This window comes from Mesorhizobium sp. WSM1293, assembly GCF_000513875.1.
In the GTDB taxonomy this organism is placed as follows: domain Bacteria; phylum Pseudomonadota; class Alphaproteobacteria; order Rhizobiales; family Rhizobiaceae; genus Mesorhizobium; species Mesorhizobium ciceri.
In genome coordinates this window covers 205,768-407,418 of sequence record NZ_KI911320.1, presented here as the reverse complement: position 1 = coordinate 407,418, position 201,651 = coordinate 205,768, and the positions used below count along the sequence as shown (strand labels likewise).

The window sequence follows — 201,651 nt, the reverse complement described above, 5'->3', positions numbered from 1 at the left end:
GTCGACCGCTACCGCGACGAATTCCTCGAGCTGATGCGTTCGGGCACGGTCGACATCGTCTTTGCCAACAGCCACGAGATCAAATCGCTCTACCAGACATCCTCGTTCGACGAGGCGCTGGCGCAGATCCGCAAGGATTGCCGGATCGCCGCCGTGACCCGCTCGGAAAAAGGCTCCGTGATCGTGNGCGGCGACGAGACGGTGGTGATCAAGGCGACCGCCATCAAGGAACTGGTCGACACGACGGGCGCCGGCGATCTCTATGCCGCCGGCTTCCTGCATGGCTACACGCAAGGCCGCGACCTGCANACCTGCGGCGACCTTGGCTCACTGGCGGCCGGATTGGTGATCCAGCAGATCGGCCCCAGGCCCCGGCAGAATCTGCGCCGCGAGGCTGAGCAGGCGGGATTGCTTTAACAACCGTCAAGCTGCCGCCCCTCACCGTCGCGCAGTTGTCATACATCGCACCTACACGCAATCTGGGCGTCCCGCGACTGACATTTCGGTGCGCCCTCAGTCAGTTGGGGTGTCAAGAAATGCTGGACAGCATGCTGTCGGGCGGCAGGATTCGTTGCCGCCGCGATTTCCGTTTTCCGCACTAGAAGTTCAACAATCGGCCGCAGCTGAGGGGGAGCGCGCGGCCAGAAGACAGATGCATGAACAGATTTCAAATCCAGGGCCTCAAGCAGGACGACTTCGCGGAGATGGTCGCGGAAGACGTCGAACGTGCACTTGCCCACTATGACGAGGCCATCAACAAGCCCACCATGGTCTCGGTCGGCAAGATCGCCGGCAGCATAGCGTCCGCCGTCACCTTGCTGTCACCGAAGCACCGGCGCGCCATCGACGCCATCCATGCCGACCTGCCCGGCCTGGCGTCGAAATTCGTGCGCGCGCTGGCGGCGGAAGCCGCGCGCCGCAGCGAAGCCGGTATTGCCGGCGTGACAAATCCGCCGACGACCCCGTTGGCCGATGTCGAGCCTCCTTCGCTGCCAAAGTCCGACGATCTCGAATCGATGCTGATCGAGGACTGGGCCGGCCGCGTCGCCGGTTCGACCTATCTGGAAGAGCATCTGCGCATCGCCCGCTCGACCCTGCACCGCTGGCAGCGGCGGGGTGAGGTCATCGCCTTGCGCAAGGGCGGCCGCAAACATGTCTTCCCGCTGGCGCAGTTCGTCGACGGCCGGCCGGTTGCAGGCATTCGCGACGTGCTATCCCTGATCACCAATCCGAGGCTCGCATGGCTGTGGCTGACGCGGCCCTCGGCGCAGCTCGACGGCCGCGTCCCGATCGACTTGCTGCGGCAGGATCAGGTGGACGAGGTCGTCGAGGCCGCTCGCATATTCGCGCCGGGCTGAACGCCTCGCCGACTCACCGCTGAGGCCAGCCCCTCAAGTCCCCGCCGTGTACGCCGCGATCGCCGCCATGTTGACGATATCGCTGTCCTTGGCATTCAGCGACACGATCTGAACCGGCTTGTTCAGGCCGACCAGCAGCGGCCCGATCACCGTCGAGCCGCCGAGTTCCTGCAACATCTTGGTCGAAATCGAGGCCGAGTGGAACGCCGGCATGATCAGCACATTGGCCGGGCCGGTCAGGCGGATGAACGGATATTGCGCCATGGCGCGGGCGTTGAGGGCGACGTCGGCGGCCATTTCGCCGTCATATTCGAAATCGACGCGGCGCTTGTCGAGGATGCGCACGGCTTCCTGGACGCGCTCGGAGCGTTCGCCCTGCGGATGGCCAAAGGTGGAATAGGCGAGCATGGCGAGCCTCGGCTCATAACCCATGCGGCGGGCAAAGCCTGCCGCCTCCTCGGCGATGTCGGCGATCTGCTCGGCGTTCGGCATATCGTGCACGGCGGTGTCGGCGACCAGCACGGTCTTGCCCCGCGCCAGCACGATCGAGACGCCGATGACGCGGTGGCCGGGCTTGGCATCGATGACGCGGCGGATGTCGTCGAGCGCTGTCGAATAGTTGCGGGTGACGCCGGTGACGATGCCGTCGGCGTCGCCCAGCGCCACCATGCAGGCGGCAAAGTGGTTGCGATCGTTGTTGATCAGCCGCTGGCAGTCGCGAAACAGGAAGCCTTTGCGCTGCATGCGCTCGTAGAGGTAGTCGGTGTAGATGCCGTTGCGGCGCGACAGCCTTGCATTGATGATCTCGATGCCTTGTTTGTTGAGATCGATGCCGGCGTGCCTGGCGTTTTCCTTGATGACGTCGTCGCGGCCGAGCAGGATGGCGGTGCCGAGCTTCTGGTTCACATAGGAGACGGCGGCGCGCATGACCTGTTCCTCCTCGCCCTCGGCGAAGACGATGCGCTTGGGCTGGCGGCGCACGCGGTCGTAGATGCGCTGCAGGGTCGAGGCGATCGGGTCGCGGCGGGCCGACAGTTCCTGCGCGTAACGGTCGAGGTCAAGGATCGGCTTGCGGGCGACGCCTGAATCCATCGCCGCCTTGGCGACCGCAATCGGAATGGCCGAGATCAGGCGCGGGTCGAACGGCACCGGGATGATGTAGTTGGGGCCGAATTTCGGCCGATTACCCTGATAGGCGGCGGCGACGTCGTCGGGCACGTCCTGGCGCGCCAGTGCCGCCAGCGCCTGGGCGGCGGCGATCTTCATGTCGTCATTGATGGTGGTTGCCCTGACATCCAGCGCGCCGCGGAAAATGTAGGGGAAGCCGAGCACGTTGTTGACCTGATTGGGGTAATCGGAACGCCCTGTGGCCATGATGGCGTCTGTGCGGATCTCGGCCACTTCCTCCGGCGTGATTTCCGGATCGGGATTGGCCATGGCGAAGATGATCGGGTTCTTGGCCATCGACTGCACCATGGCGGTGGTCAGCGCGCCCTTGGCGGAGAGGCCGAGGAAGACGTCGGCGCCGTCGAGCGCCTCGGCGAGGCTGCGCGCCTCGGTCTTGACCGCATGCGCCGACTTCCACTGGTTCATGCCTTCGGTGCGGCCCTGGAAAACCACGCCCTTGGTGTCACACAGGATGATGTTTTCGGGCGCAAAGCCCATCGCCTTCATCAGCTCGATGCAGGCGATGCCGGCCGCACCGGCGCCGTTGCAGACCATTTTCGTGGTCTTCATGTCGCGACCGGTGATCTCCAGCGCGTTGATCAGGCCGGCGGCCGAGATGATCGCGGTGCCGTGCTGGTCGTCATGGAAGACCGGAATGTCCATCAACTCGCGCAGGCGCTGCTCGATGATGAAGCATTCCGGCGCCTTGATGTCCTCGAGGTTGATGCCACCGAAAGAAGGCCCGAGGAACCGCACGCAGTTGATGAACTCGTCGGCGTCCTCGGTGTCGACCTCGAGGTCGATGGAATCGACATCGGCGAAGCGCTTGAACAGCACCGCCTTGCCCTCCATCACCGGCTTGGAGGCCAGCGCGCCGAGATTGCCTAGACCGAGGATGGCCGTGCCGTTGGAGATGACGGCGACCATGTTGCCGCGCGTCGTGTAGTCGAAGGCACGGCTGGGGTCTTCGGCGATGGCCAGGACCGGAACCGCGACACCAGGCGAATAGGCGAGGCTGAGGTCGCGTTGCGTCGCCATCGGCTTGGTGGCGACGACCTCCAGCTTGCCCGGCCGACCCATGGCGTGGAATTCGAGCGCTTCCTGCGCACTGACGGACGGACCGCTGTTCTCGGTTTTCCTGGCCATGATGTACTTGATTTCCTCACCGGTGCAGCACCTCGTTGAAGCGGGTGCTTTGTGTCAGACCGAATTAAGACCACGCGCCGCCGCGTGTAAACCGCCAGCGTGCGGAATCGCGGTTGGTACGCGCGATTGCGGGCATCCTGCCGTCCCGGTCGTCCCCTGTTTTTCGAAGCCCCGGCATTAAACCGCGCGATCACATCTGCTAGCGTGCGGCGCATGAACATGCACAGCCCGAACGAGCCAGACGCCCCCGAGGCGATGACGCCGGTGCCGACCGCCCACGCCGGCGCCACGCCGATGATCGAGCAATTCATCGAGATCAAGGCGGCAAACCCGGATTCGCTGCTGTTCTACCGCATGGGCGATTTCTACGAGCTGTTCTTCGACGATGCCGAGAAGGCGAGCCGGGCGCTGGGCATCGTCTTGACCAAGCGCGGCAAGTATCAAGGGCTCGACATTCCGATGTGCGGCGTGCCGGTGCATGCTGCTGACGACTATCTGCAGAAGCTGATCGGCCAGGGTTTCCGCGTTGCCGTCTGCGAACAGATCGAGGATCCGGCCGAGGCGAAGAAACGCGGCGGCAAATCGGTGGTGCGCCGCGATGTGGTGCGGCTGGTGACACCAGGCACCATCACCGAGGACAAATTGCTGGCGCCGTCGGAATCGAGCTTCCTGATGGCGCTGGGGCGGGTGAAAGGCGGAGCGGACCACTCCTTTGCGCTGGCCTGGATCGACATCTCGACCGGCGCCTTCCGGGTCACCGACACCACCGCCGACCGGCTTTTGGCTGACATCTTCCGTGTTGATCCGCGTGAGTTGATCGTTGCCGAGCCAGTGTTCCACGATCCGGAGCTGAAGCCGGTGTTCGACGTGCTCGGCCGCGTCGCCAGCCCGCAACCACCGTCACTGTTCGATTCGGCGTCGGCGACAGGGCGCATCGCCCGCTTCTTCGATGTGGCGACGCCGGACAGTTTTGGCGCCTTTTCGCGCGCCGAACTATCGGCGATCTCGGGCGCCATTGCCTATGTCGAGAAGACGCAGAAAGCGGAGCGCCCGCCGCTGTCGCGGCCCGAACGCGAGGAGCAGGGTTCGACCCTGTTCATCGATCCGGCGACACGCGGCAATCTGGAACTGCTGCGCACGTTGTCGGGCAGCCGCGAAGGCTCGCTGTTCAAGGCGATCGACCGCACGGTGACCGGCGGCGGCGCAAGGCTGCTCGCCGACCGGCTGATGGCGCCGCTGACCGACCCGGCGGCGATCGGCGCCAGGCTGGACTCAGTGTCGTTCTTCCGTTCCGAAACGCGACTTTGCCAGGCGGTGCGGTCGAGCCTGAAGAGCGTTGCCGACATGCCCCGCGCGCTGTCCAGGCTGGCGCTCAACCGGGGTGGGCCGCGCGACCTCGGCGCGCTGCGCGCCGGCTTCGAGGCTGCAGGCGCGATCGCCGAAATCTTTGCCGCCACCGCCCTGCCCCCGGAACTTGCGGCGGCATTGGCCGCCATCCATGCACTGCCCCAAGCGCTTTCGCAGCATCTGATGCAGGCACTTGGCGACGAACTGCCGCTGCTCAAGCGCGACGGCGGCTTCGTTCGTGGCGGCTACCATGCCGATCTCGACGAGATGCGGGCGCTGCGCGACGAATCGCGAAAGGTGATCGCCGGGCTGGAACGCTCGCTGATCGACGAGACCGGCATCCGCTCGCTGAAAATCAGGCACAACAATGTGCTCGGCTACTATATCGAGGTGACCGCCAACCACCATGCTGTGATGACCGGCAGCGATGGCGCCAAGGCGCGCTTCATCCACCGCCAGACCATGGCCAATGCCATGCGCTTTACCACGACCGAGCTTGCCGAGCTCGAGACCAAGATCGCCAATGCCGCCGACCGGGCGCTCAACATCGAACTGGCCGCCTTCGAGGCGCTGACGACGGAAGCGGTCGGCGAAGCGGAGAAGATCCGTGCCGGCGCCGATGCGCTGGCCGTGCTCGATGTCTCCGCGGCGCTCGCGCTTCTGTCGGAAAGCGAAGCCTGGTGCCGGCCGGTGGTGGATTCGAGCCTTGCCTTCGAGATTACGGGCGGGCGACATCCGGTGGTCGAACAGGCCTTGCGCCGCTCCGGCGAAGGCCCGTTCGTCGCCAATGATTGCGACCTGTCGCCGGAGGGAGCTGCCCGGAACGGCGCGATCTGGCTTTTGACCGGCCCGAACATGGGCGGTAAATCGACATTCCTGCGGCAAAACGCGCTGATCGCCATCCTGGCCCAGACCGGCTCGTTCGTACCGGCGACATCGGCCCATATCGGCGTCGTCGACCGGCTGTTCTCGCGCGTCGGCGCCTCGGACGATCTGGCGCGCGGCCGCTCGACGTTCATGGTCGAGATGGTCGAGACGGCGGCGATCCTCAACCAGGCCGGTGAGCGCGCACTGGTGATCCTCGACGAGATCGGCCGCGGCACCGCCACTTTCGATGGCCTGTCGATCGCCTGGGCGGCGGTCGAATATCTGCATGAGAAGAACCGCTGCCGGGCAATCTTCGCCACCCATTTCCACGAAATGACCTCGCTGGCCGGCAAGCTGGCGCGGCTCCACAATGTCACCATGCGGGTCAAGGAATGGGAAAACGACGTCGTCTTCCTGCACGAGGTCGGCAAGGGTGCCGCCGACCGCTCCTACGGCGTGCAGGTGGCGCGGCTGGCCGGCCTGCCGGAAGCGGTGGTCGACCGGGCCAAGGAAGTGCTGCACCAACTGGAAGAGGGCGAAGTTTCGGGCAAGACCAACCGGCTGGTCGACGATCTTCCATTGTTTTCGGTGGCGGTGAAGCGAGAAGCGCCGAAGCCGATCAAGAGCGACGCGCTGGGCGCGGCACTCGGCGACATCAACCCGGACGAAATGACGCCACGCGAGGCGCTGGAAGCGCTCTACCGGCTGAAGGGGTTGGCGGGGACATAGTCAGATCATCTCCAACCCGCGCTTGCGCGCTGGTGGCGGGAAGGCGCGGTCGAGATCGGCGATGTCCTGCGGCGCAAGCTTGATGTCGAGCGCAGCGACATTCTGGCGGACATGCTCCTCGCTGCTGGCCTTCGGGATGGCGATGACGCCCTCCTGATGCATCACCCAGGCCAGGGCGATTTGCGCTGGGGTCGCATTGTGGCGGACGGCGATGGCTTCGAGCCTGGCATTGCGCGCCAACGCACCCTGCTCGACCGGAGAATAGGCCATCAAGGGGATGCCGCGCTGCCGGCTCCAGGGCGCCAGATCGAATTCGAGGCCACGCCGGACCAAATTGTAGAGCACCTGGTTGGTCTGGACATTGCCGCCATCGGGCAGGCCGATCAGCTCTTCCATCTCGTCGGTGTCGAAATTGCTGACGCCCCAGTGGCGGATCTTGCCGGCCTTTTTCAGGGCCTCGAAGGCAGCGACGGTTTCCGTCAATGGCACGCTGCCGGGCCAATGCAAGAGATAGAGATCGATGCGGTCGGTGCGCAGGCGTTTCAGGCTGTTTTCGCAGGCGCGCTGCACGCCCGCGCGCGAGGCGTTCGACGGTAGCACTTTCGAGACCAGGAAGGTCTCGTCGCGGCGCCCGGCAATGGCTTCGGCCACCACCTCCTCGGCAGCGCCGCTGGCATACATTTCGGCGGTGTCGATCAACGTGATGCCGAGGTCGAGGCCGAGCTTGAGGGCATTGACCTCATCGGCGCGGCGACGGGAATCTTCGCCCAACTTCCATGTGCCCTGGCCAAGCACCTGAACGGCTTCGCCGGAGGGCAGTTTGGTGGTTCTGATGGTCGGTGGCATGGCGGGCTCCAGTTAGGGCCGGATCGCATCGCAGGCTGGGCGATAAATCCAGAGGCGTTCTCGCCGCGCTGGCGATGGCTGAAGACTTACTTCACCGGATGGGCGGCGAGCCAGGCCTGCATCTGCTTGATCTCTGCTCCCTGCGCGGCGATGACGCCTTCGGCCAGCTTGCGGATTTCCGGGTCCTTGCCATTGGCAAGTTCAACCTTGGCCATGTCGATCGCACCCTGATGGTGCGGGATCATGCCTCTGACGAAATCGACGTCGGCATTGCCGGTATAGTCGGACGCCATCATGTCGGCATGCATCTTGTCCATCGCCGCCTTGTAGCCTTCCGTCGAAGGACTGGTCGCGTCCGTCGCCATGGCGCCCATGTCGTGTTTCATCTCTTCGCTCTGCGCCGGAACGCTTTCGAGGAAGACGGCAACCAGCATTCCGGCCGCCATCAGCAGCAGCACGAGTTTTTTGGCGAAGGTCATACATGGTCTCCTGTGGATGGGTTTCGTATTTGGGGGCTTGGATCAGAGTTTCAATGTTCTCAGCCGCAATGCGTTTGCGATCACCGACACCGAGGACAGGCTCATCGCCGCCGCTGCCAGCATCGGCGACAGAAGCGTGCCGGTGAGCGGATAGAGCACGCCGGCGGCGACCGGCACGCCAAGCACGTTGTAGAGGAAGGCAAAGAACAGGTTCTGGCGGATGTTGCGGATCGTCGCCTGAGCCAGCGTGCGCGCCCGCACGATGCCGTTGAGGTCGCCTTTGACCAAGGTGATGCCGGCGCTTTCGACGGCGACATCGGCGCCGGTGCCCATGGCGATGCCGACATCGGCGGCGGCAAGGGCCGGTGCATCGTTGACGCCGTCGCCGGCCATGGCAACGCCGGTGCCTTTTGCGCGCAGTTCCTCGACAAGGGCTGCCTTCTGTTCCGGCAGCAGGCCGGCGCGGACCTCGTCGATGCCGAGGCTTCTGGCGATCGCGTTGGCCGTGCGTTCATTGTCGCCGGTCGCCATGACGATCCGCAAGCCGCTTTCATGCAGCGCCTTGATCGCCTCGGCCGTCGTTGTCTTGATAGGGTCGGCGACGGCGACGATGCCGGCCGGTTTTTTGTCGACAGCAACGAACATCGCCGTCTTGCCTTCGAGTTGCAGCGCCTCGGCCTTGGCCGAGATGGATGCGATGTCGACGCCAAGGTCGACCATCATCGCGGCGTTCCCGAGTGCGACCGTCTTTCCCGAGACCGAACCGGACACACCCTTCCCGGTGACCGCCTCGAAACCGCTGGCCTCTGCAACGGTCACGCCGCGCGTAGCGGCGCCGTCGACGATGGCTTCAGCCAGCGGATGCTCCGAGCCTTTCTCCAGGCCCGCGGCAAGCGCCAGCAATTCATCTTCGGAGAAGCTGTTTGCCGCGACGACATCGGTCAGCTTCGGCCGGCCTTCGGTCAGCGTCCCCGTCTTGTCGACGATCAGCGTGTCGACGGAAGCGAAGCGTTCGAGTGCTGCGGCTTCCTTGGTCAGCACGCCGGCATGCGCCCCGCGCCCGGTGGCGGTCATGATCGACATCGGCGTGGCGAGGCCGAGCGCACAGGGACAAGCGATGATCAGCACCGACACCGCCGAGACGATGGCAAAGATCAGGCTGGGCTCGGGTCCAAACACGGCCCAGGCGATGAAGGCGACAATCGCGACAAGGACGACGGCCGGGACAAAGTAGAAAGAAACGCGATCAGCCAACCCTTGGATCGGGGCGCGCGAGCGCTGCGCCTTGGCGACGAGCTCGACGATGCGCGCCAGCGTCGTCTCGGCGCCGACCTTCTCAGCGCGCATGATCAGCGCACCATTCTTGTTGAGCGTGCCGCCGGTCAGCGCATCGCCCTCGACCTTCTCGACCGGCAACGGCTCGCCCGTGATCATCGATTCGTCGAGCGAGGACCGTCCTTCCAGCACCGTGCCATCGACCGGCACGGCGTCACCGGGGCGTATGCGCAGGCGATCGCCGGCCTTGACCGCATCGAGCGGCACATCGCTTTCGGAACCATCGGCGGCGATCAGCCGCGCTGTCTTCGGTGCGAGATCGAGCAAGGCGCGGATCGCCGAACCGGTCTTTTCACGGGCGCGCAGCTCCAGCACCTGGCCAAGGAAGACCAGCGCGACGATGACGGCGGCAGCCTCGAAATAAACCGGCACCGCACCGCCATGGCCGCGGAACTGATGCGGAAAGATATCCGGAAACAGCGTGGCGACGACGCTGTAGAGATAGGCAGCGCCGACGCCGAGCGAGATCAGCGTCCACATGTTGGGGCTGCGGTTGACGAGCGAATCCCAGCCGCGGTGGAAGAAAGGCAGTGCCGCCCACAACACGACGGGGCTGGCCAATGCCAGCTCAAGCCAGACCTTCGTCCGCTCGTCGACAAAAGCCTGGAAGGTCAGGCCGAGCATCGGCGCCATGGCGACGACCAGCAAAGGGACGGATAGAGCGGCACTGACCCAGAACCGCCTGGTGAAATCGACCAGTTCCGGATTGGGACCTTCATCACCCGTTGGTACGCCCATCGGCTCCAGCGCCATGCCGCATTTCGGGCAGGATCCGGGCTTGTCGCGGACGATCTCCGGGTGCATCGGGCAGGTGTATTGCGTGCCCTTGGGCATCGGCTGCGGTGCCGGCCTGTCGCCGAGATATTTTTGCGGCTCCGCTTCGAATTTCGCCTGGCAGGCGGCGGAGCAGAAATAGAAGCCCTGACCTTCGTGGCGGGCAAAGTGCCTGGCTGTCGCGCGATCGACACTCATGCCGCAAACCGGATCGGTGGCCGTCAGGAATTTTTCCGGCTCGGCGACGAATTTCGTGCGGCAGCCCTGGCTGCAGAAATGATAGAGATGCCCATCATGCTCGGCCGTCGGCTTGCCAGCGACCGGATCGACAGTCATGCCGCAGACCGGGTCGCGGACGACGCTCGTCGTGGTGGGCACGGCGCCTTTTGTCGAGCAGCAGCTACCGTGCGCGTGATGATCGTGATCGGAATGCGTCATTCGAAAATGCCTCGATGGATCGGTGTGTGACGTGGAGATAGGGCTTCCAGTAACTGGAAGGTCAAGGGCTGTTTCGACTTTTCTTCTCCGGTTCTCACGCGCCTATCCTCCCCAGAAAAAGTCACACGCGGCAACATCACGCCTGCTAGAGAGCGAGCGTCCCGGGGGGAGATTTTCTTTGGCAATGAAGCGTCTGGTCATCAATCTCGATCGGTCTCCCGATCGCCTTGCCCGTGTGACGGCGGAGTTTGCCCGCATCGGCGTCCCATTCGAACGCGTTCAGGGCATAGACGCACGGGATCGGCCGGATCTGGACCAGATGCCGCAATATGTCGGATATCGGAATAGGCTGCCCCTGGCCGACGGCGAGATCGCCTGCCTGCTCAGCCACCGGGCCTGCTGGGCTATCATTGCCCAAGGCGAGGCGGGCTACGGCGCGATCTTCGAGGACGACATCGTCTTTTCCGCAAAAGCCGGCGCATTGCTTCGCGACAGCGCCTGGATTCCAGTCGGCGTCGAAGTCGTCAAGCTCGAAAGCTATTTTTCCAAGACCGTGATCCGACGCAAGCGCATTGCCATCGGTCACGGCTTTTCAGCATCCGTGCTCTGCACGGGACATATGGGAGCCGCCGGCTACATCATCTCCAGGCAAGCCGCGCTCGACCTGATCAGGGCCACCGAGGAGATCGGCGTTGCTGTCGACGACGTTGTCTTCAACCCGGAATTTTCGGTTTTGCGGGCCGGGAATATCTATCAGCTTGTTCCTGCGCTTTGTGCACAAGATCAATTTCTTGGCGACAGGGCACTGCAATTGCCAAGCCTGCTCAGCGAAAAGCGGGATATACAGTGCGCCGCCGGGACCGGGAGACGCAGAAAGACAGCCATAGCGAAGGTAAAGGCCGAGGCTCGCCGAATAAGCAAGCGCATTGCCGATTTCTGTCGCCTGAAGCGGAGAATGGTCATTCCATTTATCTATCCGAGCCAGAGCTCAGCCGGGTCTTGAACCGGCTTTCAACGCCCCATACCCAGCGCCGCGAAAACGCGCTATAGACGCCGCCGAAACGGCAAGGCCGGCGGGGTATATGGCAAGAATCTCCCTGAAGCTCGACGAATTGATCGACGGCGAAGCCTTGCGCCGCGAAATGACCGCGCTGACCGCGGCCACGGCGGGCGACGGCTCAGGGCAGGCCGCGCGCAACGGCGTGCTCCAACTGCTCAAGGGACGGCTGGCGGAAGGGCGCGCCATTGCCGAACGCATGCTGATGGACGATGGCGGCGGCAGCGCCTGCGCGGCGCGGCTGTCGCATCTCATGGACGAGATCATCCGGGCGCTTTACGATTTCGCCGTCACCCACGTCTACCGGGTCAAGAACCCGTCCTCGGCGGAGCGCATGGCCGTCGTCGCTGTCGGCGGCTACGGCCGCGGCACGCTGGCGCCGGGCTCCGACATCGACCTGTTGTTCCTGCTACCTTACAAGCAGACGCCGTGGGGCGAACAGACAGTCGAATACATGCTCTACATGCTGTGGGACCTGGGGCTGAAGGTCGGCCACGCCACCCGTAATATCGACGAATGCCTGCGCCTGTCGCGCACCGATGTCACCATCCGCACCTCGATCCTCGAAGCACGTTTCCTGTGGGGCGAGGAAAAGCTCTATGATGAACTGATGCTGCGCTTCGACCATGAGGTGGTGCGCACGACCGGCCCCGAATATGTCCAGGCCAAGCTTGCCGAACGCGATGACCGCCATGCAAAGGCCGGCGAAAGCCGCTATCTGGTCGAGCCCAACGTCAAGGACGGCAAGGGTGGCCTGCGCGATCTGCAGACGCTGTTCTGGATCGGCAAATATTTCTACCGGGTGCGCACCGGCGAGGAACTGGTCGATAAAGGCGTCTTCACCGAGGGCGAGTACCGCGAGTTCCAGAAAGCCGAGGATTTCCTATGGGCGGTACGCTGTCACATGCATTTCCTCACCGGCAAGGCCGAGGAGCGGCTGCATTTCGACATCCAGCGCGAGATCGCCGAACGGCTCGGCTACACCACGCACCCCGGCCTGTCGGCGGTCGAGCGCTTCATGAAGCACTACTTCCTCGTTGCCAAGGACGTCGGCGACCTGACCCGCATCTTCTGTGCCGCGCTCGAGGAGGAGCAGGCCAAGCACGTGCCGGGCTTCAACCGCATCTTCCTGACTTTCTCGCGGCGCAAGCGCAAGCTGGCCGGCACGTCGGACTTCATTGTCGACAACCACCGCATCAACATCGCCGACGACCAGGTGTTCGAGCGCGATCCGGTCAATCTGCTCAGGCTGTTCTGGTTCGCCGACAAGCACGGTCTGGAATTCCACCCCGATGCGCTGAAGCTGCTGACCCGTTCGCTCGGCCTGGTCAACAAGTCGCTGCGGCGCGACGAGGAGGCCAACCGGCTGTTCCTCGACATATTGACCTCGGATCGCAATGCCGAACTCAATCTGCGCCGCATGAACGAGGCCGGGCTGCTCGGCAGGCTGATCCCGGATTTCGGCAAGATCGTCGCCATGATGCAGTTCTCGATGTACCACCACTACACGGTGGACGAGCACCTCATCCGCTGCATCGGCGTGCTGGCCGAGATCGAACGCGGCGACGGCGAAAAGGTCCATCCCCTGTCGCACACGCTGATGCCGGGGCTGAAGAAGAGCCGCGAGGCGCTCTATGTCGCAGTACTGCTGCACGACATCGCCAAGGGCAGGCCGGAGGACCATTCCGAGGCGGGGGCCAGGATCGCACGCCGCATCTGTCCGCATATGGGGCTGTCGCCTGCCGATACTGAAACCGTTGCCTGGCTGGTCGAGAACCATCTCGTGATGTCGATGACAGCCCAGACCCGCGATCTCAACGACCGCAAGACCATCGAGGATTTCGCCGCGATCGTGCAGTCGGTCGAGCGGCTGAAGCTGCTTTTGATCCTCACCGTCTGCGACATCAGGGGCGTCGGACCGGGTGTCTGGAACGGCTGGAAGGGCCAGTTGCTGCGCACGCTCTACTACGAGACCGAATTGCTGTTGACCGGCGGGTTTTCGGAAGTGTCGCGCGCGCAACGCACGGCGGCGGCGCGCGAGCGTCTGGCCGAGGCGCTTGCCGACTGGCCGGACAAGACCCGCAAGCGCTATGTCGGCCAGCACTACGAGAATTACCTTTTGACCGTCGATCTCGCAGACCAGCTGCGCCATGCCGAATTCATTCGTGAGGCTGACGCGTCAGGCAACAAGCTTGCCACCATGGTCAAGACCCACCAGTTCGAGGCGGTGACCGAAATCACCGTGCTGGCGCAGGACCATCCCCGCCTGCTCTCGGTCATCGCCGGGGCGTGCGCCGGGGCCGGCGGCAACATTGTCGACGCGCAGATCTTCACGACGTCGGACGGCCGTGCGCTCGACACGATCCTGATCAGCAGAGAATTCGACCGCGACGAGGACGAGCGCCGGCGTGCCGAGCGTGTCGGCCGGCTGATCGAGGACGTGCTGTCGGGCAAGAGCTGGCTGCCGGAAATGATCGAGAAGCGCACCAAGCCGCGGCGCGGCTCCAAGGTGTTCAAGATCCCGCCGCGTGCCGAAATCCGCAACACGCTGTCGAATCGTTTTTCGGTCATCGAGGTCGAGGGCCTCGACCGGCCTGGGCTGCTGTCGGAGATCACCGGAACGCTTTCCGACCTGTCGCTTGACATCGCATCGGCCCATATCACCACCTTCGGCGAAAAGGTCATCGACACTTTCTATGTCACCGATCTCACTGGCCAGAAGATAGATAGCCCGGCCCGCATCGCCACCATCCGCAATCGGCTGATGGCAACGCTCGAAGGCATCGTGCCCGAACGCGGCGGCAAGTCCAGGGCGGCGGCCGAGTGACAACGACCATCACTTTGTCCCAATTCCGCAGGCAGTTCCCAAAAGCATGAGCCTCGTCAAGAAATTCGCAACGGTCGCTTCCGGCACGCTGATGAGCCGCGCGCTCGGTTTCGGCCGCGAGATGCTGATGGCCGCCGCACTCGGCACCGGACCGGTCGCCGATGCCTTCAACGCCGCCTTCCAGTTTCCCAACACCTTTCGCCGGCTGTTTGCCGAGGGCGCCTTCAACGCCGCCTTCGTGCCGCTGTTCGCCAAGGAGATCGAGACCCACGGCACCGAAGGCGCCAAGCGCTTTTCCGAGGAAGTGTTCGGCGTGCTGTTCACGGCGCTGCTGGCGCTGACCATCATCATGGAACTGTCGATGCCGCTGATCGTGCGCTATCTGGTGGCGCCGGGTTTTGCCGGCACGCCGGGGAAGTTCGACACCACGGTGACGCTGGCGACGATCATGTTCCCTTATCTGATCTGCATGTCGCTGGGCGCGATGATGGCGGGGATGCTGAATTCGCTGCGCCGCTATTTCGCCGCCGCCGTAGCGCCGGTGTTCCTCAACATCATCCTGATCGGCGTGCTCGCCTATGCCTGGTACAAGGGCTCGGATGCCCTCACAGTCGGCTACGGGCTGTCCTGGGGCGTGCTTGCCGCCGGACTGGTGCAGCTGGCGATTGTCTGGGTGGCAGTGCGCCATGCCGGCATCTCGATAGGCTTTCGCCGTCCCAGAATGACGCCTGCGGTCAAGCGGCTGCTGATCCTGGCGCTGCCGGCGGCCATCACCGGCGGCATCACCCAGATCAACCAGCTGATCGGCACGGCGATCGCCTCGGCGCAGAACAGCGCGGTGTCCTCGCTCGCCTATGCCGACCGCATCTACCAGTTGCCGCTCGGCGTGGTCGGTGTCGCGGTCGCCATCGTGCTGTTGCCCGAACTGTCGCGCGCGCTGAAGTCGGGCAATTTGATCGAGGCGGCCAATCTGCAAAACCGGTCGGTCGAGTTCACGCTGTTCCTGACGCTGCCGGCAGCCGCCGCACTCTGGGTGATGTCGGAGCCGATCGTACGGCTGGTCTACGAGCGCGGCGCGTTCGCCGCCAACGGCTCGACGCCGACGGTGGCGGCGATCCTGGCGATCTTCGGCCTCGGCCTGCCGGCCTTCGTGCTGATCAAGGCATTCACGCCGGGCTATTTCGCCCGAGAGGACACGCGTACACCGATGATCTTTGCCGCCATCTCGGTGGCGGTGAACGTCACCACGGCGCTGACGCTGTTTCCACGGATGGGCGCGCCCGGCATCGCGGTGGCCTCAGCCGTCGCCGGCTGGGTCAACGCGGTGATGCTGCTCGGCGTCCTGATCCGGCGCGGCCACTGGGGCCGCGACGTGCCGCTGATGAAGCGCATTCCACGTCTGGTGCTGTCGGCTATCGTGATGGGGGCAGCGCTCTATTTTGCCGAGCATTGGTTCGCCGTCAGGCTCGGGCCCGGCTCGCCGCTGGTGGTCAAGGCGACGACGCTGCTGTCGCTGGTTGCGGGTGGGGCGCTGCTGTACTTCATCACGGCGTTTGCCACCGGGGGCGCCGATTTCGGCATGATCCGTCGCAACGTCAAGCGGGGATCTGGCAAGTCGGCGCCACCGATCGCAAAGACCGAACTGGACGAGTAGCGCACGACACGCTCGCAGCGCCGTCTTGATCGCAGCGCCGTCTTCGTCCATAAGCGCGCCGTCGCAAGACTTTCGCCGCGCGCGGTTTCCAGCCGCGTGATTGGCTCCGAAAAGTCTGCAACTTTTCGGAATCACGCTTATACGGCCCTCCACAAGCCATGAGGACAATCATGACCGCCTTCAAGCCACTCGTCTTTTCCGGTGTCCAGCCGACCGGCAATCTGCACCTCGGCAATTATCTCGGCGCCATCAAGAAATTCGTTGCCCTGCAGGACACCTCCGATTGCATCTATTGCGTCGTCGACCTGCATTCGCTGACAGCCCAACTCGTCTATGAAGACCTGGCCGACCAGACGCGGTCTATCACCGCTGCGTTCCTGGCCTCGGGCATCGATCCGAAGAAGCACATCGTCTTCAACCAGTCGCGGGTCATGCAGCACGCCGAGCTTGCCTGGATCTTCAATTGCGTGGCGCGCATCGGCTGGATGAACCGCATGACGCAGTTCAAGGACAAGGCCGGCAAGGACCGCGAGAATGCCTCGCTCGGCCTGCTCGCCTATCCCTCGCTGATGGCTGCCGACATCCTGCTCTACCGTGCCACCCACGTCCCTGTCGGTGAGGACCAGAAACAACATCTGGAGCTCACCCGCGACATCGCGCAGAAATTCAACAACGACTTCTCCGACCGTATCGCAGCGCTCGGCGTCGGCGTCGAGATGCAGGTCGGCGAAGAGACCGTGAACGGCTATTTCCCGCTGACCGAGCCGGTCATCGGCGGGCCGGCGGCGCGCATCATGTCGCTGCGCGACGGCTCCAAGAAGATGTCCAAATCGGACCCGTCTGATCTGTCGCGCATCAACCTGACCGACGACGCCGATGACATCTCGAAAAAGATCCGCAAGGCCAAGACCGATCCGGAAGCGTTGCCGAGCGAGCTGGACGGCCTGGCCGGCCGGCCCGAGGCAGAAAACCTGGTCGGCATCTATGCGGGTCTCGCCGAGATGTCGAAGGCGGATGTGCTCAAGCAATTCGCCGGCCAGCAGTTTTCCGTGTTCAAGCCGGCCTTGGCCGATCTTGCTGTGGAAAAACTGGCGCCGATCGCCAGCGAGATGCGCCGCATTTCGGATGACCGCGCCTATGTCGACGCGGTGCTCAAGGACGGCGGCGAGCGCGCCGGCGTGCTGGCCGAAGCGACGATGAAGACGGTGCGCGACATTATCGGCCTGCTGCAGGGCTGATCGCGACATCGGGTGCACTGGCACAAGGCCGGCGGCTTGCCGCCGGTCCGCCGCAGTGGCAGATTGCGCCGCAAGACACCGAGTAGATAGACATGGTCTCCAAACGCCTCAGCCGCGAAGCCGGCCATCGCAGGAAATTCCTGACGATCATCGACGACACGCCGGAATGCGAGCGTGCCGTAGCCTATGCCTCGAAACGGGCGCAGAGCACCAGCGGCACGCTGGTGCTGCTCTATGTCATCGTGCCGGACGACTTCCAGCATTGGCTGGGTGTCGAGAAGATCATGCGCGAGGAAGCCAACGCTACGGCGCGCGCCGCACTCGACAGCTATGCCAACAAGGTGCGCCAGAAGCTCGGCATCGAGCCCGAGATGGTGGTGCGCGAAGGCAAGCCGACGGAAGAGATTCACAAATTGATCGAGGAAGACCAGGACATCGCCATCCTGGTGCTGGCCGCCGGTGCGGGCAAGGAAGGCCCGGGACCGCTGGTCGGCGCCGTGGCCGGCAAGGGTGCCGCCTTCCCGATCCCGGTGACTGTCGTGCCGCAGAACCTTTCGGACGAGGAAATAGACAGCCTGGCCTGAGGTGTGCTGATTTTCAGGTGATGCCGGCCTGACCTGAATCTCAACACACCTTCGGGCGCGTCCCAGGGGCGCGCAAAAACATTCCGCCAGCCAGCCATTCCGGCGATGCGTTTCGCTTGAATGTCCAGCCAATTGAGCCTATTTAGAATTGTTCCAAACTAGATGCCCAAACGGGCACGGAGACGGCCATGTTCATCCAGACCGAATCGACGCCAAACCCGGCGACGCTGAAATTCCTGCCCGGCAAGGAAGTGCTTGTGGAAGGCACCGCCGATTTCCGCGATGCCGACAGCGCCGCCGTCGCCTCGCCGCTGGCCGGCCGGCTGTTCGAAATTCCTGGCGTCACCGGCGTTTTCTTCGGCTATGACTTCATCACCGTGACCAAGGATGGCCCCGACTGGCAGCATTTGAAGCCGGCGATCCTCGGCGCCATCATGGAGCATTTCATGTCCGGCGCGCCCGTCATGGCCAAGGCTGGCCCGGCCGCCGAGACCAGCCAAACCGGCGAGTTCTACGACAAGGCCGACGAGGAGCTGGTCATCACCATCAAGGAGCTGCTCGACACGCGGGTGCGCCCGGCGGTCGCCCAGGATGGCGGCGACATCACCTTCCGCGGCTTCGAGAATGGCACGGTGTTCCTGCACATGAAGGGTGCCTGCGCCGGCTGCCCGTCATCGACGGCGACGCTGAAGCACGGCATCCAGAACCTTCTGCGCCATTTCGTGCCGGAAGTGCAGCAGGTCGAGCAGGTCTCCTGACGCCCGTTTTGACAATTCTACCCTGCTGACCGTCTGGTCCGATTTCTTCGCTTCCGGCGCATCGGTCAGAAGGAATTCCAAAATGATCTACGAACTTCGGGTTTACCGGGCTTTGCCGGGACGCTTGCCGGCGCTTCTTGATCGCTTCGACAAGATCACGCTCAAATTATGGGAAAAGCACGGTATCCGCCAAGCGGGTTTCTTTACCACGCTGATCGGAGCTTCGAACAACGAACTGACCTACATGCTGGCATGGGAATCGCTAGCCGAACGCGAAGAGCGTTGGACGGCGTTCGTGAAGGACCCTGCCTGGACGCAGGCGCGGGAAGATTCCGAGCGTGATGGCCAGATCACCGAGACAATCATCAACCAAATTTTGGTTCCCACCGCGTTCTCGGCGGTGTCCTGACCGCCGAGCAGGCGTCGCATCGCGCAAACAACAAAAAACCGGGCCGAATTGCCCGGTTTTCTGCTTGGGACGTCCGTTGTTGCCTAGACGGTCCGCGTACGAAAACTGCCTCTAGAGAACGATGACCTTGGCGCCGACCGAGGCGCGGTCATAGAGGTCGATGATATCCTGATTCATCAGCCGGATGCAGCCAGACGACATCGCCTTGCCGATCGAATTCCATTCCGGGCTGCCATGCAGGCGATAGCCTGAATCACCGCCCTTGTTGAACAGGTACATGGCGCGCGCGCCGAGCGGGTTCTTCAGGCCCGGCTCCATGCCGCCGGCAAACTTTTCCAATTCCGGCTGGCGCTGGATCATCTGCCTCGGCGGCGTCCAGGTCGGCCATTCGCGCTTGAGCGCAATGTGGGCGGTGCCATGCCACTCGAAGCCCTCGCGGCCGACGCCGATGCCGTAGCGAATGGCCCTTCCGTCGCCCTCGATGAAATAAAGGAACTTGTTCTGCGTATCGACGATGATCGTGCCCGGCTTTTCCGGGCTATCGTAGTTCACTTCCTGCCGATGGTACTTCATCGGCACTTTCTCGATCGGGATGCGCGGCAGCTGATAACCGGCGTCGGTGACCGCGCCGTAGTCGTTGGAGAAGATCTGCGAGCCGATGGTGCTGCAACCGGCGATAGCAGTGGAGAGCGCCAGTGCGGCGATGATTGCAAACGACTTCATGCGCATCAGGTGATCCGGTGCCCCGCCCAAACTCGGCGGCACGAGTCGGCCGCTCTCTCATCATCATTCATGCTGGCATTTGCTTTGCTTGCCAAGCGCGCGATGCCTATATGCCTGCCTTGACGTACCGGTAAGCGTATCACTATGGCATTTTGGCAACAGGACTCACAGGATTGTGAAGCAAATTCAAGGGGCCTGCTCCATGGGTTCCTGGAAATCGAGGAGAACCGTCATGAATGTCGGTGACGCCGCCCACCGCTCCGGCCTGCCGGCCAAGACCATCCGTTACTATGAAGAGATCGGCCTGATCGCCCCGGCACGCGCCGCCAACGGCTACCGCGATTATTCCGGAGACGACATCCATCGGCTGGCCTTCCTGCGCCGCGCGCGCAATCTCGGCTTTTCCATCGACGATTGCCGCCAGCTGATGGCGCTTTACCAGGATCGCAGCCGCGCCAGCCAAAACGTGCGCGAAATCGCCGCCGCCCATGTCACGGCGATCGAGGAGAAAGTGCGCGAGTTGCAGTCAATGCGCTCGACGCTGCAGAAACTGATTCATGCCTGTCACGGCGACGAAAGGCCGGATTGTCCGATCCTTGATGACATGGCGGGCGCGGCATTGCCCAGCGACAAGGGCGCCTCTGCGCCTGCATAATGACCGTATGTCGACGACGCCCGAAGCCTGGTCGACTCCTGCCGGGAGGACATCCGCAATGGTCTCGATGACCGTCGAACTGCGCAATGTGGAGGACACGCGAGCCGCCATGGGCTGGGCCGGCGGCCACACGATCATCGTCGACCGGCCCGAAGGCAAGGCCGGCGGCATGGGCCTGGGCTTCAATGGCGGCCAGTTGCTTGCCCTGGCGATCGGCGGCTGCTTCTGCAACGATCTTCGCTACGTCGCCGAGGAAATGGGCGTAACGCTCGACAAGATCGCCGTGACCGTGACGCTGAACCTCGAAGGCAAGCCTTTGCTCGCGACCTCGTCAACCATGGCGGTTTCATGCACGACGCTGGACGGCTCCGACCCGGCCGAGATCATTACAAGGGCCGCGGCGATTTCCACGGTCAGCAACTCCCTGCGCCAGGGCGTGTCGGTGAGCATTGAAACGGCCGCAACGACGGCCGGCTTGTCGGAGGAATGATCCCCGGAACAGGCGCATTGGCCGCGTGGATTGTCAGAGATCGCCCAAAAAGGCCCGCCGCCGGCACGACAAAGCGATTGACCCAATTTTCTTCGGCATCTGGGCGCGTCAATCAGCCGCTCTATGTCTTCCCTTGTCGCAATGATCAACGATGGAGGTTGGCATGGATCGGCGATTGTTTCTGACTGGAATGCTTGGGCTGGCAGGGGCTGCGACCGTCGTCGCAATCGCGCGTCCTGCCACCGCCTTGGCCGGCATCCCGAATACGGGGCCCGGCATTCTCGACGAGCTCGACAAACCGTCCGACGATATTCTCGACCCGGATGGTCCCGGTGTCCAGGATGGCGTCGAGTTGGTGCGGCACCGCAGATGGCACCGCCGCCGTCGCCGACGCGGGTGGAGGCGGGTCTGCCGTCGCTATTGGCGCAATGGCTATTGGCGCCGCAGATGTTTCCGCAGATCCTTCTGGATCCACTTCTGACGAGACCAGCAACGCGAAGGTCCCGGCGCCCGCCGGGGCCTTCGCTATCGCTGCGGGCTTCAATCAATCGGCAAAAAAGGCCCGCCGCCCCTCGGCAGCGGGCAGGTCCTGGAGTGCCGGGGGATCAACCCGGCATGGGATCAACGAGCGGATCACCGGTTGGTTGCAGGGATCGGCCCGGTAGCCTTCCTTTGGGTGGACCGCCACCGGGCCTGACCGGAGCGGGGTGTATTGGGGGAGCCCCGGCTGCTTCCAAAATATCACTTTTCTCTTATATTCGCTTTAGCTAATTTATATAAAGCCATGCATCACCCGCAGATGGGGTGCGCACTTCACGAAAGTGTCGAAGTGACGTCTCCCTGCTTATGCCATTCGGCATTCGCGGAACTAAAGCGGTTGCATCTGACTTGGGTTGGTGACGCGCAAAGATTTTTTCGCTGCTATCTTAAAGTTACCAAATGGAAATTGACCGGCGCAGCATATCAAGTCGATTTGCGCTGACGATCTCTTTGTTTTTCCAGGAACTGCTTGGCGTGCTCCGCCCAATCAGCCGTCGTGACTTTATGCTCCTGAACGGACTTTCTGAAAGCCTTGCGCAGAGCATCAAGGTCAAAGGCCCACAGTTGTTCACCATCAGTGCTGTTCAATTTTGTGCCGCCCGTCCCCATGAGAACGATGGTGTGCACCACAAGCTCAATCTTTCAAGGATCAATGCCTGACTTCTTTTGGGTATATCCGGGTATATCGAATATATAATCGCCTGCATAAAACAGGTTCGAACCGTGAACAGAATCTGGCATGGTGCCTGGCATGCCGATCATCTCGCCCATCCCAATCAACCCTCTCATCGACGGTCGCCAGTCCGAACGCGCCATGCTGGTGCGGCGCGGTGTGCAGCGGCTGCTCATGGATATGGGCGCGCATGTGTTGCCCGAACTGTCGCTGGCCACCGGCCGCCGTGCCGACCTCGTCGCGCTGACCCGGCAGGGCGATATCTGGATCATCGAGATCAAATCCTCGATCGAGGATTTCAGGGTCGACCGCAAATGGCCCGACTACCGGCTGCATTCCGACCGCTTCTTCTTCGCCACCCATCCCGGCGTACCCTCGGAGATCTTCCCGCACGAATGCGGCTTCATCCTTTCCGACGGCTATGGCGCCGAGATCCTGCGCGATGCGCCCGAGCACCGCATGGCAGCGGCAACGCGCAAGGCGCTGATGCTGCGGATCGCGCGGGCCGGCGCTTCGCGGCTGCTGGCGGCGGAGCTTGCCGGCGTGTCGGTGCCGGCGCTGGAGGGTGAGAGCGAGTAGCGGCGTCCTTCACTCTATGACCGGCTCTCCTCTTCGCCGTCCTCCACGCCACCCCTAGCGGGCGCCATGAGCAGCACGGCAGCGCCCAGGATGGCGGCGATGAAGGAGCCGGCGAGGATGCCGACCTTGACCGCGTCCTGCAGCGCCACGTCGCCGGCGAAGGCGAGCAGGCCGATGAACAGGCTCATGGTGAAGCCGATGCCGCACAGCAGCGATATGCCGATCATGTGCGTCCAGCCGGCATTGGCGGGTAGGTCGGCAAGACCGAGCCTGATGGCAAGTGCCGAGGAGCCGAACACGCCGACCAGCTTGCCGACCACCAGGCCGGCGGCGACACCCAGCGTCAACGGCTCGATCAGCGCGCCAAAGCTCAGGCCGGCGAGCGAAACGCCGGCATTGGCAAAGCCGAAGATCGGGATGACGACGAAAGCCACAATCTTGTGCAGGCCGTGCTCGAGCCGGTGCAGCGGCGAACGGTCCAGATCGTGACCGATCCCGGCGGAGCGCTCAAGCGGGATGGTCAGCGCCAGCGCCACGCCGGCAAGCGTTGCATGGACGCCAGATTTCAGCACCAGAACCCACAGGACGACGCCCAGAACGAGATAGGGCACAAGCGTCATCACCCGCATGCGGTTGAGCACGACAAGCGCGGCAATGATTGCGAAGGCGGCACCCAGATAAGCCAGCGACAAGCCGCTGGTGTAGAAGATGGCGATGATGATGACGGCACCGAGGTCGTCGATGATGGCCAATGCTGTGAGGAACACCTTCAGCGAAGCCGGCACGCGGCTGCCGAGCAGCGACAGCACGCCGAGCGCAAAAGCTATGTCGGTGGCGGTCGGGATCGCCCAGCCGGACAGGGCGGCCGCATTGTTGCGGTTGACGGCGACATAGACGAGTGCCGGAACCAGCATGCCGCCGGCGGCGGCGATGCCGGGCAGCACGCGCCGAGGCCAGGTGGAGAGCTGGCCGTCCAGCATCTCGCGCTTGATCTCCAGCCCGACGAGCAGGAAGAACACCGCCATCAGCCCGTCATTGACCCAGTGCGAGACGCTGAGCGGGCCGAGATAGGCGTGGAGCACGGAGAAATAGGTTTCGGCGAGCGGCGAGTTGGCGACGATCAACGCAAGTGCCGCCGCCGCCATCAGGATGATGCCGCCGGCCGCTTCGCTATCGAGAAATTCGCGGAAGACGGAAATCGGCCGCTGCTTCAGATCCTGCATGTCGCCTCCGTCATGCCGCCTGTTTCGGCGGGTTTCAATCGGCAAGATGGCAAACGGTGGCCTTAACGCGGCGCGCGCTTTGCCAGTATGCGCTGCAAGGTGCGACGGTGCATGTTGAGCCGGCGCGCTGTCTCGGAGACGTTGCGCTCGCACATCTCATAGACGCGCTGGATATGCTCCCATCGGACGCGGTCGGCCGACATCGGGTTTTCCGGCGGCGCCGCGCGCTCGCCGGCGGTGCGGGTGAGTGCGGCGAAGATATCATCGGCGTCGGCGGGCTTGGAGAGATAATCGACCGCACCGAGCTTCACCGCGGTCACCGCGGTGGCGATGTTGCCATAGCCGGTCAGGATGATGGTGCGGGAATCCTCGCGCTTTTCGCGGATGGCCGCGACCACGTCGAGGCCGTTGCCGTCGCCGAGCCGCATGTCGACCACGGCGTAGGCGGGCGGATTGGCGCGCGCCTTGGCAACCGCCTCCTCGACGCTCTCGGCCGTCTCGACCACGAAGCCCCTGGCTTCCATGGCGCGGGCCAGACGCGTGAGGAACGGCTTGTCGTCATCGACGACAAGCAGCGAGGTGTCCTCGCCTTCAACCATTGCGCCAATATTCTCGTCGCCTGTCATAGTCTCAAAATTCCTGCTGCCTTAATTTTACGCAAATATAGTTCCTGAGCCTCCTTGTCCAATTTTTAGAGGCCCATCAAGGCTCTCAGGCAGTGTCGAACATGCTGGCCGAAGTGATTTCCGGATTGAGGAACACACCACGCGGCCACGATATCTGGACCATGGCGCCCTCGCCCAAGCCACTCGAATTGCGGAAATCGAGCACGGCACCAGAGCGTTCGAGCAAGGTCTTGGCGATGAACAGGCCGAGGCCCAGACCACCGCCGGTTTCATCGCCCTGGCGCGTCGACATATAGGGCTCGCCGATGCGGTCGATGATCTCGGCCGGAAAACCGGGGCCGTCATCGACGATCGAGAAGGTGACGGTGGCCTCGTCCCAGCTCCAGCGCACGGTGACGCTTTTGCGAGCGAAATCGACCGCGTTCTCGACCAGATTGCCGAGGCCGTAGATGACGCCCGGATTGCGCTGCCCGACCGGCTCGGGGCCGATGCGTTCGCCGGGCCGAAGCTTGATCGAGATGCCGAAGTCCCGGTGCGGCGCGGTGACCTCCTCGACCAGCGATGTCAATGGCAGCCGCGAAAGATGCGCCTCACCCTCCGAGGACAGGCTGGTCAGCCGCTTGAGAATCTCGCGGCAACGCTCGCTCTGCGAACGCAACAGCGTCACGTCTTCCCCGTATTTCGGATCCTTGCCGAGCGCCTTTTCCATCTCCTTGGCGACAAGCGCGATGGTGGCGAGCGGCGTGCCGAGCTCGTGCGCGGCCGCGGCGGCCAGCCCGTCGAGCGCCGAAAGGTGCTGCTCGCGCTGCAGCACCAGCTCTGTTGCGGCGAGCGCATTGGCCAGAAGCCGGGCTTCGGCGGCCACCCGGAAGGCATATATGGCGGTGAAGGCGATCGAGGACAGCACCGCCATCCACATGCCGGCGACATAGAGAAAAGGCATGGCCAGCGGCGCATCCTCATGCCAGGGCAGCGGCAGATGGACAAAGACCAGAAAGGTCGCCGCCGACATGACCAGCCCGCCGAGGATGGCGGTCAGGCGCAGGGGCAGCGATGTCGCCGAAATGACGACAGGCACGGTCATCAGCAGCGAGAACGGATTGGTGAGGCCGCCGGTCATGTAGAGCAGGCCGGCAAGCTGCAGGCTGTCGAAGATGAGGATGCCGAAGGCCGCAAGCGGCGTGAGCCGGTGCGCCGCCGGAAAGCGAAAGGCGAGAAACAGGTTCATCCAGGCCGAACAGGCGATCAGGGCAAAGCAGAGGCTGACCGGCAGCGGAAACTTCAGCCCATAGGCGACGACGAGCACCGCCAGGCTCTGACCGACAATGGCAAGCCATCGCAACCGGATTAGCGTGTTGAGGCGCAGTCTCTGGCTCTGCTGGAAATCGGGCGAACGCAAAACGTTGATCATGGCCATGAATTACAGCCGCGAAGCTCCAAAGGCTAGGTCCCGCGCGGCTTGGCCCGGGCGGTGGCGGCGGCGAGCAGCGGGTTTTCCGGCCAGACATGCTTGGGATAGCGGCCGCGCATGTCGGCGCGTACGTCGGCCCAGGAGCCGCGCCAGAAGCCGGGCAGGTCGCGCGTCGTCTGGATCGGCCGGTGCGCCGGCGACAGGAGTTCGAGCGTCAGCGGCACAGTGCCATTGGCGATGGCGGGATGCCGGTCGAGCCCGAACAGTTCCTGCACGCGAACCGCCAGCACCGGCCATTCGCTGTCATAGCGGATAGGCACATGGCTGCCGGACGGAGCGTCGAAATGGGTTGGCGCCAGCGTATCGATCCTGCGCTGCAGATCATGCGGCACGAGGCTGGCCAGTCCGGCCGAGACAACACCTGCATCGATGGCGGCAAACGATGCCGCGCCGGCGAGGTAAGGCAGCAGCCAGTCGTCGAGGCGCTCGACGAGCGCGTCATCCGCCATATCGGGCCATGGCGCGCCCAGGCCGCGATGCAGCCAGCCAAGCCGCTGGCGCAGCGTTTGCGCCTCCTTGCTCCAGGTCAGCAGCGACAGCCCGTGCTGGCGCACGGCATCGAGGACGGCGCGGTCGGCGTCGGCCCCCGTTGGCGGCGGCAGCATGCGCTCGGCGAGCGTGATGGCGCCAAGGCGCACGGTTTCACGTACACGCACGGCGCGCTTGTCCCGATCGAAGCTCGTTTCACGGCGCGCCTCGATCCTGTCCGCCAACGCGACACGGACATCGTCCTCGCCGATCGCCGCTGCCGCCGTGATGCGCGCATTCTGTGCCTTGCCCTGCAGGTCGGCGACGACCAGAAACGGCTCGCCCGCCAGCGGATCGGCGGCGTCGAGCATGGCGCCGGAGCCGTTGGCCAGCACGAAACGGCCACGCTCGCCACGCGCCTTCGCCACCCGATCCGGCCAGGCGTGGACGAGCAGGGGACCGCCCGCCGCAGCTTCGCTGCCCTTCGCCCCGCCTGCCTGCCTTGCCAGCCTTTCGGCGAGTTGCTTGGCGGCGGCAGCGCGCGGAGATCTTTCCCCGCGAAAACGCATCAGCCGCCGCTCCAGATCGGCGCCGTCGCCACCGAGGCCGCGTTCGGTGAGGAGCACTGCGAACATTGCCGCCTCGAAGGCATGGCCGCTCCGGGATGCCTCGGCAACCATATGCGCCAACCGCACCGGCAGAGCGAGCTTGCGCATCGCTGCACCCGCCTCCGTCAGGCGCCCCGTGTGGTCGATGGCATCCAGCGCGCGCAGTAGCCCCCTTGCCTCATTGAGGGCCGGAACAGGTGGCGGATCGAGAAAAGCAAGCGCTGACGGATCGGCAACGCCGAAGGCAGCACAATCGAGCAGCAGTCCGGACAGATCGGCCTCAAGGATTTCCGGCGGCGTGAAAGCGGGAAGTGCAGCCGTTTGCTCGGCCCGCCACAGCCGGATGGCGACGCCTGGCTGCGTGCGCCCGGCACGGCCGGCGCGCTGGTCGGCGGAAGCCTTGCTGACACGCACGGTCTCCAGTCGGGTCAAGCCACTGGCCGGCTCATAGCGCGGCAGCCGCGACAGGCCGGAATCGATGACGACGCGCACGCCGTCGATGGTGATCGAGGTTTCGGCTATCGAGGTGGCCAGCACCACCTTGCGGCGGCCCGATGTTGCCGGCTTGATCGCCGCGTCCTGCGCCTTGCCGTCCAGCATGCCGTAGAGCGGGACGATGTCGGTATCGGTGCCGACCTTGCCGGCCAGCCGTTCGGCGGTGCGCTCGATCTCGCGCTGGCCGGGCAGGAAGGCAAGGACGCTGCCGCTCTCGTCGGCAAGGGCGGCGCGGATCGCCTTGGCCATCGCGTCCTCGATGGCGATGCCGGCCGGCCGTTCGTCATAACGGATATCGACGGGAAAGGCGCGACCCTCGCTTTCGACGACTCGCGCGCCCGACATGAGTTTGGCGACGCGCGCGCCGTCGAGCGTCGCCGACATCACAGCCAAGCGCAGATCCGGCCTGAGCGCCCCCTGCACGTCGAGCGCCAGAGCGAGACCGAAATCGCCGTCGAGCGAACGCTCGTGGAATTCGTCGAAAATGACAGCCGAAACACCGGGCAGTTCGGGATCGTCGAGGATCATGCGCGCCAGCACGCCTTCGGTGACGACCACGATCCTGGTCTTTGCCGAAATGCGGTTTTCCATGCGCATGGCGTAGCCGACGGTGGCGCCGGGTTCCTCACCAAGCAACTCAGCCATCCGGCGAGCGGCGGCGCGAGCGGCGAGGCGGCGCGGTTCAAGCAGGATGATCTTGCCGACGCCGAGCCAAGGCGCGTCAAGCAGCGCCAGCGGCACCAGCGTGGTCTTGCCAGCGCCGGGCGGCGCCACCAGCACGGCGCTGTTGCCATCGCCAAGCGCTTCCCTCAGCGCCGGCAGCACGACGGACACCGGAAGCTCCGGCAGGGGTTTTGTGGTCATGGCGCCCGCATATCAGCGGTTACGGCCACGGCGCAACCAGGGTCGGTTCAAAGCCGGGTGCGTGAAAACGGGTTCCAGCGCACGGTGCCCAGCCGCGCTTCCTCACGCACCATGGTCAACAGGCCGGCGCCGCCAACGACTGCCAGGCCAACCAGCGACAGCCCGTCCGGATATTCCTGGAAAAACAACGCGCCGAGGATCACCGCCCAGGCGATCTGCGAATAATGCGTCGGCGCGACCCCGTTGGCAGGCGCGTATTTCATGGCCAGCAGTTGAAGGAATTGTCCACCTGCTGTGAAGGCACCGGCCGCCACCAACCACAGCAACTGCTTGGCGTCGGGAACGGTGAACGAGGTGGCGGCGGCACCGGTGCCGTTGAACAGCAGGCCGTAGCCGACCAGCACGCCGAGCATGGTGGTGCGCTTTTCCTGCTGCGCCAGCGAGCGCATCAGGATGACGCTGGTGGCGGCGAGGAAGGCAACACCGAAGGCGGCAAGGTGGCCGAGATTGAGCTCGCGAAAGCCCGGCCGCACCACCAGCATGACACCGGCGAAACCGGCGACCACCGCCAGCCAGCGCCAGGGGCCGACCTTCTCCTTGAGGATCACCGTGGAGAGGATGGTGACGCAGAGCGGCGCCAGGAAGATCAGCGCATAGGACTCGGCCAGCGGAATGGTGGTGAAGGCGTAGACGCTGAGCACGCCGGAAGCGATGCCCGCCCAGGCACGCGCCTGCACCGCCCATGGCCTTCTGGTGCGCCAGAAATCGCGCCAGCGTTCGCCCGCGGGCCGCGTGAAGAACAGGAAGAAGCCCGCGAACAAGGTTATGAAAAAGCCGATCTCGAAGATCGTGAGCTGACCGCCCAGGCTTTTGACAACGGCATCGCTACCCGAATAGCTTGCGTAGGCGATCAGGGCGAGCAGGATTCCGTTCGTCACGTTGTTCCAATTCCGGGGAGAGAGTCGTTTGAAAATCCTGGCGCTCGGTGCGCATCCGGACGACATCGAGATCTTCATGTTCGGTACGATGGCCGCCTATGCCGCGCAAGGCGCAGAACTCACTTTTGCCATGGCCACGGATGGTGCCAGGGGCGGCTCGAGCGATCCCGCTGTTCTCGCTCGTGTCCGTCGCGACGAAGCAACGGCCGCGGCCGCGCTGGTAGGCGCAGTGCCACGCTTCCTCGACTTCCCGGACGGCGAGCTGGTGGCCGATGCAGCGCTGATCGGAGCTCTGAAAGCACTGATCGGTCAAATCGGCCCGGATCTGGTGATCACGCATGCGCCCAACGATTATCATGCAGACCATCGCGCGCTGTCGGACGGCGTTCGTATCGCGGCGTCTTTCGCCGTCCCAGTGCTGCATGCCGACACGATGGGCGGCACCGGTTTTTCGCCGACGCACTATGTCGACATTTCGGCCCATGCCGACGTCAAGGCCGAGGCGATCCGCATGCATCAATCGCAGGATCCCGACCGCTTCGTCGACATTGCGCGGACACAGAACGCCTTTCGCGCCGGCCAGTGCAACGGCGCGCAAGGCTCATCGGCCGAAGCCTTCCGTTTCGAACCGTCGTTCCCGTTCGCCGATATCCGCGCGCTGCTGCCGCCGGCGCCGGCGATCCGCAAGGTGATGGTGAGCACCAGAAGGGTCGATTGAAGCCGAGGTTGCCCCACGTCCCGGTCAGAATCGGCCTGAACAGCTTCGGTAAGCCGGCCAGCGACCCGCGCTTTTCCCAACGTTTTCAGCCATCGCCATAAGCATGCTGCGGCGCAGCAACGAATTCGCTTGCCTTGTTTAGTAAAAATTGCATCACTAAACAAATTACTAAACATCTGCAGTGTAACCGCGCAGCCATGTTTGGGCCCCTGAGGAGAGGGGTTGAGGGCTTTTTGAAACCGTCATCCGGGCGCGTTTCGCAAATGGGAGGAAGTCATGAAATCGAGCTTGAAACTGGCGTTGGGACTGACCTCGGCAATCACAGCGTCGACAGCCGTCGCGAACGTCGCGCACGCTGAAGACCTGACCCTGTGCTGGGCCGCCTGGGACCCGGCCAACGCGCTTGTCGAACTGTCCAAGGATTTTACCAAGGAAACCGGTATCGGCATGAAATTCGAGTTCGTGCCGTGGACCAACTATGCCGACCGTTTTCTCAACGAACTGAACTCGCACGGCAAATTGTGCGACCTGATCATCGGCGACAGCCAGTGGATCGGAGGCGCTGCCGAGAACGGCCATTACGTCAAGCTGAACGACTTCTTCGATAAGGAGAAGATCAGCATGGACGATTTCGTGCCGGCAACCGTCGTCGGCTATTCGGAATGGCCGAAGAACACGCCGAACTACTGGGCGCTGCCGGCCATGGGCGACGTCGTCGGCTGGACCTACCGCAAGGACTGGTTCTCCAAGCCGGAGCTGCAGAAGGAATTCAAGGAAAAGTACGGTTGGGACCTCGGCCCGCCAACCACTTTCGACCAGTTGAAGCAGGTCGCCGAGTTCTTCCAGAAGCGCGAGATCGACGGCAAGACCGTCTATGGCGCCTCGATCTACACCGAGCGCGGCTCCGAAGGCATCACCATGGGCGCCATGGACGTGCTCTACAGCTATGGCTTCCAATACGAAAACCCCAAGAAGCCCTACGAGATGGAAGGCTTCGTCAACTCCGACAAGTCGGTGAAGGGGCTGGAATTCTACAAGGCGCTCTATGATTGCTGCACGCCGCCCGGTGCCTCGAACAGCTACATGGGCGAAGGCGTCGATGCCTTCAAATCCGGCCAGGTGGCGATGCACATGAACTTCGCCTTCACATGGCCGGGCCTGCAGAAGGACGAGAATGTCGGCGGCGACAAGATCGGTTACTTCGTCAACCCGAAGGGTCCCGACGGCGAGCAGTTCGCCCAGCTCGGCGGCCAGGGTATCTCCGTGGTGTCCTATTCCGACAAGCAGGAGGCGGCGCTGAAATACATCAAGTGGTTCGCCAACAAGGACGTGCAGGCCAAATGGTGGTCGCTCGGCGGCTATTCGTGCCTCAACGCGGTGGTCAAGGATCCGAAGTTCCCGGCCAGCCAGCCCTATGCGCAGACCTTCCTCGACTCGATGGCAATCGTGAAGGACTTCTGGGCCGAGCCGAGCTACGCCCCGCTGCTGCAGGCCTCGCAGAAGCGCTTCCACGACTATGTCGTCGCCGGCCAGGGTTCGGCCAAGGATGCGCTCGACGGCCTGGTCAAGGACTGGACCCAGGTCTTCCAGGACGATGGCAAGATGTAACCAGCTCCTCCCGAGCTAAGCCAAGCATCCCGTGCCGCCCCTTGGCACGGGATGCAGTTCAGATAAATTCCATGACAGAGACGACCAAGTGACCGAAGCAGGACTCACCATGCTCAATCGGACCGCGGAGAACGTTGCCCGGGCGACCCCGGAACCGTTGGCCCGCAAGGTCCGGGGCATCAGCGACAAGGGCCTCGCCTGGCTGTTCATCTCGCCGACGATCCTGTTGCTGCTGGCCATCAACATCTTCCCGCTGTTCTGGGCGATCTATCTGTCGTTCACCAACTACCGGGCCAACCGCCCGAACGAGGTGGTGAAAAATCTCGGCCTTGCCAACTACCAGCGCATCCTCGGCGACAAGGACATCTGGATCGCCATGCAGACGACCGCGCATTTCGTGTTCTGGACGATCCTTTTGCAGACGCTGATCGGCTTCACGCTGGCCTGGCTGATCGACAGGAAGTTCCGCGGCCACGCTTTCTGGACGACGCTGATCCTGGTGCCGATGATGCTGTCGCCGGCGGTGGTCGGCAATTTCTGGCGCTTCCTCTACGAGCCGCAGATCGGCCTGTTCGCCTATGCGATCTCCTTTGTCACGAGGATCCCGCCGACCGATATCCAGATGCTCTCCAACGTGTCGCTGGCGCCCTGGTCGATCATCATCGTCGATACCTGGATGTGGACGCCCTACGTGATGCTGATCTGCCTCGCGGGCCTCCGCTCCATCCCCGAATACATCTACGAGGCGGCCGAGGTCGACCGCGCCTCCAACTGGCGGCAGTTCTGGTCGATCACGCTGCCGATGGCGCTGCCCTTCATCATGCTGGCTGTGCTGTTTCGCGGCATCGAGAACTTCAAGATGTTCGACATGGTCAATCTGTTGACCGGCGGCGGGCCGGGCTCGACGACCGAGGTCGCCTCGATAACGCTGAAGCGGCAGGCTTTCGAAAGCTGGCGCACCGGTTATTCCTCGGCCTTCGCCATCATCCTTTTCGTGGCGGTGTTCGGCCTGGCCAACATCTACGTCAAGGCGCTCAACAAGGTGAAGCAGAGATGAGCCTGACCACAGCCCATTCGGTCGTCGCACCGAGCAGCAACTCGAAACGGATCGCCGGCACGATCATCGTGCTTTACGCACTGATCTCGATCGTGCCGCTGCTGTGGATCTTCGCCACCAGCTTCAAGACGCCGCCGGATTCAATCGCGTATCCGCCCAAGATCCTGTTCCAGCCCAGCCTCGAGGGCTACTGCAATTTGTTCACGACGCGGACCCGGCAGACGCCGGAATACATCAACTCGCTGGGCCCGGCGACAGGCTTCTGCGACGAGACCACGCGCAAGCGCAACATGGTGATCGCCGGTCCGTCCAATTTCCTGCCGCGCTTCGTCAATTCGCTGATCATCGCCTTCGGTTCGACCTTCTGCGCCGTGTTCCTAGGCACGCTGTCGGCCTACGGCTTCTCGCGCTTCAAGGTGCCGCTCGCCGACGACCTCCTGTTCTTCATCCTGTCGACCCGCTTCATGCCGCCGATCGCCGTCGCCATTCCGATCTACCTGATGTACCGCGAGCTTGGCCTGTCGGACACCGCGCTCGGCATGATCCTGCTCTATACGGCGGTCAATGTGTCGCTGGCTGTCTGGCTGCTGAAGGGCTTCATCGACGAGATCCCGCGCGAATATGAAGAAGCGGCGATGATCGACGGCTATACGCGGCTGCAAGCCTTCTGGCGCACTGTTTTACCACAAGCCACCACCGGCATTGCCGCGACCGCGATCTTCTGCCTGATCTTCGCCTGGAACGAGTATGCGTTCGCAGCGCTCCTGACCTCCGGCACGGCGCAGACCGCGCCGCCCTTCATCCCGACCATCATCGGCGAAGGCGGCCAGGACTGGCCGGCGGTCGCGGCCGGCACGACGATCTTCCTGGTGCCGATCCTGGTTTTCACCATCCTGCTTCGCAAGCAATTGCTGCGCGGCATCACCTTCGGCGCGGTGCGCAAATGAGCTTGACCAAGCCTGGGAACCGCAAATCGCGCTGGCCGGCCTGGGCACGGCGCGGGCTGATGGAAAACATCGCGACAGCGCTGATCGCCATCGGCTTCCTGATGCTGTTCCAGCCCTTCGCGCTGTCGCTCTACACCTACTCCTTCATCACCATGCTCGCCGGCACCGTGATGTTCATCATCGTCTCCAAGTTCCCGGAATAATCATGGCCGAAATCCGTGTCCAGCACCTGAGAAAGGCTTTCGGCAATTTCGTCGCCGTGCAGGATTCCAACTTCGTCGTCGAGGATGGCGAGTTCTTCGTCATGCTCGGCCCGTCCGGCTGCGGCAAGACGACGACCTTGCGCATGATCGCGGGGCTTGAGCTGCCGACCGGCGGCCAGATCCTGCTCGGCGGCGACGACGTCACCATGCTGCGGGCCCGCGAGCGCGACATCGCCTTCGTCTTCCAGCTGTTCGCGCTCTACCCGCACATGAATGTGCGCAAGAACATCGGCTTCCCGCTGCTGGCGCAAGGCATGCCTTCGGCCGAAATCCGCACGCGGGTCGAAGAAACGGCGAAGCTGCTGCGCATCGACCATCTGCTCAACAAATCCGTCTCCGGACTTGCCGGCGGCGACCGCCAGCGCGTCGCGCTCGGCCGCGCCATCGTGCGGCGGCCAAAATGCTTCCTGATGGATGAGCCGCTGGGAACCCTTGACACCGAATTCCGCGATTTGATGGTCCACGAGCTGCGCGAGCTGCACAACCGCATCCATGCCACGACGGTCTATGTCACGCACGACCAGATGGAAGCGATGTCGATGGCCGACAAGATCGCGGTGATGAACCATGGCGTCATCGAGCAGTTCGGAAGCCCGCGCGAAATCTATGACCGCCCGGCGACCATGTTCGTCGCCGACTTCATCGGCTCGCCACCGATGAACTTTTTGGGATTTGGCGGCGGGCTCGCCAAGGGCGCCAGGGAGATCATCGTGCAAGGCGCGAAGGTCGCGGTGCCGGAGGTGCGCGAGGACATCGCACCTGGCGACATGGCGCTCGGCATCCGCCCTGAACACATCCGCTTCGACGACGCCTCAAAATTGCGCGGCGCCATCTACGGCACCGAATATCTCGGCACCACGCAGATCGTCGCGGTGGAGACGGCGGATGGCATCATCAAGGCACGCGTACCGGCCGAAATCAGGCTCGCCACCGGCGACCATGTCGGCCTGACGCTGAGCAGCGCGCGGCTGTCGCTGTTCGAGAAGGGATCGGGCCGCGCGGTGAGAACCGCGATCCACGATGTCGCCTCGGAACGGAGGGCCCAGCATGGCTGAGGTGCACATCAAGAACGTGACCAAGAGTTTCGGCGACCATGTCGCCGTCGACGGCCTCGACCTGCACATAGCAGATGGTGAATTCGTCGTGCTGCTCGGGCCAACCGGGGCCGGCAAGACGACGACGCTGCGGCTCATCGCCGGGTTGGAACGGCCGGACAGCGGCACGATCGAGATCGGCGGACACAATGCCACGACGCTGTCGCCGGCCGAGCGCGACACCGCCTTCGTCTTCCAGCAATATTCGCTCTATCCGCATCTGTCGGTGTTCGACAATCTCGCCTTTCCGCTGCGCTCGCCGGCGCGGAAAATGCCGGAAGACCAGATCCGCCGCCGGGTCGAGGAGGTGGCGAAGATGGTGCGCATCCATCACAAGCTCGCCAACCGCTCGACCAAGCTTTCGGGCGGCGAAATGCAGCGCGTCGCCATCGGCCGCGCGCTGGTGCGCAAGCCTTCGATCTATCTGATGGACGAGCCGCTGTCATCGCTCGACGCCAAGCTGCGGGCGGATCTGCGGCTCGAGCTGAAGCGCATCCAGACCGAGCTCGGCGCCACCATGCTCTACGTCACCCACGACCAGATCGAGGCGATGACGATGGCAGACCGCATCGGCATCCTCACCGAGGGCGTGCTGGCGCAGATCGGCTCGCCGCGCACCATCTATTCAGAGCCGGCAAACCTGCATGTCGCGGCGAGGCTCGGCCAGCCGGCGATCAATCTTCTGCCGACCGGGCTGCTGCCTGACGGCGGCGCACCGGCCGGCACCAAGACGATCGGCGCGCGCACCGAGCATCTGACGATCGCGAAGGCCGCGAATGGCCATGCTGACGGCGTTGTCGACTGGGTCGAGCATCTCGGTGACCAGAACCATTTGCATGTGACGGTAGGCACCAAGAAACTGGTGACGCTGACCGATCCCGACACGGATCTGGCGCAGGGCGACAAAGTGGTGATCCGCTACCGGGCGCCGCTGTATTTCGGCGCCGATGGACAGCGATTGATGTGAGCGGTTTTCGGTGATTCAGCACCGGTTTTGATTTTTCGAGTACGGGACGAATTCGATGAAGCACTTTTTCAACCGCAGGGAAACGATCGTCACCGAGGCGCTGGACGGCCTGCTACGAACCATTGGCTCCGGCGAACTCGCGCGCCTCGACGGCTATCCCGAGATCAAGGTCGTCCTGCGCGCCGACTGGGACAAGACGAAAGTCAGTGTCGTCTCCGGCGGCGGGGCCGGGCACGAGCCTTCACATGCCGGCTTCGTCGGCAGGGGCATGCTGACGGCGGCGGTTTCGGGCGAGATCTTTGCCTCGCCAAGCGTCGAAGCGGTGCTGGCCGCCATTCGCGCGGTCACCGGCCCGGCCGGCTGCCTGCTGATCGTCAAGAACTACACCGGCGACCGTCTCAATTTCGGCCTGGCGGCAGAGAAGGCGCGCGCCGAAGGGTTTCGTGTCGAGATGGTCATTGTCGCCGACGATATCGCTTTGCCTGACATCACCCAGCCGCGCGGCGTTGCTGGCACCTTGTTCGTGCACAAGATATCAGGCCACCTGTCGGAAGCCGGCCACGATCTGGCTGAAATCGCGGCAGCGGCGCGGGCGGCGGCCAAGGACATCGTTTCGCTCGGCATGTCGCTGTCGTCCTGCTCGATCCCGGGCCAGCCGCACGAAGACAGATTTGGCGAGAACGATGGCGAACTCGGCCTTGGCATTCACGGCGAGCCGGGCGTCGAGCGGATTGCGGTGCAGAGCGCCGACAGGCTGGTGGCGATCATGGCGGAGCGCCTTGCGAAGCGGCTTGATCCCAAGGCCACCTACGCCTTGCTGATCAACAATCTCGGCTCCGTGCCGCCGCTCGAAATGTCCGTTATCGCCAATGCGGTGCTTGCCTCGCCGTTGGCTAAAACCATCAAACTGACGATCGGCCCGGGCCCGCTGATGACGGCGCTCAACATGAACGGCTTCTCGCTGTCGCTGATCCGGCTGGATGCGGCGCGCGAAACCGCCTTGCAGGCGCCGGTCGGCCCGCATGCCTGGATACCGGCAAAGCCGGCTGTTTCACCTGCCGTCGTGCCGATGGCGAAAGCGGCCGGACAAAGCGTGGCACGCAAGCCCAGCCAGGATGCGCGGACCCGGCCTCTTCTCGTTACCATCTGCGAAAGGCTGATCGCGCTCGAAGCGACTTTGAACGGACTGGACGCCAAAACAGGCGACGGCGACACCGGTTCGACGGTGGCGACCGGCGCGCGCAGTGTTCTCGAGCGGCTTGATATGCTGCCGCTTGCCGAGCCTGCAGCCACCCTTGGCGCGATAGGCGACATTCTGAGCGCGTCGATGGGCGGCTCCAGCGGCGTGCTGCTGTCGATCTTCTTCACGGCGGCGGCGCAGGCTCTGGGCGGCGGCGCGAGCCTGCCCAGAGCGCTGCTTGCCGGCCTTGAACGGATGACCTTTTACGGCGGCGCCAGAATTGGCGATAGAACCATGGTCGATGCGCTTGAGCCGGCGCTCAAAGCGCTCGACGCGAACGGCCTTGAGGAGGCGGCAACAGCAGCCTGCCATGGTGCCGAGGCCACGGCGGCCATGGACAAGGCAAAAGCCGGGCGGTCGGCCTATGTCGGCAGCAAGCTGCAAGGTGTGGTCGACCCCGGCGCTCACGCGGTGGCCGAAGTCTTCGCGGCGGCCGCGGCATTGCATGAAGCGGCCTGACGTATGCTCCAGTTGTCGAATGACCGTTCTTTCGATACTGCCGGCAAGATGGAAACCGGGAATGCGGGTGACATGGCGGCGTTGAACCTTGCCCGGCTGATCGCGGCCGCCGCGGATACGATCGCCGCGAACGCCGAGGAATTGACGGCGCTCGACCAGGCGATCGGCGACGGCGACCACGGGCTGAACATGAAGCGCGGCTTCGAGGCCGTGCGCGCCGAAGCCGAAGCATTTTCGGCCAAACCGCTGCCCGATGCCCTGAAGGCGATCGGCACCAAGCTGGTGATGACGGTCGGCGGCGCCTCCGGCCCGCTGTTCGGCACCCTGTTCCTGGCACTCGGCAAGGAGATTTCGGCGAAACCCGATCGCGCCAATCTGACGGCGGCGTTCGGCAAGGCGATCGAAGCTGTGGCAGCACGCGGCAAATCGCAGATCGGACAAAAAACCATGCTCGACGTGCTGCAGCCGGTGCATGACGCGCTGCTGCAGGGAAAGACAGCTCTTGAAATCGCCGATATCGCCGACGCCGGGGCCGACGCGACCGTGCCTATGAAAGCCTTGCGTGGCCGCGCCTCGTTCCTGGGCGACCGATCGATCGGTCATATGGACGCCGGCGCGCGCTCAACCGCGCTGCTGGTGCGCACAGTGGCGCACAGCCTCGGGGAAAGCGCATGAGCAATGTCGGCATCGTCATCGTCTCGCATTCGCCGCTGGTTGCCGAGGGCACGGCCGACATGGTGCGGCAGATGGTGGGCGACGAAGTGCCGCTTGCATGGTGCGGCGGAAACGGCCATGGCGGGCTCGGCACCAATGTCGAGGCGATCATGGGTGCCATCGACAAGGCCTGGTCGGAAGCCGGTGTCGCCATTCTGGTCGATCTCGGCGGCGCCGAGACCAACTCGGAAATGGCGGTGGAGATGATCGGCGAGCCACGGTCGCACAAGATCATAGTCTGCAACGCGCCGATCGTCGAAGGCGCGGTGATGGCAGCGACCGAGGCCTCCGGCGGCGCTACGCTCAGGGAAGTGGTGGCGACGGCGCATGAATTGTCGCCGCCGTGAACGAACGGGAAGCTTGAAAGACATGTCCGCATCCGCCGAAGCGACCGTTGTGATCACCCACGAGGTGGGCCTGCACGCGCGTCCTTCGGTGAAGTTCACCAAGCTGGCCAAGAGTTTTGCCGCCGAGGTGGAGATCGCGCTCGCCGCCAACGGGCCATGGTTCGACGCCAAGAGCATCGTCAAGGTGATGGCGGCCAAGGCGCCGAAGGGCACCGTGCTGCACATCAGGGCCAGCGGTGACGGCGCCAATGATGCCGTCGACGCGTTGGTCGAACTGGTGCGGCGCGATTTCGACGAAGGCGCGGACCATGTCCGAACCGCTTAGACTGCAAGGCATTTCGGCCTCGGCCGGCTATGCCGAGGGGCCACTGTTCGACCTCGACCAGACTGTCGTATCCTATGTCGGCAAAGAAACAGCCGACGACGAGAAGGCCGCGCTCGAAGCCGCAATCGCCGTCGCGACAAGCCGTCTCACGGCATTGAGCGAGATGGCCGAGGGCGATGCCGCCGACATTCTCGAGTTTCAGATCGCCATGCTGCAAGACGATGCGCTGAGCAGCCCGGCCTTTGCCGCGATCCGCACCGGCCTGCCAGCCGACAAAGCCTGGCGGCAAGCGCTTGATACCGAGATTGCCGGCTACGACGCTTCAGACCAGGATTATTTCCGCGCACGGGCCGCCGACATACGCGATATCAGGGACCAGGTGCTGCGGGCGCTGTCCGAGGATGGCGACGTCCAGGCGCCAACCGGCGCCATCCTCTACGGCTGGGATATCGCGCCGACGCGTTTTCTCGAAACCGACTGGAGCAGCGGCGGCGGCATCGCACTGAAGGCGGGCAGCACCGCCAGCCACGTCGCCATGCTGGCGCGTTCACGCGGCGTGCCGATGGTTGTCGGGTTGGGCACTTCGCTGGCTCGTCTAACCGGCACAGCGCTGCTCGACGCCGAACATGGCGGCATTGTGTTGTCACCCTCCAAGACTGAAATCGCTGCTTTTCGCCAATCGTCCTCATCATTCCGGGCGCGCAGCGACCGGGCCGGGACGTTCCTGGCGCGACCGGCGGTGACCAAGGCCGGCACGGCGGTGCGCGTGCAGGTCAACATCGCCGACCCGTCCGATGTCGACCTCATCGACATTACGACCTGCGACGGAGTCGGGTTGATGCGCACCGAATTCCTGTTCGGCAAGACGCTGCCGGATGAGGAGACGCAGTATCGCGCCTATCGCAAGGTGCTGGAGTGGGCCGGTGAAAAACCGGTGACGATCCGCACCGTTGACGCCGGCGGCGACAAGCCGGTGCCCGGCTTTACGATCGAGGAGAGCAATCCGTTTCTCGGCCTGCGCGGGATCAGGCTGTCGCTGGCAAGACCCGAGGTGTTTCGTGTACAGATCCGGGCGCTGCTGCGCGCCGCTGTCCATGGCAGCCTGAAAGTGATGTTCCCTATGATCGCCATTGTGGAGGAATACCGACAGGCAGCGGCGATGTTCGCCGAAGAGCAGACTGCACTTGCCGCACGCGGCGTCGCACACAACATGCCGCCGCTCGGCATCATGGTCGAAGTGCCGTCGGTGGCGATCGTACCGGAAGCCTTTACCGATGCCGCCTTCTTCTCGATCGGCTCCAATGATCTCACCCAGTATGTCATGGCGGCCGCCCGCGACAACGCTGCCGTGGCGCATCTCAATTCGGTCCGTCATCCGGCCGTGCTGCGGCTGATCGCTGCCGTGACCGCGTTTGGCCAGCGGGAAGAGATCCCGGTCAGCCTGTGCGGCGATGCAGCCGGCGATCCAGCCTCGATCCCGTCACTGATCGAGGCCGGCCTGCGCGATCTTTCCGTCGCGCCGGCGCAACTCGCCATGGCCAAGGCGGCCATCGCGGACGTTTCTGTCTAGGCGCGGCCGGCATGGTCGACAGGACACCCGAACCCGGTTCCGAAGAGGCGATCCGCGCCTACAAGACGATCCTGTCGCAGGTTATCGACCAGCGCCCGTCCGGTATGCGCCAGCGCCTGGCCGATGCGCTCGGCAAGCACCGCAGCTTCGTCACGCAGATTTCCAGTCCTGCCTATTCGATCCCGATTCCGTCAAAACATTTGCCGGCTATATTTTCCGTCTGCCATTTCAGCCCGGCCGAGCGCGACCAGTTTCTCGCCGCCTATCACCAGGCGCATCCAGGCAAGATGTCGATCGCATCAGGCATGCGCAAGACGCGGCATGTCTCGCTGATCGTGCCGGATTTCGGCGACGACAAGCAGAACGCCGCGCTCGATAAAGCGGTGAACGATTTTATCCAAAAGATCACCAGCATCACCGGCAAGAGTGGCTGATCACTTGCTATCTGGCCTATTTCGGGAGGAGACGGCCGTGAAGAAGTTTATCAATTCGGTGGACACGGTGCTGACCGAAAGCCTCGACGGCTTCGTCGCCGCCCATGCCGACATCCTCGTGCTCGGCGACGAGCACAAATTCATCCGCCGAAAGACCTTGCGGCCGGGCAAGGTGGCGCTGATCTCCGGCGGCGGTTCCGGTCACGAGCCGCTGCATGGCGGCTTTGTCGGTCACGGCATGCTGGACGCCGCCTGCCCCGGCCAGGTATTCACCTCGCCGACACCGGACCAGATGCTGGCGGCGGCAGAGGCCGTCGACACCGGCGCCGGCTGCCTGTTCATCGTCAAGAACTACGAGGGCGACGTCATGAATTTCGAGATGGCGGCCGAAATGTCGGAAGGCGTCCAGCAGATCGTGACCAATGACGATGTCGCGGTCGAGAATTCTTCCTATACGACGGGCCGGCGTGGCGTCGCCGGCACGCTGGTGGTGGAGAAGATCGTCGGCGCGGCGGCCGAACACGGCCTGGCTCTGGCGTCGCTGAAGGCGCTTGGCGACCGCGTCAACGCTGCTACCCGCTCGATGGGCGTGGCGCTGACCAGTTGCACCGTGCCGGCGGCGGGCAAGCCGACTTTCGATATCGGCGACGGCGAGATGGAGTTCGGCGTCGGCATCCATGGCGAGCCCGGCCGCCGGCGCGATGCGCTGAAAAGCGCCGATGCGATCGCGCAGGAGATTTGCGCCGCGATCCTCGGCGATCTCGGCGACAAAGCGAAAGGCCCGGCGCTGCTGTTCGTCAACGGCTTCGGCGGCACGCCGCTGATGGAACTCTATCTGATGTACAACAGCGCACGGCTAATCTTCGAGAAGCATGGCGTGACGGTGACCCGTTCGCTGGTCGGCTCCTACGTCACCTCGCTCGATATGGCCGGCTGCTCGATCACGCTGACCATGCTCGACGACGAGACGACCGCATTCTGGGACGCGCCGGTACACACTGCGGCGCTGCGCTGGGGCATGTAAAAGCTGGCTTACATTAGGCTTTTCTGCAACCATTCCTGACTTGCTCGCAATGCTAGCTGGGTTGATGCTGCCACCGCTTACTTCCGCCGAAGAAAGACTCTTGCTGCGCTTCGCTGACCCCGAGGCGGCGGCAGGCGGCGAAGATTTGTCGGCAAAGACGCTGACGGCGCTGCTCGACAATGCCGAGTTTCACGGCGTGCTGCCGATCATGTTGCGCAAGCTCAGCGGGGACGCGCGGCTGCCAGCGGATGCCGACCTGCACGGCAAGCTGGAGGATCTGCGCCAGAAGGCAACGATCGCCACCGGCCAGTCGATGCTGTTGAAGTATCATGGGGACCGCATCATGAAGGGACTGGCGGCGGACAATATTCCGGCGCGGATCGTCAAGGGACCCGTCTTCGCGCGAAAGCTCTACCGCAACGTCGCCGACAGGCCCTTCACCGACATCGACATCCTGGTCGAACCCGCCAATCTGGCCAGGGCAAACCAGGTGATCGCGGCATGCAGCTTCGAGCTTGGCAGCAACGAGGCCGAATCCTACGAATTGCAGGAATTCAAATGGCTGGAAAAAGAGAATTCCAGCCTGCTGGTCGAACTGCATGGCGACCTCGTGCATGACACCGGCATGCGGCGACGCCTGTCGCTGGGTTTCCCTGAATTGCGCGCCATCGACGGCGAAGCCACGGACACGCCGGCGGCTCTTCTAACGATCGCCATCGTGCACGCCGCGGGCGGCCACAAATTCCACCGATTGCAGCTTTGCGTGGACGTGCTGCAAGGGGTGCGGGCGCTGCAATCACCCGAAGCGGAAGCACGCCTGTTCGACGCTGCCCGTATGACCGGCATCGAACTGGAGTTGGCAATCGTGCTCAATGTGACCGGCCAGCTGTTCGACGAGAGCCGCGCGCTCGAACTCGCCGGCCGCATCAAGCCCGATCTCTCCATACGGCTGGCCAGGCGGCTGATCACAACGAATACGCTGCTTGGCGTCAATTCCAGGGACAGACTGGGCTCGCGCCTGCGCCGCGACGCCTTCCGGTGGATCCAGAGATTGGCCAAGGCCAGGCCGCAAGTAGCCTGACTTGACGTCAATCCAGGGTAGCGCGGATCAGCGCCGCAGCGTCAGCGGGGCGCCCGCCTACTTCGAGCTGGAAGGTCGGCACCGCATTGACCAGCCCGGCGATGGTCGCCAGCCTGCGCTTCTGCATCGGCAGCAGCCCGGTCATACCGGTGCGGACATTGTCCACTGCCAGGGCCACCATCGCGTCGGTCCTGGCCATGGCGACGAGCCGGGTCTGGCCGTCGGCGGAACGCGCCAGATGCAGAAGCGCCGCCACCGGCCGGGCGGATGCGTTTTCCACCCGGATGATACCCCCCAACCGTTCTAACGAGACCGGCTGTTCGCCGTTGCGATCCCACGTCTGGCCAAGGCATGGCGCCACCTGCGGGATCATTTCGGCAGCCTTCCGGTGGATTTTGACGGCGCGCGGCAAGCCCCAGGCCACGACCTTGCCCGAAGCGACATTCAGGATCATGGCGTCGTCGGAGCAGAGGCCAAAGCCCTGTGTTGCCAGCGCCAGCGACGTCGTGGTCTTGCCGGTGCCGCTCGGGGCGTGGACCAGCACCACCGCATCGCGGTCAGGCAAGGTCAGCCCGGCCGTATGCAGCATATGCTGGCCACCGGCGTCGAGCGCGGCATCCAGGACCAACATCGACGGCGTCCAGGCGGCTTTCGTACCGGTGCTAATCCGGAGTTCGGCCCAACCTTCCCCACCATTGATCGCAACGGTTTGGCGCCCGGGAAAGACCAGATGGACAATGCCGCCATCCTCGATCATCCGGCAGGGACCATCCTCCGGCACCTCGCCATCGAAGACCAGGGATCCATTGGGTGTCTCGTCCAGCGTGTCTGTTTCGGTGATCTCAAGACGAAAGTCCGGCGCGACGGGTTCCTCTATGCGCAGGCTGCCCAGCATCCGGTCGAAATCCTGCCACAGCTCGGAGCGCTCGGTCGATATGCCAAGGATCAGGCCGTTGAGGCCATAGCAGGCTGAAGGTCTGGTCAAGCGGGACGCGCCTTTACGGCATCGGCATGATGACGATAGATCTCGACCATGCCGGGAAGCTTGTCGCTGACCACCGGCTTGCCGTCGAGGCAGACCCAGCAATGCGCCGATAGACGCTGCGCTTGCATCGACTGCGGTTCGACGCCGAAGCGCAGGTCCGGATCGAAGCCGGCTAGTCGCAGGAAACGATGACCGAGCAGACCTTCCCTCAAGCACCTGCGGTCACGCATCAGCCAGGGATGGCGGACCGTGCGGTTGACGCTCGCGACGATGTAGGCGGACGGCAGACCGCGATAGGGCGTCGACGAGGCGAGCGGCGCCCATCTGAGCACCTCCTCGAAGCTCCGGTTGGTGACAAGGACCGGCATCAGCCGCGCGCTCGCCCAGAGATGGCAGCGAAAAAGAGCGCGCAGGAGCGGGCCGTCAGCCATCAAGCACCTAGCGCGGCGAGGATACCTTCCGAGATCAGATCCGTGGCCAGTGCCGCCATGTCCTGATCGAGCGTCCCCTTGTCGACCTCGAACTCCTCGCAAAGCAGGTCGACGATCTGGTCGAGGTTGCGCGCGCCGTCCACCTTGTCGAGAAAGGCTTCGGTCGTGCCGTTGCATGTATAGAGCTGGCCGCTGCGCGCCAAAAGCACGACTGCGCCATCGCCCACATGCTGCACCGAGGCATCCTCGGCCAGCCGCAGAACGGTTCCAGAGACTATTTCCACCACGCCCCCTCCAAGCCATGCTCATCCCGGAAATCAGATAGCGCGGAGGTGGAGCGCTGTCTATCAGCCGATCACGGGAGCCCGGTGCACGGACCAACGGCCTTGCTGACAGATTTTCCGCGCCAGTCGCGTTAGAACCTGCTCGGTTGCGTCTTCCCGGCCGCATTCGGCCCAGAAATAGTCATCGATGAAACGTGACAAACAGCGGGCTGCCGGCAGCGGACGTTGCATTTCTTCCCCTAAGTAAGGTAAAACCTGCCTGGGTATTGGGGAGATAGCGTATGCGTTACAATTGGGAGCGAGCTCCGACGAGCTTCGAACGTCACAGAAAAGCGCTGGCGACAGCCATTTTGATCGCTGGCGGCATTGGCCTTATGCTTGTGGCCCTGCCGATCTAGAAACAACCTTCAGACAGAGCGGCTGCCGGCGCCTGGGGCTGACCTCTCAGCGTGGCTGCCCGGTCACTGCGAGGAAGCGGCGATCGCGCCCCTCGAAACCCTGGCTAAAACGCTGCACCAGCACGACAATTACCGGCAGCTTGCCGGCCGGGGTAAGTTCGTAGGATTCCGACAGGCTGTAGGAGGTCGGGCAGTTTCTTGAGCCCGGCACGGTCTTGTCCTCGTGCAGGATCTTGACCGGCTTGCCGTCCTGGCCTTGCAGCGTCAGCCGGAAGCCGAGTGCCTTGCCAGATGTGTCGCGCCGCTCCGTCGTTGCGAAACTCGCCGAACAATCGCCCGTGCTGGCTGCCAGGATCTCGTCGAGCTGGATGGTCGAAACGCCCGTTTCGCCATGGAGCGGCGACAGCCATTTCTGCGACACCTGTTCGAGGCGGGAGATGTCGTTGTAGGCAACCATTTCACCCGGAAAGGTGAATTTGTCGGACGCTGTCTGCTCGGCTGGGGATGTGATTGCATAATGGGCGAGAATGGGCGCCGCCTGAGCGGCGGCCTGCGCCCTCGCCTGCTCCAGCGTCAGTGTCGCCTCCTCCGTCTCATCGACGACGAGGATCGGCTTACCGCCAACGAACCGATCCGTACGGGTATCGATGATGTCGATCTCAGACCAGCCGGAGTCCGAGGCGCCGGCGTCGAGCGTTCCATATTGCTCGAAGGCGAAATAAGCGCCATCCGGCGAAAAGCCGATGATGTGCCGTGCCGCGGCATCGCCGGCTTCAGCGGTTCCGGTGGACATAGCAAGTACGGCGCCCATGACCGACGATAGCGAAAAGCGCCCGATGATCCGAACAGCAGCAGACATCACCACCCCAGTCCCGTCTCGCAGTTCATAGCTGCTTGCCCCCAAGCGCCAGGTCGATGCCGTCGTCACAATGGCGTGGATTTGCGGCCAAGGGTAGAGCGCGCTATCTGGAAGGAAGAAAAACATTTCCCGGGGAGGTATGGATGGCTTCACGCTATCACGAGGTCTATGAAGGCTGGAAACGCGATCCGGAACAATTCTGGGCGGATGCGGCCGGCGCCATCGACTGGTATTCGCCCTGGGACAAGGTGTTCGACGCCAATGCCGGTGTCTATGGCCGCTGGTTCACCGGCGCCACCTGCAACACCTGCTACAATGCCATCGACCGCCACGTCGCCGGCGGCCGCGCCGACCAGATCGCGCTGATCCACGACAGTGCGATTGCCGGAACCGTGAAAAAGTTCACTTATGCCGAGCTGAAGCGCGAGGTCGTCGCGCTGACCTCGGTGCTGAAGAACCGCGGCATCGGCAAGGGTGACCGCGTCATCATCTACATGCCGATGGTGGCCGAGGCGGCCATCGCCATGCTCGCCTGCGCCCGCATCGGCGCGGTGCATTCGGTGGTCTTCGGTGGCTTCGCCTCGCATGAGCTTGCCACCCGCATCGACGATGCCAGGCCGAAGCTGATCATTTCGGCATCCTGTGGCCTGGAGCCAGGCCGCGTCGTTGCCTACAAGCCGTTGCTCGACAAGGCGATCGAGATCTCCCGCCACAAGCCGGACGCCTGCCTGATCCTGCAGCGCGACCAGTTGCGATGCGAGTTGAAGGAGCATTTCGACATCGACTACGCCGATGCGGTCGCCCGCGAACGGGCAGCGGGCGCCAATGTCGACTGCGTTCCGGTGCTTGCCACCGATCCGCTCTACATCATCTACACATCGGGCACGACCGGTCAGCCCAAGGGCATCGTGCGCGACAATGGCGGCCATATGGTCGCGCTGAAATGGACGATGGAAAACGAGTTCGGCGTCAAGCCGGGCGAGGTGTTCTGGGCGGCATCCGATGTCGGCTGGGTGGTCGGCCATTCCTACATCGTCTACGGACCGCTGCTGCATGGCTGCACCAGCATCCTGTTCGAGGGCAAGCCTGTCGGCACGCCCGATGCCGGCACCTACTGGCGGGTGATAGCGGAGCATGGCGTGGTCGCGCTGTTCACCGCGCCGACCGCATTCCGCGCCATCAAGGGGCAGGACCCGAAGGGCGAGTTCATTGCCAAACACGACCTCTCGAAGTTCCGCACGCTGTTTCTTGCCGGCGAGCGCGCCGACCCGGAAACCATCAAATGGGCGGAGCAGAAGCTGAATGTGCCTGTGGTCGACCATTGGTGGCAGACAGAGACCGGCTCGCCGATGACGATCAATCCCGCCGGCCTTGGCCTGCTGCCGGTGAAATACGGCTCGCCCGGCGTGCCGATGCCCGGCTACGACATCCGCGTTCTCGACGATGCTGGCCATGAGGTGCAGCGCGGCACGCTGGGCAATGTGGTGATCAAACTGCCGCTGCCGGCCGGCTGCCTGCCAACGCTGTGGAATGCCGATCAACGGTTCCGCCAAGCCTATCTCGACGAGTTCCCCGGCTTCTACAAGACGGCGGATGCCGGCATGGTCGACGAGGACGGCTATCTCTACGTCATGGCCCGCACCGATGACATCATCAATGTCGCCGGCCACCGCCTGTCGACCGGCGCCATGGAAGAGGTGCTTTCGGCCCATCCCGATGTCGCCGAATGCGCGGTCATCGGCATTGCCGACGCCATGAAGGGCCAGGTTCCGCTGGGCTTCGTGGTGCTGAATGCGGGTGTGACCCGCGATATCGGCTCCATCGAGAACGAGGTGGTCGGCCTGGTGCGCGAACGCATCGGCCCGGTCGCCGCCTTCAAGACGGTGGTGACGATCAAGCGCCTGCCCAAGACGCGATCGGGCAAGATCCTGCGCGGCACCATGCAGAAGATCGCCGACAAGGAGGAATGGGCCATGCCGGCAACCATCGACGATCCGGTCATCCTCGACGAGATCACTGCGGCGCTGAAGGAGCGCGGAATCGGACTTTGAGCCACTGAAGGGTGGGCCGCGGACGACCTTTTCGATCGGCAAGCAATACTTTTATTGTGCGACGCAGCAATGCACCCTAAAGTCGTTCGCGGGGGGCCATCGACAAAGGTCGCATGGCTCAGCAGAAGATTACATTTGGCGGCGTCGACATCCTGCGCTTTCTCGCCGCCGTCATGGTCATGGTCTACCACTATGGCTTCTGGGTGTGGGCGTATCCTGACGGTGTTTCGGCGCGCGCCACGGGCGGCGTTCCCCCGCAGCCGGCAATAGGCGCCTGGGTCGAATCCGGCTGGGTCGGCGTCCAGATCTTCTTCGTCATCAGCGGCTTCGTCATCGCCTTCAGCGCCGAAAGGTCGACACCCCTGCGGTTTTTCGAAGCCAGGGTGAAACGGCTGGCGCCGGCCGTGTGGATCTGTGCGCCGGTCACTGCGGCGGTGCTTTTGATCGTCGGCCTCAGCTGGCCGACCGATGCCGTCGTCAGGCTCGTCCGCACCGGCCTGTTCGCCCCTTACGCGCCATGGGTGGACAGCGTCTACTGGACGCTCGGCATCGAGATCGCCTTCTATGCCGTCGTCTGGACCTTGCTGCGGCTCGGCCGCTTCCATCTAATGGAAATTGTGGCGCTCGCCATCGGCCTGGTCAGCGCGCTGTTCTGGTGCCTCTACTACCCGCTCGACTGGGCCGACCTTGCCGAAACACGCACGCTCGACCTGCTTCTGGTGCATCACGGCGTGTTCTTCGCCACCGGCGTCATGCTGTGGCTGATGCGCTTCAAGGCGGTGACAGCCGCCCGCCTAGCCTTCTGCGCCCTGTTCCTGGCCGGTGGTGTGCTGCAGATCGCCAGTTCGGTCGACGTTCATATCCTGAAGGTCGGGCGTGATATGCCCTTCGCCCCGCCGATCCTCATCTTCCTCATAGGCATCGCGCTGATGGCGTGGTCGCTGCGGCTCGACCTCTCCTGGAGCGGCTGGCGTCGGATCGGGCTGATGACCTATCCGCTCTACCTGCTGCACGATGTCGTCGGCGCGGCCCTGCTCGGCATCCTGGTCCGCGCCGGTCTGCCGCATCTGTTCTCGATGGCGGTCGTCGGCGCGACAATGATCGCGGCAAGCTGGCTAGTGGCGACCGAGGCCGAACCACGCATCCGGCTGCTGCTCGACCATACCGTTTTCCGTTATCGGCTCAAGGCAGCCTGACGACGGTCCGGCAGACCGGGCCGGCCGCCGACCTAAAGCATGTCGCGCCTGAGCGGATTCAGGCCCACTCCAGGCCTTTGTTCCACGGATCGCTCTCCCAAAACGGAGCTCACTTCCGAGCGACATGCATTGGCGGTGCCGACCCGGCGCAGCTGCATTTTCCACGATTGCGGAATTCTTCGTTTCGGGCATGATAACAGGCACTTATGCCTTCGGCATGAGAGCTTGCCTCGAGACGCCCGGCACGTGACCCTGTTCCAGCGAAAACCCCGCATCGCGGCGCGTCCGCGCCTCGATATCGACATGCAGGACGCCGTCGTCTATGCGATCGGCGACGTGCATGGCTGCTACAAGGAACTCCGCGCGCTGGAGCAGAAGATCCTGCTCGATTCGCTGCGCTTCCAGAGCCGCAAGATCATCGTCATGCTTGGCGACTACATCGACCGGGGATTTCAGTCGGCGCGGGTGCTCGATCACCTCCTGGCGCCGCCGCCGAAAGGATTTCAGCGCATTTGTCTTGCGGGCAACCACGAAGTGGCAATGCTGAACTATCTCGACGGAAATCTGTCCCGCGAACCCTGGCTGGCGACGGGCGGCCTGCAAACCCTGTTTTCCTATGGCATCGATCCGGCGCGCCTCACCAGCCTCTACGGGAGCAGCGCGCAGATCGACCGGCGCATAAGGGAGATCATTCCGGACGATCACGTCAGCTTCCTGCGCGGGCTGCCGATCATGGTCCGTTCGCGTAAGTTCGTGTTTGTCCACGCTGGCATCAGGCCCGGCGTCGACCTTGCGGCGCAAACCGACCATGACCTGATCAACATCCGTTCGGACTTCTTCGAGGCAACGCACCTGCTCGACCGCTGGGTGGTGCACGGGCATACGCCGGTGGATGTCCCGAAGCTCGAAGGGCGCCGGCTCGGCATCGACACGGCCGCCTTCCAGAGCGGACGCCTGACCGCCGTCAGGATCGCCGACAAGCAAGGCAGGCTGATCTTCTCCTGACGCGCAACGATATTCAGGTGTGCTGGCCTGAAGATCGATACACTTCAGAGTGGACCCACTCGCGCAACGGTCGACGTCAGACCGGCGCCTTGCCGCGCACTTCCGACTTTTCCAGATAGTAGCTCGAATATTTGTCGAAGAATTTTTCCGAACCGCCGAACGAGCCGTATTTGGCCAGTTTCTTCAAATCGACCTTGTTCAGCACCGCGCCGACGATCTTGTTGGCGACATAGGGTTCGGATTCCAGCATCGACCTGACCATCGCGCGCGGGGTGCGCCCCCACTCGGTGACCAGTACAAAACCGTCGACCAATGGCGCGAAGGCCTTGGCGTCGACCACCGGTCCGAGCGGCGGCAGATCGACGACGATGTATTCGAAGGTCTCCTTGGCGTTCTCGATGAAGCGCCGCATGCCGGCCGAGGAGAGAAGTTCGCTGGTATGCGAGAAGTGACCGCGCAGCACCGCCGGGATGATCGCCAGCTTCGTCTGCCTGTCGATCTTGCCGACGGACTGCCAGGTCTGGCCGCCGACCACCGCTTCCATCAAGCCCTGCTCGGTTTCCATGCCAAGGCCTCGGCTGAGGCCGGGATTGCGCAAGTCGCCGTCGATCAGCAGCGTCTTGGAGCCATTGGCGGCAAGCAAGCCGGCGAGATTTGCCGCGACCGTCGACTTGCCCTCGCCGGGAAGCACCGAGATGATGCCGATGACGCGGCTGCCTTGCCCTTCCATCACGACGTCGAAGGCGATCTTGGCGCTGCGCAGCGTTTCGGAGAACATCGAGGCTGGAGAATCGATGCTGACCCGCATGCGCGCCCGCTTTTCGGCTGAAGACAGCGATTGGGTGGTCTTGGCGTCCACCTGGGTCTCGCCCGGCTTTTCTTCCTTGCCGAGCTTGCCGCCGATCGTCGGCAGGTAGCCGAGGAATTTCAGGTTGACGCGGTCGCGCACGTCCTCGCCGGTCCTGAAGAAGCGTTCGTTAAACTCGTTCAGGCCACCAAAGCCGGCGCCCATCAGCAGGCCAAGCACCAGCGAAAGTCCGAGCACGACGATGGTGCGCGGGCTTGAGGCCGTCATCGGCATCGACGCGTCGGAGATGATGCGGATCTTGCCGACCGGGAAGGACTGCTGCTGCGCGGCTTCCTCGTAACGACCCAGGAATGTCTGATAGAGCGTGGTGAGCGCCGTCGCCTGCTGATCGAGTTCACGCAGCTTGACTTGCGTCTGGTTGTCGACGGAACTCTTGCCTTGCGCGGCCGCGACGTTGGCCCTGAGCGCGGTCTCGCGTGCCTGCGCCACCTCATATTCGTTGCGATAGCTTTCGGTCAGCTGCTTCAGCTCGCCGAAAATCTGCGTCGATATGTCGGCCTTCTCCTTGGAGAGAGCCACCGCCTGCGGGTGCTCGGGGCCGAAATTCGCCTCGACGTCCTGCAGCCGCTTGGCCACCGTGAGGTAGCGGGTCTTGAGCGCCGATATGACCGAGCTGCTTGGCTGGTCGCTCGATATGGCGGCATCCTTGAAAGCGTTTTCGGAGCCGCTGTCGACGATGGCCTTGTACTGCTGGTAGCGGGCGCTGGCGCGTGCGGTGTCGGCCTGCGCCACGATAAGCTGGGCGTTGAGGTCGGAAAGCTGCTTGTCGCTCATCAGCTGGCCATCGCTGTTGGCCGCCAGCCCATGTTCAGCCCTGAATTTCTCAACCGCGAGCGAAGCTGCCTGCGAGCTCTGGCGCAGCTCCGTCAACCGGCCCTGCAGCCAGACCGCAGCCCGCTCGGTGGCATCGAAGCTGGCATCGAGCTGATCGGCGAGATAGGCATCGGCATAGGCCTTGGTGATGGCGTTTGCCAAGGCCGGATCCGTCGCCTGATAGCCGAGCGCGATGACGTAGCTTCGGCCGACGCGTTCCGCCCGGATCTCGTTCTGCAGCTTGAGGATCGCGTAGTCGCGGCGCGACGTGGCGATCAGCGCATCGCGGGCGGCCGGGTCGAGCTTGCTGAAGTCAGCGCCACCCGGCATGGAAGAGCTGGGGCGGACATACTGGATCAGGCTGCGGATGAGGCCTATGCCTTGGGCAAGCGCCGACTGGGGCGGATTCATGAACGTGTCGTTCTGGTCGAGCTTCAGCTTGTCGACGACCACGGCGGCAAGCCGCGTCGAGGTCAGGATCTCGATCTGGCTCAGGATGGCGGAATCGGTCTGCATGGTTGTCGACGTCGCCGAAATGTCGTCGACGATCTTGTTCAAGCCCTCGTCGATCAGCACGCTGGCGATCGACTGATATTTGGGCGGCGTTGTCTGCAAATAGAGCAGGCCCAGGAAGAGACCGATGACGGCACACACGGCAACCACCTTGGCCTGCCGTGCGGCCATGCCAAGCAGCCGCTCGATATCGATGAAGTCTTCGCCGTCTCCTGCGTCCGAATTCGGCAATGGCATCCTCTTGTCGAGAGGAAAGTTGGCATAATTCATCTTCGGTCCAATTCTAGAGCCGGTCCTATTCCGATTGATCGCAATTGGCTCTATCTTACTGTTTCAACATGATCTTTTCCGGAAACCGGGACCCACTTTCAGGGATCATGCCTTGGCTTGCAGGCGCCTCGAAGATCGGGAGCATCGCCAGAGCAATGCAAGCGTCGTGCCAGACGGAGAGAACCTGCCGGCCCCTCTTCGCCGGCCATCTGACGATACTCCCGAAAGATGGGCATTATGCGGCTTCTTCCTGGCGTTCATGCGACCGGACGAACTCCTGAAGCATCTCGAAAACCGGACCCTTCATGTCGTCGCGCGCCAGCGCGAAGGCGATGTTGGCCTGGATGAACCCTTCCTTGGAACCACAGTCGAACATGCGGCCGAGGAAAGGCTGGGCGAAGAACGGCTGATCCTTCGACAGACGAACCATGGCATCCGTCAGTTGAATCTCGTTGCCGGCGCCGCGCTGCTGATTGCCCAGGAGCGCGAAAATCTCCGGCTGCAGGATGTAGCGGCCGTTGATGTAGAAATTCGAAGGCGCATTGGCCGGCGCCGGCTTCTCGACCATGGCCGTCACCTCGAAACCGCCGCCGATCTCGGCGCCACGGCCAACGATGCCATATTTGTTGGTCTCGCTGGGTTCGCAACGCTCGACGGCGATTACGTTGCCGCCCGTGCGCTCATAAAGCTCGACGGTTTCGGCGAGGCATCCGCGACCGCCGAAGGACACCATGTCCGGCAGCAGCAAGGCGAAGGGCTCGTTGCCGATAACCTCGCGCGCGCACCAGACGGCATGGCCGAGGCCTTGCGGGGATTGCTGGCGGATGAAGCTGGTGGCGCCGGCCACAGGCAGCATGCTTTCGAGCGCCTCCAGCTGGGTCTTCTTGCCGGTCTGCTCCAGGGTGCCGATCAATTCCGGATGCAGGTCGAAATAGTCCTCGATCACCGCCTTGTTGCGACCGGTCACGAAGACGATGTGCTCGATGCCCGCCTCGAAGGCCTCGTCCACCGCATATTGGACGACAGGCCTGTCGACGACGGGAAGCATTTCCTTCGGCATCGACTTGGTCGCCGGCAGGAACCGCGTTCCAAGCCCCGCCACCGGTATCACGGCCTTCCTGATTTTCTTCATCGCAAATTCCTTCTGAGGAGATCGACTTCAATCCGTTCACAGGCCACGAAAATTCCCTCCATGTGCCTGCATCTTCACCTCCCCGCCCCGACGGCAAATTGTGCCGCCATTCTTCGCAACCGCACGGCGATCGGCATGCCCATATGCCTGACCGCCGCCGGGTCGCTGAGCGCAGTCCGGATCGCCTTGAGCGGGGACCGCGCCTTGATGTGCTGTACCAGTGACAGAAACGATGCCGCCTTGCGCAGGCTGCGGCCACGCCGCGCGAACGCGGCCTGCGCGGCCTCATCCATCCGATGGGTTTGAGCGAACACGGCATCCGCCCTGCGCATGGCTTCGACGTGGTGAAGCTCGAGCACGCGCGAAATGGAGACGCTGCGAATATGGTAGGCATAGCCGATATCGGGCTCGACGACGCATTTTCCGCCGTTGGCCAGGGCGGCGGCAAAGAGGATGTAGTCTTCGCCGATCCTCAGCTTCTCGTCATAGCGAAGCCGGTTTTCGTTCAGGAACTCGCGCTGGAAGATCGGCTTGAGGTAGCCGAGGTTGAACTTGGATTCGAAGACGACGTTGCCGGCGATGTAGGTGGCCAGCGAAATCTCGCGCAAGCCTTCCAGATATTGCCGCGGAAACATCGCGTCCTCGATAACGCCGTCCTCGCGAACGACCTGCAGATTGTCGACGGCGATCTGGGCATCCGCGCTTTCGGCACGCGCGATCATCCTGGCGAGCCGGCCGGGAAAGACCGCGTCGTCGGAATCGAGAACCGCGATCCATCTGCCGCGGGCGGCATCGAGGCCGGCATTCCTGGCGCCGCCCGGGCCGCGATTGCTTGGCAGGGCGATGACACGGACGATATCCCCGGGATAGGCCCGCGCAACATCGAGCGTCGCATCGCGCGACTTGTCGTCGACGACGATGATTTCGACGCTGACACCCTTCTGGGCGATGGCGCTGGCGATCGCCCGATCAAGGGTCGTCTCGGCATTGTAGGCGGCAATAACGAAGGAAACATCGGGGATAGAGCTGACGTCAGGCTGCACGCTTGCCTCCCTGCTGTGGCGACGGCTGGCCATAGAGGCGGATTTCGCGGATGCCGACGAGGCCGCTGACGACACCAACATGCATAATGCCGCGCAGCACGCTGCGGTTCCTGCGTACCGGACTGACGACGACCGGAAGTGCCGAGGCGAAGCAATAGATGGCCTTTGCCGAGGCCAGGCCGACCTGCTTGGCCAGGCCGATTCCGCTGGCGCTGCTGCCCAGGAGATGGCCATGCGTCTGGCCGACGCGGAAGCGGCGGCGGCCGAGCCAATCGAATGCCGCCCTGGAGCGCGGCACCACCTCCTCGACCCACGCCTCGGGCGAGAAGGCGATGCGGCCGCCTGCCTTGTGCATCTGGTCGAAGAATTCGGTGTCCTCGCCGCCGGTCTGGCCACGCGCCAGGCTGAAGCGGCGGCCGCGCAGGCTGTCCGAGCCCATCCGCAGCAGAACGTTGCAGGTGTAGCCGGTCTGGATCTCGCCGCGCACCCAGACGGGCAAGGTCGAATGGAAATCGCCGCGCCGCATCCAGTCCGGCGCGTCCGGGCGATAGCGCGCCCTGACCGGGCCGAGCACGGCGGCGGCACCGCTTTGCTGCGCCATCGCGACCAGTTCGGCAAGCCATGGCGTCGTGGCCGTCTCGTCGTCGTCGATGAAGGCGACGAAATCCGCGGTGCTCGCATCGAGGCAGGCGTTACGGGCGATCGAGATGTTGCGCGCCGGGGCGTGCTGATAGTGGATCGGCACCGTCAATTCCCGCGACAGCGCCGCCACCAGGTCACGGGCCGATGGGGTGTCGTCATTGTCGGCGACGACGATGCGGACATCGAATCCCACCGGCATCTCCATGGCGTCGAGCGAGCGCAGCGTGTCGGCCAGTTCCGGCCGGCGGAACGTGCAGACGCCGATGTCGATGCTGCGGTCCTTTGCCGACACCGCCATCAGGCCACTCCTCGTCGCGAGCCGAGGCCGAGAAGCTGCAGCCAGAAGCCGACCGACCAGCCAAGATGCATGACCATGGCCGAGACACCGGCCAGCGCAACGTCGGCCTTGCGCTGGCGGATAGCCGTCACCAGCCCGTAGCCCAGGCACACCGACGCCCACAGCAGCAGCGGCACCGCCGCCAGCCAGTGCACGAAGGAGAAGGCCGCCAGCAGCACCACCGGGAACACCAGCAGCGGCACCATCTGCCTCACCTTCGGGATGACGCGATGCTTCAGTACATTCTTGGCACGCCCGCGACCGTAGCCGAGATACTGGAAATAGAGGCCTGAGAGCGAGGCACGCGGGTAGTAGACCATCTGCGTCTTGCCGCTCATCCAGATCTTGTAGCCGGCCTTGCGCAAGCGATAATCGAGCTCGGCGTCCTCGTTGTGGCTGAACGTTTCGTCATAGCCGCCGACGGCACCGAACGCCGATATCCGCATCAGTGCATGATGGCCGTGATCGATCCACTGTCCCTGCGAAAGATGCCTATGCTTCGAGCCGCCGGTGCCGAGCTTGGAGTTCTGCGCCGCGGCCGCCGCCTTCTGCACGGCACCGCTGCCGCTGGTGAGCATCGAAACGACAACCGAATCCGCTGATGTAGCCAGGGCTTCCTCGACCAGCCGGTCGCAATAATCGTCGGGATAACCGCCATGCGCATCGATGCGGATGAGATAGTCGGCACCATCGCCGAAAGTACCGACGGCGAGATTGATCGCCGCGCTCTGGATACGCCGCTTGTTGTGGAGCAGGATAACGCGCGGGTCCCTGGCAATGACGTCCTCTAGGATGGAAAGCGTGCCGTCGGTGCTGCCGCCGTCGGCGACGATGATCCGGGCGCCAAGCCGGGCGGCCGCGGGCCGCAATTGATCGAGCAGCGCACCGATATGGGCGGCTTCGTTCAGGCATGGGATAACGATCAGGCTGGATGAGGGTTTTTCCGTCTGCGTCATCAACCTCTGTCCATCTTGCCCCTGTCCATCCCCTGCCATCCTATGCCAATGCCTCGGCGGCAAACGAACCGGGCACGGCCGTCAGGCTGCGCAGCCGCTCGACAAGCGCACGGCAATCGCTGCGATCGTAGCTCCAGGTCCTCGGGTTGCGCGCCAGAACACGCCCCTTCAGCCTGGCGAAGCGATGCTCCTCCATCTTGCCTAGCGCGGCTTCGAGCGCTTCGGGCGACGCCTGCGGCAACAGCACGCCGATATCCTGCTGCTTGAGGAACCGCCCGGTCTCGGTATTGCCCATCGAGATCGGCACCGCGCCGAAACGGCAACCCTCATAGAGCCGGTTGGGCAGAAGCCATTCGGAGTTCTTCCCCGCTTCGAAGAAATCGATCGCCCAGGAAAAATGGACATCGTTGTAGATCGCCGCCATGTCTTCCGGATTGCGGTAGGGCCCGAGAAACGACAGCCATGGCTCGGCCTCGACAAAGCCGTGAAAGTCAGGGAATTCCGACAAAGCCGGACGGCCGCGCAGCACGATCTCGAAGCGGCCCTCCATGCGGCGGGAGAAATCAGCCAGCAGCTCGAGCGAGCGGCGGCAGCGCAGCGCGCCGAACCAGCCGATCCGCCATGGCGGGCCGACCGGGCTCTCTTCAGCCTCCGGAGCGCCGGGCACAATCGTCGCGGCCTCGAAATATTTGTTTTCGACCAGCTCGATGGGTGCCGCGACCTGGCCGAACGGCTTGAAATAATTGGCGATGAAGGCAGGCGAACTGGTCACCAGCAGCTTCACATCCCTGGCCAGAAATCGTTCGGTGGCACGCAGCGCCTTGCCCAGGACATCGTTGCGCAGCACAAGCCGATGAATGTCGAGGCACTCGTATACGATCGGAACCGATGCACCGAAGGCTGACCTGGCGCGGCGGGCAAGCGCCAGCATTTCCAGGTTGCGCGCGACGATGACATCCGGCTTTGGCATGCCGCCCAGCTTCGGGCCTATCGAAACGGCTGCTTTGGCTACGGCCGCGAGGCGTTGGCCGAATCGCCCGTCACGCGTCCCGCCGAGGTCGATCGGGCGCAGTCCCTCGATATCCGCAATCGGATTCGCGGTGCGACGGAAGCCGGCCAAGGTGACCTGGGCCCCACCTGCCCTGAGCATCGTGATCCGCCGGCGCACCGCCGGGTCGGAAACGTCGTGCACTAGGTACAAGACATGCAGCATAAAAACTCGACCGCTGTTGGCCCACCCAAGGGAATGCTAGTACAGCTCTTGCTGCATCGCAACATTTTTGCTGCACCAATCGACGTTTTCTGTTGCACTGCAAAATTATTGCCGTAGTTTGTGGTCGGCGGCGGTCGTGGATTTTCGGGCTCGAAAATCCACGTAAAAAATCAGGAATCCTGAATTTGGAAGCCAATGCATTCGATCCGCCAGAAGGCTCCTTGCGCAAATCGGTTGGGCGCGGTGCGGTTGTCACGGCCATGGCGCAATCGGTGCGGGTCGCGACACAGATTCTGTCGGTTGTCGTGCTGTCGCGGTTGTTGTCGCCACAGGATTTCGGTGTCGTGGCGATGTGCGCGCCGGTGCTTGCCTTTATCGCACTGTTCCAGGATTTCGGCCTGACCCAGGCAACGATCCAGAAATCAGGCATCCGGCATGAGGAGGTGAACTACCTCTTCTGGATCAATGTCGCCGTCAGCGCGATCCTGGCTTGCGTGCTTGCGGGTGCGGCGCCGCTGGTTGCTGCCTTCTACGGCGAGCCGCGCGTGACAGGTCTGGTGGCTGCGTTCGGGCTGCAGATCATGGCCTATGGGCTTGGCGCCCAGCATCTGGCGCTCTTGACGCGCCGTATGCAGTTCGGCCGGCTGGCCGTCATCGACGTCGCCAGTGCCATCGCCGGGCTTGCCGTGTCGATCGCCTGGACCTTCATCGATCGCTCCTATTGGGCCCTGTTTGCCGGCACGCTGACCGGTGCCGTGCTGCCGACGCTCTGCTACTGGGCGAGTTCGCGCTGGCGTCCGGGCCTGCCGCGCAAGGTCGCCGGCATCGGCGAGCTGATCAATTTCGGCGCCGGCATCACCGGCTTCAACTTCGCCAATTTCTTTGCCCGCAACCTCGACAACGTGCTGATCGGCAAATATTGGGGCGAGGCGCAGCTCGGCCTCTATGACCGCGCCTACAAGCTGCTTCTGTTTCCGCTGAGCCAGATCACCAACCCCTTGTCGAAGGTGATGGTTCCAGCACTTTCCAGGCTGAAGGACGAGCCGGATCGCTACCGCAGCGCCTATCTGCGCGTCATGCCGCTGATCCTGCTGGTGGCGCTTCCCGGTGTCGCCTTCGCCACCGCGATGTCGGATGTGCTGATCCCCTTCGTGCTCGGCGAGCAATGGCGCGCAAGCGCCTCGATTTTCCTGGCGCTCGGCTTTGCCGGGCTGCTGCAGCCGCTCAACAATCCGGCGGGGTGGCTTTTCGTCAGCCAGGGCCGCTCCGGCGATTTCATGCGCTGGGGCATCATAACGGCCGTGACGTCGGTGCTGGCTTTCATGCTCGGCCTGCCCTATGGCGCGCTGGGCGTGGCGATCGCCTATGCGATCAGCGAATATCTGCGGACGCCTTTCCTATGGCTCTATGTCGGCAAGAGCGGACCGCTGCAGGCGCATCATGTGCTGCGCGCGGCAACGCCGTTCGTGCTTGGCGCCCATCTGGCGCTGGCCGCGATCTGGTTCGTCAAGCCAGCGCTGCCGCAGCAGCATGTCGTCGCCCTGGCCAGCAGCGCCGTGCTCGCCTACCTCATCACGATCATCATCGCACTGGCATTCGCCTCCGGCCGCGAAGCCTTGCGCGAGGCGCTCAGGATGCTGCCGGCAAGGCTGCCTGCGGCAGCGCCGCGCGAAGCGCAATAATTTGGGCGTCTTCGACTGCTACGGACATCTCCTCCAGGACCAGGTCTGAACCATGCACTACCGATCGATCTCCGATATGAACGACGCCATCGTCAGGGGCCTGCACCGGCTGCCGCGCGACATCGACCTGGTCGTCGGTGTGCCGAGAAGCGGCGTTTTGGCAGCGACGCTGGTCAGCCTTGCCGCGAACATCCCGATGACCGATCTCGACAGCTTCCTGGCTGGGCGAATCTACACATCAGGCGTCACCAAGCGCCGGGCCGCTCTCGACCGCAAGGTTTCCGAGATGCGCAAGGTGCTGGTGATCGACGACAGCGTCGCCGGCGGCAACGCCATGCGCGACGCACGCGCCCGCATCCAGGCTGCGGGCATCGAGGCGGACTTCACCTTTGCCGCCGTGTTCGGCCTTGAGCCCCTGCACCAGGAAACCGACCTCGTCTTCGAGGTCGTGCCGCATCCGCGCATGTTCCAGTGGAACTTCATGCATCACAAATTCCTGGCGCAATGCTGCGTCGACATTGACGGCGTGCTGTGCCTCGACCCGACAGAGGCGGAAAACGACGACGGCCCGGCCTATGAGAAATTCCTCAGCGAAGCGCGGCCGCTCCATGTCGCGACTCACAGGATCGGCTGGCTGGTCACCAGCCGGCTGGAGAAATACCGCGCGCTCACCGAGGCATGGCTCGCCAAGCATGAGATCAAATACGACCAGCTGATCATGCTCGATCTGCCGAGCAAGGCGGAACGGCAACGACTCGGCGCGCATGGCAGTTTCAAGGCCGATTTCTACCGCAAGTCCGATGCCATCCTGTTCATCGAGAGCGAGCACGAACAGGCGCTGAAGATCACCGAACTGTCAGGCAAGCCGGTGCTGTGCGTCGAAACGCATATGGTCAGCTTCCCCGACGCGCTGTCGCTGCCGGCACTTGGCCAGGCGGCCCGCAACCTGCCGGCAAGGCTGCGGCAGATCAAGTCGCAAGAGGGCCGCAAGAGCGCCGCCAAGACCATTGCCCGCGCACTGCTTGGCGCCCGCGGCTACGAGACGCTGAAAAGCCGGGTCAAGCGTCCGGCCTGACCTGCTCAGGCGGCGTCGTCAGGCCGCCTGTCGCGCGCGCTGCTGCATGGCCCTGTCCAGTATCGAGAAGAAGGTGATGAACTGGCGATCGGGATCGAGTTCCGGGCGCCCGGCGAAGCTGCGAGCTAGACTGGAAAGCCGGTCATATTCCTGGTTGTCGTTCCACAGCCGCCTGACGGCCGCGACCCAATCGGCCAGCGGAGCATCGTAATCCAGCACCACGCCACCGGAGCCGACAGCCTCGGGCAGACCGCCGCGCCGCGAACCGATAACGGGGATTCCGCTGCAATGGGCCTCCGAAGCGACGCGGCCCCACGCCTCTTCCCACTTGCTGGGAGCAAGCAGGATCTTCGTGCGACCATAGACCGTCTTCATGTCGCTGGTGCGGCTCTCCAGGACGACATTGCCCAAGGGAGCGATCGTCTGTTCGATCCGCGCCCGGTGATCGTCGTCGAGCTTCCAGCTTTCGACGAACAGGAATGGAATTTCGCGGCAGGCGCCGGCAATCCGCACCGCGAGCTCAAATCCCTTTTCCTCATAGGGGTTGATCAGCGTGACGAACTGGCCCGTCGTCGGCGTCGAGTAATGCGCCGGGTTGATGGTTGGCGGGATCACCGCTGCCTCGATGCCGAATTCTTTTTTGTAGGTTCGCGCGGTGAAGTCCGAATTGGCAATGTAGAGCGCCGAATGCAATTCGCGCAGATCGCCGCCCAGTTCATGGAACTCGACATTGCGGAGATAAACGACCAAAGGCACGCCCTCCGCCTGCAGCGCCTTGCCGATCGGAACCGATTTGTGACACTGGACCACGGCGACATCGGGCTTCAGCCTGTCGACGGCATAACCCGCCGCTTCCCAGGGAAACCAGGCCCGCACCACCGGATAGCCGGGATAGCTGTCGACAACCGCCGGCTGCCGCAACAGCTTCATCTTGGCGCGCGCCTTGAAGCCGAAGACACCGTCACCGAACAGGGCGGCGAGCACAGCGGCTTCATGACCGTGCTCGATCAGCTGTTCGGCCAGATGATGCGTGCTCGACTGAACGCCGCCACTGAACTCGGGCGGGTAGCCGTTGCCGCCTGCAAAGAGAACTTTCATGATCGGGCTCCTTGTCGCATCTCGTATTCCTTGCTCGAAGGCAACAGGCAAAGGCCGCCGCCTCGCTTTCGACGTCAGGCAAGTTTCGGCGGCTCCAGATTGGCGAAGGGATTGGTACAGGATTGCCAGCCGGTAAACCGGATCGGGTCGTTGGGCGAACTGCGCCAGGCGTAGTCCGTCAGCATATGGAATTCGGCGACGACCCAGCGGTCGAAATGCAGCAGATCTTCCCGCTTCCGCCGGGGCAGCAAGCGACGCGCGGCGCCCAGTTTGAGCTCCTCCACCAGGGTGACGGCATCACTCAGTTTTTCGCTTGGGAAATTCCATGGATTCCGGTCGCGGAACGCCAGCACGAACTGCTGCAGATGCTCGATGCGGATGTTCAACTTGCCAAGATATTTTTCCAGCGTGACGCGCACCAGATCCTCGTCCGAGAAGGAGGAAACGGTGGCGTAGGCGACCCCCGTCGAAACCACTCCGCCAGCCAAGACGGCCAGGGCCGAGCGTCTGGAAATCTCGATCATGCGATACCTCCTTTCACGCGATCCGGCTCGCCGCCCGCAAGGACAGCGCTGCCGCGGTCAGGCTCGGGTTGGCGCAGGAGCAGCTCGGATAGGTGCTGGTGCCGACGACGACCAGGTTTCTGAGCTGATGGTGGATCATGCCGCTGTCGACCACAGAATCGGCCGGGCCGGTGCCCATCCTCAGCGTGCCCTGGACGTGCGATTCGGTCGGCCGAATGCCGCGGTCGAAGAGCTTTTCGACCGGCAGCGGCGCCAGAAGGTCAGGCAATTTCTCCAGAGCGCGCGCCATGCCCTTCACCGCGTAGTCCGATGGCGCCTTGAAGCTGACGAAGGCATTGTCATCCGCGTCAAGCGTGACGTAGTTCTCGGGGTCGAGCAGGTTCTCGGTGACCACGACCAACGGCAGCGCCTGGCGTAGCCGCCCCTTTTCGGCACGCATTCCGTGCTGCCAGCGGTTCTCGAAATAGACCAATGCCGCCGCATGCTCCGATCGGTGAGGACCATCATAGAGGCCGAAATTCAGGCCTGTTGTGATGGTGCTGCCGTCGAAATTGTCGACGCCGTCGAGATAGACCTCGAAATTCCAGCCGTAGGATTCATGCAGGCCGCTGCCGACAAACTCGCCGCCCAGGCCGGATCGCAGCATGATCGCCGCGCTCTGGATGGCATTGGCGCCGAGAATGAAGAGATCGCCGCTGACCTGGTATTCCTTGCCGTCATGGCTGAACGTGACCGAACGGACAGCGCCGCCGACGTGATCGAGCCGGCGCACCTCCGCACCGAGGCAGACCGAGATGTCGGGATGCTCGAAGACGTGCATCAACCCGTTGTTGACGGTGAATTTGGCGTCGACCGGGCACAGCCAGCAACGCAGATTGGCACAGCACGAGCTGCGCTGCGCGGTCGGCACGCGAGCCCGCGCGGTTGGCATGACGAAGTGCTGGTCGGGCTGCGCCGCCTTCATCATCCTGTCCGGTGTCGACATGCGATGCGGCGGTTGCGGAAACGGCTTCGAGCGGGGCAGCATCGCCGCCATGTCGGGGTCGCCGGAGATCGACATGATGTCTTCCGCGTCGCAGTAGAACGGCTCGACGTCGTCATAACTGATCGGCCAGTCATTACCGATGCCGTAGGTGCTTTTCAGCCGGAAATCATTGGGATGAAATCTTGGCGTCTGCGCGAACCAGCAGTTCGTCCCGCCACCCAGTCCGATCGTGTAGTTCCACGGCTTGTCGGAATTGGTCTTGTAGGTCGTCTCGTCTTCGATGTCGGTGTTGACGTTCTGTTCGAGCTGCCATTCATGGGTGTTGTGGCGTCCCCACTCCAGCACCAGAATGCGCGCCTTTCGGCGCCTGGCGAACTCATGCAGGAAGAAGGCCGAACCGAAGCCGGAACCGATCGCGACGAGATCGAAATGATTCTTGGTGATTTGCTCCGGCTTTACGTCCAGCACCATCAGCTACAACTCCACACAGAAATACGCGCTCAACCCCAGCGCCCGCAGGCCGTGTGCGGACCGGTCTTGCATCCGGCTGCCAGGGCCCGGTCTCATGCCGCCATTCTGCCGATCGAGTGATATTCGATGCCGTGGCGGGCGATGACCTTGGGGTCATAGAGGTTGCGGCCGTCGAAGATGACCGGCGTGGTCAGCGCGTCCTTCACCGCGTCGAAGGACGGCGCGCGAAAGCTCTTCCATTCTGTGGCGATCAGCAGCGCATCGGCGCCGCGAAGCGCCGCCTCCTTGGTGCCGCACAGAAGCAGGTCGTCGCGCAGCCCGTAGATGGCCTGGCATTCCTGCATCGCCTCGGGATCATAGGCCTGCACATTGGCGCCGGCCTTCCAGAGCGCCTCCATCAGGACGCGCGCCGGCGCCTCACGCATGTCGTCGGTGTTGGGCTTGAAGGCCAGACCCCAGAGCGCAAAGGTCCTGCCTTTGAGGTTGCCCTTGAAATAGCGGTCCACCTTGTCGAAGAGAACCGATTTCTGTGCGTTGTTGCGCTCCTCAACGGCGCGCAGCAGCTTGGCGTCGAACTTGACGCCTTCGGCGGTCTTGATCAGCGCCCGCACATCCTTCGGGAAGCACGAGCCGCCATAGCCGAGGCCCGGATAGATGAAATGGTAGCCGATGCGCGGATCGCTGCCGATGCCCTTGCGGACCTCCTCGATGTCGGCGCCGAGTTGTTCGGCCAGATTGGCCATCTCGTTCATGAAGCTGATCTTGGTCGCCAGCATGCAGTTGGCGGCATATTTGGTGAATTCTGCGCTGCGCACGTCCATCACGATCATCTTCTCGTGGTTGCGATTGAACGGCGCGTAGAGTTCGCGCATCACAGCCTCGGTGTCCTCGCTGTCGGTGCCGACGATGATGCGGTCCGGCTTCATGCAGTCGGCAACCGCGGACCCTTCCTTGAGGAATTCCGGATTTGAAGCGACATCGAAAGCCAGGTCCTCGCGGCCTCTTTTCTTCAGCGTGTCGGCGATCCTGGCCTTCACCTTTTCGCAGGTGCCGACCGGCACCGTCGACTTGCCGACGACGATCTTGGGTTTGTCCATTTCGCGGCCGATGGTCTCGGCGACTGCCAGCACATATTTGAGGTCGGCCGAGCCGTCCTCGCCCGGCGGCGTGCCGACCGCGATCATCTGGATCTCGCCGTGCCTGACAGCGGCGGCGGCATCCGTTGTGAACTTGATGCGGCCGGCGGCATGGTTCTCCTTGACGAGGTTTTCCAAACCGGGTTCGAAAATGGGAACCAGGCCCTGGTTGAGCCGCTCGACCTTGGCGGCGTCGATGTCGACGCACACCACCTGGTGCCCGACTTCGGCAAGCACCGCCGCCTGCACGAGGCCGACATAGCCAATTCCAAACACCGTCAAATTCATTCGGTTTCATTCCCATGCAAGGCAGCGGACCGTTTTCGGCCCCGCCGGTTCAAATCGACTTTCCCAACTACTTTACACTGCATGCCAGCGATTCCGGAAATTGACAGGGTTCGCCGAGCGCCGTGAAGGCGACCCGCTCGACCTGCAGGGAAAGCTTGCGGCCCGGATCCGCGAACGCTCCCATCCAGCCCTTCATCGTATCGCTGCCCCAAAAGCTGAAGAATATCTTCTGTGCATGGCTGGGCAGCTTCGCCGGGTCAGTAATCGTGTTCACCAGTTGGCCGTTGACGTACCATCGCAAGCTGTCCTTCTGCCAGACGAAGGCGTAGTCGTTGAAGGCCTTCTCCGTGCCGCCCGGCACGTCGACCAGTTTCTCGTTCTTGCCCTTGCCCGCGATATAGGCGTTGACCTGCACCTTGGAGGTGTCCTTGGTCAGGACCTCGAAGTCGATCTCGTCCCAGGGCTGCTTGTCGCTGGGACCGATATAGGTGAAGAACGCGGCGTTGAGGCCGGAGCCGGTATCGGTCTTCAGCCGTGCCTCATAGGTGCCATAGCCGAAGCGCTGCTTGGTCTGGATCTCGCCGCAGACGTAGTCGCGATCCTTCAGCGTCTGCTTTTCGAAGCCGAGCGACAGCACACCATTCGACAGTTCGACCATATTTTTCGACCAGGTGCAATTCTGATGGCTGCCGTTGTTCCAGCCGTCGGAAACATACCAGCGCGTGCGGTCGAAGCTTTTGAAATCATCGACAAAGGACGGCGATGTCGGAATGTCCTGGGCATGGGAAGGGGTTGCCAGGAAACCGCCAAGAGCAGCCAGCAGCAACGCACCGAGCGACCCCAGCCGCCGGGCGGCTTGTCCGGTCCGATATGCGAGAGGCGGTGCGTCAATTGCCGTCGTAGGTTTCGGATTCCAATTCATACCAAACTCACCTTTGCGCTGTGTGTCCCCAACCCAAAGTCGACGTTCGAACCGCTCCTGCACGGGCCAACCTTGACCTTCCTTGTGACCCTCTCGATTGCTTCTGCTTCCCGCCTTGCATCAAATCTGTTGCAACAGTTCCGAGCCTTCACGTTCAACCTCTGCCGGCGCCTGCCGGCCAGGCGAATTCCGCCGCGGTGGCCGAGGAGGCATCCTCGTCAAAGACCGTATCCAGCGAATGACGGAGCTCTTTCATCATGCCGTCCTGGCGCGACAGCGCCGCGATGCGGCGCTCGCAATTCAGGATCGACTGTGTCAGTGCGCTGACTTCCGAAGACCGCTTGTCGGAAGCAGAGCCGTTTTCCATCGCTTCGACCAGAAAGGCGGCGTTGGTCGACGTCGTCCGGTAGCGATTCTCAAGCCCGGTTCTCTCGGCCTCGATCTCGGCCGCAATCTGCTCGAACAGCTTTGCCAGACGATCAAGACGTGAAACATCGGCCTGACGGTCGCGGGCCGGATCCCTTGATCTGAAACCGAATATCGAGGCCATGAACTCAGGTTCCCGTCATCGCCGGCTTGTGGGCCGGGCTTCTGGCCGATCCCCGCAGCCGGGGCTCAAAAACTCGTGTTGCGTTGTCGTGCTCCTTTTGAGGGAGAGACATCAGACCAATCCGATCGGGGGCCAAGTTCGGCTGGTCGTCCACTATGCTGCACCGCAACATAGACTGCCATCGTCGGAGCCGCGAGGCAACCACCCAATTCGTAAACTCATAAATCCGACCGAAATGGTTTGCGTGATGACATGCCGCGAGTGGACAAATCGCTGCATCGGGACCGCTCTCAGCGTTCCTTGCCCGTGCTGGTTCCGGCCATCAGAAAGCGCAGCGGCGGCACAGACTTTTGGCTGGACACAAGGCCGACACGACGAAACAGCGCCTCGAGCTTGTCGGAAGCCACGCCCTGGACGATGGGGACGAGGTTGGACAGGCTGGCGAAGGCGTAAGCCGCAGCCGAGCCCAGCCCCCGCTCGGCCTTGACGTCAAGGAAATTACGCAGCCGATATTTGTCGCGCACGTGCCGTTCATGCCGCCGCAGCACCGCCTTCGAGCCTTCCGGCAGGCTGTCGATCGCCAGCAGCGCCAGATCCGCATCGGCCAAACGCTTCAGGTCCTGGGTCTTGTGGCGGCCGCTCAGGGAATCGGCGCGGACGATGGCGCCGTAGCCGCAGGAGCGAATGACCTTGAACCGCGCTCCGCATGCGACCGCGCGGGCGTAGAGTTCATAGTCCTCGCCCAGCCGCAGGCTCTCGTCGTAGCTCAACCCATGGCGGTCGAGGAAGGCACGGCTGATCACCGGCTTCAAAAAGCCCAATTCGCCCCTCTGCACGCGGCGCCTGGAGATGTTGCCTTCGACGAAACGCTCGAAATCGAGGAATTCCGGATCGGCGGCAAATTGCGGCGCGACGATTTTCGTCGCGTCGCCCGTCGCATCATCCCTGATCAGCATGATGTTGTCGGCGGCGAAATCCCAATCGGCGCCGGCAAACAGGTTGCGAAACCGGCCTTCGAGGAAGAAATCGTCGGCATCGAGAATGCTGATGAACGGCGATTTCGAGCCGGCGATGGCTGCGTTGCGGGCAAAGGAGGGGCCGCGATTGACATCGAGGCGCATCACGGAGAGCCGCCCGCTGCCATCATCGGCGGATCGTGCGACACCGGCGGTGTCGTCGGTGGAGGCATCGTCGACGACCACGACCTCCGCCACTTCCGGTTCGCGCAATGCGGATGCGATGGCGACGGCGATTGTCGCTGCGGCGTTTTTTGCCGCGATGATCACGCAGACCTCGGATTTCGTCATCGACATGGATTTGCCTCTCGTACAGGTAATATCGATTTGCCCTCGCCCCGTACTCGTTCGATGCACTACAGAATTGCCATCAGCATCCAATTTACCTTCAGCGACTCGCCGGCCGCTCGAAGATGCGGCGGCTGATATCGGCGGACGCCGCCCAGCCTGCTTCGGCCAGATAGCGGACCGGCGCGCGGCCGCACAGTTCCCAAAGCACCGTTCGCCGCTGCGGCCACCGCAGCGACGGCAGCCACGGCGCGATGACCATGCTGAGCAGATCCTCATTGCCGATGCGCGGCAGGATCCTGGTCGCGCGCTGCGACAGCAGCGTGCCGGCACCGCCGAGTAGCACGTCGGCGGCGCGCAGGCCAAGCAGCAGCGTGTCGTCCAGACCTTGCGCGGTAGCGGCATCGAGCAAACGCTGCTGATCCGCCTCGTCGAGGCGGCCGGCGCTGGCGCCGATATCACAGACGTATCCGGCGCAGGGTTCCCGGTTGAAAAGTGCCTTGGCGACGCTGATGCAGGACAAAAGCAATGTATCGGCCACCGAGGTGAACGGCACCGTCGCACCGGCGATTTCGACCTGTCGCTTGCGCCGCAGGAACCCGTCCGCGTCGCGCGGGCTTGGCGAGCCGGGCTGCTGGAGGCGGTAGTGGAGATCGACGGTGGACGACCTCGGCCCGTCGTCCCGGGTCATGTGCTGTTCGCCGAGGAAGCGGACCCACCAGACGGAGCTCGACTTGCCTGATACCTCATAGCCGATCTTGCGAAGCGCATCACGCGCCCTGAAAAATCCGAGCGGCGAAACCAGGATGTCGACATCGCCCGAGGGCTTCATAAAATGGTCGTCGTAGAGAAGTTGCTGCTGGAACGGACCCTTCAGAAAAACGAAATCGATCTCGCTGGCGCGCAGCACGTCCTGGATCGCCATCGAATCCATGATGCAGGACGCGTTCATCGAAACCGTTTTCCTGCGGTAGGTGTCGAGCCATTGGAAAAGCTTAGTTGGCCTCTGAAGCGCGGGTGCGCGCGAAAGCGCCTTGAGGACAAAGACGGCGACCTTGTTCAGCCTGGCAATCTCGGCAATTTTTTCACCGTCAAGATGGCGCATCGAAACGTCGCCCGCGCCCGGGCCGGCGAAAAACAATCGCAGGCAAGCCTGCACATAGGCCACCTCGCCGGCACAGCCGGCGGCGCGCAATCGTTCGTATGAGCCATCCGGCAAGGCCATTTAGCGCACAGTCTCCCAAGAAAGCGTTTCGCGCCGACACTTATGCTGCAAGTGCGAAGCAAGCATCACCAAAAACCTCGATGCCGTAAAGCCTTTCCTTCTGCAGTGCGAATTTTTGCCACCAAAGCGTCTATCGAGGTGGCATCGGAAAGCAGTGAAAACCGCGGTTGAAATGTCCCTTGCCACGTCGGCTTAGGCAATCTCCGGACGATTTCTCAAATGGAAATTCTTTTCAGAGAGGCCTAAATATAGGCACAACGCAAACAGCTTATGCAAGCAAAATCAAATGCTTAAAGAATCAGCACGGGAGCGATCGTCGTGCACAAGGAATCGGCTAAAAAAGTGACAAGTTTTAGGCATGCCGCTCATGTGACGACGCCAGCAACCGTAATTGATTAACAGAAAGTAAAACAGTCTTGACTCATAAATGCTGCCGTGCAGCTATTGCATTGCAGCATAAAAGTGCTGACGGCACTCGACAGGCCGTTTCCAGTCCTAAATCGGAGAGTAAAATGGAACAGAATGTTGAAAAGCATGAATATGAAACGCCAAGCCTGACGGTCCATGGTTCGATTGAGACCATCACCCAGGGCGGCGGCGGCAGCACGGCGATCGACGCATCGTTCCCCGCGCATACGCCGATTGGCGACCTGACGTTCTCCTGAGACCTACAGCCGATTCCAGAGTGACATGTTGGGACTCTGGATTCAAAAGCAGACGTAAGAGGGGTCGGGGGGCCAGCCTCCCGATTTCTCCTGCGCCGCCTGGAGATGTCGCAGCGTTTTGTCAGCGAGGTTTGGGGATGAACGGGGAGCTATCCGACCGTGATCTGGGCGACCACGATAGCGTGTGCGCGACCAAGGATGCCGTGGCTTGCGAGTTCGGCGATGGCTTGGCGCTGCTCAATCTCAAATCCAATGTCTACTACAGCCTGAATGGCGTCGGCGCCTTCATCTGGGATTTAATCCAGGAACCCCGGTCGATCGGCGACATCCGCAGCGCCGTGCTTGCGCGCTACAATGTCGACCCGGTGCGCTGCCAGGCCGATGTCGACGCATTGCTGAAGGGCCTGGCCGATAATGGGCTTGCGAGACGGCATCATGAGGCACTTGTCTAAGCCGGTCCAGCACAAGTCCCTGGTTTCACGGGCCCTGGTTTCGCCGGCCTTGTCTTCGCGGGCCACGGCTTTACGGCAGGAACCGGCGAGAGAAACAAACGTCAAGCAGACGAAGCGCGGGGGAAGCCGGCGCGGGCTGGTCAGGATTTTCTCCCTGACTGGCTCGGAAATGATCTTCCTTGGCCATTGCCTGCTGGTGGTGGCGACAGTTCGGCTGGGGCTGACGCTGTTGTCCTACAATCGTGTACGCAGCCTGGTGACGCGCCTCGACGCGCGGCAGTGCGCCTCAATGGGCGAACTGCGGCGCGTCGCCTGGGGCGTTGCCGCCGCGGCCCGTTTCGTCCCTTACGCCACGTGCCTGACCCAGGCGCTCTCCGGCCAGTATATTCTCGCCCGCCAAGGCAATGAATCGACGATACGCATCGGCATCGAACGTGGCACAGGCGAGCAGTTGAAAGCACATGCCTGGCTGGTCAGCGACAACCATATCGTGCTTGGCGGATCGATCGACGGCTTCGCCCATCTCGTCGACCACGGCAGCCGATGAGCGGCGTCGCCGGAATCCTGTTGCGCGGAGCAAACGCACCGGCGGTCGCGGCGGCCGACATTCAGCAAATGCTGGCGCGCATGCGCCATCGTGGTCCTGACGGCAGTTCTTGGTGGCTGGACACCAGCATCGCCCTTGGCCACGCCTGGCTCAACACATCGGATGAAGTCGGTCCGGGCCCTTTGACGATGGCTGGGGGCCGGCTCGCCATCACCGCCGATTGCCGGCTGGACAACCGTGACGAGTTGCTGGCCAGGCTCGGTATCCGCGACCAGTCGGTAGCCGACGCGATCGTGCTGATGCGGGCCTATCTGCGCTGGGGCGAAGCCTGCCCGGAGCATCTGCAAGGCGATTTCGCCTTCGCCATCTGGGATGACGAGCGGCAATCGCTGTTTTGCGCGCGCGATCATTTTGGCGTCAAGCCGTTCTACTACCACGCGGCGGACCGGCGTTTTGCCTTTGCGTCGGAGATCGGTCCGATCCTGGGCGTCGAGGGTATCCGCGCACGTGTCAGCGAGCGCCAGATCTCCGGCTTCCTGGCCGGGCTTCCCGACGACCCGCAGTCGACCCCCTACAGCGATATATTCAGCCTGCCGGCCCGCCACAGCCTAACCGTCACCGCGCAACAAGTGATGCTGCGCCGATACTGGCAGATCGAGCCGTCGGCGCGGCCCTTGCGGTCGGATGCATCGGAGGAATTCGCCCATCTGTTCTCGCAATCGGTGCGCAACCGCATGCGTGGGACCTCGGCGGTCGGGGCAATGCTGAGCGGCGGCCTCGATTCCTCGTCTATCGCCTGTGTCGCCAGCCTGCAGAATGCCGCCGCGCGCAAGCCGAGGCTGCCAACGTTCTCGCTGATTTTCGAGAAGGGCTCGCCGATGGACGAGCGGCCCTTCATCGATGCCGTTCTCGACCAGCAGAAGGTCGACGCGACGCTGATCCCGGTCGGCAACTATGCCCCATTTGCCGAATTCGAGCGCGTGCTGGAAGAACAGGAAGGAACGTTCCTGGCGCCGGGCCTGACGCTCACCCGCGGCATCTACCGGACTGCCGGCGCCAAGGGCATCAAGGTGCTGCTGGACGGCCATGGTGGCGACGAGGTCGTTTCACAAGGCCACGGCCACCTGCACGAGCTTGCGAATGGCGGCCGATGGATGGATCTGTGGCGCGAGGTCCGCAGCGCATCCAACACCTATGGCGACAGCACGCTTGGCCTTTATCTCCAGTTCCTGACCCTCTACGGGCCGGCCTGGCGCATCGCCAGGCTGAGGCATATGGCCAACCGTGCCCTGAACAAGATCCGCAAGCCCGCGCAAGTGTCGCGCGCACGAAGCTGGCGCGACCTGATCAATCCGGACCTGGCCAAGCGCACCGAGCTTGTCGACCGGTTTCACCGGGCCGGCTACATGCCGCCCGGCGTCCAGGCCAGCGACGCCTTGAGCCATCGTTGGATCCTGTCGAACGGCTATGTCCCGCATGCTTTCGAAGTTCTCGACAAAGCCGCCGCCAATTTCGGGGTCGAGCCGCGCTACCCCTTCTGGGACAAGCCGCTGGTCGAGTTCTGCCTGGCGCTGCCGGGCGAGGAGAAGCTGAGCCACGGTTTTGGCCGCTATGTGCTGCGCCGCGCCATGCAAGGCGTATTGCCGGAGGCGGTGCAGTGGCGGCGCGACAAGATCGACTTCACTGCCAATCTCGTCAACGGCATGCTGCGCAACCATCGCGACCTCCTGGAACAGCTGCTGGTCTCGGATGCGAAACGCATCGCGCCTTACGTCAATCTGCCGCAAGTGAGTGCCGCCTATGCGCGGCTGCTGCGCCAGCCCGATCAGGCAGCCCCCCTGGATGTCCAGTATGTCTGGCGCTCGGCCTCGCTGTCGCTCTGGCTGCGGCAGCTCCAGCATGGCGGGAGCCCCGCATGATGCCGCGCAACGAGCCGCTCGCTCTATGCAATGATGATGCCTTTTCGCATGGCCGGGCCAAGCGAGAACGCCGCTTCTACCGGGCCTACGGCCTGACCATCGCGTCGGAGGTGACGTTGCCCGAACTGCAGCCGGCGGCGCCGGGGGCGGCGGATGTCGTGATTGCCGTCGGCGCGATCGACCTGCCAAAGCCCTCGCCCGAAGCCGCGACCGACTTTCGCTTCGAGCCGGACCGGCAATATCTGGCGTGGCATGCCGTGGGCGCGTTCCTGATCACCGATTCCAGCCGTATCGACATCGAACCGGCGCCCGGCGTCGACGACGCGCTGCTCGCGTTTCCGCTGCTTGGTCCGATCATGGCGCTGCTCTTGCACCGGCGCGGCCTGCTTGTCCTGCATGCCAGTGCCATCGCCGCCGCCGGCACGAGCGCCATCTTCATGGGTGACAAGGGAGCCGGCAAGTCGACGACCGCAAGTGCGATGATCCGGGCCGGGCATCGACTGCTTACCGATGACGTGGTGGCGCTGGACCTCGCCAATCCGAGTGAGCCAATGACCGTTCCGGGCTTTCCGCAGATCAAGCTGGCGGCCGACGCCGCGGCGGCGATCTCGCTTGGGGAAGCGGAAGTGCGGCCGCAAGTGCATGCGGCGATCGACAAGATGCAGCATCGCCTGAACGGTGGCTTTTCGGGCGACGAGGTGCCGGCGACCAGGATCTATATCCTCGAGCGCGGCGAAAGGGCTGACATCACGCCCTTGCCCGCCATTGCCGCCCTGCCGGCCATCATCAAATTCTCCTATGTGACGCGCTTCGGCCGCGCGGCCCTGCCCGGCGACTTCGCGACGGCGCATCTTCGGCAATGTTCATGGATTGCCAACCATATCGGCGTGTACCGGCTGGAAGTCCCGACGGGCCTGGACAGGATCGGCGAAGCCGTGGAACTGATCGAAAAGGATCTGTCGGCTGGCAGCCGGCGGTTGTGAGCGCAACCATGTCGAAGCCCCCAATCCTTCGCCTGTCGCTGTTTCGAGAAATTGCCGCCTTCGGCGCCACCATTGCCCGGATCGGCGGCCGGCGAACGTGGACGGCGCTGTTCTTCCTCATCCTCGGCAGCCTGACCGAGGGCATTTCGATCCTGCTGCTCGTCCCGCTGCTGCATCTGGTCGGACGTGCCGACCAGGATTTCGCTGTTCGGCTGCCCAATGATGATTTCGTGCGCTGGCTGGTGCCTGATGGCACGCTGCAACTGACGACCGTGCTTTGCGCGCTGGTCGGGCTTGTTGCGGCGCAGGCGGCGTTCAATCGCTTCAAGTCGGTCTACATGGCCAAATTGCTGTTCGATTTCATCAATCGCGTTCGCATGAACCTGTTCGAAAGCATCGGCAAGGCGCGCTGGGGCGTTTTTACACGCATGCGCAGTTCCGACCTCGATCATGCCCTGACCGGCGACATCGACCGCGTCCAGGGCGCGGCTTTCTCACTGCTGATGCTGGTGCAAATCGCCGTTCTTCTGGCCGGCTATCTCCTGGTTTCCGTGTTTATCTCGCCGGTCATGACGCTGTTTGCCGTGGTCGTCGGCATCCTGATGTTCGTGGCGCTGCGGCCCTTCCGGGCACGGGCCACTGCCTTCGGCCGTGTGCTGACCGCCAATCGCCAGGACCAGTACCGGACGGTCTCGGAATTTCTCGGCGGCATCAAGGTGGCCAAGAGCCTGAACGTCGAGGACAGCTATTTCGCGCAGCTGCGGTCGACGCTTGAGAGGATGAAGGCCGACAACATCGACTATGTGCGCAACAGCACCATCGGCACTGCTGTATTCCAGGTGGCGAGCGTCGTGGGCCTGAGCCTGTTCATCTATGTGGCTTTGGTCCGCTTCAACCTGTCGCTGGCCGAGATCGTCGTCCTGCTCCTGGTCTTCATGCGTATCGCGCCGCGCTTCATGGACATGCAGACGCAGGCCCAGCAAGTGCTGATCAACCTGCCCGCCTTTACGGCAATGCGCAGCCTGCAGGCACGTTTCGACGCCGAACGCGAACCCGGCCATACCGAGTTCGCCGACGCCGGGACACTCTCCCTCAATACGGGATTGAATATTCGCGGCGTGTCCTTCGCCTACGGAGATGCTGTCGACAAGGCGGTGGTGAGCGGCATCACCTTCGGCCTGCCGGCCGGCAAGGTCACCGCCCTGATCGGGCCGTCCGGATCGGGCAAGAGCACGATCGCCGACATGCTGCTTGGCCTGCTGGAGCCCACCACTGGCAAGATGCTTGTCGATGGCGTCGAGATCGATGCCAGCAATCGCCGTCGCTGGCGCGACCAGGTGGCCTATGTGCCGCAGGACGTGTTCCTCCTGCACGACACGATCGCGGCGAACCTGCGCCTCGCCGCGCCACGGGCCAGCGATGGCGATCTGTGGGCCGCGCTGCGTCAGGCGCACGCCGGCGAGTTTGTCGAACGGCTCGACCTCAGGCTCGAGACGGTGGTCGGCGATCGCGGCGTGCGGCTCTCGGGCGGCGAACGTCAGCGCATCGCGCTCGCGCGCGCGCTGCTGCGCAAGCCGTCGCTGCTCATCCTCGACGAGGCGACCAGCGCGCTCGACTGGCAGAACCAGTCGCTGATCGCCAGGTCGATCGACGGATTACGCGGTACGATGACGATCCTGACCATCGCGCACCGGCCGTCGATGATCGCCTTCGCCGACTGGGTGGTGGCGATGGAAAACGGCCGTATCGTCGAGGTCGGCCAATATCAGCGGCTGAAGGAAAAAACCGGCAGCCGGTTGTCGAGGATGCTGTTGGGGGAACAGTCGGAGAGCGAACCCGCTGATGTGGCGTGAGCCGGCGGCCAGGACGCGTCGCGCCGAGACGGATTCACGCGGCGCTTTGGTCCCTTTGTCTCGAAGCATGTCGTTGCCGCCAAACCGGCCACGTTTGAGCAGTCTGCATCAATGCAGGCCGCGCCTGGCACCGCCGAGCTTCTCGCTTTCGGCGACCTCGGGTGCGTTCAGTTTGCGCTCGGCGTCACGAGCTATGTCGGCAGGCGTCGGCGCGCTCCTGGCGATCATGGTGTAGATGAGCACGAAATAGCCGGCCTGAATGGTCACGGCGCAGATGATGACACGCACCAATATCGTGCCTATCGACGCACCGCCCAGCCAGGACCAGCCGACGACGATCGCCAGAGCGAAAATCATCCCGAGGATGAATTTTGGAAGTGCCATACCCAACAGCCCATAAACCGGCTCGGGTATTATCGCGATTGCCCCACCCGAGCGCCGTCCCTTGTCATGTGGGCTTGTTAAGGTCGCCCACTCTCGACCGGTTGCTTCCGGCCTTTTCCACCTGTCGTCACCGTGACAGGTATAATTTGCAATTCTATTAAGGCGAGCAATAGGCGGCAAGGGCAACTTCGGTTATTTTTGATCGAGCTTTTGCGATCGACTCTGCCATGTTGCAATGCACGCAACGGGAGCTAGGCCGATATCCTCTCGTCGATATTTTTCAGTAAAATGGCCAATATTAAGTAGTATTTTATATGGTTTTGACCAAGCATCACGGCATGATGAAGCACTAGTTTGTACCTCGCCTTGGCAAATAGGTAGGTCCGCCTAAAAACCGCCCCACAAAGGCCTCTATTTTTTCGTCTGTGCCCATTTATTGTCACAAATGTGCTAAATATGCCGAAATTTGTGCATGGCAAGCTTATTATTTAGTCATTTCATGACGTGACTATTTCAACGGGGTGGTAAATTGTGTGTTGCGCTGCAACATTTTTTTGGTATCGTGTGGTGAACCATTCGTTCAACGCATGGAGTTTACGGCATGAGGGACGTTGCCAAGTCAGCCACCGCGAGCTTTTCGCAGGCTGACATCGATTTTCCGCCGCCGATCGGCGGCCTGCTCAAACGCAGCTTCGATATCACCGGTTCACTGATTGGCTTGATCGCCCTCAGCCCGCTATTTGTCATGATAGCGCTGCTCGTCAAGTTTTCCGACGGCGGCTCGATTTTCTACGGCCACAGGCGAATCGGGCGGGGCGGACGGATTTTTCCGTGCCTGAAGTTCCGCACCATGGTTCCGGACGGCGACAAGGTGCTAGCAGCCTATCTCGCCACCAACCCGGACGCCAACGCGGAATGGATCGCGACCCGCAAGCTGAAGAACGACCCGCGCGTCACCCGCGTTGGAGCAGTGCTGAGGAAACTCAGCCTCGATGAGTTGCCGCAGATCATCAACATCCTGCAGGGCGATATGAGCCTTGTCGGTCCGCGTCCGGTTGTGCGCGACGAACTAGAGATCTATGGCACATCCGCCGTCTACTATCTGAAATCGCGTCCGGGCCTGACCGGCCTGTGGCAGGTCAGCGGCCGCAACGATGTGTCCTATGACAGCCGCGTCGCCTTCGACCGTCACTATGTTGAGAACTGGTCGCTGTTCGAGGACGTTCGCATCATCATCAAGACCGTCCCGGCCGTCTGGATGTCGCGCGGTTCTTACTGACCGGCCGGTGGCCAATGCCAGACATTGGCGTCGGCCATTCGACGCAAGCTCATCGGGCGATGGGGCTATAGCGGATCGGAACGTTGAGTTGAAAACAGATTTGTTCGAAGCCTTTCGCGGCGGCCCGGTTTCCGGCCGCCTGCGGCGGGCGCGTTTGCTGGCCACATGCCTTGCCATGGCCCTCGTCGTCCCGCACATCGCCGCCGCCGGCGACTATCGCCTCGGCTCGCAGGACAAGCTCACCATCCGCGTCGCCGAATGGCAGACCGTGGAAGGCACATTCCGTGACTGGTCGGCGGTGAATGGCGAGTACACGGTCGGTCCATCCGGCACGCTGTCGGTGCCGTTCGCCGGCGAACTGCCGGCCTCCGGCAAGACCACGTCCGAAATCGCAACGGCGATCGGCGAGGCTTTGCAGAAAAAACTCGCTTTGTCAGACAGACCGGAAGCCTCGGTCGAGATGGCGCAGTTCCGGCCATTCTACATTTCGGGCGAAGTCCAGAACCCCGGCCAGTTTCCATATGTGCCTGACCTGACAGTGTTGAAGGCCATCAGCGTCGCCGGAGGCATCCGGCGAAACGCCGACTACGGACCTCAACTCGGCAAGGACTTGGTTACCGCCAAGGGCAATTTCGATGTCTCCGACGACCAGCGCATTCGGCTGATCGTCAGGCGCGCCCGCATCGACGCGGATATGGCCGGCAAGGCCAGTTTCGACGTGCCTAAGGAGGTCGAGGGCGATCCGAGACTGCCAGCCATCGTCGCGGACGAAATGACTATCCTGACAGCGGACCAAAAGGCGCTGAAGCTGAAGCTTGAAGCGCTCGACGATCTCAAAGGGGTTTTGGAATCCGAGATCGAATCGCTGCAGAAGAAGATCGTCAACCAGCAGCAGCAGGTCGACTTGGCGCAGCAGCAGCTCGCCAGCATCGGCCAGCTAGCGCAGAAAGGCCTGATCGCCAACGCCCGACTGCTGGATTCGCGCCAGTCGGTTGCCGACCTGCAGGGCAAGATCCTGGACTACGAAACCGCCATCCTCACCGCCAAGCAGTCGATCAGCAAGGCGAAGCAGGACGCCATCGATGCCCAGAACACCTTGAGTTCAAACCTCGCTACCGCCCGGCAGCAGACCGAAGCCGACCTGAACGAAGCCGCGCTGAAGGCGAATATGCAGAAAGGCCTGATAGCCCAGGCTACCGATCCCGCGACTGTGGCCGCCATGACAAATGATGAGCAGCCCGCCCTGCTTTATTCACTGGTGCGCAATATCGACGGCAAGACCAGCGAAATCGCCGCCAAGGAAGACACACTCGTGCTGCCTGGCGATGTGATCAAGGTCAAGCTGGCGCCGCTGGCCAGCCAGTAGCCCACAGCCCGATACCATCCAGCATCTCAATCCGTCCCGTGAGGGGCGGATTTTTGCTGAGCACCATGCTTGCCAGGCGAAGGCTTCCCGCTGCCCTGACTTCAACCCGCGAGTTGATTGCTTATGACGACCCAGCGGCCGCCGGACGGCCGGCATGCCGGGGCCAATCAGCTTCACCCGTGGCCGCATCCGCCGGCGCCTGCGACCGCCGCGTGCGGGTAGTAACGGGCAGCCGCGCCAGCTTGAAGAAACTGTAGTACATCAAGAAGGAACCCGTAAAATAGGGGTTGAGTATCTCGACCTCGACGAAGGAACGAATCAGCAGCAGCACCATCACGCCGGCGAGGATCACCGGCTCGGCCCGCCATGTCTTGAAGACCACCGCCGACACGTGGCCGTAGAGCGTGCGCAGCACGATCAGCGATACCAGCGTCGCTCCGACGAAGCCGAGTTCGACAAGAGCCTCGATATAGGTGTTGTGGAAGTGGAAGCCGGTGCGGGTGGTGATGTAGAACTCGTTCCACAGCCGCTCGGCTTCGGCGAAGCCCTGCACCCAATAGGCGGCATAGCCGACGCCGAGAATCGGCGATTTCTGCACGGCATTCCAGCCCTGCTCCCACAGATAGGTCCGTCCGGTGAGCGTCGAATCCTTGCCGAAGAGGCCGAGGACGAAGTCCATCAGCCCGAGATTCAAGGCGACAAAGGCAGTCACGACCAGCAGACCGGCGCCGATCAGGAAAATCACCCGGCGGTAGCGCCGTGACAAAATTTTGCTCATCGCAAGAAGCGTCACCAGCGCCAGAACCGCCGGTATCGAGGCCATCGAGGTGGCGGAATGCGAGACGAATAGCAGATAGGCCGACAGCAGAATGAGAGGCGCTGTAAGCATGAGGCTCAGCCGGCCGCGCCTGTAAAAGGCAAGGAACACCACGCTGAAATATATGCCGAGCGAGGCGACAAAACCGAGCTGGTTCTTGGAGGCAAACGCGCCGACGAAATTGTAGGTGCCGTCGAGAACATCGTCGGAATAATTGCCGACCCGCAACGAATACAGCAGGATGAAGAAAATCCCGACCAGGGCGCCTATCGTCAATGCGCGCACGCTGACGGTGCGCGCCGCGATATAGGCACAAGCGATATGAGAGAGATATTGGAACGCCGTCCTTGCCGTGATGCCCGGCGCAACCGACCAGAAAATCGAGAAGCAGACATAGGCGGCAAACAGCAGCGGCAGCCAGGCGCTGGACAGATGCCGCAGAAACCGCCGGTAGTCGACCAGGACGAGTGGAAGCCAGACCGCGTAGTAGGCCAGGATCAGCACCTGGCCGAAAATGAACGAATAGGAAAACGCCCAGATCGAGACGGCTACGGCAAAGGCGCCATAGACCGAGTTCTTCTCGGGATCGACCAGCAGGGACTTTGGAATCTTCATCTCAGAGTCCCGCCGACACGACCCAGTGCCGGCAAGCCATGAGCCGGCCGGATTTTTCGCAGACATGGGCGTGCAATAAACGGCTTCTCCATTGTGCAGTGCAATATAACCTATCGCGCCCGGCGCTCAATGGCAAATCCGGTCAACTTATCTTACGCGAATTGGCCAAGCGGCGGATACCGAGTCGTCGCACCTTGGAACAGGGGCGATCCGTCACAAATCCAGAGGCAGTGGGCGGCCTGTTCCCATCGCGAGTCAGATATGATTTTCGGTTTTCCTGAGCGTCGAGGAGGCTTGCCTACGGGCTGCCAAGCCATTGAAGAGAGCCTGCGCGGGTCGCTCGATCATTGTATAAAGGACAATGGATACCGCTATGGACAGCGCGCATGCCACGATGCCGGCCAGCCCCTGCGCCATCAGCCCCGACTGATGCGGTAGCAGTTTGCTCGCCAGCTGGATCACATAGGGGTGCGAGAGGTAGAGCGAGTATGATGCATCTCCGAGCAAAACCAGAAATGTTATCGCGCGCGTCCGGGGGGGCGACCAAGACAAAGCGGCGGCGGTTAAAACCACGGCAGGGACGCCGTTCGCCAGAAGCCAGGGCAAATCAGGTATCATTTGCCGAATGGCTATTGTCGCCACGAAAATCGCAAGCATAAGCCACGTACGTCCCACGAAAAGCTTCGCACTATGCACATATGCCAGGTAAAGTAAGATGCCAAAAACAAATTCCAGCATCAGCGGATTTGTATAAAAGCGCCAAGCGACGTTTTCACTCTGGATGAATTGACCCATCGCCACGAGAACTACTATGAACATGGATGGCGACAGTGGGCCGCGCAGGCCGCAAGCTATGCACGCAGCATATATTGCATAGAAGAACATCTCATAATTGAGGCTCCAGCCGAGAAAGAGCAGCGGCTGAATCGAACCGTCGACCTTTTCGAACGGGATGAAGAACAGTGATTTCAGGATCGTTTCGCCGCTCACGACGGTCGAATTCAGCAGACCGGGTTTCATCAGCGCAATCAACACGATACCTGCCGTCAGCGTCCAATAGAGCGGAACGATACGAACTATGCGGCGGCGACAGAATTGCCAGGCGCCTTTGGCCTCATCGGTGGTGTAAGCGATTATAAATCCACTGATTACGAAGAATATATCAACGCCTGACGCTCCGAACCCAAAGATATTTTCCTTAAGACCAAACTCTATTTGAAAACCGCTTCCAATATGGAACAATACCACCGCAAAAGCGGCGACGAACCTTAGAACTTGGAGCCCGAGCAGCTTGCGACGAACATTGGTGCTGTCCGGCAGCACCGTTGGTGATTCTACGCCAACCGTCGAAGCTACAGTCATTTTGTCTCTTCCCAGCCAAGGTCCGCTTTCACACGGGCCTCAAGTTCATCGGCCATATGACCCTGGCCGATTTCATTTGGATGCGAGTCGCAGCCGCGTGAAGCAACTCCTCCTGGACTGTCGAATCGTATCAGAGCAATTTTTCTTTCACCCGCGGCACGACGGACCGCCACGGCCTTGTTCACGGCCGACACCGCGGCATCGAGGTCGGCGCCCCAAAGCATCGGGCCGATACCGGCATAGATCATTGCGCCAGGCGCGTTGGCGCGCAATTGGGCAAGCAAGTCCGCGTAGCGTGCGACAAAATCCGGCGGCCGCGCGCCACCACTGAAATCGTTGCTGCCGAGATGCACGACAATGACATTGGTATCAGGCAGTTGCTCCCGGTCAGGACGTGACGGCATCAGTCGCGTGTAGAGGTCGCGCATCGTTGCGTTGGTGCTGCCATCATAATTGCGGACAAGGCCCTTCCCGGATGCTGCAAGCGTCGTAACGTCTGCTCCAAAGCGGCGCGCCACGACTGCGGCAAAGGTCAAGTACTGGTTCTCGGTATCGGCGCTAAACCGGCATTTGGCGTCCTTGCCCTCGACGCCGTAACCCGCCGAGATGGAGTCGCCGATGACTAAAAAGCTGCGGGTTTTCGGCTGCGGCGGCAGAAAAGATCCGTCGGTCCGGATATCCTTGAGAACAGTCGCGCCGAATGACGCTTCGGTTCGGCGGACAAGACGCACGGCGTGCCGGGCGGCCACCGTATCCGATACGACTCTGTAGGTGTGTTCGCCCTTCTTCAAGTCAAGGCGGGATACAGCACCGTCAACATCAACGACCATGCTGTTGCGGCCTGTGTCGTCAAGCACTACGTCGAGCCATGCCCCTTGGAATTCAACCTCGATGGCAGTTCCCGGCCATTCAAATGTGGCTTGGGTTCCGGTCGCCAAAAAGCGACCAACCAGCCGCGCGCTGTGCAACTCCGATTCCCCGGCAAGCGCACAGCGATCAGTGAGCCCATTTAACCCAGCTGCCGCCAACACTGCTATCAGGAATGGCCGAAGACCGGCTACTTTCATCTAGAGTCAGCCTGTGAGAATGGCGAGTGCTACAAGAGCAGTAAACACCTTTTCTCGCAGATGCGAAAGAACTTTTCGCACATGCGAGATGCAGGGCGCGTGCGAAAAATCCGTCCTAAGGCGGTCGTCGCAAGCGGAAGCGCCCCGCCTGATGCCGGCGCCTTTTTAGACACTGGTCCTTTTCAGTCCCCGTCAGTTGGACTTTCGCAAGCACCCCGCTGGAGCGCTACCAAAGCGCTCCGCCGGTGATCTGGATGTTTTCCATGGTGATGCCCTTGGCGAGATCCGAGCACAGGAAGACGGCCAGTGCGGCGATCTCCTGCGGCTGCAGCAGGCGCTGCTGCGGGTTGCCCCTGGCGATCTCGGCCATCGCTTCCTCTGGCGTGCGCCCCTTGCCTTCGCGCTCCACGACCTGCGCCACATTGCGGCGCATCAGTTCGGTCTCGACCCAGGTCGGGCTGATCATGACGCAGGTGACGCCATGCGCCGCCCCTTCCAGCGCCACGCAGCGAGTGAGACCCAGCAGGCCGGCCTTGGACGCGCAGTAGGCCGGGTTGTCCTTCCACCCGACCAAGGCGGCCGTCGAGCCAATGTTGACGATGCGGCCCCAGCCGCGCTCGATCATACCCGGCAGCACGGCACGCGTGACGCGGAAGGCGCCGGTCAGGTTGGTGTCGACGATCTTGTCCCAAAGCGCGTCGGAATGGCCGCAGACCGGCTGCTCGGCGGTGGTGCCGGCGGCGTTGACCAGAATGTCGGCGGGGCCGATGGCCGTCTCGGCGTCAGCCGCGAAACGGTTGGTGACGTCGCTGTCGCGAACGTCAAGGTGTGCGGCGTGAACTTTCGTTCCATGAGCGGCAAGGGCCGAGCGCACGCGCTCGATCTCGTCGGCGGCCGGATAGTAGGCGGCATCGGATCTGTCGGCGCCGGCAGGCGCGATGTAGGAGCCGACGGCGACATTGGCCCCAGCCTCGGCCAAAGCCGTGGCAATGGCGAAGCCCATGCCCGAGAAACCGCCGGTCACGATGGCGCTACGGCCGGAAAGGTTGTTCATGGCGCACGGTCTCCGCTTCGTTTGGGCAGGCAATCAGTCCTGACCGGATTTGGCAATCACAGCGGCGCGGCCCTCCATCGACGAGCGTTCAGGACCCCTGAAGCGGTCTGCCCAGCCATTCGCGATAAAAGCCTTCGAGGTCGGGTTCGAAATCATGCACGATGGGATAACCGGGTGCCGCCGCCTCGACCTCATGCAGCGTCCCGCACTCCGGGCAGATGAACTCCCGGATTTCCATCCATTCGGGATCAGGGAGATCGCTGTTGGGATAGATCTCGCGCAAAGCCTCCTCGGTGTTGCGCACGTTAATCGCGGCGTTGAGCTTCCAGTTCTTCCGATAGTCGCCGAAGGAGTGGCCGCATTCGCAGCGGGTAATGCGCTCATCGCCGCTCTGGCAGATGAACAGATGGTCCGAGACCGGCAGCAGGATCGGGTCCTTCCAGGCGACACGATCCTGATAGACGGCAACCATCTTGAAGAAACGGTCGTCATCCTTGTAGGCACTCATGATGCGCCTTGTCTGCGGCCAGGGCAGCTTGCCGGCGGCCAGATCGCCCAGGACTTCCTTGCTGTATGACGTCATGGCTTGGCTCCCGGCGTGAAGATCGATTTGGCGTCGACGTTCCAGAAATCGCTGAATTCCTTGGTGAAGCGCGACGACAGCTTGATCGCGCTGGCGTACATTTTCTTCACTTCGGGCGCGAAGTCGGCCTTTCCGACGCGGCCACGCTCCTTGGCGATCCAATCCGCCACCGGAATCGCCTTAGCCAGGCGCTCTTTGCGCATGGCGGCGCGGCGTTCGACCGTGGCGTCGATATCGGCGACGGGATAACCGTCTTCATCGTCCTTCAGCACAATGCCGAAAACCTGGTCCGCCGCTTCACGGGTGAGAAAGCCGTTCTCGACATCCCATGCCGTCTTGATCGGATCGCGCTCCAGCACGTCGCCATAGCCGCCGCCGCCATTGTAGGAATGGCTGAAGATGTCGCCGGATTTGTGCGGCGAGGTGATGTAGGGGCCTTCGACCACGACATGGTCGCCGCCGATGTTCTTCTCGTAGTCGGAGACGTCAGGGTCGATGCCGGGCGAATGCGCCAGCGGTTCGCCTTTTGCCGCCAGTTCGTGAATGTCTGAGTTGCGCACCGCGCGATGCTTCTGGCAGGTCGGCGCCGGATAACCACCGCACATGCCGCCATTGTCGAACACGCGCGAGGAGTGCTCGGAGGTGTGGAGCCGCAGATGTGAGGTCTTGTTGATCAGCCAGGTCGAGACGAAGGAACAGCCACCGCGATATTTGCCGGCGCCGCCGGAATTCGGCACGATCGAACGGCCGATATAGACCATCGGCATCGACTGTTCCCAGACCTCGATGTTGCCCATGTCGGATTCCGGGTTCCAGCCGACATAGGCGGTGTCGAGACCGTCCTTGATGGCGAGCGCCCCGGACCCGGCGGCAGCGCACTCGAAATGCGCCATGCCGAACGGCGTGCCGTATTGGCTTTCGCCGCCCATCTCGATCATCGGGCTGTTGACCTGGCCGACAAAGGCCTCCTCGACGAAGCCGCGCGCGACAAAACTGCGCGACAAAAGCCGCTGGAAAACGCCGTAGGCCGGCAGCAGCAGCGCCCATGAGGTGGCGGTGGCCACCATCTCGTTGTCGGGATTGGTCCAGGTGCCGTGCGGCAGTTTCAGTTCGGTCGCCATCCAGGCACCGTCATTGACCAGGCCTTCGAAATTCATGTGCTGGGTCAGCGTCACGAACATGCCGCCATCCATGCCGGCCGGCGTGCAGTTCATCGAATGGTAGCCCCAGGGCTGCGTGCCCTCGAAGTCCATGGTGATCTTGCCGTCTGACGTGATCTCCATCTCGATCGGGATGTTGTAGAGCCAGTCGGGATCGCCGAGCAGCTGGAAGCCGGGCTTTCCCGCCGTGACATGGCCGTAGAACGTGTGGCCGCGGTAGATGCCGGGCACGGTGAGCTGGCGGGTGCGGGCGAGCTGGGCGCGACGGCCTTCCTCGATGAACTCCTTCGACACCTTCATCCAGTAGTCGAGGCCGATCTCGGAGATCAGCTGCTTGACGCTTTCGCGCATGTCGATGCAGGAGGCGACCTTGGCCTTCTCGTCGAGCACCCAGTAGATCGGCATGCGCAGATTGCGCTCGCAGCGTATGACGTAGTCGCGCCGGATCTCGTCATTCTCGCCGATCTTCTCGGCGCAGACGAACAGGCCTTCGGTGAAGCGCTCCTGCGCCAGGCAGACATCGCCGCCCGGCGTGATGCCGCCGGCTTCCAGTTCGTGGCAGACGGCACCGGCCCAGCCGACCAGCGTGCCTTCATGGAAGATCGGCACCACATCCATGACATCAGGCACCTGCACGGTGCCGATGAAGGCGTCGTTGTTGGCGAAGATATCGCCTTCGCGGATTTTCGGGTTTTCCTCGTAATTGTTCTTGATCATCCATTTGATGAAGCGGCTCATCGTATGGACATGCACCATGATGCCGTTGGAGAGCGCGATGGCGTCGCCTTCGGGCGTATAGATGGCGACCACCATCTCGCCGACTTCGCGCACGCCGGGCGAGGCCGAGATGCGGCGGGCCATTTCGCGAGCCGAGACGCAATAGGCGCGCAGCTTGGTGTGCAGCGTCTCGAACTTCAGCGGATCCTGGTTGCGCAGCGTGAGTTCCGTGATGCCGTCATAGCAGCCGGTCTCTTCCATCAGCCGCTCGGAATCGAGCAGTCTTTCGCGAAGGCGCAGGGCCGAAGCAGGTTTGTCCAACATGGCGGTGCCCTCTCAAGCGTGGGTGTAGTGCAGCAGCGTCCATTCATCGACATGGACGCGGTCCTGCGGATGAACGACGAGCGTGGTGGCGGGGTGTTCGATGATGGCCGGACCGATGACTTCGTGACCGGGCTGCAGCAGGTCCATCTCGTAGAGATTGGCCTTGTGCCAGCGTCCGCCGATATAGGCCTCGCGCACGCCCTTGTGCGCGGAAGCCGGATCCGACTTGCCGAGCGGACGCTTGAGCAGCACCGGTTTGACCTTGTCGGCGGTGGCGATCAGCCCGAGTTCGGTGATGGTGAAGCCGGCCTCGCCATAGCGCGACACGCGATGATTGACCTTGGCGTAGACCGCCTCGAACTCGTCGATAACCCTGCGCATGTCGTCGGCCGAGTTGACCTCAGCCAGCGGCGCCATGACTTCGACATCCTCGAGCTGGCCGGTGTAGCGCATCATCAGGAACGGCACGGTCCTGATCTTCTCGCGCGCATGGCCGTCGGCGATCATCTCGTCGACCGCGGCCTTGGTCAGGTCGTTCCAGACCGTGGTGACCTTGACGCCGAAGGCGGCCAGCGTCGCCTCATCGGCGCGTGACGGGATGTCGTGCTGCGTCGACACCGAATGCCGGCGCATGAAATCAGCCGTGGTGCAGCCGAAGGCGGAGAAGGCGGCCGCAAACTGGAAGGTGATGATGTCCTTGAAGCCGATGCCCCTGGAACAGCCGGCCAGGTGCAGCGGACCGGAGCCGCCATAGGACAGCAGCGTGAACTCGGAGGGATGGATGCCCTGGCCCGAAATGACGCGGCGCAGCGCGTTGTTGGCGTCGGCCTCCAGCATGTCGATCATGCCCTCTGCCGCCTCCTCAACACCGACACCGAGCACGTTGGCGCATTTTTCCTCGAAGGCACGGCGGGCCTTTTCGACCTGCAGCACGACCTTGCCGCCGAGGAAATAGTGCGGGTTGAGCCGGCCGAGAATCGCATCGCAATCGGCAATGGTCGGTTCGGTGCCGCCCCTGGCGAAGCAAATCGGACCTGGATCGGAGCCGGCGCTTTCCGGTCCAAGCGAGACTTTCTTGGTCAGCGGATCGACCTTGAGGATCATGCCGGCGCCGGCACCGATCGTATCGAGGTGCAGCGTCGGCACGTTGAGCTTGAAGCGATCCATCAGCGGCTCGTTCTCGATCCGCGTCTGGCCGCGCGTGATAACGCCCATGTCGAAGGAGGTGCCGCCCATGTCCGAGCAGATCAGCGAATCATTGCCGATCAGCTTGCCGACATAGGCAGCACCGAGGATGCCGCCGATCGGGCCGGAGATCATGGTTTCATGCAGGCGCGGATGGTTGATCGAGGTCAGGCCGCCGAAGGAGAGCAGCGTCTGCACGCCATATTTGAAGCCGTATTTCTTCGAGACGTCCTCGATACCCCTAAGCTGCTTGCGGCCGCGCGAGGTGGCGTAGGCCTCGATCAGGACCGAGTTCAGCCGCGACTGCTCGCGGATGACCGGGCGGACCTCGTGGCTGGTGTAGACGATGATGTCGGCGCCGGCCTTGTCGACCTCTTCGCGGCAGATTTCCGCGATGCGCTTCTCGTGCACCGGATTGACGTGCGAGAAGATGGTCATGATGCAGATCGCTTCGACCTTGTCGGCGATCAGTTTTTTTGCGGCTGCAGAAACCTCGTGCTCATAGAGCGGCAGCACGATGTCGCCGAACTGGTCGATGCGCTCGGTGACCCCATGGGTGCGGCGGCGCGGCACCAGCGGATCGGGATGATGGTGGGTGACCGCATGCAGCCGGTCGGCATAGGAATAGTCGGCCCAGGCCTGCAGACCGCGGCCCATCAGGATCATGTCCTCGAGGCCCTTGGTGGTAATCAGGCCGAGCCGGCGACCGGTGCGCGACAACAGCGTGTTCAGCATGCCGGTGCCGGAATAGAGCACGACGTTGACGCCTGAAAACAATGATTCCAGCGAGATGCCCCAGGCATCCGCCGCGTCCTCGGCCGAGGCCAGAAAACCCTCGGCTTCGTTCTTCGGCGTGGTCGCCGACTTGCCGATCTTGAAGTGGCCGTCCTGATCGACAAGGATCGTGTCGGTCATGGTGCCGCCGGCGTCGATGCCGATCACGATTGGGTTGCCGACGATGGGGGCGGTGAGATTGGGTTGGGTCACGGTCGCCTCGGGATCTGGTCTAGGTTGACGCAAGGCTAGATTCATTCGATGGCCTCGCGCCATATGCCTAAAGACACAATGACGGTTGGGCTGACATCGCCGAGAAAAGGGCATGCGCATGGGCAATATCTGGGCGCCGCTCGCCAAAGCGATCGCCGCCATCGGCACGGACAGGCATGTCGACTGCCTGATCGACCTGATCGGCGCCGACATCGACCACGACCTCGTCACGGTGACGCGCTATTCGGCGACGCAGACACCCGAATTCATCAAGCACCGGCGCTTCTCGGATGAGATGGTCCGGCGCTATCTCCAAAATTACTACGTGTTCGACCCGTTCTATGCCTCGTGGCGGCGCGAGCGCAGGTTGGGCATCATGCCGCTGAAACGGCTCGCCGACGACGAGGCCAAGCGCGGCCAGTACATTGCCGGCTTCCTGGCGCAGTCGGAGATCTGCGACGAGGTCGGCATCATGCTTGCCGATGGCGGCGACTGGTGCCTCGGCATCTTCCTCGACCGCTCGACCACGTCGTTCAAGGACAGCGAGATCGCTTTGCTGGACGAGCGGTTGCCTGTATTCGAGGCGCTGCATGCGCTCGACATCAAGGCGCGCGGAACCAAATTCTCCCGCACGTCGGCGCCGACAGGCCCCGGCGCCTCGCCCCGGCAGGAGCCGACGATCCCGGCCAGCCTGTGGCCGGAGCTGTCGCTGCGCGAGCGGGAATTGGTTCAGTTGATCCTCGCCGGCCACCCGACGGCCAACATCGCCGAGCGCCTCGGCATCACCGTCGGCACGGTCAAGAACCATCGCCGGCGCATCTACGAGAAGCTCGACATCACCACCGAGCGGGAATTGTTTTTGCAGTTTTTTCAGCATCAGGCCGATCGCTAGCCGCTCGCTTACCCAGCCGATCCGCCAGCCGAATGCCTGATTTGCAGAGCCGCTCCCTCCGTGAATTGGTGCAGGGCTTGTCGCCGGAATGGCTCGAAAACTGGCTTCAAAATTCCTCTTGCGGAACGCCGCCGTCCCGGCTTAGTCTCGGCTTCGCACAGAAAATGAAATTTAATTCCATTCGTGCGGTGCCCGCAAGCCAGTGCAGTGCCCAGGAAAAGTGCCCGGACGCAATCGACTGAGAAAATATTTGATATATCATCTACCAGAACGGAAATAGCTGACATGGTCCAGCAGACATCGATCCAGCCATCGGCGCCCTGGTTGCGGCTCGACGTCGACGATTCGGACTGGAACGACGCCGAGGTTTCGAGCCTGGTGCGCTGGTATCAGCAGATGCTGCTCATCCGCCGTTTCGAGGAAAAAGTGCTCGATCTCGCCAATGCCGGGCTGGTGCATGGTCCGGCGCATGCCAGCATCGGACAAGAGGCGACGGCGGTCGGCGCCATGTCCGTGCTCGGTACGGGCGACCGCATCAACGGCACCCACCGCGCCCATCACCAGGTCTTGGCCAAGCTTGTCAACGCACAGACGCCCGGCGGATTCGACCCGTTGCATGACGCTTTCAACCCGGACATGCAGGGCTCGGTGCGCGGCTTGATGGCCGAGATCATGGGCCTCAAGTCAGGCTATTGCGGCGGCCGTGGCGGCTCGATGCATATGCGCGACGATGCCTCCGGCATCCCTGGCACCAGCGCGATCATTGGCGGCAACCTGCCGCATGCGGCCGGCTATGCGCTGGCCGACAAGCTGCTCGGTACCGGCAACATCTCGGTCGCCTTTTTCGGCGACGGCACGATGATGGCGGGGCCGGCCTATGAGGCGATGAACATCGCCGCGCTCTACCGGCTGCCGGTGATCTTTTTCGCCGAAAACAATCTCTATGCCGTCTCGACGCACATCAACGAACAGACGCGCGAGACGCGGCTGGCCTCGCGCGGACCTATGCTCGGCTTTCGCGGCATCGAATGCGACGGCATGGATGTGGTGGCGGTCCACCATGCCATGCGCGAGGCGCGCCGGGCGATCGAGGAAGACGGTGGCCCGGTGCTGGTCGAGGCGCTTTGCTACCGCTTCCTGCATCAGAGCGGCGCGCGCCCGGGTAGCGAATTCGGCTACCGCACGCGGGCCGAGGAAGACGCCTGGAAAGCGCGCGATCCGCTGGTCACGATGGCGGCTCGCCTGAAGTCGATGGGCATTTTGAACGCTTCCGACCTCGGCACACTCGACCAGCGCGTCATGGAGGTGGTCAACACCGCCGCCGATTCGCTCACCGAGATGAGCGGCAACGCGCTGCGCATTCCCGACCATCTGTGGCCGGACCCAGGCGGCGTCGACAATCAGATACGAGGCGATCTTTCCGAACTCAAGGACGAGCGCTTCCTCGAGATCGAGGACGTGCCGCCTGCCGATACCAGGCCGGTCAAGTTCATGGTTGCCGCCTCCGAGGTCATCGCGCGCGCCATGGAAAAGGATTCGCGCATCATTATCATGGGCGAGGATGTGCACCGGCTGCGCGGCGGCGTTTCGGGCGCCACAAAGGGTGCGCTGGAACGCTGGCCGGAGCGTGTACTGGCAATGCCCATCGCCGAGAACGGTTTTGTCGGCGTGGCGCTGGGTGCAGCGCTTTGCGGGCTGCGGCCGATCGTCGAGATCATGTTCGGCGATTTCTGCCTGGTTGCCGCCGACCAGCTGTTCAACGCGGTCAGCAAGGTGCGCCACATGTTCGGCGGCGGCTTCGCGGTGCCGATCGTGGTCAGGGTGCGCGTCTCGCCGCACACCGGCTACGGCTCGCAGCATTCGGGCGATCCGTCCGGCCTGTTCGCGCTGTTTCCCGGCTGGCGCATCGTCGCCCCGACGACGCCCTTCGACTATATCGGCCTGATGAATTCGGCGCTGAAATGCGACGATCCGGTCGTCGTCATCGAGCATGTCGAACTGTTCCCGAGCGAAGGGCCTGTGCCTGCGGATGACCGCGATTATTGCGTGCGACTCGGCAAGGCGAAAACCGTCAGGCCGGGCAGTGCCTGCACCTTGCTCACCAGTGCCAGCATGGTCGCCGTCGCCAAGCAGGTGGTCGAGGAGACCGGCGTCGATGCCGAGATCATCGACCTGCGCAGCCTCGACCCGACCGGGCTCGACTGGCCGCTGGTGGAGGCCTCGATCCGCAAGACCAACCGGGTGGCCGTCGTCGAGCAGGTGCAGCGTGGACTGTCGCTTGGCGGACGGCTGACACAAGAGATTCAGGATCGCGTGTTCGACTATCTCGATCACGAGATCCTGCATGTGACGGGAAGCCTCTCGGCTCCCGTCGTATCGGCCCCGCTCAACCGCGCCGCACTGGGCGGCGCTGATAAGCTCAAGGCCGCGCTTCAATCCCTCATTGCCGTGGGTGGATAGAGCAACGCATTGCCACAAAGATCTGACAAGAAAATGGGAGAATGAAATGGACATGACGATCCTACCAAGAGCCAAGACCAGGGCGACGATGCTGGCGGCCGTGCTGCTGGCCACCAGCGCCTTCTGGGCGCCTGCCACCTTCGCGCAGGACAGCAAGCCGCTGGTCATCGCGCGTAACATCGACCTCAATTCGCTCGATCCGCACCGCGCCTTCTGCGACACCTGCCAGATCTACAATTCCAGCGTCTACGAATCGCTGCTGACGCTGGACAAGGACAACAAGCTGATCCCGCTGCTCGCCTCGAAGTGGGAAGGCAATGCCGACCAGAGCAGCTTCACCTTCACGCTCGACCCGGCCGCCAAATTCTCGGACGGTTCGCCTGTCGAAGCCAAGGACGTCAAATGGTCCTGGGAGCGGCTGAAGAACCTCAAGGGCAGCGCCTCGTTCCTGATGGACAATGTCGCCTCGATCGAGACTCCGGACGCGCATACGGTCGTCGTCAAGATGGTCGCGCCGAGCTCCGAATTCCTCAACATCGCGGCGGCGCCCTACGCAGCGGTCGTCAACAGCAAGGTTGCTTCCGAAGCCGGCGCCAAGGCCGATGCGGACGCCTCGACGACAGACAATGCCGAGGCCTGGTTCCTGGCCCATTCGGCCGGCAGCGCGCCGTTCGTGCTGAAATCCTATGAGCCCAATTCGGAACTGCGGCTGGCGCGCAACGACAAGTACTGGCGCACGGCGCCGGCGCTGAGCGAAGTCGTCATACGCCAGACCAAGGATGCGGTGGCGCAGGCGCAGATGCTGCAGAGCGGCACCGCCGATATCGCCATGCAGATCGACCCGGACACGGCCAAGACGATGACCGGCAGCGACGTCAAGATCGAGACCGTGCCGTCCTACAACTTCATCTATGTGGCGCTGTCGCCCGGCGCCAAGGCCAACAAGGTGCCGCTGACGCCCGAAGTGCGCGAGGCCATTTCGCTCGGTCTCGACCGTCCTGCTATCCTCGACTTCACCATCGGCTCCGAGGGTCAGCTGATCAGCGCGCCGATCCCGCTCGGCTTCCCCGGCGGTTCGGGCTTCGAGGCGCAGCCCTATGACGTTGCCAAGGCAAAGGAACTTCTGGCCAAGGCCGGACACGCCGACGGCTTCGAGATGGAGGCGGCGTTCCCCGGCATGAACGTCTACGGCGTCGATCTCTCGCTCTTGATGCAGAAGGTCCAGCAGGATCTGGCCAAGATCAACATCAAGCTCGACCTGCAGCCGATCCCCTTCGCCAATTGGCGCGAGCGCGTCAATGGCGACGGCATCCCGATGACGGCGGTGTTCTACGCGCCGGACTATTACGGCACCTCGCAATACATCGACTATTTCGCCATGACGAAGGGCAGCCCTTGGTCGCGCCGTGCCGGCGCGGAGCGCGACCCGTCGGTGCTCAACCCGAAGGAAGCGGATATCTACAAGGCAGCCCTTGCGGCAAGCGGCGACGAGGCCTCCAAGCTGTGGCACCAGGCCGGCGAGGAGATGATCAAGGACAGGATCATCCTGCCGCTGATCAGCCCGAACCTGATCCTGGCCTACAAGTCGGACGTCAAGGGCGTGCGCTACAGCGCCTGCTGCAACCTGCCGCTGGCAGAACTCAGCCACTGAGCAAAACAATACGGGGAGGCGACAGTCGCCTCCCTGTTCTCCATCCCGGAAGGCCAGCAAATCCTGTTCTTCCAACATCACATTCAATATATGATATATCAATGAGCGGAGACCTCGTCATGCCTTCCCTGATCAACTCCAAGGACCAGTTGCTGCGCGAGCGTGCGGCCTCGGTGATTCCGGGCGGCATGTGGGGACACATGGCGACGCGCTATCTCGGCTCCGCCTATCCACAATTCTTCGAACGCGCCGACGGCTGCCGGGTCTGGGACATCGACGGGCACGAATACATCGACCTGATGTGCAGTTGGGGGCCCAACATTCTCGGCCACCATCATCAAGCAGTCGAAGAGGCTGCCGCCCGGCAGCGTCGCCTCGGTGATGCAATGAACGGCCCCGGCGAGGTATTGGTCGAACTGGCCGAGCTGCTGGTCAAGACGGTCGCGCATGCCGACTGGGCAATGCTGCAGAAGAACGGCACCGACGCCACCACGGCCTGCGTGACGATCGCGCGCGCCGGCACCGGCCGACGCAAGGTGCTGGTCGCGCGCGGCTCCTATCACGGCGCCGTGCCGTGGTGCACGCCATCGCTGGCCGGCGTCACCGCCGAGGACCGCGCCCATCTGATCCATTTCGACTACAATGACGTCGCCAGCCTCGAAGCGGCCGTCGAGCAGGCCGGCAACGATCTCGCTGCTGTCGTCGTCACTGCCTTCCGGCACGACATCGCCCGCGACCAGGAACTGCCGACCGCCGCCTTCGCCAAACGGGCGCGCGAACTCACCACCGCTGCCGATGCGGCATTGATCGTCGACGATGTGCGCGCCGGCTTCCGCATCGACCTCGCCGGTAGCTGGGAGCCGCTCGGCGTACGGCCGGACCTGTCCGCCTTCTCGAAGGCGATCGCCAATGGCTATCCGCTGGCCGCCATCACAGGCACCGACCGGTTTCGCGAAGCCGCGACAAAGGTCTATGTGACGGGTTCTTTCTGGTACGGCGCCGTCGCAATGGCCGCGGCGATCGCCACCATCAGCACGCTGCGCGATACCGACGCCGTCACCCACATGACACAGGCCGGCGACAGGCTGCGCTCAGGCCTCGATGCTGCAGCGAAGAAGCATGGTCTTTCGCTGCGACAGACAGGTCCGGTGTCGATGCCGATGGTGCTGTTCGACGGCGATGCCGAATTCAAGCTGGCCAACGCCTTCTGCTCGGCCGCCTTGCGCGAAGGCGCCTATTTCCATCCCCGGCACAACATGTTCCTGAGTGCTGCGCACACCGCAAAAGATATAGATCTCGCCCTGCAGGCTGCCGATGCGGGCATGGCCGCCGCGGCGCAGGTGGCGTGACCGGCGCCAATGCGGTGGAAAGGAACAAACTGTTCAGCCGGTGGCCGACACCAGTCGGCCGTTCTGCGCAGCGCGGCGCAGTTCCTCCGGCGTGACCGCGCCGTCGTTCAGCCGTTCGAGAACCTTGACCAGCAGGCGGCCGCCTTCGATCATGTCCTGCTGAATGCCCTTGCGCACACCGTTCTCGTCGCGCGCCCGCAGCGCTTCAAGAATGTCGAGATGCCGGTGGCGGCCGTCATAGGTCGGCCGGGCGTGCGGGTACTGGTAGTTCACCAGCGGTCCGTTGCGCAGCCAGATTCCCTCGATGATGGCCAGCAGCTCCGGCATTTGCGCCGCCTGGTAGATCGAGTGATGGAATTCCCAATTGTCGCGGACGGCTTCGAACCAGCGGCCATTGTCCTCGTTGGCAATGAGTTTCTCATGCACCGCCGCCAGACGGTCGATCTCGCGCGGCTCGATGCGCGTCGTTGCCGCGGCACCCGCCATGCCTTCGAGATGCAACCTGATGCTGCGCAGTTCCAGATACTGAGCCAGCGACAGCTGGGCGACGGTGATCGAACGGCCGGCCTCCATCTCCAGGCCTTTTTCGCGCACCAACTGCATCAGCGCCTCGCGCACCGGCGTCTCAGACACCTGAAGGCTGGCGGCAAGGTCGCGGATCTTGAAGCGATGGCCCGGCCAGAAACGGCCTTCCATCATGGCACGGCGAAGCTCCTCATAGACACGCGTCGTCAGATTGTCGCGCGCGATCGGCGCGATAGAAGCAGTCACATCCGCTCTCCGTTCTTGCAACAGCGCAGGCGTCGCCTGCGTCGCGTGGCTTGTGTATATGATACCACGAATGGCCTGACCACCGACATGAGACAAGCCGCCCCGAAACCGGCAGACATGAGACGGGCCGCATGACCGCGTCGATGCCTTCCTTGCTGTTCGGCGCCATTGCCGACGATCTGACCGGCGGCACCGAGCTGGCGTCGATGCTGGTCGCGCGCGGCATTCCGACGGGATGCACGGTCGGGCTGGACGCGCCGATCCCATCAGGCAATCTTGCCCATGTGATCCTGCTGAAGACCCGCGTCATCGCAGCCAGCGATGCGGTGCGCCAGGTGCTGGAGGCCGCGGACCGGCTGGTCGAAGCTGGCGCGCGGCAGATCTTCTTCAAATATTGCGCCACCTTCGATTCGACGCCCGCGGGCAATATCGGTCCTTGCGCCGAAGCGCTGCTCGAGCGCCTTGGCGGCGGCGTCACACTGTTCGCCCCCGCGCTGTGTGAGACTGGGCGCACCGTCTATCAGGGGCATATGTTCGGCGGTCCCCAGCTGCTTGCTGAGTCGCCCAAGCGCTTCGATCCGCTGACGCCGATGACCGATTCCAATCTGGTTCGCGTGCTGCAGGCGCAGAGCAGGGGCAAGGTCGGGCTGGTGCCCTATCTCGTCGTCGATGCCGGCGCTGGAGCCATCCGAAGCGCTATACGAGCACACAGCGCGCGTGGCGAGACGCTGCTGGTCACCGACACCATCCGCGAGCGCGATCTGGCGGCGATCGCGGAAGCCACCTTCGACCTGCCGCTGATGACCGGCAATTCCTCAGTCGCCGCGCATCTGCCACCGGCCTGGCTCACGCATGGGCTGCTGGATTCAGGCGATCTCGTTGCCGCCAGCCTGCCGGCCGTCGAAGGGCCGGCAGCGGTGCTGGCCGGCAGCGTCGCCGACCGCACCATCGAACAGCTCGAGCGTTTTGCGCAAAACAATCCACTGCTGACGATTGACCTTGCCAGCGCCTTTGCCGGCGCCGATGTCATGGCCGAAGCGCGTACCTTCGCCCAACGGCATTTGCCCGGCGCGATGATCGCCATTGCTACGACAGCGCCGCAAGCGACCGTCGAAGCGCTGCAGCAGGCGCACGGCCGCGATATGGTGGCGGCAAGGGCGGAAGAGATCCTGGCCGGGATTGCCCAGATTCTGGTGCGCGAACTCGGCGTCCGCCGGCTCGTCGTCGCCGGCGGCGAGACCGCCGGTTCGGTGGTGAAGGCGCTCGGCATCGACCGGATCGCCATGGGCGCCTATGAGGGCCCCGGACTGTCGCGCGCCATCGCTCACCTCCCCGGCCGGCCCTCCGATCCGCTGGCGCTGATGCTGAAATCGGGAAAGCTCGGCGGCCCCGATATCTTCACCGACGTTCTGCAAGACATGACACGGCCGAGCACTATTGCGCCGGCGATCGACACATGGCCACCGGCAAGGAGAGCATCGTGATGGAACTCGAAATCGAACGCACGAGCCTGATCACCGCGACGCAGACGCTGGACGCCAGCGGGATGAATGTCGGCACCACCGGAAACATCAGCGTGCGCACGACAGGCGGCATGCTGATCACGCCGACGGGAATAGCCACAAGCGCCTTGCGGCCGGAGCAGATGGTGGCGATGCAGCTCGATGGATCCTGGGACGGTGCGTTCCGGCCGTCGAGCGAATGGGAGATGCACGCCGAGATCTACAAGGCGTTTCCCGAGGCCGGCGCCGTCGTGCATGCCCATCCCGACCATTGCGTGGCGCTGTCGTGCCTGCGTGAACCGCTGCCGCTGTTCCACTACATGGTGGCGGGCTTCGGCGGCGATGATGTGCGCTGCTCGGACTATGCGCTTTTCGCGTCAAGCGAACTGGCCAAGGTTGCCGTCGTCGCGCTCAAGGACCGCACGGCTTGCCTGCTCGCCAATCATGGCATGATCGCCTTCGGCGGCGATCTCGACACGGCCCTCATCCGCACCATCAAGCTGGAAACCCTGGCGCGGCAGTACCTTTTGGCGCGCAGCGCCGGCACGCCGGTGCTCATCGAGGGCAGCGAGATCCCCGCCATTCGCGGGCGCTACAAGAATTACGGCCAGCAGAAGTAGCCGGCCGAGCAATTCCAGAAAAGGTGAAGCGGTTTCCCGGGAAAAGCGCATAGCGCTTTCCCCAGGGGATTGCGCCAAAACAAGGAACGGCTCTTCGCCCTCTTGAAGAACCATTCAGTCGACCTGCAATGTGAGACGAAGGCCCGTCAGGCTCCATGAAGATCAGGCGGGGATCGGTTCGGCGGCCGGCGTATAGACGCCGACGGCGCCGGTGCCGATCAGCTGGTCGATGATCTCGGCGCTATAGCCGAGCACGTCGGCCAGCACGGCAGCTGTGTCTTGGCCCAGCATCGGCGGCGCGGTGAAGTCCGCGGTCAGCTGCGCGGCAAGTCCCTGCGCCGGGCGCACCATGGCGACGGAGCCGAGATGCGGATGCGGCAAGGTCTGGACGAGGCCACGCTCGCGCACATTGGAACTGTCGAAGACTTCCGGTATCGATTTTACCGTGCCGGCCGGCACGCTGGCGGCGGCACAGGTGGCCATCCAGTGGTCACGTGGCTTGGTCTTGAAGACGGCGGCTAGTTGCGGGATCAGCGCCTCACGGTTGGTGGCGCGCGCCCCTGCTTTGATGAAGCGCGCATCCCCAGCCAGATGTGGCAGATCAACGACCTTCTCGCACAGCGCCGCGAACTGGCGGTCATTGCCGACCGCCAGCGCAAAGCTGCCATCGGAGGCTTCGAATATCTGATAGGGAACGACCGTCGGATGGGCATTGCCGTAGCGGGCGACCTCTTGGCCGGTGTTAAGGTAACCGCTGCCGACATTGATCAGCAGGCTGAGCGCACAGTCGATCAGTGACAGGTCTAGGAATTGGCCCTTGCCAGTTGTCGCGCGCTCGAAAAGCGCTGCCAGGATGGACTGAGTGGCGACCATGCCGCAGACGATGTCGGTGATGGCGACGCCGACGCGCATCGGCTCGCCATTGCTCTCGCCGGTGATGGCCATCAGGCCGCTTTCGGCCTGCATGACGAAATCATAGCCGGGCCGTCCGGCATCGGGTCCGGTCTGGCCGTAGCCGGAGATCGAACAGTAGATCAGGCGCGGGTTTGACGCGCTCAGCTCCTTGAACCCGACGCCGAGCCTATCGGCGGTACCTGAGCGGAAATTCTCGACGACGATGTCGGCCTTCGCCGCCAGCTCGCGCACGATCGCCAGCCCCTGCGGGCTTTTCATGTCGAGCGCGATGCTCTGCTTGCCGCGATTGGCGCAGAGATAGTAGGTCGAGACACCCTTGTAGCTCGGCACCGACCACGCCCTGGTGTCGTCGCCGCCGTCGATGTTCTCGATCTTCCAGATCTCGGCGCCGAGATCGGCAAGGCTCATCGTTGCCCAGGGACCCGCCAGCACACGCGAGAGGTCGAGAACCTTGATGCCTTCGAGCGGCAAGCGCGCGGGTTCTGCCGTACCGGCATTCGCGGAATGGTCCTCAGTCACGATCAAAATTCCCTCGGGTGAATTCGACAGGCCACTCAGACAGCCCTGAAAGTGTTGACCGGCTCCGGGAAATGGCAGGCGACGCGATGCGAACCACCGGCCGGATCGAGCGGCGGTTCGACGGCAGCGCAGATCGCCTGCGCCTTGAAGCAGCGCGTGCGGAAGCGGCAGCCGGATGGCGGGTTGAGCGGGCTCGGCACATCGCCGCTCAGCACGATGCGCTCGCGCTTGCGCTCCTTCTCGGGATTGGCGAGCGGCACCGCCGACAGCAGCGCCTGGGTGTAGGGATGCAGCGCCCTCGAATAGAGTTCGGCCGCCGGCGCGATCTCGACGATCTTGCCGAGATACATCACCGCCACCTGATGCGAGATGTGGCGCACGACGGACAGATCATGCGCGATGAACAGATAGGAGGTGCCGAAGGATTGCTGGATGTCCTTGAGCAAATTGAGCACGCCGGCCTGCACCGAAACGTCGAGGGCCGAAACCGGCTCGTCGAGGATCACCACTTGCGGATTGAGTGCCAGCGCGCGGGCAATGACGACGCGCTGGCGCTGGCCGCCGGACAGTTCGTGCGGATAGCGCTTGCCATGCTCGGGATTGAGCCGCACCAGTTCGAGCAATTCGGCGACGCGCGCGCGGCGGTCGGCCGCCGACATGTCGCTCATGCGCAGCGGCTCGGCGATGTTGTCGGCAATGCGCATGCGCGGATGCAGCGACCCGTAGGGATCCTGGAAGACGAGCTGGATGTAGCGCCGCATCAGGCGCATGTCTTCGTGATTGAGCGCGAGCAGGTTCTGGCCACGGAACCAGCTTTCGCCGCTGGTCGGCTCGATCAGCCGCATCAGGCAGCGCCCGAGGGTCGACTTGCCGCAACCGGATTCACCGACCAGACCCAGCGTTTCGCCTGGTGCTACGTCGAACGAGACATCGGCGACCGCACGGACATGGGCAACGGCACGGTCGAAGACGAGGCCGCCGCGAACCGGAAAGTCCTTGACGAGATGGCGAACAGAAAGCGCAGCCGCCGGTTTGGTTTCCGCCTGGAGTTGCTCCGCTGCGCTCATGAGGCCACGTCTCCACTGTCCAGGCTCGCCGCCGCCAGCACAGCACTGTGGAAGGGCGGCAAGGTCGTCGCGAAATGACAGGCCGAGAACCGGCCGCCGACATCGTGCAAAGGCGGGTCCTCGGTCAGGCAGCGTGCCGCGGCATAAATGCAGCGCGGATGGAAGGCGCAGCCGCCCGGCAAGCGCCCAAGTGCGGGCGGCGAACCGTCGATCGAGAACAGCCGCTCGCGGCTTTCCTCGAGGTTGGGGATCGAGGCGATCAGGCCACGCGTGTAAGGATGGCGCGGATCGGCGAACAGCTCGGATACGCCTGCCTGTTCGACGACACGGCCGGAATAGACGACCGCGACGCGGTCGGCATGGCCGGCGACGACGCCGAGATCATGGGTGATCAGCACCAGGCCGAGGCCGAGCCGTTCCTGCAGCGAGCGCAGCACGGCCAGGATCTGTGCCTGCACCGTGACATCGAGCGCCGTGGTCGGTTCGTCGGCAATCAACAGGTCAGGATCGTTGGCGACGGCCATGGCGATAACCGCGCGTTGGCGCATGCCGCCGGAGAATTCATGCGGATACTGGTTGACCCGGCGCTCCGGCTGCGGGATCGCCACCAGATGGAGCAATTCGACCGCGCGCGCCATCGCCTGTTTGCGTGTCACGCGCTGATGCAGCCTGACCGCCTCGGCAATCTGGGCGCCGACGGTCATCACCGGATTGAGCGAGGACAGCGGGTCCTGAAAAATCATGGCGATGCGCGCGCCCCTGATCTTGCGCATCTCGCGCGCCGGTTTGCCGACCAGTTCGTCGCCGTTGAAGCGGACCGAGCCGGTGACCACCGCGTTCTTTGACGTGAGGCCGAGCGCGGCGAGCATGCCGACGGACTTGCCCGAGCCGGACTCACCGACAATGCCGACCACTTCGCCCTTGGCGACGTCGAGGTCGATCCCGCGAACCGCTTCGAACTGACTGCCGGCCTTGCGGAATCCGACCCGCAGACCGCGTATGGACAGCAGCGGCTCGCGCTCGCCCACCTTGTCGACTGCGCCCGGTGGCGCTGAGGAAATCTGTGCGCTCATCGCCTAGTCCGACCTTGGATCGAGAATGTCGCGCAAGCCGTCGCCTATGAAGTTAAAGCCGAGCACGATGGTGAGGATGGCGACGCCGGGACCGAAGGCGATCCACCATTGATAGAAATGAACGGCGCCATCGGAGATCATCGAGCCCCATTCGGGTGTCGGCGGCGTGGCGCCGAGGCCGATGAAGCTGAGCGACGCGGCAAGCAGCACGACCTGGCCGAGATCCATGGTTGCGCTGATCAGCACCGGGGTCCAGCAAAGCGGCAATATGTGCGTGAACAGCACGCGCCGCGGCCTGGCGCCGGCGGCGATTGCCGCCTCGACATGCTCGCGCTCCTTCACCTCCAATACCTGCGCCCGCATCAGCCGGGCGTAGACGGGCCACCAGACGAGCACCATGGCTATGGCGGCATTGCCGAGGCCTGGTCCGAGCGACGCCGCGACGGCCATGGCCAGCAGCATCGGCGGAAAGGACAGAGTGACGTCGACAAGCCGCATGATCGCCGCGCCGGTCAATCCGCCGACGAAGCCGGAAATGGCGCCGAGCAGCGAGCCTATGATCACTGCAGAGACGACGACCAGAACCGCGATCGGCAGCGAATGCGCGGCCCCGTGCAGAGTGCGGGCCAGCACATCGCGGCCGAGTGCGTCGGTACCCAGCCAATGCGCCCAGCTTGGCGCCTGAAGCCGGCGTGCGACCATTTCGAGCGGATCGAACTGCACGACCAGGTTGGCGAATGCGGTCATGAACAGCCAGAACAGGATGACGACCGTGCCGACGGCCAATGGCGCGGTCAGCCATTCGGGAACCGTCGAGGAGCGGGATTTGGTGACGACGACCGCCATCAGCTCAACCTCACGCGCGGATTGGCCACCACGTAGAGGATGTCAGTGATGAGGTTGGTGACCAGGAAGGCGAGACCACCGACGATGGTGACGCCGATGATCGCCGGGAAATCGAGCGCACGCGCTGCCTCCACGGCGTAGGATCCCATGCCCGGCCAGGAGAAGATGGTTTCGGTCAGCACCGCGCCGGTGATCAGATAGGCGAAGGAATAGCCGATGACGGTCAGGGTCGGCACCATGGTGTTGCGCAGCGCATGGACGATGACGACGCGGAACTCGCTCGCCCCCTTGGCGCGCGCGGTGAGCACGAACTCGCGGCTCATCACATCAAGCATGTTGGCGCGCACCAGCCGCGATATGGTGCCCGAAACCGTCCAGCCGAGGACGAAGGCCGGCAGAAGCAGGTGCCAGAGCGCGTCCTTGAAGACGGTCCAGTCGCCAGCCAGAAGCGAATCGATGGTCAGGAAGCCGGTGATGCCGGGCGGCAATGCCAAGCGGGCATCGACCCTGCCCGGCCCCGGCAGCCAGTTCAGCATGACGGAGAAGATGAACAACAGGCCGAGCCCCGACCAGAACACCGGCAGCGAAGAGCCGAACAAGGCGAACAGCCGCGCGCCATGGTCGATCAGGCTGTTGCGGAAATAGGCGGCCAGCACACCAAGCACGATGCCGAGCGTGGTGCCGAAGATCATCGCGGCGAAAACCAGTTCGAGCGTTGCCGGCAAGCGGTAGAGAATGTCGGTGCCGACATTGCGCTTGGTGATGAACGAGGTGCCAAGATCGCCGCTCAGCAGATTACCAAGATATATCATATAGCGTTCCGGCAAAGGACGATCGAGACCCCAACGCGTCTTGGCGGCGGCCACCACTTCGGGGTTGCTCATCTGCTGTTCGGCGACAATCGCGGTCAGCGGATCCCCCTTGGTCACCGTGGTGATCAGGAAGGCGATGGTGACGATGCCGAGCACCAGAAACGGCATTGCGATAAGCCGGCGCAAAATATAGCGAGACACGTGGCTACCTTCACAAGGAGGGGCTTCGTAAGATGGCACAAGGCGCTGGGACATGCCATCGACGGAAACATATTGACAGCCCGCGAAAGCCGCTGTCAATATAAATGGAATTTAATTTCATTTTTGATCGACAGTGCCGACGTCACCGGCCCGACAGGCGGACGACGACGCCAGAAAGACCTCAGCGTGCGCAAGCGAGCCACCAGGGACGAGACGGAGCTTGAAGGCGAAGGCGCACAGCTTTCGTCGTCGCTGGTGCGCGGGCTCGGCATCCTGCGCGCCTTCCGGCCGGGCGACGCCTCGCTCGGCAATCAGGACATCATTGCCCGCACCGGCCTGCCCAAAGCCACGGTGTCGCGCATCACCTATACGCTGAGCGCGCTCGGCTACCTCCTGTACGACAAGGATCTCGGCCGCTACAGCCTGGGGTCGGCTACCGTGGCGCTCGGCTATTCGGCGCTCAGTTCAAGCGCCGTCGTGCACGTCGCCCGGCCGCTGATGCAGCCGCTGGCCGATTTGACGGGGGCGGCGGTGGCGCTCGGCACGCGCGACAGCCTCAACATGGTGTATCTCGCCAATTGCCGGTCGGAGAGCCTTGTCACGCTGCGGCTCAACCCGGGCTCCTATCTGCCGATCTGGAAGACATCGATGGGGCTGGCCTATGCGGCGGCCCTTTCACCCGAGGAGCGCGTCAGACTTGTACGGGCTTTGCAGGAGGCGGAGCCGGACAAGGCAGCGATGATCGCGGCGGCGATCGACGATGCGATCGCCCAATATGCACGCCAGGGCTATGTGACGTCGTTCGGCGCCTGGCACAGCTACATCCATGCAGTCGGCGTGCCGTTCCGCCCGCGTGACGGCTCGCCGCTGGTTGCCATCACCTGCGGCGGCATCGGCGAGATCATCACCGAGGACCGCGCGCATGCCGAGATCGGACCGGCGCTGGTGGCGATGGTGAAAGCACTGGGCGACCAACTCGAGGGAATTCCCGTGTAATCCCGGCACGGGATTGGCCCAGACGATCGGGCTGCATGCCGGCTTGAACTTGCCTGGTGGGGGCAGCACAGTCGCCGCCGATGGCATGGCGCTCGCATTGTCAGTCCATCGGGTTCAGGTGACGGGGGGAGAACGGATGCCGATGAATTTTGCAGGACGGTTCAGCGATCGGGTGGCGGTCATCACCGGTGGCGCATCGGGCATTGGTCTGGCGGTGGCGCAGAGGATTGTCGAAGAAGGCGGACGGGTTTCGGTCTGGGATCGCGATCCCGCCCAGATCGAACAGGCCAAGGCCGTCATCCCCAGTCTTCACGGCATCGCTATCGACGTTGCCGATGCCGCAGGCGTGGAGCGCGCTGCCCGGTCAACGCTCGAAGCGCTTGGCGGTGTCGATATCCTGGTCACCAGCGCGGCGATCACCGGGCCGAACATGACGACCTGGAACTATTCGGCGGAAGATTGGCAGAAGGTCATCGACATCAACATCAACGGCGTCTTCTACTGCAACAAGGCGCTCGTGCCGCACATGCTCGAGCGCAACTATGGCCGCATCGTCAACATCGCCTCGATCGCCGGCAAGGAAGGCAATCCCAACGCCTCCGCCTACAGCACGTCCAAGGCCGCGGTGATCGGCCTGACCAAGTCGCTCGGCAAGGAACTGGCCAAGACCGGGGTGACGGTCAATTGCGTCACGCCGGCGGCCGTGCGCACCGCGATCTTCAAGCAGATGAGCCAGGAGCACATCGACTTCATGCTGTCCAAGATACCGATGGCGCGCTTTGGCGAGGTCGACGAGGTGGCGGCACTGATCTGCTGGATCGCCTCGGAAGAGTGTTCGTTCACGACGGCCGCCGTGTTCGACGTTTCCGGCGGCCGCGCCACCTACTGAGGCAGAACGAATCTCAATTCCACGTGACGGTGCAACGGATGGAGCATGCGGGCGTATAGTTGGACGCCTCGAATCGACAAGTCGCGACAAGGTAGCGGGAACCATGACACGGAATGCAGCCGTCAGGCGGGAGTTTGCTACTTTTGCTTAGAGCCGAATCTGCCGCACTGTCCGACGATGAGCTTCTGGACCGCTATCAGCGCGCCGCCTTCGATTATTTCCTCGATAACGTGAACCCCGAAAACGGACTGGTCGCCGACACATCGCGGCCAAATTCGCCGACCAGCATCGCTGTCGTCGGCTTCGCGCTGTCCAGCTATCCGATCGGCGTCGAGCGCGGTTGGATGACGCGCGATGCCGCCGCGAAGCTGACGCTGGCCGCGCTGCGTTTCTTCTCGACCAGCCGGCAAGGCAATAGCGACGACGTCACCGGCCATAAGGGTTTTTACTACCATTTCCTCGATATGCGGACCGGCTTGCGCGTCTGGCGCTGCGAACTGTCGATGGTGGATACGGCGTTGCTGATATCAGGCATGCTGGTGGCGAGCGCTTATTTCGCCGGTGACGATGACGAGGAAGCCGAAATCCGCCAACTGGCCGAGGCGCTCTACCGGCGCGTCGACTGGCGGTGGGCACAAGGTTCAAGCCCGACCCTGCGGCAAGGCTGGAAGCCAAAGAGCGGCTTTCTGCACTATGGCTGGGAGGGCTACAACGAAGCGACGATCCTCTACGTGCTGTCGATGGCCTCGCCTGACAGTCCAACCTCGGATAACAGCTACGAGGGCTGGACGGCGACCTATCAGTGGGAAAACATCTACGGCTACGACGTGCTGTATGGCGGCCCATTGTTCATGCACCAGTTCTCGCATGCCTGGATCGATTTCGCCGGCATCCGCGACGCCTTCATGCGCGAGAAGAACTCGGACTATTTCGAAAACAGCCGCCGCTCGACCTATCTGCATCGCGACTATGCGCGCCACAACCCTTACGGCTATGACGGCTATGACGAGAACCTTTGGGGACTTTCGGCGGGCGACGGGCCGGGCGGCTTTCGCACCAGCGTGGAGCGACAGCGCCGGCGGTTTTCCGGCTATGCCGCGCGCGGCGCTCCGTTCGGGCCCGATGACGGGACGATCGCCCCTTGGTCCTATCCGGCATCACTGCCTTTCGCGCCGGAGATCTGCCTGGCGGCGCTGCGCCATCTCGGCGATCGCTACCCCGAGGTGATCGACAATTTCCGGCTGCCGAGCGGCTTCAATCCGACATTGGCGAACCGGCGTAAATTCGGGAGGCACGGCTGGGTGTCGGAAGGCCACTATGGGCTGGATCAGGGTATCGTGGTGATGATGATCGAGAACCATCGGTCAGGGCTGATCTGGAAGCTGATGCGATCCAATCAGCATATCCGTCGCGGCCTGCACAAGGCCGGATTCAATGGCGGCTGGCTGTCTCAGCCGGCAAGCCCGGCGTCAGGTGGCGGCAATGTCGCGTGACCGGACCAGGACCACCGCCTTCCCCGTCGACAGCAACGACATCAGTCTGATCGCGAGCGCCCATCCGCCGCACTGGAAGAACCCGCAGCCGGACGGTCCCTACAACCTCGTCGTCATCGGTGCCGGGCCGGCTGGGCTGACTGCCGCCTACGAGGCGGCCGGCCTCGGCGCAAAGGTCGCGCTCATCGAGCGCAATCTGATCGGCGGAACTTGCGTCAATGTCGGTTGCATCCCGTCCAAGTCGATCATCCGCACCGCAAGGCTTTATGCCGACATGCGCGATGCCGAGAATTTCGGCGGCGACATGCCGGACCGTCTTCACGCTGACTTTCCGCGCGCCATGACGCGGATGCGGCAGATCCGGCAGCGGATCAGCCGCGCGGATGCCGCCGATAGGCTGGTTTCCGAAGGCATCGACCTTTATTTCGGCGAAGCGCTGTTTTCCGGACCGGACGCTGTCACGGTCGCCGGACAAACCTTGCGTTTCAGGAAGGCGCTGATCGCGACAGGCGCGCGCCCGAGGCTGCCGACGATTCCAGGCCTTGCCGAGGCCGGCTATCTCAGCAACGAGACCATGTTCGAGCTCACGGAGTGCCCGAAGCGGCTTCTGGTCATTGGCGGCGGACCGCTCGGCTGCGAGGCGGCGCAGGCCTTCTGCCTGCTCGGTGCCAAGGTCATCCTGGCGCAACGGGAACCGATGTTCCTGCCCGGCGAGGAACGCGACGCCGCCCAGATCCTTTCGGACGCGCTGGCGCGCGAAGGTGTCGAGGTTCGCCTCAACACCGAGGTGGTAGCGGTGCGAACGGAAGGCGGCAAGAAGCTCGCCGACCTGGTGTGCGACGACATCACGACAACGATTTCCGTCGACGAGATCATCACCGGCATCGGCCGATCGCCCAATGTCGACGGCCTCGACCTGGAAAACGCCGGGGTGGCATACGATGCCGACGGTATCAAGGTGGACGATTATCTCCGCACCACAAATCCGCACATCTATGCGGCGGGCGATGTCTGCCTCGCCTACAAATTCACCCACACCGCCGAGGCCACAGCTCGCATGGTCGTGCGCAATGCCCTGTTTCTCGGACGCAGGAAACTGAGCGAGCTGGTCATTCCGTGGTGCACCTACACCGATCCGGAGATCGCCCATGTCGGCCTCTATCCGGCGGAGGCGCGCCAGAACGGCATCCCGGTCAAGACTTATACGGTGCTGATGCACGATGTCGCCCGGGCGGTCATGGACGGCGAGGAGGAGGGTTTCGTCAAAATCCACGTCAGGGAAGGGTCCGACCGCATCCTGGGCGCCACGGTCGTCGCCAGCCATGCCGGTGAGATGATCAATGCGGTGTCGCTGGCCATCAAATCGGGCATGGGATTGCGTGCGCTGGCCGACGTCATCCATCCCTTCCCGACGCAGGCGCTAGGCATAAAGATGGCCGGCGACGCCTATCGGCGGACAAGGCTCACCTCATCATGGAAGCATCTGGCGAGCCGCTGGTTGGCGTGGTCCAGGCGATGGTGACATTCCGGCAGCCTGCCGCAGCTGGTGCGTCGGACATTCGGCGACGATGCGGCGCTTGACGAAAGCCTCGTCGACCATCTCGGATATCCGCCAAACGTCGGTGCCATCCAGAGGTTAGCCGGCTCTATATTTCCGCGGATCCTGCGGGCCCTGCCGACCGCGACTCCAATTTCGTGGCTGCCCTGTCAGGGTGCGTGCAGAAGTTCTTGCCGAATGGGCTCGAGATAGGTTTGCGGATGCAAGCGTCCCCAAACATGGTCGCGCTCGGTCAGGTGCTTAACCTGCTCTATCCAGCGCCTCGGCGCATCAGGGTCCCTGACCTCATGCCAGTCGTCGACGATAATGACCGGCAGACCGTGATAGAGCGGGTCGAGCGGCGAGGTCTTGGTGACGACGATGCAGCCGAGATAAAACAGCTCCCATGTCCTATGGCAGTCCAGGCCGTTGCCTTCGGTGGACAGCACAAGCGGGTATTGCGAGTACAGTTGCCAGATCGAGCGCTGCGAGACGCGTTTCGCCAGGAAATCGACATGCGGACATCCGCGCAGGGCATCAAGCAGTTCCCGGCGCTGTCTCGAGCCATTGCTGATGCTGAAATCAGAGAACAGTCTGGGCGGGCGGCGGTCCACATGATCCTGCCGGGCGCGTATGATTTCCAGTTGCTTCACAAGCCCTTCCGGCGTGGCGAAGGACCGAGGCGTGTGAAGATCGAGCCCGATCGGGAAAGGCTTGACCCTGGGGTGAGTGCCGTCACAATTCTGGCTGTACCAGGAGACCAGGAAGGGGTTGGCGAGGAGCTGGTCGACGGTGTCCTTCGCCAGATCCGACGGCACCGAAGCATCGCCATCGGTCGTCAGCAGCGTGAACGGTGCCGTGATCGTCGGCAACACGATCCTGACGAACGTGTCGAGATCACAGGTTTGCGCATCCCTGGACAAGGTGCTCAGACGCAGCCAGACGATGCCATGTGCGCCGCTGTAATGCTGGCGGAAAAATGCCTCGCTCTGTGTCGATGCGGTTGACGCGTTGCGATACCAGCGCGGCCCGGCGAAATCGCAGAAATGTCCGATCCCTTGCGACCAAAGCACGGGCGGAACGCCAAGAAATCTCAGCGCCCTGGAATAGACGGCTCTTTTGACTGCCCTTCGCAACCTGCCCATGGGCAACTCCTAGCGCGGATGCCAATACCGTTGCAACGTGCTGCCCGACATATTCGCCTTGAGCGGAACAAAGGCCAAAAGTTTCCCCGCAATACCCCTTCCGGCTCCGGAGAACCCAACTTACGACAGGCGCAGCCGCCGGCGAGGCTCGATCTACAGACTTGATTATGACAAAGTCGAAGGGCTTGCGGTCGGCGCAAGGCCGCACGTCTCAATCGTGCAATTCCCGCGATATCGGCGGCCCCACCGAAAAGCCGGAGAATGTGACCTCGAAGCCCTCGCGTTGCGGCGAACAGCACATCATGCCGACATCCACCGTCCTGGAGATCGGAAAGTAGGCAAGCCGCACAGGCTTCCAGTGGCCGTCGGAAGCATCGAGATACTGGACACGGATCGTTTCGGCGTAACGGGTCAACCGGATCCTGACGCCGCCCGGACCGGCATGAATTGCGACCAGCGACCAGTCTGACGTGTCGTTGGTGACCACGACGGAGAAATAGGCAAGGCCGTCGGTGTACTCGATGCCGGCCTTGATCCAATGGGTTTCGCTGAGCCGGACCATCAGCCCCGCCTGATCATAAAGCACCTCGTAGTCGCCTTTGACGGTGACCTCGGCGGTGAAATCGCCTTCGACGGGCCGGTGCAGGAAGTGGCCATTGTCGCGCCAGAAACCGTAGAAGGTCTCGCGCCAGAAATCGGTCTCCTTGCCGGTGCGCACACGAACGCTGTCGCCATCGATAGAATGGTGCGGCGGCGGGTTAAGCCAGGTCAGGTCCTGCACTGTCATCCTTCGCGCCGCTCCAATCCAGATGTGCATGGCGGGGTTGCCGGCGTGGTCGGACGTGACCGATCAGCCCGGCTGATCGGTCGACGGCTGATCAGCCCGCGAATGTATAGGCCGTCTTCACCGTGGTGTAGAACTCCGCCGCATAGTGGCCCTGCTCGCGCGGCCCATAGCTCGAACCCTTGCGGCCGCCGAAGGGAACATGGAAATCGACACCCGCCGTCGGCAGGTTGACCATCACCATGCCGGCCTCCGAATTGCGCTTGAAGTGCGTGGCATGCTTGAGGCTCGAGGTGCAGATGCCGGAGGTCAAGCCGAAGGGCGTGTCGTTGGCAACGGAAAGCGCCTCGTCATAGTCCTTGACGCGAATGACGCTGGCGACAGGCCCGAAAATCTCCTCGCGCGAACTGCGCATGGCGTTGGTCGCCTCGGTCAGCAACGCCGGCTGCAGGTAGAAGCCCGGCGTCTTGCGGTCGAGCCGCTCGCCACCGAAGGCGAGCGTGGCACCTTCCCTGACGCCGATGGCGATATAGTCCTCGTCCTGCTTCAGCTGCGTCGCGTCGACGACAGGACCGATCTGGGTCTGCGCGTCGAGCGCATCGCCGATGACCAGTTTGCTCATGCGATCCTTGAGGGCGTCGACGAAGCGGTCGTGAATGCCGTCAGCCACAATCAGCCTGGACGAGGCGGTGCAGCGCTGGCCGGTCGAGAAGAAGGCACCATTGAGCGCGCAATCGACGGCGATCGCGAGGTCGGCATCGTCGAGCACGACCAGCGGGTTCTTGCCGCCCATTTCAAGCTGGAACTTGCGCATGTGTTCGATGCTTGCCGCAGCGACGCGCTTGCCGGTGCCGACCGAGCCGGTGAAGCTGATGGCGTTGACATCGGGACTGTCGAGCATCGCCTGACCGACGACCGAGCCCTTGCCCATGACGAGATTGAGCACGCCCTTCGGCAGGCCGGCGCGATGCAGGATGTCGACGATGGTCCAGGCGCTCTCGGGAACCAGTTCCGCCGGCTTGAAGACGACGGTGTTGCCGTGTGTCAGCGCCGGGGCGATCTTCCAGGCCGGAATAGCGATCGGAAAATTCCACGGCGTGATGATGCCGACCACGCCGACCGCCTCGCGCGTCATCTCGACGCCGACGCCCGGCCGCACGCTCGGCACGACCTCTCCGGTCAAACGCAACGTTTCGCCGGCAAAGAAGTCGAATATCTGGGCGGCGCGAATTGTCTCGCCGATGCCTTCGGCCAGCGTCTTGCCTTCCTCTCGCGCCAGATTGCGGCCGATCTCGTCCTTGCGCGCCAGAATCTCGTCGGAGGCCTTTTTCAACACCGCGTGACGCGCCAGCGGACCGGAGCGGGACCAAGCCGGGAACGCTGCCTTGGCCGCAGCGATCGCCTGCTGGGCCTGTTCGACACCCGCCGAGGCATAGTCGCCGACGACGTCGCCGGTATCCGAGGGGTTGATGTTGCGCGAACCGGCATCGCCGACCCACTCGCCATCGATGAGGTTCTTTCGAAACAGCGTCATATCGTGTGTTCCTGCTTGTTGGCCGCGCGGGCATCTGTCTGAACTGGTATTTGCCAGACAATTGCCTCGCGGGAAAGCAAACAGTGAACCGCCAGCCGCGACAAAAATCCCCGTGCCTGCGCCGCGCGGATGGCGGGCGACGACGATTCCCCATCGAGCCTCGATGCAGCCAACCTCCATCGTGCATCAATCGGCTTGGGCCGATTCATCCTGTACACTTATGTCCATAGCCTTGATTTGCCTGAGGCAGCATGTCATGCGTCGTGTCGATGGCAGCTCTCGAAACGACGATTCAGCGCGCCGGCGCCACCGGCAACATCAAGGCCACTCGCGAAGACTGGCTGAAGCTTGCGCTTGAAACGTTGATCTCTGACGGAGTCGAACGCGTCCGCGTGCTGACGCTTGGCCAGAAGCTCGATGTGTCGCGCTCCAGCTTCTACTGGTATTTCAAGAGCCGGCAGGATCTGCTCGATCAGTTGCTGGACTACTGGCGGCAGACGAATACCAAATTCATCGTGGAACGCGCCAGGCGGCCTTCCGCCACCGTGATACGCGGGGTGATGAGCATTTTCGAATGCTGGGTGGACGAAAGGCTGTTCGACCCCCAGCTGGATTTCGCGATCAGGGCCTGGGCCCGTCGCTCGCCCGCCATCAGGCGCGCGTTAGACGAGGCCGACGAGGAGCGTGTCAACGCCATACGCGACATGTTCATGCGTCACGGCTACGACGAGGAGGATGCCTTCGTGCGGGCCCGCGTGCTGTATTTCATGCAGATCGGCTATTACTCGCTTGAGCTCAACGAGCCGATGAGCAGCCGCCTGCCTCACGTCGCCGGTTATCTGCGCAGCTTCACCGGCCAGGAGCCTCCGGCGGAGGATGTCGAGGACTTCTCGCGCTATGTCGAGAAGACGCTTTCGCGCAACCGATAGTACGGCCCGCCCGGTCGCCGCGGCCTGACGATTTCGCTTCGTGCATCGGCCCAATAGCAAGCACGGTTGCTGCCGACAGCAGCAGAGGAGCCCTCTGCTGTATCGGCGCAGAGCGGCGCACGGGCGCTCATTCCGCTGTCCGCCAACCTCTAGACACATATGTACAATACCGATAGGGTACGCCACACTGGCTGGGTGGAGTGCGACAGGATGAAATCCCAATATCGGGCGATCGTCATCGGCGGCGGCGTGGTTGGAGCCTCGGTGCTCTATCACCTGGCGAAGTTCGGCTGGAGCGACGTCGCGCTGATCGAACGCGAGGTGCTGACCGCAGGGTCGAGTTGGCATGCGGCCGGCGGGTTCCATGCGCTGAACGCCGATCCCAACATCGCCGCCCTGCAGGCCTACACGATCGACCTGCTCTCCGAGGTCGAGAAGGAATCGGGCCAGAGCATCGGCATGCACATGACCGGCGGTATCTCGGTCGCCTCGGCGCCGGAGCGCTGGGAATGGCTGAAAGCCTCCTACCGCATCTTCCAGACCATGGGCATCGACGATGTCCACCTGGTCGGAGTCGATGAGATCAAGCAGCGCTGCCCGATCCTCAACACCGACGGCATGCTGGGTGGACTCTATGCCGCGCGCGAAGGCCATATCGATCCCTCGGGCGTCGTGCACGCCTATGCCAAGGCAGCCAGGCTGCGCGGCGCCGATATCATCGAGCACAACCGCGTGCTGGCACTCAACCGCCGCGCGGACGGCGGCTGGGACGTAGTCACCGAGAAGGGCACGGTGATTGCCGAACACGTCGTCAATGCCGGCGGGCTGTGGGCCAAGCAGGTCGGCCGGATGGCCGGCATCGACCTGCCGGTGTCGCCGATGGAGCACCATTATCTCGTCACCGAGGCGCTGCCCGAAATCCAGGCGCTGGACAAGGAATTGCCGCTGATCGTCGATCTCGAAGGCTTCACCTACATGCGCCAGGAACAGAAGGGCCTGCTGCTCGGCATCTACGAGATCAACCACAAGCACTGGAACATGGATGGGGCGCCGTGGGATTACGGCATTGAACTGATCCAGGAAGACACCGACCGCATCGCCGACGAGTTGGCCCTCGGCTTCAGCCGATACCCCTGCCTGGAGAATGCCGGCATCAAGCGCTGGGTGAACGGCGCCTTCACCTTCTCGCCGGACGGCAATCCGCTGGTCGGCCCGGTGCGCGGGGTTCCCAACTATTGGGTGGCGTGCGGCGTCATGGCCGGTTTCCTGCAAGGCGGCGGGGTCGGCAAGTCGCTTGCCGAATGGATGATCCATGGCGAGCCGGAAGCCGATGTCTACGGCATGGACATCGCCCGCTATGGCGATTTCGCCTCCAACCGCGAATACATCAGGCAGACCACCGGGCAGTTCTATTCGCGCCGCTTTGTCATGAGCTATCCCAACGAGCAGTTGCCGGCGGGGCGGCCCTTGAAGACAGCCGGCGCGCATGACGCGATGGATGCCGCCGGCGCGCGCTGGGGCAATTCATGGGGCATGGAAGTGCCGCTCTATTTCGCGCCGCATGGCTTCGTCGAGACACCGACGCTGAAGCGCTCCAACGCCTTTGACATCGTCGCACAGGAGTGCCGCAAGGTGCGCGAGGGCGTCGGTCTGCTCGATATCACTGCCTTCTCGCGCTACGAAATCGCCGGGCCGCAGGCGGAAGCTTGGCTCGACCGGCTGCTTGCCTGTGCGCTGCCCAAGCCGGGTCGCGCCAAGCTCGCGCCTATGCTCGGCGAAAACAGCAAGCTCAAGGGCGACCTCACCGTCTTCAACTGGGGCGATGGCTCCTGGTGGATCATGGGATCCTACTATCTGCGCCAGTGGCATATGCGCTGGTTCGAGCAGCATATGAGCGACGGCGTCACCGTCCGCGACATTTCAGACGCGGTCGTCGGTTTCTCGCTGGCTGGTCCCAATGCGCGAATGTTGCTTGAGCGCCTGACGCATCACGACGTTTCGCACGAGGCCTTTGGCTTTCTAGCCTGCAAGACATTGGATGTCGGGCTGGTGCGGGCCAAGGTCGGGCGGCTCTCGGTCATCGGCGAACTCGGCTACGAGATCCATTGTCAGGCCAATGAGCACGCGGGCCTGCGCCGCGCTCTGCTGACGGCAGGCAAGTATCTGGGCGTGAGCGAATACGGCTTCAGCGCGGTCAATTCGCTGCGGCTCGAAAAGAGCTTTGGTATCTGGTCGCGCGAGTTCACGCAGGACTATACGCCCGATGAGACCGGGATGGACCGCTGGATCGCTTTCGACAAGGGCGATTTCATCGGCCGCGAGGCGGCCCGGAAGGAACTGAAGGCTTCATCGAGGCGCACGCTGGTGACGCTCGAAATCGACGCGGTGGACGCCGATGCCAGCGGTTACGAGCCGGTCTGGTATAGAGGCAAGCTTGCTGGCTTCGTCACCTCGGGCGGCTACGGCCATACGGTCGGCAAGAGCCTCGCCATGGCGCTGGTCGAGCGCGAAGTGGCTGATATCGATACGCAGTTGACAACCCACATCGTCGGCGTCGAAAGAGGTGCGCGCGTCATCGCCTCGTCGCCATACGATCCGCTGGGCAAGGCGATGCGGGCATGACCGATCGAACCGGTGACGTCGGTGCGGAAGACCATGCGATGATCCACGTTTCTTTCCGAAAATCAGGCCTGTCCGGCACGTCATGACCACACGCTATTCCGCCTTTTCGCTGTTCAAGGAGGGCCTGGCCGGCCAAACCGGCTGGCAACCGGCGTGGCGCTCGCCCGAGCCGAAACTGTCCTATGATGCGATCGTCATCGGTGGCGGCGGCCATGGGCTGGCAACGGCCTATTACCTGGCCAAGAATCACAACATCACCAGGGTAGCGGTGCTGGAAAAAGGCTGGATCGGCGGCGGCAACACCGGCCGCAACACCACCGTGGTGCGCTCCAACTACTATTATCCGGAGAGCGTCGAGCTCTACGGGCTGGCGCACCGGCTCTATGAGGGATTGTCGAAAGAGCTCAACTACAACGTCATGCTGTCGCAACGCGGCATGGTCAATCTCTGCCACTCGACCGGCGAGATGGAGATCGGCGCCCGCACCGTCAACGCCATGCAGATCAACGGCATCGATGCGGAGCTGTTTTCGCCTGACGATGTGCGCCGGGTGGCGCCGATCTACAATTTTTCACCGGACGCACGCTTCCCGGTGTTCGGCGGTATCTGGCAAGGCAGGGCCGGAACGGCACGCCATGATGCGGTCGCCTGGGGCTATGCGCGGGCCGCAAGCCGACTCGGCGTCGACATCATCCAGAACTGCGAGATCACCGATTTCATCATCGAGGGCGGCCGCTGCCGTGGCGTCCAGACCTCGCGTGGCGCGATCCGTGCCGAGCGTATCGGCATGGCGGTGGCCGGGCATTCTTCGGTGCTGGCGGCCAAGGCCGGCTTCCGCCTGCCGATCAATTCCTATGCGCTGCAGGCCTGCGTTTCCGAGCCGGTCAAGCCGATCCTCGACACGGTGGTGCTGTCGCCCGGCTGCGGCGTCTATGTCAGCCAGTCGGACAAGGGCGAGATCGTCATCGGCGGCGGGCTCGACCGCATCCCCTCCTACGCGCAGCGCGGCAATCTGCCGACGCTGGAGGGGGTGATTGCCGGCCTTTTGGAGATGTTCCCGATCTTCGGCCAGCTCAAGCTGATGCGGCAATGGGCTGGGATCGTCGATGTCGTGCCGGATTCCTCGCCGATCATCGGCCCCTCGCCGCTGCCCGGCCTGTTCCTCAATTGCGGCTGGGGCACGGGCGGCTTCAAGGCCATTCCCGCAGGCGGCACGCTGCTGGCGAACCTGCTGGCGACTGGCGAACACAACCACATCAGCCGTCCATTCGACCTTGATCGCTTCGCCAGCGGGCGGCTGATCGACGAAGCGGCCGGCTCCGGCATCGCGCACTGATGCATGTCGCCCAAAAGTGCGCAGCGGTTTTGGGAGAACGACATGCATAAAGACGAAGATTGAGGATCCTATGCAGCTCTTTCCTTGCCCATTCTGTGGTCCGCGCGACGAAACCGAATTCCACTATGGCGGCGATGCCGGCAACATCAGGCCGGATGGCGCCGACGTGCAGATCGATCGCTGGGCAAACTATCTCTATCTGCGCACCAATCCGAAAGGAGCGGCGCGCGAGATCTGGGTTCACATGAACTGCGGCGAGTTCTTCGTCATGGAGCGCGACACCGTCACCCACAAGGTGCTGTCCTCGGCCGCACTCGGCGGGGAGCACGTCGCGTGACCGCCTCACGTCTTGCCACCGGCGGCAGCGCCATCGACCGCTCGCGCCCGATCCGCTTCAGCTTCGACGGAACCATCGTGCAAGGCTTTGCCGGCGACACCATCGCCTCGGCGCTGCTGGCGGGTGACGTCGCGGTCGTCGGCCGCAGCTTCAAATACCACCGGCCGCGCGGCATATGGGGCGCCGGCGTCGAGGAGCCAAATGCGCTGGTCGATATCGGCGGCACGCGGGCAACGCCGAACACCCGCGCCACGACCGAGCCGGCGCGGGACGGACTGGTGGCGAAAAGCGTCAACGCCGCGCCCAGCGCACTGGCCGACCGCAACGCCTTCCTGGACCGTTTTGCGCGCTTCATCCCGGCCGCGTTCTACTACAAGACCTTCATGTGGCCGGACTGGCACAGGTTCGAGCCGCGCATCCGCGCCATGGCGGGGCTGGGCACAGTCGATGCTGACTGGACCTCGCCCGGCATGGCCGACCAGATCAACCATCATTGCGACGTGCTGGTGGTGGGCGCGGGGCCGGCAGGGCTGGCGGCGGCAAGACTGGCGTCCGGTGCTGGCCTGACCGTCACACTGGTCGACGACCAGCAGAGCCCCGGCGGATCGCTCGGCCATCGTGCCGCGGAGATCGACGGCAAGCCGGCGGCCGTATGGGTCAAGGAGACGATTGCCGAGCTTGCCGCTGGCGGTCACCTCATCCTGCCTTCGACCACCGCCTTCGGCATTTACGACCACAATCTGGTCGGGCTGAACCAGCGTCATCTCGACGGCCGGCCGGATACGCTGTGGCGCGTCAGGCCGCGCCAGATCGTGCTGGCGACCGGCGCCATAGAGCGACCGCTGCCTTTCGCCAACAACGATCTGCCGGGCATCATGTCGGCGGATGCGGCGTTCGCCTATCTCCGGCGCCACGCTGTGCTGGTCGGCCGCCGCATCATCGTCGCCACCAACAATGACAGCGCCTATGAGGTGGCGGGGGCGCTCGCCGAGGTCGGCGCCGAAGTCAGGCTTGTCGATATCCGGCGTGACGGCACGCCTGCGGCGGCGGCCAATGTCCGGCTGATCAAGGGGCGTTCTCTCGCATCCGCCAGCGGCAAGCTGCGCGTCGACGGGGTGACGCTCGACGACGGCACGAGGTTCGATGCCGATTGCGTTGTGGTCTCGGGCGGCTGGACGCCGACCATTCATCTCTTCGGCCAGGCCAAGGGCAAGCTCGCCTGGAGCGATGCGCGCGCGGCCTTCCTGCCGGGCGAACCGGTCGGCGGTATCGCCGTGGTCGGCGCCGCAGCCGGCGCGGTCTCCTTGTCGGAGGTGTTTGCCGGCGTGGAAAAGGCATTCGCCGGCAAGGAAAACGCGGCAACACCACGCAGCACCGGGCCGGAGGCGACGGACGGCATTCTCCCGGCCTGGCCGATGCCGGGCTCGAAAGGCCGCATCTGGATCGACTATCAGAACGACGTGACGGTGAAGGACGTCGAGCTGGCCGCACGCGAAAACTTCGTCTCGGTCGAACATCTGAAGCGCTACACCACGCTCGGCATGGCGACCGACCAGGGCAAGACCTCCAACGTGCCCGGCCTGGCGCTGATGGCAGGGATTACCGGCCGCACGGTGCCGGAGGTCGGCACCACCACCTACCGGCCGCCGTTCACGCCGGTGCCGCTGGCAAGCTTTGCCAGCGCGCGCGTCGGTGAATTGATGGCGCCGGTACGGCGGCTGCCGCTCGAAAACGTCCATCGCGCCAGCGGCGCTGTCTTCCAGGAATATGGCGGCTGGCTGCGGCCTGCCCACTATGGCGGCAACGCGGACGCGGAACGTTCGATCGCGGACGAGGCGCGACGTGCGCGCCAGTCGGTCGCGCTGTTCGATGGTTCGACGCTCGGCAAGATCGAGGTGATCGGGCCGCAGGCGGCGGCGTTCGTCGATTTCCTCTACTACAACACCATGTCAACATTGAAACCGGGCCGCTGCCGCTATGGCTTCATGCTGTCTGAGAACGGCGTGGTCTTCGACGACGGCGTGCTGGTGCGGCTGGACGAGCATCGCTTCGTCGTGTCGTGCTCGTCCTCGCATGTCGCCGCCGTCCATGCGCGGCTGGAGGAATGGCGCCAGGACCGTTTTGGCCGCGGCGCCGTTTACATCCACAACGCCACACCGGACATGGCGACACTGACCGTTTCGGGGCCAAATGCCCGCAAGCTGCTGGAAAAGCTGCATCTTGGCCTCTCGCTCGACGATGCCGACCTGCCGCATATGGCGATCGGTCATGGCACTTATGCCGGCGACGAAGTCCGCATCGCCCGCGTTAGCTTCACCGGCGACAGGAGCTACGAGATTTCGATCCGGGCCGATCACGCCGAGCCGCTATGGGCGCATCTGCGCCAGGCCGGCCAGGCGCTCGACGCCGTCGTCATCGGCCTGGAGGCGCTGATGATCCTGCGTGCCGAAAAGGGTTTTATCATCATCGGCAAGGACACCGACGGCACCACATTGCCGCATGATCTCGGCGTCCACGGTCCGCGGGCCAAACGCAAGACCGAGTTCGTCGGCCGACGCTCATTGTTCACCGATGAGGCGTCACGTGACAATCGCATGCAGCTTGTCGGGCTGGCGGTGCCGCAAGGCGAAGCACCGCTGCCGACCGGCGCGCATGGCATCAAACGGATCGACGGCAGATTGCGCAGCCAGGGCTTTGTCACCTCGAGCTACCAGAGCCCGACGCTTGGCCGCCCGGTTGCGCTTGGGTTGATAGAGCGCGGCGCGACGCGGCACGGCGAGACGATCGACATCCAGCATCTCGGCAAGATCAGCAAGGCGACGATTACCGCCCCTTGCGCCTTCGACCCGGCAGGAGACCGGCTGCATGCGTGATCTCGCGGAAAAATGGTCCGTTGCACCGGACTGGCAATCGGCGGTGATCAAGGTGCCCGGCCTTGTGGTACGCGCGGTCTGCGGCCTCAACCAATTGCTGGTCAGCGGCGACCTCGACGCGTGGGCGCGGGCTTCGAGCGCCGACGGGAACGGAGTCGGAGCCTTTGGCACCGCACAAGGTGACCGCTATGCGGCGCGGCTGGCGCGCGACCGGTTGCTCGTCGTCTCGAACAGCGTCCTCGCCATCGCGACGGGCTGGCATGCAGACGGGTTCGCGGTGACGGCGATCAGCGCCGGGTTGCAAATGTTCGAGGCCGAGGGCACGGCGCTCGACGCTTTCATCGCGCGTGGAACGACGCTCGATCCCAGCCAAGCGAGCGCCAGTGCAGCGCTGTCCTTCGCCGACATCAGCGCCGTCGTCTATCGCCATGACGCCAAGCTGCGCATCCACGTCGATCGCGGTCTTGCCGCCTATCTCTGGACATGGATGGAAATTGCCGCCGGCAACATCGCCGCAGGATCAGCGAAGTAGCCGGTTACGGCTGGTCAGAGTGTGAACGACCAGAACAGGCAGGCCAGCGTCGCGGCGGCAAAGACGACGAAGAACAGGCTGCGCAGCAGCACGTTGCGGCGCAGCTCGTTCATGACAAAGTGACAACCGACGATCGCCGCGGCAAACAGGAACCGCCAGTTCAGCAATGTCCACACGGCGCTGCCCTGCCCGAACGCCCATCTGGCGACCAGACAGCCGACGATGGTCGCAAACAGTGCGATCACGGTCCAGAAAAGGGCATCGGCGGCATGGGTCAGGACGATACCGGCCGCCCTTATCGGCAGGATCATCATCAGCATCGCGCTGAAGAAATAGACGGCGGCAATCGGGATGAACACGCCGGCGTCGGCAATGCCGTCAAGGCGCCTGACGCCGATCGCGCCATAGGGATAGCCGTGCCTGGCGACAGCCAGGCTCAACGCCATGAGCAAGGCGGTCAGCACGGCGACCAATGCGAAGGATGTGAGGGCTTTGCTCATGACGTTCCTGTCCCAGACGAATCAGACAGGAACGGTTTTAGCGGTCGGTCGTAAATTGCGCGTAAGCGGGGGCGCTGCCCTCACGGATTTCGTTCAGTTCAATCTGGCTGACGACAGGCTATTCAGCGGCGATCCGGCCTGCCGAACGATTGGCCAGCACAAAGCCGACCTCGTCGACCGCCTGCGCCGCACGCTTAAGGATCGCCTCGGAGCGCAGCACGCCGTCGGTGAAATCCTTGTCGGTGGCGTAGACGGCGGTGGGCAGCGCAAAGGCCTCGAAGAAGCCGAACAGCGGCCGCAGCTGATGCTCGACGATCAAGGCATGGCGCTCGCCACCGCCGGTCGCCGTCAGCACGATGGGCTTTCCCCGCAATGCCGCCGGATCGATCAGGTCGAAGAAATGCTTGAACAGGCCGGTATAGCTGCCCTTGTAGGTCGGCGAGCCCACGACAAGCACGTCGGCGGCGAGGATTTGTTCCAGGATCGCGTGCGCCTGGCCGTCGAGATCGCGGGCCCATTTCGCCGTTCCCAGCGACGGCCCGAGATCCTCGATATCATAGGTGCTCGCCGATAGGCCGTGGCTGGCGGCGATGTCCCTGGCGACCAGATCGACGAAGGCGCGCGTCTTTGACGGCCTGGTGATGTTGCCGGAAAAGCCGACGACTGTTGGGTTTGACATGGCAGTGGGCCTCTTGGATGGTCGAAGGTTTGACGTGGCGGGCCGCCAGCCCGCCGGTGGAAAATCAGCTCCAGGCGTGCAGCGGCGGATTTTCGCCGTTGAGGAAATATTTGCCGAGGATCGAGTATTTCCAGCGCACCGGATCGTGCAGCGTGTGCGTGCGCGCGTTGCGCCAATGCCGGTCGAGATTGTGCTCGGCCAGGGTTGAGCGGGTCCCTGCCAGTTCGAACAGCTTGTTGGTGGCGGCGATGGCGATCTCTGTCGACAAGATCTTGGCTTCAGCAGTGACGATCTGGGCGTGCGCCACCGTCTCGGCTGTCGGCTCGGCCACTGCCCGGTCGATTGCATGACCGGCCTTTTCGAGCAGCGCCTGCGCCGCGTTCAGGCGCAGCGTCAGGTCGCCGATGGCCTGAATGGTGTAGGGATCGTCCCAGGCGTTGTCGACGCCGCTGTCGATCCAGGCGCGGCTTTTGGTCCTGACGAAATCGACCGTCTCGTCGATCGCCGCCTGGGCGATGCCGGTGTCCACGGCCACCTGGATGATCTGGAAGATGGCGCCGTCGGCGGTCGGTTTGTCGTAGCCCTTGTAGCCGGGTACCAGATGCGTCTTCGGCACCTTGACGTTGTCGATGATGACGGTGCCAGACAGGGTCGTGCGCTGGCCGAAGCTCGACCAGTCGTCGATGACGGTCAGGCCGGGTGCGCCGCGGTCGGCGATCGCATACCAGGCGCGGCCCTCGTCATCGAGCGCCACGATCGGCACCAGATGGGCGAGCAGCGCGCCGGACGAATAGAATTTCCGGCCGTTGACGACCACATGATCGCCGGCATCGGTGAAGCGGGTCTCAAAATCGGCGGCGCGCTTGGAGCCGAACTCGGAAAAGGCGTTGCCGAACCGGGTGCCCTTCAGCGCTTCGGCGAACAGCAGCTTCTGCTGGTCCGCGTCGGAGACGGTGCGGATGGCAGCGACGACGCCGAGATGGTTCTGCGCAACCTGGCCGATCGAGGAATCCGCCGCCGAGATGATCTCGATCACCTTCGCCAGCGTCGCATAGGACACCTCCGGCCCACCGAATGCCTTGGGTACATTGATCGACCACAGGCCGCTTTGCGAAAAGGCATCGAGTTCGGCGACCGGCCAGATCCGTTCACGGTCGCGCCGGGAGGAGTCCTTGACGAATTCGGCGGCGAGCGCATGGGCAACCGCAATCGCCTCGGCGTCGTCCTTGATGATGTGCGCCGGGGCGGTCGGCCTTGCGACTGGCGGCACGGCGGCGGAAGCCTTGTCGGTCTTGACGGTCGAAACGGTCATTTCACTGCTCCTTGGGATTTCGATTCAGGCAACGGCGTGGAGATGGGCGGGCTTGGTGGCGGGTGACGCCTGTTGCCCGGGGTTCGATTGACCGAGATAGAAGGCCCTGATGTCCTCGCGCTGGCGAAGCTCGGGGGCCGCGCCGGCGAGAACGGAAACGCCGTTCTCCAGCACCGTGGCATGGTCGGCATATCGCAGCGCCACTGCGGAGTTCTGCTCGGCGACCAGGATGGATAGGCCAGTCTCGCGGTTGAGTTTTTTCAAGCTCTGGAAGATGTCCTGGACGATGATTGGCGCGAGCCCCATCGACGGTTCGTCCAGGACGAGCAGCCGCGGCCGCGACATCAGCGCCCTGCCGATGGCGGTCATCTGCTGTTCGCCGCCGGAGGTCAGGCCGGACAATGTCCGGCGTTTTTCCCGAAGCCTCGGGAAATAGCCGTAGATCCGTTCGAGATCCCCGTTGATCTCGGCGCGGCTGCCGCTGCGGCCGATGCCGCCGGCGATCAGATTCTCCTCGACGGTGAGGCTTTTGAAGCAGTGGCGGCCTTCCAGCACCTGAACCAGCCCGGCGCGCACCAGATCACCCGGTTTGCGGCGCGAGACATCAGAGCCCTCATAGCGGATGGTGCCGGCATTGACCTGGCCGCGTTCGGCCGGCAGCAGGTTGGAGACGGCCTTCAGCGTCGTGGTCTTGCCAGCGCCATTGGCACCGAGCAATGCCAGTATCTGGCCGCGCCTGAGCTCGAAACTGACACCATGCAGCGCCGTGATGGCGTGGTTGTAGGTGGCATGGACCGTGTCCACAGCAAGAATGACGTCATCGTTCGGCATAGGCTGTTCTTTCGCGGTTCGAAAACCGAACAGGTCGGGCGCCACGGAAACTTGGTCCGCGACGCCCGGCACTGACTGATCAGTTGGTGGTCACAGCATTGGCATCGTCGGAGGTGCGTAGCTTGATGCCCTTCTCGGCGGCGTAGGCCTCGGCGGACTTCTCGATGATTGGCCGCAGAAGCGCCCAGTCCGGCGCGATCCAGTCGGAGACGACGTTCCACTTCTTGCCGTCCCACTGCTGGAAGGTCACGTAGCCTTCGCCTTCATGATTGTCCCAGCTGACATTGATCGAGTGGAACAGGTCCTTGGCGCCGAGCGCCTCGACCTTGGCCGGATCAAGCTTGAGATGCTCGAAGCCCCAGCGGACCTCGTCGCCGGTCAGCGTGCGGTGGCCGAACTTCTCCTGCGCGACCCGGATCGCCTCGACATTGAGGATGCCGTTGACGATGCCGAGATTGTGGTAGACCGAGCCGATGCGCGCCTTGTCTTCAAGGTTACCCTTGCCGGCGCCGTAGACCGTCTTCACGATCTCCTGAACCACCGGGTAGGAGTTGCCGGAAGCCTGCGTGGTGATGGCGGTGTAACCCTTGGCGGCGTCGCCGGCAGGGATGACATCCTCTTCAGAATTCGACCAGACATTGCCGACGATGTGATCGACGGGATAGCCGACCTTGACCGCCGTCTTCAGCGCCACCGGATTCATCACACCCCAGCCGCGCAGGACGACGAAATCCGGCTTGGCGCGGCGGATGGTCAGCCACTGCGACTGCTGCTCGTTGCCGGGATGCGGCACCTCGATCTGCTGCACGGTGAAGCCGTATTTCTGCGCCAGCAGCTCATAGATCGGGATGGTCTCCTTGCCGTAGGGCGAGCCGTGATAGAGCACGACGATCTTCTTGCCCTTCAGCTTGTCGATGCCGCCTTCCTTGGAGGCGATGTAGTTCACGATGCCTGATGTCTCGCTGTAGGGATTGAGCAGCAGCGGGAAGACGTAGGGGAAGACACGCCCGTCGGTGGAATCGGTGCGGCCGTGGTTGACGGTGATCAGCGGCACCTTGTCGGCGGTGATGCGGTCGATCATGGCATAGGCGATGCCGACCGAGAGCGGGTTCCAGGCGGCGGCGCCGGCATGGCTCTTCTGCCGCTCATAGCATTCGACGCCGCGCTCGACCTCGTACTGGGTCTCGCATTCGTCCCAGGTCAGCTTGACGCCGTTGACGCCGCCGTCACGGATGTTGATGAGGTTGAGATAGTCGATGAAGCCGCCGAAGAAGCCGGTGCCGCCGGCCGCGTAAGGCCCGACGCGATAGCTCTGCAGCGGAAAATATTGTTCGTCGGCGTGCGCGGCGGGCAAGGCCACCGACACGATCATCGCCGCGGACAACGCCGCCGCCTTGATTGTGCTGAGGAAAGTCATGGTCGAGGTACTCCCGGTATGGGCCGTCTTGTTCGGCCCCTTGTTCATTTTCGGATGCATCAGCTCAAGTCGACTGCCAGGCGAACAGGAGCCGTCTTCGGACCCTGTCCCACAGCGCCACCAGCCCGTCGGGTTCAAGGATCAGAAACAGGATGATGAGCGCGCCCAGAACGATGCGCTGGCTCATGTCGAGCACGCCCGAATCGAAGAGATCGCCGAGCAGGAAGCCGCCGAGGCGCGACAGAGCGAGCGGGAAAACCACGATGAGGGCGGCGCCGAAAAACGCGCCGCGGATCGAAGCCAGCCCGCCGACGATGATGATGAACAGGATTTGGAACGACCGATCGAGATCGAAGCCGTCCGGCTCGACGGTCCTCAGATAGGCGAAGGCCCAGATGACGCCTGCGACGCCGATGATGAAGGACGAGATGGCGAAGGCCAGCAGCTTGGTCTTCAGCACCGGGATGCCGATGATGCGGGCGGCGGTTTCATTGTCGCGGATGGCGATGAAGTTGCGACCGGTCTGCGACGAGACCAGCCTATAGGCAAGGAAGGTCAGGACGGTGACGATTGTCAGCGCGAAGAGATAGCGACCGATGGCGCCGTCGAGCGCGAAACCTGAGATCGACAGTCTCGGCGCGTCGATGACGCCTGACGCCGAGTTGTTGGAGAACCAGCTGAACTTGGTCAGCGCCCATTGCACGAAGAACTGCGCGGCGAGCGTCGATACTGCGAGATAAAAACCCCTCAGCCGCAGGCTGGGCAGGCCAAAGACGATGCCGATCGCGGCGGCGACGATGCCGGCCAGGAAGATGCTGCCGATCAGCGGCAGGCCCTCGACGCGCAGGTTGAAATTATAGGCGGCGAAGGCGCCCGCCGCCATGAAGGCGGCACTGCCCAGCGAGACCTGGCCGGCATAGCCGGTGAGAATGTTCAAGCCCACGCCGGCGAGGCTGAGCGCCAGGAACGGCAGCAGGATGGCCTCGAACAGATAACTTGAGCCGATCAGCGGCACGACACCATAGGCGAAGGCGAGCAGCAGGACCGGTACGACCCATTTCGGCAGCACCGGCGCGGCGACGAAATCGCTTGTTATCGCGGTCATCGTTCAGATCCTCTCAACGAGCTTCTGGCCGAACAGGCCGGAAGGGCGGATCAGCAGGAAGACGAGCGCGACGACATAGGCAAACCAGCTCTCGATGCCGCCGCCGAAATAATCGCCGATATAGACCTCGGCGAGCTTCTCACTGGCGCCGATCAGAAGCCCGCCGACGATGGCGCCGAGGATGGAATCGAAGCCGCCGAGCACCAGCACCGGCAGCGCCTTCAGCACCACCAGCGACAGCGAGAACTGCACGCCAAGGCGTGCGCCCCAGAGCAGTCCCGCCACCAGGGCGACAAGGCCGGCGGCAGCCCACACGGTGGCCCAGATCAAGGGCAGCCTGAGGCCGACCGCGAGGGCCGCGAACTGGTCGTCGGCAACGGCGCGGAAGGAGAGGCCGATGCGGGTGTAGCGGAAGAACAGCGACAGCAGGAGGACCATGCCGGCGGCAACCACCGCGGCAAAAATGTCGAACTGGCTGATCAGCACGCCGCCGATTTCCAGCGGCACGTCCTCGATGCCGAGATCGAGGCCATGGACCTGCGTGCCCCAGATCAGCTGGGCGGCGCCCTCGATGATGTAGGACAGGCCGAGCGTCGCCATGAACAGTGTGACCGGCGGCTTGTTGGTCAGTGGCCGCAGCACCGTGCGCTCGATGGCGACACCCATCGCAACCATGATGGCGAAGGTGACCGCCAGCGCCAGCGCGAACGGAATACCGCGCTCGACGAGGCTGACGAAGGTGAGTGCCGCAAACAGCAGCATCGCGCCTTGCGCGAAATTGAGCACGCCCGAGGTCTTGTAGATGAGCACGAAGCCGATCGCGACAAGCGAATACATGACGCCTGAGAGCAGGCCGCCGACGAGCACTTCGATGAAGAATTGGTAGTCGAAATCGGCGATCATATGCCTGCCCCGTCCTCATTGTCCGAGGCGACGCCGAGATAGGCATCGATGACGCGTTGGTCGTTCCTGACTTCATCGGGCGTGGCGTCGGCGATCTTGCGGCCGTAGTCGAGAACGGCGATGCGATCGGAGAGACCCATGACGACGCCGACATCGTGCTCGATCAACACCGCGGTGGTGGCGAAACGATCGCGCGCGGCACGGACGAAAGACGCCATCTCGCTCTTTTCGCTCGCTGTCATGCCGGCCATCGGCTCGTCCAGCAAAAGCAGGCGCGGCTCGGCCACCAGCGCGCGGGCCAGTTCGACACGCTTCTGCAGGCCGTAAGGCAAGGTGCCGACAAGACGGTCGCGAATGGCGGTGAGATGGAGGAATTCAAGGATCTGTTCGGCACGGCTGCGTGAATCGCGCTGCTCGCCACGCGAGCGGCCGATGCCGAGCACCTGGCCGGCAAAGTTGGAGCGAACCTTGTAGGCAAGGCCAGAGGCGACATTGTCGAGGACGCTTAGGCCCTTGAACAGTGCGAGATTCTGGAAGGTTCTGGCGACGCCGAGATGGGCCAGCCGCTGCGTCGGGACCTGGGCATAGGAGGTACCGTCGAGCCGGACATGGCCGCGATCCGGCCGGTAGACGCCGCTGATGACGTTGATCAGCGAACTCTTGCCGGCGCCGTTCGGGCCGATGATGGCACGGATCTCGCCTTGGCGGACCGATAGGTCGATATCGGCCAGTGCCACGACGCCGCCAAAGGACAGGCTGATGCCCTGAAGCGAAAGCAATGCTGAGGCATCGCCGGCAACGGCCCCTGCCGGCTTGGCGACATCTTCGAACGACTGCTCCGGCCGTGGGCCTGACGGCAGGCCGCGCGCAAAGACCTCCGGTGCATAGGCGGAAGCCTCCATCACTCCGAGCGTATAACTGGGCAACGGCATTCCAATCGTCCTCGATTAGGCGCGCAAAATCCTGTTGCCGCCCGACGGATCAGCGCGCCGGGCAAGCTCCATGTGTGCAGGCCGGCGCGTGTCCGGCGTGCCTATGGGGTGACTATTCCGCCGCCAGCGACGCCGCCGCCTCGGCGTCTTCCAGTTCGCGAACGAGCGGGATGACATGCTTGCCGAAATACTCGACCTCTTCCTGGAAGTGCAGGAAACCGAGCAGGATGAGATCCGCACCCGCGCGCTTCAGGTCGACGACGCGTTGAGCGACCTGCCTGGGGGTGCCGATCAGGTTCGAGCGGAAGCCGTCATTGTACTGGACCAGATCGTCGAAGGATGATTTCGCCCAATTGCCCTCACCTTCCGGCGAGGCCTTGCCGGCATTCTTGACCTCATGGCCAAAAGCATTGACCGCGTCGGGATTGGCCTCGGCGATGATTTCGGCGAGCACCGCCCTGGCCTCGTCCTCGGTCTCGCGAACGACCGCGAAGGCGTTGACGCCAACTTTGACGGAATGGTTATTGGCCTTCGCCTTGACCCTGATATCATCGACCTGCTTGGCGATCTCGGCCGGCGTGTTGCCGTTGGTGAAGTACCAGTCCGAGACGCGCGATGCCATGTCGCGCGCGGCGCGCGACGAGCCGCCTTGGAAGATTTCGGGTACTTGCGGCGGTTTCGGCTTCAGCGAATACTCATTGAAGCGGTAGAAATCGCCACGGAAGGTGAAGCTGTCTTCAGTCCATATTCCGCGCAGCGCACGGATGAATTCCTCCGAGCGGCGGTAGCGCTCGTCATGGTCGAGCCAATGCTCGCCGATGGCATGGAACTCGCCGCGGAACCAGCCGGAGACAAGGTTGATCGCGACGCGGCCGTTGGTCAGGTAGCTGATGGTGGCGATCTGCTTGGCCGCCAGCGCCGGGTTCCATGGTCCTGGCAGGATCGCCGCGATGACCTTGAGCGTCGTGGTCGCCGCCAGCAGATCATGGCTGAACGCCACCGATTCATGCTGTTCGTCGGCGCCGTAGCCGGCGGTGAAACGTATCTGGCTGAGCGCGTAATCGAAGCCGGCCTTCTCGGCGATCTGCGCCAGCTTGCGATTGTACTCGGCAGAATGGTTGGTGCGCTGCTCGATGTTGGAAATCACCAGGCCGCCCGAAACATTCGGCACCCAATAGGCGAATTTGATCGGATCGGCTTCTGCATGTGCCATGAACTGTCTCCCATTCAGTCCGTGTCGTTGATCGCTCCGGTCGCGCCGGCTCCGATATTTATTATGTTTATAGAATATATATACAAAGAAGGATTTTCCGTTTTTGGGGCGCTCTTGGGACGGAAATACCAATTTTCGCTGCCGAACCCGGCCCGCAGGTGTCAGCCCACGTGTGGACGGTGCGTGGCATTGGGGCCGATGGCCTGCGCTGACGGCAGCGTTGCCAGCAGCTTGGCAATTTCAACCGCGACCGCCTGGGCATGGCGGGCGACTTCCGGCAGACCCATGAGCTCGCCGAAAGTCCCTCGTGCCAGCGGGCCGGCGACCAGGAGTGTCGCGACCGCCGCGCCGTCCCGGCCGATCGCGCGGCTGTCGAGACCTGTCTCGATGCCAAGCCCATATTGGTCCGTCCTGATCAAGCCGGCTTCCGCCAGCGAGCTTAGCGCCGGGTTCAGCTGCAGCGCCTGCCCATGGGCCGGACCGGTGGTGTTGATGACGGCAGCGAAGCGCATCGTCTCGATCCGGGTCTGCCCGCGCCGTTGAAAGCTGACAGCCAGACTGCCGTCCTCGTCGTTCGACGCGACAAGCCTGGCGGCAATGGTGTCGACTGTACCGGCGGCATGACGCCGGTCGAGCACGGCGGCGACCTGCGGCGCGATCCTGAAGCGATGCACGTCCCAGAACACGCGCAGCTGGCGCACCAGCCTTGCCCGCTCCGGCGGCGCAAGTGCGGCCCACAGCATCGGCCCCTGGAGGCGCAGCTGATCGAAGACCGACTGCCAGTTGACATTGGCGGCGCGCGCGGCCGCCAGCATCGCGCGAATGGTCTTGAGCAGGCCGAGCGCCGTCGTGGCCGGCGCGGATGCAAAGTCGCCAAAAGGCTCGCCCCTGATATCCGGGTGGCCGCGCGAGCGCAGGCCGCGGCGCGACAGCGCGAGGATACGGCCGCGATGGCCACGGCGGTCGAGTTCGGCGACCATGTCGGCCGAGGTCAACCCGGAGCCGACGATCAGCACCGACGCCTCCGGCCCGATCCCTGAAAGCGCGGCGGAAGCGTACGGATCGGCGACGAAATCTGGCGCTTCCGTCAGCGAGGCCAGCGCGTCGGGAATTCCGGGCCGCGGATGCGTCGCTGCCAGGACGAGGATATCGGCGACGACCGGTCCGGCAGAGGTGTGCACGGTCCAGCCCGCGCCACTGGCATCGCGTGTCACGCGTGTGGCGGAACCTTCGACATGATGGACAAGGCCGGAACCGAGATACGGCGCCAGATGCTCGGCGACGTAGCGGCCGAACACGCGACGGCGCGGAAAAGCGTCGCCGTTCTTCCAGATGGCATCCGGGTCGTGTTCGAGTTCTCCGCTGCCAGCCAACCAGCGTGCAAAATGCTGCGGATCATCGGGAGCCATGCTCATCCTGACTGCGGGGACATTGACCCGGTGCGACGGTTCCTCGCTGGAATAGGCCAGGCCGCCGCCGAGCGCTGGTCGCGGCTCGATGACGGAAATCGACAGGCACTCCGATTGAGGTGCCCGCGCCAGATGCCAGGCCACCGCCGCGCCGGAAAAGCCGCCGCCAAGGATGGCGACGCGCAACCGGCGGGCCGGAGGGAGCGCGTTCACGAGGCGCTGGCGAGCGATTTCGGCCGGTGGTCGCCGGCGATGGTCTCGCCGAACGGACCGGTGTTGACGGACGAGCCAGCGGCTTTGACCGGATGGTCGGTCGGCAGTTTCGGCAGCACCAGTTCGCCGAAGCGATAGGCTTCTTCCAGATGCGGATAGCCGGACAGGATAAAGGTATCGATGCCGAGGCGCCGGTACTCGTCGATACGCTCGGCGATCGTGTCGGGGTCGCCGACAAGGGCAGTACCGGCACCGCCGCGCACCAGGCCGACGCCGGCCCACAAATTGGGCGCGATCTCGAGCTTGGCACGATCGCCGCCATGCAATGCGCTCATCCGCGCCTGCCCGACCGAATCCATGCGCGCAAAGACTTTTTGGGCCGAGGCAATCGTCGCGTCGTCGAGGCGGCTGATCAGCCTGTCGGCAGCGGCCCAGGCCTCCTCGGTGGTTTCGCGGGCGATGACATGCAGCCTAATGCCGAAGGAGAGCTTGCGGCCGGCCTTCTGCGCCAGTTCACGCACGCCGTCCAGCTTGCGCCCGACATCGGCAGGCGGCTCGCCCCAGGTCAAATATTTGTCGATCTCCTGCGCCGCCACCGTCGACCCGGCATCGGACGAACCGCCGAAATACAGCGGCGGGTAAGGCGTCTGCACCGGCGGAAACAGCAGCCTTCCGTCCTCGATGTGGAAATGCTTGCCGTCATGCTCGACCGTCTCGCCGCTCAGCACCCGCTTGTATATGCGCAGGAACTCCTGCGTCACCTCATAGCGTTCGGCATGCGACAGGAAAATGCCGTCGCCCTTGTTCTCCAGCGGATCGCCGCCGGTGACGACGTTGATCAGCAGGCGGCCATTGGAGATGCGGTCCAGCGTCGCAGTCATGCGCGCGGCCAGCGTCGGCGACTGCAAACCGGGCCGCACGGCGACAAGGAAACGCAAGCGTTCGGTCATCGGCACAAGAGCCGATGCGATCACCCAGGAATCCTCGCACGAGCGGCCGGTCGGCAACAGCACGCCATAGTAGCCGAGCGTGTCGGCCGCCTTCGCCACTTGCGTCAGATAGGGCAGATCGACCGATCTGCCGCCCTCGGCCGTGCCGAGATAGCGGCTGTCGCCATGCGTCGGCAGAAACCAGAGCACCTTGATACGGTCGGGAATGTGCTTGCTCACGGCCTGTCTCCCGTCGCCTGACGGAGGCGGCCGGAGATGCCTGCTTTGGTTGACGGCGAGCGCAAAAAGGTAGGCATGGCGTGGTCCTGTCCGGGTGGAAACCAGATCGCCAGTGCAGATTGCTTATTCCACAAACTCTGTAGAGTTAGTTTATTCCAATTCCGTTGCCGCTATTAGAATTTCTCTCCCCAAGAAATCGGCGGCGAGGCCGACCCGAGTGCAGCGGGCCGGCCTTCCTGCATCAGAACGCTGGTTCGACCGCGTTGACGTTGTCCTTGGTGACGACGGTCAGCGGGATCGGCAGCCGGTCCTTGACCTCCTTGCCCTCGATGATCTCGGCCATCGTGTTGATCGCCAGGCGGCCATCCTCGACGGGCGACTGGACGATGGTCGAGTACATCTCATTGGTGCGGATCGATTCGAACGCATCCTTCTGGCCATTGATGCCGACGATCGGCGGTGCGGCCTTGGAGGGGTTCGCCTCTTTCCATGCGTCGATGAAGCCGCGGGCCATCGTGTCGTCATTGGCGTAGACACCGCTGATCTGGTCGCCGAAGCGTGTGATCAGATCGCGGCTCACCACCAGCGCCTTTTGCTGGTCGAAGTCGGCGTTGACCGTGTCGAGCACCTTGATCTCGGCATTGGTTTCCTTGAGACGGTCGGTGAAGCCGCTGACGCGGCCGATCGTGGTGCCGTTGCCGGCCTGGCCGGCGATAATGACGACGGAGCCCTTGCCGCCCAGCGCCTTGCTCAGCGAGTCCGCCGCCAGCTTGCCTTCCTCGTAGACATCAGGCCCGGTGAACGACTTGATGAACGGCTTGGCATCGTCGCTCATCGGCGAATTGATGAGGATCGCCGGAATGTTCGCCTGCTGCGCGCGCGCCAGCCCCGGTATGTATGCCTGCGGGTCGAGCGGCCACAGGATGATGCCATCGACCTTGCGCGCAACGCAGGTGTTGAGCTGCTCGGTGCCTTTCTGGACATCAAAATCCTGGCTGAGGCTCAGGATCTCGATGCCGAGTTCCGCAGCGCGCGCCTGAAGCGCCTTGTTGGCCGGCGTCGCGTAGGCATGCGAATCCGCTGCCGTCACGTAGCAGACCGTCTTGGCGCTGGCCCAGCCCGTCGATGCCAGCACAGCCGCCATGGCGGCGACGTGAAGCATGCTTTTCTTGCCAATCATGTGTTTCCTCCCAATCATGTGGTTCCTCCTTGAGTGATTGGATTGTCGCGAACGAGCGCCGGACGCGTGCCCGAAGCCCTCCCCTTGGTGGTAACGGCCCGATCGAGCACGACGAGCAGGATCAGGATAAGCCCGGACACGACCTGCTGGACGTATGCGGGAACGGACTGGAACTCCATCGCGATGGTCAGCGAGCCGATCGTCAGCACGCCGCCGAGCGTGCCGAGCGCGGATCCCTTGCCGCCTTCGAGACGAGTCCCGCCGACAACGACCGCGGCAATGACGGCGACCGTCAGTTCCGAGCCGAAGACAGGCGAGCCGGTGTTGGTGACGAGGCTCTGGAGAACCCCCGCCAGGCCGGCAAGCGTGCCGGCAAAGACAAAGCCGAGAAAGACGATACGGTCCGAGGCGATACCGCTTTCCTTGGCAGCCGCCGGGTTGGACCCCACCGCAAAGACGTTGCGCCCAGGTATGGTGCGCGTCAGCCAGAAATGCAGCAGCACGATCAGGGCGATGAACAGCACGCTGCGGAGGGTGAAGACATCGAGATAGATCTTGGCCAGCGCCAGGGAGAGCATGATGTCGGTTCCGGTCACCGGCTGGCTGTTGGTGATCCAGTGCGCGAGTGAGCGGAAGATCAGCATCGTCGCGAGCGTCAGCACGAGCGAATTCACCTTCAGGCCGACGACCAGCATGCCGTTGATGGCGCCTGCCAGGGTACCGACCAGGATGCCGACGATCGCGGCAGGCAGGATGCCGATCTCTCGCTGCAGGATGACCGATACGATGCCGGCCAGGGCAAACACGGCGCCACCGGAGAGGTCGATCTGGCCCGATATCAAAAGCACCGTCAGGCCGACCGCGATCAGGCCGATCGTCGCCGCCCGGTCGAGACCGAGGCCGAGCGTCGATGCCGAGAGGTAGCCGGGGACCAACAGCGCGGAAATGACGAGCGTCAGGCCGAGAATGATGACGACGCGATGCTGCGAGACAAGCGAAAGAAAACGCATCACGCCACGCCCCGCTTGCGCAGCGCCGCATCCATGCCGACGGCACCGACGATCAGGATGCCGAGCACGAAACCCTGGATTGGCGTGCGCACACCGTCGAGCACCATGACGTTGGTCAGCAGTTGCACGAAGATGAGGCCGGCAATGGCCCGCGGCACCGATCCGAAGCCGCCGACGATCGACACGCCGCCGACCACCACCGCCGTGATGGCGCTGAATTCGTAGCCGCCGCCGATGAGCGGCCGCGCGCTCTGCAGCGTCAGTCCGAGCAGGCCGCCGCTGATGCCGGAAGCCAGTGCGGTGATCACGAAGGCGCCAGCCTTCACGGCCCGCACCGGAACCGCACTAGCCTCGGCGGCGCTGTAATTGCCGCCGGTGGCGAGCGTCCATCTACCCCAGAAGGAGCGGGACAGGACGAAATGGCCGACAAGGGCGATGACCAGGAAGATCAACACCACGACCGGAATGCCGAACAGCCGGCCCTTGGCGAATTCGGCTGAGGCGGGATTGCTGCCATAGACGATGACCCCGCCGACAGCCGCCTGGACGATGCCCAGTCCGATCGTGCCAACGCCGAGCGTGGCAATGATGGGATTGATGCCGACATATCCGACCAGGCCCCCGTTGAGCAGGCCTATGAGGCCCGCGAGACCCACCGCCAGCAGGAACGCCGGCAGCGGCCCGATCATCGGCTGCAGCCCGAGCGACAGGATGGCGCCGCAGGCGATGGTGGCCGGTACCGACAGGTCGGCCAGGCCGCCGACCACGAGCACGAAGGTCATGCCGACGACGACGATGCCGACGATGGACATCGAAGTCAGGACGTTGAGCAAATTGCCTGACGTGAAGAAGGCGGGGCTGACGAGGGAGCCGTAGAGCATCACGGCGACGATGGCGAAGGCGAGCCCCGCCTTCGACAGGACATCGACAAGCCTGCTGCCACGCGTAAAGCGGTCGTTGCGGTTCACGCCACCGATCTCCATGGCCGCTTCGCTCAAGCCATCTCCTCCCCGGTGGCCAGCGCCATGATGCGCTCCTCGCTCAATTCGCTGCGCAAGAGAGGCTCGGAGGCATAGCCATCGCGCATCACCACCACGCGGTCGCAGACTCCGAGGATTTCGGGCAGTTCCGACGAGATCATCACGACCGCCATGCCGCCGGCGACGAGTTGGCCGATGATGTGGTGGATCTCGGCCTTGGCGCCGACGTCGACGCCCCGCGTCGGCTCGTCGAGGATCAAGGCCGAAGGTTTGGCGGCAAGCCATTTGGCGATGACCGCCTTCTGCTGGTTGCCGCCCGACAGAAGGCTGATGCGCCGTTCGCCGTCGGGCGGTGAAATCGAAAACTGCTTGACCGAATCCCGGGCAAGCGCGCGATCGGCGCTGCGGCTGATGCGCCCGAAACGGGTCAGGCGGCGCAGGATGGGCAGGCTGATGTTTTCCCGGACCGACATTCCAGGCACGACGCCATCGCCCTTGCGATCTTCCGGAACATAGGCAATGCCTGCCCTGACCGCCTGGGATGGCGAGTTGATCGAGACCTCGCGTCCGTTGACGCTGACCGTGCCCTCGACAAGCCGCGACAGGCCGAAGATTGCGCGGGCAACCTCGGTGCGGCCAGCGCCCACCAAGCCGGTCAAGCCCAGTATCTCGCCGGCGCGCACTTCGAAGCTGACATCGCGGAAGCGCTGTCCGTCGCTGATATGCTCCACGCGCAACACGGACTTGCCGATCGCGGCCGGACTTTTCGGGAAGACATTGCTAACTTCGCGACCGACCATCAGCCTGATCATATCGGCAGCCTTTATGCCCTTGATCGGACGCGTCTCGATCATTGAGCCATCGCGCAGCACCGTCACCTCATCGGCGATTTCGAGCACCTCCTTCAGCCGATGGCTGATGTAGACGATGGCGATGCCGTCATCGCGCATCTTGCGCAGGATCCGGAACAGCGCCGCCGTCTCATGCTCGCTGAGGCTGGATGTCGGCTCGTCCAGCACGATGATCCTCGGCTGCGCCGCATAGGCCTTGGCGATCTCGACGAGCTGCTGCTGGCTGATAGAAAGGTTGCCGAGCCGTTCACGCGGATTAATGGCCGCTCCGAGCTCGTCGAGGACGGCAGCCGCCGCCCTGACCATCTCGCGCTTGCACAGAAAGGTCCATTTGCCGGGCATGCGGCCGAGATAGACGTTCTCGGCGACGGTCAGGTCGGGGACCAGATTGATTTCCTGGTGCACCATGCGGATGCCGAGCGCCTGGGCGTCGGCGGGCCGGCGCATGCGCACCTCGGCGTCACCGACTTTGATCGTGCCGCTGGTGGGCGCGTAGGATCCGTTGAGGATCTTCATGAGCGTCGATTTGCCGGCGCCGTTCTCACCCACGACCGCATGAACGGTGCCGAATTTCACGGCAAAATTGACGTTGGACAGAGCCTTCACGCCTGGAAAGTTCTTGCTGATGCCTCGCATATCCAAGGCGCAATCGGCGGCGACGGTCATATCTGGCTAGGTTCCTCCTGGCGGCCGGCCGGTGCGCTACATCGGCCTTAGATATGTTAGTATAATAGCGGTGCAAACGCAGTTCGGGCTTCTTCGAACAAGCTTGAATGGCCTGCGCTGTTGAAGATCCAGGCCTCAGTCCCGGACTGAATTTTCCATCGTTCATCCTCACTATTGCACTAATATAACAGTTCTGGCAAGCTGGATTCCGGCGGGTCGTCATGACGTCGTGCGTCACCGACCCCCACGCTTGTATTGGATGCGTTCCAATTGACATTCTAGTACTATCTGGCCATTTCTGGTGAACGAAGACACGGATTTGCAATGGACCTGGATCCTTCGACGCTCAATCGGGCTCTTCCGCTCCGCGATCAGATCTACCACAAGATCCGCAACCTGATCGTCGTCGGGCAGCTGAAGCCGGGAGAGGTCATCAACGAGGTCGCCATCGCGGAGGCCCTGGGGGTGTCTCGCACCCCCGTTCGCGAAGCGGTCAAGCGCATCAGCGACGAGGGCCTGGTCAAGATCCTGGCGCAGACCGGCACCTATGTTGCTCCGATCAGCCGGGCCGACCTGGAAGAAGCCTATGTCATCCGGCGGGCACTGGAGATGGAAAGCGCCCGACGCGCGGCCGCCAAGTTCACGGCGGCAGCCAGCGAATTGCTGGAAGACAACATGGCGGCGCACCGGCTTGCCATATCTCGCGGCAGATATGCCACCGCGATACAACTCGACGATGTCTTCCACCGCACCATAGCCGAGATCTGCGGCCTGCCGATGATCTGGAGAGCCGTCGACATCTCGAAGGCACAGACGGATCGCGGGCGCTATCTCGCTATCCCAAGACCGGGTTATGGCGAACAGACGATCGAGCAGCACGAGGCCATTTTCGACGCGCTGAAGCGCCACGACGCCGAGGGTGCGGCACGGGCCATGGAACATCATCTCGAGACGTCGTTCCGCAACACGCTCGAAGTCGCCGCCGACCTTCTCGGCTGAAGCCCCGCGAGCAACCAGCATGCAAAGAATGGGACTTTGTATCGGCGTGAAAGCCGAGGCGATCGCGGACTATAAGCGCGTCCACGCCGCCGTCTGGCCCGAAGTGCTCGACGTCATCAGCCGCGCCAACATCCGCAACTATTCGATCTTCCTGCGCGAACCGGAGAACCTTCTGTTCGCCTGCTGGGAGTATCACGGCAGCGACTTCGCCAAGGATGCAGCGCGGATGAGCGAGTCGCCGGCCATGCGCAAATGGTGGGAACGGTGCGACCCCATGCAGACGCCGCTGCCGACGCGCGCCGACGGCGAATGGTGGGCGGCCATGGAAGAGGTCTTCCATCTCGATTGACCAGAACGTTGTCGGGCAGTCGCTTTCTCTCCCGGATATGCCCCAACGACGTGGCGACCGGTCCGTCTTTCACGACGACCTCATCCAGTCTCCGGCCTTGACCTCTGACATTCTATTATATTAGTATTCATTTCTTGTCTCTCGACCTCCTGTCGCGGAGAACTTTTTCAGAGTTTGGGTCATGGCGCGGTTCATCAAGCTTTCGGGGACCGACAACATTCTTCTGGCGGTCGATCCGTTGAAGATCGGCGAAAAAGCCGGTGACGTGGCTGCCAGGGCACGCATACCGCGCGGGCACAAAATGGCCTTGCGCGACATCGGCTCGGACGAGCCGATCGTGAAATACGGCCAGACCATCGGTTTTGCGCGGGAACCAATCGTCGCCGGCGACTGGGTTCACGAGCACAATGTGTATCTGCGAAATTTCGAACGCGACTACGTCTTCGGCACGAATACCAGGCAAACCGAGATCGTTGCCGAGGCCGAGCGCGCTACTTTCATGGGTTACCGCCGACCGAGCGGCAAGGTGGGCACGCGCAACTTCATTGCCGTCCTGACCTCGGTGAACTGCTCTGCCAGCGTCGCCCGGTTCATCACCGACGAGGTCAACCGGTCTGGCATCCTGCGCGACTATCCCAATGTCGACGGTATCATCGCACTCGTCCACGGCACTGGCTGCGGCATCGACACCAAGGGGCCCGCTTACGACCTGTTGAAAAGGACGCAATGGGGCTTTGCCACGAACCCCAATGTCGGCGGCGTGCTGATGGTCGGACTCGGCTGCGAAGCGTTCCAGATCCCGCGCTGGATGCAATCGTACAACATCGAGGAGAGCACGATTTTCCGCACGATGACCATCCAGGAAACCGGCGGTACGCGAAAGACGGTCGAGGCTGGCTTGAAGGCGATCGTCGACATGCTGCCTACGGTGAACGCCGCCGAAAGGACGCCGCGACCAGCCTCCGAACTGGTGCTTGCGCTGCAATGCGGCGGATCGGACGGTTACTCCGGCATCAGCGCCAATCCGGCACTAGGTGCTGCGGTAGACCTGCTTGTCGGGCAAGGCGGTACGGCGGTGCTCTCGGAGACGCCCGAGATCTATGGCGCCGAACATCTCCTCGCCTTGCGCGCCGAGAGCCGCGCGGTGGGCGAAAAGCTGATCGAGCGCATCCGCTGGTGGGAGGATTATACCGCCAGGCACGACATGGAGATGAACAACAACCCTTCGCCCGGCAACAAGCTGGGTGGATTGACGACCATCCTGGAGAAATCGCTCGGCGCTTCCGCCAAGGGCGGCACCACCAATCTGCGCGCGGTGCTGGAATATGCCGAGCCGATCAACGAGCGCGGCCTCATCTTCATGGATACGCCTGGCTACGATCCGGTCTCGGCCACCGGGCAGGTCGCCGGCGGCGCCAACATATTGTGCTTCACCACCGGCCGCGGTTCGGCCTTTGGCTGCAAGCCGACGCCCTCGATCAAGCTTGCCTCCAACAGCTTCATCTTCGAGCAGATGCGCGAGGACATGGATATCAATTGCGGAGACATACTGGACGGCGTCTCGCTGGCCGAGAAGGGCGAGGAGATCTTTGCCGAGATCCTGCGCGTCGCTTCCGGCGGGCGCACCAGGTCGGAAGCGCTCGGCTATGGCGACAACGAGTTCGTGCCATGGAGCCTTGGCGCGACCATGTAGCGATCGCCCGCCTGCACAGGCCGGCCTTTATCCCGGAAGTAGCTCAAACGGAAAGAACCGCTCGACATGAACAGGATCGATCTTGACGGCCAGCACGCTGTGGTCACCGGTGGCGCCCAAGGCCTCGGCTTTGCGATGGCCAGGCGTTTCGTCGCCTCCGGCGCGACGGTCACCTTGTGGGATCTCGATGAGGCCCGCCTCGAAACCGCCAAGAAGGAACTCGGCGACGCTGCCACGACAGATATCGTGGACGTCGCCGATTGGACGTCGGTGGACGCGGCGCGCGCCAGGACCGAAGATCTGGCCGGCAAGATTTCCATTCTGGTCAATTCCGCCGGAATTGCCGGCCCTGCCGCCCCGCTCGACGTCTACGACATCGAGACGTGGAAGAAGGTCATCGACGTCAACGTAAACGGTACGTTCTACGTCAATCGCGCCGTGGTTCCCGGAATGAAGGAGCGCAATTACGGACGGATCGTCAACATCGCTTCGGTCGCCGGCAAAGAGGGCAACCCCAACGCCTCCGCCTATTCAGCCTCGAAGGCGGCGGTCATCGGCTTGACCAAGTCGCTCGGCAAGGAACTGGCGCAGTACGACATCGCCGTGAACTGCATCTCGCCGGCCACGGCACAGACGCGCATCCTCGAACAGCTGACGCCGGAGCACATCGAATATATGCGCTCGCGCATTCCGCGCGGCCGCCTGCTGGAGGTCGACGAAGCCGCGGCGATGGTCGCCTGGCTCGTCTCCAAGGAGAACAGTTTCACGACCGCCTCCACGTTCGACCTGTCGGGTGGGCGGACGACCTATTGAAGGGCAGTTGCCGTTCAGCCAGGTAACCGACCGAGGCCAGCCGCAAAGCGCGCCACCATCGCCACGCCGGTCTCGTTGGGCCGCATCGCCGGAGCCCGGTCGTGTATCGGGATGCCGGCACGGGCGCCGAACAACCGCTTGCCGTAGCAGATCAGGTTCTCGATGCCCTGCATGACGAAGACCGCTGCCGGCAGCATTCTTGCATACTCGGCCTCGGCCGTCGCTTCGTCACCGATCCGAAACGCATTGTAGGCGCGCACGGCGAGGTCGATGCCATCAGGCGCCAGGATCATGCCGCGGCAACCGATGCGGAAATTGTCGATCAGTTCCAGGCCGCCGCGTCCGTTGAAAACGGGTATCCGGCCTTCGGTGCGTTCGATCAATCCGGCAATGTCGGTGACCGGGCCTTCGCCCTTGATCAGCCTTATGTTGGGATGCAGCGTGACGAGTTCGCGGATCTCGTCCGATGACAGGCCGCGCCCGAAAAACGCCGGCGCGTTCTGGATCGCCACCGGCAGGTCGGTTGCCTCGGCGACGCGGCCGAAGAACCTGGTGTATTCCAGCGCACCATAGGATCCGACCGGCGGCGGCTGCAGGATCACCCAATCCGCTCCCACGCTTTCAGCATGGCGAAGCTGTGCCACCTGCTCAGCCACCGAAGCGCCGAAGATGGTGAAGGCAAGCGGCACTTTTCCAGCCGTATCTTCCGCCGTCCAGTCCATGATCGTCCGGCGCTCGGCCTCGGTCAGCTTGGCGACTTCCGTCGCCAGGCCGAGCGCCGCCATGCCGTGCACGCCCGTCGCCAGGCAGATCTCGACCTGCCGACGCATCGCCGCGCGGTCCAGTTGTTCGTTCGCGTCAAAGAGCGCGTAGAGAATGGCGTGAATGCCGTGGAAATCGTCAGGCCGGAAATTGGGCATGCTGGTCGGCCTCAATGGCTTTCGCGTGGAATGGCGTGGCCACGGCATCCGACGAGAAAGTCGAGATCGGCGCCGCGGTCCGCCTGCAGGACACGGTCGACGTAGAGGCCCTGATAGCCGCCGCGCATCGCCGGGACGGGCGGTAGCCAGGATTCACGACGCCGCGCCAACTCCTGTGCCGACACGTCGAGATGCAGCTTCCTTGCTTCGACGTCGAGCTCGATGAAGTCGCCGCTCCTGACCAGCGCCAGCGGGCCACCGATGGCGGCTTCGGGTGCGGCATGCAGCACGACGGTGCCGAAGGCGGTGCCGGACATGCGGGCATCGGAGATGCGGATCATGTCGCGGACACCCTGCTTCAGCAGCTTCCGGGGCAGCGCCATGTTGCCGACCTCGGCCATCCCCGGATAGCCCTTGGGGCCGCAATTCTTCAGCACCATGATCGACGCTTCGTCGACGTCGAGCGCGGGATCGTCGACGCGCGCCTTGTAGTCGTCGATGTCCTCGAAGACGACGGCGCGGCCGCGATGCTTCATCAGGGCCGGTGACGCGGCTGACGGCTTGATGATGGCGCCGTCGGGCGCCAGATTGCCACGCAGCACCGCGATACCGCCATTGGGAGTAAGCGCCTTGTCGCGCGGGCGGATCACCTCGGGATTGTAGTTTTCAGCGTCACGGATGTTGTCGCGCACGGTCTTGCCGGTGACGGTCAGCACGTCGAGATCGAGCAGATCGCCGATCTCCTTCATGACCGCCGGAATGCCGCCTGCGTAGCAGAAGTCCTCCATCAGGAAGCGGCCTGACGGCATCAGGTCGAGGATGGTCGGTACATCGCGGCCATACCGATCCCAATCGTCCAGTGTCAGTTCGGTGCCGACGCGGCCGGCAATCGCCAGCAGATGCACGACCGCATTGGTCGAGCCGCCGATGGCACCATTGACACGGATGGCGTTGGCGAAAGCTTCTTTCTTGAGGATGGCGGACGGGCGGAGATTCTCATTGACCATCTCGACGATGCGCCGCCCCGTCATGCGGGCGATGCGACTGCGGCGCGCGTCGACCGCCGGATAGGCAGCGTTGCCCGGCAGCGCCAGGCCGAGCGCTTCGACCATCGAGGCCATGGTCGAGGCCGTGCCCATGGTCATGCAATGACCCGGCGAGCGTGACATGGCACTCTCGGCATTAGCGAAATCCTGCTCGCTCATCACGCCGGCGCGGACATCCTCGGAGAATTTCCAGACATCGGTGCCGGAACCTATCTCGCGGCCCTGGAAACGGCCATTGAGCATCGGCCCGCCGGAAATGACGATCGACGGCAGGTCGCAGGAGGCCGTGCCCATGACCAGCGACGGGGTGGTCTTGTCGCAGCCTGCCATCAGCACGACACCGTCCATCGGATTGCCGCGGATCGCTTCCTCGACATCCATCGAGGCGAGATTGCGGAACAGCATCGCCGTCGGGCGCAGATTGGATTCGCCGCAGGAGAAGACCGGGAATTCCAGCGGCAGGCCGCCGGCTTCCAGCACGCCCGCCTTGATGTGCTCGATCAGGCCACGGAAATGCACGTGGCAAGGCGTGAATTCGGAGAAGGTGTTGCAGATGCCGATCACCGGGCGGCCGTCGAAGGCATCGTCGGGCAGGCCGTTGTTCTTCATCCAGCTGCGGTGAATGAAGGCGTCCTTGCCCTGCCCGCCGAACCAGTGCTGCGATCGTCTCTTGGTCATGATTTCCCGGAATTCAGGCTGGATGCTGGAGCTGGCTCAGCCCACCATCTACGACGAGCGTGGCCGCATTCATGAACGGGCACTCGTCGGAAATCATGAACACCGCAGCCAGCGCAATCTCGCGCGCCGTGGCGATGCGGCCGCCAGGATGTAGCGCCATGGTGTTGGCGCGTGCTGTGGCCGGATCGGCAAAGCTGTTCCAGTAGTCGATCGCCTTCTGGGTTTCGACATAGCCGGGCGCCAGCGCGTTCACGCGCACGCCTTGCACCGCATATTCGAGCGCCAGCGATTTGGTCAGGCCGAGCAGCGCGTGCTTGGCGACCGGATAGGGAAAGGTGTGTGGGATGATGGTGAAGCTGTGCGTCGAGGCGATGTTGAGGATGGCGCCGCCGCCGCTCGCGATCATACCCGGCAACACCGCCTTGCTGCAATTCCAGGCGCCCTTGACGTTGACGTCGAAGTTGCGGTTCCATTCCTCCTCGGTCGCCTCGAGCGGCGTCGAGAACACATTGACCCCGGCATTGTTGATCAGCGCGTTGATGGGGCCGATCTCGGCGGCCGCTTGGCTGACGGCAGCGGCAATTGCGGCACCGTCGCTGATGTCGGCTGCCGCATGCCCGACATGGCCGCGCGGCACGGCGAGGCCCGCGACGGTCTTGTCCAGCAGTGCGCCGTCGCGGTCGACCAGGAACAGTCTTGCGCCTTCGGCAAGGCAGGCCCCGGCGATCGCCAGCCCGATGCCTTGCGCGGCGCCGGTCAGGAAGATGCGTTTGCCGGAAAGGCGCTCAGCCATGGTTGTCGCTCCAGTCGAAGACGGTCATTGCGAATCTTGCTCTGAGAACCTCGCCGGGGGAAAGTACCTTGATCCCCATTGGGTCGGCATCGAAATGCTTCAACGCATTTGGGGTATGGCTCATCGGCTCGAGGCAGAAGAAGCTTCGGTCCGTGTCCGGCGCAAAGAGCATGTAGCGGTCGAGTTCCGCGTCCGCCTCGATGTCGATCCCCAGACAATGCTCCGGCCAGATGATGCGCGCGATGCCGCTCCACCCTTCGAAGCCATTGTTCAGCCAACGGTCGGGCAAATGGCGCGGCGTTGAGAAATCGACATCGTCGGCAATGGCGCTCCTGGACGCTGGAAGGTGCCCGTCGCGCTCTGTCCACCAGGTTTCGGCCGGCGCAAACAAGGTCGTCCGCGGCGTGCGCGGAAAGAATGGATGGAAACCGAGGCCGAATGGCAGTGGAATGACGCCGGTATTTTCGACGGCAAGCCGGAGTTCCAGCCGCGCGCCGGCGAGCCGGAACGACTGTCGCGCATGGTAGGCATAGGGCGAGTCGACGCCGCGCGGATGATCGAAGGCCAAATCGAGGCGGTCGACGCGATGCTCCTCGACCTTCCAGTTCGCCTGCCAGCCGTCACCGTGAATATAGAAAGGATCAGTCGTGTTGGGCGCCAGCGTGAAGTTTTGACCGCCGCAGGAAAACGCATTGCCCTCGACGCGATTGCCGATCGGCACCATCGGAAAGCAAGCGCAGTGCAAAACGTCGAACTCGGCCTCGCCTTGGTAGGGACGCAGGAATGGCACCCCGTCGGCCGTATGGCCGTTGACGATTGCGCTGCCAGAGGGGCTGATCTCGACGCACAGCCGATTGCTTTCCAGTAGTATTCCAGCCGACATGCCCTGCCCCGACTCAACGCCGGCCCAAAGCCGACGAGCGCAGATTGTCGAGCAGCACGGCCAGGAGCAAAATAACGCCGCGCACGATGTACTGGTAAAAGGCCGGGATGTTGAGCAGGTTCATGGCGTTCTCGGCGATGCCCATGATCAGCACGCCGACGATGACGCCCGACATGGTGGCGCGGCCGCCGGCAAGCGAGACGCCGCCGAGCACGCAGGCCGAGATGACCGAGAGTTCCAGTCCGACCGCCGCGTTGGGCTGGCCCGAGGTGATGCGCGACGCCAGCAGGATGCCGGCGATGCCGCAGACGACGCCTTGCAGCGCAAAAATCCAGATGCGCGTCCGGTCGACATTGACGCCGGCAAGGCGCGAAGCCTCCGGATTGCCGCCGATGGCCAATGTGTTCTTGCCGAAGACGGTGCGGTTGAGGACGAAGCCGAAGATGCAAAACAGGATGGCGAGCACCCAGACCGGCGTCGGAATGCCGAGCAGTTTGGACAGCGCGAGCTGGTAGAAATCCGGGCTGTTGATGCCGACGGCGCGGCCGTCGGACGCAATCAGCGCAAACCCGCGCACGATCTGCATGGTGGCCAGCGTCGTGATCAGCGCGTTGATGCGGAATTTGGCGATGACGATGCCGTTGATGAAGCCGACGAAGGCGCCGCTGGCAATTGCCGCCAAGAGGCCAAGCAGGATCGAGCCGGTGTAATTCGACGCCATCACAGCGACCATGCCGGCAAAGGCGACGATGGAGCCGACCGACAGGTCGAAGTCGCGTGCGGCAAGGCAGAACATCATGGTGCAGGCGACGATACCGACGGTGACCACCGACTGCAGCAGGCCGAGCATATTGCGGTCGGTGAGGAAATTCGGCACCAAGAGCGACACCAGCGCGAAGGCGACGACAAAGATGACGACGAGGCCCTGTTCGCCGAGCAGGATTTTTTTCAACTGGTCGGTCATGCCAAAAGTCCTCAAGATGCGATCGCGTCGGGGGTTTTCTGATCGGGGAGAGCGGCGGCCAGGATCGCCCTTTCGGCGAACTGGTCGCGGGTAAGTTCAGCACTGACGCGGCCGCCGCACATCACCAGAATGCGATCGCAGATGCCCATCACCTCCGGCAGTTCGGACGAGACGACAACGATCGCCATGCCGTCCTGCGCAAGCTGGTAGAGCAGTTCATAGATTTCCGATTTGGCACCGACGTCGATGCCGCGCGTCGGCTCGTCGACAATGAGAACCCGCACCCCTTGTTCGGACAGCCAGCGGCCAAGAATGACCTTCTGCTGGTTGCCGCCGGAGAGATTGATGATGTCCTGCTTGCGCGACGGCGTGCGCACCTTGAGCTTCTTGATGAAGGTTTCGGCGGTGGCGATCTCGCTGGCGCGGTTCAAAACACCGAAGCGCGTGTGATGGCGCCGCGACGAGATGTTGATGTTCTCCTCGACCGAGCGGCCCTGGATGATGCCGTCATGCTTGCGATCCTCCGAACACAGCACGATGCCGGCCCGGATCGTACCACGCGGATCGGTGGCAGGGACCAGCTTGCCGTCGACGGTGATGGTGCCGCCCGAGCGCGGATCGGCGCCATAGACCAGACGCATCAGTTCCGAGCGCCCGGCGCCGATCAGGCCGAAGAAGCCGACGATCTCGCCTGCCCTCGCCTCGAAACTGGCCGGCGTCTTCAGTTTGGGGCCGCTGAGAGCGTCGACCTTCAGGCGGACATCGCCCGTTTTTCGTGCGCGAAAACCCCAGATATCCGAAATCTCGCGGCCGACCATTTCGGCGACGACCTGGTCGCGGGTGACGCCTTTCAGCGACGCATGGTGCGCCGCCAGCTTGCCGTCGCGCAGCACGGTCAGGCTGTCGCAGAGCCGGAACACTTCGTCGAGCCTGTGCGAGACGTAGATGATGACCTTGCCCTCGCCGCGCAGGCGGTCGATCAGGGCAAACAGGATTTCGCTTTCGCGCGAGGACAGCGACGAGGTCGGTTCGTCCAGCGCGATAACGCGTGCGTCGAGCATGATCGCCTTGGCGATCTCGACCATCTGGCGTTCGCCGATGGACAGCGTCTTGACCTTGCGGCGCATGTCGATGTCGATGCCGGCCGATTTCAGCTTGGCGCCGACGTCGTCCAGCATCCGGCGGCCGGCGATGATGCCGGCGTTGGCAGGGAAACGACCGAGGCTGAGATTTTCGGCAACGGTGAGTTCAGGAACCAGCTGCAGTTCCTGATGAATGACGATGACGCCATTGTCGAAGGCATCCCGGGTCGAGGTATAGGCCTGAACCCTGCCGTCGATGCGGATCTCGCCCTGATCGGCATGCTGGTCGCCGGACAGTATCTTGATCAGGGTGGATTTGCCGGCGCCGTTCTCGCCCATCAGGCCGTGCACGGCGCCTTTGTCGACGCCGAACGAGACGTCCGACAGCGCCTTGACGCCCGGATAGGTCTTGGTGATGTGCGAGAAGTCGAGAAAGGACACGGGCAGCGATCCTCTTGTGGAATGGCAAACAGGCGGCGGGATGAGCCGCCGCCTGTTTGTACAGGGAGGATTATTCGATGCCGAGGCCCTGGCGGACCTTCTGGTAGTCGTCGCGCTTGGCGAGTGCACCGGAAGTCAGGATCAACTTCTCCGGCTCCTTGTTGCTGGCAACCCAGTCATACATGTTGAGCGCCGTTTCGTAGCCATGACGCTTCGGCGAGATGATCACGGTGCCGACGAAGCCGGTGGCCGTCGGCTTCTTGAACTCGTTGATCGCCGAATCCGCGCCGCCAATGCCAACGCCGATCACGCTATCAGCGGGGATGCCGACGCTTTCGGAAGCACGCACCGCACCCAGCACCGCTTCGTCGTTGAGGCCGAAAGAAACCCACTTCTTGATCTCGGCATGGGCGTTGAGCACGACGGTCGCCGCATTGAGGGCAGCTTCCGTATCGGTCTTGGCCTGAGGGGCGTCAAAAATGTTCTCGGCCTTGAAGCCGTTTGCCTTGAGCACCGAGATGGCGCCTTCGACGCGGTCGACGGCGGTCGGCAGTTGGTCATAGGAGACGCGGATGGCGCCGACCTCGTCGGCCTTCCAGCCGCGCGCCTTCATCTCGTCGACGATCGCCTGGCCGACCGCCTCGCCGATCTTGGTTGCCGAGATGCCCATATGCGGCACGTCTTCCAGCGCCTTGCCGTCGGCGCCGACCAGGCGGTCATCGACAGTCATCAGCTTGAGATTGTTGGCGGCGGCCTTGGCGACGATGCCGGGGCCGAGCTTCACGTCGGGCGTGCAGACGATGAAACCCTGCGCGCCCTGGGCGCCGAGATTGTCGATGGCCGACATCAGCTTCTCACCGTCTTCGGCGCCGATCTTGACCAGGGTAAAGCCCTTTTCCTTGGCGGCCTGGTCAGCGAACTTCCATTCGTCCTGGAACCACGGCTCCTCGGGCTGTTTGACGATGAAGCCGATCTTGGTGTCCTGAGCATATGCAGCGATGGTCGTGACGGACAGCACGGCAAGCGCGCCCGCGACGAGCGCGGTCTTCAAAAGTCGCATGATTACCTCCCAGCGATAGACCGGGCGCTCAGCCCGGATGCCGGAGTCTCTAATCGCTTTTATCATACTCGTCAATTGATCTGGTATGATAATTAATGTACATGCTCTGACCAGCGATCGCTGGCGCAATTGATCCGCATCCGTTAAGGCCGGACCGGTTGTGCGAAACCAGCGGTTCGCCGCCTTGGAGGAGGGCTGAGGTGACCGGGACTTTGAAGAAACCGCAAGGCGACACAGCCACTCGCCGCCCGCGCGTCATGCCCGACGTGACCAAGGCGATTGCCTCGGACATCTTTTCCGGGCGTTATCCGGCCGGCTCCTCACTGCCGACCGAAAACGAGCTCGGCGTCGAATACAGCGTCAGCCGCACCGTCATCCGTGAGGCCCTGAAAGTGTTGGCGGCAAAAGGGCTGGTGCTGTCGCGGCCACGCGTCGGCACGATCGTCTGCAACGAGGACGACTGGAACATCATCGACCCGCAGGTGCTGGCCTGGCACGCGCCGCATGCACTGGACGACAAGCTCTTCGACGCCATTCTTGAGACTCGCCGGGCCATCGAGCCGCTGGTTGCCGAACTCGCCGCCACGCGCGCGACGCTGCAGGAGATCGCCGATCTCGAAGCCACCTGGCGCGGCATGGCCGGCGCCGGCGAGGATCTCGCCGCCTTCTCGCGCAGCGACATCGCTTTCCACCAGATCGTCTATGCCGCGAGCCACAACCCGATCTTTCGCCAGATCGGTAATCTCATCGACACCGGGCTGAAATTCTCGCTGGAGGCGACGGCGGTGATTTCGCTCGACCGGCGCATGGAGGCCGTGGCGGCGCACCGCGAGGTGGTCGAGGCGCTGCGTATGCGCAATGCCGATGCCGCGCGTGGGGCGGCAAACAAGATCCTCGACCTCGCGGCGCGCGACCTCGTCAGCGCCAAGAAACTCAAAAGCAACTGAGACTGCGCATGAAAATCATCTCGCTCACCACCTACATCGTTCCGCCGCGCTGGCTGTTCCTGAAGATCGAAACCGATGCCGGCGTCACCGGCTGGGGCGAGCCGGTCGTCGAAGGCCGGGCGCTGACCGTCGAGGCGGCGGTCAAGGAGCTTGGCGATTATCTCATCGGCAAGGATCCCCGGCTGATCGAGGATCACTGGACGGTGATGCACCGCGGCGGTTTCTACCGCGGCGGCCCGATCCTGATGAGCGCCATTGCCGGGATCGACCAGGCACTGTGGGACATCAAGGGCAAGGCGCTCGGCGTGCCCGTGCACGAACTGCTCGGCGGCAAGCTGCGCGACTCGATCAAGGTCTATTCCTGGATCGGCGGCGACCGCCCGGCGGAGGTCGCGGCCGGCGCCAGGGAAATGGTTGCGCGCGGTTTCCTGGCGCTCAAGATGAACGGTACCGAAGAACTGCAGATCGTCGACAGCCATGACAAGATCGACGCCGCTGTCGAACGCGTCGCCATGGTGCGCGAGGCCGTCGGGCCCAACATCGGCATCGCTGTCGATTTTCATGGCCGCGTGCACCGGCCGATGGCGCGTGCGCTCGTCAAGGAACTCGAACCCTATAGGCTGATGTTCATCGAGGAGCCGGTGCTCAGCGAAAACCGCGAGGCGCTGAAGGAGATCGCCGCGCTTGGCTCGACACCGATCGCGCTCGGCGAGCGGCTCTATAGCCGCTGGGACTTCAAGTCCGTGTTCGAGGAAGGCGTCGTCGACATCATCCAGCCCGACCTGTCGCATGCCGGCGGCATCACAGAATGCCGCAAGATCGCGGCGATGGCGGAAGCCTATGATGTCGCGGTCGCGCCGCATTGCCCGCTCGGGCCGATCGCGCTTGCCGCGTGCCTGCAGCTCGACGCGGTCAGCTACAACTGCTTCATCCAGGAGCAGAGCCTCGGCATCCACTACAACGCCGCCAACGACCTGCTCGACTATGCCGCCAACAAGGATGTCTTCCGCTACGAGGATGGTTATGTCGCCATTCCCGACGGCCCGGGCCTGGGTGTCGAGATCGACGAGGATTATGTCAAGGAACGCGCCAGGGAAGGCCACCGCTGGCGCAACCCGATCTGGCGCCACAAGGACGGTTCCTTCGCCGAGTGGTGATCCGGGCTGGCTTTCAGACTCCAAGCGCTCCATGAATAGTGAAAACTTTGTCCGGCGAGCAGTTGCTCTCGAGAAATGGCTCGTTCGTTCGGTTTGATCGAGGGGCTTTCAGCGGCGTTGCCGAATTGACCATCAAACGCAGATGACCGCAGTGCGGCACATTCATCGGCTGCGAATTGCAGAGGGACTGTTTGGTGGAGCCAATCGGGATCGAACCGACGACCTCTTGAATGCCATTCAAGCGCTCTCCCAACTGAGCTATGGCCCCACTTCCGGCAGTCAACCGGCGCCGTTTCCGGCGAAGAGATCCGGCGCGGGTTGGAGACCGCGCCGTTAGTGCAGGCGGCTTCTAACCCCGCCCTTCTCAGATATCAAGCCTTCGAGAGTCGCTTTTTCTTCACAGGCCTCGAAAGCCCGCAAACGCCCGCTTTCAAGGCCGATCAGACCTCGTCGTCGTCGTCGCCGACGCCGATCATGTCGGCAACGTCGTCATCTTCTTCCTCTTCGTCGGCGAGGAAGGTGTCATCCTCGTCGTCGCCGAGATCGACGTCGTCCTCGTCGTCGCCAAGATCCGGCAGGTCGTCGCCCTTGACGTCCTCATCAGCCTCTTCGAGCGAGACGACCTCAACGCCTTCTTCTTCCTCGGCGTCCACTTCCTTCTCGGCCACTTCCTCTTCCTCCTCGAGAGCGGCAATCTTGCCTTCCTCGAAATAGGAACGCGGATAGGTCTTGCCGGTGTAGGGCGAGACGATCGGGTCCTTGTTCAGGTCGTAGAATTTTCGGCCCGTCTCCGGGTCGATACGTTTTGTGCCAAGTTCGGTTTTTGCCACGGCAAGCCTCGTCAATAAAAGAGTGGTCCCCTTAACCACAGTTTGCAGCGCTGTCAAAGCGAAAAGCCGGCGTCACAAAACCATGCATTGAAAGGCCTCGCGTGAAGTGACGACCATGGGGATGACCATTTCGGCCCACCGTGGTACGAGACCGCCGCAACAAATGAAAAGCGCCGGCCCGCCGGCATTCCGTCCAGGGAAATTCCATGTCTCACGCCGCCGCCCCCAAGCCGGCCACCGCCCGCCAATCCCCAGCCCTTTCCGGCATCGCGCGCGTGCCGGGCGACAAGTCGATCTCGCACCGTTCCTTCATGTTCGGCGGCCTCGCCTCCGGCGAGACCCGCATCACCGGCCTGCTCGAAGGCGAGGACGTGATGCGCACGGGCGCGGCCATGAAGGCAATGGGCGCGCATATCGAGAAGAACGGCGACGAGTGGGTGATCCGCGGCACCGGCAACGGCGCGCTGCTGCAGCCGGAAGGCCCGCTCGATTTCGGCAATGCCGGCACCGGCTCGCGGCTGACCATGGGCCTTGTCGGCACCTATGACATGGAGACGACCTTCATCGGCGATGCCTCGCTGTCGGGCCGGCCGATGGGCCGTGTGCTGGAACCCTTGCGCCAGATGGGCGTGCAGGTGCTGAAGGCGACGCCGGGCGACCGCATGCCGATCACACTGCATGGACCCAAGCATGCCGCACCGATCACCTATCGCGTGCCGATGGCCTCGGCGCAGGTGAAGTCCGCAGTGCTGCTCGCCGGCCTCAACACGCCCGGCATCACCACGGTGATCGAGCCGGTGATGACACGCGACCACACCGAAAAGATGCTGAAGGGGTTTGGCGCCAATCTGTCGGTCGAAACCGACGAGCGTGGCGTGCGCCACATTTTCATCGAAGGCCAGGGCAAGCTGACCGGCCAGACCATCGCCGTGCCGGGCGACCCGTCCTCGGCCGGTTTCCCGCTGGTGGCCGCCCTGATCGTGCCGGGTTCGGACATCACGATCGAAAACGTACTGATGAACCCGACCCGCACCGGCCTGCTTTTGACGCTGCAGGAGATGGGCGGCAAGATCGACATCCTCAACCGGCGCAATGCCGGCGGCGAGGATGTCGCCGACCTGCGGGTACGTTACTCCGAGCTCAAGGGCGTCATCGTGCCGCCCGAGCGGGCGCCGTCGATGATCGACGAGTATCCGGTGCTGGCGGTCGCTGCGAGCTTCGCCGAGGGCGAAACGCTGATGCAGGGGCTGGAGGAGTTGCGGGTGAAGGAATCCGACCGGCTGTCGGCCGTCGCCAACGGGCTGACGCTCAACGGCGTCGACTGCACCGAGGGCGAAGCTTCGCTTGCCGTGCGCGGCAAACCGGGCGGCAAGGGCCTTGGCGGCCATCCCAATGGCAAGGACACCACCGTGCAGACCCACCTCGATCACCGCATCGCCATGAGCTTTCTGGTCATGGGGCTGGCGACGGAAAAGCCGGTGACCATTGACGACGCCGCCATGATCGCGACCAGCTTTCCGGAGTTCATGGGGCTGATGACGGCGCTGGGCGCGGAGATCGGGTGACGGTCGTGGCAACCAATAGCCTTGGTACGTTGGCAGGCCAGCGCCCAACCCTTTCGGCGGTCTGCCAATGACACACGTCTTCACCATCGCCATCGACGGCCCCGCCGGCGCCGGCAAGGGCACCCTCGCCCGCCGGCTGGCCGACCACTACCGCCTCAACCTGCTCGACACCGGCCTCACCTACCGTGCCGTGGCCTATGCGCTCATCCAGCACGCGCTGCCGCTCGACAATGTCTCGGCGGCTGAAACCGCTGCCCGCCAGGTCGATCTGGCAAAGCTCGACCGGACGGTCTTGTCGGCGCATGCGGTCGGCGAGGCGGCCTCCAAGGTCGCGGTGTACCCGACCGTGCGGCGCATCCTCGTCGAAAAGCAGCGCGACTTCGCCAAGACGCCGCCGGGTGCGGTGCTCGATGGGCGCGACATCGGCACCGTGGTGTGCCCCGACGCCGACATCAAACTCTATGTGACGGCGAGCGCCGAGGTGCGAGCACAGCGCCGGCTGGCCGAGATCGAGAGCATCGGCGGGACCGCTGATTTTACCGAGATCCTCGCCGATATCATGCGCCGCGACGAGCGCGACATGGGTCGAGCGGACTCACCTTTGAAGCCGGCCGCCGACGCGCACTTGCTTGATACCAGCGAAATGGCTATAGAAGCCGCGTTTCTTGCAGCCATGGCGATCATCGATGACGTCTTGGCTAAGAGAGACTAGGCCTGATCCGGGTTTTTCCCTCGTGTTTCCGTTGTCGGAGGCGAAGAAAATACCCATATCGGGCACGAACCAGCCTGCCAGCATTCTTCATGCGCCGGAATTGCCGCTTAAAGAGCGGCCCAGGGCTTTTGTAGCCCGGAACGCCGGCAGGCCAACGCAACGCTAACCCGCGGCGCCCGTCCCGCTTCCAGATGCGGGGCACTCCAGGAGAAACAATGTCAGCTGCAAATCCCACTCGCGATGATTTCGCGAGCCTGCTCGAAGAATCATTTACAACAGGCCATTCCGGCGAAGGCCAGGTCGTCAAGGGCACGATCACCGCGATCGAGAAGGACATGGCCATCATCGACGTCGGCCTCAAGGTCGAAGGCCGCGTGCCGCTGAAGGAATTTGGCGTCAAGGGCAAGGACACTACCCTCAAGGTTGGTGACACCGTCGAGGTCTATGTCGAGCGCATTGAAAACGCGCTTGGCGAAGCGATGCTTTCCCGTGAGAAGGCCCGTCGCGAAGAGAGCTGGGTCCGCCTCGAAGAGAAGTTCACCAAGGGTGAGCGCGTCGAAGGTGTTATCTTCAACCAGGTCAAGGGCGGCTTCACGGTCGACCTCGACGGCGCCGTGGCCTTCCTGCCGCGCAGCCAGGTCGATATCCGCCCGATCCGCGACGTCTCCCCGCTGATGCACAACCCGCAGCCCTTCGAGATCCTCAAGATGGATCGCCGCCGCGGCAACATCGTGGTGTCTCGCCGTACCGTGCTCGAAGAGAGCCGCGCCGAACAGCGTTCGGAAATCGTGCAGAACCTCGAAGAAGGCCAGGTTGTCGAAGGCGTCGTCAAGAACATCACCGATTACGGTGCGTTCGTCGACCTCGGCGGCATCGACGGCCTGCTGCATGTCACCGACATGGCATGGCGCCGCGTCAACCATCCGACCGAAATCCTCAACATCGGTCAGACGGTCAAGGTGCAGATCATCCGCATCAACCAGGAAACCCACCGTATCTCGCTCGGCATGAAGCAGCTCGAGAGCGATCCGTGGTCCGAGATCGGCACCAAGTTCCCGATCGGCAAGAAGATCAAGGGCACCGTCACCAACATCACCGACTACGGCGCGTTCGTCGAGCTGGAGCCGGGCATCGAGGGTCTCATCCACGTTTCGGAAATGTCGTGGACGAAGAAGAACGTGCATCCAGGCAAGATCCTGTCAACGACCCAGGAAGTCGACGTGGTGGTGCTCGAAGTCGATCCGGCCAAGCGCCGCATCTCGCTCGGCCTCAAGCAGACGCTCGAGAATCCGTGGCAGGCTTTCGCCTCTAGCCATCCGGTCGGCAGCCAGGTCGAGGGCGAGGTCAAGAACAAGACCGAGTTCGGCCTGTTCATCGGCCTCGAAGGCGACGTGGACGGCATGGTGCACCTTTCCGACCTCGACTGGACCCGTCCGGGCGAGCAGGTCATCGAAGAGTACAATCGCGGCGACATGGTCAAGGCGCAGGTGCTCGACGTCGACATCGACAAGGAGCGCATCTCGCTCGGCATCAAGCAGCTGGCCAAGGATACGGTCGGCGAAGCGGCGACTTCAGGCGAACTGCGCAAGAACGCGGTCGTCACCTGCGAAGTCATCGGCGTCAAGGATGGCGGTCTGGAAGTGCGGCTGGTCGACAGCGGCATCGAAACCTTCATCAAGCGCTCCGACCTGAGCCGTGACCGCGACGAGCAGCGCCCCGAGCGCTTCACCGTCGGCCAGAAGGTCGATGCCCGCGTCATCGCCTTCGACAAGAAGACCCGCAAGCTGCAGGTCTCGATCAAGGCGCTGGAAATCGCCGAAGAGAAGGAAGCGGTCGCCCAGTACGGCTCGACCGACTCCGGCGCTTCGCTGGGCGACATCCTGGGTGCCGCGCTGAAGAAGCAGGGCAGCTAAGTCTTCGCACCGCGAAGCCTTCGCACAGGCTCCAAAACAAAACCCCGCCGGAGCGATCCGGCGGGGTTTTTCTTTGACCGAGGTAAAGGTTGGAAAGTTACGCCCTGCCGTAAAGCGGCACCAGCGTGCCGCTCATCGCCTGATTGGCCGGCGAGGCGAGATAGGCGATGGCCTCGGCGGCGGCTTCGAGGCTGACCCATCTTGTGACATCGGCATCCGGCATATCGGCGCGGTTTGCCGGCGTATCTAGCGTCGACGGCGCCACGGCATTGACCAGGATGCCCTTGTGCTTCAGCTCTTCGGCCATCGCCACCGTCATGGCTGCCACCGCCGCCTTGCTGGCGGCGTAAGCGACCATGCCGGCGCCGCGCCGCGGATCGAGCCCGGCGCGCGCGGTGACGTTGACGATGCGGCCCGCCGTGTCCGACGACAGCATCGAGCGGATCGCGGCGCGGCTGCACAGGAAGGCGGTGCGCGCATTGGTGTCCATCATCTCGGCAAAGGACGCCGACTCGATCTTTTCAACAGGCGCCGAGGTGAAGCCACCAGCCAGATGGATCGAGCCCCAAAGGCCCGGGACCTGGCTATAGAACGCTTCGACCTTCGCGGGGTCCGAGAGATCGACGTTGTGCACCAGCTGGACACGGTCATGCGAGGTAAAGGGGAAATGCGTAGGGGCGGCGGCATGAGCATTGGGCACATGGCAGATCGCGCCGTCGCTCAGCAGTTTGCCGACAACCGCACCGCCGAGCGCACCGGTCCCACCAGTCACGACGATATGCTTGCCTTCAAGTGTTTCCGTCATCTTGGACGCTCCTGTCATTTTTTTGTCGTTAGGTCGTTTCTGTGCCGCCGACGCGAAGCGTCGCGCCTTTTGCGCCATCACTCAATTGACATCTCGACATGGCAGTTGTCGCGTCTTTGCATGCGTCCGACACTTCAGCCGTGGCCCGCCAAGACGGGAAACCCGCGCTTCAGTCAACTGTGATTTCGATGACGCGCGGCAGTCCGGTGGCCCGGGCGCGCTTCAGCGCGTCCGCGAGAGCGTCGATATCGGCAAGCCGTTCGGCGCCGATGCCATAAGCCTCGGCCAGCTTGCAGAAATCCGGCGGCGCCGGCGATACGCCAACCGGCTCGACGCCGACATCGAGCATCGAGGTTTCGATCTCGCGGTAGCCTCTGTTGTTCCAGACGACGAAGATGACCGGTACCCGCGCGTCGAGCGCGGCGCCCAGTTCCGGCAGCGTGAACTGAAAGCCGCCGTCACCCGTGAGGCAGACGACCGGCGCATCGGGTATCGCAAGGGCCGCGCCAATTGCGGCCGGCGGGCCGTAGCCAAGCGCGCCGAAGCCGGTGGCGGCATTGAACCAGCCGCCTGGCCGATCATGGTCGTAATAGAGGTTGGCCGCATAGATCGGCTGCGTCGAATCGCCGACGATGAGCGCGCCCGGCAAAGCGTCGCGGATCATCTCGACGGCGCGCACCTGCCCCTGCAGTGTCGGATTGAGCTCGGCAAAGGCTGCTTTGCGTGTAGTAGCGGCGCGCGACGAACCGCCCTCGCTTGCCCCGACATGGCGGGTTTCCAGAAGCAGTGCTTCGAGCGCCTCGGCGCAATCGGCCTGGATCGAAACCGTCGCCGGGCGGCGGGCAAGCTGGTCCGCGCCGATATCGATACGGATCAGGTTGGCGGGCACGACGAAGCCGCCATCGCTGTAGCCGTCATAGTCGGTCGGGCCGAATTCGGTGCCGGCGGCAATGACCAGGTCGGCGTCGGCCATCAGCGCCCGTACTGTCTTCAGGCTGGGACTGGCCGGCACGCAAAGCGGATGACCATGCAGCAGGCCGCGCGCATTGGTGGTCTGGACGACCGGCGCCCCCAGCCGTTCGGCCAGACGCCGCAGTGGCGCTTCGGCGCGTTTGGCGCCGCCGCCGACCAGGATCAGCGGGCGGCGCGCGGCACTGATGAGTTTGGCCGCGTTGGCAATTGCGACACCTTCCGGCACGGGCGGCGTCACATTGCTCAGCATGGCAGCGATGCCATCCGCCGGCTTGACCATGACGTCGGTCGGGATCTCGATATGCACCGGGCCGGGCCGGGCCGATGAAAACAGGGCGAAGGCCTGCGCCAGCGCGCCGGGCAATTCGCCAGCCTCGGTAACGCGCTGCGAAAACAGCGCCACCTTCTCCATCATGCCGCGCTGATCCGGCAATTCGTGCAGATGGCCCAGCCCCTTGCCCAGCGTCGGCGTGGCGTTGACGCCTGAGATCACCAGCATCGGCACCGAATCGGCACGTGCCTGCCCCATGGCGGTGATGGTGTTGGTCAGCCCCGGTCCGGTGATGACGAAGGCGACGCCCGGCCTGCCGCTGGCGCGCGCATAGCCATCGGCCATGAAGCCGGCGCCCTGTTCGTGACGCGGCGTGACGTGGCGGATCTTGGAGCGCGCTAGCCCGCGGTAGAGTTCTACCGTGTGGACGCCGGGAATCCCGAAGACCGTGTCGACGCCATGGGCTTCGAGCAGCGAAATGAGCGCTTCGCCGAGTGTCGTCATTGGTTTTCCTCCCCTTCCGGCGCGAGGCCTAGTTCGGCCTCGACGGCCTTGATGCCGATCGCCGCCAATTCGCCGGGCGAGAACATCTCGCCGGCCAGGCAGCCTTCGATCCAGAGTCCGTCGATGATCGCATTAATCGCGATGGCATGGTGGCGCAATTGGCTTGCGTCCGATTTGCGCCGTTCGGCGGCGAGCACCTCGGCCACAACCGCTTCCACCTCATTGCGAAAACCAAGGTAGCCTTCGCGGTGGGCGTGGGCCAGGGTCGGATCCGCTCTGGCGCGGCCGATGAAGGTTGCCCAGAGCGAAAACACCCGCGCGTCGATAATCGGCGCATTGAGGTTGGCGGTGACGAAAGCCGCTAGGCGCTGGCGAGGCGAGGCATTCTCCATGACCAAAGCCGCTTTCGCCTGCTCGGTCATGCGGCCCATCAGCGCTGCATAGGCTTCCTGCAGCAATTCTTCCTTGCCGGGAAAATAGTGCCGGATCAGCCCGGCGGTGACGCCGGCACGCAATGCGATGGTGCGCAAGGTGGCGCCCTGCAGGCCATGTTCCGCCACACTGTCCAGAGTGGCCTCGATCAGATCCTGCCGCCGCCGCTCCTCGCCCTCGCGACGGAACCTGCGGCGGGATGGCATATTCATTGGCGCAGGATCGGTCGCGTCAGGCATGTCGGCCCGCCCTCGCAGGCGATGCAGAGCGCATCCGCCTCGAAGATTTCGACCGTGCAGCCGGCGGCTTCCATCGCGGCTTTGGTCTTTGGAAAGCCTGCGACGGCAATGATCTTGTGTGGGCTGGTCGGCAGCACGTTCAGGCTAAGGCCGTTGGAAGCCGCGAACTCTTCGGCGTCGCCTTCGACCAGCCGGATGTTACGCGCCTTCAGCATCTGATAGAATGGGGCCGGCAAAAGCGGTGAATGGACCAATGCGAGGTCGTCGGCCAGCGGGCTGATCACCGACATCAGATGCAGGCACGCTTCTTCGCCTTGCCACAGCGGAAGATCAAAGCCGTAGACGGAAACGCCCAGCGGCGTCAGCAGGTTGGAAACCTGCTGGATGCCTTCCTGGTTGGAGCGGACACCGCGCCCGATCACCAGCGTACGGGCATCGAGCCATACGCAATCACCGCCTTCGACCTGGCCAGGAACCTCGACGCGGCCCAGGATTGGAATGCCCAGCCTTCGGTAGGTTTCCTCATGCAGCGAGGGCTCCCTGGCGCGCAACGGCTTGCCCATGGACAGAATCAGCGCGCCGCGATCGGTCATCAGCGACGGGTCGTGCGTGAACACCGAGTCCGAAAGTCCATCCGCCGTGTCCTCGATCCATTCGATTTCGGCACCGGAAGCCGCCACCAGTTCAGCAAGGAGCGCGTGCTGCGATGCCGCTTTCGCCGGATTGAATCCCGGGCCATAGTGCCAGGCAGCCCTGTCGGCATTGCGCATGGCGTTGGCCGCCGACCGCATCAGCACGCGGCGCAGCGGCGCCGCCATGGACTGTGATCCGAAAGCGCTCATCGAAGTCCTTTTTCGCTGAAAAAAATCGAGAAAATTTCATGGAAGGCTATTTATACACTTGCACAACAAGCTCGCAAGTGCCGTAATATGCAGGATTGACGGGCTCTCTCCGTTGGGTCCATGCTGAAGTCTGGAGCGGGGCAGTACAGCGTATATGTTGATTAGCCGGATACACGTTCGACGAACCGCAACCGACCCGATAGAGGTCACCCGGTGAGCGTGGTGGAAGCTGCCGCAGTCCGATCCGGCAAGGCGCAGGACGGCGCCGCCGAAGCCATCCATGTCGAGAACCTGCACAAGAAGTTCGGTGAGCTGCATGTGCTGAAGGGCGTCTCGCTGTCAGCGCGCGACGGCGAGGTCATCGCCATCATCGGTGGCTCGGGCTCCGGCAAGTCGACCCTGCTGCGCTGCATCAACTGCCTGGAAAACCCGACCAGCGGCATCATTCGCGTCAATGGCGAGGAGATCAAACTCAAGGCCGACAGCCACGGCCACACCATTCCGGCCGACCGCAAGCAGATCGAGCGCATCCGCTCCAAGCTCGGCATGGTGTTCCAAAACTTCAACCTGTGGAGCCACATGACGCTGATCGAAAACGTCATCGAGGTTCCGGTGCATGTGCTTGGCGTCAAGCGCGATGTGGCGATCGGCGAGGCCGAGAAGCTGCTCGCCCGTGTCGGTCTGGCTGAAAAGCGCGACGTCTATCCGGCCTATCTGTCGGGCGGCCAGCAGCAGCGCGCCGCGATCGCCCGGGCGTTGGCCATCAATCCGCGCGTCATGCTGTTCGACGAGCCCACCTCCGCGCTCGATCCCGAACTGGTCGGCGAGGTGCTGAAGGTGATCGGCGACCTGGCGCGCGAAGGCCGCACCATGGTGCTGGTCACCCACGAGATGAAGTTCGCCCGCGAGGTCGCGACCCACGTCGTCTACCTCTACAACGGGCTGGTCGAGGAAGAAGGGCCGCCGGAGCAGATCTTCGGCGCACCGAAATCCGAAAGGCTGAAGCAGTTCATCCGCAACATCGGCTAGGCAAGCCGGGACGGAAGAAAACCGGGAACCAACAACAAACTGGGAGTCATGAAATGAAGACCGTTCTGAAGACATTTGCCGCAGCGCTGCTGCTCGGCGTCGCCGCCATGGGCGTGGCCAAGGCCGATCCGGTCAAGATCGGCGTCGCCGCCGAGCCTTATCCGCCCTTCACCTCGCCCGATGCTTCGGGCAAATGGATCGGCTGGGAGATCGACTTCATCGACGCCGTCTGCGCCGAGGAGAAGCTCGATTGCGTCATCACCCCGGTTGCCTGGGACGGCATCATCCCGGCACTGACGACCAAGAAGATCGACCTCATCGTCTCCTCGATGTCGATTACCGCCGAACGCGCGAAGACGATCGACTTTTCGGACAAGTACTATAACACCCCGACCGCGATCATCGGGCCGAAGGACCAGAAATTCGGCTCCGCTCCGGACGACCTCAAGGGCAAAGTGGTCGGCGTGCAAGTGTCGACGGTGCACGCTGTCTACGCCAAGAAGCACTTTGGCAGCACAGCCTCCGAGATCAAGGAATACCAGACTCAGGACGAGGCCAACAACGATCTGGCCGCCGGCCGCCTCGATGCGGTGCAGGCCGATTCCATCGCGCTTGGCGAATTCCTCAAATCCGACCAGGGCAAGGCCTGCTGCGACCTGAAGGGCATGGTCGCTCCCGATGACGAAGTGCTCGGACCGGGCGTCGGCGCCGGCGTGCGCAAGGAAGACACCGAACTGAAGGGCAAAATCAACGCCGGCATCAAGGCGATCCGCGCCAACGGCAAGTATGACGAAATCTCGAAGAAATACTTCGATTTCGACATTTACGGCGGCGGCGGCGCGCAGTCGAACTGACGATCCTCGTATGAGCGGTGGGGTATGGCGTCAGCGCCGTGCCCCACCTGCCCGATCTTTCCCAAGGCATGTTTGCCGCCGACGCAGCCGTCGGCGGTTGGCCAGCACATCGGGGGCGACGCTGATCGACGCACTTCTTTCGGCCTCCGCGGCCGGCATCACCGAGCTTCTCTCGCCCTACCCGCCAGGCTGGGGCGGGACGCTTCTGGTCGGGCTGCTGCATTCGATCGAGATCGCGCTGGGCGCCACGTGCCTCGGCCTTCTGATCGGCACCGGCGGCGCCTATGGCAAGCTTTATGGCGGGCCGGTGGTGCGCGATCTCCTGGCGGTCTACACCACCATCGTGCGCGCAGTGCCCGAGCTGGTGCTGATCCTGCTGCTCTATTATGCCGGAACCGACCTGATCAACCAGGCGCTGACGGCCATGGGCTATCAGCGCGTCGATGTGAGCGGCCTTGCCGCCGGCATCGCCGTGCTCGGCTTCGTCCAGGGCGCCTATTCGACAGAGGTGATACGTGGCGCGATCCTGGCCATTCCGCAGGGCCAGATCGAGGCCGCCCGCGCCTATGGAATGTCTCCGGGCCTGATGTTGCGGCGCATCACCTTGCCGTCAATGCTGCCCTTCGCCATACCGGGCCTCGCCAATCTCTGGCTGATCGCCACCAAGGACACCGCGCTATTGGCGGTCGTCGGCTTCTACGAACTGGCGCTGGCGACGCGGCAGGCGGCGGGTGTCACCAAGGCCTATTTCACCTTCTTTTTCGCGGCGGGCGTGCTCTATCTGCTTTTGTCGCTGTTCTCCAACCTCGTCATCGGCCGGGTCGAGACCTGGTCGCGGCGCGGCATGCCTTCGCTCAAGGAGGCGCGCTGATGGCCAACGAGGCGGCCATCATCAACGTCGTCGCGCGAACGTCGCTGTGGCTGCAGCCGCACCGCATCGTGCTGACCCTGATCGCACTGGGCCTTGTTTTGTCGGCAACCTTTTTCATGCGCTGGGACTGGCTGCCGCAATATTATGAAATGGGCTTGATCGGCATCTGGCGGTCGCTGTGGATTCTGGCCGTCACCTGCGTCCTGGGCTTCTTGCTGGCCGTGCCGCTCGGGCTGGCGCAAGCCGCCGGCTCCTTCTGGTTCGCCGCACCCGCCAAGGTGTTCTGCACGGTGATCCGGGGCACGCCGCTGCTGATCCAGCTCTGGCTGCTCTACTACGGCCTGGGTTCGCTGTTCCCGCAATATCCCTGGATCCGCGAATCCTGGATGTGGCCATATCTCAGGCAAGCCTGGCCCTATGGCGTGCTAGCGTTGACCCTGTCTTTCGCCGGTTATGAGGGCGAGGTGATGCGCGGCGCCTTCGCCGGCGTGCCCAAGGGGCAACTCGAAGCCGCCCGCGCCTTCGGCATGAGCCGCTGGAAGGCGTTCCGGCGGATCTGGCTGCCGCAAGCCATCTACCGGGCGCTGCCGACGCTGACCGGCGAGACCGTGCTGCAATTGAAGTCGACGCCGCTGGTGGCGACGATCAGCGTCATCGACATCTTCGCCGTTTCGTCCAAAGTACGGCAGGACACCTACCTCACCTACGAGCCCTTGCTGCTGCTGGCGCTGATCTACATGACGATAACCGGCATTCTGGTCTTCGCCTTCAGCAGGATAGAGGCCAGGATCCCGAACAAGATTGGTTAGAGGGGAGTAGGGGAGTAGGGGAGTAGGGGAGTAGGGGAGTATCGGGCCACTATCCACATTCACATTTCCATCCCCATTCGCTATTCACTGCCCACTGTCCCGTACTCCCCTACTCCTACTCCCCTAGGACGGCCATGATGCAACTCAGTCTCGACCAGGCAAAAGGACTGTGCCGGATGGCGGCACTTGGCGCCGGCGCCAATGAGGAAGCGGCGCAATCGCTCACTGCTTCGATCATATCAGCCGAGGCCGAAGGGCTTTCCTCGGTCGGTCTGTCGCATTTCATCGACTATCTCGAGGCGCTGGAAGCCGGACGCATCGACGGCAATGCCGACCCGGTGATCACCCGGCCGGCGCTGGCAGTCTATCTCTCCGATGCACGCGGCGGGCTGGCGCATACCGGCTTCGACCGCACCATCGACGACCTCGCCAAGGCGGCAAAGCTGTTCGGTGTCGCCATCTTCTCGCAGAAGAACGCCTATACATGCGGCGCGCTCGGCTATTTCACCGGAAGGCTGGCAGCACAAGGACTGGTGTCGTTCGCAGCCACCAACGGCCCGGCCGTGCTTGCCGGCTCGGGCTCGGTCAAGCCGGTCTACTGCACCAACCCGATGTCGTTTGCCGCGCCTGCCGCCGACGGGGCGCCGCTGGTCATCGACCAGTCGTCGAGCGCCACCGCTTTCGTCAACATCCGCAAAGCGGCCGAGGACGGCAAGACAATCCCGGAAGGCTGGGCGCTGGACGCCAGCGGCAACCCGACCACCGATCCCGCCGCCGCCATGAAGGGCGCAATGCTCGCCTTCGGCGGTCAGCGCGGCGCCAACATCGCGCTGATGGTCGAGGTGCTGGCGGCGGGCCTGTCGGGCGCCAACTGGTCGCTCGACGCGCCATGGTTCAGCGGCGGGCCGGACAGCCCCGGCACGGGACTGTTCGTGCTTGCTATCGAACCCAAGCTGCTCGATCCAGATTTCGAGCAACGAATGAAGGACCAGCTTGACCGGCTGCGGCGGCGCTTCGGCGTGCATGTGCCCGGTCGTGCCCGCGCAGAGGCCGCCGAGAAGGCGCAAGCGCGCGGCATTACCGCATCGAAGGCCGTGGTGCAGCGCATTTCCGAATTCGCTGCACGCTATTCTTCCTGAATATCTATTAAATATCAATTAGTTATCTGGAATTCGCCCGCCGCAGGCGCGGCGCAGTGCGATTTTCTTTGCGCGCCGCTGAACCTTTTCGCGCCTTGCTGCGACCCAGCTTTGTCCAGGGCAAGGCGAGCTTGCCCGATCCACACCGAGGGAAGCAGCAAACCGAAATCGAAAGCCTGCATCACGCGAAGGCCGGTCCTTCGCGCCTCGGAAAACTCAACCCAAATCAAAGGAAATTGCCATGACCAACACCAAGATCACCATGCTGACCGCCGTCCTTCTGCTCGGCTCGTTCATGGGCGCCACACAGGCAGCCACCCTGAAGGCCGCACCGGTCAAGCCGTCCAGCCCGGGTGTCATCGCTGCCCCGAGCGGCGGGGCCACCGAAGACCACTACTGCAAGAACGGCCATGCAAAATTCGCCAATTGCAGCGCTGATTTCGTCGCCGCCTGCAAGAAGGTTGGTGGCACCATGTCGGATGTTCAGGGCTGGGGTGGGCGTACTTGCTTCACGCCCTCCTGATACCGTCTCAGGTCAGGCCGCGCCGTCGGCCCCTGGCTTCGCATGGATGTCACCCGGAAAACCCCGCTTCAGCGGGGTTTTCTGCGTTTTGATCGCACGATGGTAAAACATTCTCGTTTTGGTCAACTTTTGTTTATTTGACTTCGACCAACCTGATCGGCCGTTTGCGCCGATTGAGCAAAACAGAGGAGCTACAATGTCGGCAAGCACGGACAATCCCCGCAACGCCCTTGTCATCCCGGTCCTTGGCAGGTTTTACGCGGCCCTGCACGATGGTGCCGAAACCGTTCTTCGCGTCGTCGCCGGCGGGTTTCTCGCGATCCACGGTTCGCAGAAGATCACCAATCCTTTCGGCGCTGCCGAGATGGTCGAGGGTCTCGGCTTCTATCCGGGCGCGTTGTGGTCGTTGCTTCTGGCCTGCACTGAATTCTTCGGCGGCATCTTCATCGCCATCGGGTTTTTGACGCGGCCGGCCGCCTTTGCCGGCCTGTTCGTGCTGCTGGTCACGGTCTGGTTCCACTGGGTCACCATGGGCCAAGGCTATTCGGGTGCGGAAAAGTCGCTGCTGTGGGCAGCGATCCTGCTCTTCTTCGTCATTCGCGGCGGCAACCGCCATTCGGTCGACGCCCGTATCGGCAAAGCGTTCTGACAGGCTGATAGCGACGACGCGTCGCCCTTTGCCTTTGGCACGAAACGGATTATGAAACGGCTTCAGCCAAGCCTGCGAGCGCCGGAGCCAGCCATGACCGAAATCCTGCAGACCCCAAAGCTCGTCGTCGTCTTTGGCGGGTCAGGCTTTGTCGGCCGCCATGTCGTGCGCGCGTTGGCCAAGCGCGGCTATCGCATCCGGGTCGCCTGCCGGCGGCCCGATCTTGCCGGCCATTTGCAGCCGCTCGGCAATGTCGGCCAGATCCAGCCGGTCCAGGCCAATGTGCGCGTGCGCTGGTCGGTAGACCGCGCCGTGCAAGGCGCCGACCATGTCGTCAATCTGGTCGCCATCCTGCATGAGAGCGGCCGGCAGAAATTCTCCGCCGTGCACGAGTTCGGCGCCCGCGCAGTGGCCGAGGCCGCGCGCTCGGTCGGCGCCGGCCTGACCCACATTTCTGCGCTTGGCGCCGATCTGGACTCCGAATCAGACTACGCGCGCACCAAGGCGCTTGGCGAAAAGGCTGTGCTGGAGACGATCAAGGACGCCGTGATCTTCCGGCCGTCGATCAATTTCGGACCCGAGGACGGCTTCTTCAACCGCTTCGCCAACATGGCGCGCTATTCGCCGGTGCTGCCGCTGATCGGCGGCGGCCAGACCAAGTTTCAGCCGGTCTATGTCGGCGACGTGGCCGAAGCGGTGGCGCGCTCGGTCGACGGCAAGGTGGATGGCGGCCAGATCTATGAACTCGGCGGACCGAAGGTGCTCACCTTCAAGCAGTGTATGGAAGAGCTGCTCGACGTGATCGAGCGCAAGCGGCTGCTGGTGCCGGTTCCGTGGTGGGTGGCCAACATCCAGGCCTCGATCCTCGGTCTCCTGCCCAACCCGCTGCTGACCAAGGACCAGGTGATGCAGCTGCGCGAGCACAACATCGTTTCGGACGCCGCCAACCAGACCAACAGGACGCTTGCGGGGCTAGGCATCCAGTCGCAGTCGATCGCGACGATCCTGCCCAGCTATCTCTGGCGCTACCGCGCCGCCGGCCAGTTCCAGCAACGCAAGCCCGCGGCCTAATCCGGCGCAACTGCCTGAAGGTGTCATGCCTAACGCGGCGTGACCTGCATCGGTAGACCGCCTTGCGGCTGCGTGGTCAGTTTCTGTACCGGCCAAGGTTTCGTTTCGGCGGTGGTGTCGAAGCGGAAGCGCGACAGCATGATCGCCAGCGCGATGATCGCCTCCTGCATGGCGAAGCTGGCGCCGATGCAGACGCGTGGGCCGGCGCCAAACGGCAGATACTGGAAGCGGTCGATCTTTTCGCGATTTCCCGGGTGGAAGCGCTCCGGCAGGAAGGCATCCGGCCGGTCCCACAGTTTCCTGTGGCGATGCACGACCCAAGGCATCACCAGCACCGCGGCGTGCTTGGGGATATGAAGATCCTTCCACATTTCCGGTTCGATCGGCTCGCGGTTGATCGACGGCGCCGGCGGATAGAGCCTGAGCGCTTCGTCGAAAGCCGCGCGCGTGAACGGCATGGCATCGAGCCATTTCGTCGGATCGGGCTCGCGCGCCAGCACCTGGTCGATCTCCTGCTCGACCCGGTTGCGCTCCCACGGTGATTCAGCCAGGCAATAGAGCGTCCAGCCGAGCGCACGCGCCGTCGTCTCATGGCCGGCGCCGATGAAGGTGATGATATTGTCCTCGACCTCGGCCCGCGTCAGTCCGTCGGGTCCCTCGGCCTTGAGCAGCAGTGTCAGGAAATCCTGCGGCACGGCATCGGGATCGCGCTTGAATTTCGCTTCGCGCATCTTGACCGTGTCGGTGACGATCTTGCGGAAATAGGCCATGGTCTTGCGGCCACGGATGCGGGTCAGCCTCGGCAGCCAGTCGGGCGCACGCAACAGGTCGAGCGGATCGACGCGACCCATGGTCTCGAACAGGCGGTCGATCTCGTTGGCGAAACTGCCGGGCTCGCCTGATATCTCGCCGGAAAACAGCGTCTCGGCCAGAATGTCATAAGTGAGCAGCGTCATGTCCTGGGCGATGTCAGACGTGCCGCCGTCTTCGTAACGGGTGACGAAGTCCTGCGTGCGCCTCAGCATCGGCTGGGCGAAGCCGAAGATGTGGCGCGGCGTGAACACCGGCGCCATCGCCTTGCGCGACCGCTTCCAGACCTCGCCCTCGGCGGTGAGCAAGCCGTCGCGCAGGATCGGCCGCAGGATCTTCTGGCGCACCGTCGCCATCTTGTAGTTCCTGGCGTTGTCGACCAGCACATGCCGGATCAGGGCGGGATCATTGGCGACGATCAGATGTCCGCCAACGCCGTTCGCCGAGATCCACGGCTCGTTGTAGGTATGCTCACCCCACAATTCGAGCGGGTTGCGGTAGACGATGCGGATCATCTCCAACGTCGAGGGCGGCGTCGTGCGCGGCTTCGGCGCCGGGGGAATGAAGGGGGCGGGCTGGATGTCCATGCTGTGCTCCGCTGATGACCCAATGTAGTGGGCCGCAAAGCACGCGTCCATGTGACCGAACGGCAAGGCCCTACTCTCCGGAATGTGACCGGTTACCGCGAGGTGCCTTCTTGTTGCCCCGAGCGGCATGCCCTAGGTGGCAGTCACCAATGGATACCGCCACCGCAGGAGCCCAGCTTGAAGCACCAGTTGAACATCATCATCGGCAGCACGCGGCCAGGCCGCGCCGGACCGATTTTTGCCGAGTGGCTGGAGAGGTTCGCGCGCGAGCACGGGAAATTCGAGCCTGTACTGACCGACATCGATGCGTTCAAGCTTCCGGTGCTGGACGAACCGCACCATCCAAGGCTTGGCAACTACCAGAACGATCATACCAAAGCCTGGTCCAAGGCGATCGATGCCGCCGATGCCTTCGTCTTCGTGGCGCCGGAATACAATTATTTCGTGGCGCCGGCGATCGTCAACGCGATCGACTATCTCTCGCGCGAATGGAAGTACAAGGCAGCCGCCATTTTCAGCTATGGCGGCGTCTCCGGCGGCCTGCGCGCGGCGCAAGCGCTGAAGCCGCTGCTGACCTCGGTAGGTGTCATGCCGATCCCGGAAGGCGTCGCGCTGCCGATGTACCAGAAACTGCTCGACGAAAATGGCGCTTTCAACGCCAGCGAACAGGTGCAGGGCGGAGCCAAAACCATGCTCGACGAGCTGCTGCGCTGGAGCGAGGCTTTGAAGCCGATGCGGGCAGGCTGAAAACGCTGGTCTTCCGCAAAAAACCCCGGTTTGCTGCCATAGAGAGGTGGTCGTGCACAGGAACGAGCTGGGGGGCAGTTCGATTTGCGCTTGCTGTTTGCCTTGCTGCCTATGCTCACCACCGCCACCGTGGTGGTGGGGCCTTGGCCCTGGTCATCGCCGACGACGACCACCGCCTGATCCGGCCGCCCGCCCGACATGACTCTGGGGCGCGACCGCAGCGGGCGGCTGGCGCCGAGATACAAGTTCATGATCAAGGTTTCTCAAGGACCCGCTGGCCGAAGTGAAATGGGGGCCGGCGGAGGCCCGCCATTGGCAGCCGGCCATTCCCAGTGAAATGCCTGCAAACCTTGGAAAAACCGCCTTTTGCGCCTATATCTAGTCGATATCAGAGGCGCGATTCGGCGCGGATTTTTCGCGCTGTGCAGGCGGCATCCAGACAACAGGTTTTCATGAGCGATCAGATCGACAACAACAACGGCGCTGAAGCCGAATACGGCGCCGATTCCATCAAGGTTTTGAAGGGGTTGGACGCTGTCCGCAAACGCCCCGGAATGTATATCGGTGATACAGACGACGGCTCGGGCCTGCATCACATGGTCTATGAAGTGGTCGACAACGCCATCGACGAGGCGCTGGCCGGTCACGCCGACCTCGTCACCGTGACGCTCAACCCCGATGGTTCGGTCACTGTGATCGACAATGGCCGCGGAATTCCGACCGATATCCACACCGGAGAAGGCATTTCGGCGGCCGAAGTGATCATGACGCAGCTGCATGCCGGCGGCAAGTTCGACCAGAATTCCTACAAGGTCTCGGGCGGCCTGCATGGCGTCGGCGTCTCGGTGGTCAACGCGCTGTCGGCGTGGCTGAAGCTGAAAATCCGCCGCAACGGCCAGATCTTCGAGATGAGTTTCACGCATGGCAATGCCGACGCACCGCTGAAGGCGACCGGCAGCTATGAGCAGGACAAGCAGCCGGGCACCTATGAGGGCCGCAGCGGCAGCCAGATCACCTTCTTCCCGTCGTCCGAGACCTTCACCATGGTCGAGTTCGACTTCGGCACGCTGGAACACCGGCTGCGCGAGCTTGCCTTCCTCAATTCCGGCGTGCGCATCATTTTGACCGATGCCCGTCACGCCGATGTCGTGCGCCATGAACTGCACTACGATGGAGGCCTCGAAGAATTCGTCAAATATCTCGATCGCGTCAAGAAACCGCTGATCGACAAGCCGATCGCCATCCGGGCGGAGCGCGACGGGATCACCGTCGAAGTGGCGATGTGGTGGAACGACAGCTACCACGAGAACGTGCTGGCCTTCACCAACAACATCCCGCAGCGCGATGGCGGCACGCATCTGGCCGGCTTCCGCGGCGCGCTGACGCGTCAGATCACCGGCTATGGCGAATCCTCTGGGCTGACCAAGAAGGAAAAGGTCTCGTTGATCGGCGACGATTGCCGCGAAGGTCTGACGGCGGTGCTATCGGTCAAGGTTCCCGACCCGAAATTCTCCTCGCAGACCAAGGACAAGCTGGTCTCGTCGGAAGTCCGTCCTGTCGTCGAAGGCCTGGTCAACGAAGCGCTCGGCACCTGGCTGGAAGAACACCCGAGCGAAGGCAAGGTAGTCGTCGACAAGGTGATCCAGGCGGCGGCGGCGCGCGAAGCGGCGCGCAAGGCGCGCGATATCACCCGCAAGAGTTCGCTCGGCGTCACCTCCCTGCCCGGCAAACTGGCCGACTGCCAGGAACGCGACCCGGCGAAATCCGAAATCTTCATCGTCGAGGGTGATTCCGCCGGCGGCTCCGCCAAGGGTGGGCGTTCGCGCCAGAACCAGGCGATCCTGCCGTTGCGCGGCAAGATCCTCAATGTCGAGCGGGCGCGCTTCGACCGCATGCTCGGCTCCGACATGATCGGCACGTTGATCACGGCGCTCGGCACCTCGATCGGCAAGGACGAGTTCAACGCCGACAAGCTGCGCTACCACAAGATCATCCTGATGACCGACGCCGACGTCGACGGCGCCCATATCAGAACCTTGCTTCTCACCTTCTTCTTCCGGCAGATGCCTGAGCTGATCGAGCGCGGCCATCTCTACATCGCCCAGCCGCCGCTCTACAAGGTGACGCGCGGCAAGAGCTCGCAATACATCAAGGACGAGAGCGCGTTCGAGGAGTTCCTGATCGGTTCGGGACTGGAGGAAGCATCGCTTACGCTCGGCTCGGGCGAGGTTCGCATCGGGCAGGACCTGCGTGGCGCCATCGATGACGCGCTGGCGGTGCGCCAGCTGATCAACGGCCTGCACACGCGCTACAACAGAGGCGTCGTCGAGCAGGCGGCGATCGCCGGTGGGCTCAACCCGGACGTGTTCGCCGATCTCGGCCGCGCCAACGACATGGCGGAGCGGATTGCAAAACGCCTCGACATCATCGCCGAGGACACCGAGCGCGGCTGGACCGGCCGCATGTCGACCTCGAATGAAGGCGTGGGCGGCTATGTGTTCGAGCGCACGGTGCGCAGCGTCAAGGAATATGCGCATCTCGACCTGGCGCTGATCAATTCGGCCGACGCACGCCAGCTCGACCGTTACGCACAGCGCCTCAGCGAGGTCTACGGGTCGCCCCCGGTGCTGCGCCGCAAGGATGTCTCCGAAACCATCTCGGGGCCGCTGGCGATGCTCAATGCGGTCTTTGCGACAGGCCGCAAGGGCCTGACGATGCAGCGCTACAAGGGTCTCGGCGAGATGAACGCCGAACAGCTGTGGGAAACCACGCTCGATCCGAACGTGCGCTCGCTGCTGCAGGTCAAGGTCAATGACGCGACCGATGCGGATTCGCTGTTTTCGCGGCTGATGGGCGACGAGGTCGAGCCCAGGCGCGAGTTCATCCAGGACAACGCGCTGTCGGTCGCCAATCTGGATATCTGATCTGGACGTTAAATCTGAATTGGCGCGCTGCGGCGCGCCAATTGTTCCACCGGCGGCAACAAAATCAATTTGCAACGCGCCGGAACGGAAGTCCCTGCGAGACATTGTGACAATATCGATCACAATTTCTAACAGGAGGCTTCCATGGGACGCGGCATTTTGCTCTGGTTGCTCGGCATACCGATCCCGATCATCATTCTGATCATGCTGTTCGTACGATAGGGGGCACTTATGCAGTCCACCCTATCGGCTGTCGACGTTTCCACTTCAACAGAATCCTCCTCCACCGCCGTCAGTTGGGGACCGATCATCGCCGGTGCCTTCGCGGCCTCGACGCTGACCTTCATCCTCATGCTGCTGGGCTCCGGGCTTGGATTGAGCATGGTGTCGCCCTGGTCGGGATCCGGCGCATCTGTCACCACTTTCGCGGCATCCACCGCCGTCTGGCTGATCATCGTGCAATGGCTGTCCTCGGGTGTCGGCGGCTACCTTGCCGGACGCCTGCGCACCAAATGGGTCGGCATCCACACGGACGAGGTGTATTTCCGTGATACCGCCCATGGCTTTCTTGCCTGGGCGTTGGCCACACTGCTCGTCGTCGGCGTGCTTGGCTCCGCGCTTTCCGCTGCCATAGGCTCGGGCGTGCAGGCGGTGTCCACCATCGCGTCTGGTGCGGCCATGGGCGCATCGGCGGGGGCTTCGGCCAATGCCGGCAGCGCGTCGGCCGACAATGCGACATCCTACCTGGTGGATTCACTGTTCCGTCCGGCCGATCCGGGCAAGCTCGCGGCCGCCAATCCGGACAGCGATGCGGCCGCGGTTGGGCAGGCTTCGCGCATCCTGATCGCCGGCGCCGCGGCAGGCGAGGTTTCCGCAGACGACAAAACCTATCTGTCGCAGCTGGTCGCCGTTCGCACGGGGCTTTCGGAAGCAGATGCCAGGACCCGGGTGGATGCCGTCCTCGCCAAGGCCCAGGACGCCAAGGTCAAGGCGCAGCAGGCCGCCGACACAGCCAGGAAGGCCAGCGCGACGTTTGCCTTGCTTGGTGCGCTCTCGCTGGCCATCGGCGCCTTTATCGCCAGTGCTGCCGCGGCCCTTGGCGGCAGGCAGCGCGACGATGAGGAAGCGGTTTTTATCACCAACCGTTGAACAGCACTTGCAACAAAGCCACTCTGGCCCGCCCGGAGCGGCTTTGCTTTGAAGTTGTCGAGCGGCGCTGCCTTGGCCCCGTTCGCTGAAATCCGTTCTTATTTTCGGGGAGGAATCGCCGGCACTTCGGCTTGGCTCGGCTCCAGTTTGCGACCGAGGTCGACAGCGTCGCGCAGCACGGCGAGATGCGAGCGCGGCTGATCGCCGGCGGCAACCTCGATACCGGTCGCCGCCAACGACCAGTACAGCGTGTGGGTGAAGACCCGGCCGAGGGAACCGCGCAGCTCGACCTGGATGTTTTCTATGCCCGGGCCGAAATTCTCCGCCATCGGCCCGGAGATCGGGTCGCCCGTCAGCCAACCGTTGCCGCGGTCGAAGATATTGGTCCAGCGCGTCGCAGCAAACACCGCGCCATGATGCACCGCCCGCTGCGGCTTGCCGGAAGAACGGTTGCGCCCTTCCTGATAAAGCACGGTGCCACCGGCCGCCGCTCCCTCGGCAATCGGCGGACATGCCGAGAACAGGCGCTCGGCGATGCCGCGCCTGAATTCAGCGAGATTGTGCGTCACCAGAAATTCGCTGTGGGTCAGCGGGCTACCAAGCGTGACGAAATCGCTGATCTTCCAAGGCCGATGGCTGTCGTCCCTGGTGCGCAGTTGGCGATAGAGCTCCCACTGATCGCGCCGGAACCCGGCAAGATCGTCAAGGCTGCCGGGCCATGCCGAGCCGTCGGCAACAAGCGTCGCCTTGTCGATGGCGTGGATAGCCTTCAGTTTCGCCTTGTCGCGGATGGCCTCCAGTTTTCGGGGCCTGAAATCGGACCACAAGATCTGCAACAGGTCATAGGCGATCATCGAGCCGAGGCTGTGGGAGACCAGCACGATGCGATCGTAGGTATCGTCCATCATCAGACGCTTCAGCAGCTTCAGGCCGCGGTCGCGGATCAGCGCCCGCTTCTCTACCGTGGCCGCTTCAGCGCGCACATAGGCCGCGACATCGCCGAAATAGGGAAGGCCAAAACGGTCCACCGACCAGATGACGAACGATGCCAGGATGGTGACGAGGACGCCGACGGTCCACGAAATCTGCTGCTGCCAAACCGACGTCGCAAGCGCGAGCGTCGCGACCAGGACGATGATGACGGCAACCAGAGTGACCAGATAGAGCTTTCGGGCGTCCGGCGGTATGTCGGCGGGCTTGCGCCACAGCAGATTTGTCACCCAGGCAGCAAGCCGGCCTCGCGTCGTGCCCTGCGTGATGTCGGCCCAGTAAAGCTCGTAGAAGTCGGTGCGGCGGCCATCGACATCGTAGGGCGTGGTGATGCGGCGAAGTTCGTACGAATTGGTCCGGCTGTCGGGAGTGATCCAGCTCTGGTTGATCTTCGCGCCGGCGGGGTCGGCCGGATCGGCGACATGGGCATAAAACGGCGCGCGGTTGGGGTCATGGCTCCAGACAGCCTGGACAAAGCCTCGCAGCGTATCCATCGGCCGCTGTTCGCCCATGCCATGCACGATCACCACCGCCTGGCCAGGCTTGCGCGGCGCTTTCCCGGCGGGCGGCGATGCGATCGGGTCAGGCACCAACGTCTCCGTCGACGACAATCCCGCCGTCCAGGCGGGAATTCGTCATCGTAGCGCCGAAATCGCCGTCAAGCCAAGAAAGCCAGCCAAGAAAAAGCCCGGCGCGAAGCCGGGCTCTTCTTGGCGTGTCCCGGCGCTTATCCCGGATCAGTGATCCATGGCTTTGACGATCTCTTCGGTCATCTTCTTGGCGTCGCCGAGCAGCATCATGGTGCCGTCCTTATAGAACAGCGTGTTGTCGATACCGGCATAGCCGGAACCGAGCGAGCGCTTGACGAACAGGCAGGTGCGCGCCTTGTCGACATCGAGGATCGGCATGCCGTAGATGGGTGAGGACTTGTCGTCGCGCGCGGACGGGTTGGTGACGTCGTTGGCGCCGATGACATAGGCAACGTCGGCTTGCGCGAACTCCGAGTTGATGTCCTCAAGCTCGAACACCTCGTCGTAGGGCACATTGGCTTCGGCGAGCAGCACGTTCATGTGGCCGGGCATACGGCCGGCGACCGGGTGGATCGCGTATTTCACGTCGACGCCATTGGCCTTGAGCTTGTCGGCCATTTCGCGCAGTGCATGCTGCGCCTGGGCGACCGCCATGCCGTAGCCCGGCACGATGATGACTTTCTGGGCGTTCATCATGAGGTAGGCGGCATCGTCGGCAGAACCCTGCTTGACCGTGCGTTCGATGCCGTCATCGGCGGCCGCTGCCGTCTCCCCACCGAAGCCGCCGAGAATGACCGAGATGAAGCTTCGGTTCATGCCCTTGCACATGATGTAGGACAGGATCGCGCCGGATGAGCCGACCAGCGCGCCGGTGATGATCAGCGCCAGATTGCCGAGCGTGAAGCCCAGCGCCGCCGCCGCCCAGCCGGAATAGGAATTCAGCATCGAGACGACGACCGGCATGTCGGCGCCGCCGATCGGGATGATCAGCAGGATACCGAGCACCAGCGAGGCGGCAACGATCAGCCAGAAGACCAGCTTGGACTCGGTGGTGACCAGCAACACGATCAGCACGACGAGCGCGATAGCAAGTGCGGCGTTGATGAAGTGGCGTGCGCCGATCATGATCGGCTTGCCGGACATGCGGCCATCGAGCTTGAGGAAAGCGATGACCGAGCCGGTGAAGGTGATGGCGCCGATGGCGACGCCAAGGCTCATCTCGATCAGGGCCTGGGCATGAATGTCGCCATCCGTGCCGATGCCGAAGCTTTCCGGGGCATAAATCGCGGCAGCCGCCACCATGACGGCGGCGAGGCCGACCAGCGAGTGGAAGGCAGCGACCAGCTGCGGCATCGAGGTCATGGCGATGCGGCGCGCGGTAACGGCGCCGACGCCGCCGCCAATGGCAAGGCCGAGCACGATCAGGCCGAAGCGGCCGGCGGACGGGGTCGCCAGAGCCAGTGTGGTGGCGATGGCAATACCCATGCCGATCATGCCGTAGAGATTGCCCTGGCGACTGGTGGTCGGATGCGACAGGCCGCGCAGCGCCATGATGAACAGGACACCGGAGACGAGGTAGAGGAAGGACGCGAAGTTGGCGTTCATGGCGCTCTACTTGTCCTTCTTCTTGTACATGGCCAGCATGCGCTGGGTGACGAGGAAGCCGCCGAAGATGTTGACCGAAACCAGCATCAGCGCGACGAAGCCGAAGCCCGCGGCAATGCCGGAGGCGGCGATGCCGACGGCAAGCAGCGCGCCGACGACGATGACCGAGGAGATGGCATTGGTGACGGCCATCAGCGGCGTATGCAGTGCGGGGGTCACCGACCAGACGACGTAGTAGCCGACGAAGATCGCCAGGACGAAGATGGCGAAGCGGAAGACGAAGGGATCGATGGCGCCGCCGGAGAGCGCATGCGCGGCATCACCGGCTGCGTCAGTGCCGCCGGGCGCGGTCGCCAGATTGTGCACCGCCAGCCGGACGGCGGCGGAGGCCTGGTCGAGCTGGTCGAGGGCTTTCTGCAGGGTCTGGTCCATCACGCGATCCCTTTCGGCTTCGACGAGGGCGACTTGGGTGCGGCCGCCTTCTTGGGCGCGGCTTTCTTGGGCGAAGCATCGGCGACCATGGTCTTGGCCGGGATCGCGGCCGGCTCGACATATTGGCCCTTTGCCGGCTGCTGGTCGGCTTTCACGAAAGCCGGATGAACCACCTTGCCGCCATCGGTCAGCATCGTTGCCTTGACCAGATCGTCGTCGCGATTGATGGCAAGCGTCTTGGTCGTCTTGTCGACCAGCGTCTCGAGAAAGGCGAACAGGTTCCTGGCATAAAGCAGCGAGGCCGACGCCGCGATGCGGCCAGGCACATTGAGATGGCCGACAATCTTGACGTTGTTGGCGGTGGTGACCACCTTGCCGGCTTCGGCGCCCTCGACATTGCCGCCGCGCTCGACCGCGAGGTCGACGATCACCGAGCCCGGCTTCATCGAAGCGACCATCGCCGCCGAGACCAGCTTGGGCGCCGGCCGGCCGGGAATGAGCGCCGTGGTGATGACGATATCCTGCTTGGCGATGTGCTCTGATGTGAGTGCCGCCTGCTTCGCCTGATATTCCTTCGACATTTCCTTGGCGTAGCCGCCGGCCGTTTCGGCCGCCTTGAATTCCTCGTCCTCGACCGCGAGGAACTTGGCGCCGAGCGAGGCGACCTGTTCCTTGGCGGCGGGGCGAACGTCGGTGGCGGTGACAACCGCACCAAGCCGGCGCGCGGTGGCGATCGCCTGCAGGCCGGCGACGCCAACGCCCATGATGAAGACCTTCGCCGCCGGCACCGTGCCGGCCGCCGTCATCATCATCGGCAAGGCGCGGTCATATTCCGAAGCCCCGTCGATCACCGCCTGATAGCCGGCCAAATTGGCCTGCGAGGACAAGACGTCCATCGACTGCGCGCGGGTGATCCGGGGCATGAATTCCATCGAGAAAGCGGTGACGCCGGCCTTGGCAAGAGCTGCCACGGCGGCATCGTTGCCGTAGGGGTCCATGATGGCGATCACAGCCGCGCCGGGCTTGTAGCTCTTCAGCTCGGCATCACCAGGCCGGCGCACCTTCAGCACCACATCGGCCTTGGCGACATCGGAAGCCTTGCCGATAGCAGCGCCGGCGCTCGCATAGTCGGCATCGATGATGCGCGATTTCAGACCGGCACCGGCCTCGACGACGACGTCGAAGCCCAACGCCGCCAGCCGTTTCACCGTATCGGGCGAAGCCGCGACGCGCGGCTCGTTGGCATCGAGCTCACGAGGGATGAAAACCGTCTGCCCCACCGCATGATCCTTTCGGCCGGAAGCTATTTCCCGCAAGACGCCGGCCGGCCTCGCGGCGGCGCCGTGGACAAGATGTCGGAAAAATCTATCGGAGGATAAAGGCGCCGACAGCCAGAATCAGCACGAACAGAATGGTCGCCGAGAAGAAGCCGCCCGCGAAGAAGCCGAAGGCCATCGCCAGGAGCAGGGCGCCACAAAACAGCGAGCCGTACTTGGCCAGCGCGAGGAAGCCCGCATAGGTGCGGTCATGCTCGGCATAGTCCATCTTCGCGCCCAGTTCGACAGGACCAGTCGGCGAGTGATCAGCCATAGGAATACCCCTTCGAAGACATCTTTCAGGCACATAGCGAAAAGCCGCGCCGAGAGCAATGGCGCTATTGCCGCACAACAACCGACAACTGCCTCAAAGAAAGATTGAAGCCAGCAGTCGACGCCGCGACGGAGTCCGATCGCTGGATTCTGATGCTTGATGCGGAACTCCGAAGGGCGGACGCTTGCGTGGCCTAAGCCGGCGCCTCAGCCGGCTAGATGCGGAAATAGCCCGAGCAACCCGACGACGATCAGATAGAGCGCGACGATGTAGTTCAACAGCCTTGGCATGACCAGGATCAGCACGCCGGCGATCAGCGAGATGAGCGGGGTTAGCGCAAGTGTGGAAATGGTCATGGCGGGTTCCCTCAAAAACCTCAGATCGACCCGGAGCGCTGCTCGTGGCCTCACCCAGAACGTCGAAGTCGCCAAAAGGCTCCTGTCGGCCCTGCAAAATCGTGTGGATCCCTGCCGTATCAGGCGGCTTCGTGATAGTATTTTGCCGTCGGCAGGATGGTCAGCGGCGCGAGTTCCCCGACATGCGGCGTATCGAACAGCATGCGCTGCTCCATTGGCGTCGAGCGGAAGAACGGGAACCGTGAGAAGGACCGCTCGCGGATTGCGTTGACGTCGGCGCGGTAGAGCACGACCTTGTTGAAAACGCCCGGATAGGCGCGCGACTCGCTGATCTTCTCCGAGTAGTAGATACGCTTGTAGAAGCCGGCGTGATCCTCGCGAATGGTCGACAGGCAGTAGGGCGCGTTGAAATGGAAGCACGCCATGCCGGCCAGCCGCAGCGTCAGGTAGGGAATCTGCGGGTAGACGCGCGACCATTCGGGATCGGACGCAAACCGGCTGGGACAGATGAAGCTCAGCCCGTCACGAAGCATCGGCATGACGATGTCGCCAAAGGCCTTGGTGGAAGGCGACATCGGCGTGGCCAAGGTGACGTGATGGATACGCAGCGTGCTGACGAGTTCCTGGTCGATATAGACCCCGAAGCGGTACACATTCGGTGCCTCGTCGAGCTCATCGTGAATGGTATGGTTTTCGTTGTCGGGCACCATATCGTTCGAGCGATATGACTTGTAGCGCAGGCGGTAGATGTCCTCGAGATCTTCGCCCTTGTCGCAGCGGCGGTACTCTGTCCGCTCAAGCATCGCCGAAACGTTGCGGGCGAAGCTGGACATGGTGTCGGCGGCGTCCTTGCCGTCCTCGCCCGTCACCGGACGAAGCGAACTCAACTGCACAATCATCAACTCAATCCCCGTACATTGCCGCCGCGATCCGACACTACGACAGGGTCCTGGGATGTAAAAGATGAAAACAGGAAGCGGCCCGTTTACCAGTCGTTAAGGTTAACGATTGCTAAAATGAAACTAAAATTGGTGGTTTTCTTCGTTTTCTGCGTCGCGACGGGGAAGAGCGAATCTCGAACATGACGGGAAGCGGCTGAAATTCTGGCATGGCCCGCGATGTGCAAAGAAACCTCGAATGCAGTGAATGCCTAAAGCCTGGGCGCCTGTTCAATCCTGATGGAAACAGGGATGGGCTCTCAGTGCCTGGGCACCATGCGCCAGGCGCCGCAAATCAGCGGCGTACCGCCTTTTTGGCGGTCCTGATATCCTTGGCGAAGGGCCATACCGTGTTCGACATCGTCTCGATGCCGGAAGCGCTGAGCGCCGAACCGAACAGGAACCCCTGGACAAGATCAGGCTTGACCTGCAGCGCCAGGATCTTGAGCTGCTCGAAGGTCTCGACCCCTTCGACGGTCACCGAAAGCCCCAGCGGCCGCGACAGGTTGACGATACCCTTGAGCAGCTCGAGCGAACGGGGATTCTGGGTGACGTCCATCAGGAAAGAGCGGTCGATCTTGATCTTGTCGAGCGGCAGCTTGTGCAGGTAGCTCAGGCTCGAATAGCCGGTGCCGAAATCGTCGAGCGCGATGCGCACGCCAAGCTGCTTCAGCTCCTCAATATACTGACGCGTCAGCGACTTGTCGTCGAGCAGCGCCGTTTCGGTGACCTCGATCTCGAGCCTACTGGCGGCGAGGCCGGAGCCGGCCAACGCATCGCGAACCTTCTGGATGACATCGCGGCTGCGGAAATCCTTGGCCGAGAGATTGACCGAGACGCTGGTCTGGTCGGGCCATTTGGCGCATTCGGCGCAGGCTGCCTGCAGCACGAAGGTGCTGATCTCGGAAATGATGCCCATTTCCTCGGCCAGTGGAATGAAGATGCTGGGCGAGATTGGCCCGAGATCTGGATGATCCCACCGGCACAGCGCCTCGCAACTGGCGATACGCATGGTGCTCATCGCCACGATCGGCTGATAGACCACCCGCAGGCTCTTGCCCTCTACCGCGGTGCGCAGATCCGCCTTCATCAGCTGACGGTTGCGGAAGGCGGCATCCATCGAAGCTTCGAACAATCGCCAGCTGTTCTTGCCGAGTTCCTTGGCCTTGTAGAGCGCCAGGTCCGCCTTCACGATCATGGCGTCGACATCGGTATCCTTGACCCGTGACAGCACCGCGCCGCCGCTGGCCTGAATGCGCAGCCCGTGACCGGCGACGTCGACTTCCCCTTGCAGGCCGGCGAAAATCTCGTCGAGCTGGCTGGTCAGATGGCTCTCATCCTCGACGCGGTCGAAGAAGATCATGAACTCGTCGCCACCGAAACGGCTGACCGTGATATGCTTGGCAATGGCGCCAAGCCGCTCGGCAACGGCATAGATCAAGCCGTCGCCGATCGGATGGCCAAGCGTGTCGTTGACGCTCTTGAAATCGTCGAGATCCAGCACCGCAAGGCCGCAGAGTCGGTCGCGATCGCCGGACGCCATGGCCTCGCCCACCAATTCATGGAAATAGGCCCGGTTGGGCAGGCCGGTGAGATTGTCGTAGCGTGCCATGAAGCGGATCTTGTCTTCCGCCTCGACACGGGCGGTGACGTCCTCGAAGGTGATGACGCCCAGTTCCTGGCTGCCCTCGCGAGCCGAGAACTCGTAATGCTGGCCGTTGGCGAGGGAAACCAGCACCTTGCGGTCGCGACCCTCACGCAGGGCACGCGTCAGCTGCGCCTCGATGTAGCGGCAATCCTTGGGCGCCAGCATGCCGCCGGCGACACCGCGCATCAACAGACCGTGGATCGACCGTCCGAGCAGCGCGTCGGGCGACTTGAGCGACATCAGATGCGCGGCCTCGGCATTGGCCACCGCGACGCGGCCGTCCGGACCGAGCATGACAAGGCCGTGCGACATGGTGTTGAGCGCCCGGTTGAAGCGCTGGGCAATGCGGTTGGCCTTCTTCTCTTCCGAGACGGCCGCAAAAAGCACATCGCGTACGGTGTTGGCGAATTTCCGGATGGCGAACAGGAACGGCGCCGACAGGAGCCCGAGGAGGACATGGTAGATGTCGCCGCGCAGCAGGAAGCCAAGCGAGATCGGCCAGGTCAAGGCAATGGTCAGGATGGTGACCATGCGCGGCGAGCCGTAGTTGCGGCCGGCGATGGAGGTCGCCGTCGCGAGCGTCAGGCAAACGGAGGCGATTTCGGCGAAACCATCGCGCGCGAAATAGATGCCGAGCAGGCAGAAAGCGCCAAGCGTCAAGCCATGCAGTGAGCCATAGAGAATGTAGTCATTCTCACGCTTGTGCGCCTCTTCCCAGGTCGTCGGCGACGGCATGCTGTTGTATTTTCGAAAGTTTCTCATGCGGAACACACCGACGAGAACCATCGAGATCGCGACCAGCAAATACCGCGGATCGCCGCTCTTCCACCAGACCAGGCCGATCAGGAAAGTCTGCGCGAGAATGCCGATCGAAAGCGTCAGCCCGTCGCGAAACAGGGTTTCCACGAACGGAATATAGACGTCGACCGGGATCTCGTTCTTTTTTCGCAGATTCAACGCCTGAATCCCAACCCTGGGGAGCCAAGCAGTGCCACATCCGCCTTAAGAAAGATTTAGAGAGACCCTCGCGCTCCTGCCGTCAAGCCGGGTGACGCAGCGGAAAGCAAGGAAACTGTCGTTCAGGTAAACAAGGCGTATCGATCATTCGGCGGCCTGAAGTTCGGGCCGCGCCGGCGTACTCGACAGGCGTTCGAGCAGCCTTTGGCGCTCGCCGGCGGCTTTTTGCGCGCTGGCTTGACGGACGTGGCCATAGCCGCGGATGAGGGCAGGCACCGAGGCCAGCGCAACCGCCGCATCGACCCTGGCTGGGGCCAACGATCCGGCGATGAGCTCCAGATCCGCCTCGTACCGCGCCAGCAGCTGCCGCTCCATGCGCCGTTCGGCGGTGTAGCCGAACAGGTCGAAGGCGGTGCCGCGCAGGCCCTTCATCGCCGCCAGCACGCGAAAACCCTTCATCATCCACGGGCCGAAGCTCGATTTCCGCGGGCTTCCGTCATTGCCGCGACGGCCCATGATCGGCGGAGCGAGGTGGAATTCAAGCCTTTCGTAGCTCTGGAACTGCTTGCCCAGTTCGGCGGTGAAAGAGCCGTCCGTGTAAAGACGCGCCACCTCGTATTCGTCCTTGATCGCCATCAGCTTGAACAGGTTCCTGGCGGCAGCCTGCGACACCGCGGTCGAACCAGGCACGGCCTTCGCTTCGGCGGCGCGCAACGCGGCCAGTTTTCCGGCATAACGCCTGCCATAGGCGGCGTTCTGATAGGCGGTCAGGAAGGCGACGCGGCGGGCAATGATGTCGTCCAGCGTCTCGGCGGTATCCGTGGCCTGGCCTGCCTTTCCAGCCGCGGTCGGACCCGGCTGGGCAACCAGCCCGCGCACGAAATCCGGCTGATGGGCAGCGCGACGGCCCCAGCGGAAGGCGGCGATGTTCATCGCCACGGCTTCGCCATTGAGCTCGATCGCCTTCTCGACCGCCTCGGCCGACAGCGGCAGGCCGCTGTGCTGGAAGGCAAAGCCAAGCATGAACATGTTGGCGCCGAGCGAATTGCCGAAAAGTGCCGTGGCAGTGCGGGTGGCATCGAAGAAATGTGCCTTGTCGTCGCCCGCAGCCGCGCGGATCGCCTTTTTCAGCCGCTCTATCGGCAACGAAAAATCGGCCGAGCGGGCGAATTCGCCGGGCATGATCTCGGCGGTGTTGGCGACGAAGATGGTGTGGCCCTCGCGCACCGCGGTCAGCACCTTCTTGGCGCCCGACACGACGAGATCGCAGCCAAGCACGAGATCGGCCTTCCCCGCCGAAACGCGGATCGCATGGATGTCGTCGGGGGTACGAGCGATGCGGACATGGGTGAACACCGAGCCGCCCTTCTGGGCGAGGCCGGCCATGTCGATCATGCCGCAGCCCTTGTCCTCAAGATGCGCCGCCATGCCTAGCACCGCACCGACGGTGACGACGCCGGTGCCGCCGACGCCGTCGATGATCGCCGCCCAGCCCTGCTCGCCAAGCGGGAATTGCGCCGGCACGGGCACGCCTTCCAGCGGATCGGCCTTGCCGGCCAGGCCCTCGGCCTTGCGGATCTTGGCGCCGTGCACAGTGACGAAGGACGGGCAGAAGCCGTTGACGCAGGAGAAATCCTTGTTGCAGCTCGACTGGTCGATCTTGCGCTTGCGGCCGAATTCGGTCTCGACCGGCTGGATCGAGACGCAGTTCGACTGTACGCCGCAATCGCCGCAGCCTTCGCAGACCAGTTCGTTGATGAAGACGCGCTTGTCGGGATCGGGGAATGTGCCGCGCTTGCGGCGGCGGCGTTTTTCGGCGGCGCAGGTCTGGTCGTAGAGCAAGACCGAAACGCCCTTGACGTCGCGCAGCTCGCGCTGGACGAGATCGAGGTCGTCGCGGTGATGGATAGTGGCGCCGGCCGGGAATTCGGCTTTGCCAGCATATTTGTCCGGCTCATCCGTGACGATGGCAATGCGGTCGACACCCTCGGCCCGCACCTGCCTGGCAATCATATCGACGGTCAGGCCGCCTTCGTGCGGCTGGCCGCCGGTCATGGCGACCGCGTCGTTGTAGAGGATCTTGTAGGTGATGTTGGCATCGCTCGACAGCGCGAAGCGGATCGCCAGCGTACCGGAATGGTTGTAGGTGCCGTCGCCAAGATTCTGGAAGATGTGCTCGCGCTTGGAGAACGGCGCCTGGCCGACCCATTGCGCGCCCTCGCCGCCCATGGCCGTGAAGCCGACTGTGTTGCGGTCCATCCACAGCGCCATGAAGTGGCAGCCGATGCCGGCCGCGGCGATCGAGCCGTCCGGCACCTTGGTGGACGAATTGTGCGGGCAACCGGAACAGAAGAACGGCGTGCGCGAGCCGATGTCGGTGGCCTCGGTGAGCATTGCCTGGAACTGGCGCAGTTTTGCCACCCGCGCCGAAATCTCTTCGGACGGGCCGTTGGTCCTGACGATCCTCTCGCCAAGCGCGATGGCGATCTCGTTGGGATCGAGCGCGCCTTTGGCCGGAAACAGCCAGTCGCCGCGCTCGTCCTTCTTGCCGATAATGACCGGTTGGGTGGCAGTGCCATAAAGGCTTTCGCGCAACTGTACCTCGATCAGCGAGCGCTTCTCCTCGACGACGACGATGGTGTCGAGGCCGCGGGCGAAACCGGCGATGTGATGCAGGTCGAGCGGCCAGGGGCAGCCGACCTTGAACAGCCGCACCCCGATGCGGTTGGCGGCCGCTTCGTCGATGCCGATATCCTCCAGCGCCTGGCGAACGTCGAGATAGCTCTTGCCGAGCGTGATGATGCCGATCTTCGGATTGCGGCCGCCCGAATAGACGATGCGGTTCAGTCCATTGGCAAGAATGAAGGCGGAGGCCGCGGCGCGCTTGTGTTCATGCAGCCGCTCCTCCTGGCCGAGCATGTCGATCTCGTGGCGGATGTTGAGACCGCCAGGCGGCATGTCGAACTCCGGCACGACGATGTTCAGCCGCCCGAGCGCGGCATCGACCGAGGCGGTCGATTCGATGTTGTCCTTGACGCATTTGATCGCCGCCCACGTGCCGGCAAAGCGCGACATGGCGAAGCCGTAGAGCCCGTAGTCGATGATCTCCTGGACACCGGCCGGGTTGAGGATCGGCACCATCGTGTCGACGAACAGGAATTCGGTGGCGTGCGCATTGGTCGAGGATTCGGCCATATGGTCGTCGCCCATCAGCGCAAGCACGCCGCCATGCTTCGACGATCCGGCGAGGTTGGCGTGGCGGAACACATCGCCTGAGCGGTCGACGCCCGGTCCCTTGCCGTACCAGACCGAAAAGACGCCGTCATGAGTGCCCTCGCCCAGCAGCTCCGTCTGCTGCGCCCCCCAGCAGGCGGTGGCGGCAAGCTCCTCGTTGAGACCCGGCTGGAAGACGATGTCAGCTTGGGCGAGCTGTTTCTTCGCCTTCCACAGCTGCATGTCGAGGCCGCCGAGCGGCGAACCGCGATAGCCGGAGACGAAGCCGGCCGTGTTCAAGCCGGCGCGACGGTCGCGCTCGCGCTGCATCAAGAGCATGCGAATGACCGCCTGCGCGCCGGACAGGAAGATGCGCTCCTTTGCGAGATCGAACTTGTCGTCGAGCGCGACGTCGTGCAGCGTCATCAGGCATTTCCTCTGCGGAGGCCACGCGGGGCAGGCAGCCAACGTCGGGGTCGGATGACGCATCCTTTCTCCCCTTGCAAGGCAGGTCAAACAAAATCGCAGATGCCAGGCAACGCGCAACGAACAGTCCGCGGCCATGCTGAATCGGGTATGAAACCGATCCGCGGACATTGCCCGGCGCATGAACATTACAGCTGCGGCACGGGCGGCCGCGACGCGTCAGCCGCCTTTCGAGCAATCTGGCTTCGGCTCGCCCGGCAGCTTGCCGTCGGGATGGCCGACGAGATCGGGATTGGCGGTGTAGAGCTGGTCGATGACCAGCGGCCGGTCGGGCAGGATCGACTGGTCTTCCGTCGACATCAGCGTGGTGTCGATCTTCTGCAGGACCGCGCCGTCGGCGCCCTTGATGCTGATGGCAATCGCATAGGGCTTGTTCTTGACGACGCAGGTCAGTGCCGGGCTCTCCAGCGTCACCTTGTCGAGCTTCGGCCAGACCTTCTGCTCGACCACCAGAGGTGCGCCGCCGGCGGGATCCTGGAAGCTGGCGACCGCCACCTGGCCCTCTCCCATCGGCTTCAGCGGCCGCAGGGTCACCACATAAGTCGCCCTGGCGAGGCGGTAGTTGAAAACGAATATCTTGCCGGAAACCTCGAACAGCTTGCCTTCGGCGTCGCCGGTGTCGCGGCAGGCGCCGAGCGCAACGGCCACGATGAGCGCCGCGCCAACAAGGATCGAACGGGAAAGGCCGCTACGCATTCTTGACCTCATTTTCCGCCATGCGACGACGGCGATAGTGACGGCTTGCCTTCTGACGGTTGCCGCACACCGCCATGTCGCACCATAGGCGGCTGGAATTGCGGCTTCTGTCGACGAACAGCCAGGTGCAGTTGGGACAGATCCTGAGCCTTGCGACGGTATCGTCGCGCAGAAGCGATAGCGCCGAAACCGCCAGCGCCGCCTCGAAGGCGATCGGCGTCAGGGGATCACCGAACGGCCTTCCCGGCGCACCGATCTCGGTCCGGCTGCCGGCCAGACCCTCGGCGCAGGCGCTCAGGAATCCGGGCAGATCAGCGGTGGCGACCGCGCCCTTCGACGCCGCTCCACGAAACAGCCGGTCCGTCGCCTCGCGGATCGACAGCACGACGGGCGCGATCGCCACCGGCGAGGCTACCGCCAGCGGCCTTTCGCCAAGCTCGGCGGCGCGAAAGCGGCTCGCCGCGTCGGCGAAGCGGGCAATCTCGGCCGGATCTTCGAAGCGGTCGAACGTCCGCTCCGGATCGCCGCGCAGCACGACGGTGTTCGCCGTGTCGAGCGCAAGCAGGCCGCCGGTGAAGCGGTGCGGGGTCCATGATACCGTCATGGCGAAAATCTAACCGATAAATCGTATTTGACAAGTTAGATTCAGCGATGCAACCTCACTCCGGATGCGGTGGTCTCCGCAGCCTTTTGAGCATGCTGTTGGCCAGGACCGCTTCGCACTTTTGGGCGGCATGCTTCGAGGTTTTGCATGCTCTATTTCTTCCAGCAGGTGCTGAACGGGCTGCATTCGGGCGCGCTGTATGCGTTGCTCGCCTTTGGCTATGTGCTGACCAACGGCATCCTGCACCGCACCAATCTCGCCTATGGCGCGTTGTTCGCCTTTTGCGGCCAGACCATGATCCTGACCGCGGCCTTCGGCTATCAGGTGCTGTGGCTGACGCTGCTGGCGGCGGTGGCGCTCGGCGTCGTCGCTGCGTTCCTCTATGCCGCGCTGATCAGCCACGTGCTGTCGCGCAGTGTCTTCGAACCGTTGGCCGACCGCACGCCCAATGCAATCGTGGTGACGACGCTCGGCATCCTGCTGCTGCTGTCCGAAGCGAGCCGCATCGCCGCCGACACGCATGATCTGTGGCTGCCGCCGATGCTGGCGCAGCCCATCGTTTTCGCGCAGGGCGCGACCTTCAAGGCAACGCTGACGCTCATCCAGCTTATCGACTGCGCCGTGGTGGTGGCGGCAATCGCGCTGGCAAGCTGGGCTTTTGCCCGGTCGAGCTTCGGACGGTGCTGGCGCGCCGTCTCCGACGACCCCAAGGCTGCCGCGATGTGCGGCGTCGACGTACGCGCGGTGTTCCGGCACGCGGTGCTGTTCGGCGGCTTCTGCGCCGCGCTGGCCGCTGTCATGGCCGGGCTCTATTACGGCAATGTCAGCTTCGGGTCGGGCCTCGTCTACGGACTGAAGATCCTGTTCGTGACGGCGGTCGGCGGCTATCTCTCGCCACCGCGCGCGGCGCTCGGCGCGGCCGTCTTCGGCATGGCCGAATCGCTGTGGGCCGGCTATTTCCCGGTCGAGTGGCGCGACGCGTGGATGTACCTGTTCCTGGTCACGACGCTGATCCTGATCGGCGCCGGCCGCGACACCGGCAAAATCGCCTGAAAACGTCAGACTTTGGTTGCATGACGCGAGGGCAGATCGCCGGTATTGGGCACTGTCTGCCATGCGATGATATTCGCTGCCTCTATCCTTGTTGACCCGTCAGTCCACGCGCGGCATACCGTTGGACCACGTGGCGTGACGGACAAAAAGGGGGAAGCCGGCACGCCTCCGGTACAAGGGAGGAATGCATGGCAGGGCTTCTCGCTCTATCCAGGACTATTGATCGCGCCAACGAGTTCATCGGCAAATGGATATCGTGGCTGATCCTGCTGGCGATCCTGGTGAGCGCCGCCAACGCCATTATCCGCAAGGTGTTCGACATATCCTCGAACGCTTGGCTCGAGCTGCAATGGTATCTGTTCGGCGCCGCCTTCATGCTGGCCGCCGCCTATACGCTGAAGCAGAACGAACATATCCGCATCGACGTCGTCTACGGCCTGTTTCCACGCCGCGTGCAGCACTGGATCGACCTTTTCGGGCATGTCTTTTTTCTGATGCCGTTCGTGACGCTGATGGTGATCTATTTCGTTCCTTATGTGTCGCTGTCGTTTCGCAGCGGCGAGATGTCCAACAATTCCGGCGGCCTGATCATCTGGCCCGCCAAGGCCATCCTGCTCGTCGGGTTTTTCCTGCTGGCGCTGCAGGGCATCTCCGAGATCATCAAGAAGATCGCCATCATGCGCGGAGACATGGACGACCCCAATCCCTTCATATCGGTGCATGAGCAGGCCGAACTCGAAGCCAAGGCGCTGGCCGACGAGGTGCGTTCGTGATGGAGTTCATCGCGCAGAACATGGCGCCGATCATGTTCGCTTCGCTGATCATCTTCCTGCTGATCGGCTACCCCGTCGCTTTTTCCTTGGCCGCCAACGGCTTGATGTTCTTCTTCATCGGCGTGCTGCTGTCTCCCTATTCCGGAGGATCGATCAACCTCGCCTGGCCGCTCCTGCACGCATTGCCGGATAATTTCTACGGCAGCCGGGTGATGTCGAACGACACGCTGCTGGCCATCCCGTTCTTCACCTTCATGGGCATCGTGCTCGAGCGGTCGGGCATGGCCGAAGACCTGCTCGACACGATCGGCCAGCTGTTCGGGCCAATTCGCGGCGGCCTCGCCTACGCCGTGATCTTCGTCGGCGCGCTTTTGGCGGCGACCACCGGCGTGGTGGCGGCTTCCGTCATCGCCATGGGCCTGATCTCGCTGCCGATCATGCTGCGCTATGGCTATGACCGCCGGCTCGCATCCGGTGTCATTGCCGCCTCCGGCACGCTTGCCCAGATCATCCCGCCGTCGCTGGTGCTGATCGTGCTTGCCGACCAGCTCGGCCGCTCGGTCGGCGATATGTACGCGGGCGCGTTGATCCCGGGCCTCGTGCTCACCGGCCTCTATATGTCCTATATCCTGATCATGTCGATCATCCGGCCGAACTCGATGCCGGCGCTGCCGCTCGAGGCCCGTACACTTGGCCATGGCGTGATGTCGCTGCTGGTGGCTTTGCTGGTCACATCGGCGGTTTCCTACGCGGCGTATCGTTATCTGGCGCCGGCGCATGGCGACAATGCCGACATTCTTGGCGCGACTGCCGGGGTGCTGTTCATCTACATCGTCGCCATTGCCGACAAGCGCCTGAACTTCAACATGATGTCCAGGCTCGCGCAGCAGGTGATCATCGTGCTGATCCCGCCACTGGCGCTGATCTTCCTGGTGCTGGGCACCATCTTCCTGGGCATCGCCACGCCGACCGAAGGCGGCGCCATGGGCTCGGTCGGCGCCTTGTTCATGGCGGCGGCCAAGGGGCGCTTGTCGCTTGACGTCGTTAAGCAGGCACTGGCCTCGACGACAAGGCTGTCGTCCTTCGTGCTGTTCATCCTGATCGGCGCACGGGTGTTCTCGCTGACCTTCTACGGCGTCAACGGCCACATCTGGGTCGAGCACCTTTTGACGTCGCTGCCGGGCGGCGAGGTCGGCTTCCTGATCGGCGTCAACATGCTCGTCTTCTTCCTCGCCTTCTTCCTCGACTTCTTCGAACTGGCGTTCATCATCGTACCGCTGCTGGCGCCCGCCGCCGACAAGCTCGGCATCGACCTGATCTGGTTCGGCGTGCTCCTGGGCGTCAACATGCAGACCAGCTTCATGCACCCGCCCTTCGGCTTCGCGCTGTTCTACCTGCGTTCGGTGGCCGCGCGCGTGCCCTATCTCGATCGTCTCACCGGCAAACAAATCGCGCCGGTGACCACCGGCCAGATCTATTGGGGCGCGGTGCCCTTTGTCTGCATCCAGGTGATCATGATCGGGCTGACCATCGCCTTCCCGCAAATGGTGATGCACTACAAGGGAACGACCGTCGATCCGGGCACCATCGACTACAAGGTACCGGAGGTGCCCGGCCTGTCGCCGCTGGGCACGCCGCCGGCGGATGGAGCGGCGCCCGCTGGTGGCGCCACGGCGCCGGCCGCCCCTGACCTTTCGCAACCGCCCAGTTTCGGCGATCCGACACCGGCAAAGCCGGCAGCGCCGCAGCCCGACCTGTCGCAACCGCCAAGCTTCAACTGAACCGGCATGGTCAAGACCATGAAAGCGGTGCGGCTGGAAGCAGTGGGCGACATCACGCTGCGCGACGTCGACATGCCTGACATCGGTGCGGATGAGCTACTGGTGCGCATCGAAGCCTGCGGCGTCTGCGGCACGGACCGGCATCTGTTTCACGGTGAATTTCCTTGCACGCCACCGGTGACGCCCGGCCATGAGTTTTCCGGCATCGTCGAGGCGATCGGAAAATCGGTCTCGGGTTTTGCCATCGGCGATCGTGTTACCGGCGACCCCAACATAGCCTGTGGGCGCTGCGCGCACTGTCACGCGGGACAAGTCAATCTCTGCACCAATCTGTGCGCGGTCGGCATTCATCGCGACGGCGGCTTTGCCGACTATCTTGCCTTGCCGCAGAAACAGGCTTTCGTCCTGCCTGTAGGCCTGAACCCCCTGCACGGTGCCTTCTGCGAGCCGCTCGGCTGTTGCCTGCATGGCGTCGACCTGGCCGGTATCAAACCGGGCAGCTCGGTGGTCGTGCTTGGCGGCGGCGTGATCGGCCTGCTCACCGTGCAGCTGGCAAGACTGGCGGGAGCCACGACCATCATCCTGTCGACCAGGCAGGCTTCGCGGCGCGCCCTCGCCGAGGACCTCGGCGCGACAGCGACGATCGATCCGACAGCCACCGATGTCATCGATGCGATCGCCGGACCGGCTGGTCTGGCGCCAGGTGGCGTCGACGTCGTCTTCGAATGCGCCGGCGTGCGAGAGACCGTCGAGCAGTCCATGCGCCTGGCCCGAGCCGGCGGCACGGTCGTCATTGTCGGCGTGACGCCGCAAGGCATGAAAGCGGAATTCGAGCCGTTCGACCTGTTGTTCCGGGAACTGAAGGTGCTCGGTTCCTTCCTCAATCCCTACACCCATCGCCGCGCCGCCGAACTCATCGCTTCCGGTGCGGTCGAGATCGACAGGCTGATCTCCAGGCAGGTGTCGCTTGAAGAAGCGCCAGCGGTGATCGCCAATCCGCCGGCGCCCGGCGAGGTCAAGGTTCTGGTGGTGCCGCGCCGCGGCTGAACCGCCGGCTTCGCCTCCCGGCATATACAGAAAAGCTCCCTGAGCGGGGGGCCGCCCAGAGAGCTTTTGAGCAGAAGTCCGGCCGGCTACAGCTTGCCGTTGCGCTGCTGGACCATCATGAAGGTGTCGTAATTGTATTCGGCCACCTGTGCCCAGAGATAATGCTCCTTGCGGAAGCCCTTGATCGATTCCCAGATCTTCTTGAACGGGGCGTTGGAAGCTTCCATTTCGGTATAGACCTCGTTGGCCTTTTCGAAGCAGGCGGCCATGATCTCCTGGCTGAACGGGCGCAGTTTCGCGCCGCCGGCCACCAGCCGCTTCACCGCCGCAGGGTTCAGATAATCGTATTTCTGCAGCATGTTGGCGTCGGCCGCCTGCGCGGCAGTGTGCAGCAGCGACTTGTACGTTGGCGAAAGCTCTTCGTACTTCGCCTTGTTGAACATCAGGTGGACGGTCGGGCCGCCCTCCCACCAGCCGGGATAGTAATAATAGGGCGCCACCTTGTAGAAGCCGAGCTTCTCGTCGTCATAGGGACCGACCCATTCGGCCGCGTCGATGGTGCCTTTTTCCAACGCCGGATAGATGTCGCCACCGGCGATCTGCTGCGGCACGACGCCGAGTTTCTGCACCACCTTGCCGGCAAAACCGCCGATTCGCATCTTGAGGCCGGAAAGGTCGGCCACCGTGTTGATTTCCTTTCGGAACCAGCCACCCATCTGCACGCCGGTGTTGCCGCCCGGCAGGCCGAAAAGGCCCTGCGTGGCGAGAAACTCGTTGAACAGGTCGATGCCGCCGCCATGGTAATGCCAGGCATTCATGCCGCGTGCGTTGAGCGAAAAGGGAACCGCCGCACCGAGCGCCCATGTCGGGTCCTTGCCCCAGTAATAATATGCCACCGTATGGCAGGCCTCGACCGTGCCGGCCGTGGTGGCGTCGGCGGCCTGCAGGCCAGGCACCAGCTCACCGGCAGCAAAAACCTGGATCTGGAAATTGCCGTCGGTGGCTTCCGACAGCATCTTCGAGAACACCTCGGCGCCGCCATAGATGGTGTCGAGCGACTTCGGGAAGGACGACGCCAGCCGCCATGTCACCTTGGGATTGGACTGGGCGATTGCAGGCGCCGCCAGCGTGGCCGCCGCCGCCGCGGCACCGACGCCGGTGACACCGGCCTTGCGAATGAATGAACGACGATCCATGAAGTTCCTCCCTTTTGGATCAACAGGCCGACGTCAGAAAATCCTCGGTTTCCGTGTCGGTTCGTTCGAGACAATACACAGGCAAGAAGTCGAGTCCAGCAGGCCGGCCCGATTTGACGGCGAAGCCCGGCTGCACTGCAACTATAGTCTAACAGGCCGTTTCGTGGCCCATGCGACACGCCGAAACTTGGCATGGAAAAATAACGTGGGATCGCCTATTTTGAAGGCAGGTATCCCTTGCCCCGATGGAACATAGAGCCAAAATGCATCAGCCGCTCGTCGCCATATCGACCGACGTCCGTCAGTTCGACAACTACACCTGGCACGCCGCCCCACAACAATATCTGGAAGCGGCGATCGCCGGCGCCGGCGTGTTCCCGGTGCTGGTGCCATCGTTCGGCGACCGGCTCGATTTCGACGAACTCCTGTCATCGGTCGACGGCGTCATGGTCACCGGCTCAAAATCCAATGTGCATCCCTCGCTTTATGGCGGCGACGCCAGTGAAGCCAATGGCCCCTATGATCCGGCGCGCGACGCCACGACGCTGCCGCTGATCCGCCGGGCGATCGAACGCGGCGTGCCGCTGCTCGCCATCTGCCGCGGCATCCAGGAACTGAACGTGGCGTTGGGCGGCACGCTCGGCACCGAGATCCAGGAGCGCGAGGGTTCGCTCGATCACCGCGCGCCGGTGAGCGAGAAGCAGGACGAACGCTTCGCCATCCACCAGACCATTTCGATCAAACCTGACAGTTGCCTGGCCGGTGTGTTCGGTGCCGGCGACATCAAGGTCAATTCGTTGCACCGCCAGGCGATCGACCGGCTCGGCTCGAAGCTGCAGGTCGAGGCCGTCGCCACCGACGGTACGGTCGAGGCGGTTTCGGTGCGGGACGCCCGCGCCTTCGCCGTCGGCGTGCAATGGCACCCGGAATACTGGGTCAAGTCGGACAGCAATTCGGTGAAAATATTCCGTGCCTTCGGCGATGCGGTTCGGCTGCACGCCGCAGCGAAGGCGGGCGCGCGGGCCGCAGCGGAATAATCAGTCGCCGGATTTTTTATCACGGGTGGCCGCCAGCGACAGCAGCGGCAGCGCCGGGGCATAGGATTCGTAGCCGTCGCCATCGGCAGCCGCGAAGGTGACGATTGGATCGGTGCCATTGGCGCTGAAGGCAACGGTGCCATCGTTTTGCTCGCGCCAGAACTTCGCCTGTTCTATGCCCGGCAAGAGCCGACGGCATTTGGGAGCAACGGTGAGCAACGACAAACCGTCCGAAATTTCGGCCCCGCGGCTGACTGCACAGACCGCTTCATCGCCATTGGCGACCAGCCTGTAGCTGTTGGACGGGGCGGCCTCGTTGGCTACGCTTTCCCGGCTGCCGCCATGAAACAGCTGAATGCCACCAAACAGCGCTGCGGCAGCGATCAATGCGGAAAGTGCTTTCATCATTCTTCATCCACGTACACGGACAGGTTGAACAATGATTCCAAAGGGTTAAGCTGACGTTAATAAATGTGGCAGCCACCGATCAGTTTCTAGCCTTCACATGCGCCGTCTCGGGCACCGGCGTCAGCGGCTGGCGCTCGGTGAACCAGGACACCAGATTGTCGACGCACAGATCCGCCATGGCGCGGCGTGTATGGTCCGAGGCCGAGCCGACATGCGGCAGCAGCGAGGTGTTGGGCGCGTCGAGCAGCGCCTTGGGCACGTTCGGTTCGTCGGCAAAGACATCGAGGCCGGCAGCGGCGATGGTGCCGTTGGCAAGGGCTGCCGCAAGCGCTGCCTCATCGACCGTGCTGCCACGGCCGATGTTGACGAAGACGCCGTTGGCGCCAAGCGCCGACAGTATCTCGGCATTGACCGCCTTCTCCGTCGAGGCGCCGCCCGGCGCGACCGAAATCAACGTATCCACGGCTTCGGCAAGCCCTTTCAGGGTCGCATGATAGTGGTAGGAAAGACCTTCGACACGGCGCCGGTTGTGGTAGGCGACCGGCAAGCCAAAGGCCTCCAGACGCCGGGCAATGGCCTGCCCGATGCGGCCCATGCCGAAAATACCCACACTGCGCCCGCGCAAGGTCAGCCGGCTCAGCGGATAGTTGCCCTTGCGCACCCAGCTGCCGTCGCGCAGCCAGGTCTCGGCGCGCGGCAGGTCGCGGATGGTGTTGATCAACAGCCCGATCGTGGTGTCGGCGACCTCCTCGGTCAACACGTCGGGCGTGTTGGTGACCATGATGTTTTTCGCCGCCGCATGACCGACATCGACCGAATCATAGCCGACGCCGAAGGAAGCGATGAGTTCGAGGTTGGGCAATGCATCCATCATCGCCGCGTTGATGCCGGCGAACGAAGCGATGCCGCGCACATCACTGCGCATCTCGTCGGTGACGAGCGCCGGATCGGCGCGTTCAATTCTGACACGCCTGAACGTGCGGTTGATGCGGTCGACCGCGTGGTCGTTGAAATCGCCCGGCACCAGGATGGCGACGGTCTGCAACTGTTCGGCCTTGGTCATGCACGCTCCACCGGCTTGCCGGTCGACTGACGCACATGCAGTTCCGGCTTGATCAATTCCTGCGAGGGTCGCACCGTCTGCCCGTTGAGCTTGTCGAGCAGCGCGCTGGCGGCGCGGCGGCCAACCTCGCGCTGGCCGTTCCAGACGGTGGTCAGCGCCGGCGTCGCGATCGCCGCCTCTTCGAGGTCGTCATAGCCGGTGACCGAGATGTCGACGCCCGGCACCAGGCCGGCGCGGGCAATGCCGTTCATCAGGCCGATGGCGACGAGGTCGTTCCAGCAGCAGGCTGCCGTCGGCCTGTCCTTCAGCGCCAGGAACTGTCCGGCGGCCTCGAAGCCGGCCTGCTTGGTGCGCGGCCCGGCGATGCGCCAGGACGGCCTGACTTCCAGCCCGGCCGCCTCCATCGCGTTGATATAGCCTTGGTAGCGGTCACGGCCGGTCGAGGTCTGGTCGGTGCCGCCGATCATGGCGATGCGCTTGTGGCCGAGCGAGATCAGGTGGTTGGTGGCGAGGCCTGTTCCATAAGAGTCGTCGCCGCGAAAGACCGGCACGTCGGCACCCTCGACGGTGCGCGCGATCAGCACAGCCGGCAGGCCGTTCTCCTCGGCCATCACGATGTCGGAAGCCGGCGTGCCTATCGCCGGCGACATGATGACGCCGTCGGCGCCGAGTTGCAAAAGCGTATCGATGAAAGTGCGCTGCTTTTCGAGCTGATCATAGTGGTTGGACAGGATGAAGGTTTGCCGGCTGCGGTCGAGCTCGCTTTCGATCGAGCGCAGGATCTCGGCGAAGAACGGGTTCATGATGTCGTGCACGACGACGCCGACAATGCCGGAACGCGAGGTGCGCAGGCTGGCGGCGCGTCGGTTGTAGATATAGCCGATGGCGCGGGCATGTTCCTTGATGCGGTCACGGGTGGTCCCGGCAACAAGAGGGCTGTCGCGCAGCGCCAGCGAGACCGTGGCCGTGGACACGCCGAGCGCATCCGCGATCGTCGAAAGCTTGATTTTTTGTGCCAGCGACGTGTGCTCCCCGGACCTGACTTTCCAGACCTAAACTGTTTAAAGGCGGCGTTATGCCACCGATCGGGGGCAAATCAAAGTTTTTTTGCCAACGCCTCGGCCTCGACGTCCGAGGCCGCGCGGCTCCGCAGCCGAAGCCTATGCTCGCGATGGACGATGTAGAGGCCGCTGGCGACGATGATGGCGGCGCCGACCAGCGTCCAGCGGTCGGGAAACTGCTTGAAGACGATCCATCCGGAAATGATCATCCACACCATCTGCGAATAGGGATAGGGCGCCAAAGCCGTGGTCGTCGCCAGCCGGTAGGCCTGGACGAGCAGCCAGTGACCGACGCCGCCGAACACGCCGAGCATCAGCAGCACGAACCAGTGCCAGCCGTCATGCGGCAGGGAAAACGAAAACGGCAGCAGGGGCAACAGCAGCAGCGCCGGCGCCAGCGCCGAAAACAGGATGAGGCTCTCCGATGTCTCGGTCGCCGACATGCGGCGCGTCATGATGACGTAGAAGCAGTTCGACAGCATCGAGCCGAGCGCGAAGAGATGTCCGATGCCGAACACGCCGACGCCCGGTCGGGTGATGATGAGGACGCCGGCAAAGGCCGCCAGGATGGCCAGCCAGCGCCGCCAGCCCGCCCACTCGCCAAGCAGCGGACCGGCCAGCGCCGTGATCACCATCGGCCCAAAGAAATAGATCGAGGTTGTCTCGGCCAGTTGCAGGGATTTGAGCGCCAGGACATTGAATATGGTCGATCCGAACAGGAAAGCCCCGCGCAGGATATGCGCAGGCAGGTTGACCGGGCGAAACCGCATGGGTTGGCGCCAGCCGCGCAACAGGGTGCCGACCAGGATGACATGCACGGCAAAGCGCACCCAGGCAACGACCAGCACGGAAACGCCGGCAAGGACGAGGTATTTGCTTGATGTGTCGAGGAAGGTGAAGCAGACGTAAGTGGAAAGCATGCACAGGATCGCCACCGGGGGCGTCGCGCTTTCTACATGTCTTTGGGGAGCACTCACTTGCAGGCCGGGTGGGAGCTGGGCTGGACCCACCTTTGCGGGAATTGCCGGCTCCCGGCAAGCCAATTGTCGGCTGTCGCCACGCCAAAGCCGGCTGGCACAACAAGTGTCGGCGGCAGGCTTAGTCGATGCCTTTGAAAGCTACGGGTGCATACGGGCGCCCTTGGTGATCTTGTCGACCAGCTTCTTGTCGGCGCGAAGCGCGATCCCGACCGCCTTGGCGTCTTCAGGCGCAAATTCGGCGAAGACGGCGCGGTTGGCCGCGTCAAAGCCGGTCGAAAACATCTCCTCGACATAGAGCGAGGTGGTCACGCCGCGCTCCAGCGTGCGCCGGTGGATGGCGCCCAACGTTGCCTGGTCGGCGGACAAAACGATGACCGGCTGGATCGACAGCGGGTTGTAGAGATTGCCGGCGCGGTCGCGATAGGGTTCGCCGATGATGTCGGGAAACTGGGCGACGATGCCGCTGGTCAGGAAGGCGGTGACGTTGAGTTTCTGCCAGACCGGCAGATCTTCCCTGAGCACGATTGCAAATTTCGTATCGAACATGAGACATTGGCCATTCGGTTTGTGCCCCAATGCGAGGCTTACGGAGACGATGTCGCACGATCTAGACAGCCAGGCCTTCGAGGGTCTTGGACGTTTGTGCATCGATGCGGCGGAAAACCGTATTATCTCCGCCCCCGATCCCGCAGGCATGGAGCGGATCGAGGCACGCTTCCATGGCAGCGCGTTCGACCTGCATCGCCACGACACCTATGCGATCGGGGTAACGCTGCACGGTGTGCAGACGTTTCGCTATCTTGGTGCTGCGCGTCACAGCCTTCCAGGCCAGATCATCGTGCTACACCCCGACGAACTGCATGACGGCGGCGCCGGCACCGAGGACGGCCTGCGCTACCGAATGCTCTATTTGGAGCCGTCGCTGATGCTCGACTGCCTCGGCGGCGCTTCGCTGCCTTTTGTGAGGGATGGCGTGGTGACGGACGCCGCCTTTTGCGCAACGCTGCTTTCGGCGCTGGGGCCGCTGGAGCAGGAACTCGACGACCTGTTCGTCGACGACTTCCTGGTCCAACTGATGCAAAGCCTGACCCGGCATGGCGGCCAGCCGGCAAAGCCGATGACCCGGACGGCGTGGCGGGCGGCTGCACTGGCGCGCGACTATCTCACGGAAAACCTGACCCGGCCGGTGCGCTCCGGCGAACTGGAAGCGATAACCGGGCTCGACCGCTATGCCTTGTCACGGCATTTCCGCGCGGCGTTCTCGACCAGTCCGCATCGCTTCCTGGTGATGCGCCGGCTTCAGCGTGCGCGGCGAATGATCGCCGCCGGCGAACCGTTGGCGCAGATCGCGGTCGAAGCCGGCTTCAGCGACCAGAGCCATTTCATCAGGCAGTTCAAGAAGGCGTTCGGCATGACACCGGGACGCTGGTCGTCGCTGATCCAGGGCTCTGCCGCGGCGGCTTGATCGCCTGCCGCGACAATCCGCCGGTCAGTCGTCCGACTCGGCGTCGTCGTCGATGAGCACCAATTCCTCGTTCGAGAGGTTGGCCTCGATGCGGGCAAGCAGTTTGAACAGCGACTTCTGGTCCTTCTTGTCGAGGCCCTTCAGCGCCTGCTTTTCGGTCTTCTTCACCGATTTCTCGATGGCGTGGATGATGTCGCGGCCTGTATCGGTGAGGAAGATGTGGGCCTGGCGGGCATCGGCTTCAGAAGCGCGCTTCTCCAGGAAACCCTGGGCCTGCAGCCGGTTGATGGTCTTGGTGATCGTCGGCGGGCGCACGCCGAGACGTCCGGCAAGATTGCCCGGCGTCTGGCCGTCCTCACGGTCGAGCGCCAGCATGATCTGGTCCTGGCCGGCATAGAAGCCGTGCGCCAGAAGCCGGGCAGCCAGCGCCGTCCTTGCCAGCCTTGCCGCGGAATGCAGCCGGCTCATTGTCGCAGTCTTGTCCGCCTTGGCCATGGTCTTCCCTCTTCGGCCGTACCGGTGCGGGCAGCATAGAGGCAGCCGGCCGGTTGGCAATCGACGATCAAAAAGATTCCGGTGCTTCAAACAGCTTTGCCGGCAAGCATTGTGGTGTCCGCCGTGGCTAATGCCAGATGTTTATTTCAGTTAGATGACAAACGAATTCCCAGCCGGAGTTTTCGTCGCGAGCAGGGTGGTGGTGGTGGAGTGACCGCCGCTCAGCCGGGCTTCACCGCCACGATCATCAGCGCCTGATAGGCATCGTTCAACTCGCGCAGCGCAGCCTGCGATTGCGGTCCTGCCCGCCTGGCGATGCCGTCATCGGCGTTTGAAGTGTCGCGCTTGCCGGGCCGGTCATTGTAGGGCGCGACAGAGGTGAATATCTGCTCGCTGAGGCTGTCGGGGAAGAACAACTGGCCGGTCATCACCGACCTGTCGTCAGGGAAGACCTTGAAATGGATATGGGTGGTGCGGCCGCGATACCAGCCGGGATAGATCGTGGCGAAGGAAACGATGCCGCTTGCATCGGTTTTCTGGCAACCACGCAGGAAGGTCTGGCCCGACGTGTCGACGTCGCGGCCGTCACCCTGTCCGGGATAGCCGGAATAGGCGCCCTGCGCGTCGCAATGCCAGATATCGACGCGGGCGCCGGCAAGTGGGCGGCAGTCCACGTCGACAACCTGCAGCCGGACGTCAAGGGCAATACCTTTCTTGCCTTCGGTGACATCGGCACGTTCGAGTTTCGGGTCGAAATAGAACGGTCCCTCGGTCACTTCAGGCGTAATGGTGCAGACACCGGCGCCGTTTTCGAACAAGGCCAGTCCGGCATAGGGTGAAGCCTGGGCAGCCGAAGATTGAGCGGCCATTGCCGAGGCCGGCAGGAAGGCACCACCTCCGGCGGTGACCGCGATCAACCCGAGCGCCTGGCGCCGGCTCAATGAGAAGGAGGATGGCTTGCCGGACATATCTTGCCTCTCAAATTGACCTTCCGCATCCCGAGCTAGGCAATCACAGCGGCTTTCGCCAGTCAAAATCCGGTATTGTAGCAAGCCGGTTTGGCCCATCGGTTTGCCCCGTGCAAAAGCCCGGCACACATCCTATATGGAACCGACAATCCCTTTTGAGGGCCGGATCTTTCGCGGCCCAGCACTTTCGAGGCAAGCCATGAGCGACGCACAGACGCAAATCCCCGTAACCGTTCTCACCGGCTATCTCGGCGCCGGCAAGACGACGCTGCTCAACCGCATCCTGTCGGAAAACCACGGCAAGCGCTACGCCGTCATCGTCAACGAGTTCGGTGAAATCGGCATCGACAACGATCTGATCGTGGAATCCGACGAGGAAATCTACGAGATGAACAATGGTTGTGTCTGCTGCACGGTGCGCGGCGACCTGATCCGTGTCGTCGAGGGCCTGATGCGCCGCCCCGGCCGCTTCGACGCCATCGTCGTCGAGACCACCGGGCTCGCCGATCCGGTGCCGGTGGCGCAGACCTTCTTCATGGACGACGATGTGCGCTCCACGACCAGGCTTGACGCGGTGGTGGCGCTGGTCGACGCCAAGCACCTGCCGTTGCGGCTCAAGGATTCCAGGGAAGCCGAAGACCAGATCGCCTTCGCCGACGTCGTCGTGCTCAACAAGACCGACCTCGTCACGTCAGAAGAACTCGCCAAGGTCGAGGCAACGATCCGCGCCATCAATCCGGCGGCAAAGATCCATCGTACCACCCGCGCCGGCGTCGACCTGACCGAAGTACTCGACCGCGGCGCTTTCGATCTGTCCCGGGCACTGGAAAACGATCCGCACTTCCTCGAGGCGCATGACGATCACGATCATCATGACCACTACGGCCACGATCACCACCACCATGATCATGACGGGCACGACCACCACCATCACGCGCATGCTTCGGACATTCATGACGTGACGGTGCAATCGGTGTCGCTGCGCGGCGGCGAGATGGATCCGAAGAAATTCTTCCCCTGGATCGAGAAGATCACCCAGATGGAAGGCCCCAACATCCTGCGGCTGAAAGGCATCATCGCGCTCAAGGGCGACGACGAGCGCTATGTCATCCAGGGCGTGCACATGATCATCGAAGGCGACCACCAGCGCGCCTGGAAAGACGGCGAAAAGCACGAGAGCCGGCTGGTGTTCATCGGCAGGGAACTCGACGCCGAGCGGCTGAAGAAGAGTTTTGACGCCTGCCAGGCGGCTTGATTTCCAAGCCTTATAACGCTAGCGCTGCCCCTTCTGTCCTTCTCCCCTTGTGGGAGAAGGTGGCCGTGCGAAGCTCGGTCGGATGAGGGGTGCTCCAGCTGGGCACCG

Annotated in this window: 177 protein-coding genes and 1 tRNA gene; 85 read left to right on the top strand and 93 right to left on the bottom strand. The window is 63.3% G+C overall.

Features of this window, described 5'->3' with window-relative positions; translation table 11 throughout:
- Together M729_RS0134540 and M729_RS0134535 are read left to right on the top strand one after the other, a co-directional pair.
- Positions 1–417: adenosine kinase (locus M729_RS0134540; RefSeq protein ID WP_027164299.1), on the top strand; the 417-nt coding region annotated here is incomplete at its 5' end.
- A gap of 239 nt (positions 418–656) precedes the next feature.
- Positions 657–1,358 (top strand): antitoxin Xre/MbcA/ParS toxin-binding domain-containing protein, encoded by a 702-nt coding sequence (locus M729_RS0134535; protein WP_027164298.1) that lies wholly within the window; start codon positions 657–659, stop codon positions 1,356–1,358.
- 33 nt (positions 1,359–1,391) lie between these two features.
- Here the strand turns inward: M729_RS0134535 and M729_RS0134530 are convergent, their stop codons facing one another.
- On the bottom strand, positions 1,392–3,671 hold the full coding sequence (locus tag M729_RS0134530; protein WP_027164297.1) for an NADP-dependent malic enzyme: 2,280 nt from the start codon (positions 3,669–3,671) through the stop codon (positions 1,392–1,394).
- A 213-nt stretch (positions 3,672–3,884) separates the two neighbouring features.
- On the opposite strand from M729_RS0134530, the gene mutS reads away from it, so the two are divergent.
- The gene (mutS, locus tag M729_RS0134525; protein ID WP_027164296.1) at positions 3,885–6,614 is read left to right on the top strand and encodes a DNA mismatch repair protein MutS; all 2,730 of its coding nucleotides are present in this window, start codon (positions 3,885–3,887) and stop codon (positions 6,612–6,614) included.
- On the opposite strand, the gene M729_RS0134520 is transcribed toward mutS, so the two are convergent.
- From M729_RS0134520 to M729_RS0134510, 3 genes are all read right to left on the bottom strand, one after another.
- Positions 6,615–7,460 carry an aldo/keto reductase gene (locus M729_RS0134520; RefSeq protein ID WP_027164295.1) on the bottom strand — a complete coding sequence of 282 codons (846 nt, stop codon included), beginning with the start codon at positions 7,458–7,460 and terminating at the stop codon, positions 6,615–6,617.
- Between the two features lie 86 nt (positions 7,461–7,546).
- Positions 7,547–7,939 (bottom strand): DUF305 domain-containing protein, encoded by a 393-nt coding sequence (locus M729_RS0134515; protein WP_027164294.1) that lies wholly within the window; start codon positions 7,937–7,939, stop codon positions 7,547–7,549.
- Between the two features lie 42 nt (positions 7,940–7,981).
- Positions 7,982–10,486 carry a heavy metal translocating P-type ATPase gene (locus M729_RS0134510; protein ID WP_027164293.1) on the bottom strand — a complete coding sequence of 835 codons (2,505 nt, stop codon included), beginning with the start codon at positions 10,484–10,486 and terminating at the stop codon, positions 7,982–7,984.
- 184 nt (positions 10,487–10,670) lie between these two features.
- Here M729_RS0134510 and M729_RS0134505 point away from each other — a divergent pair, with 184 nt between their 5' ends.
- From M729_RS0134505 to M729_RS0134475, 7 genes are all read left to right on the top strand, one after another.
- Positions 10,671–11,489: a glycosyltransferase family 25 protein gene (locus M729_RS0134505; RefSeq protein ID WP_027164292.1), complete on the top strand. Its 819-nt coding sequence runs from the start codon at positions 10,671–10,673 to the stop codon at positions 11,487–11,489.
- Between the two features lie 79 nt (positions 11,490–11,568).
- The gene (locus M729_RS0134500; RefSeq protein ID WP_027164291.1) at positions 11,569–14,370 is read left to right on the top strand and encodes a [protein-PII] uridylyltransferase; all 2,802 of its coding nucleotides are present in this window, start codon (positions 11,569–11,571) and stop codon (positions 14,368–14,370) included.
- A 46-nt stretch (positions 14,371–14,416) separates the two neighbouring features.
- A complete protein-coding gene (gene murJ, locus M729_RS0134495) occupies positions 14,417–16,024 on the top strand; it encodes a murein biosynthesis integral membrane protein MurJ (RefSeq protein WP_027164290.1) in 1,608 nt (535 codons plus the stop codon).
- 170 nt (positions 16,025–16,194) lie between these two features.
- A complete protein-coding gene (trpS, locus tag M729_RS0134490; protein WP_013528062.1) occupies positions 16,195–17,262 on the top strand; it encodes a tryptophan--tRNA ligase in 1,068 nt (355 codons plus the stop codon).
- A gap of 92 nt (positions 17,263–17,354) precedes the next feature.
- Positions 17,355–17,846 carry a universal stress protein gene (locus M729_RS0134485; RefSeq protein ID WP_013528063.1) on the top strand — a complete coding sequence of 164 codons (492 nt, stop codon included), beginning with the start codon at positions 17,355–17,357 and terminating at the stop codon, positions 17,844–17,846.
- Positions 17,847–18,034: 188 nt separating this feature from the next.
- Positions 18,035–18,604, top strand: coding sequence for a NifU family protein (locus tag M729_RS0134480; RefSeq protein WP_013528064.1), 570 nt, complete (start codon positions 18,035–18,037; stop codon positions 18,602–18,604).
- An 82-nt stretch (positions 18,605–18,686) separates the two neighbouring features.
- Positions 18,687–19,013, top strand: a complete 327-nt coding sequence (locus M729_RS0134475; protein ID WP_013528065.1) for an NIPSNAP family protein — start codon at positions 18,687–18,689, stop codon at positions 19,011–19,013.
- A 111-nt stretch (positions 19,014–19,124) separates the two neighbouring features.
- Here the strand turns inward: M729_RS0134475 and M729_RS0134470 are convergent, their stop codons facing one another.
- Complete coding sequence (locus M729_RS0134470) at positions 19,125–19,742, bottom strand: L,D-transpeptidase (protein WP_013528066.1); 618 nt, start codon at positions 19,740–19,742, stop codon at positions 19,125–19,127.
- Between the two features lie 226 nt (positions 19,743–19,968).
- Here M729_RS0134470 and cueR point away from each other — a divergent pair, with 226 nt between their 5' ends.
- From cueR to M729_RS0134445, 4 genes are all read left to right on the top strand, one after another.
- Entirely contained in the window at positions 19,969–20,391 is a 423-nt protein-coding gene (cueR, locus tag M729_RS0134465; protein ID WP_024501803.1) for a Cu(I)-responsive transcriptional regulator, read from the top strand.
- Between the two features lie 58 nt (positions 20,392–20,449).
- On the top strand, positions 20,450–20,881 hold the full coding sequence (locus tag M729_RS0134460; protein ID WP_013528068.1) for an OsmC family protein: 432 nt from the start codon (positions 20,450–20,452) through the stop codon (positions 20,879–20,881).
- Positions 20,882–21,820: 939 nt separating this feature from the next.
- On the top strand, positions 21,821–22,081 hold the full coding sequence (locus M729_RS1000000138710) for a hypothetical protein (RefSeq protein WP_156949367.1): 261 nt from the start codon (positions 21,821–21,823) through the stop codon (positions 22,079–22,081).
- Between the two features lie 91 nt (positions 22,082–22,172).
- The gene (locus tag M729_RS0134445; RefSeq protein ID WP_050596417.1) at positions 22,173–22,673 is read left to right on the top strand and encodes an MmcB family DNA repair protein; all 501 of its coding nucleotides are present in this window, start codon (positions 22,173–22,175) and stop codon (positions 22,671–22,673) included.
- Between the two features lie 14 nt (positions 22,674–22,687).
- Here M729_RS0134445 and nhaA read toward each other — a convergent pair whose 3' ends face one another.
- The 5 genes from nhaA to M729_RS0134420 form a co-directional block, all read right to left on the bottom strand.
- Positions 22,688–23,896, bottom strand: coding sequence for a Na+/H+ antiporter NhaA (nhaA, locus tag M729_RS0134440; RefSeq protein WP_027164288.1), 1,209 nt, complete (start codon positions 23,894–23,896; stop codon positions 22,688–22,690).
- Positions 23,897–23,958: 62 nt separating this feature from the next.
- Positions 23,959–24,522, bottom strand: coding sequence for an ActR/PrrA/RegA family redox response regulator transcription factor (locus tag M729_RS0134435; RefSeq protein WP_013528072.1), 564 nt, complete (start codon positions 24,520–24,522; stop codon positions 23,959–23,961).
- 85 nt (positions 24,523–24,607) lie between these two features.
- A complete protein-coding gene (locus tag M729_RS0134430) occupies positions 24,608–25,939 on the bottom strand; it encodes an ActS/PrrB/RegB family redox-sensitive histidine kinase (protein ID WP_032809909.1) in 1,332 nt (443 codons plus the stop codon).
- 26 nt (positions 25,940–25,965) lie between these two features.
- The gene (gene hrpB / locus M729_RS0134425) at positions 25,966–28,428 is read right to left on the bottom strand and encodes an ATP-dependent helicase HrpB (RefSeq protein WP_027164286.1); all 2,463 of its coding nucleotides are present in this window, start codon (positions 28,426–28,428) and stop codon (positions 25,966–25,968) included.
- A gap of 47 nt (positions 28,429–28,475) precedes the next feature.
- Positions 28,476–29,366 carry a DMT family transporter gene (locus tag M729_RS0134420; RefSeq protein WP_027164285.1) on the bottom strand — a complete coding sequence of 297 codons (891 nt, stop codon included), beginning with the start codon at positions 29,364–29,366 and terminating at the stop codon, positions 28,476–28,478.
- A 28-nt stretch (positions 29,367–29,394) separates the two neighbouring features.
- Between M729_RS0134420 and M729_RS0134415 the strand changes: the two genes are divergently transcribed.
- From M729_RS0134415 to M729_RS0134345, 15 genes are all read left to right on the top strand, one after another.
- Positions 29,395–30,084, top strand: coding sequence for a PIG-L deacetylase family protein (locus tag M729_RS0134415; protein WP_024501811.1), 690 nt, complete (start codon positions 29,395–29,397; stop codon positions 30,082–30,084).
- A gap of 276 nt (positions 30,085–30,360) precedes the next feature.
- Positions 30,361–31,692 carry an ABC transporter substrate-binding protein gene (locus M729_RS0134410; protein ID WP_027164284.1) on the top strand — a complete coding sequence of 444 codons (1,332 nt, stop codon included), beginning with the start codon at positions 30,361–30,363 and terminating at the stop codon, positions 31,690–31,692.
- Positions 31,693–31,801: 109 nt separating this feature from the next.
- Positions 31,802–32,749 carry a sugar ABC transporter permease gene (locus tag M729_RS0134405; RefSeq protein WP_013528078.1) on the top strand — a complete coding sequence of 316 codons (948 nt, stop codon included), beginning with the start codon at positions 31,802–31,804 and terminating at the stop codon, positions 32,747–32,749.
- Positions 32,746–33,696, top strand: coding sequence for a carbohydrate ABC transporter permease (locus M729_RS0134400; RefSeq protein ID WP_013528079.1), 951 nt, complete (start codon positions 32,746–32,748; stop codon positions 33,694–33,696). Before M729_RS0134405 ends, M729_RS0134400 begins: the two co-directional genes overlap by 4 nt.
- Complete coding sequence (locus M729_RS0134395) at positions 33,693–33,899, top strand: hypothetical protein (RefSeq protein WP_013528080.1); 207 nt, start codon at positions 33,693–33,695, stop codon at positions 33,897–33,899. The genes M729_RS0134400 and M729_RS0134395 overlap by 4 nt, the downstream gene beginning before the upstream one ends.
- A gap of 2 nt (positions 33,900–33,901) precedes the next feature.
- On the top strand, positions 33,902–35,014 hold the full coding sequence (locus tag M729_RS0134390) for an ABC transporter ATP-binding protein (protein ID WP_027164283.1): 1,113 nt from the start codon (positions 33,902–33,904) through the stop codon (positions 35,012–35,014).
- Positions 35,007–36,020, top strand: coding sequence for an ABC transporter ATP-binding protein (locus M729_RS0134385; protein ID WP_027164282.1), 1,014 nt, complete (start codon positions 35,007–35,009; stop codon positions 36,018–36,020). Before M729_RS0134390 ends, M729_RS0134385 begins: the two co-directional genes overlap by 8 nt.
- A 55-nt stretch (positions 36,021–36,075) precedes the next feature.
- On the top strand, positions 36,076–37,719 hold the full coding sequence (locus M729_RS0134380; protein ID WP_027164281.1) for a dihydroxyacetone kinase subunit DhaK: 1,644 nt from the start codon (positions 36,076–36,078) through the stop codon (positions 37,717–37,719).
- 72 nt (positions 37,720–37,791) lie between these two features.
- Positions 37,792–38,394 (top strand): dihydroxyacetone kinase subunit DhaL, encoded by a 603-nt coding sequence (gene dhaL / locus M729_RS0134375; protein WP_027164280.1) that lies wholly within the window; start codon positions 37,792–37,794, stop codon positions 38,392–38,394.
- Entirely contained in the window at positions 38,391–38,780 is a 390-nt protein-coding gene (gene dhaM / locus M729_RS0134370; RefSeq protein ID WP_027164279.1) for a dihydroxyacetone kinase phosphoryl donor subunit DhaM, read from the top strand. Before dhaL ends, dhaM begins: the two co-directional genes overlap by 4 nt.
- 22 nt (positions 38,781–38,802) lie before the next feature.
- On the top strand, positions 38,803–39,105 hold the full coding sequence (locus tag M729_RS0134365; RefSeq protein ID WP_013528086.1) for an HPr family phosphocarrier protein: 303 nt from the start codon (positions 38,803–38,805) through the stop codon (positions 39,103–39,105).
- A complete protein-coding gene (ptsP, locus tag M729_RS0134360; RefSeq protein WP_024501817.1) occupies positions 39,089–40,675 on the top strand; it encodes a phosphoenolpyruvate--protein phosphotransferase in 1,587 nt (528 codons plus the stop codon). The genes M729_RS0134365 and ptsP overlap by 17 nt, the downstream gene beginning before the upstream one ends.
- Before the next feature lie 11 nt (positions 40,676–40,686).
- Entirely contained in the window at positions 40,687–41,109 is a 423-nt protein-coding gene (locus tag M729_RS0134355) for a hypothetical protein (RefSeq protein WP_013528088.1), read from the top strand.
- Between the two features lie 37 nt (positions 41,110–41,146).
- Entirely contained in the window at positions 41,147–42,133 is a 987-nt protein-coding gene (gene dhaK, locus M729_RS0134350) for a dihydroxyacetone kinase subunit DhaK (RefSeq protein WP_027164278.1), read from the top strand.
- 64 nt (positions 42,134–42,197) lie between these two features.
- Positions 42,198–43,214, top strand: coding sequence for a nucleotidyltransferase family protein (locus tag M729_RS0134345; RefSeq protein WP_032809903.1), 1,017 nt, complete (start codon positions 42,198–42,200; stop codon positions 43,212–43,214).
- A 7-nt stretch (positions 43,215–43,221) separates the two neighbouring features.
- Here M729_RS0134345 and M729_RS0134340 read toward each other — a convergent pair whose 3' ends face one another.
- The 4 genes from M729_RS0134340 to M729_RS0134320 form a co-directional block, all read right to left on the bottom strand.
- Positions 43,222–44,109: a serine kinase gene (locus tag M729_RS0134340; RefSeq protein ID WP_245267689.1), complete on the bottom strand. Its 888-nt coding sequence runs from the start codon at positions 44,107–44,109 to the stop codon at positions 43,222–43,224.
- Between the two features lie 86 nt (positions 44,110–44,195).
- Entirely contained in the window at positions 44,196–44,630 is a 435-nt protein-coding gene (locus tag M729_RS0134335) for a lasso peptide biosynthesis B2 protein (RefSeq protein ID WP_024501821.1), read from the bottom strand.
- Positions 44,630–44,917: a PqqD family protein gene (locus tag M729_RS0134330; RefSeq protein WP_027164275.1), complete on the bottom strand. Its 288-nt coding sequence runs from the start codon at positions 44,915–44,917 to the stop codon at positions 44,630–44,632. The genes M729_RS0134335 and M729_RS0134330 overlap by 1 nt, the downstream gene beginning before the upstream one ends.
- Positions 44,918–45,358: 441 nt before the next feature.
- The gene (locus M729_RS0134320; RefSeq protein ID WP_224618434.1) at positions 45,359–46,171 is read right to left on the bottom strand and encodes a DUF2259 domain-containing protein; all 813 of its coding nucleotides are present in this window, start codon (positions 46,169–46,171) and stop codon (positions 45,359–45,361) included.
- 143 nt (positions 46,172–46,314) lie between these two features.
- Between M729_RS0134320 and M729_RS0134315 the strand changes: the two genes are divergently transcribed.
- The 3 genes from M729_RS0134315 to M729_RS0134305 all read left to right on the top strand — a co-directional run bounded on the left by M729_RS0134315 (position 46,315) and on the right by M729_RS0134305 (position 50,423).
- A complete protein-coding gene (locus M729_RS0134315; RefSeq protein WP_027164273.1) occupies positions 46,315–48,222 on the top strand; it encodes a propionyl-CoA synthetase in 1,908 nt (635 codons plus the stop codon).
- A gap of 113 nt (positions 48,223–48,335) precedes the next feature.
- A complete protein-coding gene (locus M729_RS0134310) occupies positions 48,336–49,418 on the top strand; it encodes an acyltransferase (RefSeq protein WP_024501824.1) in 1,083 nt (360 codons plus the stop codon).
- Between the two features lie 246 nt (positions 49,419–49,664).
- The gene (locus M729_RS0134305) at positions 49,665–50,423 is read left to right on the top strand and encodes a metallophosphoesterase family protein (RefSeq protein WP_013528097.1); all 759 of its coding nucleotides are present in this window, start codon (positions 49,665–49,667) and stop codon (positions 50,421–50,423) included.
- 76 nt (positions 50,424–50,499) lie between these two features.
- Here the strand turns inward: M729_RS0134305 and M729_RS0134300 are convergent, their stop codons facing one another.
- From M729_RS0134300 to M729_RS0134275, 6 genes are all read right to left on the bottom strand, one after another.
- Entirely contained in the window at positions 50,500–52,887 is a 2,388-nt protein-coding gene (locus M729_RS0134300; protein WP_027164272.1) for a polysaccharide biosynthesis tyrosine autokinase, read from the bottom strand.
- Positions 52,888–53,122: 235 nt separating this feature from the next.
- Positions 53,123–54,019: a UTP--glucose-1-phosphate uridylyltransferase gene (locus tag M729_RS0134295; RefSeq protein ID WP_013528099.1), complete on the bottom strand. Its 897-nt coding sequence runs from the start codon at positions 54,017–54,019 to the stop codon at positions 53,123–53,125.
- Between the two features lie 74 nt (positions 54,020–54,093).
- Positions 54,094–55,062, bottom strand: coding sequence for a glycosyltransferase family 2 protein (locus M729_RS0134290; RefSeq protein WP_027164271.1), 969 nt, complete (start codon positions 55,060–55,062; stop codon positions 54,094–54,096).
- Positions 55,052–56,002 (bottom strand): glycosyltransferase family 2 protein, encoded by a 951-nt coding sequence (locus M729_RS0134285; protein WP_027164270.1) that lies wholly within the window; start codon positions 56,000–56,002, stop codon positions 55,052–55,054. The genes M729_RS0134290 and M729_RS0134285 overlap by 11 nt, the downstream gene beginning before the upstream one ends.
- Positions 56,002–56,997, bottom strand: a complete 996-nt coding sequence (locus tag M729_RS0134280) for a glycosyltransferase family 2 protein (RefSeq protein WP_027164269.1) — start codon at positions 56,995–56,997, stop codon at positions 56,002–56,004. Before M729_RS0134280 ends, M729_RS0134285 begins: the two co-directional genes overlap by 1 nt.
- 40 nt (positions 56,998–57,037) lie before the next feature.
- Positions 57,038–58,210: a glycosyltransferase gene (locus tag M729_RS0134275; protein ID WP_027164268.1), complete on the bottom strand. Its 1,173-nt coding sequence runs from the start codon at positions 58,208–58,210 to the stop codon at positions 57,038–57,040.
- Between the two features lie 185 nt (positions 58,211–58,395).
- Here M729_RS0134275 and M729_RS0134270 point away from each other — a divergent pair, with 185 nt between their 5' ends.
- Together M729_RS0134270 and M729_RS0134265 are read left to right on the top strand one after the other, a co-directional pair.
- Positions 58,396–59,892 (top strand): lipopolysaccharide biosynthesis protein, encoded by a 1,497-nt coding sequence (locus tag M729_RS0134270; RefSeq protein WP_027164267.1) that lies wholly within the window; start codon positions 58,396–58,398, stop codon positions 59,890–59,892.
- A gap of 52 nt (positions 59,893–59,944) precedes the next feature.
- Positions 59,945–60,967: a phosphoribosyltransferase family protein gene (locus M729_RS0134265; protein WP_013528105.1), complete on the top strand. Its 1,023-nt coding sequence runs from the start codon at positions 59,945–59,947 to the stop codon at positions 60,965–60,967.
- Between the two features lie 18 nt (positions 60,968–60,985).
- Here the strand turns inward: M729_RS0134265 and M729_RS0134260 are convergent, their stop codons facing one another.
- The 8 genes from M729_RS0134260 to M729_RS0134225 form a co-directional block, all read right to left on the bottom strand.
- Positions 60,986–62,065 carry a glycosyltransferase gene (locus tag M729_RS0134260; RefSeq protein ID WP_024501831.1) on the bottom strand — a complete coding sequence of 360 codons (1,080 nt, stop codon included), beginning with the start codon at positions 62,063–62,065 and terminating at the stop codon, positions 60,986–60,988.
- 74 nt (positions 62,066–62,139) lie between these two features.
- Complete coding sequence (locus tag M729_RS0134255) at positions 62,140–62,589, bottom strand: hypothetical protein (RefSeq protein ID WP_013528107.1); 450 nt, start codon at positions 62,587–62,589, stop codon at positions 62,140–62,142.
- Positions 62,590–62,602: 13 nt separating this feature from the next.
- A complete protein-coding gene (locus tag M729_RS0134250; RefSeq protein ID WP_013528108.1) occupies positions 62,603–64,045 on the bottom strand; it encodes a GMC family oxidoreductase in 1,443 nt (480 codons plus the stop codon).
- Between the two features lie 92 nt (positions 64,046–64,137).
- Positions 64,138–65,469: a UDP-glucose/GDP-mannose dehydrogenase family protein gene (locus M729_RS0134245; protein ID WP_013528109.1), complete on the bottom strand. Its 1,332-nt coding sequence runs from the start codon at positions 65,467–65,469 to the stop codon at positions 64,138–64,140.
- A 67-nt stretch (positions 65,470–65,536) separates the two neighbouring features.
- The gene (locus M729_RS0134240; RefSeq protein WP_024501832.1) at positions 65,537–66,391 is read right to left on the bottom strand and encodes a family 16 glycosylhydrolase; all 855 of its coding nucleotides are present in this window, start codon (positions 66,389–66,391) and stop codon (positions 65,537–65,539) included.
- Positions 66,392–66,545: 154 nt separating this feature from the next.
- Positions 66,546–66,941: a hypothetical protein gene (locus M729_RS0134235; protein WP_027164266.1), complete on the bottom strand. Its 396-nt coding sequence runs from the start codon at positions 66,939–66,941 to the stop codon at positions 66,546–66,548.
- Positions 66,942–67,231: 290 nt separating this feature from the next.
- Positions 67,232–68,254 (bottom strand): glycosyltransferase, encoded by a 1,023-nt coding sequence (locus M729_RS0134230; protein ID WP_027164265.1) that lies wholly within the window; start codon positions 68,252–68,254, stop codon positions 67,232–67,234.
- A gap of 91 nt (positions 68,255–68,345) precedes the next feature.
- Positions 68,346–69,470 carry a nucleotidyltransferase family protein gene (locus M729_RS0134225; protein WP_013528113.1) on the bottom strand — a complete coding sequence of 375 codons (1,125 nt, stop codon included), beginning with the start codon at positions 69,468–69,470 and terminating at the stop codon, positions 68,346–68,348.
- Between the two features lie 512 nt (positions 69,471–69,982).
- Between M729_RS0134225 and M729_RS1000000138215 the strand changes: the two genes are divergently transcribed.
- The 6 genes from M729_RS1000000138215 to M729_RS0134195 all read left to right on the top strand — a co-directional run bounded on the left by M729_RS1000000138215 (position 69,983) and on the right by M729_RS0134195 (position 75,889).
- A complete protein-coding gene (locus M729_RS1000000138215; protein ID WP_010913078.1) occupies positions 69,983–70,135 on the top strand; it encodes a lasso peptide in 153 nt (50 codons plus the stop codon).
- A 137-nt stretch (positions 70,136–70,272) separates the two neighbouring features.
- Positions 70,273–70,587 (top strand): PqqD family protein, encoded by a 315-nt coding sequence (locus M729_RS0134215; RefSeq protein WP_027164264.1) that lies wholly within the window; start codon positions 70,273–70,275, stop codon positions 70,585–70,587.
- Positions 70,588–70,756: 169 nt separating this feature from the next.
- Complete coding sequence (locus M729_RS0134210) at positions 70,757–71,134, top strand: lasso peptide biosynthesis B2 protein (protein WP_024501836.1); 378 nt, start codon at positions 70,757–70,759, stop codon at positions 71,132–71,134.
- Positions 71,131–73,053 (top strand): lasso peptide isopeptide bond-forming cyclase, encoded by a 1,923-nt coding sequence (locus M729_RS0134205; protein ID WP_027164262.1) that lies wholly within the window; start codon positions 71,131–71,133, stop codon positions 73,051–73,053. Before M729_RS0134210 ends, M729_RS0134205 begins: the two co-directional genes overlap by 4 nt.
- Entirely contained in the window at positions 73,050–74,036 is a 987-nt protein-coding gene (locus tag M729_RS0134200) for a serine kinase (RefSeq protein WP_027164261.1), read from the top strand. The genes M729_RS0134205 and M729_RS0134200 overlap by 4 nt, the downstream gene beginning before the upstream one ends.
- Positions 74,037–74,044: 8 nt before the next feature.
- Positions 74,045–75,889 (top strand): ABC transporter ATP-binding protein, encoded by a 1,845-nt coding sequence (locus M729_RS0134195; protein ID WP_032809899.1) that lies wholly within the window; start codon positions 74,045–74,047, stop codon positions 75,887–75,889.
- Between the two features lie 108 nt (positions 75,890–75,997).
- Here the strand turns inward: M729_RS0134195 and M729_RS0134190 are convergent, their stop codons facing one another.
- Positions 75,998–76,273, bottom strand: coding sequence for an exopolysaccharide production repressor ExoX protein (locus M729_RS0134190; RefSeq protein ID WP_013528119.1), 276 nt, complete (start codon positions 76,271–76,273; stop codon positions 75,998–76,000).
- Positions 76,274–76,874: 601 nt separating this feature from the next.
- Here M729_RS0134190 and M729_RS0134185 point away from each other — a divergent pair.
- A complete protein-coding gene (locus M729_RS0134185) occupies positions 76,875–77,552 on the top strand; it encodes a sugar transferase (RefSeq protein ID WP_013528120.1) in 678 nt (225 codons plus the stop codon).
- Between the two features lie 100 nt (positions 77,553–77,652).
- Complete coding sequence (locus M729_RS0134180) at positions 77,653–78,918, top strand: polysaccharide biosynthesis/export family protein (protein ID WP_027164259.1); 1,266 nt, start codon at positions 77,653–77,655, stop codon at positions 78,916–78,918.
- Between the two features lie 121 nt (positions 78,919–79,039).
- Here the strand turns inward: M729_RS0134180 and M729_RS0134175 are convergent, their stop codons facing one another.
- The 7 genes from M729_RS0134175 to M729_RS0134145 form a co-directional block, all read right to left on the bottom strand.
- On the bottom strand, positions 79,040–80,350 hold the full coding sequence (locus M729_RS0134175; protein WP_024501841.1) for an O-antigen ligase: 1,311 nt from the start codon (positions 80,348–80,350) through the stop codon (positions 79,040–79,042).
- Between the two features lie 255 nt (positions 80,351–80,605).
- Positions 80,606–81,712: an acyltransferase gene (locus tag M729_RS0134170; protein WP_024501842.1), complete on the bottom strand. Its 1,107-nt coding sequence runs from the start codon at positions 81,710–81,712 to the stop codon at positions 80,606–80,608.
- Positions 81,709–82,779: an SGNH/GDSL hydrolase family protein gene (locus M729_RS1000000136735; RefSeq protein ID WP_081714202.1), complete on the bottom strand. Its 1,071-nt coding sequence runs from the start codon at positions 82,777–82,779 to the stop codon at positions 81,709–81,711. Before M729_RS1000000136735 ends, M729_RS0134170 begins: the two co-directional genes overlap by 4 nt.
- Positions 82,780–83,005: 226 nt before the next feature.
- Positions 83,006–83,833: an SDR family NAD(P)-dependent oxidoreductase gene (locus tag M729_RS0134160; protein WP_027164258.1), complete on the bottom strand. Its 828-nt coding sequence runs from the start codon at positions 83,831–83,833 to the stop codon at positions 83,006–83,008.
- 88 nt (positions 83,834–83,921) lie between these two features.
- Positions 83,922–84,416 carry an acetone carboxylase subunit gamma gene (locus tag M729_RS0134155; RefSeq protein WP_013528124.1) on the bottom strand — a complete coding sequence of 165 codons (495 nt, stop codon included), beginning with the start codon at positions 84,414–84,416 and terminating at the stop codon, positions 83,922–83,924.
- On the bottom strand, positions 84,413–86,617 hold the full coding sequence (locus M729_RS0134150; protein WP_027164257.1) for a hydantoinase B/oxoprolinase family protein: 2,205 nt from the start codon (positions 86,615–86,617) through the stop codon (positions 84,413–84,415). The genes M729_RS0134155 and M729_RS0134150 overlap by 4 nt, the downstream gene beginning before the upstream one ends.
- Before the next feature lie 12 nt (positions 86,618–86,629).
- Positions 86,630–88,789, bottom strand: coding sequence for a hydantoinase/oxoprolinase family protein (locus M729_RS0134145; protein ID WP_084652801.1), 2,160 nt, complete (start codon positions 88,787–88,789; stop codon positions 86,630–86,632).
- Between the two features lie 112 nt (positions 88,790–88,901).
- On the opposite strand from M729_RS0134145, the gene M729_RS0134140 reads away from it, so the two are divergent.
- The 4 genes from M729_RS0134140 to M729_RS0134125 all read left to right on the top strand — a co-directional run bounded on the left by M729_RS0134140 (position 88,902) and on the right by M729_RS0134125 (position 95,141).
- Entirely contained in the window at positions 88,902–89,681 is a 780-nt protein-coding gene (locus tag M729_RS0134140) for a LuxR C-terminal-related transcriptional regulator (RefSeq protein ID WP_027164255.1), read from the top strand.
- Positions 89,682–89,966: 285 nt separating this feature from the next.
- A complete protein-coding gene (locus M729_RS0134135) occupies positions 89,967–92,141 on the top strand; it encodes an alpha-ketoacid dehydrogenase subunit alpha/beta (RefSeq protein ID WP_027164254.1) in 2,175 nt (724 codons plus the stop codon).
- An 88-nt stretch (positions 92,142–92,229) separates the two neighbouring features.
- Positions 92,230–93,792: an ABC transporter substrate-binding protein gene (locus M729_RS0134130; protein ID WP_167355196.1), complete on the top strand. Its 1,563-nt coding sequence runs from the start codon at positions 92,230–92,232 to the stop codon at positions 93,790–93,792.
- A gap of 119 nt (positions 93,793–93,911) precedes the next feature.
- A complete protein-coding gene (locus tag M729_RS0134125) occupies positions 93,912–95,141 on the top strand; it encodes an aminotransferase class III-fold pyridoxal phosphate-dependent enzyme (protein WP_082827525.1) in 1,230 nt (409 codons plus the stop codon).
- Between the two features lie 33 nt (positions 95,142–95,174).
- Here M729_RS0134125 and M729_RS0134120 read toward each other — a convergent pair whose 3' ends face one another.
- Entirely contained in the window at positions 95,175–95,912 is a 738-nt protein-coding gene (locus tag M729_RS0134120; RefSeq protein WP_013528131.1) for a GntR family transcriptional regulator, read from the bottom strand.
- A gap of 131 nt (positions 95,913–96,043) precedes the next feature.
- Here M729_RS0134120 and otnK point away from each other — a divergent pair, with 131 nt between their 5' ends.
- Together otnK and M729_RS0134110 are read left to right on the top strand one after the other, a co-directional pair.
- Positions 96,044–97,396 carry a 3-oxo-tetronate kinase gene (gene otnK / locus M729_RS01000000136415; protein ID WP_050596412.1) on the top strand — a complete coding sequence of 451 codons (1,353 nt, stop codon included), beginning with the start codon at positions 96,044–96,046 and terminating at the stop codon, positions 97,394–97,396.
- A complete protein-coding gene (locus tag M729_RS0134110; RefSeq protein WP_027164251.1) occupies positions 97,396–98,034 on the top strand; it encodes a class II aldolase/adducin family protein in 639 nt (212 codons plus the stop codon). Before otnK ends, M729_RS0134110 begins: the two co-directional genes overlap by 1 nt.
- A 162-nt stretch (positions 98,035–98,196) precedes the next feature.
- Here the strand turns inward: M729_RS0134110 and M729_RS01000000136410 are convergent, their stop codons facing one another.
- The 5 genes from M729_RS01000000136410 to M729_RS0134085 are packed head-to-tail and all read right to left on the bottom strand — an operon-like array spanning position 98,197 to position 103,467.
- Positions 98,197–99,468, bottom strand: coding sequence for a CaiB/BaiF CoA-transferase family protein (locus M729_RS01000000136410; RefSeq protein WP_032809937.1), 1,272 nt, complete (start codon positions 99,466–99,468; stop codon positions 98,197–98,199).
- A gap of 35 nt (positions 99,469–99,503) precedes the next feature.
- Complete coding sequence (locus tag M729_RS0134100) at positions 99,504–100,535, bottom strand: dipeptide ABC transporter ATP-binding protein (protein WP_027164250.1); 1,032 nt, start codon at positions 100,533–100,535, stop codon at positions 99,504–99,506.
- Positions 100,532–101,608 (bottom strand): ABC transporter ATP-binding protein, encoded by a 1,077-nt coding sequence (locus M729_RS01000000136405; RefSeq protein WP_084652800.1) that lies wholly within the window; start codon positions 101,606–101,608, stop codon positions 100,532–100,534. Before M729_RS01000000136405 ends, M729_RS0134100 begins: the two co-directional genes overlap by 4 nt.
- A gap of 3 nt (positions 101,609–101,611) precedes the next feature.
- Entirely contained in the window at positions 101,612–102,457 is an 846-nt protein-coding gene (locus M729_RS0134090; protein ID WP_027164249.1) for an ABC transporter permease, read from the bottom strand.
- On the bottom strand, positions 102,454–103,467 hold the full coding sequence (locus M729_RS0134085) for an ABC transporter permease (protein WP_027164248.1): 1,014 nt from the start codon (positions 103,465–103,467) through the stop codon (positions 102,454–102,456). The genes M729_RS0134090 and M729_RS0134085 overlap by 4 nt, the downstream gene beginning before the upstream one ends.
- A 186-nt stretch (positions 103,468–103,653) precedes the next feature.
- Here M729_RS0134085 and M729_RS0134080 point away from each other — a divergent pair, with 186 nt between their 5' ends.
- The 4 genes from M729_RS0134080 to M729_RS0134065 all read left to right on the top strand — a co-directional run bounded on the left by M729_RS0134080 (position 103,654) and on the right by M729_RS0134065 (position 108,367).
- Positions 103,654–104,463: an IclR family transcriptional regulator gene (locus M729_RS0134080; RefSeq protein ID WP_027164247.1), complete on the top strand. Its 810-nt coding sequence runs from the start codon at positions 103,654–103,656 to the stop codon at positions 104,461–104,463.
- 136 nt (positions 104,464–104,599) lie between these two features.
- Positions 104,600–105,352 (top strand): SDR family NAD(P)-dependent oxidoreductase, encoded by a 753-nt coding sequence (locus M729_RS0134075; RefSeq protein ID WP_013528140.1) that lies wholly within the window; start codon positions 104,600–104,602, stop codon positions 105,350–105,352.
- Positions 105,353–105,495: 143 nt separating this feature from the next.
- Entirely contained in the window at positions 105,496–106,845 is a 1,350-nt protein-coding gene (locus M729_RS0134070) for a glucoamylase family protein (RefSeq protein ID WP_027164246.1), read from the top strand.
- The gene (locus M729_RS0134065; RefSeq protein WP_027164245.1) at positions 106,835–108,367 is read left to right on the top strand and encodes a mercuric reductase; all 1,533 of its coding nucleotides are present in this window, start codon (positions 106,835–106,837) and stop codon (positions 108,365–108,367) included. Before M729_RS0134070 ends, M729_RS0134065 begins: the two co-directional genes overlap by 11 nt.
- Positions 108,368–108,552: 185 nt before the next feature.
- Here the strand turns inward: M729_RS0134065 and M729_RS0134060 are convergent, their stop codons facing one another.
- The 3 genes from M729_RS0134060 to M729_RS0134050 form a co-directional block, all read right to left on the bottom strand.
- Entirely contained in the window at positions 108,553–109,527 is a 975-nt protein-coding gene (locus M729_RS0134060; RefSeq protein ID WP_032809895.1) for a hypothetical protein, read from the bottom strand.
- A gap of 211 nt (positions 109,528–109,738) precedes the next feature.
- The gene (locus M729_RS0134055) at positions 109,739–110,314 is read right to left on the bottom strand and encodes a DUF1349 domain-containing protein (RefSeq protein WP_013528144.1); all 576 of its coding nucleotides are present in this window, start codon (positions 110,312–110,314) and stop codon (positions 109,739–109,741) included.
- A gap of 91 nt (positions 110,315–110,405) precedes the next feature.
- Positions 110,406–111,845 carry an aldehyde dehydrogenase family protein gene (locus M729_RS0134050; RefSeq protein ID WP_013528145.1) on the bottom strand — a complete coding sequence of 480 codons (1,440 nt, stop codon included), beginning with the start codon at positions 111,843–111,845 and terminating at the stop codon, positions 110,406–110,408.
- A gap of 269 nt (positions 111,846–112,114) precedes the next feature.
- Here M729_RS0134050 and M729_RS0134045 point away from each other — a divergent pair, with 269 nt between their 5' ends.
- The 6 genes from M729_RS0134045 to M729_RS0134020 all read left to right on the top strand — a co-directional run bounded on the left by M729_RS0134045 (position 112,115) and on the right by M729_RS0134020 (position 120,474).
- Positions 112,115–112,774: a TetR/AcrR family transcriptional regulator gene (locus M729_RS0134045; RefSeq protein WP_024501867.1), complete on the top strand. Its 660-nt coding sequence runs from the start codon at positions 112,115–112,117 to the stop codon at positions 112,772–112,774.
- A gap of 210 nt (positions 112,775–112,984) precedes the next feature.
- Entirely contained in the window at positions 112,985–115,396 is a 2,412-nt protein-coding gene (locus M729_RS0134040) for an FAD-dependent oxidoreductase (protein ID WP_027164243.1), read from the top strand.
- Positions 115,397–115,478: 82 nt separating this feature from the next.
- Positions 115,479–116,732, top strand: coding sequence for a sarcosine oxidase subunit beta (locus M729_RS0134035; protein ID WP_027164242.1), 1,254 nt, complete (start codon positions 115,479–115,481; stop codon positions 116,730–116,732).
- 70 nt (positions 116,733–116,802) lie between these two features.
- Entirely contained in the window at positions 116,803–117,069 is a 267-nt protein-coding gene (locus M729_RS0134030; protein ID WP_027164241.1) for a sarcosine oxidase subunit delta, read from the top strand.
- Entirely contained in the window at positions 117,066–119,942 is a 2,877-nt protein-coding gene (locus M729_RS0134025; RefSeq protein WP_027164240.1) for a sarcosine oxidase subunit alpha family protein, read from the top strand. Before M729_RS0134030 ends, M729_RS0134025 begins: the two co-directional genes overlap by 4 nt.
- Positions 119,935–120,474 (top strand): hypothetical protein, encoded by a 540-nt coding sequence (locus M729_RS0134020; protein WP_027164239.1) that lies wholly within the window; start codon positions 119,935–119,937, stop codon positions 120,472–120,474. The genes M729_RS0134025 and M729_RS0134020 overlap by 8 nt, the downstream gene beginning before the upstream one ends.
- A gap of 14 nt (positions 120,475–120,488) precedes the next feature.
- Here the strand turns inward: M729_RS0134020 and M729_RS0134015 are convergent, their stop codons facing one another.
- From M729_RS0134015 to M729_RS0133945, 15 genes are all read right to left on the bottom strand, one after another.
- The gene (locus tag M729_RS0134015) at positions 120,489–120,974 is read right to left on the bottom strand and encodes a hypothetical protein (RefSeq protein WP_013528152.1); all 486 of its coding nucleotides are present in this window, start codon (positions 120,972–120,974) and stop codon (positions 120,489–120,491) included.
- A 118-nt stretch (positions 120,975–121,092) separates the two neighbouring features.
- Positions 121,093–121,653, bottom strand: coding sequence for an FMN reductase (msuE, locus tag M729_RS0134010; RefSeq protein WP_027164238.1), 561 nt, complete (start codon positions 121,651–121,653; stop codon positions 121,093–121,095).
- 64 nt (positions 121,654–121,717) lie between these two features.
- On the bottom strand, positions 121,718–122,965 hold the full coding sequence (locus tag M729_RS0134005) for an SfnB family sulfur acquisition oxidoreductase (protein ID WP_027164237.1): 1,248 nt from the start codon (positions 122,963–122,965) through the stop codon (positions 121,718–121,720).
- 24 nt (positions 122,966–122,989) lie between these two features.
- The gene (locus M729_RS0134000; protein ID WP_027164236.1) at positions 122,990–123,796 is read right to left on the bottom strand and encodes an ABC transporter ATP-binding protein; all 807 of its coding nucleotides are present in this window, start codon (positions 123,794–123,796) and stop codon (positions 122,990–122,992) included.
- 79 nt (positions 123,797–123,875) lie between these two features.
- Positions 123,876–125,213 (bottom strand): ABC transporter substrate-binding protein, encoded by a 1,338-nt coding sequence (locus tag M729_RS0133995; protein ID WP_027164235.1) that lies wholly within the window; start codon positions 125,211–125,213, stop codon positions 123,876–123,878.
- Positions 125,214–125,277: 64 nt separating this feature from the next.
- Entirely contained in the window at positions 125,278–126,318 is a 1,041-nt protein-coding gene (locus M729_RS0133990; RefSeq protein ID WP_027164234.1) for a branched-chain amino acid ABC transporter permease, read from the bottom strand.
- A 3-nt stretch (positions 126,319–126,321) separates the two neighbouring features.
- On the bottom strand, positions 126,322–127,221 hold the full coding sequence (locus tag M729_RS0133985; protein ID WP_032809892.1) for a branched-chain amino acid ABC transporter permease: 900 nt from the start codon (positions 127,219–127,221) through the stop codon (positions 126,322–126,324).
- Positions 127,218–128,153, bottom strand: a complete 936-nt coding sequence (locus M729_RS0133980; protein WP_024501880.1) for an ABC transporter ATP-binding protein — start codon at positions 128,151–128,153, stop codon at positions 127,218–127,220. The genes M729_RS0133985 and M729_RS0133980 overlap by 4 nt, the downstream gene beginning before the upstream one ends.
- Positions 128,154–128,265: 112 nt before the next feature.
- Complete coding sequence (gene sfnG, locus M729_RS0133975; protein WP_013528160.1) at positions 128,266–129,366, bottom strand: dimethylsulfone monooxygenase SfnG; 1,101 nt, start codon at positions 129,364–129,366, stop codon at positions 128,266–128,268.
- A gap of 161 nt (positions 129,367–129,527) precedes the next feature.
- The gene (locus M729_RS0133970; RefSeq protein ID WP_027164232.1) at positions 129,528–130,988 is read right to left on the bottom strand and encodes an FAD/NAD(P)-binding protein; all 1,461 of its coding nucleotides are present in this window, start codon (positions 130,986–130,988) and stop codon (positions 129,528–129,530) included.
- The gene (ssuD, locus tag M729_RS0133965; RefSeq protein ID WP_027164231.1) at positions 130,985–132,157 is read right to left on the bottom strand and encodes an FMNH2-dependent alkanesulfonate monooxygenase; all 1,173 of its coding nucleotides are present in this window, start codon (positions 132,155–132,157) and stop codon (positions 130,985–130,987) included. Before ssuD ends, M729_RS0133970 begins: the two co-directional genes overlap by 4 nt.
- A 241-nt stretch (positions 132,158–132,398) precedes the next feature.
- Complete coding sequence (locus M729_RS0133960) at positions 132,399–133,337, bottom strand: sugar ABC transporter substrate-binding protein (RefSeq protein ID WP_027164230.1); 939 nt, start codon at positions 133,335–133,337, stop codon at positions 132,399–132,401.
- Positions 133,338–133,351: 14 nt separating this feature from the next.
- The gene (locus M729_RS01000000136400; RefSeq protein WP_013528164.1) at positions 133,352–134,347 is read right to left on the bottom strand and encodes an ABC transporter permease; all 996 of its coding nucleotides are present in this window, start codon (positions 134,345–134,347) and stop codon (positions 133,352–133,354) included.
- Positions 134,347–135,345, bottom strand: coding sequence for an ABC transporter permease (locus M729_RS0133950; RefSeq protein ID WP_244506882.1), 999 nt, complete (start codon positions 135,343–135,345; stop codon positions 134,347–134,349). The genes M729_RS01000000136400 and M729_RS0133950 overlap by 1 nt, the downstream gene beginning before the upstream one ends.
- Positions 135,342–136,844 carry a sugar ABC transporter ATP-binding protein gene (locus M729_RS0133945; RefSeq protein ID WP_027164229.1) on the bottom strand — a complete coding sequence of 501 codons (1,503 nt, stop codon included), beginning with the start codon at positions 136,842–136,844 and terminating at the stop codon, positions 135,342–135,344. Before M729_RS0133945 ends, M729_RS0133950 begins: the two co-directional genes overlap by 4 nt.
- 324 nt (positions 136,845–137,168) lie before the next feature.
- On the opposite strand from M729_RS0133945, the gene M729_RS0133940 reads away from it, so the two are divergent.
- From M729_RS0133940 to M729_RS0133925, 4 genes are all read left to right on the top strand, one after another.
- Positions 137,169–137,843 carry a GntR family transcriptional regulator gene (locus tag M729_RS0133940; RefSeq protein WP_027164228.1) on the top strand — a complete coding sequence of 225 codons (675 nt, stop codon included), beginning with the start codon at positions 137,169–137,171 and terminating at the stop codon, positions 137,841–137,843.
- Between the two features lie 19 nt (positions 137,844–137,862).
- On the top strand, positions 137,863–138,192 hold the full coding sequence (locus tag M729_RS0133935; protein ID WP_027164227.1) for an L-rhamnose mutarotase: 330 nt from the start codon (positions 137,863–137,865) through the stop codon (positions 138,190–138,192).
- A 181-nt stretch (positions 138,193–138,373) separates the two neighbouring features.
- A complete protein-coding gene (locus M729_RS0133930) occupies positions 138,374–139,885 on the top strand; it encodes an altronate dehydratase family protein (RefSeq protein WP_027164226.1) in 1,512 nt (503 codons plus the stop codon).
- A gap of 66 nt (positions 139,886–139,951) precedes the next feature.
- Positions 139,952–140,698 (top strand): SDR family NAD(P)-dependent oxidoreductase, encoded by a 747-nt coding sequence (locus M729_RS0133925; RefSeq protein ID WP_027164225.1) that lies wholly within the window; start codon positions 139,952–139,954, stop codon positions 140,696–140,698.
- A 14-nt stretch (positions 140,699–140,712) separates the two neighbouring features.
- Here the strand turns inward: M729_RS0133925 and M729_RS0133920 are convergent, their stop codons facing one another.
- The 7 genes from M729_RS0133920 to M729_RS0133890 all read right to left on the bottom strand — a co-directional run bounded on the left by M729_RS0133920 (position 140,713) and on the right by M729_RS0133890 (position 148,565).
- Positions 140,713–141,618, bottom strand: coding sequence for a dihydrodipicolinate synthase family protein (locus M729_RS0133920; RefSeq protein ID WP_027164224.1), 906 nt, complete (start codon positions 141,616–141,618; stop codon positions 140,713–140,715).
- Between the two features lie 11 nt (positions 141,619–141,629).
- Positions 141,630–143,342 carry an IlvD/Edd family dehydratase gene (locus M729_RS0133915; RefSeq protein ID WP_027164223.1) on the bottom strand — a complete coding sequence of 571 codons (1,713 nt, stop codon included), beginning with the start codon at positions 143,340–143,342 and terminating at the stop codon, positions 141,630–141,632.
- 13 nt (positions 143,343–143,355) lie between these two features.
- Complete coding sequence (locus M729_RS0133910; RefSeq protein ID WP_027164222.1) at positions 143,356–144,135, bottom strand: SDR family oxidoreductase; 780 nt, start codon at positions 144,133–144,135, stop codon at positions 143,356–143,358.
- Positions 144,128–145,018, bottom strand: coding sequence for an aldose 1-epimerase (locus M729_RS0133905; RefSeq protein WP_027164221.1), 891 nt, complete (start codon positions 145,016–145,018; stop codon positions 144,128–144,130). Before M729_RS0133905 ends, M729_RS0133910 begins: the two co-directional genes overlap by 8 nt.
- A gap of 13 nt (positions 145,019–145,031) precedes the next feature.
- Positions 145,032–145,982: an L-arabinose ABC transporter permease AraH gene (gene araH / locus M729_RS0133900; protein ID WP_027164220.1), complete on the bottom strand. Its 951-nt coding sequence runs from the start codon at positions 145,980–145,982 to the stop codon at positions 145,032–145,034.
- Positions 145,983–145,993: 11 nt separating this feature from the next.
- A complete protein-coding gene (gene araG, locus M729_RS0133895; RefSeq protein WP_027164219.1) occupies positions 145,994–147,505 on the bottom strand; it encodes an L-arabinose ABC transporter ATP-binding protein AraG in 1,512 nt (503 codons plus the stop codon).
- A 70-nt stretch (positions 147,506–147,575) separates the two neighbouring features.
- Positions 147,576–148,565 (bottom strand): arabinose ABC transporter substrate-binding protein, encoded by a 990-nt coding sequence (locus tag M729_RS0133890; RefSeq protein WP_024501894.1) that lies wholly within the window; start codon positions 148,563–148,565, stop codon positions 147,576–147,578.
- A gap of 257 nt (positions 148,566–148,822) precedes the next feature.
- Between M729_RS0133890 and M729_RS0133885 the strand changes: the two genes are divergently transcribed.
- Together M729_RS0133885 and dgoD are read left to right on the top strand one after the other, a co-directional pair.
- Positions 148,823–149,512, top strand: coding sequence for a FadR/GntR family transcriptional regulator (locus M729_RS0133885; RefSeq protein WP_050596413.1), 690 nt, complete (start codon positions 148,823–148,825; stop codon positions 149,510–149,512).
- Between the two features lie 8 nt (positions 149,513–149,520).
- Entirely contained in the window at positions 149,521–150,669 is a 1,149-nt protein-coding gene (dgoD, locus tag M729_RS0133880; RefSeq protein WP_024501895.1) for a galactonate dehydratase, read from the top strand.
- A 192-nt stretch (positions 150,670–150,861) separates the two neighbouring features.
- Here the strand turns inward: dgoD and M729_RS0133875 are convergent.
- A tRNA-Ala gene (locus M729_RS0133875) sits at positions 150,862–150,937 on the bottom strand.
- A gap of 172 nt (positions 150,938–151,109) precedes the next feature.
- Positions 151,110–151,499, bottom strand: a complete 390-nt coding sequence (locus tag M729_RS0133870) for a TIGR02300 family protein (RefSeq protein WP_013528180.1) — start codon at positions 151,497–151,499, stop codon at positions 151,110–151,112.
- A 206-nt stretch (positions 151,500–151,705) separates the two neighbouring features.
- Between M729_RS0133870 and aroA the strand changes: the two genes are divergently transcribed.
- The 3 genes from aroA (at position 151,706) to rpsA (ending at position 155,689) form a co-directional block, all read left to right on the top strand.
- Positions 151,706–153,064 carry a 3-phosphoshikimate 1-carboxyvinyltransferase gene (gene aroA, locus M729_RS0133865; RefSeq protein WP_027164217.1) on the top strand — a complete coding sequence of 453 codons (1,359 nt, stop codon included), beginning with the start codon at positions 151,706–151,708 and terminating at the stop codon, positions 153,062–153,064.
- A 67-nt stretch (positions 153,065–153,131) separates the two neighbouring features.
- Complete coding sequence (gene cmk / locus M729_RS0133860; protein WP_013528182.1) at positions 153,132–153,776, top strand: (d)CMP kinase; 645 nt, start codon at positions 153,132–153,134, stop codon at positions 153,774–153,776.
- A 215-nt stretch (positions 153,777–153,991) separates the two neighbouring features.
- Positions 153,992–155,689, top strand: coding sequence for a 30S ribosomal protein S1 (rpsA, locus tag M729_RS0133855; protein WP_013528183.1), 1,698 nt, complete (start codon positions 153,992–153,994; stop codon positions 155,687–155,689).
- Between the two features lie 97 nt (positions 155,690–155,786).
- Here the strand turns inward: rpsA and M729_RS0133850 are convergent, their stop codons facing one another.
- From M729_RS0133850 to M729_RS0133835, 4 genes are all read right to left on the bottom strand, one after another.
- Positions 155,787–156,494 carry an SDR family NAD(P)-dependent oxidoreductase gene (locus M729_RS0133850; RefSeq protein ID WP_027164216.1) on the bottom strand — a complete coding sequence of 236 codons (708 nt, stop codon included), beginning with the start codon at positions 156,492–156,494 and terminating at the stop codon, positions 155,787–155,789.
- 169 nt (positions 156,495–156,663) lie between these two features.
- Complete coding sequence (locus M729_RS0133845) at positions 156,664–158,241, bottom strand: 5-guanidino-2-oxopentanoate decarboxylase (protein ID WP_027164215.1); 1,578 nt, start codon at positions 158,239–158,241, stop codon at positions 156,664–156,666.
- Positions 158,238–158,885: a TetR family transcriptional regulator C-terminal domain-containing protein gene (locus M729_RS0133840; RefSeq protein WP_032809890.1), complete on the bottom strand. Its 648-nt coding sequence runs from the start codon at positions 158,883–158,885 to the stop codon at positions 158,238–158,240. Before M729_RS0133840 ends, M729_RS0133845 begins: the two co-directional genes overlap by 4 nt.
- A complete protein-coding gene (locus M729_RS0133835) occupies positions 158,882–159,754 on the bottom strand; it encodes a dimethylarginine dimethylaminohydrolase family protein (RefSeq protein ID WP_024501898.1) in 873 nt (290 codons plus the stop codon). The genes M729_RS0133840 and M729_RS0133835 overlap by 4 nt, the downstream gene beginning before the upstream one ends.
- Positions 159,755–159,967: 213 nt before the next feature.
- Between M729_RS0133835 and M729_RS0133830 the strand changes: the two genes are divergently transcribed.
- The 8 genes from M729_RS0133830 to M729_RS0133790 all read left to right on the top strand — a co-directional run bounded on the left by M729_RS0133830 (position 159,968) and on the right by M729_RS0133790 (position 166,699).
- Positions 159,968–160,783 carry an ABC transporter ATP-binding protein gene (locus M729_RS0133830; protein ID WP_013528188.1) on the top strand — a complete coding sequence of 272 codons (816 nt, stop codon included), beginning with the start codon at positions 159,968–159,970 and terminating at the stop codon, positions 160,781–160,783.
- 53 nt (positions 160,784–160,836) lie between these two features.
- Positions 160,837–161,637 carry a transporter substrate-binding domain-containing protein gene (locus M729_RS0133825; RefSeq protein WP_027164214.1) on the top strand — a complete coding sequence of 267 codons (801 nt, stop codon included), beginning with the start codon at positions 160,837–160,839 and terminating at the stop codon, positions 161,635–161,637.
- A gap of 157 nt (positions 161,638–161,794) precedes the next feature.
- Positions 161,795–162,508, top strand: a complete 714-nt coding sequence (locus tag M729_RS0133820; protein WP_197031624.1) for an ABC transporter permease — start codon at positions 161,795–161,797, stop codon at positions 162,506–162,508.
- Entirely contained in the window at positions 162,508–163,317 is an 810-nt protein-coding gene (locus tag M729_RS0133815) for an ABC transporter permease (protein WP_027164213.1), read from the top strand. The genes M729_RS0133820 and M729_RS0133815 overlap by 1 nt, the downstream gene beginning before the upstream one ends.
- Before the next feature lie 137 nt (positions 163,318–163,454).
- Complete coding sequence (locus M729_RS0133810; RefSeq protein ID WP_024501902.1) at positions 163,455–164,456, top strand: Ldh family oxidoreductase; 1,002 nt, start codon at positions 163,455–163,457, stop codon at positions 164,454–164,456.
- A gap of 241 nt (positions 164,457–164,697) precedes the next feature.
- Positions 164,698–164,979, top strand: coding sequence for a hypothetical protein (locus M729_RS0133800; RefSeq protein ID WP_013528193.1), 282 nt, complete (start codon positions 164,698–164,700; stop codon positions 164,977–164,979).
- Positions 164,980–165,175: 196 nt separating this feature from the next.
- On the top strand, positions 165,176–165,628 hold the full coding sequence (locus M729_RS0133795; RefSeq protein WP_027164211.1) for a DoxX family protein: 453 nt from the start codon (positions 165,176–165,178) through the stop codon (positions 165,626–165,628).
- Between the two features lie 93 nt (positions 165,629–165,721).
- The gene (locus tag M729_RS0133790) at positions 165,722–166,699 is read left to right on the top strand and encodes a complex I NDUFA9 subunit family protein (protein ID WP_013528195.1); all 978 of its coding nucleotides are present in this window, start codon (positions 165,722–165,724) and stop codon (positions 166,697–166,699) included.
- A 29-nt stretch (positions 166,700–166,728) separates the two neighbouring features.
- On the opposite strand, the gene M729_RS0133785 is transcribed toward M729_RS0133790, so the two are convergent.
- Positions 166,729–168,096 (bottom strand): cytochrome P450, encoded by a 1,368-nt coding sequence (locus M729_RS0133785; protein ID WP_027164210.1) that lies wholly within the window; start codon positions 168,094–168,096, stop codon positions 166,729–166,731.
- A 177-nt stretch (positions 168,097–168,273) separates the two neighbouring features.
- On the opposite strand from M729_RS0133785, the gene M729_RS0133780 reads away from it, so the two are divergent.
- From M729_RS0133780 to M729_RS0133770, 3 genes are all read left to right on the top strand, one after another.
- Complete coding sequence (locus M729_RS0133780) at positions 168,274–168,843, top strand: NADPH-dependent FMN reductase (protein ID WP_024501906.1); 570 nt, start codon at positions 168,274–168,276, stop codon at positions 168,841–168,843.
- A gap of 452 nt (positions 168,844–169,295) precedes the next feature.
- Positions 169,296–171,767 (top strand): DNA topoisomerase (ATP-hydrolyzing) subunit B, encoded by a 2,472-nt coding sequence (gene gyrB, locus M729_RS0133775; protein ID WP_027164209.1) that lies wholly within the window; start codon positions 169,296–169,298, stop codon positions 171,765–171,767.
- Between the two features lie 231 nt (positions 171,768–171,998).
- The gene (locus M729_RS0133770; protein WP_013528199.1) at positions 171,999–172,916 is read left to right on the top strand and encodes a hypothetical protein; all 918 of its coding nucleotides are present in this window, start codon (positions 171,999–172,001) and stop codon (positions 172,914–172,916) included.
- 98 nt (positions 172,917–173,014) lie between these two features.
- Here the strand turns inward: M729_RS0133770 and M729_RS0133765 are convergent, their stop codons facing one another.
- From M729_RS0133765 to M729_RS0133710, 11 genes are all read right to left on the bottom strand, one after another.
- Complete coding sequence (locus M729_RS0133765; protein WP_027164208.1) at positions 173,015–174,496, bottom strand: hypothetical protein; 1,482 nt, start codon at positions 174,494–174,496, stop codon at positions 173,015–173,017.
- Between the two features lie 147 nt (positions 174,497–174,643).
- Entirely contained in the window at positions 174,644–176,041 is a 1,398-nt protein-coding gene (locus tag M729_RS0133760; protein ID WP_013528201.1) for an NAD(P)(+) transhydrogenase (Re/Si-specific) subunit beta, read from the bottom strand.
- A gap of 6 nt (positions 176,042–176,047) precedes the next feature.
- Positions 176,048–176,476 (bottom strand): NAD(P) transhydrogenase subunit alpha, encoded by a 429-nt coding sequence (locus M729_RS0133755; protein ID WP_024501908.1) that lies wholly within the window; start codon positions 176,474–176,476, stop codon positions 176,048–176,050.
- Positions 176,473–177,753, bottom strand: coding sequence for a Re/Si-specific NAD(P)(+) transhydrogenase subunit alpha (locus M729_RS0133750; protein WP_013528203.1), 1,281 nt, complete (start codon positions 177,751–177,753; stop codon positions 176,473–176,475). The genes M729_RS0133755 and M729_RS0133750 overlap by 4 nt, the downstream gene beginning before the upstream one ends.
- 85 nt (positions 177,754–177,838) lie before the next feature.
- Positions 177,839–178,063, bottom strand: a complete 225-nt coding sequence (locus tag M729_RS0133740; protein WP_013528204.1) for an aa3-type cytochrome c oxidase subunit IV — start codon at positions 178,061–178,063, stop codon at positions 177,839–177,841.
- A 206-nt stretch (positions 178,064–178,269) separates the two neighbouring features.
- Positions 178,270–178,419: a DUF3096 domain-containing protein gene (locus tag M729_RS1000000138210; RefSeq protein WP_013528205.1), complete on the bottom strand. Its 150-nt coding sequence runs from the start codon at positions 178,417–178,419 to the stop codon at positions 178,270–178,272.
- A 119-nt stretch (positions 178,420–178,538) separates the two neighbouring features.
- Positions 178,539–179,318 carry a hypothetical protein gene (locus tag M729_RS0133730; protein WP_013528206.1) on the bottom strand — a complete coding sequence of 260 codons (780 nt, stop codon included), beginning with the start codon at positions 179,316–179,318 and terminating at the stop codon, positions 178,539–178,541.
- 334 nt (positions 179,319–179,652) lie between these two features.
- A complete protein-coding gene (locus tag M729_RS0133725) occupies positions 179,653–181,962 on the bottom strand; it encodes an EAL domain-containing protein (protein ID WP_027164207.1) in 2,310 nt (769 codons plus the stop codon).
- 144 nt (positions 181,963–182,106) lie between these two features.
- The gene (locus tag M729_RS0133720; protein WP_027164206.1) at positions 182,107–185,601 is read right to left on the bottom strand and encodes an indolepyruvate ferredoxin oxidoreductase family protein; all 3,495 of its coding nucleotides are present in this window, start codon (positions 185,599–185,601) and stop codon (positions 182,107–182,109) included.
- A 219-nt stretch (positions 185,602–185,820) separates the two neighbouring features.
- A complete protein-coding gene (locus M729_RS0133715; protein WP_084652797.1) occupies positions 185,821–186,357 on the bottom strand; it encodes a hypothetical protein in 537 nt (178 codons plus the stop codon).
- Positions 186,350–186,961, bottom strand: coding sequence for a CGNR zinc finger domain-containing protein (locus tag M729_RS0133710; protein ID WP_027164204.1), 612 nt, complete (start codon positions 186,959–186,961; stop codon positions 186,350–186,352). Before M729_RS0133710 ends, M729_RS0133715 begins: the two co-directional genes overlap by 8 nt.
- Before the next feature lie 147 nt (positions 186,962–187,108).
- Here M729_RS0133710 and M729_RS0133705 point away from each other — a divergent pair, with 147 nt between their 5' ends.
- The 4 genes from M729_RS0133705 (at position 187,109) to M729_RS0133690 (ending at position 191,615) form a co-directional block, all read left to right on the top strand.
- The gene (locus tag M729_RS0133705) at positions 187,109–188,014 is read left to right on the top strand and encodes a branched-chain amino acid ABC transporter permease (RefSeq protein ID WP_027164203.1); all 906 of its coding nucleotides are present in this window, start codon (positions 187,109–187,111) and stop codon (positions 188,012–188,014) included.
- Positions 188,015–188,202: 188 nt separating this feature from the next.
- Complete coding sequence (locus M729_RS0133700; protein WP_013528212.1) at positions 188,203–188,787, top strand: TRAP transporter small permease subunit; 585 nt, start codon at positions 188,203–188,205, stop codon at positions 188,785–188,787.
- Positions 188,784–190,568, top strand: coding sequence for a TRAP transporter large permease subunit (locus M729_RS0133695; RefSeq protein ID WP_174299056.1), 1,785 nt, complete (start codon positions 188,784–188,786; stop codon positions 190,566–190,568). The genes M729_RS0133700 and M729_RS0133695 overlap by 4 nt, the downstream gene beginning before the upstream one ends.
- Before the next feature lie 18 nt (positions 190,569–190,586).
- Positions 190,587–191,615, top strand: a complete 1,029-nt coding sequence (locus tag M729_RS0133690; RefSeq protein ID WP_027164202.1) for a zinc-dependent alcohol dehydrogenase family protein — start codon at positions 190,587–190,589, stop codon at positions 191,613–191,615.
- Positions 191,616–191,701: 86 nt separating this feature from the next.
- Here M729_RS0133690 and M729_RS0133685 read toward each other — a convergent pair whose 3' ends face one another.
- Positions 191,702–192,811, bottom strand: a complete 1,110-nt coding sequence (locus M729_RS0133685) for a TRAP transporter substrate-binding protein (protein ID WP_013528215.1) — start codon at positions 192,809–192,811, stop codon at positions 191,702–191,704.
- 263 nt (positions 192,812–193,074) lie between these two features.
- Here M729_RS0133685 and M729_RS0133680 point away from each other — a divergent pair, with 263 nt between their 5' ends.
- Positions 193,075–193,848 (top strand): gamma-glutamyl-gamma-aminobutyrate hydrolase family protein, encoded by a 774-nt coding sequence (locus M729_RS0133680; RefSeq protein WP_027164201.1) that lies wholly within the window; start codon positions 193,075–193,077, stop codon positions 193,846–193,848.
- On the opposite strand, the gene M729_RS0133675 is transcribed toward M729_RS0133680, so the two are convergent.
- The 5 genes from M729_RS0133675 to M729_RS0133655 form a co-directional block, all read right to left on the bottom strand.
- The gene (locus tag M729_RS0133675; RefSeq protein WP_024501916.1) at positions 193,849–194,253 is read right to left on the bottom strand and encodes a hypothetical protein; all 405 of its coding nucleotides are present in this window, start codon (positions 194,251–194,253) and stop codon (positions 193,849–193,851) included. It abuts the gene before it with no gap.
- 82 nt (positions 194,254–194,335) lie between these two features.
- Positions 194,336–195,319 carry a 2-hydroxyacid dehydrogenase gene (locus M729_RS0133670; protein ID WP_027164200.1) on the bottom strand — a complete coding sequence of 328 codons (984 nt, stop codon included), beginning with the start codon at positions 195,317–195,319 and terminating at the stop codon, positions 194,336–194,338.
- Positions 195,316–196,338 carry a LacI family DNA-binding transcriptional regulator gene (locus M729_RS0133665; RefSeq protein WP_081714208.1) on the bottom strand — a complete coding sequence of 341 codons (1,023 nt, stop codon included), beginning with the start codon at positions 196,336–196,338 and terminating at the stop codon, positions 195,316–195,318. The genes M729_RS0133670 and M729_RS0133665 overlap by 4 nt, the downstream gene beginning before the upstream one ends.
- A gap of 77 nt (positions 196,339–196,415) precedes the next feature.
- Positions 196,416–197,300: a DMT family transporter gene (locus M729_RS0133660; protein WP_032809875.1), complete on the bottom strand. Its 885-nt coding sequence runs from the start codon at positions 197,298–197,300 to the stop codon at positions 196,416–196,418.
- Positions 197,301–197,498: 198 nt separating this feature from the next.
- Positions 197,499–197,906 (bottom strand): DUF2000 family protein, encoded by a 408-nt coding sequence (locus M729_RS0133655; protein WP_027164198.1) that lies wholly within the window; start codon positions 197,904–197,906, stop codon positions 197,499–197,501.
- A gap of 49 nt (positions 197,907–197,955) precedes the next feature.
- Between M729_RS0133655 and M729_RS0133650 the strand changes: the two genes are divergently transcribed.
- Positions 197,956–198,825: an AraC family transcriptional regulator gene (locus M729_RS0133650; RefSeq protein ID WP_027164197.1), complete on the top strand. Its 870-nt coding sequence runs from the start codon at positions 197,956–197,958 to the stop codon at positions 198,823–198,825.
- A gap of 24 nt (positions 198,826–198,849) precedes the next feature.
- Here the strand turns inward: M729_RS0133650 and M729_RS01000000136395 are convergent, their stop codons facing one another.
- On the bottom strand, positions 198,850–199,320 hold the full coding sequence (locus tag M729_RS01000000136395) for a MarR family winged helix-turn-helix transcriptional regulator (protein ID WP_013528223.1): 471 nt from the start codon (positions 199,318–199,320) through the stop codon (positions 198,850–198,852).
- A 221-nt stretch (positions 199,321–199,541) separates the two neighbouring features.
- The gene (locus tag M729_RS0133640) at positions 199,542–200,288 is read right to left on the bottom strand and encodes an intradiol ring-cleavage dioxygenase (RefSeq protein WP_027164196.1); all 747 of its coding nucleotides are present in this window, start codon (positions 200,286–200,288) and stop codon (positions 199,542–199,544) included.
- 199 nt (positions 200,289–200,487) lie between these two features.
- Here M729_RS0133640 and M729_RS0133635 point away from each other — a divergent pair, with 199 nt between their 5' ends.
- Positions 200,488–201,543 carry a GTP-binding protein gene (locus tag M729_RS0133635; protein ID WP_027164195.1) on the top strand — a complete coding sequence of 352 codons (1,056 nt, stop codon included), beginning with the start codon at positions 200,488–200,490 and terminating at the stop codon, positions 201,541–201,543.
- The last annotated feature ends 108 nt before the right edge of the window (positions 201,544–201,651 follow it).

Bases quoted from the DNA above. Each gene is read 5' to 3' on its own strand.
- M729_RS0133705 (WP_027164203.1), top strand. From the start codon at position 187,109: ATGCTCTATTTCTTCCAGCAGGTGCTGAACGGGCTGCATTCGGGCGCG.
- M729_RS0134310 (WP_024501824.1), top strand. From the start codon at position 48,336: ATGGCTCAGCAGAAGATTACATTTGGCGGCGTCGACATCCTGCGCTTT.
- otnK (WP_050596412.1), top strand. From the start codon at position 96,044: ATGACCGCGTCGATGCCTTCCTTGCTGTTCGGCGCCATTGCCGACGAT.
- M729_RS0134055 (WP_013528144.1), bottom strand. From the start codon at position 110,314: ATGACAGTGCAGGACCTGACCTGGCTTAACCCGCCGCCGCACCATTCT.
- M729_RS0134205 (WP_027164262.1), top strand. From the start codon at position 71,131: ATGAGCGGCGTCGCCGGAATCCTGTTGCGCGGAGCAAACGCACCGGCG.
- M729_RS0133910 (WP_027164222.1), bottom strand. From the start codon at position 144,135: ATGGCTGAGCGCCTTTCCGGCAAACGCATCTTCCTGACCGGCGCCGCG.
- M729_RS0133720 (WP_027164206.1), bottom strand. From the start codon at position 185,601: ATGACGCTGCACGACGTCGCGCTCGACGACAAGTTCGATCTCGCAAAG.
- M729_RS0134075 (WP_013528140.1), top strand. From the start codon at position 104,600: ATGCCGATGAATTTTGCAGGACGGTTCAGCGATCGGGTGGCGGTCATC.
- M729_RS0134505 (WP_027164292.1), top strand. From the start codon at position 10,671: ATGAAGCGTCTGGTCATCAATCTCGATCGGTCTCCCGATCGCCTTGCC.
- M729_RS0133800 (WP_013528193.1), top strand. From the start codon at position 164,698: ATGACCAACACCAAGATCACCATGCTGACCGCCGTCCTTCTGCTCGGC.
- M729_RS0134320 (WP_224618434.1), bottom strand. From the start codon at position 46,171: ATGTCTGCTGCTGTTCGGATCATCGGGCGCTTTTCGCTATCGTCGGTC.
- M729_RS0133795 (WP_027164211.1), top strand. From the start codon at position 165,176: ATGTCGGCAAGCACGGACAATCCCCGCAACGCCCTTGTCATCCCGGTC.
- M729_RS0134240 (WP_024501832.1), bottom strand. From the start codon at position 66,391: ATGAATTGGAATCCGAAACCTACGACGGCAATTGACGCACCGCCTCTC.
- M729_RS0133760 (WP_013528201.1), bottom strand. From the start codon at position 176,041: ATGAACGCCAACTTCGCGTCCTTCCTCTACCTCGTCTCCGGTGTCCTG.
- M729_RS0133785 (WP_027164210.1), bottom strand. From the start codon at position 168,096: ATGGACATCCAGCCCGCCCCCTTCATTCCCCCGGCGCCGAAGCCGCGC.
- M729_RS0134275 (WP_027164268.1), bottom strand. From the start codon at position 58,210: ATGCTGCATGTCTTGTACCTAGTGCACGACGTTTCCGACCCGGCGGTG.
- M729_RS0134225 (WP_013528113.1), bottom strand. From the start codon at position 69,470: ATGGCCTTGCCGGATGGCTCATACGAACGATTGCGCGCCGCCGGCTGT.
- M729_RS0134300 (WP_027164272.1), bottom strand. From the start codon at position 52,887: ATGAATTATGCCAACTTTCCTCTCGACAAGAGGATGCCATTGCCGAAT.
- nhaA (WP_027164288.1), bottom strand. From the start codon at position 23,896: ATGCAGGATCTGAAGCAGCGGCCGATTTCCGTCTTCCGCGAATTTCTC.
- M729_RS0133710 (WP_027164204.1), bottom strand. From the start codon at position 186,961: ATGACGGTATCATGGACCCCGCACCGCTTCACCGGCGGCCTGCTTGCG.
- M729_RS0134355 (WP_013528088.1), top strand. From the start codon at position 40,687: ATGGTCGACAGGACACCCGAACCCGGTTCCGAAGAGGCGATCCGCGCC.
- M729_RS0133945 (WP_027164229.1), bottom strand. From the start codon at position 136,844: ATGACCGTCGCCGCCGATTGCGCCTTGGATATGCGAGGCATCAGCAAG.
- M729_RS0134445 (WP_050596417.1), top strand. From the start codon at position 22,173: ATGCCGATCATCTCGCCCATCCCAATCAACCCTCTCATCGACGGTCGC.
- M729_RS01000000136400 (WP_013528164.1), bottom strand. From the start codon at position 134,347: ATGCGTTTTCTTTCGCTTGTCTCGCAGCATCGCGTCGTCATCATTCTC.
- M729_RS0134045 (WP_024501867.1), top strand. From the start codon at position 112,115: ATGGCAGCTCTCGAAACGACGATTCAGCGCGCCGGCGCCACCGGCAAC.
- M729_RS0134535 (WP_027164298.1), top strand. From the start codon at position 657: ATGAACAGATTTCAAATCCAGGGCCTCAAGCAGGACGACTTCGCGGAG.
- M729_RS0134230 (WP_027164265.1), bottom strand. From the start codon at position 68,254: ATGTCGATGACGAAATCCGAGGTCTGCGTGATCATCGCGGCAAAAAAC.
- M729_RS0134470 (WP_013528066.1), bottom strand. From the start codon at position 19,742: ATGCGCATGAAGTCGTTTGCAATCATCGCCGCACTGGCGCTCTCCACT.
- M729_RS01000000136395 (WP_013528223.1), bottom strand. From the start codon at position 199,320: ATGGCCAAGGCGGACAAGACTGCGACAATGAGCCGGCTGCATTCCGCG.
- M729_RS0133845 (WP_027164215.1), bottom strand. From the start codon at position 158,241: ATGACGACACTCGGCGAAGCGCTCATTTCGCTGCTCGAAGCCCATGGC.
- M729_RS0134500 (WP_027164291.1), top strand. From the start codon at position 11,569: ATGGCAAGAATCTCCCTGAAGCTCGACGAATTGATCGACGGCGAAGCC.
- M729_RS1000000138210 (WP_013528205.1), bottom strand. From the start codon at position 178,419: ATGACCATTTCCACACTTGCGCTAACCCCGCTCATCTCGCTGATCGCC.
- M729_RS0134215 (WP_027164264.1), top strand. From the start codon at position 70,273: ATGAACGGGGAGCTATCCGACCGTGATCTGGGCGACCACGATAGCGTG.
- trpS (WP_013528062.1), top strand. From the start codon at position 16,195: ATGACCGCCTTCAAGCCACTCGTCTTTTCCGGTGTCCAGCCGACCGGC.
- M729_RS0133685 (WP_013528215.1), bottom strand. From the start codon at position 192,811: ATGGATCGTCGTTCATTCATTCGCAAGGCCGGTGTCACCGGCGTCGGT.
- M729_RS0134015 (WP_013528152.1), bottom strand. From the start codon at position 120,974: ATGAGCAAAGCCCTCACATCCTTCGCATTGGTCGCCGTGCTGACCGCC.
- M729_RS0134380 (WP_027164281.1), top strand. From the start codon at position 36,076: ATGAAGCACTTTTTCAACCGCAGGGAAACGATCGTCACCGAGGCGCTG.
- murJ (WP_027164290.1), top strand. From the start codon at position 14,417: ATGAGCCTCGTCAAGAAATTCGCAACGGTCGCTTCCGGCACGCTGATG.
- M729_RS0134335 (WP_024501821.1), bottom strand. From the start codon at position 44,630: ATGGCTGACGGCCCGCTCCTGCGCGCTCTTTTTCGCTGCCATCTCTGG.
- M729_RS0133660 (WP_032809875.1), bottom strand. From the start codon at position 197,300: ATGCTTTCCACTTACGTCTGCTTCACCTTCCTCGACACATCAAGCAAA.
- M729_RS0133700 (WP_013528212.1), top strand. From the start codon at position 188,203: ATGGCAGGGCTTCTCGCTCTATCCAGGACTATTGATCGCGCCAACGAG.
- M729_RS0133810 (WP_024501902.1), top strand. From the start codon at position 163,455: ATGCAACTCAGTCTCGACCAGGCAAAAGGACTGTGCCGGATGGCGGCA.
- M729_RS0134175 (WP_024501841.1), bottom strand. From the start codon at position 80,350: ATGAAGATTCCAAAGTCCCTGCTGGTCGATCCCGAGAAGAACTCGGTC.
- M729_RS1000000136735 (WP_081714202.1), bottom strand. From the start codon at position 82,779: ATGAAAGTAGCCGGTCTTCGGCCATTCCTGATAGCAGTGTTGGCGGCA.
- M729_RS0133650 (WP_027164197.1), top strand. From the start codon at position 197,956: ATGTCGCACGATCTAGACAGCCAGGCCTTCGAGGGTCTTGGACGTTTG.
- M729_RS0134295 (WP_013528099.1), bottom strand. From the start codon at position 54,019: ATGAAGAAAATCAGGAAGGCCGTGATACCGGTGGCGGGGCTTGGAACG.
- M729_RS0133655 (WP_027164198.1), bottom strand. From the start codon at position 197,906: ATGTTCGATACGAAATTTGCAATCGTGCTCAGGGAAGATCTGCCGGTC.
- M729_RS0133840 (WP_032809890.1), bottom strand. From the start codon at position 158,885: ATGAATATGCCATCCCGCCGCAGGTTCCGTCGCGAGGGCGAGGAGCGG.
- M729_RS0133730 (WP_013528206.1), bottom strand. From the start codon at position 179,318: ATGATTGTGCAGTTGAGTTCGCTTCGTCCGGTGACGGGCGAGGACGGC.
- araH (WP_027164220.1), bottom strand. From the start codon at position 145,982: ATGACCGACCAGTTGAAAAAAATCCTGCTCGGCGAACAGGGCCTCGTC.
- M729_RS0134460 (WP_013528068.1), top strand. From the start codon at position 20,450: ATGGTCTCGATGACCGTCGAACTGCGCAATGTGGAGGACACGCGAGCC.
- M729_RS0134040 (WP_027164243.1), top strand. From the start codon at position 112,985: ATGAAATCCCAATATCGGGCGATCGTCATCGGCGGCGGCGTGGTTGGA.
- M729_RS0133905 (WP_027164221.1), bottom strand. From the start codon at position 145,018: ATGTCGGCTGGAATACTACTGGAAAGCAATCGGCTGTGCGTCGAGATC.
- M729_RS0134035 (WP_027164242.1), top strand. From the start codon at position 115,479: ATGACCACACGCTATTCCGCCTTTTCGCTGTTCAAGGAGGGCCTGGCC.
- M729_RS0134245 (WP_013528109.1), bottom strand. From the start codon at position 65,469: ATGAATTTGACGGTGTTTGGAATTGGCTATGTCGGCCTCGTGCAGGCG.
- M729_RS0134400 (WP_013528079.1), top strand. From the start codon at position 32,746: ATGAGCCTGACCACAGCCCATTCGGTCGTCGCACCGAGCAGCAACTCG.
- aroA (WP_027164217.1), top strand. From the start codon at position 151,706: ATGTCTCACGCCGCCGCCCCCAAGCCGGCCACCGCCCGCCAATCCCCA.
- M729_RS0134100 (WP_027164250.1), bottom strand. From the start codon at position 100,535: ATGAGCGCAGCGGAGCAACTCCAGGCGGAAACCAAACCGGCGGCTGCG.
- M729_RS0134410 (WP_027164284.1), top strand. From the start codon at position 30,361: ATGAAATCGAGCTTGAAACTGGCGTTGGGACTGACCTCGGCAATCACA.
- hrpB (WP_027164286.1), bottom strand. From the start codon at position 28,428: ATGACCACAAAACCCCTGCCGGAGCTTCCGGTGTCCGTCGTGCTGCCG.
- M729_RS0134155 (WP_013528124.1), bottom strand. From the start codon at position 84,416: ATGACGTCATACAGCAAGGAAGTCCTGGGCGATCTGGCCGCCGGCAAG.
- M729_RS0134235 (WP_027164266.1), bottom strand. From the start codon at position 66,941: ATGGCCTCGATATTCGGTTTCAGATCAAGGGATCCGGCCCGCGACCGT.
- M729_RS0133935 (WP_027164227.1), top strand. From the start codon at position 137,863: ATGCAAAGAATGGGACTTTGTATCGGCGTGAAAGCCGAGGCGATCGCG.
- M729_RS0134430 (WP_032809909.1), bottom strand. From the start codon at position 25,939: ATGGCCATGATCAACGTTTTGCGTTCGCCCGATTTCCAGCAGAGCCAG.
- M729_RS0133850 (WP_027164216.1), bottom strand. From the start codon at position 156,494: ATGACGGAAACACTTGAAGGCAAGCATATCGTCGTGACTGGTGGGACC.
- M729_RS0134020 (WP_027164239.1), top strand. From the start codon at position 119,935: ATGCGTGATCTCGCGGAAAAATGGTCCGTTGCACCGGACTGGCAATCG.
- M729_RS0133740 (WP_013528204.1), bottom strand. From the start codon at position 178,063: ATGGCTGATCACTCGCCGACTGGTCCTGTCGAACTGGGCGCGAAGATG.
- dgoD (WP_024501895.1), top strand. From the start codon at position 149,521: ATGAAAATCATCTCGCTCACCACCTACATCGTTCCGCCGCGCTGGCTG.
- M729_RS0133690 (WP_027164202.1), top strand. From the start codon at position 190,587: ATGAAAGCGGTGCGGCTGGAAGCAGTGGGCGACATCACGCTGCGCGAC.
- M729_RS0133995 (WP_027164235.1), bottom strand. From the start codon at position 125,213: ATGACTTTCCTCAGCACAATCAAGGCGGCGGCGTTGTCCGCGGCGATG.
- M729_RS0134160 (WP_027164258.1), bottom strand. From the start codon at position 83,833: ATGAACAACCTTTCCGGCCGTAGCGCCATCGTGACCGGCGGTTTCTCG.
- M729_RS0134520 (WP_027164295.1), bottom strand. From the start codon at position 7,460: ATGCCACCGACCATCAGAACCACCAAACTGCCCTCCGGCGAAGCCGTT.
- M729_RS0133990 (WP_027164234.1), bottom strand. From the start codon at position 126,318: ATGACCGCGATAACAAGCGATTTCGTCGCCGCGCCGGTGCTGCCGAAA.
- M729_RS0134185 (WP_013528120.1), top strand. From the start codon at position 76,875: ATGAGGGACGTTGCCAAGTCAGCCACCGCGAGCTTTTCGCAGGCTGAC.
- M729_RS0133930 (WP_027164226.1), top strand. From the start codon at position 138,374: ATGGCGCGGTTCATCAAGCTTTCGGGGACCGACAACATTCTTCTGGCG.
- M729_RS0133960 (WP_027164230.1), bottom strand. From the start codon at position 133,337: ATGATTGGCAAGAAAAGCATGCTTCACGTCGCCGCCATGGCGGCTGTG.
- cueR (WP_024501803.1), top strand. From the start codon at position 19,969: ATGAATGTCGGTGACGCCGCCCACCGCTCCGGCCTGCCGGCCAAGACC.
- M729_RS0133985 (WP_032809892.1), bottom strand. From the start codon at position 127,221: ATGATCGCCGATTTCGACTACCAATTCTTCATCGAAGTGCTCGTCGGC.
- ptsP (WP_024501817.1), top strand. From the start codon at position 39,089: ATGTCCGAACCGCTTAGACTGCAAGGCATTTCGGCCTCGGCCGGCTAT.
- M729_RS0134390 (WP_027164283.1), top strand. From the start codon at position 33,902: ATGGCCGAAATCCGTGTCCAGCACCTGAGAAAGGCTTTCGGCAATTTC.
- M729_RS0133635 (WP_027164195.1), top strand. From the start codon at position 200,488: ATGAGCGACGCACAGACGCAAATCCCCGTAACCGTTCTCACCGGCTAT.
- M729_RS0134515 (WP_027164294.1), bottom strand. From the start codon at position 7,939: ATGACCTTCGCCAAAAAACTCGTGCTGCTGCTGATGGCGGCCGGAATG.
- M729_RS0134195 (WP_032809899.1), top strand. From the start codon at position 74,045: ATGTCGAAGCCCCCAATCCTTCGCCTGTCGCTGTTTCGAGAAATTGCC.
- M729_RS0134385 (WP_027164282.1), top strand. From the start codon at position 35,007: ATGGCTGAGGTGCACATCAAGAACGTGACCAAGAGTTTCGGCGACCAT.
- M729_RS0134475 (WP_013528065.1), top strand. From the start codon at position 18,687: ATGATCTACGAACTTCGGGTTTACCGGGCTTTGCCGGGACGCTTGCCG.
- M729_RS0134110 (WP_027164251.1), top strand. From the start codon at position 97,396: ATGGAACTCGAAATCGAACGCACGAGCCTGATCACCGCGACGCAGACG.
- M729_RS0133835 (WP_024501898.1), bottom strand. From the start codon at position 159,754: ATGAGCGCTTTCGGATCACAGTCCATGGCGGCGCCGCTGCGCCGCGTG.
- sfnG (WP_013528160.1), bottom strand. From the start codon at position 129,366: ATGGCACATGCAGAAGCCGATCCGATCAAATTCGCCTATTGGGTGCCG.
- M729_RS0134200 (WP_027164261.1), top strand. From the start codon at position 73,050: ATGATGCCGCGCAACGAGCCGCTCGCTCTATGCAATGATGATGCCTTT.
- dhaL (WP_027164280.1), top strand. From the start codon at position 37,792: ATGGCGGCGTTGAACCTTGCCCGGCTGATCGCGGCCGCCGCGGATACG.
- M729_RS0134260 (WP_024501831.1), bottom strand. From the start codon at position 62,065: ATGAAAGTTCTCTTTGCAGGCGGCAACGGCTACCCGCCCGAGTTCAGT.
- M729_RS0134005 (WP_027164237.1), bottom strand. From the start codon at position 122,965: ATGACCGTTTCGACCGTCAAGACCGACAAGGCTTCCGCCGCCGTGCCG.
- M729_RS0134150 (WP_027164257.1), bottom strand. From the start codon at position 86,617: ATGTTGGACAAACCTGCTTCGGCCCTGCGCCTTCGCGAAAGACTGCTC.
- M729_RS0133925 (WP_027164225.1), top strand. From the start codon at position 139,952: ATGAACAGGATCGATCTTGACGGCCAGCACGCTGTGGTCACCGGTGGC.
- M729_RS0133825 (WP_027164214.1), top strand. From the start codon at position 160,837: ATGAAGACCGTTCTGAAGACATTTGCCGCAGCGCTGCTGCTCGGCGTC.
- M729_RS0134435 (WP_013528072.1), bottom strand. From the start codon at position 24,522: ATGACAGGCGACGAGAATATTGGCGCAATGGTTGAAGGCGAGGACACC.
- mutS (WP_027164296.1), top strand. From the start codon at position 3,885: ATGAACATGCACAGCCCGAACGAGCCAGACGCCCCCGAGGCGATGACG.
- M729_RS0134135 (WP_027164254.1), top strand. From the start codon at position 89,967: ATGGTCCAGCAGACATCGATCCAGCCATCGGCGCCCTGGTTGCGGCTC.
- M729_RS0133885 (WP_050596413.1), top strand. From the start codon at position 148,823: ATGCCCGACGTGACCAAGGCGATTGCCTCGGACATCTTTTCCGGGCGT.
- M729_RS0134190 (WP_013528119.1), bottom strand. From the start codon at position 76,273: ATGGCACTTCCAAAATTCATCCTCGGGATGATTTTCGCTCTGGCGATC.
- M729_RS0133675 (WP_024501916.1), bottom strand. From the start codon at position 194,253: ATGAAAGCACTTTCCGCATTGATCGCTGCCGCAGCGCTGTTTGGTGGC.
- M729_RS0134170 (WP_024501842.1), bottom strand. From the start codon at position 81,712: ATGACTGTAGCTTCGACGGTTGGCGTAGAATCACCAACGGTGCTGCCG.
- M729_RS0133790 (WP_013528195.1), top strand. From the start codon at position 165,722: ATGACCGAAATCCTGCAGACCCCAAAGCTCGTCGTCGTCTTTGGCGGG.
- M729_RS0134050 (WP_013528145.1), bottom strand. From the start codon at position 111,845: ATGACGCTGTTTCGAAAGAACCTCATCGATGGCGAGTGGGTCGGCGAT.
- M729_RS0134530 (WP_027164297.1), bottom strand. From the start codon at position 3,671: ATGGCCAGGAAAACCGAGAACAGCGGTCCGTCCGTCAGTGCGCAGGAA.
- cmk (WP_013528182.1), top strand. From the start codon at position 153,132: ATGACACACGTCTTCACCATCGCCATCGACGGCCCCGCCGGCGCCGGC.
- M729_RS0134315 (WP_027164273.1), top strand. From the start codon at position 46,315: ATGGCTTCACGCTATCACGAGGTCTATGAAGGCTGGAAACGCGATCCG.
- M729_RS0133680 (WP_027164201.1), top strand. From the start codon at position 193,075: ATGCATCAGCCGCTCGTCGCCATATCGACCGACGTCCGTCAGTTCGAC.
- M729_RS0134510 (WP_027164293.1), bottom strand. From the start codon at position 10,486: ATGACGCATTCCGATCACGATCATCACGCGCACGGTAGCTGCTGCTCG.
- gyrB (WP_027164209.1), top strand. From the start codon at position 169,296: ATGAGCGATCAGATCGACAACAACAACGGCGCTGAAGCCGAATACGGC.
- M729_RS0134130 (WP_167355196.1), top strand. From the start codon at position 92,230: ATGCTGGCGGCCGTGCTGCTGGCCACCAGCGCCTTCTGGGCGCCTGCC.
- M729_RS0134140 (WP_027164255.1), top strand. From the start codon at position 88,902: ATGCGCATGGGCAATATCTGGGCGCCGCTCGCCAAAGCGATCGCCGCC.
- M729_RS1000000138710 (WP_156949367.1), top strand. From the start codon at position 21,821: ATGGAAATTGACCGGCGCAGCATATCAAGTCGATTTGCGCTGACGATC.
- M729_RS0134405 (WP_013528078.1), top strand. From the start codon at position 31,802: ATGCTCAATCGGACCGCGGAGAACGTTGCCCGGGCGACCCCGGAACCG.
- M729_RS1000000138215 (WP_010913078.1), top strand. From the start codon at position 69,983: ATGGAACAGAATGTTGAAAAGCATGAATATGAAACGCCAAGCCTGACG.
- M729_RS0134340 (WP_245267689.1), bottom strand. From the start codon at position 44,109: ATGCTGGGCAGCCTGCGCATAGAGGAACCCGTCGCGCCGGACTTTCGT.
- M729_RS0134485 (WP_013528063.1), top strand. From the start codon at position 17,355: ATGGTCTCCAAACGCCTCAGCCGCGAAGCCGGCCATCGCAGGAAATTC.
- M729_RS0134125 (WP_082827525.1), top strand. From the start codon at position 93,912: ATGCCTTCCCTGATCAACTCCAAGGACCAGTTGCTGCGCGAGCGTGCG.
- M729_RS0134345 (WP_032809903.1), top strand. From the start codon at position 42,198: ATGCTGCCACCGCTTACTTCCGCCGAAGAAAGACTCTTGCTGCGCTTC.
- M729_RS0134395 (WP_013528080.1), top strand. From the start codon at position 33,693: ATGAGCTTGACCAAGCCTGGGAACCGCAAATCGCGCTGGCCGGCCTGG.
- M729_RS0133770 (WP_013528199.1), top strand. From the start codon at position 171,999: ATGCAGTCCACCCTATCGGCTGTCGACGTTTCCACTTCAACAGAATCC.
- msuE (WP_027164238.1), bottom strand. From the start codon at position 121,653: ATGTCAAACCCAACAGTCGTCGGCTTTTCCGGCAACATCACCAGGCCG.
- M729_RS0134280 (WP_027164269.1), bottom strand. From the start codon at position 56,997: ATGACGCAGACGGAAAAACCCTCATCCAGCCTGATCGTTATCCCATGC.
- M729_RS0134480 (WP_013528064.1), top strand. From the start codon at position 18,035: ATGTTCATCCAGACCGAATCGACGCCAAACCCGGCGACGCTGAAATTC.
- M729_RS0133815 (WP_027164213.1), top strand. From the start codon at position 162,508: ATGGCCAACGAGGCGGCCATCATCAACGTCGTCGCGCGAACGTCGCTG.
- M729_RS0134265 (WP_013528105.1), top strand. From the start codon at position 59,945: ATGCACTACCGATCGATCTCCGATATGAACGACGCCATCGTCAGGGGC.
- M729_RS0133915 (WP_027164223.1), bottom strand. From the start codon at position 143,342: ATGACCAAGAGACGATCGCAGCACTGGTTCGGCGGGCAGGGCAAGGAC.
- M729_RS0133640 (WP_027164196.1), bottom strand. From the start codon at position 200,288: ATGTCCGGCAAGCCATCCTCCTTCTCATTGAGCCGGCGCCAGGCGCTC.
- M729_RS01000000136405 (WP_084652800.1), bottom strand. From the start codon at position 101,608: ATGAGCGCACAGATTTCCTCAGCGCCACCGGGCGCAGTCGACAAGGTG.
- M729_RS0133940 (WP_027164228.1), top strand. From the start codon at position 137,169: ATGGACCTGGATCCTTCGACGCTCAATCGGGCTCTTCCGCTCCGCGAT.
- M729_RS0134000 (WP_027164236.1), bottom strand. From the start codon at position 123,796: ATGCCGAACGATGACGTCATTCTTGCTGTGGACACGGTCCATGCCACC.
- M729_RS0133920 (WP_027164224.1), bottom strand. From the start codon at position 141,618: ATGCCCAATTTCCGGCCTGACGATTTCCACGGCATTCACGCCATTCTC.
- M729_RS0133715 (WP_084652797.1), bottom strand. From the start codon at position 186,357: ATGCGTAGCGGCCTTTCCCGTTCGATCCTTGTTGGCGCGGCGCTCATC.
- M729_RS0133890 (WP_024501894.1), bottom strand. From the start codon at position 148,565: ATGCGACTTTTGAAGACCGCGCTCGTCGCGGGCGCGCTTGCCGTGCTG.
- rpsA (WP_013528183.1), top strand. From the start codon at position 153,992: ATGTCAGCTGCAAATCCCACTCGCGATGATTTCGCGAGCCTGCTCGAA.
- M729_RS0134060 (WP_032809895.1), bottom strand. From the start codon at position 109,527: ATGGGCAGGTTGCGAAGGGCAGTCAAAAGAGCCGTCTATTCCAGGGCG.
- M729_RS0133670 (WP_027164200.1), bottom strand. From the start codon at position 195,319: ATGACCAAGGCCGAACAGTTGCAGACCGTCGCCATCCTGGTGCCGGGC.
- M729_RS0134065 (WP_027164245.1), top strand. From the start codon at position 106,835: ATGTCGCGTGACCGGACCAGGACCACCGCCTTCCCCGTCGACAGCAAC.
- dhaM (WP_027164279.1), top strand. From the start codon at position 38,391: ATGAGCAATGTCGGCATCGTCATCGTCTCGCATTCGCCGCTGGTTGCC.
- M729_RS0134210 (WP_024501836.1), top strand. From the start codon at position 70,757: ATGATCTTCCTTGGCCATTGCCTGCTGGTGGTGGCGACAGTTCGGCTG.
- M729_RS0133980 (WP_024501880.1), bottom strand. From the start codon at position 128,153: ATGCCGTTGCCCAGTTATACGCTCGGAGTGATGGAGGCTTCCGCCTAT.
- M729_RS0134365 (WP_013528086.1), top strand. From the start codon at position 38,803: ATGTCCGCATCCGCCGAAGCGACCGTTGTGATCACCCACGAGGTGGGC.
- M729_RS0134255 (WP_013528107.1), bottom strand. From the start codon at position 62,589: ATGATCGAGATTTCCAGACGCTCGGCCCTGGCCGTCTTGGCTGGCGGA.
- M729_RS0134030 (WP_027164241.1), top strand. From the start codon at position 116,803: ATGCAGCTCTTTCCTTGCCCATTCTGTGGTCCGCGCGACGAAACCGAA.
- M729_RS0134250 (WP_013528108.1), bottom strand. From the start codon at position 64,045: ATGGTGCTGGACGTAAAGCCGGAGCAAATCACCAAGAATCATTTCGAT.
- M729_RS0134285 (WP_027164270.1), bottom strand. From the start codon at position 56,002: ATGGCGGTGTCGGCAAAGGACCGCAGCATCGACATCGGCGTCTGCACG.